This is a genomic window from Methylobacterium sp. NPDC080182 (assembly GCF_050281105.1).
Taxonomy (GTDB): domain Bacteria; phylum Pseudomonadota; class Alphaproteobacteria; order Rhizobiales; family Beijerinckiaceae; genus Methylobacterium.
In genome coordinates this window covers 164197-387252 of the sequence record NZ_JBNNWO010000003.1, presented here as the reverse complement: position 1 = coordinate 387252, position 223056 = coordinate 164197, and the positions used below count along the sequence as shown (strand labels likewise).

Below are 223056 nucleotides of genomic sequence, written 5' to 3'. Positions count from 1 at the left end.
TCCGGCCGATCCCGGCCATCGCCGCCTTGAGCGCCAGGAGCTTGCGGTCGCGCTCGCGGAACAGCTCTTCCGGCGGCCGCCCGCCCCAGTCGAAATAGCCCTTGCCGGCCATCACCCCGGTCCGGCCGGCGGCGCAGAGGGCGTCGAGGGTCTCGGAGCGGGTGCGCGGCGGCGGCGGCGCGTAGCTGCCGTTGGCCAGCGCCCGCTGCGTCAGCTCCAGCCCGGTGAAGTCGGCCTTGGCGAGGTGGCCGAGGATCGGGATGCGCAAGGCGAGCCCGTGGACGATCGCGTCGTCGATGTCCCGCGGCGCGGCGACGTCCTCGTCGAGGAGCCGGAACACCTCGGCGCTGATCGCCTGCTGGATGCGGTTGGCGACGTAGCCGGGGATGAAGCGCTTCAGCACGATCGGGACCTGGCCCAGGCCGCGCACGAACTCGGCCATGGCGGCGACGACCGCCGGGTCCGTGCCGGGCCCCGGCACCACGTCGACGAGGTCGACGATGTAGGGCGGCGTGTACCAGTGCAGGATCAGCGCCCGCGCCTGCCGGCGCTCCGGGATCAGCGGGAAGACGTCGAGGTAGCTGGTGTTGCTGGCGAGGATCGCGTCGGCCGGGCAGAGCCGGTCGAGCTCGTGGAAGAGCGCGCGCTTGGCCTCCGGGTTCTCGGTGATCGCCTCGATCACGAGGCCGGCGCCCGAGACCGCCGCGTCGAGCGCCGCCTCGACCCGGACGGCCCGGGCCAGCCGCGCGGCATCCCAGCCCTCCGGGGCGGCGCCGGCCTCCCGCAGGGTCGCGAGGGCGGATTCCATCAGGCCGGGGATCCGCGCCCGGGTCTCGGGCCGCGTGTCGGTGATCCGCACGCCGTGGCCGGCGAGCGCCAGCACCAGGGCGATGCCGTGCCCCATCACGCCGCCGCCGACGATCGCGATCTCGCCCATGCCGCACGCTCCTGTCCCTGCCCCGGGCTCCTCTCGCGGGAATCCTCGGGTCGTCCGTCCGGCCTCAGCCGCCGCGCTGGTCCCGGCGCATCATGAAGGCCAGCTTCTCGAACAGGCTGACATCCTGCTCGTTCTTCAGCAGCGCCCCGTGCAGCGGCGGGATCAGCTTGCGGCCGTCCTGCTCGCGCAGGGTCTCGGGGGCGATGTCCTCGGAGACGAGGAGCTTCAGCCAGTCGAGCAGCTCCGAGGTCGAGGGCTTCTTCTTGAGGCCCGGGACCTCGCGCATCGCCAGGAAGGTCCGCAGGGCCTCCTCGACAAGGCGGTGCTTGATGCCCGGATAGTGGACGTCGACGATGCGCTGCAGCGTCTCGGAATCGGGGAACTTGATGTAGTGGAAGAAGCAGCGGCGCAGGAACGCGTCCGGCAGCTCCTTCTCGTTGTTCGACGTGATGATCACGATCGGCCGGCGCACGGCCTTCACGGTCTCGCCGGTCTCGTAGACGTGGAACTCCATCCGGTCGAGTTCGGTCAGCAGGTCGTTGGGGAACTCGATATCGGCCTTGTCGATCTCGTCGATGAGCAGGACCGGGCGCTCGGGCGCGGTGAACGCCTCCCAGAGCTTGCCGCGCCGGATGTAGTTGGAGATGTCCGAGACCCGGGGGTCGCCGAGCTGGGAGTCGCGCAGGCGCGAGACCGCGTCGTACTCGTAGAGCCCCTGCTGCGCCTTGGTGGTCGACTTGATGTTCCAGACGATCAGCGGCGCGCCCAAGCCCTTGGCGATCTCCTCGGCCAGCACGGTCTTGCCGGTTCCGGGCTCGCCCTTCACGAGGAGCGGCCGCTCCAGGACCACGGCGGCGTTGACCGCCGCGGTGAGGTCGGGGGTCGCGACGTAGGTCTCGGTTCCGGAAAAGCGCATCGCGGTCTCGGAGAGAGGGGCTCGGGCCAAGGGGTAGCGCGCCGCGCCGCCGGGCCGCAAGCGCCGAGCCCTCCCGGCCGTCCCAGTCGGTGCCGGCTGATGCGCCCGCCCGATGGTCCACGCCGTCATCACGAGCGAAGCGAAGTGACCCAGAGCAGCGGGACGTCCGGAGGCGTGGCGCTACCCTGGATTGCTTCGCTTCGCTCGCAAGGACGGTGGCGCCGCGAGCGATCTCAGCCCTTCTCGTGCCAGACGCAGTTCCGGGCGAGGATCTCGAGGTTGACGTCCGACTTCTGCGGCTGCGGCAGGGTCTTGCCGTCCATGGCGAGGTCGATCTTGATCTCGACCTGGCCCTTCGCCTCGTTGGAGCGGCGGGAGAAGTAGCAGTACTGCTGGTAGGGCTGCTCGGCGCTGTCCTTGAAGTTCCAGCCGGTCACGATCTGCCCGTCGAGGTAGGGCACCTGCTTGAACACCGTGAAGGTCGTGTTCACCGCGGCCTTGGAGGCCGGGGCGGCGTCGTTGCCGAGCTGCGCCTTGGTGGGCGTCGGCGTCGCCGGCGCCTTGGGCAGGCCCTCGAGCTTGAGGGTGTTGTCGGTGAGCGTGACCTCGCCCTTGGTCTTCAGGGTCACGTCCGAGAGCGCCGCCTGCATGGCGGCGGCGATCTTCTCGGCGGCGGTGTCGAACTGGTTCAGCGTCGCCCAGCCGTAGGCCGCCGCGCCGACGCCGATGCCCGCGAGGCACGCGAAGGCGCCGAAGCCCAGCGCCCGGAACAGGAAGGCCCGGGCGGCGACGTAGCTCGAATCCGCCCGCAGGCGGGAATTCACCTGCTGGGCGAGGGCGATGTTCTCGGGGGTCCCGCTCGCGACGTAGTTCATGCGCCGGCTCCAGCGGCAGGGAGGGTCGGGCCCGGATGGGTCTGGTTCGGCAGCGCCTGCTGGCCCTGGGCCGGCCGGTTCATCGGGATCACCGCGCCCGACGCGTTGGCGGCGCGCGGCAGGATCGGCTCGGGGTGCGAGCGCAGGGCGTCGGCGATCGCGTCGAGCATGTAGGGGGCCGCCTCCGGGTTCACGGCGGCGCCGAGATCGTCCTCGTCCATGAAGGTCCGGCGGGTCGAGACCGCGCAGAGCGCCAGGATCGTCGACGCGAAGGCGGCGCAGACCGCGGGCAGGAACACGAAGATCCGCAGGAAGGCGTGGACCTGGCTCTCGGTCACGTCGATCGGGTCGACGCCGTAGACCATGGCGGTGAAGGAGTGGAGCTGCGACCGGTTGACCGCGTTCCGGTAGCCCTGCTCGGCATCGGCCACGCGCCGGTCGGCGGCGCCCGGATCCAGGGCGGCGCGCGCCTTGCGGGCCTCCTCCAGGTCCTTGATCATCCCGGCGCGGTCGGCGGACGCCTTGGCGACGCCCTGCGACAGGGCGGCGACGCGGGGATCGGCCACGCATTTCAGGTTCTGGTACTTCCGGCCCTTGCTGTTGGTGCCGAAGACCCGCTCGCAGCGTTGGGCCGGGAGGCCGGCGAGCTGCTGGGCGTTGTCGGCGGAGCGCTTCTCGATCTGGTCGAGCTCGGCCGTGTACTGCGCCACGCGCTCGTCGGCCGCCTTGATCCGGTCGCCGATCGTGGCGCGGTCGGCCTGGGCGTCCTTCAGGGCGGTCTTGGTCCGGGCCGCCTCCATCAGGCGGGGATGGAACATCATCTCGCCGAGCTGCGACACCGACTTGGTGGTCACGCCCGCCGCGAAGATGATGCCCAGCACGGCGAGGCCGCGCACGAAGTAGGAGCGCTGGGTCCGGGCCAGGATGCCGAGCGGCACGCGGCACAGCTCGACCGCGGCGTAGACCAGCGGCGCCAGCAGCATGAAGTAGAAGGCGTGCCAGTCGCCGTCGCTGTAGACGCCCGCGAACAGCCACGCGCCCCAGAGCGAGGCGCCGATCACCATGAACTCGACGAGGTACGCGATCGCCACGTAGCCCCACTTGATGCGGTAGCCCTTCTCGACGTGGCGCTGGTGCCGCCAGCGGTCCGACTCCAGCTTCCACTCGCGCTTCTCGCGCTCGAGGTCGCGGCTGGGGGGCGCTGCCGGACCGGCAAATATCGATTTGATGGAGATCATCGGCCTCGTCGCATCCATCCGGTCCAGTTCCGGGCCGAGCCCGGCCGAGCTTAACCCCCGGTTAACTCAGGCGTGTATGCGCGCATTGTGCCGATTTTGGGCCGCGTTGCACGCCTTCACCGCATGCCTCCTTTGGATGCCGTCCGCATCCCGCGTGCCGGTGACCGAAATGTCTCACCCGCGCCTGTATCCGGCTTGTGTCGGAACGCACGTCCGCGGGACCGGTCGCGGGCCGAATCCGGTTGCTCCGAGGGCGGCGCCGACCCATGATCGCGCGGCCGTGAGCGGCGCTCCCCACCCCCGAGAGACGAGGTTCGATCCGCCGCCGATGCCAGAGGTCCACGCCGGCTCCTACAAGGAAGCGATCCTGTTTCTCGTCACAGCGGGCATCGTGGTGCCGCTGTTCCACCGCCTGCGGATCTCGCCGGTGCTCGGCTTCATCGGCGCCGGGGCCCTGCTCGGACCCTTCGGCCTCGGCCGGCTGGCCGACACCTATCCCTCCGTACACCTCTTCACCATCGGCAACCGGGCCGAGATCTCGCACCTCGCCGAGTTCGGCGTGATCTTCCTGATGTTCATGATCGGGATCGAGCTGTCGTGGGAGCGCCTGCGGGTGCTGCGCCGGCTGGTCTTCGGCCTCGGCTCCCTGCAGGTGGGCTGCTCCGCGCTGATCCTCGGGGCGATCCTCTACGGGCTCAACGTGCCGATCACCGGCGCGGTGATCGTCGGCATCGGCCTCGCGCTGTCGTCGACCGCGGTGGTCCTGCCGGTCCTCGCCGAGCAGAAGCGGCTGAACGCGCCGACCGGGCGCACGAGCTTCGCGGTGCTGCTGTTCCAGGACCTGGCGGTGGCCCCGGCCCTGTTTGCGATCGCGGTGCTCGGCCGCGACGATGGCGGCGACAAGGGCTGGGCCCTCGCCCTGGCGCTGGGCCAGGCGGCGATCGCGCTGGCCCTGATCGTGGTGGCGGGCCGCCTCGCCCTGCGCCCGCTGTTCCAGCTCGTGGCGCGCACGCGCTCCACCGAGCTGTTCATGGCCGCCTGCCTGCTGGTCATCGTCGGCACGGCGCTGACCGCGGCGGCGAGCGGCCTGTCGATGACGCTCGGCGCCTTCGTGGCCGGCCTGCTGCTGGCCGAGACCGAGTACCGCCGGGCCATCGAGGCGACGATCGACCCGTTCAAGGGCCTGCTGCTCGGCGTGTTCTTCGTCTCGGTGGGCATGAACCTCGACCCGGCGCAGCTGATGGCGACGCCGGGGGCGATCATCGGCCTGTCGCTGGCGCTGGTCCTGATCAAGGCCGCCGTGGTGATGATGGCGGCCCCCGTGCTGAAGATCCCCCGGCCGGTGGCGCTGGAGACGGCGCTCCTCCTCGGTCCGGGCGGCGAGTTCGCCTACGTGCTGATCGGCGGCGCCATGGCCACCGGCCTAGTGCCGGAGGAGGTCGGCGCGGCGGCCCTCGTGGTGACCACGGTCACGATGATCATGATCCCGGCGCTCGCCGCCGTCGGCCGCCGGCTCAAGCTGCGGGCGACGGCCAGTGCCCAGGCCACCGCCAAGGCGGAGCCGGTGCCGGAGCGCGTGGGGAACCGGGTGATCGTCGCGGGGTTCGGCCGCGTCGGCCGGCAGGTCGGCGAGATGCTGGAGCGGCACAAGATCCCGTACATCGCCCTCGATTCCGACGCCGCGCGGGTGGCCGAGCAGCGCCGCGCCGGGGCGCCGGTCTATTTCGGCGACAGCGGCAACACCGAGATGCTGCGCCGCTGCGACATCGCCACGGCCCGGGCGCTGGTCGTCACCCTCGACAATCCCCGCGCCGTCGAGGCGGCGGTGGCGGCGGCCCGCGCCGAGCGGCCGGACCTGACCATCGTGGCCCGGGCCCGCGACGCCCGCCACGCCTCCTCGCTCTACGAGCTCGGCGTCGACGACGCGGTGCCGGAGACGATCGAGGCCTCGCTGCAGCTGTCGGAGGCCGTTCTGGTCGATGTCGGCGTGCCGATGGGGCTGGTGATCGCGTCGATCCACGAGCGGCGGGACGAGTACCGCGCCCTGCTGAAGAAGCGCGAGGGCGAGTCGAAGCCGATCTTCCGGGCCCGCCGGACCGTCGGGAAGGCACTCGGCAAGGCCCCGGTCAAGCGGGAGCCCGAGCGCCAGGAGGCGGCCGGCCAGGAGGCCTGAAGGGGCGGCCTGAGGGGGCGGCCTGAGGCGGGAGATCCGAGCGGAGGTCCCGGGGGCCCCGCTCAGATCAGGACCGGGTGCGCGTCCTCGTGCTTGGCCCGCCGCGCCGCGCGGCTGCGCGGCGCCGGCTCGAACCCGTCGGCGAAGCTGCACCGGTAGACCAGCTCGTCCGCCGGCCCGAGGCCGGTGACCAGGGGCACCGTCACGGTGTCGCCGGAGAAGCGCCAGCCGCGGGCGCCCTTGTCCCAGTAGAGCCAGACCGTCCCGGGATAGCCCCGCAGGGTGAAGACCGCGGCCTTGCGCGACAGGGCCTGCACCGCCCGCGGGGCGTACATGCCCTTGTCGCGGTAGGCGTCCCGGGTCGCCTCCGGCTGGCGGTCCATGAAGGTGTTGCGCACCAGCTGAATCGTCGCCCCCGGCTTCCCGAGAAACCGCTTGAATTCCGTCAGATTCCGCAGGATGACCGCCATCGCAGGTCTCCTCGCTAGCTCCGTGTCGGCCGCGCTGCCGCGTCCGCACATACTCGATGTCCCGAGTTGAGCGATTCCCATGACCGATTGAGTGACTGGGCGAGGCTTGTCCGGTCACATATCAACAGATTCGACGACTTATGCCCAGGTTATGAGTCCCATCGGGTCGGAGAGACTCGTTTGGGCGCCGGAATCGGTGGTGCCGACGGGGCTGAATCTTGTCGACCATCGGCGAAGACTCGGAAGTCCTTCGGAAAAGTCCTGCCACGCTCGGCGGCGCGCCGACCGATTCGCGCGGGCTTGACCCGGACGCCCGGCTGGCGCGTTCTCCCGGCATGCTGCTGCAGTTCTTCACGGCCCTCCGGGACGCCAAGGTCCCCGTCTCCCTGAAGGAGTACCTGACCCTGCTCGGCGCCCTGGACCGGGGCCTCGCGGAGCATGACGTCGAGGCGTTCTACTTCCTGTCGCGCACCGCGCTGGTGAAGGACGAGGCGCATCTCGACCGGTTCGACCGGGTGTTCGGCACGGTGTTCAAGGGGCTGGGGACCCTGGGCGAGGCGGTCGAGCCCGCCGCGATCCCGGAGGAATGGCTCAGGAAGCTCGCCGAGAAGTACCTGACCGAGGCCGAGAAGGCGGAGCTGAAGGCGCTCGGCTGGGACAAGCTGTTCGAGACCCTGAAGCAGCGCCTCGCCGAGCAGAAGGGGCGCCACCAGGGCGGCTCGAAATGGATCGGGACCGGCGGCACCTCGCCCTTCGGCGCCTACGGCTACAATCCCGAGGGCATCCGCATCGGCCAGGACGGCAACCGCAACTTCCGGGCGGTGAAGGTCTGGGACAAGCGCGAGTTCAAGGACCTCGACGACGACCGGGAGATCGGCGCGCGCAACATGCGCCTGGCGCTGCGGCGCCTGCGCCGCTTCGCCCGGACCGGCGCGGCGGAGGAGTTCGACCTCGACGGCACGATCCGCGCGAGCGCCCGCCAGGGCTACATCGACGTGAAGCTGCGGCCGGAGCGGCGCAACGCCGTGAAGGTGCTGCTGTTCCTGGACGTCGGCGGCTCGATGGACTGGCACATCGAGCAGGCGGAGGCGCTGTTCTCGGCGGCGCGCTCGGAGTTCAAGCACCTCGCGCACTACTACTTCCACAACTGCCCCTACGAGGCGGTCTGGACCGAGAACCGGCGGCGCCACGAGGCCAAGACGCCGCTCCTCGACGTGATCCGCACCTACGGCAGCGACTACCGGCTCGTCTTCGTGGGCGACGCCTCGATGAGCCCCTACGAGATCGCGACGCCCGGCGGCTCCGTGGAGCACTGGAACGAGGAGGCGGGTGCCACCTGGATGCAGCGGCTCCTCGACCATTTCCCGAAGGCGGCGTGGCTGAACCCGGTGCCCGAGACGCACTGGGGCTACACGCAGTCGATCGGCATGATGCAGCGGCTGGTCGCCGGTCGGATGTTCCCCCTCACCCTGGACGGGCTCGACGCCGCGGCGCGGGCGCTGGTGCGATGACAGGTGCCTTTACGGCCTCACAGCGCGACGCGACCGGAGGCGATGCCGTCCTCGCGAGCGCAGCGAAGCGATCCAGCAGCGCCGCATACGCGGACGTCGCGCCACCCCGGGTCGCTTCGCTGCGCTCGCGAGGACGGGCGGGGATCGCGCAACCGAGACGGTTTCCGTCTCAGCCCTGCTGGGACGGCGTCGTCACCACGAGGCCGTCCATCGCCGGCGTGATCTTGATCTGGCAGGAGAGGCGGGAATTCTCGCGGACGTCGCTGGCGAAATCCAGCATGTCCTGCTCCATGTCCTGCGCCTTGCCGACCGTGTCGATCCAGGCGTCGGCCACGTAGACGTGGCAGGTGGCGCAGGCGCAGGCGCCCCCGCACTCCGCGTCGATGCCCGGGACGTTGTTGCGCATAGCCGTCTCCATCACGGTCGCGCCGACGCTGCCTTCGACGGTCCGTTCCGTCCCGGCGTGGTCGACGTAGGTGATCTTGGGCATGCTGGGGGCTCCGGGCTCGCGTCGAGCGCAATCTGTCCGACGGGCGGCGTGCCTGCTTGGCGGCTGGAAACGCGGAATGCAAGCGCGGCATTAGACACCGGTCCCGGATCGATCGCCGCATTGGGCGACACCGTCAGGCGCGCGCCTCCGCGATCTCCGCCAGCGCCCGCGCGACCGCGGCCGCGAGGTCGTCGACCGGCACCGCCCCGGCGCCGGCGCGCAGGCGCGTCTCCGCGGCGTCCGCGAGCGCCCGCACGTGGATCGCCCCGACGCCCGCGGCCGAGCCCTTCAGGGTGTGGGCGAGGTCGGCGCGCTGCGCCCGCGGCAGGGCCGGGTCGGCGAGGCGCGGCAGGATCGACCGGCACTGGCCGGCGAACAGCTCCAGGACCTCACGGGCCAGGTCGGCGTCGCCGCCGGTCTGGGCCTCGAGTTCCGCGGGGTCGATGGCCTGCATGTTCGGGCTCCCGGCATCCGGATTCGTCGGGGATTGCGGATCTGATCCACACAATTCACCCCCTGATTCGCCGGGTGGGGATCGCGCCCGACCCCTCCCCTGCGGCAGGATGGTGGAGGCGGCGAGCGACGGGCCCGGTAACCATTCGGTTAACCTTTTCTGGGGCCGGTCGAGGGCTCGGGTATCGGCAGTCGCTGCCCGAGTTTAGTCTTGTAATGGTAAACGGGGCGTTGCGTCTCCGGCTCAAGCCTCTCCAGGCGCCGGTGAACCCGTGTAACGAGGCGTTGTATGGCGACCGAGAAGAAGCTGAAGGACCCGGCCGAGGCCGCGCTCTCTGCGATCGAGCAGGCGCTGAACCTCGACGCCCTGACGCCGAACGGCACCGACGGTCGCGCCGAGCCGCGCCTGCCCGATGTCGGTGACGCCGACCCGCTGCGCGACGGCGGTCTCGACGCCGGCCGGACCATGCCGCCGCGCCTCGACCTCGACCCGCCGCTCGCCTCCGACCTGCCGCCGCCGGGCCTGGACCGCCCCCGCCGCGAGGGCGGCCTCCTGCCCCCCGACCGCTCGCTCGTGGCCAACGACGACCGGCGCAACATCGGCATCCTGCAGCAGACCCTGCGGGTGCGCTCCTCGCCCAAGCCCTACCTGCTCGCCCTCGCGGCCGGCGCCGTCTGGATCGGCGCCCTGGTGCTGATCGCGTGGTCGAAGTCCGACGGCGACCTGCGCGCCGTCCTGTCGGGCCTCTCGGCCCTCCAGGCGAGCGTCGGCGCCGCGGCCCTGTTCGGCCCGGTGGTGCTGTTCGTGATCGCCGCCATGCTGGCGGTGCGCGCCCAGGAGATGCGCCTCGTCGCCCGCGCGGTCGGCGAGGTCGCGGTGCGCCTGGCCGAGCCCGAGAGCTTCTCCACCGACGCGGTCCTGACCATGTCGCAGACGGTGCGCCGCGAGGTGGCTGCGGTGGGCGACGGCGTCGAGCGGGCGCTCGCCCGGGCCGGCGAGCTGGAGACCCTGGTGCGCGGCGAGATCGCCACCCTGGAGCGGGCCTATTCCGACAACGAGATCCGGATCCGCTCCCTCGTGGACGAGCTGGTGGCCCAGCGCGAGGCGATCGTCACCAACGCCGAGCGGGTGCGCAGCGCCATCACCGGGTCGCACCAGAGCCTGAGCCAGGACCTGGAGGGCGCCTCCGACCGGATCGTCTCCGCGGTGACCAGCGCGGGCGAGCGCGTGACCGGCGCGCTGGAGACCCGCGGCGCCGCGATCACCGCCTCCCTGGGCGAGGCCGGCGACCGGGTGGTCAACCTGATGACCGCCCGCGGCAGCGACCTGATCGACACGCTGGCGGCCACCAGCCAGGAGGTGCGCGGCAGCTTCCAGGAGGTCGGCGAGACCCTGACCCGCAGCTTCGAGGACCGCGCCGGCACGGCGACCGGCGCCTTCCAGGCCGCCGGCACCGCCCTGGCCGAGCGCCTGTCGGAGAATGCCGGCGCCCTCACCCGGACCCTGGAGGAGACCGGCAGCCGCGTGAGCGACGCGCTGGAGCGCCAGGCCGGCACGGTGCGCGAGACCTTCGAGCGCTCCATGACGGGGCTCGAATCCGCCTTCCTGTCGCGCGGCTCGGAGCTGACCGAGCGCTTCGGCGCGATGGGCGCCGAGATCACCGCCCGCTTCGCCGAGACCGGCTCGGCCCTGACCCAGGACATCGCCGGCCGCGGCCTCGCGCTGCGCGCCGAGATCGAGAGCGCCGGCCTGTCGGTCGCCGAGACGATCGAGGGCCGCGGGCGCGACGCCCAGGCCGCCCTGGCGCTCGCCGCCAGCGGCGCCGGCGAGACCCTGGCGGCCCGCGCGGGCGCCGTGCGCGACGACCTCGTCGGCACCGCCGAGCGGATCGCCGAGGCCCTGTCGGAGCGCGGCGGCGCCCTCGCCGAGCGGATGGACGGCATCGCGGCGCGTCTCGACGAGACCGTGACGGTCCGGGCCGCGGACCTGGAGCACCGGGTCGCGGCGGCGGCCGAGCAGGCCGGCGGCAGCATCGCGCACCGGACCGAGACGGTCGCGGCCAACCTCGAGGCCGCCTTCGCGGCCCTGGGCCGGGGCTTCGAGACGGGGGCCTCCTCCGCGGTCCAGTCGCTGCGGGGCACCGTCGAGGGCCTGTCGGGTGAGATCGACGGCCGCACCGCTGAGGCGGTCGCGGCGCTCCGGCGCGGGGCCGAAGCGGCCACCGATGCCCTGCGCGGCACGGCCGAGGACGCCACCGGCGCGGTCGAGGCCCGGACCCTCGAGGCCGTGCGGGTGTTTGAGCGCCGGGTCGCGGATTCCGCCGCCGCCCTGTCGGCGCGGACCGAGGAGGCGGCCGCCGCACTGCGGGCCGCCGCCGATCAGGCGAGCCAGGCCGCCGAGACGCAGACGCGGGACGCCGCCGCCCGGCTCGCCGCGGCCCTGGACACCCTGCGCACCGCCTCCGGCGAGGTCACCGGCGCGGTCGAGGCCGAGACCGCGATCCTCACCGCCCGGTTCCGCGACGCCGCCGACCGGGCCGGCACCGAGCTCGGCGCCCGCGGCACGGACGCCGTCGCGGCGGTCCGCGCCGCCCTGGACGATCTCAACCGCGAGCTCGCCGCCCGGACCGGCGACGCCACCGGCAGCCTCGCCGAGGCCGCCCGCGCGATCTCGGCCGACCTCGCCGCCCGGATCGGCGAGATGGAGGCGGCCTTCGGCGAGCACGGCCGGAGCGTCGCCGAGCTGCTCGCCGGCCACGCCGACGAGACCCAGGCCCGGATCAGCGGCACCGGCCGCGACATCGTGCTCGCCGTGGCGAGCCAGGGCGCCCGCATCGCCGACACCCTCAGCCAGACCGGCGCGAGCTTCGCCGAGACCGCCGACGGCCGGGTCCGGGCGATCGACGAGACGCTGGGCAACCGCCTCGCCGCCCTGCAGGAGACCATCGCCCGCGGCGACATCCTGGCCGACCGGATCAACCGCGACACCGCCGCGCTGGGCGAGACCGTCGGCGCCCGGCTGGAGGAGATGGACCGCCTCCTCACCGGCAAGGGCGAGGCCGTCGCCGAGACGATCGCCACCCGGGCCCGCGAGGCCGGCAGCCTGATCGAGACCCATCTCGGCGGCCTGGAGACGCGCTCGGCCGAGCGGGCCGCCGCCATCGCGGCCGCCGTGGCGGCGCTGGTCGGCCAGATCGACGACCATCTCGGCAGCCGCGCGAACGCCGTGGACGACGCGCTGCGCGCCCGGACCGACGAGATGGCCCGCGTCATGGCCGAGGGCCATCGCGGCCTGATGGAGATGCTGGAGGGCCGCACCTCCGGGCTCGGCCAGGACATCGCCCGCCACACGGGCGAGATCGCCCGGCGGATCGAGGAGAGCGCCGGCCATTTCGACACCGGCGTCATCGGCCGCCTGCAGGCGATCGCCGAGACCCTGGACCAGCGCGCCCGCCTCGTGGACGAGAGCTTCGGCGTGCAGGCCTTCGAGGCGATCCGCCTGATCGAGGCGCGCACCCGCGCGGTGGACGAGGAGCTGGCCGGCCGGACCCGCGACCTCGTGGCGATGATCGCCGACCGGACCGGCGGCCTCGACGGCGCCATGGCCGAGCGCGTCCGCGCCCTCACCGGCACCATCGAGGAGGCCACCCGCGGCCTCGAGGCCGCGCTGGCGAACCGCGCGGATTCGATGATCCGCCTGGTGGACGAGCGCACCGAGAACGCCGACGCGGCGCTGGCGGCCCGCACCGAGGCCGTGCACGCGGCCTTCGCGGAGCGCGCCGAGCTCATCGGCCGCCTGATCGACGAGCGCATCGCCGCCATGTCGGGCGAGCTCGACGAGAAGGGCCGCGCCGTGTTCGGGGCGATCGGCGGCCGGATCACCGAGCTCGCCCGCCTGCTCGACCGCGGCGGCACCTCGCTGGCCGAGCTCATCGACCAGCGCGGCGAGAGCGTGCTCGCCAAGCTCCAGCAGACCATCGCGGACGCCGAGCGGATGCTCGATGCCGGCGAGGGCCGCCTGGGCCACACCCTGTCGAGCCGCACGGCCGACATCAGCGGCCTCCTCGACGAGGGCGTCCGCTCGGTCCACACCCTGCTGGACGACCGCACCAACCAGATCCGCGTCCTGCTGGACGACCATGCCGGCACCCTGGCCGCCACCCTGGACGGCCGGATGGGCCCGATCCACGAGGCGCTGGACGGCCGCGGGCAGGCGATGGTCGCCGCCCTGGAGGGCGCGTTCGGCTCCGCCACCGGCGCCCTGGACGACCGCACCCGCCAGCTCGGCAGCCTGTTCGACGAGCGGCTGGGCCACCTCGAGAGCCTGGTCGACGGCCGCGGCACCCGCCTCGCCGACACCCTCACCGCCCGGGCCCAGGCCCTGCGCACCCTGTTCGAGGAGGCCCAGTCGGCCCTCGACGGCGTGGTCGAGGGCGGCGGCGGCCGCTTCGCCGCCGCGGTCGACGCCCGCATCCAGTCCCTCCGCGCGGTGCTGGAGGAGGCGCCGGCCGCCGTCTCGGCGCTGGTGGAGACCCGCGAGCGCCAGCTCGCCGCCACCCTCGACGCCCGCACGCAGCGCCTCCACACCCTGTTCGAGGAGGCCCAGGCCGGCCTGCGCGACCTCGTGGACGGGCGCGGCCAGGAGGTCGCCGACGCCATCGCGGCCCGGACCGAGGGCCTGCGCACGACCCTCGACGCGGCGCCTGCCCAGATGGCGGACCTGCTGGACACCCGCCTGTCCGACCTCCAGGGCCTGTTCGAGCGGGCGCAGGGCGAGATCGACCGCCTCGTGGACACCCGCGGCCGCCAGATCGCCGGCACGATCGAGCACCGCACGCAGGCGCTCCAGACCACGATCGAGGGCGTGAACCCGGCGATCGCCGGCCTGCTCGAGGAGCGCGAGAACCGCCTCGCCGAGACCCTCAAGGAGCGGACGGGCGAGCTGCAGACCCTGTTCGACCGGGTGCAGAACCGCCTCGGCGCCCTGGTCGAGGGCACCGGCCGCGACGTGTCCGAGCGGGTCGACGCGCGCGTCGAGACCCTGCGGGCGACCTTCGAGCAGGCGCGCGCCGCGATCGAGGGCCTGCTGGAGGACCGCGGCCAGGCCCTGGTGGCGGCCGCCGAGGGCCGGACCGGCGCCCTGGTGGAGGTGTTCGACGCCCGCCTGCGCGCCCTCGACGGTGCCGTCGAGGGCCGGACCGGCGCCCTGGTCGAGACCTTCGACGCCCGCCTGCGCGCCCTGGACGGCGCCGTCGAGGGGCGGACCGGCGCCCTCGTGGAGACCTTCGATGCCCGGCTGCGGGAGCTGGACGGCGTGGTCGAGGGCCGCACCGCGGCCCTGGCGCAGGCCGTCGAGGCGCAGAGCGAGGCCCTGGCCCGCGGCGTCGACGCCCGCGCCGACGCCTTCACGCAGCGCATCGACAGCCGCATGCGGCTGTTCGCGACCCTGGTGGCGCAGCGCGCCGACACCCTGGCCACCGCCTTCGACGACCGCCACGAGGCCTTCGCGGGCCTCATGGACGAGCGCACGGCGTCCCTGGTCGCCGCCCTCGACGAGCGGGCCCGCGCCCATGCCGAGCAGGTCGAGGCCCACAACGCGGCCCTGGCCGAGACGCTCAGCCGCCGCGAGGCCGCGCTCGCCGGCCTGATCGACGCCCGCACCGAGGCCCTCGGGGCCGGGTTCGAGCGCCGCGCTACGGCGCTCGGTGCCCTGGTCGACGCCCGCGGCGAGGCCCTGTCCCGCCGCCTCGCCGAGAGCGCCGAGACCCTGGTGCGCGCCATCGAGGAGCGCGGCGGCGCGCTGCTCGCCAGCGTCGAGGGCAGCGGCCGCGCCGTCGGCGACAGCCTGGAGGGCCATGTCGAGCGCCTGCGCGGCGCCATCGACGGGCCGATGATGGACCTGTCGCGGGCCCTGTCGGACCGGGCCGAGGCGATCGAGCGGACGCTCGCCGAGACCGGAATGCCGCTCGCCGAGAGCCTGCGGGAGCGGACCGAGGAGCTGGCCGTGCAGTCGCGGGCCTCGGCCGAGCTGCTGCGCGCCGCCGTCGAGGACGGCGCGGGCCGCACGCTCTCGGAGCTGTTCGAGACCAACGACCGGATGGGCCGCGAGCTCGGCGCGCTGCTGCAGCGGATCGAGGCCGCCAACACGGCGCTGACCGACCTCGTGGCCGGCGCCGACACCAATCTCGGCGCGATCGAGCAGGGTCTCGCCGGCCGGATCGAGCAGGTCCAGGGGGCGCTGGAGCGCATCGCCGCCGAGACCGGCCGGGCCAGCGCCGGCGTCTCGGCCCAGGTCGAGGCCCTGCGCGGCGCCGCCGACGGGGCGCTCAGCGAGGCCTCGCGCCTCGCCGAGACCCTCGACGGCCGCGGCCGCTCCCTCGGCGAGCAGACCGCCGCGCACGTGGCGGCCCTCGACCGGGCCGCGGCCTCCCTGGCGGCCATCGAGGAGCGCCTCGACTCGGCCCTGTCGGGCCGCGAGACCAAGCTGACCGAGGCGCTGGCCGCGTTCGAGGCCCGGGCCGCCGCCCTGGAGCAGAACGGCACCGCCCTGGCCCAGACCATCGAGCAGACCCTGCGCGCCGCCGAGGAGCGTGCCCGCAGCGTCGGCGAGTCCCTGGCCCAGTCGGCCCAGGGCGCCGGGGCCTCGGTGACGAGCGCCTTTGCCGACCTGAAGGACAGCGCCAGCGCCGAGGGCGAGAAGGCCGCCCAGGGTGTCCGGCAGGTCATCGAGGAGGCGGCCCGCGAGATGCGCAGCGGCTTCCAGGAGGCCCAGGCCAGCTTCGGCGACTCCTTCTCGGCCCTGCGCGAGATGGCGGGCTCGATCCGCGGCGAACTCGACGCGACCCGCGCCGAGCTCGCCAAGGGCGTCCTCGAGCTGCCGCGCGAGACGCAGGACGCCACCGGCGAGATGCGCCGGGTGGTGGCGGACCAGATCAAGGCCCTCAACGAGCTGTCGTCCCTGGTCTCCCGCTCCGGCCGCTCGGTCGACGTCGCCCAGCCGCAGGCGCAGGCGCAGCCCCAGCGCCGGGTCGCGGAGAGCGGCGGCCGCGCCGTCGCGGCGGCGGCGCCCGCCGCGGCCCCGGTCGCACCGGCGATGCCGACGGCGGCCCCCGCGGCTCCGGCCCTGCCGGCGCCCGCGGCGACGCCGCGGCCCGCCACGGCCAAGATCGAGGCGCCGCGCCCGTCCGCGACCGCCCGCCCGGCGCAGGCCGGCGACAAGCGCGGCTGGCTGTCCGACCTGCTGACCCGCGCCTCGCTGGACGACGACGAGGAGCCGGCGGCCGACGCGCCGGCCGCCGCCCCGGCGCCCGCGCCGGCGGCCCGCCGCCCCGCGGTGGCGGCCGCCGAGACCGGGCGGATCGCCCTCGACACGATCTCGACCGACATCGCCAAGATGATCGAGCACCGGACCGCGGTCGACCTGTGGGAGCGGTACCGCCGGGGCGAGCCGAACCTGTTCGACCCGCGGATCTACACGCCGCAGGGCCGGGCCACCTTCGCGGAGATCCAGCGCCGCTACAGGACCGATGCGGAGTTCCGCCGCAGCGTCGACCGCTACGTCAGCGAGTTCGAGCGCCTGCTCGGCGACGTGGTCAAGAACGACAGCGACGCCAAGCGCACCGACGCCTACCTGACCTCGGAGACCGGCAAGGTCTACACCATGCTGGCCCATGCCAGCGGGCGCTTCGACGGGGCGTAGGACCGATCCCGCCGGGGCCGCTCGCGGCGCCGGCGGGTCCCGCACCGGGGACGACGAGACCCGCCCCGCGCTCAGAGCAGGCCGAGGCCGACCAGCTCGCGCCGCAGGGCCTCGGGCATCTCGGCGAGGTCCCCCGAGGCCTCGGCCCCGAGATCGGCCGGCGCGTCGCGCGCCGTGAGGTAGCGCCAGCCCTGGAACGGCCGGTAAGGCCGGGGCGCCACCGGGACGAGCCGGGGATCGAAGACCAGCCGGCAGCGCGGGATGCCGTCCTCCCCGGTGAGCGGCTCGATCGCGGTGATTGCCTGCCTGCAGGACAGCGTCCCGCGGATCACCCAGTAGATCGAGCCCTGCCCGGTGATCTCCCGGTGGCGCTTGGGCAGGGTGCGGGTGACGTGGAACGGGGCCGCTTGCCGTCCGTCCCGGAGCGCCTCCGCGCGGAAGCGGGCCTGCCGGGCCTCGAGATCGGCGATGGTGGCGGGGCCGACGCAGAGCTTGATCAGGTGCAGGGCCACGGATGCGCGTGCTCGGGGGTGCCGGGGGCGCTCCTGATAGCAGGGTCCGCGCCGGCGCGCGCCTGTCGAACCGCGCCGGAGCGCCGGCGCCGGGCCGGACCCGTCAGGCGAAGAGCGCGAGCCGCTGCTCCGGCGTCAGCGCGTCGATCTCGGCGAAGCTCAGGGCCGGCTCCTCCGGCGGCATCGCCGGCTCGGGGGCGGCCGCGACGGTCTCGCCCCAGGTGAGGTCGGCCATATCGCGCGCGATGTCCCGCTCGACGTCCGCCTCGAACGCCTCCTCGATCGCGGTGGCGGGCTCCGGCGCGTCCGCGGCGGACGGATCGGCGACGGGAAGGGAGGCGACCTCCGGAGCCGGCTCCGGCTCCGGGGCGGCCTCGAGATCGACCGCCCAGTCCGCTTCCAGATCGGCCTCCAAGTCGGCCTCCAAGTCGGCCTCCAAGCCGGCCTCCAAGCCGGCCGCGGGTGCGGCCTCCGATCCGTCCCCCGGCGCGGCGAGGTCCGGCTCCGGGGCGAATGCCAGCGCGGCCGCTCCCGCCGGCTCGGACACGGCGTCCGGCTCGGCCTCCGCCACCGGCTCCGGAGCGGCCGGCGCTTCGGCCGCGACCTCTGTCTCCGGCTCGGCCTCCGGCGCTCGGGCCTCCGCCTGGACCGGCAGGAACACCAGATCCTCGTGCAGCGCCGGGCTGCCGGGGCGGGCCACGAGGGCCGCCACCGTGACGGCCGGCACGTCCATGGCGATGTAGCGGTCGATGTCGCTCTGGTTCAGATCGGCCGGCTCGCCGGCCGGCCGCGCGCCCCGGTGGGGCGGCACCCGCACCGCGTCCTCGCCCCAGATGGCGATCATCGCGGAGACCCGGTCCTCCAGGTAGCGCAGCGTGTAGACGATCCGGGCAGTGCGCTGCGCGGTCAGGTCCTGGAAGGAGCAGGCCGTGTAGATCGCGGTCGCGTGGCGGTCGAGGGCGTCGCAGGCCTGCGCGTCGGCCCCGCGCTCGCGCAGGGTCCAGGCTGCCTCCTGGATCGACTCGGCGGCGCTGAGGATGTCGGAGGTGGCCTGCTCGGTCTCGCGCACGATGGCGTCGAGGGCGAGGGACGCCTGCGTCAGCCGGGTCTCGTCGCCGTTCGGGGTGTTGAGCGCCGCGATCTCGCCCTTGGTCCGGCTGATCGCGTCGGCCATGTCGAGGAGATTGCCGCGCAGGTGCCCGAAGGCCTCCTGCCCGCGGTCGGCGGTGACGCTCCGCTCCAGCCGCGCGATCGCCCCGAGCAGCACCTCGGTCTCGGCGCCCCGGTTGCGCCGGGCGTACTCGGCGAGGAACCAGCGGCCGCGCTCGCTGGCGCTGATCGTCGCCTCGATCGCCTCGTACTCGGCCGAAGCGTGCGCGCTCGGGTTGACGGAACCGAACATGGGCCTCTCTGGACGCTGAATGCGGGCGCGGCGGCGGCCCCGATGCGCGCCAATCGCGGCGAATTTGACAGAGGGCCTTTAACGGGCGCTTACGGACGCCTTCCCGGTCCCGCCTCCCTGCTCACCCCGCTCGTCGAGACCCGCCTTGCCCCGCCCGTCCGGCCCGGCGCGCCTGTCGCTGCTCTACGCCGTGGTGTTCACCGAGATCGGCATCGCGATGCCGTTCATGCCCCTGTGGCTCGACGCCCTGGGGCTCGATGCCCGGGTGATCGGTCTCCTCCTCGCCCTGCCGATCGCCACGCGGATCGCCGCCACGGCGCCGCTGATGAGCCTCCTCGACCGCGGCCTCGGGCCCCGGCGGCTGATCCTGCTCGGCAGCCTCGCCTTGAGCCTGACCTACGCGCTGATGCCCGCCGCGGCCGGGATCGGGTGGCCGCTGCTGGCCGGGCTGATCGTGCTCAACGCGGTCGCCGGCGCGCCGCTCGTGCCCTGCATCGACTACCTGACGCTCGCGGCCGTGCGCCAAGACGCCCGCCTGACCTACGCGCGGATCCGGATGGCGGGCTCCATCGCGTTCCTGCTGGCGAACCTCGCGGGCGGGCTGCTGCTGACGGCGCTCGGCGGCCGGCTCGCCGTGCCGCTGCTCCTGACCGGCCTCGCCCTCGGCGCGGGTCTGGTGGCGTGGCGCAGCCGCGTGGTGGCGGCCCTGCCGCCGTCGGCGGCGGGCGACGGCCGGACGCGGCTGCCGCGGCGGCTCTGGCTGTGCATCGGCGCGGCGGCCGCGATCCAGGCGAGCCACGGGGCGATCTACGGGTTCGGCAGCATCTACTGGACCGGCCAGGGCATCCCGCCGACCTGGGTCGGCGCGCTCTGGGCGATCGGCGTCCTGGCCGAGATCGCCCTGTTCGCCGGCCTCCCCGCCCTGCCCGCCGCCTGGCGCGGCCCGGTGCGGCTCCTCGGCGCCGGGGCCGTCGCGGCGATCCTGCGGGCGATCGGCATGTACCTCCTCGGCGACCACCTCGCGGCGCTGGTGCCGCTCCAGTGCCTCCACGGCCTGACCTTCGGGGCGACCCAGCTCGGCGCCATGGCGGCCGTTTCAGCCTACGCCCCCGACGGCGCGCGGGGCCGGGCGCAGGGCACGCTCAGCGCGGTCAATGCCGGGATCTCGGTGGTCGCGACCCTGGGGAGCGGCGTCGCCTACCGGGCCGGCGGCCCCCTCGCCTTCCTGCTGATGGCGCCGCTCGCCGCCGCGGGCCTGGGCCTCGCCCTGGCCTCCCGCCGCGCGCGGGGGGTGAGGTTGGAGACGGATCGTCAACCGTAATGTCGTCATAACCGCCGGGCAGGGTGGTGCCTCGATCGAGGAGTATGGGTGTTGCTGAGCGAGGGCACTGTTCCCGGCGCCTTGGCCGGCGCCGCGCTGCGGGACCGGTCGGCCGACGGCCGCCTGGCGCTCGACGGCCGCTGGACCGCCGACCAGGCCCCGACCGTCGAGGCCGCGGCCGCGCGCATCGCGGCGGCCGGCCGCGCCGGGCCGGTGGCGGTCGACCTGTCGGGGATCGAGCGCCTCGACACGCTCGGCGCCTGGGTCCTGGAGCGGACCCGCGCCGAGATCGAGCAGGCGGGCAGCGCCCTCACCTATCTCGGCGCCCGCCCGGAGCACCGCACCCTGCTGGGCGAGGTCCGGCTGCGCGAGCCGGACGCGCCGCCGCCGCGGCGGCACGGCCCGGTCGTCGGCCTGCTCGACGCCACCGGGCGCCGGACCGTGCAGGGCGGCCGCGAGTTCGTCACCGCCCTCGCGTTCCTGGGCGAGCTGATCGCCGCCTGCGGGCGCGTCGCCCTGCGGCCCGGCACGTTCCGCGGCAACGCCCTGATCAACCAGATCCAGCAGGTGGCACTCAACGGCACGCCGATCATCGTGCTGATCTCGTTCCTCGTGGGCGGCATCGTCGCCCAGCAGGGCATCTTCCAGCTCCAGCGCTTCGGCGCCCAGACCTTCGTGGTCAACCTGATCGGCCTCCTGATCCTGCGCGAGATGGGCGTGCTGCTCACCTCGATCATGGTCGCCGGCCGCTCCGGCTCGGCGATCACCGCCGAGATCGGCTCCATGCGCATGCGCGAGGAGGTCGACGCGCTCCGGGTCATGGGCCTCGACCCCGTCGAGATCCTGATCGTGCCCCGGGTGCTCGCGCTGATGATCGGCCTGCCGATGCTGACGCTGATCGGCGACCTCGCGGCGCTCGCCGGCGGCGGCCTCACCGCGATGCTCTACGGCGGCCTGACCCTCGACCAGTTCCTGGTCCGGCTCCAGGCGGCGGTGGGCGTCCACCACGTCATGGTCGGCCTGATCAAGGCGCCGTTCATGGCGCTGACGATCGGGGTGATCGCCACGATCGAGGGCTTCGCGGTCGAGGGCTCCGCGGAATCGCTCGGCCGTCACGTCACCGCGTCGGTGGTGAAGTCCATCTTCATGGTCATCGTCCTCGACGGCCTGTTCGCGGTGTTCTTCGCCGCGATCGATTTCTGAGGCCGCCGCGATGAATGCCCCGATGACCGCCTCGCCGAATGGCCCCGCCCCGATCATCCGCGTGCGCGACCTCGTGGTCGGCTTCCGCGACCGCAACATCCTGAAGGGCCTGAGCCTCGACATCCGCGCCGGCGAGATCCTGGGCTTCGTCGGGCCCTCGGGCCAGGGCAAGTCGGTGCTCACCCGGACGATCCTCGGCCTCAACCCGAAGCGGGCCGGGACCATCGAGGTGTTCGGCCGCGACGTCGACGAACTCACCTACGCGGAGCGGCGCCGGATGGAGCAGCGCTGGGGCGTGCTGTTCCAGCAGGGCGCCCTGTTCTCGGCTCTCACCGTCAAGCAGAACATCCAGGTGCCGATGCGCGAGCACCTGAACCTGTCCGAGCGCCTGCTCGACGAGTTCGCCCGGCTCAAGATCGAGATGGTCGGCCTGAAGCCCGACGCCGCCGACAAGCTGCCCTCGGAATTGTCGGGCGGCATGATCAAGCGCGCGGCGCTCGCCCGCTCCCTGGCGCTCGATCCCGAGATCCTGTTCCTCGACGAGCCGACCTCGGGCCTCGACCCGATCGGCGCGGGCGAGTTCGACGACCTCGTCTCGACCCTCAAGGAGACGCTGGGGCTGACCGTGTTCATGGTCACCCACGACCTCGACAGCCTCTACACCGCCTGCGACCGCATCGCGGCGCTCGGCGACGGCCAGATCATCGCCGCCGGCACGATCGACGAGATGCTGGCGAGCGACCATCCCTGGCTGCGCTCGTACTTCCACGGCAAGCGCGCCCGGACCATCGCGACGGGGGGCGCCTCGGCCCATGCCTGATCCCATGCCTGATCCCGTGCCTGATCCCGTGCCTGACCCGATGCCCGATCGCCGCCGTCCCACCCAGATCCCGCCCTGCTCCCCTCCGGGAGCCGGGGCTCCAGGCCCGGCCGGATCTCCGCCGGCCAGAACCGCAGGTTGAGCGCATGGAAACCCGCGCGAACTACGCCCTGATCGGGGCCTTCACGATCGCCGTCATCCTGGCGGGCTTCGGCACCGTGCTGTGGCTCTCCGGCGGCTCCTCGCGGCAGGTCAGCCAGCTCGTCCGCATCGTCTTCTCCGGCTCGGTCGGTGGCTTGTCGCGCGGCTCGAGCGTGAACTTCAACGGCATCAAGGTCGGCGAGGTCACCGACATCCGCCTCGCCCCGCAGGATCCCCGCCGGGTGCTCGCCACGATCAAGGTCGATCCCGCGACCCCGCTCCGGGCCGACACCCGCGCCCGCCTCGACTCGGCGATGCTCACCGGCGTCTCGGTGATCTCCCTGTCGGGCGGCAACGCCGACGCGCCGGTGCTGACCCCGATGGCCAACGGCGAGCCGCCGACGATCTTCGCCGATTCCTCCGACATGCAGGACATGATGGCGCTGGCGCGCCAGGTGGCGCAGCGGGCCGACGACATGCTGGCCCGCCTCGACCGGCTGGTCTCCGCCAACGAGGGGGCGATCAACCGGTCGCTGACCAACGTCGAGACCTTCTCGAAGACGCTGGCCGATGCCGGCCCGAACATCTCGGCGCTGGTCAAGGCCGTGGACGGGGCCAAGCTCGGCCGGGTGATCGACAACGCCGACCGCTTCTCGGCCGCCCTGTCCAAGGCCAGCCCCGACATCGAGGCCGGCGTGCACGACGCCCGGCTGCTCGCCGGCAAGCTCAGCGCCTCGGCCGACAAGATCGACGCGGTGCTGAACGGCGCCCAGAGCTTCCTGGGCTCGGCCTCCGGCCAGGAGGGCTCCAGCACCTTCACGGAGATCCGCGCGGCGGCGATCTCGGTGCGCGACGCCGGCAAGGCGTTCCGGACCATGTCGGAGAACCTCGACAAGCGCACCGCCAGCATCTCGGCCAATTTCGGCCGGCTGAGCGGCACCGGCCGCCGGGAGGTCGAGGCCCTGTCGGGGGACGGGCAGCGGACCCTGAGCACCCTCAACCGCACGGTGCGCAGCCTGGAGCGCGACCCGAGCCAGGTGATCTTCGGCGGCAAGCCTTCGTTGCCTGAATACAACGGTGGCCGGTGAAATGCCGCGTCGCCGGGCGGATGTGTCCCGGCGCACGGCACGGATGCCGCAGCGGATTAGTTTTAACCGCATAGCTTATACAGCTCCGCCGTTCGCCGGCGGGGTCCTTCAGGTCATGCGTATGGTCCGCTCGTCCCACATCGCCGCCGCCGCGCTGCTCGCCGCCCTCCTGGGTGGCTGCGGCGGCGCGGCGCCCCTCACCTTCGACCTCGCGGCGCTGCCGGCCTCGGGGCGGCCGATCGCGGCCGGCCGCTCGATCGCGGTCTCGGAGCCGGTGAGCATCCAGCCCTTCGAGGCCGACCGGATCATCGTCCGCGAGAACGGCGGCGCCCTGTCGTTCCTGGGCGGCGGCCAGTGGGCCGACCGGCTGCCGCGCCTGATCCAGACGCGGCTCATCCAGAGCCTGGAGAATTCCGGGCGGCTCCGCTCGGTGAGCCGGCCCGGCGACAAGGTCGTGGCCGACTACCAGCTGATCAGCGAGATCCGCGCCTTCGACGTGCAGTCCGGGACCGGCGAGGCGGTGGTCGACCTGTCGCTGAAGCTCGTGGCCGACGGCACCGGCAGGGTTGCGGCGGCGCGGATCTTCACGGCCCGCGTGCCGGTGTCCAAGATCGATGCCGGCAGCGGCGCCCGCGCCCTCGATCAGGCGCTGAGCATCGTGCTGGCCGACGTTGTGCGCTGGGTGAACAGCGGGCGCTGACGGCCCCGCGGCCGGGCCGCGCCGACGCCCCCGCCGGGGCGGGGCGCTCGCGACGGAACGTCCTCCGAATGCCAGCCGTGCGGATCCGCTCCACGGCCCGACAGGCGCCACGGGTGATGGGACGGGCCCGACGGTCCATCGTGGGCGCGCGGGATTTCCTGCCGATCAATCCGTGTCCCGCGGCGCCGCGGCGGCGTGCGTAGACGGGGCGCGGTTGCGGTTCGCAGCAATCGCGGTCATACGGCTGCCGCGATGCAGACTCTGTTCTCAACTGAAGGTGTATTGGAGAAGGACAGGTTTCTCCTTTGGCGAGATGTCTGCGAAGATCGCCTGGTTCCGATGGCGCAGACTTGTCTCAACGACGAGCCCTTTCACGCGACGATCGAGGGGGCCAGTATCGGCGGCCTGGTCTTCACGAAATTCGCGCTGCGCAAAACTGCGGGCGGCCACGACGCCGCGCACGCTTCGCCATGAAAACCACAAGACCGACCACCTGTTCATGAGCATCGTGCTCTCGGGACAGGTCCGCGCGGATCAGTACGATCGGTCGAGCACGGATCGGGTCGGCGACTTCTCGATCCGGGATACGAATACACCCTGGACGATCGAGCACAGCGGCTACAGCGAGGTGCTGGCCATTGGGATCCCGCGGGAGCGGCTGGAGGGGGCTCTGGGCTCCGCGCGCCTGTTCGCCGGCGTGACTGTCGGCGGCGATCTGCCGACCGCGACCCTGACCCGGTCGTTCCTGGGCAACCTGCTCAGCCTGGGCGACCGGCTGACGCCCCAGGTGGCCGAGAGCATGGTCTCCACGGGGCTCGACCTCATCGTCGCCAGCCTCGCGGAGCGGCTCGCGCGGGAGGCGCAGCGGCCCGTCCAGGACAGCGTCGTGGTGCAGCGCGCCCGGGCCTATCTCGAGGCCCATCTCCACGATCCGACCCTGGACCCGCCCCGGCTCGCGGCCGCGGCCGGCGTGTCCCTGCGCCGGCTGCAGGCCTTGTTCCGCGCGCAGGACCGGCACATCTCCGACTGGATCTGGCACCGCAGGCTCGAGGCGGCCGCCAAGCGCTTGGCCGATCCGGGCTGCCTCCACATGCCGCTGGGGACCTTGGCGTATGGCTGCGGCTTCCTCAGCCAGTCCCACTTCTCCCGCCGCTTCAAGGAGCGCTACGGCCTGAGCCCCCGCGACTACCGCGTGCGCGCCCTCGCGCGGGGCGCCGAGGGTGGGCCGGAGGGCCGACCGGGCCGCCTCACTCCATCACGGCGGCCTTCATGATCACCACCATGGTGGCCCGGGCCGGACCGTCCGTGCAGCGCACGAGGTGGGGCCGGTCGCAGCGGTAGCGCAGGGTCTCGCCGGCTCGCGCCCGCTGCACGACGCCGCCGATCTCGACCTCGAACGCCCCCTCGGTGACCGAGAGCGACTCCACCGAGCCGCGCTGGTGCGGGTCCGAGTCGAGGACGCCGCCCGGGTCGGCCGTGACCTCGTACCATTGCAGCCACTCGATCGTCTTGAGCCAGCCGATGATCGCCAGCCGCACCTTCCCGTCCTCGGAGACGAGGATCGGCGTGTCGGCCCGGGAGGTCTTCTCGATGAACGGCTCCTCGTCGCCGGCCGCCAACACCCGCTCGATCGACACGTCGAGGGCCTGGGACAGGCGCCAGATCGTCGCCAGCGTCGGGTTGGTCTCGTTGCGCTCGATCTGGCTGATGATCGACTTGGCCACGCCGGACTGCTCGGCGAGTTCCGAGAGCGACAGGTTGTAGGCCTTGCGCAGCCGCTGGATGGTCTTGCCGAGCTGGCCGGAGAGCACCTGCGCGCCGGTCAGCAGGTCGCGCCCGCGCGCCCGGTCGGGCCGTTCCGCCTGATCCTGCATCGTCCCCGATCCGCCTGCACCGTTCCATTATCCGAACGATCGTGCGCTTCTTCAAACGCAATCGACGCCCGGTTGCAAGGCGGCGGGCGGCGTGCGCGGCGGCGTGCGCACCGGAAAGCGGCGGCCGGATCGGCCTCTAAGTCCAGACGGCGTGGAAGTGGTGGACCGGCCCGTGCCCCGTCCCGACCGCGAGGCTGTCCGCCGCCGCGAGGGCGGCCGTGAGGTAGGCCTTGGCCTCCGCCACCGCCTCCGGCAGGGCCAGGCCCTGGGCGAGGCCCGCCGCCACCGCCGCCGAGAGGGTGCAGCCGGTGCCGTGGGTGTTGCGCGTCGCGATCCGCGGCGCCGACAGGGTCCGCAGGGCGCCGTCCGCCGTGACGAGGTGGTCGATGCTCTCGCGCCCCGCGCCGTGGCCGCCCTTGATCAGCACCGCCCGGGCGCCGAGGGCGACCAGGCGCCGCGCCTGGGCCACGATCGCCGCCGCGTCCGCGGCGACGGGCTCGCCGAGGAGCACCGCCGCCTCCGGCAGGTTGGGGGTGATCAGGTCGGCCCGCGGGAGCAGCCGCTCGCGGAGCGTCGCCACGGCGTCGTCGGTGATCAGCCGGTCGCCGCTGGTGGCGACCATCACCGGGTCGAGGACGACCGGGATCGACCCGGCGTGCCGGGCGAGGCCCTCGGCGACCGCCGCGATCACCGCGGTCTGCGACAGCATGCCGATCTTCACCGCCCTCACGGCGAGGTCGGAGAACACGCTGTCGATCTGCCGGGCGACGAAATCCGCCGGCACGTCGTGGATGCCCTGGACCCCCGTCGTGTTCTGCGCGGTCAGCGCCGTGATCACGCTGGCGCCGTAGACGCCGAGCGCCGAGAAGGTCTTGAGGTCCGCCTGGATGCCGGCGCCGCCGCCGGAATCCGAGCCCGCGATCGTGACCGCGATGGGCGCGGGGCCGCTCATCGGGCGCCGGCCCGCTCCGCCAGGGCGCCGTCGATCCGCGCGCGCAGGTCGCGGGCGCGCTGGCGCACCGACTCCGCGCCGAACAGCGCGGTGATCACCGCGACGCCGTCAGCCCCCGCGGCGACCACCGCGGCGGCGTTGTCGAGCCCGATCCCCGCGATGGCGCCGAGCGGCAGGCCGGCCCCGCGGGCGAGGCGGGCGCGGAAGGCGATGCTGGCGAAGCCGTCGAGACCCACCGGCGGGTCGGGATTGTCCTTGCTGGTGGTGGCGAACACGCCGCCGATGCAGGCGTAGTCGACGGGCAGCCGGTACAATTCGTCGGCCTGGGCGGGCTTCTTCAGGGTGAGGCCGATGATCGCGCCCTCCCCCAGCAGCCGGCGGGCGTCGGCCGGGTGGAGGTCGCCCTGGCCGAGATGCACCCCGTCGGCTCCGGCCGCGAGGGCGAGGTCGACGCGGTCGTTGACGAGGACCGGGACGCGGCCGCCCACCGCCGCCAGGATCGCCCGGATCCGCGCCAGGGCGGCGCGGGCATCGGCGATGTCCTTCTCGCGGTACTGGAGCAGGGTGCAGCCCCCCGCCACCGCCTCGGCGCCGAGCTCAGCCAGCCGCGCCCCGTCGGCGCCGCAGACGCCGACATCGAGGAGCCCGTAGAGCCGCAGGTCGACGGCCCGGCTGCCGGTCGGGGTCGAGGGGGAATCTGCGGGGGAAGTCGCGCTCGCTGGCATCGCTGTCGTCGCTCGGTCCGCCTCGGCCGGTCCCGTGCCGGCCTACCCGGACCCCTGTTTGGGCAGGGCTCGCGGCGTTGGCAAGCGGCGGGTGGACAGCGGTGCGTCGACGGGCCCCCCCGCTCCGTCATACGGCGGCGTTGACGCGCGGCGATCCTGTCCCCCTATAGGTGGGATCCGCTACGGCGCATCCCGGGGGACGGACGGTCGAGGAACGATGACGGGTGCCGCGGCGCAGACGGACGCGCGCGGGGGGCAGGCCCCGCCGGAGCGCTCCTCCGTAGGCCTCGTCGCGGTGATCGTCGCCGCGACCAAGGGGGAGCCGCGCGCCCTGACCATCCGGGTCCCCGACCAGGCGCCCGGCCGCGGCGACGGCCTGCCGGCCGGCCCCCTCGTCCCCGAGCACGCCACGCTGGAGCGGGGCCTGCGCGCCTGGGTGGAGCGGCAGACGCACCAGCGCCTCGGCTACGTGGAGCAGCTCTACACCTTCGGCGACCGCGACCGCTCCGGCACGGCGACCCTGTCGGGGGTGCACTCCCTCTCGGTGGCTTATCTGGCGCTCGTCCGCGAGGAGCGGCCGGCGGGGCTCGCCGAGGCCGCGTGGCAGAACTGGTACCGCTACCTGCCCTACGAGGATTTCCGGCAGGGGCGCCCGCGCCAGCTCGACGCCATCGAGGCGCGGCTCGCCGAATGGGCGTCCGAGCCCGCGGACTGCGCCACCCGGACCCGCCGCCTCGACCGCCTCGGCCTGACCTTCGGCATGAACGGCGGCACTTGGAACGAGGAGCGCGTCCTGGAGCGCTACGAGCTGCTGTTCGAGGCCGGGCTGATCCCGGAGGCGCGCGGCAATCCCGGCCCGGCCCTGCCGAACGACCCGACCGGCGTCCCCATGGCGTTCGACCACCGGCGGGTGCTCGCGACCGCGATCGGCCGGCTCCGGGGCAAGATCAAGTACCGCCCGGTGGTGTTCGAGCTGATGCCGCCGGAATTCACCCTGCTGCAGCTGCAGAAGACCGTGGAGGCCCTGTCGGGGACGCAGCTGCACAAGCAGAACTTCCGGCGCCTCGTGGCCCAGCAGGGGCTGGTGGAGGAGACCGAGAGCGTGACCAGCGGCGCCGCCGGCCGGCCGGCGCGGCTGGTGCGCTTCCGCCGGGAGGTGCTGCTGGAGCGCCCGGCCCCGGGCCTGCGGCTGCCGTCGCGGCGGGCGGGGTGACGGCGGCGGTCAGTCTCGCCGCGCCAGGGTGCCGAGCCCGCTCGCGTCGAGCGCGTCCACCGTCACGGCGGCGGCCCGGCCGTCGCTGCCGATGGCGAAGCGGACGGCGGAGGGGCGGTCGGGCGCCTCGGCGTCCGGGAAGCTGAGGAAGAGGTCGCGGTCGAAGTGCCGGAGGCTGTAGCGGCGCGCCCCCGCGGGGCCGACCGTCAGCGTCAGGGCGCCGTCCGCCTCCACCACGACGGCCTCGCCGACATAGGCGTTGGCGTAGCGCCCGGCATAGGCCGAGAGCGCCAGGGGCGCGGCGGGCGGCGCCGGCGGCGTGCCGTAGGCCGCCTTGTCGGCGGCGATGCCGGGCGCGAACAGGTTCTCGTAGGCGGCGCCCCAGGCCGTCACCCAGTCCCGGTCGACGCGGCCGTCGAAGACGAGGTCGGCGAAGCTGTCGGCCAGCCCCTCCGGCACGCCGGACGGGAAGGCGTTGGTCAGGACGAGGATCCCGAGACCGGCCTCCGGATGGATCGAGACGAGCGTCTGCGCGCCGACGCTGAAGGCGCCGGCGTGGCCCCAGACGAGGCCGTGGCGGCCGTACTCGACGTTCCAGCCGAGGCCGTAGAAGGACGCGCCGCCGGTCACGGGGTTGCGGCCGCGGGCCATGAGCGGGACGTGCGTCTGCGCCAGGGCCGGGGCCGCGACGCGCTGCGCGCCCTCGAAACGGCCCTTGCCGATCACGAGCCGCAGCCATCGGGAGAGGTCGCGGACATCGCTGCTGACGCCGCCGGCCGGTGCCTGCGCGTCGGGATCCCGCTCGATCTTGGCGGTCCAGACGCCGCCGGCCCGGACGTGGAGCGCCGCGCGGTCGGGCCGGCTGAGGAAATCCGCGTGGGTCGTGCCGGTGGCGGTCATCCCGAGCGGCCGGAACAGCCGATCCCGGGCCACCGCCTCCCAGGGCTGGCCGGTCGGCTTCGCGGCGGCGACCGCGCCCTCGGTGAAGCCGAAATTGCTGTAGGCGTAGCCGGCGCGGAAGCTGGAGGCGGGCGGCGCGAGGCGCAGCCGGTGCAGGATCGCGTCGCGGCCGAAGCCGATCGCCTCCAGATCGTCGCCGGCGGTCCCCGGCAGGCCGCTGCGATGGTTGAGGAAGTCGCGCACCGTGACCTGCGCGGTCGGGTAGGGCTCGTGCAGCTGGAAGGCGGGATCGAGATCCGCGACGCGCGAATCCCAGTCGACCACCCCGTCGCCGACCAGGGCGGCCACGATCGTCGCGGTGACGGGCTTGGACAGGGAGGCGATCTGGAAGACCGTGTCGGGGCCGACCGGCTCGGGCTTCCCGGCCTGCCTGAGGCCGTATCCCTTCAGGAGGAGCGTCTCGTCGCCGAGGACGACCGCGACCGCGAGGCCCGGCACCGCTCCCGCGTCGATGGCCCGCCGCGCCAGCGCCTCCAGCGCCGGCAGCTGCGCCTCGACCTGCGCCCGCGTCAGCGTCCCGGCGGATCCGGCTCCGGGCCCGGCCGCGATCAGGCCGAAGGCGAGGCACGCGCCGACGAGGCGCCGGCGCGATCGGGCCCGCTGCATGAGTCGTCGATCCCGCCTGAGAGAGCTCGGACCTCGAGAGTGGCATCGTCGGGCCGGCGAAATCAATCGCGCCGCCCCGGGCCGTGCCGCGAATGCGCGGGCCGGCCCGACGGACACGGACGAAGACTGTTCGGGAACCGGGCCGGGCTAGCGGAACGGGTCGGCGCCGGGTGCCGGCTTCACGCCGCGGAGCATCCGGTACAGCGTCCATTCCTCGACGATCTTCCGCCCCGGAAGGGCGCAGAGACCGATCGTGCCGCCATCGGGCAGCTTCGCGAGGATCGTCTGCCCGCCCATCGTCGCGCAGAAGGCCGAGGCCGGATTCTCCAGCGCGCGGGCCGGCCCCGATCCGGCAAGGGCGGCGCAGGCCGCGAGCGCGCGGACAGGCCACGCGGCGGGCGCCCTCCACGGTCCGATCATGCGCGTCATGGGCCGCCCTGCCCTAACCGTAGGTGTGGTCGTCGGCCGGGAACCGGCCGGCCCGGACCTCGTCCGCGTAGGCCTTCACGGCGTCCTCGATGTGGGTCCGCAGGCTCCCGAACTGGCGCACGAATTTCGGCGTGCGCTCGGACAGGCCGAGCATGTCCTCCAGCACCAGGATCTGGCCGTCGCAGACCGCCGAGGCGCCGATGCCGATCGTGGCGGCGGTGACCTGGGGGGAGGTCGCGATCGCCCGCGCCACCGGCTCGACGATGCCCTCGAGCACGATCGCGAAGGCGCCGGCCTCCGAGATGGCGCGGGCATCCTCCAGGAGGCGGCGCTCGTCGTCGGGGGCCCGGCCCTGGACCTTGAAGCCGCCCATCGTGTTCACCGCCTGCGGAGTGAGGCCGATATGGCCCATCACCGGCACGCCGCGCTGGACGAGGAACGCCACCGTCTCGGCGAAATGGGCGCCGCCCTCCATCTTGATCGCGCCGGCGCCGGTCTCCTTGAGAACCCGGGAGGCGCTGAGGAAGGCCTGCTCCCGGCTCGCCTCGTAGGAGCCGAACGGCATGTCGACCACGACCAGCGCCTTCTGCGTGCCGCGGATCACCGCCTGGGCCTGGAGGATCATCATCTCCAGGGTCACGGGGATCGTCGATTCCATCCCGTGCATCACCATGCCGAGGGAATCGCCCACGAGGATGAAGTCGCAGTAGGGATCGACGATGCCGGCCGTGTGGGCGTGGTAGGCGGTGAGCGCGATGATCTTGCGCCCCTCGGCCTTGCGCTTGCCGATATCGACCGCCCGGAGCCGTCGGGACTGCACGACCTGCGACATGGTTCAGACCTCATTCCGGCCACCCGGGACGCGGCGCGGGCCCCCTCTCCCGCCCGGGAGAGCGCCCGGCTTTGCGAGCCTCGTTCCGCGGCGTCTCTTACAATGCCCTGCGATGCGGGTCAGCGCCCCGCCTGCGGCTCGGCGCCCGCCTTCCAGTCCGGATCGACCGTCAGGTTCGCGGTCTCGTGCATCTCCTGCCAGCCCTCGACGCCCTCGGGGAACCAGCGCACGCCGGTATAGCCCTTCAGCACCAGCCGCTTGGCGGCATTCCAGCTGCCCCAGCACTCGACGTGGCAGAACACCACGACGGGCTTCGCCTTGTCGCCCCCGGTCAGCGCCGCGACGCGGGCGTAGAAGAGCGCCTCGCGCGCCGGCGCCAGGGGCTCGGCGCCGGCCTCCGGCATCCAGACGGCGCCGGGGATCGACGGATGCACCGGCAGCCAGAGGCGGCCCTCCGGGAAGTTCGACGGCTTGCGGTCCGGCGCCGCCACGTCGAGCAGCACCGGCTTGTCGGGCCCGGCGATCAGGGCGGCGACGGCGTCGGCGTCGACCACCGCGGCACCCTTGAGGGTCGGCGGCGTGTAGCCCTTCGGAGGGCCGGCGTAGAGCCCCTCCGGCTCGGGCACGTTCACCGGCGAATCGGCCGGCGCCGCGGCGAGGCAGAGGAGCGCGGCGCAGGCCGCCGCGGCCCGGCCGGTCAGGAGGAGGCGCCGCATGGTCAGTTCGTCGGGCTCGGCGCGGTGAAGCTGTGCTGCCACTGGCCGCCCTGGTTGTCGGAGGCCGCCACCTGGATCGGCTTGCCGTCCGGCTTGAACGCGAAGTTGATCACCGGGTTCGAGGCGATCGAGATGTCGCCCGTCATGGTGAAGACCTTCCGGTCGCCCGCCGAGACGGTGAGCTTGTCGATGTAGCGCGCCGGCGTGTAGTCGCGGGTCACCTGGTTCATCTGCATGCCGGAGAAGTTCGGGTGGCGGATCATCAGCGTCGCCTCCACGGGCTTGCCGGCCGCCGTCTCGGCGAACTTCATGCGCATGTCGCCCATGCCCTTCATGGCCTCCTCGTCGCTCATCCCCATCGGAGCCGAGCAGCCGCCGGAGGCCTTCACGAACTGCTTGGCCTCGTAGAGCTTGCCGTCCATGGTCTCCACCACGGCGTGCATGTCGGTGTAGTTGTTGACCCGCACGCGCAGCTTCAGCTCGGCCGGGTCGGCGGCCGGCCCGAACTCGAACTTGGCCGCGTAGGGCGCCGGGTTGTCGTCGATGATCAGCGAGACCGCCTTGACCTGCCCGTCCTTGGGCATGGTCAGGGTGATCGGAACCAGGGCGGCGTCGAGCGCCCGGGCGGGCGCCTCGATCTTCACGAGGCTGTCGGTCGGGGCGATCTGGCGGTCGCCGAAGATCGACTTGGCGATCTCCTGCCAGCGGGCCGCCCGCTCCTGATCGGTGTCGGAGGCGCCGGCCGCCCGCGCGGCGCCGGCGAGCGGTCCCGACAGCGCCGTCGTCGCCAGGATGAGGCCGAGGGCGAGGCTGGAGAAGGTCTGTCCGATGAAGGTCTGTCCGATCCTGTGCGTCATGGCGTGCCTCCCGATTGGCTTGGATATGGAGATCCTGAAACCTATTCCCACTCGAGTTCCTGGTAGGCCACGGTGACGTTGCGGCCGTTGTAGGTGTCGAACAGGGCCCACTTGTCGCGCTGGTCCGCCGCGACGCTGGTCACGGCCTTCTCGATGGGCACGTCCTTGGCGATCGCCGCCCGGGTGCCGTCGCGCAGGGCGGTCAGGTAGCCGGAGAGGTCGGCGAGCGCCGGGGCGAGGTCGACCGCGACGGGGCCGTGGCCCGGGACGGCCCGGGCGGGACCCATGGCCTTCAGCCGCTCGATCTCGGCGAGCCAGCCCTTGAGGCTGCCGTCGAGGGAGGGGATCCGGTTCACGAACAGCAGGTCGGCGGGGAACAGCAGGCCGCTGCCGGAATCGATCATCGACAGGTCCGAGGTGGTGTGCGCCGGACCGTGCGCCGTGAAGGTCAGGCGCCGGTCGCCGAGGTCGATCTCGGCCGTGTCTTTGACGCTCATCGTCGGGTAGACCACCGGCCCGGTCCGGTCCTCGCCGAGCAGATCGATCAGCCGCTTGCGGTAGAACTCGCCCCGGGCCGCCAGGGCCTCGGTGAGCTTGGCGTGGCCGATGAAGACCGGCTTGTCCTGGACGAAGGCCCCCGCCCCGAAGACGTGGTCCGGGTGGACGTGGGTCAGCACCACGTGGGTGATCGGCTTGTCCGTGCGCTTGGCGATCTCGGCGCGCAGCCACTGGCCGTCGGCGAGGCTGCCGCCGGACTCGGTCACCACCACGCCGGTCCTGCCGACGAGGAAGCCGATATTGGCGATGGCGTCGGCGTTGTCGGGGGTGGCGTCGGCGATCAGGCCCTTGCGCACGTACAGGCCGGGCCCGACCTCCTCCATCGTGAAGCTCTCGGCGGCGCGGCCCAGCGTCGGCAGGCAGCACAGGCAGAGCCCCGCGAAGAGGGCGTGCCGTCGCGTCGGCCCGGCGGCCTGCCTCCGCGGATGGACGGCGCGTGCCGTCATGCCGAAACCTCCCGATCTTGCCCGTTCTTGATTGTCTACCATTAAGTAGGTAGATTAATCGTCCGTCAAGGGGCCGCCGGGAGCCGGTCCCCGCCGCGGCCGCACGTTCGCGTGACTTCGTGCGATGACGGGGGTGAGTTTTGGAGCGACGTTCGCCGCGATGAGGGATACCCGCGCCGAGTTGCTGATGCAGGCCGAGACCCTGGTGCGGGGCCGCGGCTTCGCCGGCTTCAGCTACGCCGACCTCGCGGCGGCGGTGGGCATCCGCAAGGCGAGCATCCACCACCACTTCCCCACCAAGGTCGATCTCGGCGCCGCCCTGGTGGCGGCCTACGCGGCGCGTTACGCCGCGGCCCTGGAGGCGATCCGCCGGGACGTTCCGGACGGCCCCGGCCGGGTCGAGGCCTACGGGCGGCTCTATCTCGGCGGCGTCGAGCAGGGGCTCGGCTGCCTCTGCGCGGCGCTGGCCATCGAGGGCGAGGCCCTGCCCGAGCGCCTGCGCCGGGACGTCGCGGCCTTCTTCGCGGACCATCTCGCGTGGCTGGAGGGCATCCTGCGCGCGGGCCAGATGGACGGCAGCGTGCACGGCGGCGCGGATCCGGCGGCGCTCGCCCGCTACGTCGTCGCCACCCTGGAGGGGGCGCTCCTGATGGAGCGCCTGTTCGCGAGCCCCGACGCCTTCCGGGGAACGCTGGCGGTGCTGGTCGACGGCCTCAGGCCGCAGTGAACCGGGCGTAGCCGTCCGCCCGCAGCCGGCAGGCCGGGCAGGTGCCGCAGCCGTATCCCCAGGGATGCCGCTGCCCGCGCTCGCCGAGGTAGCAGGTGTGGCTCTCCTCGACGATCAGGTCGACCAGCGCCCGCCCGCCGAGGCTCTCGGCCAGCTCCCAGGTCTGCGCCTTGTCGAGCCACATCAGCGGCGTGTGCAGCACGAAGCGCCGCTCCATGCCGAGATTGAGCGCCACCTGCAGGGCCTTGATCGTGTCGTCGCGGCAATCCGGGTAGCCGGAATAGTCGGTCTCGCACATGCCGCCGACCACGTGCCGAAGCCCGCGCCGGTAGGCGAGCGCCGCCGCGAAGGTCAGGAACACGAGGTTGCGGCCGGGCACGAAGGTGTTGGGCAGGCCCGACGCCTCGTAGCCGATCGCGGCCTCCCGGGTGAGCGCCGTCTCGGAGACCTGCCCGAGGGCGTCGAGGGCGAGCGTGTGGTCCTCGCCGAGGCGGGCCGCCCAGGCGGGATCGAGGGCGGTCGTGCCCGCCCGCAGGGCCGCGCGGCGGTCGAGCTCGACCCGGTGGCGCTGGCCGTAGTCGAAGCCGAGGGTCTCGACGTGGTCGAACCGGTCGAGCGCCCAGGCCAGGCAGGTGGCCGAATCCTGGCCCCCGGAGAACAGCACCAGCGCGGCGCGATCCCCGGCGATCGCGGTCTCACTCGCCATCGTACTCGGCCCAGGACATCGGGGTCTCGGCGACCCGCACGAGCGCGAGGCCCGGCAGGTCCGGCCGGAGGCGCTGCCAGATCCAGGCCGCGATGTTCTCGGCGGTCGGGTTCTCCAGCCCCTCGATCTCGTTGAGGCAGTGGTGGTCGAGCCGGGCGAGCAGCGGCCCGAAGATCGACTCGATGTCGTAGAAGTCGATCACCCAGCCGGTATGGGGATCGACCGGGCCGGCGACCGTCAGCTCGACCCGGTAGGAATGCCCGTGCATCCGGTGGCAGCGGTGGGTCTCGGGCACGTTCGGCAGCCGGTGGGCCGCCTCGAAGGTGAAGGCTTGGGTGATCTTCATGGACGGTTCGCGGGTGTGGCCGATCTCGCCCCCGCCATAGCGCCGACGGGCGGTCCCGCGCAAAGGCGGGCTGCCCTGCGTTCGGCGGCGCGGCCGGGGATCAGGCCCCGGCGCCCGCCTCCGACCACTGCGCGTACCACGCCTTGAACAGGCGCAGCTGCGTCTCCGCGTAGTGGCGCTGACCGGCGCTGAGCGCGTCGGTGGCATTGAAGTGCAGCGCGTATTCCGGGTTCCCCTCCAGCACCATCAGGTGCTTGTAGTAGAGGACGAGGTCGGTCCCCTCGTCGAAGCTCGACAGGATCGCCAGCGCGGCGTCGAGTTCCTCGGCCCGGCGCCGGGCCCGGACGTCGCCCGCGGCGGCCTTCTCGCACAGGGAGACGAGGTGGAGCACCTCCCGCGGCAGGACGTTGCCGATGCCCGTGATGGCGCCCCGGGCGCCGCAATTGACGTAGCCGTGCACCACCTGGGTATCCACGCCGACCATCAGGGTGATGTCGGGCGACTGGCCGGTGATGTGCTCGGCCGCGTAGGTGAGCGAGGCCGCGCCGCCGAACTCCTTGAAGCCGACGAGGTGCGGGTGGCGGGCGCGCAGGCGGAAGAACAGGTCCGCCCGGGTCTCGAACCCGTAATAGGGGCTGTTGTAGATCACCGACGGCAGGTCGACGGCCGCCTCCAGGATGCCGCCGAAATGCGCCTCCTGGGCCGCGGACGAACTGCCGCGCGACAGGACCCGCGGGATGATCATCAGGCCGTGGGCACCGGCCGCCTTGGCGTGCGCCGCGAGCGCCGCGGCCCGCTTCGGGTTCTGGGCGCCGGTCCCGACGATCACCGGGACGCCGGCGGCGAGCAGTCGCTCGACGCCCGCCATCCGCTCCTCGTCGGTGAGCAGCGGCCAGTCGCCCATCGAGCCGCAGTAGACGACCGCCGACATGCCGGCATCGACGAGCTCCCGCCCCTTGCGCGCGAGGGCGTCGAGGTCGGGCGTCCGGTCCGGCCGGCAGGGCGTCATCAGGGCCGGGATCGTGCCGGAGAAGATGTGTCGATCGGAGGCCATCGCCGGCTCGCCTGCTGGGAGGTGGGATCGTCCCGGCCGGCCCCGCGGGCCTCGCGGGGCGGCACGCCTCTCCATGGCAGCGCCGCGCGAGTCTGGCAAGGATTTTATACAATCTCTGTCGCGCGGGCCGGGACCGGCGCGGCGCCGAGGAACGCCATCAGCGCGGCGGCGACGTGGTCGATATGGTCGGTCAGGAGGGCGCAGGCGGCCGAGACGTGGCCGTTCCGGCACAGCCGGACGATCTCGCGGTGCTCGCGGTCGGCCCGCTCCAGCTCGGCGCTGTCGGTGGAGAGCTGGAGGCGGGTGTAGCGGTCGCACTCGGCCAGCAGCGAGCCGACCAGACCGAGGGCGCGGGGCCGCTCCGCCCGGCCGTAGAGGAGGAGGTGCAGCTCCGTGTTGAGGGCGCCCCAGCGCGCCGTCGCGCCCGCCCGCAGGGCCGCGGCGTACTCCTCCAGCAGGGCGTCGGCCCGGGCGTAGTCGTCGTCGGTCAGGCGGGGCGCCGAGAGGGCCAGGAGGCGCGGCTCGAGGGCGGCCCGGAGCTCGAGGGCCTCGGCGGCGTCGGCAGCCGAGAGTGGCGCCACCATGGCCCCGCGATGCGGCAGGATCCGCACGAGGCCCTCGGCCTCCAGCTGAAACAGGGCCTCGCGCACCGGGATCCGGCTGGCGCCGAACTCCGCCGCGAGGCCGTCCTGCCGGAGCTGCGACCCGGCCGGATAGCGGCCGTCGAGGATGCGTCGCCGGATCTCGGTCCCGATCGAGCCCGCGATGGTCCGGTTCTTCATCGTCTCGCTCCCGGTCGACCCCGGATGCCCCGCAGGACCCTTGACGGCGGAGCTCCGGTGTTGAAATTGTATAAAATCAATCGGGCAACGGGCTCGATCACGACAAGGGTGCCCGCGATGACGCTCTCCCGCCGCCAGATCCTGGCCGGTACCGCAGGCGCGGCCGCCGGCCTCGGCCTCCCGCTCCTGGTCCGGGCCCAGCCCGGCGGCGGCAGCGTGCTGCGCTTCATCCCGTCGACGCCCCTGCCGTCCCTCGATCCGATCGTCGCCACGAGCTACGTCATCCGCAATCACGGCTATCTCGTCTACGACACGCTGTTCGCCACCGACGAGAATTTCCGCATCCAGCCGCAGATGGTGAGCGAGTGGCAGACCGCGCCCGACGGCCTGCGCTGGACCTTCCATCTCCGCGACGGCCTCACGTTCCACGACGGCTCCCCCGTCGAGGCCAAGGACTGCATCGCGTCCATCGCGCGCTGGTCCAAGCGGGACGCGTTCGGCCAGACCCTGGCGGGCTTCGTGGAGGGCTACGGCCAGGAGGACGCGCGGACCTTCACGGTCGCGCTGAAGAAGCCGTTCCCCCTGCTCCCGGCGGCGCTCGGCAAGCTGTCCTCGAACGTGCCCTTCATCATGCCGGAGCGCGTCGCCCTCCAGGACGCGTCCAAGCCGATCGCCGACGCCACGGGCTCCGGGCCGTGGCGCTTCGAGGCGCGGGAGTGGATCCCGGGCCAGAACGCGATCTACACCCGCCACGCCGGCTACCGCCCCCGCGAGGAGGCGCCCTCCTGGGCGGCCGGCGGCAAGGTCGCCAAGGTCGACCGGATCGAGTGGCTCGCCATCACCGAGGCCTCGGCGGCGGTGGGCGCGATGATCCAGGGGGCGGTCGACTGGTACGAGCAGCCGGCGATCGACCTGATCCCCGTCCTCAAGGGCAAGCCGGGGATCGAGATCCGCAACGTGCCGCTCGGGCTGATCCTGCTGATGCGGTTCAACCACACGCAGCCGCCGTTCAACAATCCCGAGATCCGCCGGGCCGTGATGATGGCCATGAAGCAGGACGACTACATGCAGGCGGTGGTCGGCAGCCCCGAATACTACCGGGAGGCCAAGACCTTCTTCACGCCGGGCTCGCCGATGTCGACCGGGGCCGGCGGGGCCGCGGCCATGCAGGCGGACCTCGCCAAGGCCAAGGCGATGCTGGCCAAGGCCGGCTACAAGGGCGAGCGCGTGGTGCTGCTGGCCCCGGCCGACCAGCCGATCGCCTACAACCAGTCGCTGGTGACCCAGGACCTGCTCAAGCAGCTCGGCATGAACGTCGATCTGGTCTCGACCGACTGGGGCAGCTTCATCGCCCGCCGCGGCAACCGCGGGCCGGTCGATGCCGGCGGCTGGTCGCTGTTCCACACCCTCTGGTCGGGGGCCGACGTGCTGAACCCGGCGCTCCACCCGCTGATCCGCGCCAACGGTCAGGCGGCGTGGTTCGGCTGGCCGGACGACCCGACCCTGGAGGGCCTGCGCAGCGACTGGATCGCCACCAGCGACGAGGCGCAGCAGAAGGCGCTCGCCGCGCGCATCGAGGAGCGGGCCTTCGCGGTCGTGCCCTACGCCCCGGCAGGCCTCGTGCAGCAGCCGATGGCGGTCAGCGCGAAGCTCAAGGGCATGGTCATGGCGCCGGTGCAGTTCTTCTGGAACATCGAGAAGACCGCCTGAGTCCGGGCGCTCCCGAGGAGGGTTCGTCTTTGCGAGCGCAGCGAAGCCACCCAGGGCAGCGGGCCGCTGATGGGCGTGGCGCCGCTGGATTGCTTCGCTCCGCTCGCAAACACGCGAGGGCGCAGGTGCCCGCGCGTCTTCAGCCCGCGCCCTTCCCCGACACGCCGGCCTGCGCGAAGGTCGCCATGCCGGTGTGGCAGGCGAGCGCGCCCTTCAGCAGGCCCATCGCCATGCCGGCGCCCGAGGCCTCGCCGAGGCGCATGCCGAGCGCCAGCAGCGGCACCAGCCCGAGCCGCTCCAGAACCTCCGCGTGGGCGCCCTCCGCCGAGACGTGGCCGGCGAGGCAGTGATCGAGGGCATTTGGGTCGGCGGCGTGCAGCACGGCCGCGGCGGCGGTCGCCACGTAGCCGTCGATCACCACCGGGATGCGCTGCAGCCGCGCGGCCAGGATCGCCCCCGCCATGGCGGCGATCTCCCGGCCGCCGAGGCGCGCCAGGACCTGGAGCGGGTCGTCGAGGTGGCCGGCATGGTGCGCGAGCGCCGCCTCCACGGCCGCGACCTTCCGGGACAGGCCGTCCCGGTCGACGCCCGTGCCGCGCCCGACCCAGTGGGCGGGATCGCCGCCGAACAGGGCGGCGTAGAGGGCGGCCGCCACCGTGGTGTTGCCGATGCCCATCTCGCCGATGCCGAGGCAGTCGGTGCCGGCGGCCACCGCCTCCATGCCGAACGCCATGGTGGCGACCGTGGCGCGCTCGTCGAGGGCCGGCCCCTCCGCGATGTCGCCGGTGGGCATGTCGAGGGCGAGGTCGAACACCTTGAAGCCGAGGCCGTAGGCCGCGCAGATCTGGTTGATCGCCCCGCCCCCGGCGGCGAAGTTGTCGAGCATCTGGCGGTTGACCGCGTCCGGGAAGGCCGAGACGCCGCGGCGCGTGACCCCGTGGCTGCCGGCGAAGACGCAGACCAGCGGCCGGTCGAAGGTCGGCGGCGCCTTGCCCTGCCACGCCGCCAGCCACGTCACGAGGCTCTCGAGGCGCCCCAGCGAACCGGCGGGCTTCGTCAGGGTCGCGTCCCGGGCCGCGACGGCTTCCTTCGCCTCCGCGTCGGGGCCCGGCATCGCCTTCAGCAGGTTGCGGATGTCGTCGAAGGGGCCGGGTTCGGGAGCGGTCGTCGAATCGGTCATGGCGGCGATGATTTCCTGTGGGCGCCTCCGGACGGGGAGACTATACGGGAGCGGCGCGCGGTGGCGGGCGGATGCGAGAGGCCGCGATGGACAGGCAGACCGGCGGGGAGGCCGACTGGCCCGGGCGCGGCGCCCTCTACGACCTCGCCGGGTGCCTGCGCTTCTACTCCCGCCTGCCGGTGCCGCAACTGCCCGGCGAGCCGGACCCGCACCGGAGCCCCGACTTCACCACCCTGCCGCGGATGCTGCCGCTGGCCGGCCTGATCCTGGCGCTGCCCGCCGCCCTGGTGCTGGCGGCCGGCTGGGCCGTCGGGCTCGGGCCGTTCCTGGCCGCGACCCTCGCGGTGGCGGTCGCCGTGGTGGCGACCGGTGCCCTCCACGAGGACGGGCTCGCGGACGTCGCCGACGGGTTCGGCGGCGGCGCCACGCGGGAGCGCCGCCTGGAGATCATGCGCGACAGCCGGATCGGGGCCTACGGCGGCGCCGCCCTGGTCCTGGCGCTGGCCCTGCGGATCGGCGCCCTGGCGACGCTCCTCGACCGGATCGGCCACGCGGCCGTGGCCGGCCTGATCCTGGCGGCCGCCCTGTCGCGGGTCGCCGCCCTCGCCCCGATGGTGCTGCTCGCGCCGGCGCGGCCGGGCGGCCTCTCCGCCTCGGTCGGCCGCCCGGGCCGGGCGAGCCTCGCCACCGCGCTGGGCCTCGGCGCGGTGCTGGCGCTCGGCGCCGTGCCCCTCGGCCTGCCTGTCGGCGGGATCGCTCTGATGATCCTGTGCGCCGGCCTCGCGGCCCTGGGCCTGACCCGGCTGGCGCGCGCCAGGATCGGCGGCCAGACCGGCGACGTCATCGGCGCCTGCCAGCAGGTCGCGGAGATCGCCGCCCTGCTGGCCCTGGTGGCGGCGACGGCGGGCGTGGCGGATTGAGGGAGGCCGCCGCGTCTTGACCCGGCCACGATCCCCCGGCCAAGGATCACCGATGCCGCCCGCGCCGAAACCCTCCTCGCCCTGCACCAAGGTCTGCGTCCTCGACGCCGCGACCGGCCTGTGCTGCGGCTGCGGCCGGACCCGCGACGAGATCGCCGCCTGGGGCTCGCTGTCGGAGGACCGGCGCCGCGCCGTGATGGCGGGGCTCGGCGCCCGGATGCGGGCCGCCGGCCTCACCCCCCTGGAAGCGCCGCTGCCGTCATGATCTATCTCGGCCTCGCGGCCCTCGCCCTGGTTCTCGTCGCCCTGGTCCTCAGCGACGGCAGCGACAGCGTCGGCGGCGTGATCGAGCCCGACCAGTTGGCGAACCTCGCCTGGACCGGCACGATCCTGCTCCTGGTGGTGGCCGGGTTCTGGCGGCAGTTCACGGCCCGGCTCGGCGCGAACCTGCAGGCGCTCCTGGCCTGGGCGCTGATCGGCCTCGCCCTGGTGATCGGCTACAGCTACCGCGACCGGATCCAGGATGTCGGCGCCCGGGTGCTCGGCGATCTCCGGCCGGGGAGCGCGACCTCGAGCGGCGACGGCGCCGTCGCGGTCACCCGGCGGGCGGACGGCGATTTCCGGGTCGACGCCTTGGTCAACGGCCGGGTGCAGCCTTTCCTGTTCGATACCGGGGCGAGCAGCGTCGTGCTCACCGCCGAGAACGCCGCCGCGCTGGGGCTCACGCCCGCGCCCTCCGAGTTCACCGCCCGCGTCTCCACCGCCAACGGCATCACCTACGCGGCGCCGACCCAGCTCGACTCGCTCAGCGTCGGGACGATCACCGAGCGGCGCGTCAACGCCATGGTGGCCAAGCCGGGCGCGCTCTCGGCGAACCTCCTCGGCCAGACCTTCCTGTCGCGGCTCTCCGGCTACGAGGTCCGGGGCGACCGCCTGATCCTGCGCCGGCCCTGACCGGGCCGCCGCGCAAGGCGCTCAGGCGGCGCGGGCCTCGGGGGCGGCGCGGGAGACCAGCGCCACCGCCTCCCGCAGGGTCGCGAGGTCGGCCTCCGGGCGCATCCCGTGGGTCGAGAGGTGGCGCCGGAAGGCCCGCGCGCCCGGCCGGCCGTTGAACAGGCCGAGCATGTGCCGGGTGACCGCGTGGAGGCGCTCGCCCCGGGCGAGGCACGCGGCGATGTAGGGCTCGAACGCCGCGACCGCCGCGAAGGCGTCGGGGGCCGGGGCCGGCACGCCGAACAGGTCGGGATCGACCCCGAGCAGGAGCGCCGGCTCGGTGTAGGCGGCGCGGCCGACCATGACGCCGTCGACCTCGGCGAGCCGCGCCCGCGCGGAATCCAGGTCGCGCAGGCCGCCGTTGACCGCGATCGGCAGGCCGGGAAGCCGCCGCTTCAGCCGCGCGGCGCGGCCGTAATCGAGGGGCGGCACGTCCCGGTTCTCCTTGGGCGAGAGTCCCTGGAGCCACGCCTTGCGGGCGTGGACGATCAGCCCGTCGACGCCCGCCGCCACCACGGCGTCGGCCAGGGTGTCGAGCGCCGCCTCGGGGTCCTGGTCGTCGACGCCGATCCGGCACTTCACCGTCACCGGCACGGGGACCGCGGCCTTCATGGCGGCGACGCAGTCGCCGACCAGGGCCGGCTCGCGCATCAGGCAGGCGCCGAAGCGGCCCTCCTGCACCCGGTCCGAGGGGCAGCCGACGTTGAGATTGACCTCGTCGTAGCCGAGATCCGCGGCGATCCGGGCGGCCCGCGCCAGGTCCGCCGGGTCCGAGCCGCCGAGCTGGACCGCCACCGGGTGCTCGATCTCCGCGAAGCCGAGCAGGCGCTCCCGCGGCCCGTGCAGCACCGCGCCGGTCGTCACCATCTCGGTGTAGAGGCGGGCGCGCGCCGAGAGGGACCGGTGGAACGCCCGGCAGTGGCGGTCCGTCCAGTCCATCATCGGGGCGACGGAGAAGCGCCATCCGCTGAGAGTTCGGGGTTCTTCCGTTGCGGCAATCACTTGCTGTCGCTCTCGTGCTGTACCTCGGCGTGCCCCATCGGGCGTCGGACTGCTCGGAATCCGGCTGTGCCGTGCCTGCTCGGCCCCGTCCGGTCCCACCGCGGGGGCGCGATGGGGACCATCGTCGAGTCCGCGGGGAAGCACGGGACCACGGGGTATCACGCCCGGATCGTCGTCAAAAGAGACGGCACGGTTCACCGCGGGGCCCGGACCGTCGACCGGCGCGCCGCCGCGGCTCTAAACGCGCCGTTAACCAAGATCAGTGATTTCCCAGGTCATTGGTAGCGTCGCGCGGGCTGTACCTGTCGCCGCGCAAGGATGGCACATCATGCGGCTGATCGTCGGCACAGTGATCGTCTTCGCCTGCGTCTTCGGCAGCTACGCGGCGATGGGCGGCCATCTGCTGGTCCTGTGGCAGCCGTTCGAGTTCGTCATCATCCTGGGTGCGGCGATCGGCGCCTTCGTCATCGGCAACACCGGGCCGGTGCTCAAGGCCGTGCCCGCCATGCTGGGCACGCTGATCAAGGGCCCCAAGTACAACCAGCAATCCTATGTCGAGCTGCTGGGAATGCAGTATTCGTTGTTCAAGCTCGCGAAGCAGAAGGGTGCGATGGCGCTCGAGCCGCACATCGAGGATCCGGGCGAGTCGACGCTGTTCAACGCCTTCCCGACCTTCGCGGCGAACCACCACGCGGTCGAGTTCGTCTGCGACTACATGCGCATGGTGACGCTGGGCGCCAACAACGTCCACGAGATCGACGCGCTCATGGATGAGGAGCTGGAGACGCACCATCAGGAGCAGGAGCGCGTCGTCTCGGCCATGCAGTCGCTCGCCGACGGGACGCCGGCGCTCGGCATCGTCGCCGCCGTGCTCGGCGTGATCAAGACGATGGGGGCGATCAAGGAGCCGCCGGAGGTGCTGGGACACCTGATCGGCGGCGCGCTCGTCGGCACCTTCTTCGGCGTCTTCGTGGCCTACGGCTTCTTCGGGCCCATGGCGCAGTCGCTCAAGAGCCTCTTCGAGGCCGAGTCCAAGTACTATCTCTCGCTCAAGGCGGGGCTGCTCGCCCACATCGCCGGCCAGCCGCCGGTGATGGCGGTCGAGTTCGCCCGCAAGTCCCTGATGAGCGACGTCCGCCCGACCTTCAACGAAGTGGAAGCGGCGACCGCCGCTCTGCCCGCCCAGAGCTGATCCGACATCCGGGAGGGAGTCCATGGCGACGATCATCATCAAGAAGGTCAAGAAGGCCGCCCACGCCCACCACGGCGGGGCCTGGAAGATCGCCTACGCGGACTTCGTGACCGCCATGATGGCGTTCTTCCTGCTGATGTGGCTGATCAGCATGACGACACAGGAGCAGAAGATCGGCCTGGCGGAGTACTTCTCGCCGGCGGCTCTGAGCCCTGCGACCAGCGGCGCCGGCGGAATCCTGTACGGGACCGCCCTCGACACGTCCGGCAACAAGCCGTCCACGCCCCGCGACGCGGAGCGGGGCTCCGCCGAGCGGGAGGAGATCACGCGCCCGACCAGCCCGGGGCGCGTCAGCGACGTCGATGCCAGCCGCCCGGTCGCCAACGTGGAGGCCAATTTCAGCGCCATAGCCAGCCTCCGGCAGGCGCTCCAGACGATGCCCGACATCGCCGAACTGTCGAAGAACATCGTGATCGAGCAGACCAAGGAGGGCGTGAACGTCTCCCTCGTGGACCAGGACGGCCGCTCCATGTTCCGCGAGGGGTCCGTCGAGCCCTACGACCGCACCCGTCGCGTGCTGGAGGCCCTCGCGCCCGCCATCCGGCGGCTGCCCAACCGCCTGTCGATCACCGGCTACACGGCCGTCGCGCGCCCGGGCTCGACGCGGGCCGGCGAGCCCTGGAACCTCTCCGCCGGGCGTGCCCTCGCCGTGCGCGAGGTCCTGTCGGGTGCCGGGGTTCCCAACGACAACTTCTCCTCCGTGTCGGGACGCGGCGACACGGAGCCGGTTTTCCCGGACAATCCCTATCTCGCGCCGAACCGGCGGGTGACGATCACGCTGCTCAACGCGAGCCCGCCGGTGCCCCCGAACCTTCTCCGCTGACGCCGGAGCGGCGCGCCGCGTCGGACCGCGACGCGGCGCGCCGTCGATGCCGCCTCACGTCACCGCGGCGCGTCACGCGCTCCGCGCGGGACCGCGCGCCGCCGCGTCGCTTCCGGCGCGCGGTGTCGAGGCGGCGCGGGTGGCCGGCGACCGGGCCGAGCGCCCGCGCCGCGCCGAGGCGGTAGGCTGACGGCGCGGCGGCGCGCGCACGTCGCCCGCGAGCGGCACCGCGATTCCTGAGCCCGCCGCGCTCGGAGCCTCCGGGTTCGAGGCCGCACCGGCGCGATCCGGGTCAGCCCCGGGCATTCTCTCGGCCGGGACGCCGGAAATCGATGTCGCGGTCGGGCCGCGCGCCTCGCGCTCCACGGGGCGTGATAGCGTCCGACGATTCACCGCCGGGACCTGTGCGCAATCCGCCTCCCCCGCCCTGACTCCCGGGAGCGGACCGGCGGCAGGCCGCCCGGAGCAGCCGGTCGAGCGCGGCCGACGGGCGGGCGTGGACGACCGGCGGCTCGCTGGCCCGCCGCGTGTCGCGCGGCGTGCACCTCTCGAACGTCGTGTTCCTGCCTCGCCCGCTCCGGCGCCGCGATGCGCGCGTCCGTCGCCGCCTTCGACTGGCCTGACCGCTCGCGGTCCGGCCCGCCGATCGGCGCCCGCGGGCCGTGCGACGGCGGCACGAGACCGTCCGCGACGAGGTCGATCGTCCCGGCCGACCGCTCCGCCGGGAGCGCGATGAAGCATATCTCACATGTGTGGCCGGAATGGAATTATTCCAATGTTCGGCAGATGATCGGCGGGCGCGGCGCCGAAGGACAGTTGATTCGATCCGCGAGCTTCGCGGTGTAGCTTTATTTATATTTAGGAATATTTGATATGTCGATCGGTAGAAAGATATTTTGTCTTATCAGTAGCATCCTTCTGGCATTCATATCGATCGTGGGCGTCCAGGTCTCGTCCGTCGGCGCGGTGATGATGGAGGGGCGCAAGGCCGCCATCCGCGCCCAGGTCGAGTCGGCGCACGGCATCGTGGCGGCGTTCGCCCGGCAGGCGGAGGCCGGCGCCGTCTCGGCCGACGAGGCGCGGCGGCGCGCGGCGGAGGCGCTGCGGGCCATGCGCTACAACGGCGGCGACTACGTCTTCGTCTACAGCTCGGAGCCGGGCAACATCGGCCGCAACGTCGTGCATCCCGATCCCAAGATCGAGGGCACGCGGTCCCGCGACGACGCGGCGATGAAGAAGACCTTCGTCTGGACGATGATCCAGCACGCCCGGGAGGGCGGCGGCTTCACCGAGTACCGCTGGGCCCGCCTCGGCGAGACCGAGCCCGCCCCGAAGGTCGCCTACTCGCTCGCCTACGAGCCCTGGCAATGGGTCATCAATTCGGCCCTGTACGTGGACGACATCCACGCCCTGGACCGGGCGCGGATGGTCACCACCCTGCTCTGGCTGATCCCCCTCGCGATCGGGATCGGGCTGGTCGGGTTCCTGCTGGCGCGCAGCATCACCCGCCCCCTGAGCGCCTTCACGGCCGCCCTGCGCCGCCTCGCCGGCGGCGCGACGGACGTCGCCATCCCGGGTCTCGGCCGGCGCGACGAGATCGGCCAGATGGCCGAGGCCGCCGGCGTGTTCCGGGACAGCATGATCGAGGCGCGGACCCTGTCGACCGAGCAGCGCGCCGAGCAGGAGCGTCGGCAGGAGCGGGCCCAGTGGATGGAGGCGGTGACCCGCAGCTTCGACACCGAGGCGAGCCAGCTCCTGGCACGGGTCGACACCGCCGCGGCCGGCATGCGGGAGGCCTGTCGGGCGATGGCCGACACCGCCGCGCAGGCGTCGCGGCAGGCCGGCTCGGCCGCCGGGGCGGCGCAGCAGGCCGCCGCCAACGTGCAGACGGTGGCGGCGGCGACCGAGGAGCTGTCGGCCTCGGGTTCCGTCAGAAACACCGTTAATCATGAGTGGCTTAGCCCTCGGGATGTTCGTCCTACCCACACTCTATCCCGCGCCGCATGAGCGGCTTCAGTGGCACGGTGGGGGATGCCTAGGTATTTGGCTGCGCGGTTTTCGCTCGCGATTTCGTGAACGAGACACAATTCAGCAAGCTTGGCCGTCGTAGGTCGCCCGGCCGGCGGCCTAAGCCCCCGCTGGCCGTCCACGCCCGTCCGCAGATATGCCCCTCAGCTGTCGAGGGCGGGCGTGGATGTTGAAATTCGGCTCGGCGCATCAAAAGCTGTGTTCGCCCTACACGCTTAAGTTTACGGTGACGGCGTCGGCTCGCCTTGAGGGGGCGGTTGGTCGGCTGTCCACGCCCGCTCATAGCTCGCCCCCAGCAGTTCGGGCGGGCGTGGATGCGTAGCTCCGGTTTCTAGATGACGCACAATTAACTTGTGCACTGCTGCGACCTCGGTCATAGCCGCCCGCGTCGGCTTCTCGCTGATCTTCCACGCCTGCTCTAGGCATGCCCCCGATCGGCCGACGGGCGGGCGTGGATGCTCATGCCGCTCGGCAAAACGGAAACCGTTTCCGTTTCGCTGCCCAGATCGGCGATCGAGGGTGTTGGGGCGTTGTGCCCCATTCAGCCCCGGTCTGTTCGTGCTGAATTCAACATAAGTTTGCCGAGCGTTCCGATCTGTTCGGCGCCTGACAAGGTGGGGGACCGATCTCCTACCCTTGGTCACCGCAGCAGCCCCAGCGACGGCAGGTCCGCCCGCGCGGCCAGGGCCTCGGCGATCCGCACCCGATCCCGCGAGCGAGCCAGGGCCGCGTCTGCGTCGGCCATCAGCAGTTCGTGCCGGAACAGGTCGAAGCGGGCGAGCCGGAGCATCCGGACCGCGAGGAAGGCGTAGATCAGGCGCATATCGTGCCCTCCCGCCAGAGCCGCTTGATGTCGGCCATCGCCTCTTCTTCGAGATCGAAGCTCGCAGCCCACCGGCATCGCAGCAGCACGGCTTGCAGTGAAGTCAGATGGAGGCCGTCGAACGGGTCATATAGAGCCCAGGCTGCGTCCCCCACCTTCTCTGCCGGCTCGACGAGATCAGAGTAGATCTTCCACTCCGGCAGGGACTCCATCGCTGGCCAGCGTGGGCGTGGCAGGTGTTCTCCTGCCTTCCACCAGTCCGCATGCGCAGCCTTGGCTATGGCCCAGAGTCGATCGAACTCGTCCAGCAACGGCACGAGCTGCGGGCCGATGGCGATGAACCGGGCTTCCGCTTCCGGTAGGTTCTGCGTAGCGGCTAGCGCCGGCACAGAGGCCAGGGGAGCCGCGAGGATGGCGCCGAGCGCGGCGCGGCGGGTGGAGGCGGTCATTGCTCGCCCTCCACGTCGGCATAGAAGCGGCGGTGGAGAGCCAGGACCTGCGTCTGCTGCTGGCTGATCAGGAAATCCAGCGCCTCGATCTGTTCCTTGGTCAGGACGATCGTGACGTTCTTGCCGAACTTCGGCGCGCCGTCCGTCTCCCTGATGGTCTCAGAGAAGAACGCCTCAAGGACGATGCCGCGAAGCCGTAGGTCGCAGATATCGCTTTCGCATTCGCGATAGCGTCTGCCTAATTCCTCGTTCCAAGCAGCAAGCTCGGTCGGGGTTCGGGCGGCGGTCATGCGCACCCCCCGTAGCCCGGGAAGCCCTGCTCGCCGATCGCGTCGTAGTCGGCGATGCCGTTGTCGTCGGTATTGCCCTCGGCGTCGTAGCCGTCTTCCAGATCCACGTCGACGTCCTCTGCGTCCGCGTCTCCGTCCATGGCATCGAGGAGGTCGATCAGGCTGCCGATCAGGTCCTCGACCTCGGTGCGGGACAGGGCACGGATGCCGTGAGCGGAATTGTCGCCAAGGTGGCGAGAATTGTGCGGCTCGGCCGACCGCATCGCGCGGATGGCCTGTGTGACCGGTCCTACCTGTGCTGAAGGCAAGCGCGGGCGTTCACCGCCGCCGAGGGGCGGTGTAGGGTGGTGGATAGCCATGAACAGCACTCCTGGTGCGGTTGGTGGTTAGAGCCGGTGCGGGAGCTACTACCTTCCCGCCGGCTCGCTACTGTGCTATCACGGTTGGTATGTGGATGCAAGAAACCTTGCTAGCAAAGAAACGCCGCGGCCCAGCCCCGACCGGCAAGGGCACGCAGATCGTCGTGCGCATGCATTCCGATCAGCTCGCCCCATTGGATGCCTGGATTGAGGCTCAGCCGGAGCCGCAGCCGTCGCGCCCCGAGGCCATTCGCCGCCTTGTCGAGGAGGCATTGAGGGCAAAGCGCATTTAAGCAACTTGTGCGCGAGCTAAGGCTAGTCCAAGATCGCCGACCTGTCTCCAACGAACCAGGCGAAGCGATGCCTCAAGTGATCGTTGTTATCCGCGAGTCCGGCCGTCTGAAACCAGACTATAGTCTGGTTTTTGACCTTCCTGACGTTCCAAGAGTAGGTGACTATATTTCTATACAGCGGCCCGACAAGCGTCCTCCTTATGGAGAGGATGCTGTTGTGCGAAAGATTTGGTGGCGGCTTAAGCATCCTGAGACCGCCGGAGTTACATCGGGTGAGCCTAAGGTCGGTTCTGCGACAGAAATTTTCGTTGAATGCGATCCTGCTATCAGTCCTTATTCCAGCGATAGTTGGCGCCGACAATTAGAAACTGCTCGCGATCATCACGGGACTCAAGTTGAAGAGTTCGAAGTTGATCGGTTTAGCGTTCGCGAAAGTGATCTCGACAAAGCCTAGAGCCGCTTAGGTTGCCCAATAGGTAATTTATCGGGCTAGCATCGGACGACATCGCGCATTGCAGCATTGTGCGATGTCGCAATGTTTTTAAGGAATATTTATGCTTCTGGGTATTGCCGCTATATTGAGTGCTATTGCATGGCCAATATTTGCGTCCTATGCTGTTTATCTTTTGCAAACGCCGCTGGCCGATTTTATTCGCCGAATAACTCGACTTGAAGGGGGCGCATCTGGCGTAAAAACTGAATTGCAGCCGCCAATTCAGCAAATAAGCGTTTTAGAAGATACCAACCTAAATAAAGAAATTGCCAACGCCAACAAATTTTCTTCTATGGATCCGGCATATTCGAAGGAGTATGGGAAGATAGACAATATTCTCGAACAAACAAACATGAAGACTACTGCTGATCAGCTTGAGGCGATGAAGCGGCTATTTGCGATTGCAGCGACGGAACGGAGCTACGAGCAAATACACAGGCTGATATTCGCCAGTCAGTTCATGGCGTTGCAGCAGGCAAATATGACAGGTGGCCTCGCAAGGAAGATTTTGTTGCTGGAAACTTATAATCGCGCAGCCTCGCTTCATTCTGAGGTATACAAAAACATCGGGTTTGACGATTGGACGAAATTTCTTCTGGAAACTGATCTGTTTACAGTCAAAGAAATCAGTAACATGGGCATAATTTATGAAGTAACGGAATTTGGGAGAGGTTATCTCAAGTATGCAGCTGCAGTGATGTTGCCGGCGAAGAACTTCTGAGCGATCTAGGAAGCGCTACCATAGCGACCATATAACCACCATGCGCTACGCCCTCGCCGCCGTGATCCTCGCCGCATTCTCCGCGCCGGCCATGGCGAACATGCCCATGCTCACGCCCCTACCGTCACCTGCGACCGCTGAGGCGTGCCAGCGATGGGCAGCCGCCCAGGGCGAGGAGGCTCGCGAGATGTGGGGCGTCATGGAAAGCGGGAAGTACCTACCCGAGGTGGGAGCCCTTCGCCTCTCCCTGATGTGCCTCGGCGACAAGCCGCCGGCCATCGTCGGGTTCGGCTCCAGTGCGGGCGGGGATGCGGCCTACTGCAAAGCCAATCCCCGCACGCCTATCTGCCGCGACCGCCGCTAGACCGTCGCGGACTGCGCATTCATCAAAGCCAGATCGTGCATCCGGCTGAAGGCCTTCTCCATGACGCGCGCAGACTCCTGCGGCCGGTCGGCCCCCGTGATCGTGGTCTTGGTGTTGAACGTCTGATGCACCGCTCGGTTGTTCGTGACCGTGCTGTTCTGCACGGCCGACGAAATGGCAGGGTCCGGCCGCAACAGCGCATTCACGTCGAAGCCGCCGGGATCCATCCGTTGCGGAATGCGGATCTGCGGCAGCGCGCTCGCACCCTCCGCACCTCTGATCTCGATCTTGGGCGCAGTGACCTTGATCGGGAACGCGCTCGCGTCTGCGGGCTTGGGCGGCGGGACGTCCTTCGGAGTGCTGTATGGCGCGTAGGGTCCGTTCGGAACGCCAGGTTCGTAGCCGAACCGATTGCCCCCAACGACGGGCGCATTCGCATTCCTCTGGAACCACGGCCCTCGATAGCCTGAGGCCCTGAAGGCGTTGGACCCGTTGGTGTTGTCTGGAATGCCGCCAGACGCGATAGCCCTGATGCGCGACCGGATGAACTCCGTCTCGGAAGGGCTGGCCCCGGACCCCTTCCAGGCAGCCTCATACTGCCCAGGTGCCGTCGCTACCTCCTGCAGATTGCGGCTCGGCCCCCATCCCTTCGACCCGACACGGTTGAGCATGTTGTTGATGACGGCATCGATGCTCTCGGGGTTCCTGCGGATGGCCTCGCCAGCGATGATATCCGCAGTGCGCTGGCTCAGATCGGCGTCGCTCAGCTTGTACTCCGGCCGATAGCGTCCGGGGCCTTCGGCGGCGCGCGGGTTGAGCCGACCGATCGCCTCGGCATTGCGGTCACCTCGGCGCCGCAGGCCGGTACGCTCCGGCGCGTTGGGATCTGACTGGCCGCCGAGGGCTGTCGGGGCGTGACGCTGCCACCATGACCGGCGGTCGCGAACCGGGCCCGGCGACGCGCCGGGGGTCACGACGACCGCTGGAACGTCCGTGTCACCACGGTCCCGTCGCATCTGGTTCAGGATGTCGGCCGTCCGTTGCGGATCGCCGAGCGGCGTCTTTGTGCCCGACGCCCAGTTGAGGAACCGGGCGATCTTCTCAATGCCGTTGGCGATGCGCTCGATGTTGTCGGCGAACTGCCGGATGCGGTCCCCGAATGCCTCCCAACGCTTCATGAACGCGTCACCGTTTGCCCCGGTGAACGACTGGACCAGGGCGCCGATCTTCTCCGCCACCCACACCACGGCCTTTGAGATGCCGTCCATGATCCGCTCGACCTTCTCAGGGTTGGAGCGGATCCAGTCCTGAAAGCGGTCCACGATGGCCTTCAGAGCCGGCGCGAGGCTCACCAGGAGCTTGTCGCTCAGGATCGATACGGTCGCCTGCAGCCGCGTGAGCGACCGCTGAAAATCCATGGATGCCCGTGCCGCCGCCTCTTCGTTGACGCCGAGATCCTTCGTCAGCGCGTCCCGCTCGGCCTTGTACCGCCGTAGGGCCTCGCCCTGTTTGGTGATGAGCTGATAATTCTCCTCCGAGATGCCAGCCAATCCGGCATACCGAAAGCCTACGTCGTAGGGCTCCTTATTCAGCTTCTCCACCGTGTCGAGGAGCTGCTGAGCGGTGTCCTTGGTGGTGTCGACGCCAAGGCCCTCCACGAACGACTTGACGCCGCTGTTCTCGCGCAGCGCCTTTGAGAAGCTCTCGACAGCGCTGATTGCCTGCTCGGACGTTCCGCCCACCTGCTTGAAGGCGTAGCCCAGCGAGTTGAGCGCCTGGACGGACGCGCCTGTCCGCTGCGACACGAACCCGAGGCTGTCGAACGAACGCGTGACCGCGTTGGCGGCGTAGCTCACGGCGGTTGCCATCGCCGTCGCGGCCAGCGCCAGCTTCGACATGCCGGCCATGAACTCCTTGTGCCGAGCGTCCCGCTTGCGAGCGGCTTCCTGCTCGCCCTTCTCCCTCTGCTCGGCGGCGGCCAGGGCGGCGCGTGCCTCCTTGAGGTTCGTCTCCATGGTGAGCTTGGCGATTTCCTGCTCGGACTTCGCACCCGCCCACCGGGCGTCCTCGATCCGCTTCTCGGCGGCCTTCACGGCGGCCTCGTAGTCCGCAATGGACTTCTTGGCCGTGTTGAGCGAGCCGGTGTCGACCTGAAAGCCGAGCGCGACGGAGAAGGATTTCAGCCAGTCGTCCATAGTCGTTCCCCCTTAGTGCAGCTTGCCGATGACGGCGCGGATCTCGGCCGGCACCATGTCGCCGCCACCTTCCACCCACCGCATAACTGTGAAGCCGAGCGCGTAGCCGACCATCGTCTCTAGGGCCGCGCCGTCGATATCGGCGAAGGCCGGTTCCGGGTCGCCCTTCGGCCACACGGGCAGCCATTCCCCGCCGTGCTCGCGCGTCATGCATCCGCAGCTCGAGCGCTCAATCAGATCGGTGTCGCCGTCCGTCAGGGCGCCCCAAGCCCGGAACACCTTCTCAATGACCTTCGGAACGTCGATGTTGGATCGGAATTTCAGTCCCTTGCCGGGCGCCAGGACGAGCGGCACGGCCTCCGCGAGCGCGGGTGCGAACCGGCGCAGGATGCGGGTCTCCGTCTGCGCGGGCATCCGGCCGACCCGGTAGCGGTTGCCGGCGATCTCGACTTCATGCGTCATGGCTGCGCTTCTCCGATGCTTCCCAGGCTCGCAAAGTGATGTCGCGGAGCCGTTCCAGGCTTTCGGGCTCAAGCCCCCGGCACATAGCAAATCCCGTCAGGACAGCGACCGCGACTTGAGCGCAAATCTCGTCGTTGGCCGAGATGCCGAAGTGCGCCAAACCTGCACGGGCGCCGTTCATCGCCCCGAACATGACTTGCGGATCTAGGTTGTTCTCACTGTCCATTGGCGGGCATCCCAATTCCACGTTGCGCCATCGCGTAGGGCACCCGACCGTTCTCGATCTTCACACAGATAAAGTTGGTGAAGAACGGTTCGCCCCGGCTATCACCGACATGTCCGACGTACAGAACCTTGTACCTGCCATCGGCTGACACGCCGGTCTGTTCCAGCAACTTGTTGTTCGGGGCGCCGGCTAGGCTCGGGTCGAACTCAGCTTGCTGGATAGACTTCTGATCAATCCGCACGACACAGCCGGGGACCATGTTACCGTTGAGTAGGCACACGCCCTCGATGCCTTGAATGGTCTGCACCGGCAGACCGACCAGCCCGGTCCGGCTGTTCAGGACGATATCGCCGTTCGGCAGCGCCTTGTCGTTCGACAAGACTTGGAGCTTGCCTTGCTGAATTGACCACGAGGTCCGCGTCGCCGCGCAGGTCTGGCGGAGCCAATCCTTCGCGTTCCCAAATAGTGCGGCTCCGCGCGGGAACTTGATCTTGGTCAGGGCTTCCGTATCGATGAAGCCGAGCCCCACGCCCATGGCTTTCATCGGCTCAAAGCAGGCCATCACGCGGTCGTTGTGTGTGTGGCCGGCTGAGAGCGTCTTGTTCACGATCGCATAATTGCGGGGCGTGCTGCTGTCGGTCGCGAGGATCGCGAGAACCTTGTCCGTCACATCCACGCGAAGATTGCGGGCCTGGATAATCTCGCCGTCGAATAGAACATAACTCTGTCCGGTGACGTAACCGGCGCTCACCTTCACCCGCTTGCCGACGAAAAACGCGGGTTGCGTGCTACTGTCCGCGAGGTTGAACACCCCGATCCTAGCGACGTTCGGCGCGCTGATATCGCGCATGGTGATCTCGAACGTCATGCGCAGGCCCTGCCCGCCGTTCTCGTCACCGCGATAGGTGAAGGTCTTGCCGCCCTGGATCTCGACGGACATATTGCGCAGGTATTGATCAGTCATGCCCGCCTCTCTGCTGTCGCCCCCGGCACATTGGGAATGATGCGCCGGGGGCTTTCTTGTGAGAATTGCCGAACTGCGGAGCACAGTCCGCTTCCCATTCGCGGTTACTTATGCGCCACTCACGACTTGGCGCCGCGCGGCATGGTCGACCGCACGCACCAGGGAACACGCCGCCCGACCAAAGCAGACGCGCTCAACCCAGTGTCTCACTGGCCTGCGACCGGCAGGCTCAACTTCGCTTCCGGGTCCGTGTGCAGCGCCTGGACGAACTCGCCCCATGCCCACCGCATGTCCCGGTTTGCCGCTGTTTCCTGCCCGATGATCCGAGGAGCCCCGATGCCGCCGCCGACCACGCGAGCGGTCGCGGTGTGATAGATCGCGCCGGCCGTGGCATTCGGGCCGAAGTGTGCGCCGAGATGCGTGATACCGGCGGCCAGCGTGTCAGCTTCCGCGCGCATCGCCTCCACCCGGCGGGCGATGACTTCCGCCGTCAGGCTTGCGACGCGGTGGACGGCCTGCTGCACGCGAAGGTTGGCGTTCGTCACCATGGCCTTGCGTGCAGCCTCCGTCGCGGCCAGCGTCTCCACGGCCTGCTCAGCCGACGCGGCGCGGGACTGCGCGGCAACGTGGCGGGCGTGAGCACCGGGATCGCTGTCGGCCGTCGGCTCCGGTTCGTCGCCTTCTCCGGCCGCCCATTCTGCGAAGCGCGCCGCGAGGTCGGCTCCGATCCGGTCCACCTCGGCGCCTGCGGCCTGGACGGCGGCGACAGCCTGGCTGTGCGCGTCCCGGCCCCGACAGAGCGCGGCGACGGCCTTGGCGTGGTCGGCCTCCGCGGCGGATCGATCGGCAATGGCGAGCCGCAGCGCATCGCGAAGCTCGGCCTCGTTCGACACGTCGCTCTCGCGGATCGCGGGCGCGCTCGGCGGGACTTCGCGCAAGCGCCGCTCTTCGAGGCGGGCCCGGCGTTCGGCTAGCTGATCCGGCGTGGCGATCTCGCCGTTGTCTACCAGCTCGCGGACGCCTTCGCGCCCCATGCGGTCGAGGTAAGCCATCAGCCAGCCCTCCGACCGGACTGGAGGAAGGCGCGCATCCGGCGCTCATGGTCATGGCTGGCAATGGCATCGGCGACGCCCGCGCGAACCGCGTCGGCCAGCGCAGCACGGCGAGCCGCCCGCCGGGACTCGCGGTCATTCGTGTGAGCGGGGTGGATGTGGCCGTGTCCGCCGCACCCACAGGTGCCACCGCAGCCGCAATCGTGGGTGACGGTGGGTGTCCGCAGATCTGCGGAGACACCCTTCAGCATCACGTCCGTCACGACGGCATCGCCGAACTGGTAGCGGGCTGCCGCCGGCCCTTGGGTTTCGATGAGACGCTTCACAGCGTTTCGGTCAGTCACGGTCTCAGACTCCTATCCGGCTAGTCGTGCGTAGAGGTCGAGGATCGACGGCTTGGACGCGAGCAGCACGAGGACGCCCGCCACGGCGTTCGCCACGTCGTCGTGCGCGCCCTTCACCTGCGGGTGGTCGATGATGTCCCGGCCCGTGCCGCGGCTCGTGCGGCGCTCCAGTGAAACGAGCTGCTGCTCCAGCTTCGGCACCGGCAGCATGCTGCACCGCTGGCTGTTCAGGACCGGCAGGAACTCGCGGTAGATGTCGGACTTCGAGCGCTCGGACACCTCGTAGGCGATCCCATGCGCCCGGAACCGCTCCCGCGGCCACTCGCCCGCGTACCGGTCGCCCGTCACAGAGCCCAAGCCGTAGGTCTTCAGCAGATCCGCGAAGCTGGAGACCACAGCGTCCGGCGAGCCGCCGGGGTACATCTCCCGAACCGCATCGAGGTAGGCGATGCCGTTCTCCGCGTGCCCGATCGCCAGCGTCATGCTGTCCGCGCCGCCGCCGGACGGGTCGCAGAACGCCTGATAGGTCAGGCCCGGCGCGGGGGCCCGCTCCAGCAGGTCGCCCGCCATGCACGCCTGCACCGCCTCCAGGCTGATGAAGGCCTCCACGTCCGCCCGGAACTCGGCGCCGTACTCGGCCGAGGCCGCAGCCGGGTCGCGGGTGTAGGCCCGCTTCACCACCGCCGGGTCCAGGCTCGGGTTCATGGTCTGCGACGGCGCCCGCAGCACCAGCACTGCCGGATCGCCGGTCGGCCCGAAATCACGCTGATGGGTGCGGTACAGCTCGCCCTTCCGGGCATAGGGGCTGGACAGCACGCAGAGCGGGCCGCCCGTCGTCGCCAAACCAGGCCTCACTGCATCAAGGATCAGCGTGTCCGGGTTGGCGCTGTTCTCCAGGTGCCAGAACGCCACCTCGTCCGCGAGGCAGCCCGCCAACGTCTCGCCGCGGATCGTCTTGTAGTTCGCCGGCCGGACCTCGATGTCGACGCCGGACAGCAACCGGATGGTCTCCGAGGTCGGATCCCCGTCCACCATGTCGCGCAGCTCGGCCGAGTGCTCGAAGACGCCCAGCATGTAGGAGAAGATCTTGGCGGCCTGGACCGTGGTGGAGGCCATGATCGGGAGCTTGATCCGCTCGCCCGGGGCCTGAACGGCGCTGTAGTCCACCAGCCCGGCCAGATAGGCGCCCAGCACGGAGAATGCGCGGGACTTGCCGCCGCGACGGCCCACGATGCCCCACAGCTCATCCACGGGGCGCTCAGGCTCGCGCTCGCGGCCGGTCAGGTCGGTGAAGATGGTCCGCTCGTCGTCGGTCAGAGCCTCGCCCCGAGAGGCGATCAAGATGGCGCGCCACGGCGCCCAGGTCTCACCCGGCAGGATCTCCGCGAAGATGGCGGGATCGGCCAGGGCCTCCCGCATGGTGCAGAGGGGGCGACAGGCCGGGTTCATGCTGACCGCCTCGCGAAGCGATCACGCAGGCCGGGGCGCTCCGGAGCCTTCGGCGGACCCATCCGGCGGAACTGCCGGTCGGCGCGGTCGCACAGCCTGCCGTAGGCCTCCGCATCAATCGGCTTGCCGGAGGCGCGCTCGCCCTCGATGCGCTCCCGCTCCACGGCGAGCTGCGCGTACATGCGGATGGCTTGGCGCTTGGCCGTGTCCAGAGCGTCATGCCCGCCGCGCTCGGCCGTCAGCGCCTCGACGAGGTCCGTAAAGCGACGGCCCTCCAACGTGCGGCCGTCGAGCCGCAGCAGATGAAGGCGGGAGCCGTTCGACACCGCCGCCTTGGTGCCGGCGTGGCGGGTCTTCATCGTCGATTTCAGATCAGGCCCGTTCATGACTTGGGCTTATACCTGAGTATTGGCGCAAAGTCTATCGTTTTGTGAAGTAGTTCCTAGACGTTCCCCGCCGTTCCTAGGGGTTCCATTTGCTGGTGATTGGCGACGAGACTGCGCAACGTCTGCTGCACGATCGCGAGGGGTATGCTTCCAGTTGCGTCAGCCGCGGATGTTGCGGCTGGTGACGACGTAGGTGAACGACCGCCGATAGGCCCCCGTGTCGATGAGGGGTTTCGTGCCGGTGCGGCCGCGACGGATCCGGGCTTTGATGGTCCGCTCGGCCAGGGGCGCAAAGGCGCCGTCCGTGATCTCCTGCTGAACCGCAGAGACGCCCAGGAGGCCGATGGCGTGCAGGGCCTTCTCCGGTGCGTCGAGGTCGCCCGTCAGGGCCTTGGCCGCAGCCACCTTGAGCCGGGCCGCCGCTTCCTCCGCGATCCGCTCCACGCCCGGCACGAGGTGCGCGCGGGCGGGCAAGTTCTTCTCAGGCTGGCCGTGCTCGAAGAGGTAGCCCAGGGCGGCGTTGCTGATCGGCGCCTCGCCCTTCTCGGCCGGGTGCATGCTGTCGCCGGGGATCCCGATGACGACGCGCTTCTCCAGCTCCCGCATGACGGCGCGGCCGAACGGGTCGAGCTGGCTGGCCTTGATCGTGAGCTTGCTGGTGATCGGCATGGCGTCCCCCCCCGTGTGAGCCCGAAATCTAATTAGAAACGCCCGCGGACGTGGGGGCGGATGTGGGTAGCAATCAACCTCGAAAACTAACGCCCTGAAGCGGAATGAGTTTTCGGCGAAGTCGGCGGATAGTGTGTCCGCCATCTCGGTTCCGGCGGCTGGCTCTGGATTTATTCGGGCTGCCGGCTCGCGCGTGCCGTCCTCTTACAGATGCGCTGACTACAGTTCCGCACAGAGACGCCGTCTGCTTGCGCCCGCCCAACTCCACGGTGCGTGATGGCCTCGGACTGCATGCACTCGCGGGCCGGAGTGGTGGCGCTTGCGCCGCAGATCTGCGCTCCGTCCCTCTCAGCGTGACAACCGTGACAACCGTGACGTCTGTCACGAACGTCTGGGGCCCGGAGCGTGACGGACGTGACAGTGACACTAAGGAGTGTCACGTCTGTCCGTCCGGGTGTCACGTCAGTCCGCATCCGGCACGAGCCACAGGTGATCGACGCCCTGAAGCTCGACTGACGCCACCAGGGACCGCCCCAGAGCCATCTTCAGCGCCCGCCCGAACGCCTGCCGCTTGGCGTCTGCTCGCTTGGCACCATCCTCACCATCGGCGGGGTAGGTGGCATAGAAGGCGTCCCGCACGCGCTCGACGGCCGCAGCCCGATGCTCGGCGCCAGTCGATCCGAACGGCCACGCCCTGATCCCGTGCTCATCCAGTGCTGCCGTGAAGGCCTGCCGGAAGACCTTTAGCGAGGTCGGCCAGCGTTCCTTGGCTACCGCAGCGGCCGAGGCTGAGATCCGGTCCGTCTGCCAGTTCACGATGCACGTGGTGATCGGCTCACGGTCGTAGGTTTCGCCGACGGTGATGACCTCCAGCGCATAGGGGATTTCATAGCCGCAACGGCCTCCCCTCACTTTTCGGATCGCCATGCGGGTGTTGCTGATCGTGCCGGCCTCGTCGCGGCTGGCGAGCATGGCGAGCACCACGTCGGCTGCGGCTTCCTTCGCGGACGAGCCCCGGGTGCCGGTTTCCACGGCCTTGCCGAAGTGATCGACGCCAAGGACGAAGGCGCCGGTCTGGTGGCTCAAGGCCTCCATGGCATTCATCACACGCTGCGCCTCGGCGGCTGAATTCTCGTCCATGAAACCGGCGCCGGCCGCGACGGTGTCGATGACGATCAGCGCGAGTGGCAGATCGAAGGCTTCGGCCAAGTGCTCGGCCGCCATCTTCGCCACCGAGACCAGCTGCGGCACGGCATCGGCGTCAAGCAGGCGCGGGCATTCCTCGATCCAAGCGAACGGCAACCGGTCCGGTGCGTCGGGTCCGAGCTTGCCGTGAACGATGCCCTTCAGCCGGATCGGGATCTCGAAGGATCCCTCCGGTGCGATGAACAGAACGCCGCCCTGCCGCATCACCCGCTTCCCCGCGAAGGGGCTGCCGGTCATCACGGACGCGCTTAGGTCGAGGGCGCCGAACGTCTTGCCGCCGCCCCACTGGCCGGCGAGCAGGCCCTTGCCGGTCTCGAAGACCAGATCCCGCACGAGCCAGGCCCGATCGGCGTTGGGGTCGGCGTCGCCGTGCCAGCGAATGCTGATCGCGGAGCTTGGGCGGGCTGCGCTGCTGTCCCGCCGCTCGGCCCGCGGGCGCAGGTGCTCGATGGTATAGGCAGGCTCAGCCATGCCGCACCTCCGGGATGTCGTTGAGATCGGCGCCGTTGCCGGTGGGGTGCACGAGCAGCACCTCACGGCCTGCGCGGCGCCAGCGGTCAGCACACAGTTCGGACGCGCCCCGCCCGGCCGGATCATTGTCGACCGCGATCCAGAGGCATTCGATGCCGGGCAGAACCGGGAAGCTGGTGATCCCGCCCGCATTCAGGACGGACCAGACGGGCGAGGCCCCGAACTCAGGCAGGCGCCGGAGCGAGAGCGTCGTCTCGATGCCCTCGCCGATCCCGAGGCAGGTCGTGACCTCCTCGTCGGCCGTGAGTTTTACGGCGCCGCCGCGAATGCTCCCGAGGGCGAGCCGGTCCTTACCGTCGACCTCGACCTTCCGCCCTTCATGGCTCAAAGCTGAGCGATGGATCGCCTGCGGCTGGTTGGTGACGATGTTCTGGACCAGCGCGACCATGGCCGGCGTCCGCCCGCCCGCGAACGGACAGGACGGATGAAACCGCAGAACCTCGGTCGCATCGTCGACGAGGTCGAGGCCGCGGCGGGCGAGGTAGCGGCTGACCGGGGACCCGGCCGACTCCCTCGCCTCGCGCCAGATCCGAAGGGCGAGCCCAGTCCGGTCCGAGCCGGAGGGAGGGGGTGGTGAATACCCACCCCCTTCGCACGCACGATCGGAAGTAGAAGGGGGTAGCGTTTCGTTACCCCCCTTGATCGGCTCGCGGGGCGAAGGCGCAGGTTTCGGGGCAACTTGCCCCGAAAGTCCGAGCCGATCGCGCACGTAGTCACGGCAGGCGCCGAAGTCGTCGCCGGCATGACTGTGCAGGGTGAAGCCGCCCGGTGCCGAGGCGTCGAACAGGATAGAGAGGCTGCGATCCTGGCGGGTGTGGTTCGGACCGGGGCAGACGATGCCCCGGCCGACCACCTCGCCCCCGAGCGCACGCGCTGCGGAGCGAAGATCCATCACGCGTGCCCTCCAATCCTGACGACGGAGAACAGCTCGTCGAGGCGACCGACGAACCCGACATCCGCCGCCTCAAGGTGATCAGAGAGCAGGGCAACGTCCTGCACGCCGTGATGGGCGAACGTCTCTTCGATGGACTTGAACAGCCCTGCGATGAGTTCCTGCAGGAACTCGGCCTGCTGCTGAACAGTGCGTTCCGGCTCGGAGATGAGCTTCAGGTAGGCCGTGGTCGCCAGATCCGCGCCAAGCGCGCGGACGTGGTCGATCCCGATCTGCCGAACCTCATCTTCATCCTTCGCTCGATGAAGGCGGGCGTCCGTGTCGTCCATGATGCGCCGAAGGTTGGCGATGCTCATCGCGACGCCTCCTGTGTTGCGGGCCGGAGGGTCGAAGCGGCCTGACTGGCGGCCAGGAGCGCCCTGCCGGCGCAACCGAGTGCGTGGGCCATACCGGGACCGTCCTGCGCAGCGGCGAGGTAGGCGGCGGCTTCCGCGTACCGAGCGGCGAGGCCGGCACGTTCTGCTACTGCATCGAACGCGAGCGGCGCGACGGAGCTGGTTCGAGAGAGAGCACTCATGTGCGCCCCCAACGATCAGCCACGCTATAGGCATGGGCTGCGATGACCGCCGCCAGCGCCGGACTGAAAACGTACTGTGCCCGGAGGCGAGCGGTCTGGATTTCGAGCGGGGTCGGTGCTAACTCAGAACCATCGGTGCCCACCGAGAATTCCGAGCCCCGCCCGCGATTGCCGTCGCGGCGGGGTTCACCTTTTCTGGATGCCATTCGGCTACGCGGCCTCCTGCACCAAAGAAGCGAGGAAGGTGCGGATGCTCTCGTCGGTGACGTAGCTGGACGCGCCGATCCGGACGACCTTCAGCTTCCCCGCCGCTGCGAGCCTATAAAAGGTTGTGTTGCTGATGCTGAGGATCCGCTGAGCATCCTTGGTACGATGCAAAAGCTTCCCCGTCGGCGCACGCGGTTCTCCCGCGGCACCCTGAACGACTGCGTTCATGGCTGCTTTCCTTAGCTCTATCCCGAGGAATGCCTGGGAATGTCGATAGAGTAGTGCTGGCGCCGACTAATCAGCAACGGGCAATAGTCCTCGCTCTGTCAGAGTGAGGATCGCTCAGTCAGAGATTTTCGCTTTAGCCATGATCGCCAGGATCTCCTTCCGCCAGCGATCAGCTCCCGCTGGGGAGATGGTTCCCGCATTCTCGGCCTTTAAGGCTTTATCCAATTCCAAAATTTGCTCAGTTCTGGACGCTCCTCTTGCTAAAAGCGGCGGCAAAACAGTTTTCTTAATTCGGTCTCGCTTGATATTCTGTGGCGTCAGCGCCTTTGCTTTACGCCGCTGTTCCATTTTAACAGATTGAAGATGCCGCTCATTGGCAGGGTGGACGACTGAAGCGGCACCGATCCGAAAGGCGGAGATGATGATGGCAGCCAGCGCTTCATCTAGCTGGCGCTGAGTCGGTGCAGTAGTATCCAAGGCTGGACCGTGAAGCCGCTCGCCATGGTCCTGCAGAAGAGTGCGCAGCCAATGGCCATTCGACCATAAGGTCTGCGCCTCGGCCTTCAGCTTTTCGGCTTCTTCCTCAGCGAAATAGGGTGAAGCTTTTGCATTGAATGCTGGTGAAGCGACAGCGAAAAGCGCATTGATCGTGGCTTCATCGTCGAGTGCATCACTCATGGGCGGCACCTTGATCCCGAGCGCAAACCTGAGTGGCGTAGCTCGCCCAAGCATCCATCAGCTCGCGCCGCTTCTCGAACAGATCACCGCGCCGATAGGCTCGCTCGGTCGCGTCACCCACGGTGTGCGCCAGAGCCATCTCAGCGAGGTCACGCGGGAATGCGGTGCACTCGCCGGCCCAGTCCCGGAACGACGATCGGAAGCCGTGAACCGTCAGTCCGGCTCGGTCGATCTTCACGAGGACGTCGCGCGCCATCTTGTCCGTGAGCGGACGCCGGCTCCGGCTGCCGGGGAACACGAAGGTCTCGTTGAGGCCGTGCATCTTCGCCAAGAGAGCCAGGGCAGGCGCCGACAGCGGCACCCGGTGCTCGACGCCGGATTTCATCCGCTCGGCCGGTATGGCCCAGATCCCAGCCTCCATGTCGATTTCGGACCAGCGTGCGCCCAGCGCCTCGCCCGAGCGGGCTGCCGTCAGGATCGCGAACTCCAGCGCACGGGCTGGGACAGAGTCCTCGCCTCGAAGGTCGGCCATGAAGGTGGCCATCTCCCTGAACGGCAGCGCCGCGTAGTGCTGCACCCGCTTTACCCGCGACCGCTTCGGAAGGAGGTTCTGCAGATGCCCGCGCCAGCGCGCAGGGTTCTCGCCGCGCCGGTAGCCATGGGTAGCCGCCCAATCGAGCACCGACTCGATCCGGGCGCGCACCCTCGTCGCCGTCTCGGATCGCGTGGTCCAAATCGGCTCCAGCACCTTCATCACCGAGCCGGTGTCGATGGCCTGGACCGGAAGGTCGCCGATCACCGGATGGACGTGGTTCTCCAGCGACGACGGCCACTGCGCCGCGTGGATGGCGTTGCGCCAGCCGGCCTTGTGGGCCTCGATGTACTTCCCGGCGCAGTCGCGGAAGGTGATGGCCTTCGCGGCCTCTAGGGCTGCCTCCTGGCGCTTCACTTTGCGAACCTCGATCGGGTCGACGCCCTCGGAGGTCAGCTTCCGGCATTCCCGCGCCCGCTCGCGCGCTTCGGCAAGCGACCAGGTCGCGCACGACCCGAGCCCCATCTCCCGCGCCCGGCCGGCGATCTTGTACCGGAAGATCCAGCTCTTCCCGCCCTTGCCGGTAACCTGAAGCCAGAGGCCGTGGCCGTCGCCGTACATGCCCGGCGTCTTCAGCCGAGCCACGCCGAGGGCCGTGAGCTTACCCTGCATAGGATCTTCACCCGCGCTTCTACCCACACCGTAAACGCGGATTTGTGGGAACGCCAGGGCACTGCGGGGGACTTCGCTCCCGAAATAGCCTCTGCTTTTCAGTGCGTTGTGAGGTTCCCGGGCGTTCCCAGGAATGCCATTACCGAGGAGCTGTCGGCCTCGATCGGCGAGATCGGCGGGCAGGTCACCAAGTCGGCCGCGATCGCCGGTCAGGCGGTGAGCGAGGCGGAGCGGACCGACCGGCAGATCCGCGGCCTCGCCGGGGCGGCGGAGCGGATCGGGGAAGTCGTGCGGATCATCTCGGCGATCGCCGAGCAGACCAACCTGCTGGCGCTGAACGCCACGATCGAGGCGGCGCGGGCGGGCGAGTCGGGGCGCGGCTTCGCGGTGGTCGCCGCCGAGGTGAAGGGCTTGGCCGGGCAGACCGCGAAGGCCACGGAGGAGATCACCGCGCAGATCGCGGCGATCCAGGGCGAGACGACGGAGGCGGTCGGCGCGGTCCACTCGATCGGGAGGACCGTCGACACGATGAACGCGATCGCCAGCGCGATCGCGGCGGCGGTCGAGCAGCAGCGGTTCGCCACCGGGCACATCTCGCAGAACATCGACGAGGCCGCCCGGGGGACCGACGCGGTGAGCGCGAACGTGGTCTCGGCCTCGTCGGCGGCGGAGGCGACGCACCGCGTGGCCGGGGAGGTCGGTGCCGCGGCCGGCGACGTCTGCCGCAGCGCCGAGGCCCTGCGCGCCGAGGTGATGCGCTTCCTCGTCGAGATGCGCGCCGCCTGAGCGCGCCGTCGCCCCGGACGGGCGCCGCTGCCGCGGGGCCTGTCCGTGAAACGCGCGGGAGAGGCGCGTCAGAACACCGGCATGGCCCCGGCCACCGTGACGAGCGCGCCCGACGTGTAGCTGCTCTCGTCGGAGGCCAGCATCACGTAGGCTGAGGCGAGTTCGGCCGGTTGTCCGGGCCGGCCGAACGGAACCTGACTGCCGAAGGATTTCACCGAATCCTGGCTCATCCCGGAGGGGATGAACGGGGTCCAGATCGGCCCGGGCAGCACGCCGTTCACGCGCACGCCCTTCTCGGCGAGGAGCTGGGCCAAGCTGAGCACCATGTTGCTCAGGGCGCCCTTGGTGGCGCTGTAGGCCATGAGCGACGGCATCGGGTGCTTGGAATTCACCGAGGAGGTGAAGATCACCGAGGCGCCGGGCTTGAGATGGGCGAGCGCCGCCTTGGTCACGTAGAACGCGCCGAACACGTTGGTGCGGAAATGGTCCTCGAACACGGCGTCGTCGATCCCGGCGAGATCCTCGTTCGGCTGCTGGAACGCGCCGTTGTTGACCAGCACGTCGAGGCGCCCGAACGTCTCGACCGTGCGGGCGACGATCTGGCGCCCGTAGGCGGCGTCCTTGAGGTCGCCCGGCAGGAGCAGTGCCCGCCGACCCGCCTTCTCGACCCACTGGGCGACCGCCTCCGCGTCGGCCTGCTCGTCCGGCAGGTAGGAGATGGCGATGTCGGCCCCTTCCCGGGCGAAGGCGATGGCGACCGCGCGGCCGATACCGGAATCGCCGCCGGTGATCAGCGCGGCCTGGCCGGTCAGCTTGCCCGAGCCCTTGTAGCTCGCCTCGCCGTGGTCGGGTTCGGGCTCCATGCGGCCGGTCTTGCCGGGGAAACTTTGGGGCTGCGCCGCGAAGGGCGGGCGGGGATACTTGTGCAGCGGATCCGTGGTCACGCGTCATCTCCGATAAGGATGCCGGTCCAACCGCACGGCATCCCGGGTGTTCCGGTGCCCTGGCGCCGCGCCCCGCCGGCACAGCCCCGTTCGAGGCCGCCCTCCCCCCTCCCCCCTCGCGGACAACACGAACCCGTGTGCCGGCGAGGGGCCGACACAGGTCAGCAACAGCCGCTCGTCACTCTGGCCGAGAGGAGGTCCCGCCATGATCGACGTTCAGCCGGAGGATCGGGCCGCCCGCGTGATCGACCGGGTCCTGATCTGCGCAGCGATGCTCTCGCTCACCTTCGGACTGGCGACGGGCCTGTGGGGTCTGCTGCAGTGAGCCAGCCCGGGGATCCGGGTCCCGCGCAGGGATCCGGGGCGCGGATCACGATCCGGCCCGGTCGCGCGCCCGCGCGGCGGTCCGGACGCGACTACACCGCCGTGACGCTGATCGGAGCGGGACTCACGGTGCTCGCGCTCGCGCTGCTGCTGGTCGGGATCCCGTGAGCGGTCGCCGGCGATGCTGCTGAACCGCGTCCTCGTCGCCGCGCTGGTCGTCGCGGTCGCGGCGTTCCTGCTGTACCTGGCGGCCCTCGCCCGCGCGGCGCTGTCTCCCAACGAGCCCTACGCGTCCAGCATCGGCCTCACCCTCGACCAGTGCGTGGCCGCCCAGGACAGCCTGTCCGCCGAGGCGTCGCGCCGGTACTGCCTCAGGCCCGTCCCGAAGCGCCTGTGACCGGCAGGGATCTCGGCCCGCCGGAGACCCTGCGTGAGTTTTCCTGACACATCGTGTGAGGACATGGTGATTGTCCGCACGGTGCCGGAAACTTAGGGTTCGAGGTGCCGGCCGGCTCTGTCGCCGCGCCCGATCGCAGGAAAACGCACGGGATGCCCAGCACCATGGCGGACGACGCGACGACCTGGTCCGGACGCTGCCACTGCGGGGCGGTGCGCTTCGAGGCGGCCCTCGACGGGGATCTCGCGTCGATCCGACGATGCACCTGTTCCTACTGCCGCATGCGCGGCGCCGTCGTCGTCATGGCGCGGCCGGGCGGGGTGAGGATCCTGGAGGGGGCGGAGGCGCTGACGACCTACCGGTTCCATACCGGGGCGGCGCAGCACTTCTTCTGCTCCCGCTGCGGCGTCTACACGCACCATCAGCGACGGTCGGACCCGAACGTCCACGCCGTCAACGTGGCCTGCCTGGACGGGGTCAGTCCCTTCGACTTTCCGGAGGTCCCGGTGATGGACGGCGTCAATCACACGAACGACACCGGCCAGCCCACGCGGCGCGCCGGCACGCTGCGCTTCGTCCCGGCAGAGTGACGGTCGCGTAGGGCTGCGTGAGGGCCGCGTAACGGCGGCGGACCGTCCGCGGTGTGGGCCCGGTGCGGGATCCCCGATCGGGCCCGGCTCAACCGCTAGTGATCGTGGCCGCAGCCGCAGCCGGGACCGTGCACGTGGCCGTGCTTCTGGTGCCCGTGCTCGTGATCATGGCCGTGATCATGGCTGTGATCATGGCTGTGACCGTGGGCATGATCGTGGCCGTGCTTCTCGTGCCCGTGATCGTGGCTGTGCCCGTGATCGTGGCTGTGCCCGTGATCGTGGCTGTGCCCGTGATCGTGGCTGTGCCCGTGATCGTGGCTGTGCCCATGATCGTGGCTGTGCCCATGATCGTGCGCGTGAGCGTGGTCGTGCCCGTGATCGTGCCCGCAGGTGCTGTGATCGTGGGCGGCCTGCTCGGGACGGAAGGCACGGGAGACCGGGGTCGCGACGCAGCCCTGCCCGCGCACCAGCTCGGCCGCGGCGGGCGTCGCCGGCACGTAGAGCACGTCCGCGCCGATCTCGGCGTCCACGTGGCTGCCGCCGAGCTGCCAGGCCAAGCGCAGCAGGCGGGCCGGATTCTCGGCGCGCACCTCCAGGAGATCCTCGGCGGCCGCCCGCACCGCGACGAGCCGGCCGTCGTCGAGGCGCAGGGCGTCGCCGTCCTCGAGCGCCGCGGCCTTGGTGAGCGCGACGTCGAAGCCGAGGCCGCCCTCGGCGACCAGGGATCCGGCGACGGCAGCCCGGCCCGCGCGGTCGAGGGTCACCGTGTCGGCGACGCGGTCGGCGCGGACCGCGGCCCGGCGGACGATCGTGGTGGCTGTCGGCATGGGACCCTCGGACATGTGCCGGACTGGTGCCGGGCGTGGTGCCGGATAGGGCGTCGCGGCACCGCGGCCGGAGCGCCTCCGAACGTGGCATAGGGCGAGACGGGAACCGGGCGCAACTCGTCTCGCAACGCGTCTCGCGGCCGATGGAACCTTAGCCGTATGGCTGACATTCCTTTCCTGCTAAGCTCGACCCGATCCGCAACGATCACGGCCACCGGCCGGACCGGATTCACAAGGGAGTTCTGGGGACCATGAAGAAGCTGACGGCCGCCGCCATCGCCACCATCGCCGCCCTCTCGCTCGCCGGCTGCAACACCCCGGAGGACCGGGCTCTGGGCGGCGCCGGCCTCGGCGCCCTGACCGGTGCCGCGATCGGCGCGGCGGCCACCGGCCGCGCGGGCGGTGCCCTGGCGGGTGCCGCGATCGGCGGCGCCGGCGGCGCCATCGTGGGCGCCTCGACCGCGCCGCGCTGCCCCTACGGCACCTATCGCGACGCCTACGGCAACGTGTACTGCCGCTGAGCTGAAGGGGAAGGGCTGGGCGCGCCCCGGCCCTTCCTCGCGGCGTGCGGAGCGGCTATCCCGTCGCTCGGCCGGGCCCGTCCCGGTGCCGGAACCCCGCCGCCGCCGATGACAGAGCCGAGCCGAGGATCAGCGCCGGGACCGGTCGTCCCATGACTCAGGCGACCAAGACTCAGGGCGTCTGGGGCAAGCTCGGCGGCGCCGGATTCGGCCTCGCGATCGGCGGCCCCCTCGGGGCGCTGATCGGCGGGGTCGCCGGTCATTTCCTGCTCGACCGCGTCGGCGCGCCCTTCGGGCGGACGCCGCGCGACGTCGTGTTCACCACCGGACTCGTGGCGCTCGCCGCCAAGATGGCCAAGTCCGACGGCGTCGTGCTGCCCTCGGAGGTCGAGGCGTTCGGCCGGGTCGTGCAGGTGGGGCCGTCCGCGCGGGCGGGCGTCGAGCGCCTGTTCGACCTCGCCAAGAAGACCACGAACGGCTTCGAGGCCTACGCCCAGCAGCTGGCGACCACCTTCGGCGACGAGCCGGCGCTCCTCGAGGACGTGCTCGACGGCCTGTTCCAGATCGCCGGCGCCGACGGGGCGCTGCACGAGGCCGAGGAGCGCTACCTGCGCGCGGTCTCGGGCATCTTCGGCTTCGACGAGGCGGCGTTCCGGCGCATCGCCGCCCGCCACGTGCGGTTGCCGGACGATCCCTACGGCGTCCTCGGGCTCGACCGCGAGGCGGACGACGCCGCCGTGAAGGCCCGCCACCGGGCGCTGGTGGCCGAGCACCACCCGGACCGGGCGCTCGCCCGCGGCCTGCCGACGGAGGCGGTGGCCATCGCCACGCGGCGGCTCGCCGCGATCAACGCCGCCTATGACCGGATCGCGCAGGAGCGCGGGCTGCGGTGAGCCTGACCCCCGACAGCCCCCTCGCCCGCCGCGTCGCGCCCTCGCCGAACCACGGCGCCCGCCGCGCGGGGCCGCTCGACATGCTGATCCTGCACTACACCGGGATGGACAGCGGGGCCGCCGCCCTCGCGCGCCTGCGCGACCCGCTGAGCGAGGTCTCGGCGCACTACCTCGTGTTCGAGGATGGCGGGATCGTCCAGATGGTGCCGGAGGCCCGCCGGGCCTGGCACGCCGGCGCCGGCGCCTGGAAGGGCGAGACCGACGTCAATTCCCGGTCGATCGGGATCGAGATCGTGAACCCGGGCCATGCCGGCGGCCTGCCGCCCTACCCGGAGGCCCAGGTCGAGGCGGTGATCGCGCTGGCCCGGGACGTCCTCGGCCGCTGGCCGATCCCGCCGGAGCGGGTGCTCGCCCATTCCGACGTCGCGCCCGAGCGCAAGGAGGATCCGGGGGAGATCTTCCCGTGGGACCGTCTGGCGGCGGCGGGGGTGGGCCATCGCGTGCCCCCCGCCAGCCTCCAGGACGGCCGTTTCTTCGCGCGGGGCGATGCCGGCCAGCCCGTCGAGGCGCTGCAGGCGATGTTCGCGCTCTACGGCTACGAACTCCCGGTGACCGGGCTGTTCGACGCGCGCACCCAGGCGGTGGTCACCGCGTTCCAGCGCCACTTCCGCCCGGCGCGGGTGGACGGCGTGGCCGACGCCTCGACCATCACCACCCTGCGCGACCTGATCGCGGCGCTGCCGCCGGCCTGAGGGCCGGGCGCCCGCCGGGCCCCCTCAGGCGCGGTGGGCCCGGGCCTCGCGGGGGTGCCCGGCCTCCGGGGCCGGCGCGACCGGTGCGTCGGTCCGGGTCCGCCAGAGGCTGTAGAAGACGCCCGCCGCCAGCAGCGTCAGGGTCACCACCAGGGAGACCCAGGGCTGCACGTGGATGAGCCCGAACGTGTCGGCGACCACGATCTTGGCGCCGATGAAGATCAGGATGAAGGCCAGCGCCGTCTTCAGGTAGGCGAACCGGTCGACCATCGCGGCGAGCGCGAAGTAGAGGGCGCGCAGGCCCAGGATCGCGAAGATGTTGGAGGTGTAGACCACGAACGTGTCGGTGGTGATCGCGAAGATCGCCGGCACGCTGTCGACCGCGAAGATCACGTCGGCGCCGTTCACCAGCACCAGGGCGAGGGCCAGCGGGGTGAAGTACAGGGCGACCTTGCCGGTCCTCGGGTCGGTCTTGCGCACGGTGAAGCGCTGGCCGTGCAGGTCGGGGGTGACCCGGAAGGTCGTCTTGAACCAGCGCACGACGGCGCTGTTCTGGAAGTCGCCCTCCTCCTCGTCGCCCGCGATCAGGATCTTCAGGCCGGCGTAGATCAGGAAGGCGGCGAACAGGGAGAGCACCCAGTGCACCTCGTGCACCAGGGCGGCGCCGAGCCCGATCATCAGGCCGCGCAGCACCACGGCCGCCAGGATGCCCCAGAGGAGGACCCGGTGCTGGGCCGCCCGCGGGATGCCCAGGGCCGTGAGGATCATCGCGATGACGAAGACGTTGTCCATCGACAGCGACTTCTCGACCACGAGGCCGGTGACGTACTCCTCGGCGGAAGACGGCCCGAGATACCACCAGATCCAGCCGCCGAAGGCGAGGCCGAGGGCGAGGTAGAAGCCGGTGAGAGCCAAGCTCTCCCGGACGCCGATCTCGTGCTCCTTGTCGCGGTGGAGGAGCCCGAGGTCGAAGGCGAGCAGGCAGGCGATCAGGACGTGGAACCCGAGCCACATCCACAACGGCTTGCCGAGCCATTCGACGGTGAGGACGTCCATCATGTGCGGGGACCTGATGCTGATTCCAGATGGAAAGCATCGGCTCCGACATCACGGGCGCTGAGGAGCGCCCGCCAGAGGGGCCCGCAGCCGATGGGGCCGACGTAAGCGGTGATCCGGGCGAATCAAGGGCAGAGCTCCCGGCCAGCGCGCGGTCCGGTGACGCTATCCGCTTCCCGTGGCCCCGACGCGACGCGGGCGCGCGTGTCGGGACGACCTCCGGTCCCGGACGGGAACGCGGGGGTTGAGGGAACGCGTCCGGTGCCGCGAGGCCGTCAGGCGGAGGCCTCCGGGGTCTCGGCGGCCATCCTGGGCGACGTGCGCTCGCGCAGGGGCCGCTCCTCCATCAGCGCCAGGAACGTGAAGGCCCCGAGCAGGCCGAGGCAGGCGGCCATGAAGACGTGGCGGAAGGTCAGGGCGAGCTGGGCCGGGTCCGCGCCGCGGATCAGGCTCTCCACGTCGTGGGCCCCTCCCCCCGCCCCGCCGGCGGCGCCGCCGAGCACGATCGTGCCGAAGGCCGCCACGATCAGGGCCCCGCCGAGGGAGCGGAAGAAGTTCATCGCGGCGGTGGCGATGCCGAGCTGGTGCGTCTCCACCGCGTTCTGGATCGAGATGGTCGAGAGCGGCAGGATCGTCCCGATCCCCATGGAGAGCAGCGCGAACAGCACCTCCATGAGCCAGAAGGGCAGCGCCCGGCCCTGCCAGGCGATGGTGGCGCAGCAGGCGAGGCTGACGCACATCATCGCCAGGGGCACGCGCTTGTAGTGCCGGAAATGGAGCATCGACCGGCCCGACAGGGTCGCGCCCGTGACGGTGCCGATCATCAGCGGCACCAGGGCCAGCCCGGACTCGCTCGCCGAGAGCCCGATCACCCCTTCGAGGAAGATCGGCACGTAGATGGTGAGCCCGATGAAGGTGCCCATGGCGAAGCACGCGGCCAGCGTCGCGCTGTAGACCACCCGGTCCTTGAGCACCTCCGTGGGGATCAGCGGCTCGGCCGCCGTGGCGAGCCGCGCCGCGAAGCCGCCGCCCAGCACGGCCGCCCCGGCGAGGAGGGCGAGGACCGGTGCGGAGTCCCAGGGGTAGCGCACCCCGCCCCAGCTCAGGGCCAGCAGGAGGGTGACGGAGCCCGCCACCATCAGGGCGGCGCCGGGATAGTCCAGCCGGTGGCGGCGCTCGTGGCGGGGCAGGCGCTTGAGGTTGGCGTTGGTGAGCGCGAAGGCGAGGACGCCGATCGGCAGGTTGATCCAGAAGATCAGCGACCAGTGCAGGTGCTGGGCGAAGAGGCCGCCGAGCAGCGGCCCCGCCACCGAGGCCGTCACGAACACGCCCGCGATCACCACCTGATAGCGCGCCCGCTCCTTGGGCGACATGATGTCGGCCAGGATGGTCTGCGCCAGGGCGATCAGGCCGCCGCCGCCGACACCCTGGAGACCCCGGGCGAGCGCGAGCGTCACCATCGTGGGCGCGAGCGCGCAGGCGAGCGAGCCGACCACGAAGGTCGCGATGGCGATCAGCAGCATGATCCGCCGGCCGTGGATGTCGCTGAGCTTGCCGTAGAGCGGGGTCACCGCCGTGGAGGCCAGCAGGTAGGCGGTGACGATCCAGGGCAGGTTCGCGGCGTCGCCGAGGTCGAGGCCGATGGTCGGCATGGCGGTCGCCACGATGGTCTGGTCGAGGGCCGCGAGCAGCATCGCGGTCATCAGCCCGTAGACGATGGCGCGGATCTCGCCGGGGCTGAGCGCGGCCTGCGGGGCGGGCCGCGCCTGGGCCTGCGGCTGGATCTCGGTGACGGCGACGGGACTGGCCACGTGTCTGAGAGCCTCTGATCCGGACCGTGCCGGCCGACCGTCCGGGGCGGACGGGGCCTGGGGCGGCATGAGGGGGCGCGGGCGGGCCGCGGTCGCGGGTCGGTGCACCGGTAACCGCGGCGCCCGGGGTCGGGAAGAACGTGCGTTCGGGCGTGTCCGTTTCCTAGCGCAACGCCGGAGGCCGGCCCATGGCGCCCGGCGCCGATCCGACCTTCGCCCTTGACAGAGGGTGCCGGGCTGTCGCTCTCCCGCCCCATGCCGGATGACAGGGACGCAATCGCCATCGTGGGCGGGGGGCCCGCCGGGCTCGCCGCGGCCGAGGTGCTGGGCGAGGCCGGCCGCGCGGTCACGGTCTACGAGCGCATGCCGTCGGTCGCCCGCAAGCTGCTGATCGCCGGGCGCGGCGGCCTCAACATCACCCACGGCGAGGCGCGGGCCGAGTTCCTCGCCCGCTACCATCCGCGCGGCGCCCTCGACGCGGCCATCGCGGCCTTCCCGCCCGACGCGCTCAGGGCGTGGTGCGCGGATCTCGGCGAGCCGACCTTCGTCGGCACGAGCGGGCGCGTCTTCCCGCGCAGCTTCAAGGCCTCGCCCCTGCTGCGGGCGTGGCTGGCGCGGCTCGACCGCCTCGGCGTCCGGATCCGGACCCGCCACCGGCTCACGGGGATCGCCGGGGGCCTGCGCTTCGAGACCCCGGACGGTCCCCTGGACATCCGGCCGCGCGCCACCCTGCTGGCGCTGGGCGGGGCGAGCTGGCCGCGCCTCGGCTCGGACGGGCGCTGGGTCCCGCTCCTCGAGGGGCTCGGCGTGGCGGTGTCGCCCCTGCGTCCGGCCAATGCCGGCTTCGCGGCAGCGTGGTCCGACCTGTTCCGGGAGCGGTTCTCCGGCGCGCCGCTGAAGCGGGTGGCGCTCACCTGTGCGGGCACCACGGTGCGGGGCGAGGCCGTGATCACGGAGGCCGGCCTCGAGGGCGGGGCGGTCTACGCCCTCTCGCGCGTCCTGCGCGAGGCAATCGCGGCCGGGGGCAGCGCGCGGCTCGTCGTGGATCTCCGCCCGGACCTGACCCGGGACGCCCTCGCCCGCCGCCTGTCCGGCGCCCGGCCGGGCGACTCGGCCGCGACCCGGCTGCGCAAGGCCGCGGGCCTCGCGCCCGCGGCGGCGGGGCTGCTGCGCGAGGCGGCCGGCGCCGCCCTCCCGGCGGAGCCCGGGGCCCTCGCCGGGCTGATCAAGGCGGCGCCCATCACCCTCACCGCCTCCGCGCCGATCGAGCGGGCGATCTCGACGGCGGGCGGCGTCCGGCTCGACGCGCTGGACGAGCGATCCATGCTGCGCGCCCATCCCGGCCTGTTCCTGGCCGGCGAGATGCTCGACTGGGAGGCGCCGACCGGCGGCTACCTCCTCCAGGGCGCCTTCGCGGGCGGCCGGTCGGCCGCCGCCGGGATGCTCGACTGGCTGCGCGAGACCGGCGGCTGACCCGCCCGGCTCACGGCCGCGTGCAGAACCCGACGATGCCGGTCGCCTCCGCCGGGCAGCTGGCGCCCTCCCCGTCGTAGGTCGGCGCGCCGCCCTTGAGGCAGTGGGCCGTGACCAGCATCTCTCCGGTCCCGCAGGTGATCGCGCAGCCCCCCGGGCAGTCGGACTTGCGCACGGGCCGCAGGCTGGCGGCCTCGCCCTTCGGGCCCGGGCCGCCCTGCGGCCCGATCGGCCCCCGCGAGCCCGGTGCGCCCGGCGGGCCCGAGGCTCCCGTGTCGCCCTTCGGGCCCGGTGCGCCCTGCGGGCCGGCCGCGCCCGTGGCACCGGGCTCCCCCTTCGGGCCGGGCTCGCCCTGGGGACCCGTATCGCCCTTGAGGCCCTGATCCCCCTTGGGGCCGGTCTCGCCCTTGGGCCCCGTCTCGCCCCTGGCCCCTGTCTCGCCCTTGGCCCCTGTCTCGCCGGGCGGTCCCGCCGCACCCTGGGGACCGGGCGGTCCGGGCGGACCCTCGGGCGCGCAGTTCGCCACGACCGCCTCGCGCTCGTCCGGCTCCGCCTTCAGCGTCACCACGCAGGTCGAGGGCCGGTAGGGCAGCCGGAAGGTGAACCGGCCGCGTCGGTCGGCCTGGATCGAGATGTCGTCGTCCAGCACCACGATCGCGCCGGGCTTGCGCACGGAGCCCGAGATCCTCAGGTCGCCGGCCTCGATCCGCGCGTCGTAGACCATGATCGGCTGGCTCGGGGCCTGCGCGTGGCGGACCCGCGGGCGGGCCGGGCGCGCCCGCCCCGTCGCGGGGGCGGACGCGGCCGGATCCGGGGCGGCGGCACCCGGCGGATCCGCCTGCTGGCCGAGCGCCGCGCCCGGCAGGGCGAGCAGGAGCGTCAGGGTGAGGGCTGAGCTGAGGGCTGAGCGCATGCGCGGTCCGGTTCGGCCGCGTCACGCGCGCGGCGTCCGGACATTGGTCTCGCCCTGCGATTGCGGTCAACCGCGACCTCGGACGCCGCGGGGGCGGCCGATTCCACAGGCGTCCACAGCCGTCCACAGGCCAAGCCGCTGCCGCCACGCGCGATTCCGGGACCCCGCGGAAACCGTTTGTGCATGTTCCTGTTATGTTCCTATCGTCCAGCATGACCGGAGCCGATGGAGATGGGGCTGGACCCTGCCGACGAGACCGAGGCGGCGATCGCGCGGGGCGATCCCCGGGCCCGGCTGGCGGTCCTGCGGGCGCGCCTCGCGCCGCCGGATCGCGGCCGGGATCCGGCCCCGGTCCTGCCGCTGGGCGTTCCGGATCTCGACGCGCACCTGCCGGGCGGCGGTCTCGCCCTCGGGCCGCCCCACGAGATCGCGCCGGCCGAGCCCGCGGACGCGATCGCGGCCCTGGGCTTCGCCCTGGCGCTCTGCGCCCGCCAGCTCGCCCGGGAGCCGGGGGAAGCGCTGATCGCCGCCGCGCCCGGCCAGCCCCTGCCCTACGGGCACGGCCTCGCCGGCCTTGGCCTCGACCCCGGCCGCCTGCTGCTGCTGGAGGCCGGCAGCGACGCGGAGGTGTTCCGCGCCCTGGAGGCGGCCCTGCACGCGCGGGCGCTCACGGCCCTGATCGGCCTCCTGCGGGACGGGCTGCCGCTGAAGCCGGGCCGGCGCCTGCAGCTCGCCGCGGAAGGGCCGGCGCCGCCGCTGCTGCTGATCCTGCGGCCGGCGCCGGCCAGCCTGCCCAACGGGGCCGCCACGCGCTGGCGGATCGCCGCCGCCCCGGCGGCGCGGGACCGGTTCGGCACCCTGGACAGGCCGCGCTGGCGGGCGCGGCTCGAGCGCTGCCGCAACGGGCGGGGCGGCGACTGGCTTCTGGAGTGGGACCATGCCGCGCATCGTCTGCATCTGCCTGAGCCACTGGCCGGTGACGCGGCTGCGGCGGGCCGGTCTCGCGCCTGAGCGCGTCCCCCTCGCGGTGGCGGCCGAGGGGTCCGGCGGGCTGCGGCTCGTGGCCCTCGACCCGGAGGCCCGCGCCCTCGGCCTCCGGGTCGGCGAGCCCCTCGGCCGGGTCCGGGCGCGGATCGGCGTGCCGCTCCAGGTCTACCCGGCCGACCCGGAGGCCGACCGGGACGCCCTGCTGCGGCTCTGTCGCTGGGCGAGCGGCTACGCGCCCCACGTGGCCCCGTTCGGGCCGGGCGAGGCGGCGGACGGGCTCTACATCGACGTCGCCGGCGCGAGCCACCTGCGCGGCGGCGAGGCGAACCTCGTCGCGGACCTGGCCGCCCGGCTCGCGCGGAGCCGCGTACCGGCGGGGATCGCGCTGGCCGACACGCCCGGCGCCGCCTTCGCGCTGGCGCGGCAGGGCGGGCCCGATCCGGTCGTGGTGCCGCCAGGCGGGGCCTCGCAGGCCCTGCGGGCCCTCCCGGTGGACGCCCTGCGCCTCGATCCCGGCACGGTCGCGGGCCTGAAGCGGCTCGGCCTGCGCCGGATCGGCGAGCTCGACGCCCTGCCCCGGGGGCCCCTCGCCCGCCGCTTCGGCGCGGCGCTGCTGCTGCGGCTCGACCAGGCCCTGGGCCGCCGGCCCGAGCCGCTGGCGCCCCTGACGGAGGCGGCTGCCTACGCCGCCGCCCGCGGATTCCTCGACCCGATCGGGCGGCAGTCGGACATCGTCCGGACCGCCCGGGACCTGATGGCGGAGACCGCGCCGCGGCTGGAGCGGGACGGGCTCGGCGCCTGCGCCCTGCGCCTCGGCCTGCACCGGGTCGACGGCGCCCTGCGGGTGATCGATCTCGGCCTGTCCCGGCCCGAGCGCGATCCTGAGCGGGTCGCGGCCCTCGTCGCCCTGCGCCTCGACCGGCTGGGCCCCGCCCTCGACGCCGGCTTCGGCTTCGAGACGGTGGCGCTCGCCGTGACGGTGACCGGCCCCATGCCGGCCCGCCAGACGGATCTCGGCGCGGCGGCCCCGGGCGACGGGATCGGGTTCCTGGCCGACGCCCTGGCGCAGCGCCTCGGGCGGGCGCTCCTGCGGCTCGAGCCGCGGGCGAGCCACCTGCCGGAGCGGGCCGACCGGGACCGGGTCTGGGTTACCGGAATGGGGCACGGACCGTCGACCGATCGAGGCGTCGGCCGGCCACGGGCGCCTCTCCCGCCCCCCGCTCCCGAACGGGAGCGGGGGGCGGGTGCGCTCCTTCAGCGTCGGCGTTCAACCGTGATGGCTGATCCTTCCGGCCTAGCGGCGGAAGAGGAGGCGCGCACCGGCGCGTCCCCCTGGTCCGACCACCTCCCGCCCCGCCCCCTGGTGATCTTCCCCCGCGGCGAGGCCGCCCTCGACGTGCTCTCGACCGTCCCGGAGGGGCCGCCCCGGCGCTTCCGCTGGCGCGCCCGGATCCACCGCGTCGCCCATGCCGAGGGGCCGGAGCGGATCGCCGCCGAATGGTGGCGCGCGCCCGGCGCGGATCGCGATTACTACCGCATCGAGTGCGAGGCCGGGCACCGGCTCTGGCTCTACCGCGACGGCCCGCACGCCCCCGATCGCCCGGCCGCGTGGTACGTCCACGGGCTCTTCGCGTGAGCGGCCCCGCCTACGCCGAGCTCGCCGTCACCACGAACTTCTCCTTCCTGCACGGCGCCTCCCATCCGCAGGACTTCGTCGTGCAGGCGGCGTCCTACGGCCTCGCGGCCATCGGCATCGCCGACCGCAACACCGTGGCCGGCGTGGTCCGGGCGCACGCGGCGGCGCTGGCGCTCGACCAGGAAGGCACACCGATCCGGATCCTGCCGGGGGTGCGCCTCGTCACCGAGGAGGGGTTCGAGGCCGTCACCTACCCGATGGACCGGGGCGCCTGGGGGCGCCTCTGCCGGCTGCTCACCCTGGGCAACCGGCGCGTCCGCAAGGGCGCCTGCCGCTTCTCCTTCGCCGAGATGGTGGAGGCTTCCGAGGGGCAGATGTTCATCGCGATGCCGCCGGCCCGGCGCCTGCCGGAGGGGTTCCGGGCGCGGCTGGAGGCGCTGGCCGCCGCCGCCCCGGGCCGGACCTTCCTCGGGGCGAGCCACACGCGCCGCGGCGACGAGCGGCGGCGCCTCGGGCTGCTCGCCGAGCTGGGCGCGGCCTCCGGCGCCCCGATGGTCGCGGTCTCGGACGCGCTCTACCACCATCCCGAGCGACGCCCGCTGCAGGACGTGGTCACCTGCATCCGCCAAGGCTGCCGGATCGAGGACGCCGGCTACCGGCTGGAGGCCAATGCCGAGCGCCACCTGAAGCCCGCCGCCGAGATGGCGCGGCTGTTCGCCGACCACCCGGAGGCGCTCGCCCGCACCGTCGAGATCGCGCAGGCCTGCGAGTTCAGCCTGTCGCAGCTGCACTACGAGTACCCGGACGAGCCGGTGCCCCCCGGGCGCACGCCGCAGGAATACCTGGAGGAGAAGACCTGGGAACGGGCGCGCTGGCGCTACGGCGGCGAGGTCCCGGACGGCGTCGCGGCGACGCTGCGCGAGGAGCTGCGGCTCATCGCCAAGATGAAATACGCCCGCTACTTCCTGACCCTGTTCGACGTGGTCGAGTTCGCCCGCGGCCGGGGCATCCTGTGCCAGGGCCGCGGCTCGGCGGCCAATTCCGCCGTGTGCTTCTGCCTCGGCATCACCGCGGTGGACCCGTCGAAGCACCGGCTGCTCTTCGCCCGCTTCATCTCGGAGAACCGGGGCGAGCCGCCCGACATCGACGTCGACTTCGAGCACGAGCGCCGCGAGGAGGTGATCCAGCACCTCTACGCCCGCTACGGCCGGGAGCGGGCCGCCCTCTGCGCCACGGTGATCCACTACCGGCCCCGCATGGCGATCCGCGAGGTCGGCAAGGTCCTGGGCCTGACCGAGGACGTGACCGCGGCGATCGCCGACACGGTCTGGGGCTCCTGGGGCACCGGCATGCCGGACCAGCACGTGCGCGAGGCCGGGCTCGACCCGGAGAACCCGGCGATCCGGCAGGCGCTCGACCTCGCCCACCAGCTGATCGGCTTCCCCCGCCACCTGTCGCAGCATGTCGGCGGCTTCGTGCTGACCCGCGGCCGCCTCGACGAGACCGTGCCGGTGGGCAACGGCGCCATGGCGGACCGCACCTTCATCGAGTGGGACAAGGACGACATCGACGCGATCGGCCTGATGAAGGTCGACGTGCTGGCGCTCGGCATGCTGACCTGCCTCAAGCGCGGCCTCGATTTCCTGGAGAAGGATCACGGCACCTTCTACGAGACGCTGGCCGACCTGCCGCAGGACGATCCCGCGACCTACGCGATGCTGACGAAGGCCGATTCCGTCGGCGTGTTCCAGGTCGAGAGCCGGGCGCAGATGTCGATGCTGCCGCGCCTTAAGCCCAGGGAGTTCTACGACCTCGTGGTGCAGGTCGCGATCGTGCGCCCCGGCCCGATCCAGGGCGACATGGTCCATCCCTACCTGCGGCGACGCTCCGGGATCGACCCGGTCGAGTACCCGGCCCCGCACCCGGATCACGGCCCGGCGGACGAGCTGAAGGAGGTCCTGCAGAAGACCTACGGGGTGCCGCTGTTCCAGGAGCACGCCATGCAGATCGCCATCACGGCGGCGGGCTTCACCCCGGCCGAGGCCGACGGGCTGCGCCGGGCGATGGCGACCTTCCGCCACGTCGGGTCGATCGGCGGCTTCGCGGACAAGTTCGTGGGCGGCATGACCCGCCGGGGCTACCCGCAGGACTTCGCCGAGCGCTGCTTCGCGCAGATCCGGGGCTTCTCGACCTACGGCTTCCCGGAGAGCCACGCGGCGAGCTTCGCGCTCCTCGTCTACGCCTCGGCCTGGATGAAGTGCCGGCACCCCGACGTCTTCCTGGCCGCGATCCTCAACGCCCAGCCCATGGGCTTCTACCAGCCGGCCCAGCTGGTGCGCGACGCCCGGGCCCACGGGGTCGAGGTGCGGGGCGTCTGCGTCAACGCCAGCGACTGGGACTGCACCCTGGAGCCGGCCGGGGATCCGGCGCTGCACGCCGTGCGGATCGGTCTGCGCGTCGTGCGCGGCCTGCCCGAGGCCGCGATGCGCCGGCTCGTGCGGCTGCGGGCCAACGGCTACGCCAGCATCGAGGGCCTGCAGGCGTCCCTTGCCCTGCCCCGCAACGCTCTGGAGCGGCTGGCGGAGGCGGACGCGTTCCGCTCGCTCGGCCTCGACCGGCGCGCCGCCCTGTGGATGGTCCGCACCCTGGAGGGGACGTCATCCCGCAAGGCCGCCAAGGCCGATGCGAGCGAGCGCCGCGCCCATCTTCTCGACGCACCCCTGCCGCTCTTCGCGTGGCACGCCGATGACGGCCTGTTCCGGCACGAGCCGGCGGTGGACCTTCAGCCCCTGGCCCCGTCCGAGGCCGTGGCCGAGGATTACGCCGCCACCGGCCTGTCGCTCCAGGGGCACCCGGTCGCGTTCTTCCGGGGGCGGCTCGCCCGGATCGGCGCGATTCCGGCCCGGGCCCATCTCGATCCGGCGCTGCCCCAGGGGGCGCGGGTCACGGTGGCGGGGCTCGTGCTGATCCGCCAGCGGCCCGGCACCGCCAAGGGCGTGGTCTTCCTGACGCTGGAGGACGAGACCGGTATCGCCAACGTGATCGTCTGGAAGACCGTGTTCGAGGCGAACCGCCGGATCGCCATGCAGGCGCGGTTCCTCGCCGTGCGCGGCCGGATCCAGCGGGCGGACGGGGTGGTCCACCTCGTGGCGGAGGGGTTTCGCGACCTCACCGCCGCCCTGCGCGACCTGCGCGAGGCCGGCATGAAGCTGCCGCCCGAGAACACGGATTTCGGCGTGCCCCCGGACCGGCGCGTGTTCCCCAGCCGGGATTTCCACTGAGGCCGGCACTTCGACCGGCCCTCGACCAGCCCCTCGACAGGCCCCGCGCCGCGCGTAGAGTGCGGCGATGTCGAGCTTCGCCGTCCCGCGCCTCCTCCTCGCCGCCTGCGCGGCCCTGCCCCTGCTGGCGCAGGCCGCCCGGGCCGACAGCTGCGACGACCTCACCCGCCAGATCGCCGACGCGATCGGCGGCCGGGTCGGCAAGCGCGCCGGGCCGAGCATCGACATCCGCGTGGCCGGCCCGATCAAGTTCGACGTCACCTGCCGGGCCGAGCCGATCGTTCAGGCGACCTCCGCCGAGCCAAGCCCCTCGGCGACCTTCTTCCGCGACCTGTCGGTGGCCTCCGAGATCCTCGTCGGCCAACCGGCCGCGACCGTCGAGCCGATCATCGCCAGCGCCTACCGGACCGCGCTGGCGGAGCGGCGCAAGTCGTTCATCCAGCAGAACGGCTGGTCGGCCTCCTGCTACACCGACCCGGGCAGCAGCACGATGCGCACCCTGTGCTCGGTGGGGCGTATCCCGCCGGGTTAGGCGCCCTTGACCGGGCGAACCGTCGGCGGAATCCTCGATCTCCGTCGACTCGGCCCTGGCTGCCCATGACGACTCTCAAGACCCCGCCCATCCACAGGACCGATCCCCATCGGGGCTTCCGGGACTTCATCGAGACGCGCCCCGATGAGGAGAAGTGGGAGCTCATCGAGGGCCAGATCGTGATGCAGGCCCGGCCGAGCCTCATCCATCAGGTCGTGGTCGTGAATTTCCAGCGCCTGCTGAACGCGGCTCTGGAGCGGTCGGGCTCGTCGTGGATCGCCATCCACGATCCCGCCATCGACCTCAGGCCGTTCCTCACGGGACACACCTACGTCCCGGATGTCGCGGTCATCGATGCGGCGACCATCGAGCCCGACCAGAACGTGGTCGAGGGCTGTTACCTCGCCGCCGAGATCCTCTCGCCGAGCGATCACCGGAAGCTGCCCGGTACGCACCGGACGAAGATCGACGTCAAGCGCGCGGGCTACGAGGCGTTGCCGCTCTGTCAGGCCGTGCTTCTGATCGAGCAGAGGAGCTGCGCACTGTCTCTTTCCGTGCGCAGCGGTGAGACTTGGACCCGCACCCGCCTCACCGGGGATGATCGTCTGGCGCTCCCCGTCTTCGGCCTCGAGTGTGCCGTGGCCGATCTCTACGCACGCACGCCCGTGGGGCGTGCGTCGGGACCGGGTTGACCCACAAACCATCGAAGGAACCGGGCTGGCCCCCTCCTTGCCAGCGCAGCGAAGCGATCCAGGCGGCGCCACGGTCACCGAACGCGCGCTGCCCCGACGCGCTTCGCCGCGCGATGACGGGGCGGCGTGCCCCGCCGAGCGGCCGCTCAGTATTCGATCACGCCGTCGAGCGCGTAGTGCTTCACGGTCTTCCGGTTGGCGATCAGCTCGTCGACCGTGGGCTCGCCCTTGAGGGCGCGGGCGATGGCGAGTTTCGTGGCCTCGTAGTTGGTCCGGTAGAGGTCCTTCTGGTCGAGGTTGTCGTCCTCGGCGCAGCGCTGATCGAGCCAGATCATGATGATCATGCACAGCTCGTCGAGCCCGTCCTTCGGCAGGATGCCCTCGATGATGCAGTCCACGATCGCGTCGCCGGTGGCGGCCTGGACCACGCCGCCGAGGAGCTCGGCATACTCGGCCGTGTGGATCGTGACCTTGGTGGTCATCATCGTGGCCGGGCGCACGAGCTGGTTGAGGTCGCGCACCACGAACATCCGCGTGTGGCCCTGGACCTGCCCCATCATCGACGCGAAGGCCTGACCGACCGGGCCGCGCACCGAGCCGATCAGCACCTCCGGCATGGCGTCGGTGTACTGGCCCTCGGCCGCCAGCACCGTGGCCTCGCCCGTGCGGAACCAGATCTCTTGCATGTTCGAACTCCACCTGATCGGAGCCCGCGGGAGACATCATCGGCGGCCTCGCGTCAATCGCCCCGAAGCCGGCCCCCATCCCGGCCGCCCCTGCCCTCGCCCGCGCCGCGGCGCGGGCGCAGCCCCGTGCCGCCCCGTGTCGCCGCGATGCGGCCGCCGGCATCCGCGACGGCGCGCATCTTCACCCCTGCGCGGCCTGTGGCCTTGAGGAACGCGGACAGGCGAGGCAGGGAAGACCGGAGCGTGGCTCCGGGAGCGGTCCCGGGCCTGGCCGTTCCGGTGGGCGCGCGGCGCCGTGCCGGGCATGCGGGAGGAACACGATGGCGGAGAGCACGGACCGGGGCTCCGGCTGGAGCCTTCAGGCGAGCGCCGTGCCCGACGGGGTGCGCCTGGAACTCGCCATCGCCGACCTCGGCGGTGCGCCGGTCACCGCCGCGATCGTGCTCGACCGGACGGAGGCCCGGGCCTTCGCCCGCGCCCTGCTGGCCGCCGCCGGCGACGCCGCGGAGCGGACCTTCCCGAAGCCGGGCGCCTGAGGACGCGCCGCCGGCCGGTCAGCGCACGCCGAGGCCCGGATTGCGGCCCGGCAGGCGGGGGACCACGGTGCCGCGCTTCTCGATCGGCGCGTCGCAGGCGTAGGCGAACTCGGTCTTCAGCGGATCGAACACGGTCTCGCCGGTGATCCGGCAATCCTCGCGCACGGTCTCGTCGAGATAGGCCCGGGCGGCGGTGCGGAAGCGCTTCACCCGGGTGGCGCCCGGCTCCGGATCGATCCGGACCTCGCTCAGGTTGCAGCCGGTATACTCGCGCAGTGCGTTGGACACGATCAGCATCCGGCGCAGCTGCCGGTTGTCGTAGACCTCGTAGGGCTCCTTGCAGCCGATCGTGACGACCTGGGGAGTGAGCGCCACGTAGTTCCGCGAGATGTAGGAGAATCCGGTGGTGCAGCCGGCGAGGCCGAGGGCGGCGAGGCCGAGGGGCAGCAGAGCTGCGGGTCGTCGCATCCTCGTCATTCCAAGAGGGTCCCAGCCCGCACCCCGGATCCGCCGCCTTCCCGGCGGGGCGCCGCGATGCATTGAAACGGCTCCGCTTGCGCCGTCAATGCGTTTCTCGACCTTACTCCCGCGGGCGCGCCCGCGGCGCGCCGGGCCGAGCGGTGCCGCTCTTGCGGAACACTTGCGGAACGTTTAACCTGTTCGTGATTTGTTTCGGAGACCGTCACGTGGCGGTCCGCCAAGCCGCGAGTCCCCCGTCGATGCTCACGCGCAAGCAGCTGGACCTCCTGCGATTCATCCAGAGCCGGATGCAGGAATGCGGTGTCCCGCCGTCGTTCGACGAGATGAAAGATGCCCTCGATCTCAAGTCGAAATCCGGCATCCACCGGCTGATCACGGCGCTCGAGGAGCGCGGCTTCCTCCGGCGCCTCCCGAATCGGGCGCGCGCCATCGAGGTGATCCGGATCCCCGAGAGCCTGACCCAGGCCGCTCCGGCGGCTCAGGCCCCCGCCGAGCCGCGCCGCTTCACGCCGAGCGTGGTCGAGGGCGGTAAGTCCAAGCAGCCGTCGGCCCCGGCGAGCACGCGGATGATCGACGAGTCCGGCCGCGCCATCTCGATCCCGGTCATGGGCCGGATCGCGGCCGGTACGCCCGTCTCGGCGATCCAGAACCAGAGCCACGCCATCACCCTGTCGCCGGACTTCGTGGCCGGCGGCGAGCACTACGCCCTCGAGGTGCGCGGCGACTCGATGGTCGAGGCGGGCATCCTGGACGGCGACCTCGTGGTCATCCGCAAGCAGGAGACGGCCAATACCGGCGACATCATCGTGGCGCTGATCGACGACGAGGAGGCCACGCTCAAGCGCCTGCGCCGCCGCGGCTCGTCGATCGCCCTCGAGGCCGCCAACCCGGCCTACGAGACCCGCGTGCTCGGGCCCGACCGGGTCCGGATCCAGGGCCGCCTCGTGAGCCTCGTCCGCCGCTACTGAAGCGGCTCGGCCGGCGCGTCGCCGGGGGCGAGGTCTCCGCCCGGCGCGGCGTCGGCCTCCGGCGTCGCGGCGACCCCGTCCTCCGCGGGGCGGTCGCCCGGCTCTGCGGTGACCGGCCGCGGCGGTCCCGGCCCGCGCCCGGCGGCTGGCTGCCAGGGCACGGCGCGGCCGTCGTCCCGGGCGTAGCGCGCGGCGAAGCCGTCGCCGTCGGTCCGGAGGGCCACGGCCCCGCGGGCGGCGAGGACGCGCCGGTCGATCACCAGCGGCCCCGTGCAGGTGGGCGGCGCCGCGAGGCCCGTGATCAGCACCGCGGCGCGGGCGCAATCCTCCGGGAAGGCCCGCCGGTCCCGGACCAGGGCGACCGCCCGCCCGTCCGGCAGCCGGGCGGTGCAGCCGAGCCGGTCGCAGCGCCCGCTGCCCGACCGGACGATCAGCGCCGCGGGCCGCCGCCCGTCGCCGTCCGCCTTCAGCCACTGCTCGAGGACGAAGCCCGAAGGGCTGCCGAGGGCCGCGAGCCGCCCGTCCGGGCCCCGCACCGCGGCCCCCGCGCCCTGCCGGTCGACGTAGAGGTCGTAGTGGTCGGGCCGGGCCGCGAGGACGAGCCCGAGCAGGACCGGCGGCACGGCGAGCCAGCGCAGGCGCGAGGCCGGCAGCGTCCCCAGCAGTAGGCCGGCGGTCAGCAGGGCCAGCGCCCCGGCGCCGAAGGCCGGCAGCACCAGGACCGCCCGCTCGAACCCGGCGATCCAGTCCGAGATCGCCAGCATCCCGGCCACCGCCTGCCCCATCAGCCACCAGACCGGCCGGTCGAGGGCGAAGGGATAGGCGAGGCAGCCGATCACCGCGGCGGGCATCACCACCAGGGAGACGAGCGGCAGGGTCAGGGCGTTGCCGACGAGGCCGAAGGGCTGGACCGTCTGGAAGTGGTAGGTGGCGAAGGGGGCCGTCGCGACCTGTGCCACCAGGGTCGTGGCCAGGGTCCCGGTGATCGCCGACAGGCCGGTCCCGACGAGCCGCCCGATCCGCCCGGCCCCCGGGCGCACGAGCAGCCGCCCGTCGATCAGCCGCGCGCAGGCGATCAGCCCGGCCACGGCGCCGAAGGACATCTGGAAGCTCGGGCCGAGCAGGCCCTCCGGCTCCCGGGCGAGCGCGATCAGCGCCGCGAGGGCGAGGTTGCGCATCGACAGGGCCGGCCGGTCCACCAGGATCGCGCCCAGCATGATCAGGGTCATGATCAGCGAGCGCTCGGCCGCGATGTCCCAGCCCGAGAAGGCGCAGTAGGCGGTGACGCCGACCATGGCGAAGCCGGCCGCGATCTTCTTGATCGGCCAGAGGAGCGCGCAGAGCGGCACCGCGGCGAGGAGCGCCCGCACCAGCCAGAACACCACGCCGGCGGCCAGCACCATGTGGAGGCCCGAGATCGACACCACGTGGTAGATGCCGGCGGCGCGGAGCGCGTCGTTGGTGGCCGGCCCGATGAGGCCGCGCTTGCCCGTCACCAGGGCCGCCGCCACCGCACCCGCTTGGCCGCCGGCGGCCTCCGCGATCCGGCGCGTCAGCCCGTTGCGCGCCGCGTCGAGCGCAGCGGCGAGCCGCAGGGCCAGCGGCGGCGACCCGGACGGTTCCCGGACGGTGACGGTGCCGATCAGCGAGCCCACCGCGCCGATCCCCTGGAAATAGGCGTCCCGGGCGAAGTCGTAGCCGCCGGGCCGGGCCGCCTCCGGGGGCGGCAGCAGCCGGGCCGTGGCGGCGACGCCGTCCCCGGGACGCGGGATCGGCGTCTTCCGGAACGAGACCCGGACCCGGGCGGGCCGCGCCTCCGGCGCGAGGCCGGCGAAGCTCTCCACCCGGATCACCAGCCGGGCGCCGACCTCGCGCTCGTCCAGGGCCTCGACCGTTCCGACGAGCGGGCCGATCGTGGTGCGGGTGAGGATCGGTGCGGCGACCTGCGAGACCCGCCAGGTCGCCGCCGCGAAGCCGAGGAACGCGGCCGCCACCGCGAGCGCCGCCGCCAGGGCCGCCGGCCGCGCGCCGAGGACGGGGACCGGCGCCAGCGCGAGGGCGGCCGCGATCAGGGGGGCGGCGAGGCTCGGCGCGCCGTCGGCCGCCGCGAAGTAGACCAGGATCCCGCCGCCGAAGGCCACCGCCAGCCAGGGGAACAGCCGGCGCTGCTCGGCCTCGCGGGCGAGGCCGGCGACGACCCAGTCGCGGAGCGCCGGGAGGGCGGCCAGGAGGGCGGCGGGAAGGGCTCGGGCGCGCGGGCCGATCAGCGCGACCGCGCCGTCCGCCCGCCTCGCGCCGATCCGCCGCATCGCCGCCGCCCCGCTCCGCGCGACCTGTCGTCGGGGCCGGGCGATTCTGCGGGCGATTCTTAACGCATCCGCCGGCCCGTGCTACAGCGGGTTCTTCGTGCTACGGGCGCCCTGTCGAGCCCCTCGCCGCTCCGCCGCCCCTTCGCCGTCCGTCGCGCCCCGTCCGCGACCAGCCCCGGAACATACCGGACCGATGTCCTCAGCCGTCGTCACGCGCTTTGCCCCCTCGCCCACGGGTTACCTGCATATCGGCGGGGCCCGCACGGCCTTGTTCAACTGGCTCTACGCCCGCCACACCGGCGGCACGATGCTGCTGCGCATCGAGGACACCGACCGCGAGCGCTCCACCAAGGGGGCGATCGACGCGATCCTCGACGGCCTCTCCTGGCTCGGCCTCGACTGGGACGGCGACGTGGTCTTCCAGTTCGCCCGCGCCGAGCGCCACCGCGCGGTCGCCGAGGAGCTGCTGGCCGCGGGCCGCGCCTATCACTGCTACGCCACCGCCGAGGAGCTCACGCAGATGCGCGAGACCGCCCGCGCGGAGGGGCGCGCCCCGCGCTACGACGGCCGCTGGCGCGACCGCGACCCGTCCGAGGCCCCCGCCGGGGTCAAGCCGGTGATCCGCCTGCGCGCCCCGACCGAGGGCGAGACCGTGGTCGAGGACGCCGTCCAGGGCCGCGTGACCTGGGCCAACAAGGACCTCGACGACCTCGTCCTGCTGCGCTCGGACGGGACGCCGACCTACATGCTCGCCGTCGTGGTCGACGACCACGACATGGGCGTCACGCAGATCATCCGCGGCGACGACCACCTCACCAACGCGGCGCGCCAGAGCCAGATCTTCTCGGCCCTCGGCTGGGACATCCCGAGGATGGCGCATATTCCGCTGATCCACGGGGCGGACGGGGCCAAGCTCTCGAAGCGCCACGGCGCGCTCGGCGTCGAGGCCTACCGCGATCTCGGCTACCTGCCGGCGGCCCTGCGCAACTACCTCGTGCGGCTCGGCTGGAGCCACGGCGACCAGGAGGTCTTCTCCACCGACGAGATGGTCGCGGCCTTCGACCTCGGCGCGGTCGGGCGCTCCGCGGCGCGGTTCGACTTCGCCAAGCTCGCCAACCTCAACGGCCTCTACATCCGCACCAGCGCCGATTCCGACCTCGTCGCGGCGATCGAGACCATCCTGCCCAACGTCGGGCCGGAGCGCGGCCTGTCGGCGCCGCTGCGGCCCGATCTCAAGGACAAGCTCGTCCAGGCCATGCCGGGCCTGAAGGAGCGGGCCAAGACGCTGATCGAGCTCCTCGACAGCGCCTACTACCTCTACGCCCAGCGGCCCCTGGCGCTCGACGACAAGGCCCGCGCCCTGCTCTCCGACGAGGGGCGCGGCCGCCTCGCCGGGGTGCGGCCGGTGCTCGAGGCGCTGCCCGACTGGAGCGCGACCTCCACCGAGGGCGCGGTGCGGCAGTACGCGGAATCGGCCGGCTGCAAGCTCGGGCAGGTCGCCCAGCCCCTGCGCGCGGCGCTCACCGGCCGCACCACCTCCCCGCCCCTGTTCGACGTGATGGCGGTGCTCGGCCGGGAGGAAACCCTGGCGCGCCTCGGGGATCAGGCGCCGCAGGGCTGAGGCCGGGCTGAGGGCAGGGACGAGGCAGGGACGAGGCGGCGCTGGGACCGCCGCGCGCGGACCGGGAGCGGACAGGGAACTGCCGGCCCCGACCCGGATTGCGTTGGGTGGAAATCGGTTGGCGGAATTCGCTTGGCGACGGGGGCGGGTTGTCACCGACCCCGTTGCTGCTGCACTGCCGTTTGGGTAACCCATGGCTGTGAGCACCCGCAGCATAATGCGTGTGCTCAGGCCCCCGGGACCGACTCGGGCAGCCCGAGGCCGGCATCCGCCACGTCGCCAGAGAAGGGTCCACGATCCATGAGCGCACCCAGCACCATCACCGTGGACGGCAAGTCGATCGAACTGCCGGTGAAAACCGGCACGATCGGGCCGGACGTGATCGATATCGGCAAGCTCTACGCCCAGACCGGCGCCTTCACCTTCGACCCGGGCTTCACCTCGACGGCCTCGTGCGAGTCGAAGATCACCTACATCGACGGTGACGAGGGCGTGCTGCTCTACCGCGGCTACCCGATCGAGCAGCTCGCCGAGAAGGGCGACTTCCTCGAGACCTGCTACCTGATGCTGTTCGGCGCCCTGCCGACCGCCGCCCAGCGGGCCGATTTCGAGTACCGGGTCACGCGCCACACCATGGTGCACGACCAGATGAACCGGTTCTTCACCGGCTTCCGCCGCGACGCGCACCCGATGGCCGTCATGGTCGCCTCGGTGGGCGCCCTCTCGGCCTTCTACCACGATTCCACCGACATCACGGACGAGAGCCAGCGGCTAATCGCGTCGATCCGCATGATCGCCAAGATGCCGACGCTCGCCGCGATGGCCTACAAGTACTCGATCGGCCAGCCGTTCGTGTACCCGAAGAACGATCTCGACTACACGTCGAACTTCCTGCGCATGTGCTACGCGGTGCCGTGCGAGGAGTACGAGGTGAACCCGGTCTTCGCCCGGGCGCTCGACAAGATCTTCATCCTGCACGCCGACCACGAGCAGAACGCCTCGACCTCGACGGTGCGGCTCGCCGGCTCCTCGGGCGCCAACCCCTTCGCCTGCATCGCGGCCGGCATCGCCTGCCTGTGGGGCCCGGCCCATGGCGGCGCCAACGAGGCGGCCCTCAAGATGCTGATGGAGATCGGCACCCCCGAGAATGTCAGCAAGTACGTCGCCAAGGCCAAGGACAAGAACGACCCGTTCCGCCTGATGGGCTTCGGCCACCGCGTCTACAAGAACTACGACCCGCGCGCGCGGATCATGCAGAACACCACGCACCAGGTGCTCAAGGAGCTCGGCAAGACCGACGACCCGCTGCTCCACGTCGCCATGGAGCTGGAGCAGATCGCGCTCAAGGACGAGTACTTCATCGAGAAGAAGCTCTACCCGAACATCGACTTCTACTCGGGCATCACCCTCAAGGCGATGGGCTTCCCCACCGACATGTTCACCGTGCTGTTCGCGGTGGCCCGCACCGTCGGCTGGATCGCCCAGTGGGCCGAGATGATCGAGGACCCGTCGCAGAAGATCGGCCGTCCGCGCCAGCTCTACGTCGGTCCGGCCCAGCGCGACTACGTGGCCGTGGACCAGCGCGGCTGAGGCGGGACCACCTGCCCCGGGAAGCGTCGAGCGGGGCGGCCGAGAGGCCGCCCTTCGCGTTCGCGGAGGTGATCGAACGCCGCCTGCCCGTCCGGCCGCCCTACGACTGGCCGGCGATCCGCGCGTTCCTCGCCAAGCGGGCGATCCCGGGCGTCGAGACGACGGATCCCGCGGCTTCCTACGCGCGCACGATCAGCGTCGCGGGGCGGCACGGGCTCCTGACGGTGGCACCGGGCGCGGATTGCCTGCACGTCGCGCTGCGCGGCGTCGAGGCCGGGCACGAAGAGGCCGTCGCGGGACGCCTGCGCCGCCTGTTCGACTGCGACGCCGATCCGGCCGCCGTCGCGGCCTGCCTCGGCGGGGACCCGGTCCTGGCCCCGCTCGTCGCGGCGCGGCCGGGTCTGCGCCTGCCGGGGGCCTGGGACCCGTTCGAGACCGGCTGCCGGGCGATCCTCGGCCAGCAGGTCTCGGTGGCGGCCGCGATCGGCCTCGCGGGCAGGCTGGTGGCGGCGTTCGGGACGCCGCTGGCGGAGCCGGTAGGCGGTCTGACCCACGTGTTTCCCGCGCCGACCGATCTGGTCGAGGCGGATGTCGCGCTGGCGCTCAACATGCCGCGGGCCCGCGGCGCGGCGATCCGGGCGCTGGCCGCGGCGGCGCTGGCCGATCCGGACCTGTTCGCCCCGGCGGAGTCGCTCGAGGCCGCGGTGCTGCGCTTCACGGCGATCCGCGGGATCGGTCCCTGGACGGCGCAGTACATCGCCATGCGGGCGCTCAAGCTGCCGGACGCCCTGCCGGTGGGCGATGTCGGGCTGCTGCGGGCGCTGGAGGGGGCCACCGGGCGTCCGAGCCCGGCGGAGCTCCTGGCCCGGGCCGAGGCGTGGCGGCCGTATCGCGCCTACGCGGCGCAGCACCTCTGGGCGGCGGACGAAGCGTCCGCGACGGGGCGATGAGGCGACCGAGAGGTTCATGTTCCGCATCGCCGATATCGGCTAAGCTTGCGGCCGGCCGGGGGGCTCAGGTTCGATGTCGGAAGCGGACAGCGAAGCGCGCGACACGCTTGTTGCGAACGAGCGGATCAAGTTCACGGCCACTTACGCCAACGGCCTCGCGGTCGCGATCTTCGCCGTCGGCGGTTTCGCGCCGTTCATCTCGACTGCCCTGTCGGATCGTCCGCACTTCGCGCCCGTGCTCATCGCCATGGTGGTTTGCTGGATCATGAGTGGCGCCATACATTGGGCTGTGAGGCGCGCATTGCGGAACCTTCGCCCATGACGACAGCTCAGCTTCTTCTCCTGCTCGCGGTTCCGATCGGCGGCGGCGTGCTAGCCTTCGGTGCGCTCTGGCTCGCCCAGCGGGCGCATTGAGGACTGGGCCTCCGCACCGCGGGAACCGTTCCAGACACTCCCAATCGCGCCCGCATCTCGAGGGGCGGCGGAGCCGCCTCGAAGGCGGGCTCCAGGGATCGCGCGGCTGACCGGAGGTCTTCCCCGAGGCGACTCCTCTCCGGCATCTCAGGATGAGGTGGTGGGTCGGGAATCCTTCACCCTCCGCGGCTCCTCACCGCCCGAAACGCTCGAATTTCGGGAAGCTGCGCGCCATCATCAGCCCGACCTCGGCGCGGTGGCCGAGCCACTTCTCCAGCACCGACGCGTTCGCGAGCCGACCCTCGGCCGAGCCGTCCTGCCAGGGCAGGCCGTCGGCGAGCTTGAACACGTGCGCGTCGAGCAGCGTCCCGCTGCGGCAGCGCTGCAGCCGGACCCCCTTGCCGCGGGCGAGCTCCGCCACCTCGGAGACCGGGAAGACCAGCAGCAGCTTCTCGGTGTTCACCACCGCCACGTGATCGCCGTCGGCCGGCACCAGCACGGCGGCCGTGGCGTCGCCGTCGAGGCCGAGCACGCTCTTGCCCTTGCGGGTGTTGGCCACGAGCGCGTCGGCGGGCGCCACGAAGCCGCGTCCGTCCGAGCCGGCGATCAGCAGCTTGGTCTCCGGCCGGTACGGCAGCGCCGCCACGATCTCGGTGCCGTCGTCGAGGTCGGCCATCAGCCGGACCGGGTCGCCGAAGCCGCGGCCGCCCGGCAGCTTCGAGGCCTCGAGCGTGAACACCTTGCCGTTGGTAGCGAGCAGCAGGATCTTCTGGGTCGTCTCGGTCGGGAAGGCGATCTTCAGGGTGTCGTCGCCCTTGAACGCGACGCCCGAGAGATCGGCGACGTGGCCCTTGAGCGCCCGGATCCAGCCCTTGGTCGAGACGATCACGGTGATCGGCTCGCGCTCGACCAGGGCCGCCGTGAAGTCGATGCCGCCGACATCCGGCGGGCTCGCCAGCGTCGTGCGGCGCTTGCCCAGCTTGGTCTCGGGCCCGAAGGTCTTCTTCACGGCGCGGATCTGCGCCTGGATCGCCTTCCACTGCGCCGGCTCGGAGGCGAGGAGCGCGTCGATCTCGGCCTTCTCGGCGGTGAGCGCCTCGAACTCGCGCTTCAGCTCCATCTCCTCCAGCTTGCGTAAGGAGCGCAGCCGGGTGTCGAGGATGGCGTTGGCCTGGAGCTCGGTCAGCTCGAACCGGGCCATGAGGGCGGCCTTCGGCTCGTCCTCCTCGCGGATGATCCGGATCACCTCGTCGAGGTCGAGGTAGACGATGAGCAGGCCGCCCAGGATCTCCAGGCGGCGGTCGATCTGGCCGAGGCGGTAGCGCGAGCGGCGCTGCAGCACCACGCGGCGGTGGTCGACCCACTCGCGCAGGCACTCGGCGAGGCCGATCACCTTCGGCACGAGGCCGCCGACCAGGACGTTGAGGTTGAGCGGGATGCGGGTCTCGAGTTCCGTGAGCCGGAACAGCGATTCCATCAGGATCACCGGGTCGACCGTGCGCGAGCGCGGCTCCAGCACCACGCGTACGTCCTCGGCCGACTCGTCGCGCACGTCGGCGAGCAGCGGCAGCTTCTTCTCCTGCAGCAGCTCGGCCATCTTCTCGATGAGCCGGCCCTTCGGGATGCCGTAGGGGATCTCGGTGACGACGATGTTCCAGGTGCCGCGGCCGAGATCCTCCTTGGCCCAGCGGGCGCGGACCCGGAAGGCGCCGCGGCCGGTCCGGTAGGCCTCGGCGATCGACTCGGCCGAATCGACGAGGATGCCGCCGGTCGGGAAGTCCGGCCCCTGGACGAACTTGGCGAGCTGCCCCGAGGTCGCCTCGGGATGGTTGATCAGGTAGAGCGCCGCGTCGCACAGCTCGGCGGCGTTGTGCGGCGGGATCGAGGTCGCCATGCCGACCGCGATGCCCTGGCTGCCGTTGGCGAGCAGGTTCGGGAAGGCCGCCGGCAGGACGATCGGCTCCTCCTTCTCGCCGTTGTAGGACGGGCGGAAGTCGACCGTGTCCTCGTCGATCCCGTCGAGCAGGAGGCGCGCGACCTCGGTGAGCCGCGCCTCGGTGTAGCGGTAGGCCGCGGGACCATCGCCGTCGATGTTGCCGAAGTTGCCCTGGCCGTCGACCAGCGGGTAGCGCTGGGCGAAATCCTGGGAGAGCCGCACCAGCGCGTCGTAGATCGCCTGGTCGCCGTGGGGGTGGAAATCGCCCATCACGTCGCCGACGATCTTGGCGCACTTCTTGTGCGCGGTGGTCGGGTCGAGGCGCAGCAGCCGCATCCCGTACAGGATGCGCCGGTGCACGGGCTTCAGCCCGTCGCGGGCATCCGGCAGGGCCCGGTGCATGATCGTGGAGAGCGCGTAGGCGAGGTAGCGCTCCTCCAGCGCGGATTTCAGCTCGACGCTCTCGATCCCGTCGCCGGACGGCGGCTCGAAGGGCTGGCCCATGTCGGCTCCTCACTACAACGTCTTCACCGCGCGCCGTCATTCCGGGGCCGCGCAGCGGGGCCCGGAATCCAGAGCCGCCGACGTCCCGCGCGTGCGCGCGGACGGTGGTTCTGGATTCCGGGCGCGCCTTCGGCACCCGGAACGACGACGGGGTATCAAGAACAGAACACGAACATTACCCGGCCTCGCGGCCGAGCGCAACGAATCGCGCCCGCTCCTCGGGCGGCCCGAGGCCGCGGGGCCCCCAGACGTGCCGGTCGAGGAAGTATCCCGTCAAGGTAAACCCTTGGGCAACGCCGTCGGGACCCGGGGAACCGCCCGCGTGCAGGAAGGTCGGGAGCGCCAGGAGACGGTCCCGGTAGGGCTCGCCGGCCGAGGCGCTGACCGCCCGGCCGCTCTTCGGCGACACGTAGGCCAGGGCGTCGTTGCCGCCGGTGGCCGCGCAGGCGGTGAGGTCGAGGCCGAAGCCGAGTTCCGACAGGATCGCCAGCTCGAACCGCACCATCAGGGGCGGGGCGATGGCGGGGTCGTCGAGGTGCTCGACCAGGATCCCCGCCGCCGCGTAGAGCGCCGGATGCGGGTCGCGCTCGGGGAGGAGCCGCAGCAGCGCGGCCATGTGGTTCATGCCGTAGAGGGCGAGGCTCGACCCGATCAGCCGCGAGACCTGCGAGTCCAGGGGCTCGACCGCGTAGGCGCCGAGACCCTCGTCGAGGCGCGCCCGCCACGTCACGCGGACCCGGTTCCCGGCCTGCAGCACGGGCTGCATCCGGCGCGAGCGCCCACCGTGCACGAGGCCGAGATGGCGCCCGTGGGCCTCGGTCATGGCCTCGAGGATGACGCCGGTCTCCCCGTGCCGGCGCAGGCCGAGCACCAGGGCGTCGTCGGTCCACTGCATCGAACGTCGCGTCTTCGTGTGAGGGATCGGGTGAGAGGCGCGCTCCGCGCCTGTCTCTCATATAGGGGGCCGCGGCCGCCGGCGCTGCCCCGCGCGGTCCCAGCCTCGGGCAACCTTGGCCGGGTAGCGATGACCGATGCCGCTCCGCGCCGCCCTCGCCGCCCTGCTGGTCCTCCTCGCCGCCGGCGCGCAGGCCGCGCCGCGCGCACCGAAGCCCGCCGCCGAGCCCGCCGCCGAGGCCGACCCCTCCCCGGCCCTCCTCCGGCGGATCGCCGCCCTGGCGCTGAGGCAGGTCGATTTCGGCGCGGTCTCGCTGCTGCCGGTGCGGTTCGCGGGCAGCCGGATCGCCGGGCCGATCGCCGAGGGGGGCGGGGTGATCTACTGCGTGTCGGGCCGGATGTACGGCCGGACCTTCGGCAAGCCCGAGCGCCCGAGGGTGACGCTGCGCTACGACAACGACCGGCTCACGGTGCTCGACGACGACGAGGTCTGCACCGGACACCGCACCCGGCCCTTCCCCGAACTCGACGCGCTGGGCAACAAGCCGTGAGGCCCGGGCGTTGAGGGCCCATGCCCGCCGCGTCCGTCCGCACCCTCGACCTCAGCCTCGACCTGATCGCCCGCGCCCATTCCGTCCCGATCCCCGACGACCCGAGCGCGCTCGAGGTTCTGTCGGACGCCGAGTTGCGCCCGGGGCTCGACGCGATCGTCGCCGGGCGCGAGGGCAGCGACCTCTGGGTCTTCGCCTACGGCTCGCTGATGTGGAACCCGGAATTCCCGGTGGCCGAGCGCCGGATCGGGACGGTGCGCGGCTTCCACCGCCGCTTCTGCCTGCTCCAGCGGCGGTTCCGCGGCACGCCGGAACGGCCGGGCTTCGTCCTGGCGCTGGACCGCGGCGGCCTGTGCCGGGGCGTGGCCTTCCGCCTGCCCGGCATGGAGATCCGCGAGGCGCTGATGCCGGTCTGGCGCCGCGAGATGCGCGGCCGCGGCTACGTCGCCCGCTGGCTGCCGGTCGCCACCGAGGCCGGGACCGTCCCGGCCCTGACCTTCCTGGCGAACCGCGCCAGCGACCGCTACGCCGGACGCCTCTCGGATTCCGAGATCGCCGAGAAGATCGCCGCGGCCTGCGGCCACAAAGGGCCGAGCGCCGAGTACCTGTTCCGGACCGTGGAGGCCTGCGAGCGCCTCGGCATCCGCGACCGCCACCTCTGGAGCCTCCAGGCCCTCGTGGCCGCGCGCCTCAGGGCCTGCGCGCCCGGGGGGTGAGACCGTCTCCTGTCGAGCGCGTCGGTGCAGCCGTGCTCGCGAGGACGGTCGCGTCGACCGGGCAGCGGTTCAGATCCAGGCCCGCTTGGTCGCGACCACGAGGCGCCCGCCGCCGTGCTCCGCGTCCGGATTGCGCGGCTCCCGGATGCCGGGGGCGCGGCCGGTGGTGACGTAGACGAGGAGGGTGAGGACGAGCAGGATCTTCGTGCGCATGGCGACGCTCAAGGTTGAGCGTCGGTGCATAGGAACGATCGGTTTTTACCGAGTTGCTGCGGTGCACGCGGGCGCGCCGGCGGACGATTCCCTGCGGACGTGGTGAACGGAGGGTTGCGATGCGGCCGCGATCGTCTATGCCGCCGGCCCGTGATGTCCACAGGCGGAGGATGGGATGCGGCTCCGGATCGGCGTGGCCCTGGCGGTGGTCGTCATCGCCGCCGTTGCTCTGCTTGCCGGGCCGCTGAGCCGCGGCGACAGCCTGTCCGACATCCTGACCGGCCGGACCCCTCTGCTCGCCGGCAGCGCCCGGGCGCCCGGCGGCAGCGCGGACTTGAGCGGCACCGCGACCCTCGCGGCGGACCAGCGGCCGGCGACCCTGCACGTCGCCTGCGATCCGGGCGGCACCGGTCTGTCGGCGGCGCTGACCGTGCCGCGCTTCGCCGAACTGGCGCCGCGCTTCGATTTCGCGGGCCTCGAAGGGGCCGACAGCGAGAAGCCCCTGACCGGCCTCCTGGTCTCCAGCGCCGGCAGCGTGCGCTCCGTGCGCATGCCGGTCCGCGGCGCCGCGACCGGGGCCGATGCGGGCTTCACGCTGACGGTGGCGGGCGCGCGCCGCGGCGAGGATCCGCTGCGCGGGGTCGCCCTGGCCCTCGTCCAGCCCGGGACGAAGCTGACCTGGACGCAGGCGAGCCCGCGCGGCGAGGACCCGACCCTGACGGCCACGTTCACGGTGGCGGAGGCCGACGCCGCCGCGCTGAAGGGCGCCCTGAGCGGCTGCCTCGCGGCGCCGTTCTAGGGTCGCGATCGCGGCGGTCGGCCACCCCGGCCCGTTCGTCGCGGCCGCAGCGCACCGGAGCTGGTCAACCGACGTGGCTGATCCCCTCGATGGCGCGGATGCGCGGCACGGCGAAATCGGTGAACGCGCGGACGACCGGGCGCATGTGGCGGACGGACGGGTAGACCAGATAGGCGTCCGTCGAGCGCACCTCGTACGCGGGCAGGACGCGGACGAGGTGGCCGGCCGCCAAGTCCTCGGCGACCAGCAGGTGCTGGACCGGGCCCATGTACCGTCCCGCGCGCAGTTCGGCCAACAGCACCTCCGCGCTGTTGGTCCGCAGGGCCGGGCGGACGGCGAGGCTCAGCGTCTCGCGCCCGTGCTGGAGTACGAGCGTGTTCCGGTCGTCCAGGGCCGACGTGGTCGTCACGAGGGCCCGGTCGGCGATCTGCCCGGGCGCGTCGATGCCGCCGGCCCGCGCCAAGTATGCCGGGGCGGCGACCAGGATTCGGCGCACCCAGCCGAGCCGCCGCGTCACGACGTCCTGCCCGTGGGGCCGGCCGTAGCGGAGCGCGAGGTCGTAATCCTCGTAGACGAGGTCGATCAGCCGGTTGTCCAGCACGAGATCGACCGTGACCCGCGGATTCTCGGCCTGGAACGCCGCCACGATCCGGTGCAGATGGGCCGCCCCGATGCAGGCGGGCGCGTGCAGCCGCAGCCGGCCTTCGATGCGGCCAGCCTCGGTGCGGGCATCTTCCAGGGCGGCGTCGATCGTGGCGAGCGCGGGCTGACAGGCCGCGTAGAGCCGCTGGCCCTGCTGGGTCGGACGCACCAGCCGCGCGGACCGTTCGAGGAGCCGCGCGCCGACCTGGGCCTCCAGATTGCGCAGATGCTTGCTGATCGCCGGCTGCGACACCGCGAGGTCGCGTGCGGCCGCGGTCATCGAGCCGCGCTCGACGGTCCGGAGGAACGCGCGCAGGGCCAGCGTCAGATCCATGGATGCCATCCGGTTATGGGTGCGATCACCCCATAGCCGATGGACGGGGCGGCCGCGTGGCGGTTCTGTGCGTCGTCGCCAGACCTTGGAGCGCAGCATCGATGTTTCCGACCCGCCGCAGCCTGCTCGCCGGCACGCCCCTGCTCGTCGCCGGCTGCGTCACCCGCGAGCCGCACCCCGTCGCCGCGCTGCGCCCGCCCGTCGACCCGGCCTACACGGCACTCTACGCCGCGCTCGACGGCGAGCCCTTCCCCGTGCCGGCGGTGGAGCTGTCCGCGATAGACCCGCGCTTCCTGCGCCGGGAGGTGGCCTACGCCACGGCCGAGCCGCCGGGCACGATCGTGGTCGATCCTTCGGCACGCTACGCCTACCTCGTGCGCGAGGGCGGGCGCGCCATCCGCTACGGCGTGGGCGTCGGTCGCGATGAGGCGTTCAACTTCCGAGGCGCGGCCGTCATCGCCCGCAAGGCCGAATGGCCGCGCTGGACGCCGACCCAGGCCATGATCAAGCGGGAGCCCGAGCGCTACGGGCCCTATGCCGGCGGCCTGCCCGGCGGGGCCGGCAATCCGCTCGGTCCGCGGGCGCTCTACCTCTATCGGGACGGCGGCGACACGCTCTACCGCCTGCACGGCACCACGGAGCCGCAGACCATCGGCACGATGGTGTCGTCGGGCTGCGTCCGGTTCCTGAACCAGGACATCATCGACCTGTACGCCCGCGTGCCGGTGGGGAGCCGGGCGGTGGTGCTGGCAGCCAGCGAGACGGCGGCGAGCTGAGGGCCTCGACGGGCACGCACCTACAATTCCCGGCGACAGAACTCACAAAAGCCCACCCGTCCTTGCGAGCGGAGCGAAGCAACCCCGTGTCGCGCACCCTCATCGAGCGTGGCGCGTCCCTGGATCGCTTCGCTCCGCTCGCGAAGACGGCGCGGGCCGACCGAACCCACAGGCGCTTGGTATCAGCCGCCCCTCAGCTCACCTCCACCTGCACCACCCCGGGCACGGTCCGGAGCTGGCCGGCGAGCGCCGGGCTCGCCTGGAACTTGCCCGGGAGCCGGATCTCCACCTCGCGCTCGCCGCCGTCGAGCTTGAGGATCAGCGAGACCTCGCTCTCGCCCCGCATCGACAGGCGCTGCTGCACGGGCGCGACGCCGCGCGGGTCGCTCAGATGGATGCGGATGCCCTTCTGGTGGCGGGCGACCGCCTGGTCGAGGGGTTCCGCGGTGAGGATGCGGGCGCGCACGTCCTCGCCCTCCAGGTTCGCCTGGAGCTGCAGAACCAGCGGTCGGCCCGGTTCCAGGATGTCGCGGTACTGGCCGAGCCCCTCGGAGAAGATGATCGCCTCGAAATGCGCGGTCCGGTCCGACAGGGTGACGATGCCCATCTTGTTGCCGGTCTTGGTCCGCCGCTCCGCCCGGTCGAGCACCGAGGCCGCCACGCGGCCGACGCTCGACGTCCCGGCCCGCACGGCGCGGCAGAAATCCGTCCAGCTCTGCACCCGCAGCTTGTCCAAGAGGTCGCCGTACTCGTCGAGCGGATGGCCCGAGATGAAGAAGCCGATCGCCGCGTACTCGCGCTTGAGCGTGTCGGCCATCGGCCAGATCTCGTGCGGCGGGATCCGCAGGGACACGTCGTCCGCCACCACGCCGCCGAACATGTCGGTGACGCCGGCCGATTCCGCCTCCGCCGCGCTGGCGGCGAGCTTCATCATCGGCTCCACCGCCGCGAAGGCGCGCGCGCGGTCGGGCTCGATGCAGTCGAGCGCCCCGGCCTGGACGAGGCTCTCCAGGGTGCGCTTGTTGATCATCCGCGGGTTCAGCCGGCGGGCGAGGCAGGCGAGGTCCTTGAACGGCCGGTCGCCGCGGGCCTCCACCAGCGCCCGCACCGCCTCGCGGCCGACGCCCTTGATGGCGGCCAGCGCGTAGAAGATCTTGCCGTCGCGCACCGCGAACACCTCGCCGGAGGTGTTGATCGAGGGCGGCTCGACCGTGATCTTCAGGCGCTGCGCGTCCTGGCGGAATTCGGCCAGCTTGTCGGTATTGTCGATGTCGAGGGTCATGGCGGCGGCCAGGAACTCGACCGGGAAGTTCGCCTTCAGGTAGGCGGTCTGGTAGGTCAGCAGCGCGTAGGCCGCCGCGTGGCTCTTGTTGAAGCCGTAATCGGCGAACTTGGCGAGCAGGTCGAAGATCTCGTTGGCCTTGGCCTTGGTCAGGCCGCGCTCGGTGCAGCCCTTGAGGAACCGGTCGCGCTGCGCGTCCATCTCGGCGCGGATCTTCTTGCCCATGGCGCGCCGGAGCATGTCGGCCTCGCCGAGCGAGTAGCCGGCGAGCACCTTGGCGATCTCCATCACCTGTTCCTGGTAGACGATGATGCCGAAGGTCTCCTTCAGCATCGGCTCCAGCTTCGGATCCGGGTACCAGGACGCCTCGTTGCCGGCGTCGCGGCCGAGCTTGCGCTCGCAATAGACCGGGATGTTGGCCATCGGGCCCGGCCGGTAGAGCGCCACCAGGGCGATGATGTCCTCCAGCCGGTCGGCCTGCATCTCGCAGAGCGCCTTGCGCATGCCGGCCGATTCCACCTGGAACACGCCGACCGTCTCGCCCCGGCCCATCGGCCCGTAGGTGTTCGGGTCGTCGAGCGGCAGCGAGGCGAGGTCGATGTCGATGCCGCGCTGCTTCAGCAGATCGGTGCAGCACCGCAGCATCGTCAGGGTCTTGAGGCCCAGGAAGTCGAACTTCACCAGCCCCGCCTGCTCGACCCACTTCATGTTGAACTGGGTGACCCGCATGCCGGTCTTCGGGTCCCGGTAGAGCGGGACCAGCTCCTCGAGCGGCCGGTCGCCGATCACCACGCCGGCGGCGTGGGTCGAGGCGTGCCGGTGCAGGCCCTCGAGCTTCTTGGAGATGTCGATGAGGCGGCCGACGATCGGCTCCTCCTCCATGGCCTGCTGGAGCTTGGGCTCGCCCTCGATGGCCTGGGCGAGCGTCACCGGGTTGGCGGGGTTCTGCGGCACGAGCTTGGTCAGCTTGTCGACCTGCCCGTAGGGCATCTCCAGGACGCGGCCGACGTCGCGCAGCACGCCGCGGGCGAGCAGCGTGCCGAAGGTGATGATCTGTCCGACCTGCCCCTCGCCGTAGCGCTGCTGCACGTAGCGGATCACCCGCTCGCGGCCCTCGACGCAGAAGTCGATGTCGAAATCCGGCATCGAGACGCGCTCGGGGTTGAGGAAGCGCTCGAACAGCAGGCCGAACCGGAGCGGGTCGAGGTCGGTGATGAGCAGCGACCACGCCACCAGCGAGCCCGCGCCCGAGCCGCGGCCCGGACCCACCGGGATGTCGTGGTCCTTGGCCCACTTGATGAAGTCGGAGACGATCAGGAAGTAGCCCGGGAACTTCATCTTGACGATGACGTCGAGCTCGAACTCGAGGCGCTTGCGGTAATCCTCCTCGGAGAAGCCCGGCGCCGTGCCGTGCTGCTTCAGGCGCAGCTCCAGCCCTGCCTCGGCCTGCCGGCGCAGCTCGGTGGGCTCGTCGGCCGAGACCGCCCGCGCGCCCGCGTCGGACGCCTCCGCCAGGGCCTCCGCCATGGGCGGCGTCTCGCCGGCCGCCACGGCGCCGAAATTCGGCAGGATCGGCTTGCGGGTCCGCGCACGGACGGCGCAGCGCATGGCGATCTCGACCGTCGCCTGGAGCGCGTCCGGCAGGTCGCGGAACAGCTCGGCCATCTCGGCCCGGGTCTTGAAGGCGTGGCTCGGCGTCAGGCGGCGGCGGCGCTCGTCCGAGACGAGGCGGCCCTCCGCGATGGCGAGCAGCGCGTCGTGGGCGTCGTAGTCGTCGGGCTTGGCGAAGTACGGCTCGTTCGTCGCCACGATCCCGAGGCCGTGGCGGCCGGCGAGGTCGAGGAGCGCGGTCTCGATCCGCGCCTCCTCGGACTGGCCGTGGCGCTGGATCTCCACGTAGAGCCGGTCCTCGCCGAACGTCTCCTTCAGGCGCTTCAGGCGGTTGAGGGCGAGCTCCGGCCGGCCCGCCCGGAAGGCCGCGTCGAGGGGGCCCGCCATCCCGCCGGTGAGCGCGATCAGCCCCTCGGAGGCGCCCGCGAGCGCTCCGGCATCGAGGCGCGGCGCCTCGCCGAGGGCCGTGTCGAAATAGGCGCGGCTCGCCAGCCGCAGCAGATTGGCGTAGCCGGTCTCGTCCTGGGCGAGGAGCACGATGCCGTGGCTGGTCGGCGCCTGACGCTGGTGCGGGTCCGCGGCCTCGAACGCCACCGAGAGCTGCACGCCGGCGATCGGCTGGACGCCCTCCCCGGCCGCCTTCTCGGAGAATTCCAGCGCGCCGAACAGGTTGTTGGTGTCGGTCAGGGCCAGAGCCGGCTGCCTGTCGGCGACCGCCGCCTTGATCAGGGAGCCGACCTTCAGCGCCCCTTCGAGCAGGGAATAGGACGAGTGGACGTGGAGGTGGACGAATCCGACCTCCTTGAGCTGGCGTGGCATGGCCGACCTTGTTCCGGGGTCGGGCAGCATCCCCGCTCGCCGGCCTCAAGTCGACGTGCGCCGCGCCGCCGGCGGACGATATCCACCGGTCGTGCCCCGGAAGCACCAGTTCGGCCCAGCCCTGTGGACAATCGGCGCCTACGGGGCGATCGCCTGTGCATAACCCGTCCGCGGACGGAACCGGGCAGTCTTCGGAAAAATCCGGCTAACGAACCGGTGCCAAGGCTATCGCCCAGGCGCCCACCGCCGCGAACAGCATCCCGAACGCCATGAACTCGACCATTCCGGTCAGGATCACCCGCTTCAGCATCGACCTGCCTCCTGTGTTCCGGCCCTAGTATGTTCATGTTTTGTTCTATGGAAAGGGCCTGCGGGTCACAGGGCGGCCCCGTTTCTTCGACAGGGTAAAAAGTGTCTTGATGCGGATCGGGCGGGCTGGCATGCCCCCGCCTTCGAGACGAGCTCGTCACCGGCTGGGGAGTTCGAAGGAGCAAGCCATTCCCGAGCACCGGACGGTCGAACGGTTCGACGTCGCCCTCGTGGCCGTCGGCACACACGGCGATGTGCTTCCGTTCATTGCGCTGGGGCACGAGCTCCTGAAGCGCGGCCACGGCGTCTCGCTGGCGGCCCCGGCCCCGTTCGAGGCGATGGCCCGCCGCGCCGGCCTCGCCTTCCAGCCCCTGGGCACGGTCGCCGATTACGAGGCGGTGATCCGCCAGCCGGATCTGTGGCACCCGCAGCAGGGGTTCCGCCCGATGTTCGACTACGCCCTGCGGGTGGCCGAGCCGGCCTGCCTGTGGCTCGGCGCGACCCGCGCCCGGGGGATCGACCTGCGGGTGGTCGCCTCGCCGCTGGGCTGGGGGGCGCGGCTCGCGCAGGACCTCTACGATCTGCCGACCGCGACGCTGCACGTCATGCCGTTCCTGATCGAGAGCCGGTACGATCCGCCGCGCCTGCCGGGCCTGCCGCTGCCGCGCGTCCTGCCGGCCGCCCTGCGGGCCTACGTGAATCTCGGCGTCGACAAGGTGGCGGTCGGCCCGTTCACCCTCCCGCCGCTGAACGCCCTGCGGGCGCGTCTCGGCCTCGATCCGGTCTACCGGCTGCGGCACTGGTGGAACAGCCCGACCGGCATGCTCCTGATGTTCCCCGACTGGTACGCGGAGCCGCAGGCCGACTGGCCGGGCCAGGCGGTGCAGCTCGGCTTCCCGCTGGTCGACCGGTTCGGCGACGTGGCGTCCATGCCGCCGGAGCTGGAAGCGTTCCTCGAGGCGGGCGACCCGCCGATCGTGTTCACCTACGGCTCGGCCATGCGCCAGGGCGCCGGCTTCTTCGACACCGCGGTGCGGCTGTGCCGGCGCATGGGCCGGCGCGGCGTCCTGCTTGCCCCGCAGGGGGGGCAGATCCCGAAGCCGCTGCCGGCCGGGATCATCCACCTGCCCTACGCCCCCCTGAGCGCCCTGCTGCCGCGCAGCGCGGCGCTGGTCCACCACGGCGGCGTCGGCACGGTGGCGCAGGCGCTGGCCGCGGGCGTCCCGCAGCTGGTGGTGCCCGTGGCCTTCGACCATTTCGACGAGGGGCGGCGGCTGAAGGATCGGGATCTCGGCGCCACCCTGAGCCGCCGCGCCTTCCGGCCCGCGCGGGCGGCGCGGGTCCTCAGCCGGCTACTCGCCGACCCCGCGGTGACGCGGGCCTGCGCGGCGGCCCGGGCGCGGATGGCGGATGGCCGCGACGCCGTCCTCGACGCCTGCGACTACGTCGAGCGGCTGACGGCCGCCGAGTCCGGTCCCGGCTCGTCCCGCGCGTCCTGACCCGCCGGCTGCCCGAACGCGGGGGGGCGCCCCCTCCGACGGAAGCGGCGCCCTTTCGATTACTGCCCGAGCAGCGCGGTGGCCGAACCGACGAACGTCATGAGCAGGCCGCTCACGAAGGCGCCGATCATGACGTAGGACAGGGCTTTGAGCTTCATGCGTCCTCGCGCCGGCTCAGCAGCGGTAGCCGCCGGAAGTCTGGCCGTACTGCTTCACCGGCCGGGTCTGCTGGTCGGCGTTGCCCTCGGCGGCCGAGCTCAGCGGGCAGCCGACGTAGTTGGGATTGTCGTGAACCCCCAGACCCAGCGAGCCCGTGGTCTCGATCTCGTAGGGAGCGAGGCCCGTCCAGCGGGCCCCGTTCGCCGCCATGGCGGACGAGATCGGGGCGACGCCAAGGACAAGTGCGGTGACGGCGGCGGCGATACGGGTCATCATGGTGAGGCTCCAGAGATCACGCAGTACAGGCCGGTTGTTCGGCTCTGTTTTGTCTTGCGTGATCATAAGATAGGGGCCCGGTGTCTTCCGCGACGTGACGCGTCGCACGCGGCGCGACGGATTAAAGATCGCGTGCACTTGCGGGGCTCGGAGGTCCGCGGGCCGGCTGGCGTCGCGGGCCGGGAGCGATGCGCCCTGTGGTTGATTGAGGCTGCCGGGGCGCGGCGTGTAAGGGGCGCGCCGCCGCGCGTGCCGTCGCTGCGCCGGCACACGGGAGATCTGCTCAGCGGGTGGCCCGCTCAGTCGAGCTGCGTGATCAGCCCGTCCCGGATGGTGACCCGCCGATCCATGCGGGCGGCCAATTCCAAGTTGTGGGTCGCGACCAGGGCGGCGAGCCCCGAGGCGCGGACCAGGGCCATCAGGATCGAGAAGACGTGGCCCGCCGTCCCGGGATCGAGGTTGCCGGTCGGCTCGTCGGCGAGCAGCAGCCGCGGGCCGTTGGCCACCGCCCGGGCGATGGCGACGCGCTGCTGCTCGCCTCCCGACAGCTCCGCCGGACGGTGCGGCAGCCGCTCCTTGAGGCCGAGGAAGCTCAGGAGTTCCGTGGCGCGGGCCTTCGCCTCCGGGGCCTTCAGGCCGCGGATGAGCTGGGGCATCACCACGTTCTCCAGCGCCGAGAACTCCGGCAGCAGGTGGTGGAACTGGTAGACGAAACCCATCTCCTCGCGCCGCAGGCGCGTGCGCTCGGAATCCGCCATCGCGGCCGTGGGTTGACCGCCGATATAGATCTCGCCCCCGTCCGGCCGCTCCAGCAGGCCGGCGAGGTGCAGCAGGGTCGACTTGCCGGCACCCGACGGCGCCACCAGCGCGACCAACTCCCCCGGCCAGATCGCGAGGTCGGCCCCGCGCAGGATCTCGAGGGCACCCTCGGCCTGGGCGTAGCGCCGCTCGACGCGGGAGAAGAACAGCGCCGGCACCGGCTGGTCGCCGGCGGTCTGGCTCGAATCGCTCATCGGATGCGGCCCGTCAGCCGTAGCGGAGGGCCTGCACCGGATCGAGCCGGGCGGCGCGCCAGGAGGGATACAGCGTCGCCGCGAGCGACAGCAGCAGGGAGGTGATCACTACGGCGGTGATCTCCTTCGGGTTCATCTGCGCCGGGATCTCGGCGAGGAACCGCACCGTGGGGTCCCAGGCGCCCGGAAACAGCACGTGCTGGATCGGCTTGATGTTCAGCGTGATCAGGATGCCGAGGCCGAGCCCGCTGAGCGTCCCGACGACGCCGATCAGCGCGCCGTTGATCAGGAATACCCGCATGATCGTGCCCGGCGTCGCCCCCATGGTGCGCAGGATCGCGATGTCGCTCGACTTGTCGCGCACCAGCAGGATCAGGCCGGAGACGATGTTGAGGGTCGCCACCACGACGATCAGGCTGAGGATCAGGAACATGACGTTCCGCTCGACCTCCAGGGCCCCGAAGAAGGTCCGGTTGCGCTGGCGCCAGTCGGTGAGCAGGATCGGGCGTTCGGCCGCCATCTCCAGGGGCTCGCGCATGTCGCCGACATGGTCGGGATCGTCGACGTAGATCTCGATCATGCTCACGTCGCCGTCCTTGTTGAAGAACGCCTGGGCCTCGGCGAGCGGCATGAACACGAAGGTCTGGTCGAACTCGGTCATCCCGACCTCGAACACCGCCTTGACCGTGTAGCTCTTGGTGCGCGGCGCCGTCCCGAAGGGCGTCGACGAGCCCTTGGGCGTGACCAGCGTGATCGTGTCGCCGGCCTGCAGGCCCAGCGTGTCGGCGAGCCGCCGCCCGATCAGCACGCCGGTGCCGTCGTCGAAACCTTCGAGGGTGCCACCGCGGATCGCCGAGGACACGGCCGCCAGCGCGTCGAGGTCGGCCGCCCGCACGCCGCGGATGATGACCCCCGAGCCGCCGTACTGCGACGAGGCGAAGGCCTGGCCCTCGACCAGCGGCACCGCGGCGCGCACGCCCGCCACCTTCGACAGGCGCTCCGACAGGTCGGTCCAGTCGTTGAATGGCCGGTCGATGGGCGTCGCGAACAGGTGGCCGTTGATGCCGACGATCTTCGACAGCAGTTCCGCGCGGAAGCCGTTCATCACCGACAGGACGATGATCAGCGTGGCGACGCCGAGCGCGATGCCGAGCACCGAGAAGAACGCCACCACCGAGACGCCGCCGCCCCGGCGCCGGGCGCGCAGGTAGCGGCCGGCGAGGATCCACTCGAACGGCGCGAAGGGCGCGGTGCCCTGGCGGAACGAGGCCGCGAACGAGGCCGCGAAGGTCCGAACCCGGTCCAGCTTCGCTGAGGCGGCCATCGGCACGCCTCAGACGCGCCGGATGCGTGCCAGCAGATCGACGGTCGCGAGGCTCTCGCGCTCGCCGCCGGCACGCCGCTTCAGCTCGACCTTGCCCTCCGCCAGGCCCTTGGGCCCGACGATCACCTGCCAGGGCAGGCCGATCAGGTCGGCGGTGGCGAACTTCGCGCCGGGACGCTCGTCGCGGTCGTCGTAGAGCACCGACAGGCCGGCGGTCTCGAGGTCGGACTGGATCTGCGCGCAGGCGGCGTCGGTGGCCGCGTCCCCGACCTTGAGGTTGATCAGCGCGACGTCGAACGGCGCCACCGAGTCCGGCCAGATGATCCCGGCCTCGTCGTGGCTGGCCTCGACGATGGCGGCGACCAGCCGGCTCGGCCCGATGCCGTAGGAGCCCATATGGACCGGCCGCTCGATCCCGTCCGGACCGGCGACCTTGGCGCCCATCGGCTCGGAATACTTGGTGCCGAAGTAGAAGATGTGCCCGACCTCGATGCCGCGGGCCGCCATGCGGTTGTCCTCCGGGACCTCCGCGAAGGCCGCCGGCTCGTGCATCTCCTCGGTGGCCGCGTAGTGCGAGGTCCAGGCATCGACGATGCCCTGGAGGGCGGCGACGTCGTCGAAATCGACGGTCGCCGGCGGGATGTCGAAGTCGAGATAGGCCTTGTCGCAGAAGACCTCGCTCTCGCCGGTCTTGGCCAGGATGATGAACTCGTGGGACAGATCGCCGCCGATCGGGCCGGTGTCGGCGCGCATCGGGATCGCCTTCAGGCCGAGGCCCGCGAAGGTCCGCAGGTACGCCACGAACATCCGGTTGTAGGCGTGGCGCGCCCCGGCCTGGTCGAAGTCGAACGAGTAGGCGTCCTTCATCAGGAACTCGCGCGAGCGCATCGTGCCGAAGCGCGGCCGCACCTCGTCGCGGAACTTCCACGAGATCTGGTAGAGATTCTTGGGCAGGTCCTTGTAGGAGCGCACGCTCGCCCGGAAGATCTCGGTGACCATCTCCTCGGCTGTGGGGCCGTAGAGCATCTCGCGGTCGTGCCGGTCCTTCAGGCGCAGCATCTCCTTGCCGTAGGCGTCGTAGCGGCCGGATTCCCGCCACAGCTCGGCGGACTGCACCGTCGGCATCAGGATCTCGACGGCGCCGGACCGGTCCTGCTCCCGCCGGATCACCGCGCAGACGCGCTCCAGAACCCGCAGGCCCAGCGGCAACCAGGCGTAGATGCCGGCGGCTTCCTGGCGGACCAGGCCGGCGCGCAGCATCAGCCGGTGCGAGACGATCTCGGCTTCCTTGGGCGTCTCGCGCAAGGTCGGCATGAAGTAGCGGGAGAGACGCATGTCGTCAGAGTCTTGGAAGAGGATCGGCCGGGAGGAGCCGCGGCGCGCCGGCACACAACACGCCGGAGACGCAAATTACAAGCACTGCGCGACCACGGCGGGGCGTAATCGCGGCGAACCGGAGGCGGCGACCCGGCCGCGCTGAGGCCGCTGCCTAGGCGGAAAGCGGTATGCCCATTTGCCGGCAAGAAAGCGCAGATTTTTCTCGCAGACCCGGTGACAACACGAATTGTTGTTCCTATAAGCGTCCGGCGATGTTTGCGACGCCCGGAAGAGGTGGCGCAAGGTCCGAGTCTCGGGAGGAAAAGCGACCGCCCCGCAGCCAATGCGAGGGATATTTCAAGGTCGAGCCAGTGAAGCTTGAAAGCAAGGCCTCGGGCCTTGCTTTTTTTATTCTTGGGTCCGGTCGGCGCGGCCGTGTCGAACCACCCGCTAGGCCCGCGCCCATCTGGTTTCGGGCGGTGGCCCGCCGCGGCGGCGCTTCCCGGATCGCCGCTCCGAGCCGTCCTAGAGCCCGGTCAGCGGGAACACCGCCAGGGCGATGAGGAAGGCCGCGCCCGCGACCAGCGTCGTCCAGATCGCCTTCTCGCGCAGTCGCGGCGCCGCCGGCGCCCCGGGATCCTGGCCCGGCACCACGTGGCTGGGCCGCGTCTCCGGCTGGTTGCGCAGGGGCAGGACCGCGAAGAGCAGCGTCCACCAGACCACGAAGTAGAGGGCGATCGCCCCGCCCACCGTCAGCTTGAACAGGCTCACCGCCGCCGCCACGAAGGCGGCGATCAGGACGGTGATCGCCGCCAGGGTCACCGGCGTCGAGCGGGCCAGCGCGTTCATCATCCGGCTCACACCTGCTCCAGCTCGACCAGGGTGCCCAGGAAGTCCTTGGGGTGCAGGAACAGGACCGGCTTGCCGTGCGCGCCGATCCGCGGCTCGCCGGTGCCGAGCACCCGGGCGCCCTGCGCCTTGAGCTGGTCGCGGGCGGCCAGGATGTCGTCGACCTCGTAGCAGACGTGGTGGATGCCGCCGCCCGGGTTGCGGGCCACGAAGGACTCGATCGGCGAGCCCTCGCCCAGGGGGGACATCAGCTCGATCTTGCTGTTCGGCAGCTCGACGAACACGACGGTGACGCCGTGCTCGGGCTGCGGCAGGGGCGCGGTGATCGTCGCGCCCAGCGTGTCGCGGTAGACCGCGCAGGCGGCGTCGAGATCCTGCACGGCGATAGCCACGTGGTTGAGACGGCCGATCATGGTGTTTCCTCCCCAGCATGCTGGCTCCCTGACCGGGAGCTTCGTTTGTTCCCGGGGCCGACTCCGCCCGTACACCCGGACGCGACCTGCCCCCTCTCCCGCGCGGGAGAGGGTTGGGGTGAGGGACGAGCCCTCTCCGGCAGAACCTGTCCCCCTCACCCTGTCCCTCTCCCGTGCGCGAGAGGGAACCCGGGCCCTGTCCGGCAGCCGATCGGATGATCGGCTGCTTCGGCTCCGTCTAGATTACAGCCAACCGCTATCGGCAGCCAGCTTCACACCTCCACCACCTGCACGTGGCAGGCCGGCTTCTTGCCCCACACCTCGTTGACCGCGGTGCGCACCGCCCGGTCGACCGTCTTCTCGACGCTCTCAGAGTCCTTGAGCTTGCCCCGCGACATCCCCGACAGGGTGCGGGAGACCGCGTCCACCACGGTCTCGATCAGCGGCTCGCCGGACCGGCCGCGGTTCGGCAGGCCGATGATGTCCACCGCCGGCTCGCCGAGCACGACGCCGTCCTCGTCGATGGCGATCGCCACCGAGACCAGGCCGGCCTGCATCAGCTTGCGCCGCTCCGGGATCGCCCGGTCCTTCTCGTCGATCAGGACGTCGCCGTCCTTGAACAGGCGGCCGGCCTTCACGTGGTCGATCACCTCGGGCTTGCCGGGGCTCAGACGGATCAGGCTGCCGTTGCGGGCCTTGACCACGTTCTGCACGCCCTGCGCCCGCGCGAAGCGGGCGTGCTCGTCGAGGTGCAGGGCCTCGCCGTGGACCGGGATCGCGGTGCCCGGGCGGGTCCACCGGTACATCTCGACCATCTCGTCCCGGCGCGGGTGGCCGGAGACGTGGACGAGGTCGGTGCGGTCGGTGATCACCTCGACGCCCTGCTCGATCAGGTCGTTGATGATCGAGCCGACATCGCGCTCGTTGCCCGGGATGGCGCGCGAGGAGAAGATCACCTGGTCACCGGCGGTGAGGCTGATATCCGGGTGGTCGCGGCGGGAGACGCGGGCGAGCGCCGCCCGCGGCTCGCCCTGTGAGCCGGTGAGCAGCGCGACGACGCGCTCCCGCGGCAGGCTCTTCCACGAATCGGAGCGGCGGAACTCGGGCAGGCCGTCGAGGTAGCCGCACTCGCGGGCGACGTCGATCACCCGGTCCATGGCGCGGCCGACCGCGATGACCTCACGCCCGCAGGCGGCGGCGGCCTCGGCGACCGCGCGGATGCGCGCCACGTTGGACGCGAAGGTCGTCACGGCGACCCGGTGCGGCGCGTCCGCGATCAGCGTCTTCAGCGTCTCGGCGACGGTCTTCTCGCTCGGCGAGAAGCCCTCGCGCACGACGTTGGTCGAGTCGCAGACGATGGCGAGGACGCCCTCGTCCCCGAGCGCCGTGAACGCCTCCGGCGACGTCACCGAGCCGGCCACCGGGGTCGGGTCGATCTTCCAGTCGCCGGTGTGGAGGACGAGGCCCGCCGCGGTGCGGATGGCGATGGCGTTCGATTCCGGGATGGAGTGCGAGACCGGCACGTACTCGAGCTCGAACGGCCCGACGGTCACGCGCCGCCCGGGCTTCACCTCCCGCAGCTCGACCTTCGGGGCGCCGGGCTCGGACAGGCGCCGGGTCTCCAGCAGGTTCTTGGCGAAGCGGGTCGCGTAGACCGGCGCCTTGAGCCGGGGCCACAGCTCCGAGATCGCCCCGATATGGTCCTCGTGCGCGTGGGTGATGAAGATCCCCAGCAGGTCCTTGCGCCGCTCCTCGATGAAGGAGAGGTCGGGGAACATCAGGTCGACGCCCGGCATCTGCTCCTCGCCGGCGAAGCCCATGCCGCAATCGACCATGATCCACTTCCGGCCCTTCTCCGGGCCGAACCCGTAGAGCGCCGCGTTCATTCCGATCTCGCCCACGCCGCCGAGCGGCAGGAAGACCAGCTCCTCCTGTCCCTTTACCATCTGTCGTCGTCCAAACTCAGGCCGCCGTCGCGGCCGATCCGAAATGCACCTCGCCCGCCGTCACGGTATGCCGGTTCCCGTCGGGGGCGAGGATCACGAGCCGCCCCCCCTCGTCGATCGTCTCGAACACGCCCCGCAGGATGTGACCGCCGCTGTGCACCGCGATCTCCGATCCGAGACCCGCGGCCCGCGCGAGCCAGGCCGCGCGCAGGTCAGCGAAATTCCGTCCCCGGTCCCAGGCGCGCGCCCGCGCGGCCACCCGGTCCGAGAGATGTTCCAGTAGCGCCTCGGCGCCGCACGCGTAACCCGCCGCCGCCAGGCTCGCGGCCCCGAGACCCTCCGGCGCCGCCGCGACGTTCACGCCGAAGCCGATGACCGCGGCGCGCCGCCCGCCCGGGAGCGTCTCCGCCTCCAGGAGCAGGCCGGCGAGCTTCGCCCCGCCGAGCAGCACGTCGTTCGGCCATTTGAGCTGAAAAGATCGGGCCCCGGCGCCGGATCCGGTATCCGGCAGGGTGCCGCAGGCCGCCTCCAGCGCCTCGATCAGGGCGAGGCCCGCCACGAAGCCCAACTCGGCGAGGTGGTCCGGCGCGACCCCGGCGACCGGCCAGAGCACGCTCGCCGCGAGGTTGCCGGGGAGCGAGGACCAGCTGTTGCCCCGCCGACCGCGGCCCGCCTCCTGGCGGTGCGTCACCACCCAGAGCGGGCCTGTCTCGCCGGCGCGCGCGCGCGCCACGGCCTCCGTGTTGGTGGAGCCGAGGGTGTCGTGGACGTGCAGGCGGTGGCCCTCGGCGCGCGCCGAGGGCCCGAGTCGGTAGGTCAAGGCCGTCCTAGAACAGCGACTTCGCGGCCCGGCCGGCGGCGCCGACCAGCGGCCCGGGCAGCAGGAAGAACAGCACCACCACGACGCTCGACAGGGCGAGCACGATGCGCAGGCCCGGGGCCATCGCCTCGTACGGCTCCTTCGGCTCGTCGAAGTACATGATCCGCACGACGCGCAGGTAGTAGTAGGCGCCCACCACGCTGGTCACCACGCCGATCAACGCCAGCGTCACGAGACCCGCCTTGATGGCGGCGGCGAAGACGTAGAACTTCGCGAAGAACCCGGCGAGCGGCGGGATGCCGGCGAGCGAGAACATCATCGCGGCGAGGCAGAAGGCGAGCCACGGATGGGTCCGCGACAGGCCCGACAGGTCCTCGATCTTCTCGAACATCACGTCCCGGCGCCGGAGCGACAGGATGATCGCGAAGGTGCCGAGCGTCATCGCGAGGTAGATGATCATGTAGGTGACGAGCCCGCTGATCCCCTCCTCCGAGCCGGAGGCCAGGCCGATCAGCGCGTAGCCGATATTGCCGATCGACGAGTAGGCCATCAGGCGCTTGATCGAGGTCTGCCCGATCGCCGCGAACGAGCCGAGCGCCATCGACGCGATCGAGACGAAGATGAAGATCTGCTGCCAGATCGCCGTCACGTCCGGCATCGCGCCGATGAAGACCCGCACGGTCATCGCCACGGCGGCCATCTTGGGCGCCGAGGCGAAGAAGGCCGTCACCGGGGTCGGCGAGCCCTCGTAGACGTCGGGCGTCCACATGTGGAACGGCACGGCCGCCAGCTTGAAGCACACGCCGGCCGCCAGGAACACGATGCCCAGCACGATGCCGAACCCGGCATTCTCGTTGAGCGCCGAGACGATGCCGGGGAACGAGACCGTGCCGGTGAAGCCGTAGACCAGCGAGGCGCCGTAGAGCAGCATGCCGGAGGAGAGCGCGCCGAGCACGAAGTACTTGAGGCCGGCCTCGGTGGACTTCACGTCGTCGCGGTGGAAGGCGGCGATCACGTAGGCGGCGAGCGACTGCAGTTCCAGGCCCAGGTAGAGCGCGATCAGGTCGTTGGCCGAGACCATGACCATCATGCCGATGGTGCAGAGCACGATCAGGACCGGGAACTCGAACCGGTCGATGCGCTCGCGCTTGAAGAAGTCGTGCGCCAGCAGGATCGTCGCCGCGGATCCGAGCAGCACCAGCGACTTCATCACCTTGGCGAAGGAATCGGACACGAACGCGCCCGACAGGGTCGTGACCCGGCCGTGCACCGGCTGCGAGATCACCACCGACAGGGCGACGAGGAGCAGGGCGAGGGCGCCGATGCTCACGGTCTCGGCGGAGCGGTCGCCGCGCCACGCGCCGTAGAGGATCAGGCCCATGACGCCGACGCCGAGGATCAGCTCGGGCATGAGCGGCGCCAGCGAGGGCAGGACGGAGTGGACGGTTGTCATGGTGTCCGCCTCAGCGCGGGATCGGCAGCGCCGCGGCGGCCGTCTGGGTGTTCGAGAGCGCGGTCTTGATGCTCGCCATCAGCGCGTCGGTCGAGGGCGCGAACACGTCGAGCACGGGGGCCGGGTGAACGCCGTAGTAGATCGTCAGGACGACCAGCGGCGCCAGGATGATCTTCTCGCGGGTGTCGAGATCCAGGATGCCCTGGAGATTCGGCTTCTCCAGCTTCCCGTAGATCACCCGGGCGTAGAGCCACAGGGCGTAGGCCGCCGACAGGATTATGCCGAAGGTCGAGAAGAACGCCACGTTCGGGTTCGCCTTGAAGGCGCCGAGCATGGCCAGGAACTCGCCGACGAAGCCCGAGGTGCCCGGCAGGCCGACATTGGCCATCGTGAACACCATCATGGCCACGGCGTAGAGCGGCATCCGCTTCACGAGGCCGCCATAGGCCGAGATCTCGCGGGTGTGCATCCGGTCGTAGACGACGCCGACGCAGAGGAAGAGCGCCCCCGACACGATCCCGTGGGAGATCATCAGGAACAGCGCGCCCTGGATGCCCTGCTCGTTCAGGGTGAACAGGCCCAGCGTCACGAAGCCCATATGGGCCACCGACGAGTAGGCGATCAGCTTCTTGATGTCGGTCTGCATCATCGCGGTGAGCGACGTGAAGATGATCGCGATCACCGACAGCGCGAAGACGAAGGGCGCGAAGTCGTGGCTCGCCACCGGCAGCATCGGCAGCGAGATCCGGATGAAGCCGTAGCCGCCCATCTTCAGGAGGATGCCCGCCAGGATCACCGAGCCGGCGGTGGGCGCCTCCACGTGGGCGTCGGGCAGCCAGGTGTGGACCGGCCACATCGGCATCTTCACCGCGAAGGAGGCGAAGAAGGCGAGCCACAGCCAGGTCTGCATCTGCACCGGGAAGCGGTACTGCAGCAGGGTCGGGATGTCGGTGGTGCCGGCCTGCCAGTACATCGCCATCACGGCGAGCAGCATCAGCACCGAGCCGAGCAGGGTGTAGAGGAAGAACTTGAAGCTGGCGTAGACCCGGCGCGCGCCGCCCCAGATGCCGATGATCAGGAACATCGGGATCAGGCCGGCCTCGAAGAACAGGTAGAACAGCACCAGATCGAGGGCGGCGAAGACGCCGATCATCGTCGTCTCGAGGACGAGGAAGGCGACGAAGTACTCCTTCACCCGGAAGTGGATCGAGTGCCACGAGGCGCCGATGCAGAACGGCATCAGGAACGTGGTCAGCAGTATCAGCGGCATCGAGAAGCCGTCGACGCCGAGCTTGAACCGGATCGTCTCGGTGAGCCACGCGTGGCTCTCCACGAGCTGGAAGCTCGACGAGGCGGTGTCGTAGCGGCTCCACGCCACCAGGGAGAGCAGGAAGGTGACGATCGTGGTGGCGAGCGCGGCCCAGCGGCTGTTGCGCGCGACCGACTCCTCGTCGCCGTTCAGCGTGAGGATGAAGGCCGCGCCGCAGAGCGGCACGATCAGCAGGCCGGAGAGGATGCCGAGGCCGAGCATGTCAGTGTGCACCCTTGGGCAGGCCGGACATCAGGTACCAGCTGATCAGGCCGGCGACGCCGATGAGCATGACGAAGGCGTAGTGGTAGACGTAGCCGGTCTGGAGACGGACCACCCCGCGGGTCACGTCCACGACGCGCGCCGCGATCCCGTTCGGCCCGAGGCCGTCGATGATCCGGCCGTCGCCCTGCTTCCAGAGGAACAGGCCGAAATCCTTGGCCGGGCGGACGAATATCCGGTCGTAGATCTCGTCGAAGTACCACTTGTTCAGCAGGAACCGGTACAGCGACGGCTGCTGCGCGGCGAGCGCGCCCGGCAGTTCCGGCCGGCGGATGTACATCCAGTAGGCCACGACGAAGCCGAGGATCAGCATGATCAGCGGCGCGTACGAGACCAGCGCGGGGACGTCGTGGATCTCGTGCATGATGTGGTTGTTCGGGCCGTGCGCCAGTGCGTGGCCCCAGAACGCCTCCATCCCCTCGCCGATGAAGCGGTTGTGGAAGATGATCCCGGCGAACAGCGCGCCGAAGGCGAGGATCGCCAGCGGGATCGTCATCACCAGCGGGCTCTCGTGGGGCGTGTGGTCGCCGTGGTGGCCGTGCCCGTGGTGGTCGTCGGCGACGAGGTCGCTCTTGTGGGCCGGCTCGATGTCGTGGCCCTTGTCGTCGTGGGCCACGCCCTCGGTGTGCCCGGGCGCGCCGTCGGCCTCATGGGCCATGGTCGCGTGGGCCGTAGTCGCGTGGGCCGTAGTCGCGTGGGCGACCGCGGGCGCGTGGTGCTGATCGTGCGCCGCATGCGCACCCCAGCGGGCCGGACCCTCGAAGGTCATGAAGAACAGGCGCCAGGAGTAGAACGAGGTGAAGAACGCCGCCACCACGGTGCACAGGAAGGCGAGCGTGTGCCCGGGCCGCGTCGAGGCGTAGGCGGCCTCGATGATCGCGTCCTTCGAGTAGTAGCCGGCGGTGTAGGGGAAGCCGATCAGCGCGAGCGAGCCGATCGCCATCATGGCGCTGGTGTACGGAATGTAGCGGCGCAGGCCGCCCATGTTCCGCATGTCTTGCTCGTGGTGCATCGCGTGGATGACCGAGCCGGCGCCGAGGAACAGCAGCGCCTTGAAGAAGGCGTGGGTGAACAAATGGAACACGCCGGCCGCGTAGGCGCCGACGCCGAGCGCCACGAACATGTAGCCGAGCTGCGAGCAGGTCGAGTAGGCGATCACCCGCTTGATGTCGTTCTGCACGAGGCCGATCGTGGCCGCGAACAGGGACGTGATGCCGCCGATCACCGTCACGACGATCAGCGCGTTCGGCGCCTCCTCGAAGAGCGGCGACAGGCGGGCGACCATGAACACGCCGGCGGTGACCATCGTGGCGGCGTGGATCAGCGCCGAGACCGGGGTCGGGCCCTCCATGGCGTCGGGCAGCCACGTGTGCAGCAGGAACTGCGCCGACTTGCCCATGGCGCCCATGAACAGCAGCAGGCAGGCCAGCGTCAGGGCGTTCCAGTCGTAGCCGAGGAGGTGGAAGCTGAGCGTCTTGATCGCGTCGACCTTGCCGAAGACGGCGTCGAACGCCACCGAGCCGGTCAGCACGAAGACCAGGAAGATTCCGAGCGAGAAGCCGAAATCACCGACGCGGTTGACGATGAACGCCTTCATGGCGGCGGCGTTGGCCGAGGGCTTCTCGTACCAGAAGCCGATCAGCAGGTACGAGGCGAGGCCCACGCCTTCCCAGCCGAAGAACATCTGGACGAGGTTGTCGGCGGTCACCAGCATCAGCATGGCGAAGGTGAACAGCGACAGGTAGGCGAAGAAGCGCGGCCGGTGCGGATCCTCCTCCATGTAGCCCACGGAGTAGAGGTGCACGAGGGTCGAGACGGTGGTCACGACGACCAGCATCACCCGGGTCAGGGTGTCGACCTTGAAGGCCCAGTCGACCTGGAGGTCGCCGGCCGCGAACCAGGACGCCACCTGCACGCGCTCGGCCGGCCCGCCGTCGATGAACACGCCCCAGGCGATCAGCGCCGTGAAGGCGAGGAAGGACGTGGTGATGTACTCACAGGCCCGCGCCCCGATGTACCGGCCGAACAGGCCGGCGATCAGGAAGCCGATGAGCGGGAAGAAGACGATCGCGTGATACATCGCTCTCTTGCAGTCCGTCCTCCGGGCCGGCCGCGAAGCGGCGGCGTCCGGATGTCACTCGGGGCGCGCGAAGGGGAAGGCCCTAGCCCTTCATCATGCTGACGTCTTCCACCGCGATCGAGCCGCGGTTGCGGAAGAACACCACCAGGATGGCGAGGCCGATCGCCGATTCGGCGGCCGCGACGGTCAGCACGAACAGGGCGAAGACCTGTCCGGTGATGTCGTTCAGCTGCGTCGAGAAGGCGACGAGGTTGATGTTGACCGAGAGCAGGATCAGCTCGACCGACATCAGGATGACGATGATGTTCTTGCGGTTGATGAAGATGCCGAGCACGCCGAGCGTGAACAGGATCGCCGCGACGGTGAGGTAGTGGCTCAGGCCGATCATCGTTCGATTCCTCCGGCTCTCATCAGCGCGCGCATCAGACCTCGACACCCTGGCGCGAGGGGACCTTGCGGGTCTCGACCGCCATGGCCTGGGTGCGGGCGTTCTGGACCGCGATGTTCTGGCGCTTGACGCCCGGCCGGTCGCGCAGGGTCAGCACGATGGCGCCGATCATGGCGACCAGCAGGATCAGGCCGGCGAGCTGGAAGAAGTAGGCGTAGTCCGTGTAGATCACGCGGCCCAGCGCCTGGGCGTTGGTCAGGTTCTCGGCCGAGGCGACGTTGCCGAGCGGGGCCTGGACGAGGCCCGGATCGATGCTCCACGAGCCGACGACCAGCAGGATCTCGACCAGGAAGATCGCGCCGATCAGGGCGCCGATCGGGAGATACTGCTGGAAGCCCTGGCGCAGCTCGGCGAAATCGACGTCGAGCATCATGACCACGAACAGGAACAGCACCGCGACCGCGCCGACGTAGACGACCACGAGGATCATCGCGAGGAACTCGGCGCCCATCAGGACGAACAGTCCGGCGGCGTTCACGAAGGCGAGGATCAGGAACAGCACCGAGGCGACGGGATTGCGCGAGGCGATCACCATGAAGCCCGACGCGACCGTGATGCTCGCGAACAGATAGAAGAAGGCGGCTGCTGCGGTCATGCGCTGATCGGGATCGGCCGCCGGAGCGGCCCCTTCTGCCGTGCGTGGAGACGGTCCGCGGCGGGCGGCCCGTCTATAGAACCCGGTCGACGGGGGCACAACAGCGCCCCCGGCATGGCTCTAGAGCATCCCACCGGAACCGGGAACCGGTGCGACGCTCTAGGGCCTTGTTTTCGCGTCATCTTCTGCCGGACACCGGCAACCGGTGCCCGGGACGATGGCTCAGCGATACGGCGCGTCCATCGCGATGTTGCGGGCGATCTCGCGCTCCCAGCGGTCACCGTTCAGCAGGAGCTTCTGCTTGTCGTAGAGGAGCTCCTCGCGGGTCTCCACCGAGAACTCGAAGTTCGGCCCTTCCACGATGGCGTCCACCGGGCAGGCCTCCTGGCACATGCCGCAGTAGATGCACTTCACCATGTCGATGTCGTAGCGCGTCGTGCGGCGGGTGCCGTCGTTGCGCCGGGGGCCCGCCTCGATGGTGATCGCCTGCGCCGGGCAGATCGCCTCGCAGAGCTTGCACGCGATGCAGCGCTCCTCGCCGTTCGGGTAGCGGCGCAGCGCGTGCTCGCCCCGGAAGCGCGGACCGCGATGGCCCATCTCGAAGGGGTAGTTGATCGTGGCCTTCGGCTTGAAGAAGTAGCGCATGCCGAGGATCATCCCGGACACGAACTCCTTCAGGAGGAGGCTCTTGGCGACCTGATCGAGCTTCATGCCCGGATCTCCGATGCGAAGGGGGGCTCAGGCGCCCGGCGCGAGGCCGGTCAGCTTGAGCACGAAGGCGACGACGACGACTGAGATCAGGGAGATCGGCAGGAAGACCTTCCAGCCGAGGCGCATGAGCTGGTCGTAGCGGTAGCGGGGCACGATGGACTTCACCATCGCGAACAGGAAGAACAGGAAGCTGGCCTTCAGGGTGAACCAGATCACGCCCGGCACCCAGGTGAAGGGCGCGAACGGGATCGGGGACAGCCAGCCGCCCAGGAACAGAATGGTCCCGAGGGCGCACATGCTCATGATGGCGACGTACTCGCCGAGCATGAACAGCAGGTACGGCGTCGAGGAGTACTCGACCATGTAGCCGGCCACGAGCTCCGACTCCGCCTCCGGCAGGTCGAAGGGCGGGCGGTTGGTCTCGGCGAGCGCCGAGACGAAGAACACCACGAACATCGGGAACAGCCACAGCCAGTACCAGCCGAACAGGCCGAGGCTGGTGTCCTGCGCCATCACGATGCGCGAGAGGTTGAGCGAGCCGGCGCAGAGCAGCACGCAGATGATCACGAAGCCGAGCGAGACCTCGTAGGAGATCATCTGGGCCGCCGAGCGCAGGGCGCCGAGGAAGGCGTATTTCGAGTTCGACGCCCATCCGCCCATGATGACGCCGTATACGCCGAGCGACGAGATCGCGAAGATGTAGGTGATGCCGACGTTGATGTCGGCGATCGCCCAGCCGTCCGCGAGCGGGATCACCGCCCAGCTCGACAGGGCGAGCATCGCGAAGACCAGCGGCGCCAGCAGGTAGATCGCCTTGTTGGCGCCCGCCGGGATCACCGGCTCCTTGATCACGAACTTGATCAGGTCGGCGAAGGACTGGAACAGGCCGAACGGCCCGACCACGTTCGGGCCGCGCCGGAGCTGCACCGCAGCCCAGATCTTCCGGTCGGCGAGCAGCGCGTAGGCGATGAAGACGAGCAGTGCCGAGAGCAGCACGAAGCTCTTCAGCACGATCAGGAGCACGGTCCCGAGGATTTCGAGCGGCGTCATCGGTCTTGAGCTCCTACTCGGCCGCCGCCAGGGGCCGCGCCTCGGCGGCGCGCTCCCGGGCGAGGCGCGAGCACTCCGCGAGGATCCGCGAGGCGCGGGCGATCGGGTTGGTGAGGTAGAAGTCGGTCACGGGCGACGCGAAGGCCGGACCGGTCGCGGTGCCGCCGAGGCCGGCGAGCCGGTCGACCGCCTCGGTCACGTTGCCCGGCTCGACGGCGCCGACCGCCGCCAGATGCGGGTGGGCGGCGTAGAGCGCGCGGCGCAGCGCGGTCAGCGAGTCGAACGGCAGGCGCTTGCCCAGCACGTCCGAGAGCGCGCGCAGGATCGCCCAGTCCTCGCGGGCGTCGCCCGGCGGGAAGGCGGCGCGGTTGCCCATCTGGACCCGGCCCTCGGTGTTCACCCAGGTCGCCGACTTCTCGCTGTAGGCGGCCCCCGGCAGGATCACGTCGGCGCGGGCGGCGCCGCGGTCGCCGTGGCTGCCCTGGTAGACCACGAAGGCGCCCGGGGCGACGTCGCGCTCGTCGGCGCCGAGGTTGAACAGGACGTCGAGCGCGCCCGGCTCCAGCATCTGCGCGAAGGTCAGGCCGCCCTCCCCCGGCACGAAGCCGAGATCGAGCGCGCCGACGCGGGCGGCGGCCGTGTGCAGCACGCCGAAGCCGTTCCCCTCGGCCGAGACCGCGCCGATCTCCTTCGCGAGGGAGGCGGCAGCGGCCAGGATGCCCGGTGCAGCATCGGCGCCGACGATCACGAGCGGCGCCTTCGCCTCCTTGAGGATCTCGAGGAAGCTGTGCTCGCCGCGGGCGAGCGCCGCGAGCGAGTCGGGGCCGGCGCCGATGTAGTGGCTCGGGTAGGTCAGGTCGACCGGCTCGCCGATCACGCCCACCGCCAGCGGGGCCATGCGCCAGCGCTTGCGGATGCGGACGTTCAGCAGCGAGGCCTCGGTGCGCGGGTTGGCGCCGACGATCAGGATCGCGTCCGCCGCCTCGATGCCCGGGATGGTCGGGTTGAAGATGTAGGAGGCACGGCCGAGCGCCGGGTCGAGGCCGGCATCGGTCTGGCGGCAGTCGAGGTTCGGCGAGCCGAGGCTCCTGATCAGCTCGCGGAGCGCGAAGATCTCCTCGACGCCCGCGAGGTCGCCGACGATGGCGCCGACGCGCTTCGGATCCGCGCCCTTCACCTTGGCGGCGATCGCCTGGAACGCCTCACCCCAGGAGGCGGGCCGCAGCCGGCCGTTCTCGCGCAGGTACGGCCGGTCGAGGCGCTGCATCCGCAGCCCGTCGATGTGGTAGCGGGTCTTGTCGGAGATCCACTCCTCGTTGATCTCCTCGCTGATCCGCGGCTCGATCTGCATGACCTCGCGGCCGCGTGTGTCGATGCGGATCGACGAGCCGACCGCGTCCATCACGTCGACCGACTCGGTCTTGTTCAGCTCCCACGGCCGGACGTTGTAGCTCTGCGGCCGGTGCACGAGGGCGCCCACCGGGCAGAGGTCGGCGACGTTGCCCTGCAGCTCCGAGGCCATCGACTGCTCGAGGTAGCTCGTGATCTCCATGTCCTCGCCGCGGCCGATGGCGCCGAGGTCGGGCACGCCCGCCACCTCGGCGAGGAAGCGCACGCAGCGGGTGCAGTGGATGCAGCGGTTCATCGCGGTCCGCACCAGCGGGCCGATATGCTTCTCCTCGACCGCCCGCTTGTTCTCCGTGTAGCGGGTCGAATCGACCCCGTAGGCCATGGCCTGGTCCTGCAGGTCGCAGTGGCCGCCCTGGTCGCAGATCGGGCAGTCGAGCGGGTGGTTGATGAGGAGGAACTCCATCACCCCCTCGCGGGCCTTCTTGGTGCCCTGCGAGCGCGTCAGCACCTCAGGCGGCTCGCCGTTCGGGCCGGGGCGGCAATCCTTCACCGCGTAGGCGCAAGAGGCCACCGGCTTCGGCGCGCCCTTCAGCTCGACGAGGCACATGCGGCAATTACCGGCGATCGACAGGCGCTCGTGGAAGCAGAAGCGCGGGATCTCGGCCCCCGCGGCCTCGCAGGCCTGGAGCAGCGTGTAATCGGCGGGGACGTCGACCTCGGTGCCGTCGACGAGGATTTTTGTCATCGGTGCAATCTCAGTGCGGGGCGTCGGCCAGATCGAGGCGTCGCTCGATCCGTTCGATGCGAAGCTCGACCCTGTCGATCTGTCGGTGGACGCCGGCCAGGTTTTCTTCGACCGCGGCCATCCGGCCCTTCAATTCACGGACATCATCGCTGAGGCGATCGACCTTCTCGTCGATCCGCCGCAAGTACACGAGCATCAGGTTGTCAGGCTGGCTCGTCATCGGCCTACTCGGCGGCCATCGGCACAGGCTCGCTGTGCGGGTTGGCGGTGTAGCGGTCGATGCGCTTCTCGATCTCGGGGCGGAAGTGGCGGATCAGGCCCTGGATCGGCCAAGCCGCCGCATCGCCGAGCGCGCAGATCGTGTGACCCTCGATCTGCTTGGTTACCTCGAACAGCATGTCGATCTCGCGCTTCTGGGCGCGGCCCTCGGTCATGCGCTGCATCACCCGCCACATCCAGCCGGTGCCCTCGCGGCAGGGCGTGCACTGGCCGCAGGATTCGTGCTTGTAGAAGTACGAGATCCGGGTGATCGCCGCGACGATGTCGGTGGACTTGTCGAGCACGATCACCGCCGCGGTGCCGAGGCCGGAGCCCAGGTTGCGCAGGGTGTCGAAGTCCATCTTGGCGTCGACGATCTGCTCGGCCGGCACCAGCGGCACCGAGGAGCCGCCCGGGATCGAGCACAGGAGGTTGTCCCAGCCGCCGCGCATGCCGCCGCAATGGCGGTCGATGAGCTCGCGGAAGGTGATGCCCAGCTCCTCCTCGACGTTGCACGGCTTGTTGACGTGGCCGGAGACGCAGAAGAGCTTAGTGCCGGTGTTGTTCTTGCCGCCGAGCCCCGCGAACCAAGCGCCGCCCCGGCGCAGGATCGTGCCGGCGACCGCGATCGACTCGACGTTGTTCACCGTCGTGGGGCAGCCGTAGAGGCCCATATTCGCCGGGAAGGGCGGCTTCAGCCGCGGCATCCCCTTCTTGCCCTCGAGGCTCTCGATGAGCGCCGTCTCCTCGCCGCAGATATAGGCGCCGGCGCCGTGGTGGACGTAGATGTCGAACGGGTAGTCGTGGACGTTCGACTGGCCGACCAGGCGGGCCGCGTAGGCCTCGTCGACGGCCTTCTGCAGCGCGTGCTTCTCGGCGACGTACTCGCCGCGGATGTAGACGTAGCAGGCATGCGCGTTCATCGCGAAGCAGGCCAGCATGCAGCCCTCGATCAGGAGATGCGGGTCGTGCCGCATGATCTCCCGGTCCTTGCAGGTGCCCGGCTCCGACTCGTCGGCATTGACCACGAGGTAGTGCGGGCGCCCGTCGGACTTCTTGGGCATGAACGACCACTTGAGGCCGGTCGGGAAGCCCGCGCCGCCGCGGCCGCGCAGGCCCGAGGCCTTCATCTCCTCGATGATCCAGTCGCGACCCTGCTCCAGCAGGAACTTGGTCCCGTCCCAGGCGCCGCGCTTCTTGGCGGCCTCGAGGCCCGGCGAGTGCAGGCCGTAGAGATTGGTGAAGATGCGATCCTGATCCGACAGCATGTCAGGTCCTCACTGAGCCGGCGCCGACAGGGCCTTGGCCTGCCCCACCCAGTTCTCGCGGTCGATGCGACCCGGGAACGCGAGGTAGGTGCCGACCCAGGCGATCTCGTCGCGGGACCAGGCGGCGATCTGGTCGAAATGGTAGATGCCGAGGCCGTTCAGGCGCTGGCTGTTGCCGGGGCCGACGCCCTTGATGCGCGTCAGCTCGTCCGGCTTCCCGGCGCGGGCGGCGTCGAGGCCCGGCGGGCGCTTGCCCACCGCGTCGGCCTTCTGCTCGGGGCTGGCATCCTTCGGCAGGGCCGCGAGGGCGCCGGCGATGCGGGCCTCCTCGGCCTCGGCCGCCACCTCGCCCTCGCTGGCACCGGAGGCTTCCGGCTGCTGCGGGACGGCGTCGCGCGCCGGCACCTCCTGGTGGCCCTGCTCGCCGGCGGCGGGCTCGCCCTCGGCGACGCGCTTGGCCGGCGAGTCGAGCACGTCCGCGTCGCCCTGGCGGGCGGCGCCGTGCTTGGCGGTGGACCGGCCGCGCTCGGCCGCGTCCGCGCGATCCTCGGGCTTCACCGGTGTCTCGCCGTCGGCGGCGCGCTGGGCCGGCGCGTCGGTGACCGCACGCTCCACGGGGCGTCCGGCATCGGGCCGCGCCGGCTTCGGGTTCTCGGCCGCCTGCTGGGTTCCGGAGGCCGTCTCGCCGGTCGTTGACGCTTGGGCGGCGGCCGGCTCCTCGGTCTTGCCGGCCTCCTCGAAGCGCTTGCGCCACGCGCCGACCCGCGAGCCGTCGAACAGCGTCGGGTCGGTGAGGGTGTTCACGGCACCCTGAGGCTCGGACGAGACGCGCCCGGTCTGCGAGCCGACCTTCACGGGCCGGCTGGCGGCGAGGTCGTCCATCAGCTGGCCGAGCGATTCGGGCGTCAGGTCCTCGTAGTAATCCTGGTTGATCTGCACCATCGGTGCGTTGCAGCAGGCGCCGAGACACTCGACTTCCAGCCACGAGAAGGTGCCGTCGGCCGAGACGTGGCCGGGCGGCCCGAGCCGCGCCTGGAGCATCTCCTTGAGGCCCCGCGCGCCGCAGGAATCGCACGGCACCGTGCCGCAGACCTGGATCCAGAATCGCCCGACCGGCTCCAGGGCGAACATCGTGTAGAAGGTCGCCACCTCCAGCACGCGGATGTTCGGCATGCCGAGCTCGGCCGCCACCGCCTCGATGGCCGCGCGCGGCAGCCAGCCGCCGTTCTGCTCCTGCGCCCGCCAGAGCAGCGAGATCACCGCCGAGGCCTGACGGCCTTCCGGGTACTTGGCGATCTGGGTCCTGGCCCACTCGGCGTTCTCGGGGGAGAACGCGAAGCTCTCGGGCTGCTCCGAGGCGGGGGCGAGTCTGCGGTTTGCCATCGCTGCTGTCTTACCGATCCACTTCGCCGAAGACGATGTCGAGCGTGCCGAGCACGCAGGACACGTCGGCGAGAAGGTGCCCGCGGCACATCCAGTCCATCGCCTGAAGATGCGCGAAGCCCGGCGCGCGGATCTTGCAGCGATACGGCTTGTTGGTCCCGTCGGACACCAGATACACGCCGAACTCGCCCTTCGGCGCCTCGACGGCCGCGTAAACCTCGCCCTCGGGCACGTGGAAGCCCTCGGTGTAGAGCTTGAAGTGGTGGATGAGCGCCTCCATCGAGCGCTTCATCTCCCGGCGCGGCGGCGGCGCGAACTTGCCGTCGAGCGCCGCGATCGGCCCCTGGCCGGCGGGCTCGCGCAGCTTGGCGACGCACTGCTTCATGATGCGCACCGACTGGCGCATCTCCTCCATGCGGATCACCTGGCGATCGTAGGTGTCGCCGTTCTTCCCCACGGGGATGTCGAACTCCATCTCCTCGTAGCACTCGTAGGGCTGCGCCTTGCGCAGGTCCCACGGGATGCCCGAGCCGCGCACCATCACGCCCGAGAAGCCCCACTCCATCGCCTCGTCCACCGACACGATGCCGATATCGACGTTGCGCTGCTTGAAGATGCGGTTGGCCATGACGAGGTCGTCGAGATCCTGGACGACCTGGAGGAACGGGTCGCAGAACGCGTCGATGTCGTCGATGAGCTTCGGCGGCAGGTCTTGGTGGACGCCGCCGGGCCGGAAGTAGTTGGCGTGGAGCCGGGCGCCGGAGGCCCGCTCGTAGAAGATCATCAGCTTCTCGCGCTCCTCGAAGCCCCAGAGCGGGGGCGTGAGGGCGCCGACATCCATCGCCTGCGTGGTGACGTTGAGGAGGTGCGACAGGAGGCGGCCGATCTCGCAGAACAGCACGCGGATCAGCTGCGCGCGCCGCGGCACCTCGATCCCGGCGAGCTTCTCGATCGCCAGGCAGAAGGCGTGCTCCTGGTTCATCGGCGACACGTAGTCGAGCCGGTCGAAATAGGGCGTCGCCTGCAGGTAGGTCTTGTACTCGATCAGCTTCTCGGTGCCGCGGTGGAGCAGCCCGATATGCGGGTCGACCCGCTCGACCACCTCGCCGTCGAGTTCCAGCACGAGGCGCAGCACGCCGTGCGCCGCCGGGTGCTGCGGGCCGAAATTGATCGCGAAGTTGCGGATGTTGTGTTCGGTCACGGACGGTCTCCGCGGCTCATGCCGACGTCTTCTCGTCGCCGGGCAGCACGTAGTCGGTGCCTTCCCACGGCGACAAGAAGTCGAAGTTCCGGAATTCCTGCGTCAGCTGCACCGGCTCGTAGACGACCCGCGCCTGGTCCTGGTCGTAGCGGACCTCGACGAAGCCGGTGAGCGGGAAGTCCTTGCGCAGGGGGTGCCCCTCGAAGCCGTAATCGGTGAGCAGGCGGCGCAGGTCGGGATGGCCCGAGAACAGGATCCCGTAGAGGTCGTAGGTCTCGCGCTCGTACCAGTTGGCCGCCGGGAAGACCTCGATCACCGAGGGGACCGGCGTCACCTCGTCGGTCTGCACCTTCACCCGGATGCGCAGGTTATGGCGCAGGGAGAGCAGGTGGTAGACTACGTCGAAGCGCTTCTCGCGCTGCGGGTAGTCCACGCCGCATATGTCGATGAAGTTGCGGAACGCGCAGGCCGGATCGTCGCGCAGGTAGGTGAGCGCGTAGACGATGTCGGAGGCCTGGACCACCAGCGTCAGCTCGCCGAACGCGATGGCGTGGGACACCACTGCCGGGCCGAGGGCACCGACGACGCGCTCGGCCATGGCGGCCACGGCGGCGTCGCCGTAGACCGGCTGGGTGTGGGGCAGGATCGAGATGCCGTTCGTCATGGCCGCTCCTCAGCGCTCGATCGTGCCGGTCCGGCGAATCTTCTTCTGCAGCAGCAGGACGCCGTAGAGCAGCGCCTCGGCGGTGGGCGGGCAGCCGGGCACGTAGATGTCCACCGGCACCACCCGGTCGCAGCCGCGCACCACCGAGTAGGAATAGTGGTAGTAGCCGCCGCCGTTGGCGCAGGAGCCCATCGAGATGACGTAGCGCGGCTCCGGCATCTGGTCGTAGACCTTGCGCAGCGCCGGGGCCATCTTGTTGGTCAGGGTGCCGGCGACGATCATCACGTCGGATTGCCGCGGCGAGCCGCGCGGCGCGAAGCCGAATCGCTCGCAGTCGTAGCGCGGCATCGACATCTGCATCATCTCGACCGCGCAGCAGGCGAGACCGAAGGTCATCCACATCAGCGAGCCCGTGCGGGCCCAGTTGATCAGCTCGTCCGTGGTGGTGAGCAGGAAGCCCCGGTCGGCCAGCTCGTCGCTGATCGACAGGAAGGTCGGGTCGTCCGCGCCGATCGGGCGGCCGGTGTTGGGATCGATGATCCCCTTCGGCTGGGGCGCGATCGCGGGGGCGCGGTTGGTGTCGGTGATCAGGGCCATCGGCGACTCAAGAATTCGGTGCGGGCGGCGAGCGGCGGGAGATCAATCCCATTCGAGGGCGCCCTTGCGCCACTCGTAGACGAAACCGACGGTCAGCACGCCCAGGAAGACGATCATCGACCAGAAGCCGAACCAGCCCAGGTCCCCGAAGGTGATCGCCCAGGGGAAGAGGAACGCGACCTCGAGGTCGAAGATGATGAACAGGATGGCGACGAGGTAGAAGCGCACGTCGAACTTCATGCGGGCGTCGTCGAAGGCGTTGAAGCCGCACTCGTAGGCCGAGAGCTTCTCCGGATCGGGGCTCTTGAAGGCCACCAGGAACGGCACGACCAGGAGCGCCGTGGCGATGAACAGCGCCACGCCGATGAACACGATGAGCGGCAGGTAATCCGCCAACAATCCGGTCATGCCAGGGCCTCGCGAGACGAGTGAAACCGCGGTGCGACGCCGACCCGGATCCGCCCGTGGAATTGTTCTTATGCCAGGATGCGCGCGGCCGGAGGCTTAGTCGAGCCGCCGGCCCGTGACAATGGCTTGTCGCGTCGCACAAAGCGCGCTGTCAGCCATCCTGTCGGTCGTCCTGTCGGTCATGTCCGAGATGGGCTTGCGCGGCGCCGGCGCAACACGACGGAAGCGCGCAGGCCCGAGTCGGGGGGCTGGTATGCCTGCGGCGGCAGTCACGGATCGAGGCGGATGCGAATCCATGCGGGACGCGCTTGACAGGGCACCGGGCGCCCCATAAACCCCGCCCCGTCGCCGGGCGAAACGCCCCTTCGAAGCGACCACGCCGTGCGGGCGTAGCTCAGTTGGTTAGAGTGCCGGCCTGTCACGCCGGAGGTCGCGGGTTCGAGCCCCGTCGCCCGCGCCACGTCCCCCCGATATCACCATCAGAATTCGTCTCGCGGTGCACCGTGCCGACGCGCAGTCGCGCCTGCCCGAGCGGGACGGGTGATGGCTCGACCGAGCGGTCAGGCCACCTTCGACGATTCGGGGGAAGGACCTGGTGGAGCGACCGCGCCCGGCCGCGTCCCGCGCAGGCTGAGGGCGATTCCCGTCAGGATCAGGCCTCCCCCGGCCAGGATGTCGGCGCTCAGCGGTTCGCTCAGGACGAGATGCGTGCTCAGGATGCCGGCCACCGGCACCAGCAGGGCGAAGGGGGTCACGGCAGCCGCCGGGTAGCGGGTCAGGAGCCCGTTCCAGAGGCCGAAGGCGAGGAGCGTCGTCGGGTAGGCCTGGAACGCGACCGATCCGATCGCCCCCCAGCTCGGATGCGCCAGCGCCGTGAGCGCCCCGGGCCCCTCGACGATCAGCGATAGGATGAGCAGGGGCGGCGTGGTGGCGAGGCTGCTCCAGACCATCAGCGCCAGGCGGTCGACCCGGCCGATCCGCTTCGCGACGACGTTCGCGCTGGCCCAGGACAGGGCCGCGCCGACGACGAGGATCAGCGGGCCGAGCGGGGCGCCCCCGCCCCGCCCGAGCGCCACCGCGGCGACACCGAGGAGCGCGATGCTGCCGCCCAGGATCTGTCGTCGGCGCGGGCGCTCCCCCTGCAGCGCCCAGGCGAGCGCCACGGTGAACGGGACCTGGACCTGGATCAGGAGCGACGACAGCCCGGCCGGCATGCCGAGGCGGATCGCCGTCATGAGCAGCCCGAACTGGCCGACCCCGAGGGCGAGGCCGAACCCCGCCACCAGGGCGACGGGGGCCCGGGGCGGCCGGATCACCAGCGCCGCCGGCAGCGCCGCGAAGCCGAAGCGCAGGGCGCACAGCATCAGCGGCGGCACCGTCTCCAGGCCGACCTTGATGGCCACGAAGGCCAGCCCGAGGATCGTGACCACCAGGATTGCGGCGAGCCCGTCGCGCAGCGTCATGCGCGCACCCTACGCCGCACGCCGCCGCGTCACCACCGCATCACCAAGGCCGCACGGCCGCCCGGGCGTGGCGTCGCTCGTCGCGCCGGCCGACCAGCAGGTGGATCGCGTCGCCCGTGCCGGGCACGCAGGCATCGGCCACGTCCTGCCGCGTCAGGCCGATATCCTTCAGTTCCCGGTCCGACAGGGTCGACAGGCGCTGGAGCACGCGCCGGTTCATCGCCGCCCGCGTCAGGCCCGCGCGCACCTCGGCGGCGACCGTCAGCACGGGCCCGGCCATCCGGGCGAGCCATCCGCCGCGCGATCTGATCCGGGATCCGATCCGGGTTTCCAGGGCGGCGGTCTCTGTCAGGCACTGAGTCATGGATCCCCTCCTCCATCGTTCTGGGGCGTCGCGATCCTGGCGGGCGGGGGCTGGCGGCGACAGGAACACTTCGGTACGGTTCAGAAGAATTGTCCGGACGAAAGAGCAGTACGGATGGCGGTCGCAGTCAGAAGCCCCGGGACGCGCGTCGAGGCCGTGGTCGGCGAGATCCGCGAGCGGATCGCGGCGCGGCGGCTGGTCCCGGGCGTGCGGATCCCCTCGGTCCGGGCCTTCGCGGAGACGATGGGCGTCTCGAAATCCACTGTCGTGGAGGCCTACGAGCGCCTCGCCGCCGAGGGCGCCGTGGTGCCGCGGCCGGGCTCGGGCTTCTACGTCGCCGGCAAGACCCGGCCGCTCTCGCTCCAGGCGATGGGGCCGCGGCTCGACCGGATCGTCGACCCGCTCTGGATCACCCGTCAGGCGCAGCAGGCCGGCTCCGACCAGCTGAAGCCCGGGGCCGGCTGGCTGCCCGATTCCTGGATGCCCCACGAGGCGATCCGCCGGGGCCTGCGCCGGGTGGCCCGGGCCGACCTCGCCGAGATGACCAACTATGACCGGCCCCTGGGCTACGAGCCCCTGCGCCACCAGATCGCCCGCAAGGTCGGCGAGAAGGGCGTCGGCGCCGAGCCCGACCAGATCGTGCTGGTCGAATCGGCCACGCAGGCGCTGGACCTCGTCTGCCGGTTCCTGCTCCAGCCCGGCGACACCGTGCTGGTCGACGATCCCTGCTACTTCAACTTCCTGGCGCTGCTGCGCGCGCAGCGCGTCGCGGTGGTCGGCGTGCCGATCACGCCGGAGGGGCCGGACCTGCAGGCGCTCGCGACCCTGCTGGAGCAGCACCGGCCTCGCTTCTACCTGACCAACGCCGCCCTCCAGAACCCGACCGGGGCGAGCCTCGCGCCGACCGTTGCGCACCGGCTCCTCAAGCTGTGCGAGGCGCACGACACGCTCATCGTCGAGGACGAGATCTTCGGCGACCTCGAGCCCGAGGCCGCCCCGCGGCTCGCCGGCTTCGACGGACTGGAGCGCGTGATCCAGATCGGCAGCTTCTCCAAGACCCTGTCGGCGGCCGCGCGCTGCGGCTGGATCGCGCTCCGGGCCGACTGGGTCGAGCCGCTGGTCGATCTCAAGCTCGCCCTCAGCCTCGGCAACGGCCACATCACGGCCGCGCTGGTGCACGCGCTGATCACCGAGGGCGCCTACCGGCGGCACCTCGCCGAGACCCGCCGCCGGCTCGCCGGCGCGATGGTGCAGGCCTCCGCGGAGCTGCGCGCCTGCGGCCTCGAGACCTGGGCGCAGCCCCGGGGCGGCTTCTTCCTGTGGATGCGGCTGCCCGACGGGCGCGACGGGGCCGACGTCGCCCGCCGGGCGCTGGCCCGCGGCATGGTGCTGGCGCCCGGGACCTCGTTCAGCCTGTCGGATGCGTGGAACGGCTACATGCGCTTCAACGTGGCCCACTGCGCCGATCCGCGGATCCGGCCGATCCTTCGGGAGGCGCTGGGCTGAGGGGCACGGTCAGGCCGGCAGCCGCAGCTCCGCCCGCAGGCCGCCGAGATCCGACCGCCCGAGGCTCAGGCCGCCGCCGTACAGCTCGGCGAGCTCCAGGGTGATCGGCAGCCCGAAGCCGTGGCCCGGCACGCCCTCGTCGAGGCGCCGGCCCCGGGCCATGACGGCGGAGGCCGCCGCCGGGTCGAGGCCGGGTCCGTCATCCTCCACGACTACGGCCACCGCGCCGTCGCGCGCCGCCGCCGAGACCCGCACGCGGCCGCGGCACCAGCGGCAGGCATTGTCCACGAGGTTGCCGAGCATCTCGTCGAGATCCTGGCCCTCGCAGGAGACCGACAGGGTCTCCGTGACGTCGAGGTCGATCGCCGCGCCCTTCTCGGCGTGGATCCGCGTCAGCGCCGCGCGCAGGTCCGACAGGCGGGGCGCCAGGGCTGTGCGGCCCCGGGCCGAGCCCGCCAGGGCCGCGGCCCGGGCGCGCCGGAGGTGATGGCGCACCCGCCGGTCCATGTCGTCCACCTGCCGGCGCAGGGCGCCGTCCGGGTCGCGGGCCGGCTCCGCGAGGGCCATCGACAGGGTGGCGAGCGGTGTCTTGAGGGCGTGGGCGAGGTTGGCGACGTGGCCGCGGGCGCGTTCCAGGTTCTGCGCGTTCTGGTCGAGGAGCGCGTTGAGTTCCGCCACCATCGGCGCGATCTCGGCCGGCTGGTCCGCCGGCACGCGCTCGTGCCGCCCCGCCCGGACCGACGCGAGGTCCGCGCGCAGGCGCGTCAGCGGCGCGAGGCCCAGGCGCACCTGGAAGGCCAGGCCCGCGAGCAGGCACAGGCCGAGGATGCCGAGCGCCAGGGCGAGGCTCGTCAGCGCCTCGCGCAGCGGCCCGCGCAGCTCCCCCTCCGGCGCCGCCACCACGATCGTCGCCGGCTCGGGCCCGGGCACGGCCAGCACGCGGGCGACGAGGGGCTCGCCGCGCGGCCCCGTGCCCGAGGCCGGGTGCGGCCGGCCCGGATCGTCGTCCGGTCCGGGATCGGACAGGCGGATGTCCCCGCCCCGCAGGGAGCCGGATCGGATCGTCTCGGCGCCGCGGCGCACCTCCCAGGCCCAGCCGGGGCCGGGCCGGTCGAAGGGCGGCGCGTCGAGCCCCTGCGGGAGGATCCCGGCCTCGAGTCCGGCCCGCAGGGCGACGATCTGCGCGTCGAGCCGGCCGTCGAGCTGCCCGCGCACGAAGCGGTGCAGGATCACCCCGATGGCGAGGCCCGCCACCACCAGGGCCGCCAGCACCAGCACCAGGGCCGACGCGAGCAGCCGTGTGCGGAGCGAGCGGCGCCGCGCCGTCGCCGCCATCAGGCGGGCTCCGCGTGCAGGCGGTAGCCGTGGCCGCGCACGCTCTCGATCCGCGCCGGCGCGATCTTCCGGCGCAGGCGCGTGATGATCACCTCGACGGAATTCGAATCGACGTCGGCGTCGCCCTCGTAGACCCGCTCGATCAGGTGCGGGCGCGGCACCACGGTCTCGCGGTTCAGCATCAGGCAGGACAGGACCCGCCATTCCAGGCCGGTGAGCTTGAGCGGCAGGCCCTCGTGCTCGAAGGCGCCGAGACCCGGATCGAAGCTGAGGGGACCGCAGGTGATCCGGCTCGCGCCCCCGCCCTGGGACCGGCGCACGAGGGCGCGGAGGCGGATCACCAGCTCCTCCACGCGCACCGGCTTCACGAGATAGTCGTCCGCCCCCGCCTTGAAGGCCGCGACCTTGTCGCTCCAGCCGTCCCGGGCGGTGAGCACCAGCACCGGCAGGGTCCGGCCGGCCCCGCGCCAGGCCCGCAGCACCGAGACGCCGTCGCCCTTCGGCAGGCCGAGATCCAGCACGACGGCGTCGTAGCCCTCGGTCTCGCCGAGATGCTGGGCGTCCTCGCCGGTGGCGGCGTGGTCGAGCACGAAGTTCTCGGCGCGCAGGACCTTGGCGACCTCCGCCGCGAGGGCGGCGTCGTCCTCCACCAGCAGGATCTTCACCGGTCTCACCTCCCCGTCTGGACCGCGGCGGCCGGCCGGTTTCGCCCGCTGCCGCCGGCACTTAGGGCCGTGGTCTTACGTCGGCTCCCGGGACGGCCGCCCGGGCGCCGACCTGTCGGCTCGCATCAACGCCCGCTGCCAAGCCTCTGAACCCGCACGGGTTCCACACGGAGCGCTCTAGGGCGGCGCGTTTAACCGGGCCTGAACCGCGCGGTTCAGACCGGATTGCCGGCGCCTCCCTAGGAAGGGGCATCGGATCGAGCCGATCCGGACCCTCCAGAGGATGAGATCATGAGCGACGACAAGACCATCGACGGGACCGCGCGGGAAGTCCGCGAGACCGAGGCCGCCAAGCCGGCGTCGCGGGCGGTGCCGCGGCGGACCTGGGTGGTGGGCGCGGTGGCGCTGCCGCTGGCCCTGGGCGCCGTCGGCCTGTCCCTGGCGCAGGGAACGCCGTTCCAGCCGACGCCGGTCGCGCCGGTGGCGATCCAGGCCCTGGCCCCCTCCGGCGCGACCGCCATCAAGGGTGAGGTCGCGGAGATCTTCGGCAACAAGTTCGTGGTGCAGGACGGGACCGGGCGGGCCCTCGTGGAGACGGGCCGCGAGGGCGAGGGCGGCGGCCTCGTCGCCAAGGGCGAGACCGTGACGGTGCAGGGTCGCTTCGAGACCGGCTTCCTGCGCGCCCGGGTCCTGACCCACGGGGACGGGCGCACGCTGCTGCTCGGGCCGGCCGGCGGCCCTCCGACCGGCAGCCTGGACTGGGCCAAGGACCGGCTCGGTCTCGGGCCGAAGCCCGACATGGCCGCCCTGACCGCCTCGCTCCAGGCGGCGGGCTACGGCGACGTGCGGGTCACGGGCCGCGGGCCGCGCCATTTCGAGGTGGCCGCGAAGGACCGGGACGGCCGCGAGCACCAGCTCCATGTCGGCTTCGACGGCCAGGTGCGGGAGCGCCCGGCGCCGGGGCTGCCGCCGCTCTGAGCCGGGCCCGGGCGGGCGGGCCCGCGTGCAACCCTTCCGAGCCTGCCGCGTCCTCCTGTCTCTCGCCGGACAGGAGGTGCGCGCCGTGGAGCCGATGAAGCCGATGGAACCCATGAAGCCCATGGAGCCGATGAAACCGATGAAGGGCGCGGAGCCCTGGTGGCCGAAGGATCTCGGCGAGCCCGCGACCAGCGGCGCGCAGAACGGGATGAGGTACGCGTTCTTCCCGGACAAGCGCCGCCTCCTCGTCGACCGCGACGGGCAGGTCTCGACCTACGACAGCGGCGACCACCGGATCGGCGGCGTCGCGCAGGCGGACGGGGCGGCCAAGACCCTGACCTTCACCGGCCAGGACGGCGAGGTCGACCTGGGCTCCCTGAAGAAGCTCGACTGAGCCCGGCGTGGACAGGCCGGGACGGCGCGCTTAAGCCCGGCCCGACCATGCGAGCCGTCCCGCCAGACCCCGCGATGCCATGCGCGCGCTGATCGACCTCGTCCGCGCCATGCGGTCGGCCGACCGGCGCCGGCTCGCCCTGATCGCCCTCGGCCTCGCGGCGGCGGCGCTGCTCGAGGTGGTGGGCGTCGCCTCGGTGATCCCGTTCCTAACGCTGGTCGGGGACCCGTCGGCGGCGACCCGGATCCCCTACCTGGCCCAGGCCCGGAGCGCCCTCGGACTGACCGACGAGCGCGGCTTCCTGCTGGTGACCGGCGGGGCCGCGCTCGCGGCGATCCTCGTCACCGCGCTGGTGAATGCCGGGCTGACCTACGCGCAGCTCCGGTTCACGCACCTGGCCGGCTACAGCCTCAGCCGGCGGCTGCTGTTCCGCTACCTCGACCGGGAGCGGCTGTTCTTCGCGAAAGCCAACAGCGCCGAGCTCGCCAAGAACGTGCTGTCCGAGACCGACCGGCTGGTGATCGGCGCGCTGACCCCCGCCACGGTGCTCGCCTCGCGGGCGAGCTCGGCGCTCGCGGTGATCGCGTTCCTGCTGGCCTACGCGCCGCAGCTCGCGCTGATCCTGGGGGGCGGCTTCGGCGGCCTCTATGTCGGGATCTACCTGGTGATGCGCGCCCGGCTGGCCCGGCTGGGCGGCCGCACCGTCGCCGACAACGAGGCCCGCTTCCGGATCGTGCAGGAGACCTTCGGGGCGCTCACCGAGCTGAAGCTCTACGGGCGCGCGGAGGCGTTCGCGTCGCGGTTCGACGCCCCGGCCCGGGCTTACGCCCTCGCCACCGCGGCGAGCCAGCTCACCGGCCAGATGCCGCGCTTCGTCATCGAGGCCCTGGCCTTCGGCGGGGTGATCGTGGTGGTGCTGTTCGCGCTCGCCCAGGGGCTCGACGTCGCCGGCATCCTGCCGCTGCTCGGCCTGTTCGCCTTCGCGGGCTATCGCATGCTGCCGGCCTTCCAGAACATCTTCACCTCGGTCGCGCTGATGCGCTTCACCCTGCCGGCGGTGCGGGTGATCGTCGACGAGCTCGCCGACGAGCGCGAGCCGCGGCCCCGCACCGCGGAGCGGCTGCCCTTCGCGCGGGCGATCCGGCTCGAGGGCCTCGGCTTCGACTACGGCACCGGCCGTCCGGCCCTCGCCGGGATCGACCTGACGATCCCGGTCAACGCCACGGTCGGCCTCGCCGGGCGCACCGGCTCGGGCAAGTCGACGCTCGCGGGCCTGATCCTCGGCGTCCTGAGCCCGACCGCCGGGCGGATCACCGTGGACGGTCGGCCCCTCGATGCCGGCACCCTGCCCGCCTGGCAGAACCGGATCGGCTACGTCCCGCAGGAGGTGTTCCTGGTGGACGGCACGGTGGGGGAGAACATCGCGCTCGGCCTCGACGCGCCGGACCTCGCCGCCGTCGAGCGGGCGGCGCGGCTCGCCGGCGCCCACGACTTCGTCGCCGCCCTGCCGCACGGCTACGCCGAGCGGGTCGGCGAGCGCGGGGCGCGGCTGTCCGGAGGCCAGCGCCAGCGCGTCGGCATCGCCCGGGCCCTCTACCACGACCCGGACGTCATCGTCTTCGACGAAGCGACCTCGGCCCTCGACGACGAGACGCAGGCGGCCGTGATGCGGGCGCTGCGCGCCCTATCGGGCCGGCGGACGCTGATCCTGATCGCCCACCGCCTCTCGACCCTGGAGGGCGCCGACGCGGTCCACGTCCTGGAGGCCGGCCGGATCGTCGCTTCCGGGCCGCCCGAGACGGTCCTGCCGGGGCTCGGAACGGCGGCCTGAGCAACCGCGCGCCGGGGCCTTGCGTCCGGCCCCGCCTCCGTTACCTCGGCTCACCGAGGCAGACCGGGAGAGCACCGTGACCACGCGCATCGAGCTGACCGCACCGGACGGCACCACCGCGACGCTCGCGACCGTCGGGGCCGAGCCGGTCTCGTGGCGGGTCGGCGGGACCGAGTATCTCTGGAGCGGCGATCCCGAGCACTGGAACCGCCACGCGCCCTGGCTCTTCCCGGTGGTCGGCGCCTCGGCGGGCGGGCACGTGACGGTCGGGTCCGAGCGCTACCCGATGGCCCAGCATGGCTTCGCCCGGGACCTGCCCTTCGCGGTGGTCGACCGGAGCGCCGACGCGGTGACCCTGCGCCTGACCGACGGGCCCGAGACGCGGGCGCACTACCCGTTCGCGTTCCGGCTCGACATCGCCGCGCGGGTCCGCCCGGCGGGGCTCGACCTCGACGTGACCGTCGCCAATCCCGGCGCCGTCCCCCTGCCCTACGCCCTCGGCTTCCACCCGGCCTTCCCGTGGCCCTTCGCGGGCGGCACCCGCGCCCGCGACGGCGGCTACGCGGTCGCCTTCGAGGAGGCGGAGCGGCCCTTCGCCCCGCAGGTCGGCCCGGGCGGCCTGCTGCTGCGCGACGAGCAGCCGATCCCCCTCGCCGGGGACACGCTGCCCCTCGATCCGGCGCTCTTCACCGAGGCCTTCGTGTTCCGGAACGCCCGCAGCCGCTGGATGCGCTTCACCGGCCCCGGACGATCGATCCGCATGGAGATGGCGGATTTCCCCCACCTGGCGGTCTGGACCAAGCCGACCGCACCCTTCCTGTCGCTCGAGTGCTGGACCGGCTACGCCGACTGGTCGGACTTCGCGGGCGACCTCGCCGCGCGCGATTCGCAGCGCCTGCTCGCCCCGGGCGACGCGGCGCGCCACGGCGTCCGCCTGACGCTGGAGACCTAGCCCTTGCGGATCTGGGTGGCGCGGCCCGAGCCGGGAGCGACGCGGACCGGGGCGGCCCTGGCCGAACTCGGCCATGCGCCGCTGGTGGCGCCCGTCCTGGCCCTGCGGCCGACCGCGGCGGCCCCGCCCATGGGACCCTTCGCCGCGCTGCTGCTGACCAGCGCCAACGCGGTTCCGGCGATCCGCGACGCGCCGGCCCTGCACGGCCTCCCGGTCTTCGCCGTCGGCGCTCGGACGGCCGCCCTGGCCCGCGCGGCCGGTCTCGGCCCCGTCCGGGAGGGGCCGGGCGACGCCGCGGGCCTCGCCGGCTTGGTGGCGGCGACGCTGCCGCCCGGCCAGCCGCTCCTCCACGCGACGGGAGCCGAGCGCAAGCCGGAACCGGCGGCGACGCTCACGGCCGCCGGATTCCGGGTCACGGCCTTCGTGGCGTACCGGGCCGAACCGCTGGACCGCCTGCCGCCGGCGGTCGGCCGTGAACTCGCCGAGAACCGCCTCGAGGCAGCCCTTCACTATTCCCGGCGCAGCGCTGCCGTCGCCCTTGCCCTCGCGGATGGATCGGAGCACGGCGGAGCTTTCCGCCGGCTGAGGCATTACTGCCTATCGCCGGATGTTGCGGCACCCCTGGAAGCGGCCGGTGTTCCGGTCCATTTCGTCGCGGCACGCCCGCGCGAAGCGGACCTGCTCGGCGCCCTGACAGGGCGACCGGGCTAACCGCGCGGTGACAGGGAGGCCGGGCCGCCGTATCTCGCCCTCGCGCCCGGCGCCGCCGCGGTGTTAGGGGGGCGCGGCGACGCCGAAGAGTTGGAGGACTTGCCCGTGACGCCACCACCCAGCGACGCCGACAAGCCCGGCCCCGGCGGCCGGAAGCCGGACGCCGCGCCCGGCAAGCCCGGGCAGTCCAGCCCGCCCGGTGGCGCGTCCCGACCGGCCGCGACGTCGGCGTCCACAGCCTCCACGTCGGCCCCGACGTCCGCTTCCACGTCGGCCTCGATGTCGGCCTCCACCTCTTCCACCGCCGCCGGCGGCGTGCGGGGGCCGCAGGGATCCGCGTCCGGAACGCCGCCCAGGCCGGCGACCGACCCGGTCGTGACCGCCAAGCCCGGCACGACCGATCCGAAGGCCGACGCCGGCAAGCCGGTCTCCGGGACCGACGGCCTGAAGCCGTCGACCGGCCCGGCCGCCCAGTCGGCCGGTGCGAAGCCCGATCCCGTGACGGCGGGCGCCGCGTCCTCGGCCTCCGACGGCAGGACCGGAGCGTCCGCCTCGTCGTCGTCGACGGCCTCCACCGCCGCGTCCGGGATGTCCGGCGCGAAGATCGATCCGAAGGCCGCGCAGCCCGGAACCGGAACGCAGGGCGGTCCTCGTCCGGGGGGACCCGCACCCGGCGCCGCGGGCCCGGCGGCGGCGAGCGCGGTGACGGCCGGCCCGATCATCGACCTGAAGGCCAAGCGGATCCCGGATCCGGCGACAGCCGGCAAGGAGCCGGGCAAGGACGCTTCCAAGGACGCTTCCAGGGATACTTCCAAGGACGCCTCCAGGGACGGCAAGGAGCCGCCGAAGGGCCCGATCCCCGCGGTGGCCGCCGTCGATCCCAGCAGGAGCGCCGCCGCGCCCGCCGGCCGGGCCCGGGCCGGGTTCGGCTCGCTCGCGGCCGCGGGGCTGCTCGGCGGCGTGATCGGCGCCGGCCTGCTGTTCGGCGCCGAGAAGGCCGGGATCGGTCCCGACCCGCGCCTGAGCGCCCTGGACCAGAGGCTCTCCGGCCAGCTCGCGTCCCTCGACAAGCGTCTCGACGGGCTGGCTCCGCGCGATGCCGTGACGGCGCTCGACAAGCGCGTCGCCGCCGCCGAGGCGAGCGCCAAGCAGGCCCTGGACAAGTCTGGTGCGGCGCCCGCGTCCACCGCCGACGGGCAAGCGGCCGGTCAGGCCTCCGGTCAGGCCCCCGCCGTGCCGCCGGATCTCGTCGCCCGCCTCGACAGCCTCGACCAGCGCGTCGCGGCCCTGCAGGAGGAGCCGGGTCAGGAGCCCGGTCGCGACCAGCCGGCCGATTCGAAGCTCGGCGTGGTCCAGGACAACGCGAAGCAGATCGCCGACCTCGAGACCCGCCTGAAGGCGGTGGAGGATGGCGGCGCCAACAAGGGCGCGGCCGAGGAGGCCGCCCGGAAGGTCGCGGCGCTGCAGAGCGAGGTGGAGCAGAAGACCAAGGCGAACGCCGAGGCCGACGCGGCCCTGGGGCAGCGCCTCGACGCGCTGCAGCAGGCCGTCGACGCGCGGGTGAAGGCCGCGACCGAGGCGATCCAGGCGGCGACCCAGGCGAGCCGCACCGCCGCCGAGGCCGGACAGGCCCAGGCCGCGGAGGCCGCGAAGGCGGTCGACCGGCGGCTGCAGGAGCAGGCCGACCAGATCGCCGCCCTGGACAAGAGCGTCGCGCAGCGCGCCGAGGCCAGCACCGTCCAGGCGGCGCTCCGGGTCGTCGTCGCCGACCGCGTGGCGGCCGCCCTGGAATCCGGGACGAGCTACGCCGAGCCGCTCGCGACCCTGCGCAAGCTCGATCCGGGGACCGACGCGCAGGCCAAGGCCCTGGCGCCCTTCGCCGACGGCGGTGCTCCCTCGGCTGGGGATCTTGCCGACACGTTCCGGCCGATCGCCGAGCGGATCGCGGCCAAGCGGCAGGCGCAGCGGGCCAAGAGCGCGGCCGAGACCGGCGATTTCCGCACCAAGCTCCTCAGCATGGCCGACGGTCTCGTGCAGATCCGCAAGGCCGACGCACCCGCTCCCGAGGCCGCGGACGATCCGGAGAGCAAGGTCCAGGCGGCCCTCGACCGCGGCGACCTGCCGGCGGCCTCGGCGGCCTTCGCGGCGCTCCCGGCCGAGGCCCGGGAGCAGGCCGGGGATTTCGGCGCCAAGCTCAAGGCCCGGGCCGAGGCCGAGCAGGCCGTGCGCGCGCTGCTCGACGGCGCCTTCAAGGCCCTGCCGGTCGGCGCCGCCCAGCCGGCCCAGGCCGCCCCCGGGCGCTAGGCCGGTGAGGGCCCCGATCCGCGCGTTGCGCGGCCGCACCATCTCCGAGCGGGCGCGCAGGCGCCCCGCTCCTCCCGCACCCCGCGACGGCCGCCAGCCGGCCGCCGACAGGAGATACTGACCCCATGTGGCGCGCCCTCGCCTTCCTGGCCCTGCTCGCACTCGCCGCCTTCGGGGCGGTCTGGATCGCCGACAGGCCCGGCACCGTCACCGTCGTCTGGAACGGCTACCAGATCGGCACCAGCCTCGCGGTCGCCCTCGTCGGCGTGATCGCGGCGGCGATCGTCCTGGGCGTCCTCTGGGCGATCGTGCGCGGTGTCATCGGCCTGCCCGAGGCCCTGGTCCGCGGCTCGGCCGAGCGGCGCCGGGCCAAGGGCCTCTCGGCCCTCTCCCGCGGCATGGTGGCGGTGGGCTCGGGCGATCCCCTGGCGGCCCGCCGCTTCGCGGGCGACGCCGAGCGGCTCCTCGGAACCGAGCCGCTGACCCTGCTGCTGAAGGCGCAGGCGGCGCAGATCTCCGGCGACCGGGACGCGGCCGAGAGCGCCTTCCAGCGCATGGTCGACGATCCCGAGACCCGGGTCCTGGGCCTGCGCGGCCTGTTCGTCGAGGCCCGGCGCCGCGAGGACGAGACGGCCGCCCGCGCCTACGCCACCGAGGCCGCCCGCCTCGCCCCGAGCGTGACCTGGGCCAACGAGGCCCTTCTGGAGGCGCAGAGCGCCGACGGCGACTGGGCGGCCGCCCTGGAGACGATCGAGCGCCGCTCGTCCCTCGGACTGATCGACAAGGCCGCGGCCCGACGCCAGCGGGCGGTGCTCCTCACCGCCATCGCTGGCGAGCGCGAGGCCGGCGAGCCGGAGATCGCCACGGAGCGGGCCCTGCAGGCGGTCAAGCTCGCCCCCGACCTCGTGCCGGCGGCCTGCATCGCCGGCCGCCTCCTCGCCCGTCGCGGCGACGTCAAGAAGGCCGCCCGGATCGTCGAGGCGGCCTGGAAGGCCAATCCCCATCCCGACCTCGCGAAGGTCTATCTGGGCCTGCGTCCCGGCGATTCGGTCCGCGACCGCCTCGCCCGCGCCGAAGTCCTGGCGAAGCTGTCGGTCTGGGACCCCGAATCCCGCCTCGCCCTGGGCCAGGCCGCCCTCGACGCGCGGGACTACAAGCGGGCCCGCGAGGCCGTGAAGCCCCTGCTCTCCGACCGTCCGACCGCCCGGGCCTGCCTGATGATGGCGGCCATCGAGGAGGCCGAGCACGGGGCCGCCTCCGGTCAGGCCCGCGAGTGGCTGGCCCGGGCCGCCCGCGCCCCGCGCGACCGCGTGTGGATCGCCGACGGCATCGCCACCGATACCTGGGCGCCGGTCTCGCCGGTGACCGGGCGCCTCGACGCCTTCGCGTGGCGCGAGCCCCCGAACACGCTCGGTGCCGCGCCCGCGGTGGAGCCGGAGGCGGATGCCGCCGGCACGGCCCTCGTGCCGGCGGCCCCGAACGCCGCGGCGCCGGGCGCCAGACCGCTCGCCTCATCGATCCCCGTGTCGCCTCCGACCGTGCCCCCCGCCGCCGCGACTGCTCCGGTCCCGTCGCCGACACCCGCGTCGACCTCCGCGTCGGCCCAGGCCGCGTCCTCGGCCTCGGTCGCGTCCGCGGCGTCGACCTCCACCGGCCCAATCCCGACCGTCCTTCCGGCGAAGGCGAGCGCCTCGAAGGCGGCCGGTGCCGACCCGGTCTCGGCCGGGATGGCGTCCGCGGCGCTGCCGCCTTCCGGCTCGGGTGAGCGGCCGGTTCGTCGGATCGGGTGACCGGTTTCACGGCGCGCCGGCCGTCCGAGCGCGAGATGACAGGAGCGCCGCGGGGTCACGGACACGCCGGGGCGTTCGACTATTGCAAGTTGAATGAGCCGGCGCGCCGTGTAGCTTGTCGTGAGCTGCCGACCGAGGATCCGATCATCCCCCAGCCCGCTCACAGCCCGCGCGCGCCGTCGATCCGGTCGGATCGGAGGGGCGTCCCGCGTCGCCGGGTGCGCCCGTGACCGTCCTCGAGGAGGACGGCGAGCCGCGCCGGCAGGTCGGGGCCCTGCCGTTCTGGCACGGGCGGGACGGCAAGACCAAGATCCTGCTGGTGACCTCCCGGGAGAGCCGCCGCTGGGTCATCCCCAAGGGATGGCCGATGAAGGGTCGCAAGCCGTTCGAGGCGGCCGCGCGGGAGGCCTACGAGGAGGCCGGCCTGCGCGGTGCGGTCGGCAAGCGGCCGATCGGGCTGTACCTCTACCAGAAGCGTCTGAGGAACCTCGACACCGTCCTGTGCCAGGTGAAGGTGTTTCCGCTGGAGGTGCGCAAGCAGCTCAAGCATTTCCCGGAGGCGCGCCAGCGGGAACTCCGATGGTTCACCCCGTCGGACGCCGCCGAGGCCGTGTCCGAGCCCGGGCTTGCCGCCCTGATCCGGGCGGCATCGCGCACCTAAAACGGCGCGGAAGCGCAACACGGCGTTGCCAACCCGGCGGCGATCCGTTATGGCCCCACTCGGCCGGACGGAGACGCCCTCGCGGGAGCGCCCCGGTCACCTGCTGCGGTAGCTCAGTGGTAGAGCACTTCATTGGTAATGAAGAGGTCGAGAGTTCAATCCTCTCTCGCAGCACCAGAAACCTTCCCGATCTCGCAATCAGTTCGGACGATGCTAACGGTTCCCTAGCGGAACCCGTCGCAGACTGAGGATCGCGTCGGCTGCCCGGCCGACACCATCCGCTGAAGGGGACGCGCGGACGTGAACTCGACAGCCCTGTTCACCATGCTGGGCCTCGTCATCGGATGGGCGGTCCTGGCCGGCGCGGCCCTGATCACCGGGCGGGTCGCCACCTTCGCGTTCCTGATCCTGACGCTGATCGCCCTCTACCTCTACGTGCCGTGGGTGCGGCTGCGGGCGAGCGGGATCGACGGGTCCAGCCGACCGGTCCGGTTCTGGACCAACGTCGCCATGCTGGCCGTCAGCCTCGCCGCCTGCCTCGCCTTCGGGATCATGCTCGCCCGGCGCACAGGGCTCCTGTAGGCGCCCGTAGAGCGGCGCGTTCCGCGGCCGCGCCGCGCGCGCCCGGCGATCCCGAGAGAACCGTCCCCTGTCCGACCACCGAGCGCCCTCACGCGGCGCATCGCGGGCAGAGAAAGGGGCCGCTGATCCGGTCATTCGCGGCGCCCCCTTAACATGGGTGAGGCGTCCTTAACTTACATTGTGAAATTCTGGCAGGATAAGCGCGGCCCTGATCGTGGATTTTCACGACAATACCCTGGGGCGGCGCGGGAAAATGCGTTCGGTCAAATATTGATCGTTATAAAATTCGCGAAAGATCGAACCGTGGTCCCGAGGCGGGGTTGGACAGGGTGCGAGGCGCGATGCTCCCACGGAGTACCGGGCCGACGGCCGATCGTGCGGTGGGCTTGAGCACGCCGTGCCTCTCGCGAGGGACAGACATCATGTACTATCACGACAAGCGGCTTCAGTACCCGGTCAAGGTGGACAGCCCCGACCCGATCTACGCCCGCATGCTTCAGCAGGCGATTGGCGGCATCGAGGGCGAGATCCGGGTCGCCTTCCAGTACTTCTTCCAGGCCTGGGGGAACCGCGCCCCGACGACCAAGTACCGCGACATGCTGCTCAATACGGCCACCGAGGAGATCGGCCATATCGAGATGCTCGCGACTGCGGTGGCGCTGAACCTCGAGAACGCCCCTACCAAGGTCCAGGAGGCCGGGGCGGCCGACGCGATCGTCGGTGCCGTGATGGGCGGCGAGAACCCGCGCCACATCGCCGAGGGCATGCTGCACAAGACGCTGCTGTCGACCGGCATGGCCGCCTTCCCGGGTAATTCGGACGGCCAGTCTTTCGACATGAGCCACATCTACGCCAGCGGCAACATCGCGGCCGACATGTACTGCAACGTCGCCGCCGAGAGCACCGGGCGCGTCCTGGCGGTGCGGCTCTACAACGCCACCAACGATGCGGGCATGCGCGACATGTGGAGCTTCCTCATCGCCCGGGACACGATGCACCAGCAGCAATGGCTGGCGGTGATCGAGGAACTCGGCGGCCACGCCGGAACGCTGCCGATCCCGAACTCCTTCCCGCAGGAGAAGGAGAACCAGAAGTTCAACTACAACTTCTTCTCCACGTCGGCGGACGGTTCGCCGCCGCCGGCCGGGCGCTGGACCCAGGGCCCGTCGCTCGACGGCAAGGGCGAGTTCAGCGTCGTCCAGAACCAGCCGATGGGCGAGGAGCCGGTGCTCGGCCCGGCGCGGCCCGACAGCGGTGCCGAGAGCCAGCAGATCGGCTGATCCGCCGGCCGGGACGGCTCACCCGAGGTCGCGGCGCTCCGGCGCGCCGCGACCCGCGCGCGGACGGGAACAGGTGGCTCGCAGGACGGTGACACGCGGCACGCTCGTTGACGGTCGTGTCTGCCTCGCCCGGACCGACGCGGAGCGCGCCCCGCTGGTCCGGCGACTGGCGCGGATCGAGGGTCAGGTTCGAGGATTGCGGGCGATGGTCGAGGCCGACAGGCACTGCCTCGACGAGATCCAGCAGATCCGGGCCGCCACCGCGGCATTGCGCGAGGTCGGCCTCCTGATCATCGACCAGCACGTCGCCGCGGGGCTCCGCCTCGCGGCGCGCGATCCGGACCGGGAGGCGGTGATGGCGGACCTCCTCCGGGTTCTGCGGGCGGCCATGGCGGAGGCCGGATAGGCGTGGGCGGCCGGCCCGCACCCCCCGGCGCCCACGCTCAGTGCTTGGTCAGCGTCTCGACGACGGTGCCTAGCCCGATGCGCGCCGAGAAACGGGCCAGCCGGCTGCGGCTGGGCTCCTCGAGACCGCCGGCATGCGCGAAGGTCGTCAGGGCGATGCCGACGAGGAACCGGGCCTCCTCGACGGTCACGGCCCGGCCGCTCAGGGTGCTGGCCGCGCCCCGAACGGCGAGGACGGCCTCCTGGAAGGCGGGATCGTCCTCGAGATCCGAGAGCCGGGTCATGGGCACGATCCCGCGGTCGAGAGCGTCCTGCGGCCGCCCCGCTCGGGGCGGGCATTCGCAGCAGCGAGATCTTCGCGTGCGCTGCCGCAGATACGGCCGTGCGGCGAACAGTTTTCCGGTGCGTATGACCTCATCGAACTCCCTCTTTCCGTCGACATCTCTGTCGCGATTGTCGCGGATGCCAGCATATATTGATCCGAAGATGTGCCCATCCGCTGATCTATGTTGCGGCGGATGCGGCGTATTCAGCGATTAATGGCGCCACGCGATTTTTCGTACCCTTCAGGTGATCGGCTATCATGCTCGAACTCTCGCTCGACGCTGATACAATCGACGCGCAGGGCCCCCGGCTCCCCGACAGCGTGCAGTATCACCTCGGCCATCTGCTCGCGGCGACCTACGCGCAGGACAACGTCGAGCCGACCATCGCGGATCGCTTCGCCGAACTGCTGAGGCTGCTCGACGGCGCCTTCGGCCGGGTGCAGGACGGGCGCGAGAAGGCGTTCCAGGCCTCGCTCCTCGCCCTGGTGCCGAACCTGCAGCGCTTCGCCCGCTCACTCCTGCGCAGCCATGTCGGTGCCGACGACCTCCTGCAGAACACGCTCCTCCGGGCCTGGCGCTCGCGCGCGAGCTTCGCGCCGGGCACGAACCTGGAAGCGTGGCTGTTCACCATCATGCGCAACCAGTTCTACAACGAGCACCGCAAGCGTGGGCGCGAGGTGCAGGACGAGGACGGCGCGCAGGCGGAGCGGATGGTCTCGCTGCCCGAGCAGGGTGGCCATCTCGACCTGAGCGACGTCCAGGCCGCCCTCGACCGCCTGGCGCCGCCGATGCGGCAGGCGCTGGTGCTCGTGGCGATCGAGAACCTCACCTACGAGGAGACCGCCGCCGTCATGCAGTGCCGCATCGGCACGGTGAAGAGCCGGGTCTGGCGGGCTCGGACGCAGCTCGCCGAGATGCTGGGCTACACCGGCCTCGAGGTCGGCAGCGACGACATCATGCTGGCCGCCGCGGGACCGAAGGGCCGGAAATCCACCGCTGTCTCGTGACGGCGACCGGCGGACGGGGTCGCTAGGGACCCGCCTCTGCGCGTAGGGTAGATCCCCGATCCCGGGCTCGAGGAGCCGCCGTTCCCCATGTCGCCGCTCCCCATGCTGCCGCGCGCCGTGATCGCCGCTGCCGTCGTGTTCGGCCTCGCCCTTTCGTCGGCGGCGGTGGCGGCGCGGACCGCACCGGGACCCGCAGCGCGGGCCTGGCTCTCCGACCTCGTCACGCGGATCGATGCCGTGGACCGCGCCGGGACGCGGCCGGGACCGGGCCGTGGCCGCGGAACCGTGGTCGTCCACGTGCAGATCGCCGCGGACGGTGCGGTTCAGGGCGCGGAGATCGAGGAGAGCTCGGGCTCGGCGAAGCTCGATCAACGGGCGCTCCGCGCCGTGCAGGGGATCAGTCCGGCGCCCGCGCCGCCCGCCGCACTCCTGGGTGTGGACGGGATCGTCGATCTCAGCATCCCGGTCGCGCTCGGCCACTGAGCCCGCGCCGAGTATGCGTCTGCCGGCCGGACCCCAATCCCGGCGGCGCCGCCGGACCGGTCAGCGGCTCGGGCCGGTATCGGCGCCGATATAGGCCCCGACGAGATAGCCGGCCTGGAGAGCGGTGAGGTAGGCGAAGAGCAGCAGCACCTTCTCGGCGTCGAACTGGGCCCAGACGAAGATCGAGAGGGCCAGCCACCCGAGGGTGACCAGCATCGAGCTGGCCATCAGAACCGATGCCCGATACCGCCAGCCCTCCCATATGCCCACCGCGAAAAGCAGGGCCGCAACCAGCAACGGGCCGTCTCCTTCCGCGCGAACAGATAAAATTTTACGCGCTAAACCTCTGGTATTTCGAAGATTTTCGACCGCGCGCCCGACATTCGGGGGGGAGTTTTAATTTTGCATTAACTCGGCCGGTCCGCTGTGGCCGTCCGTCATAGGACGACCTGGTCACGGTCCGAGTCCAGCAACGTCTCCACTCCGCGCCGGCCGCTCGGCGGGCCGGGGATGCAGAATGCGAGCCAGGAAGACGGCGGCGCCGACCGGCAGTTTCACCGGCGATCCATCATTGACAAGATCGATAATAGAAATCGATTGCATCTTTTTGGATCATGTTGCTCTGCAGCGTAGATATCCCCTCGAAGCCGGGGACGCCCCGGACAACGAGAGGATTTCAGATCATGACCGTTCGCACCATCGTTCTCGCCGCCCTCGCTGCCGTTCCGATGATCGGGGCCGCCCGCGCCGACGAGAGCATCGCGCTGACCCCGCCGCTCTATCGCGAGCAGGCCCGTCCCACGGCCGCCGTGCGGCCGGCCTCCGAGCTGGCCACGACGCCGCGTCTCGTCCCGGCGAGCCCGGCCTCGCGCCGGGTCGTCGCCACCGCGGTCCCGGCCCGCTGAGGCGGGGCGTGTCCGCGATCCGGCGTCACCGGGTCATCCGGTGGCGCCGGCCGCAGCGCCGGCCCGGTACGAAGCGTCAGCCTACCCGTCAGGCCGGGCAGGGTTTTCCCCCCGGCAGAACCACCTCGCTCTGCCCGTTGTAGATCTCGCCGCCGCGCACCGGCCAGATCTTCTTGTACCGGAAGGTCCACCGCGTCAGGTTCGAGAGGACCGGGAAGATCGGGTGGTAGGTCATCGTGACTTCCGACACGACGAAGCGGTCGCCGTTCCGGGTCAACCCGGCGGGCGGTGCGCCGAGCGAGGAGCCCGCCGTGCGGGCCTGTCCGTTGGACTCGGCGCTCGAGCAGACCTTGGTCGCCGCCGAGCTGCCGTCGCTGTAGGTGCCCGCCGCCGTGAGCACGATGCTCGCCCGGCTCACGTCGTAGGGGTTGGAGATCGCGCTCGTCGCGGCGAAGACCGGCTTGAGGTCGGCGTAGCTGCCGCGCGAGATCAGGTCCGCCATCGTGGCCGCCGCGTTGTCGAGCCGCTTCCCGATCATGTAGGCGCGGGGCAGCTCGATCGACCCCATCAGGATCAGCAGCAGGATCGGGGCGATCACGCTGAACTCGATCGCGCTCACGCCCTCCCGGTCACCGATCAGGCGGATCAGGCGGGCGCGCAGGCGACCGCTCAGCACGGCTTGGGCTCGTAATCCTCGGCCCGGAAGATCTCGGTCGTGACCAGCAGCTGAGTCTTGTCGGCCATGATCCGGCCGGTGAAATCCAGCATCTGGAACAGCCGCATCACCGGCACGGCGACCCGGACCGTGACGGTGTCGCCGCCCTGCGGGCACTCGAACCGCTGGCCGAAGCCCGGCGTCCAGGTCTTCGTGGTCTTGTCGAACGGCTCCGCCGGCTGCGAGGTCGAGAACGAGGGCGTCCGGGAGACGTCGAGGCGCAGGTCGGCGCATGGGAACAGCGCCGAGGGGCCGGTGCAGACGATCTTGCGGAGGCGCTCACTCGGATCGCCGCCGTCGGAGCCGTCCTGGAAGGTGCCGGTTCGCAGCTGCCGGACACTCCGGTCGACCGCGATGTCCAGCGTCTGCTGCTCGATCGCGATGACGCCGGATTCCGCCACGACGCCCAGGAGGGCCAGGAACGGCGCGGCCAGGAGCGCGAACTCCACCGCGGAGGCGCCGGTCCGGTGGCCGGCAAACCGTCGGACGCGTCCGGCCGGGCCGGCGCGGCCCTCGGTCCCGCCCGGACGGCGGACGGTCGCGACGCGCCGAAAGATGCCCATCATGCCAAACGAACTCTGCAGGTTCGTGCCTGCGGCCGTCCGGCCGTAGAGGCGCGGACGAAAATAACCCTATGATGAGGCCGTTTAAAAACGGTTCAAATCTGGGTAGAAATTGCGGGTTCAGCAAGATTTTGCGGCCGCGACATGTGATGAGGACGCGAATTCACCCTGAGGTTGTGTGCTGTTGTGTTCATTCGGCGGCCGGCCAGTGAGGCGATCAGTCGTCGAGACGGTGCCGGGCATTGTGCGGCCGCATATAGAAGTTGTTCACAGCTAAAGGCGGCTCTATCGCGTGGCGATAGCTTCGCGGTGCTCGGACGCCACGGATTTTTAGGAGCTGTGCCTTAGGCCAACGGTTCGGTGGCCGGTGCCGCCGCAGCCGCCGATCCGGTCCCGCCCTGGGAGACGCGTCCATTTCCCTGTTCTGGAGAGTGCTCCGCGCCGGCCCGCGGGCCCTGACCGACCGGTCCGGCTCGGTCGCCCTGACTTTCGGCCTGAGCGCCGTGGTGCTGCTCGGCCTGACCGGGGGCGGCATCGATTACGCCCGCCTCGCCTCGCGGCGCAGCCAGCTCCAGAACGCGGCCGATGCCGGAGTCCTCGCGGCCGGCAACTACCTCAAGCTCGCCGTCTCGACCTCGGCGGCGGCCAAGAGCATCGTGGTCGACACGGTCCACGCCCAGGCGGCGCCGCGGCCCGAGAGCCCCTACGCCCTCCGGGTCGACGTGGCGGACGACAAGACCAGCGTCGCCACGACGGTCGACGAGACCGTCAAGCTCGCCTTCGGCGGCTTCGTCGGAGTGCCCACCGTCAAGGTCTCGGTCCGCTCGACGGTCCGCGTCGTCGGCAAGATGCGCCTGTGCCTGCTGACGCTGGACCCGCTCGCCGCCGGCGCGTTCGAGCTGGAGAAGAGCGCCGAGGTGACCGCCCAGGATTGCTCGCTCTACAGCAACTCGCAGAGCCCGCGCGGCATGGTCGGCAAGGACAGCGCCTATGCCCGGGCGCAGACGATCTGCACGGCGGGCGGCTTCGACGGCGCCCGCGCGAATTTCGCGCCGCCGCCGCAGACGGGCTGCCCGCCGATCCAGGACCCCCTGAGGGACCGGGCGGCGCCGCCGGTCGGCGCGTGCACGGCGATCCCGTCCTCAGCGAACAGCAAGCGCGACACCTCCGGCAACATCGTCGACCAGAGCGTCACCCTCGATCCGGGCACCTATTGCGGCGGCCTGTACATCACCAAGAACGCCTCCGTGACGCTGCGCGCCGGCATCTACGTGATGAAGGACGGCCCGCTCATCGTCGACAAGAATGCCGCCATGACGGGAACCGACGTCGCCTTCTACTTCACCGGCAACAAGGGCGGTCTGCTCTTCGACAAGAAGACCACGGTCAGCCTGTCGGCGCCGACCACCGGCCCCATGGCCGGCCTGCTGATGATGGAAGAGCGCTCGGTCAGCGATCCCGTCGACCCCGCGGCGATCCTCGCCGGCCTGGTGGACCAGACCGTCACGCCGCTGCTGCCTGCGCCGCCGCCACCGCCGCCGACCCCGCCGCCGCTGGCCGCGACCAAGGCCATGCGGACCTACCGCATCATCAGCGACAACGCGCGAACCATGCTGGGGACGCTCTACCTGCCGGCCGGCCGCGTGGTGATCGACGCCGACAAGCCCGTCGCCGACCAGTCGGCCTACACGGTGATCGTGGCCCAGCAGGTCAACCTGTACCAGGGCCCGAACCTCTATCTGAACGCGAATTACGACGGGACCAGCGTGCCGGTGCCGAAGGGGGTCGGACCCCTCTCGGGCAAGCTGCTGCTGTCCCAGTAGGGAGGACGCGATGCGGATCCTGCGTCGACTACTCGTCGCCTGGGAGTGACACGGTGCTCGCGCTGATCCTCGACGATTCCGAGATGAACAACCTGCTGATCATGCAGGCGCTCAAGCCGGTAGCCGACTGCGAGCCGGTCGCTTTCACGTGCCCCGTGACGGCGCTCGACTTCCTGCGGGCGCAGGTCGACCGGATCGGGGTCGTCGTCACCGACTACGACATGCCCGGCCTGACGGGCCTCGAAGTGATCGCGGCGGCGCGTGCGGTCCCGGGCTTCGCGCACGTGCCGATCGTGATGGTGACGAGCCTCGACCAGCGCAGCCTGCGCCACGAGGCCCTGCGCGCGGGCGCGACCGACTTCCTCGGCAAGCCCTGCGATCCCGTGGAGATCCAGGCCCGCATCACCAACCTGATGAAGATCAGCGCGGCCCACCGGCAGGAGCAGGACCGGGCCGCGTGGCTCGCCCGCGAGGTCGCGGCGGCGGTCGCCGTCATCGAGGCGCGGGAGCGCGAGATCATCGCCCTGCTGATGCGGGCCGCCGAGCACCGCGACACCGATACCGGCGACCACATCGCCCGGGTGGCCGGCTACGTGGGCGTCATCGCCCGGAACCTCGGCTTCGGCCCGGAGGAGATCCGGATCCTGAAGCTCGCCTCCACGATGCACGACGTCGGCAAGATCGGCGTGCCCGACGCGATCCTGCTCAAGCCCGGACCGCTCTCCGCCGAGGAGCGCGCCGAGATGGAGAAGCACGCCGAGCGCGGCCGGCGGATCCTGGAGGGCAGCACCTCCGACGTCGTGCGGCTCGCCGCCGAGATCGCCGAGAGCCACCACGAGCGCTGGGACGGCACCGGCTACCCGAAGGGCCTGCGCGGCGAGGGGATCCCGCTCTCGGGCCGCATCGTGGCTGTGGCGGACGTGTTCGACGCCCTGGTGACCGAGCGGCCCTACAAGGCGGCCTGGACGCTCGAGCGGGCGCGGGCCTTCGTGGCGGACCAAGCCGGCCGCCACTTCGACCCGCGCTGCGTCGAGGCGTTCCTCGCGGGCTGGGACGCGGTGGCGCGGACCTGCCTGCGCGCCGCCGCCTGATCCGCTCCCCGGTACCGTCGCCCTACCGCCCCTCCCCCCCCCGCGATCGGGCCCGACCGGGCCACCTGAAGGAGCCGAGCGTGCATCTCGCGTGGCTGAGGCCGAGGCGCTCCCTGGCGGGCCGGCTGGCTCTGGCGGTGACCGGCGCCGTCACGGCGGCGCTCGTCCTGGCGGCGGCCCTGTCGGTCTGGCGCGAGGTCGCCCGCTACGCCGCCGACAAGCAGGCGGCGCTGGAAGCCGTCGCGCAGGTCTTCGCGCATGGCGGCGCCCGGGCCACCGCGGCGGGCGACGCCGACGGGGCGGACGCGTCGCTGCGGGCGATCGGCAAGGTGCCGTCCATCGTCTACGGGGCGATCGAGCGTCCGGACGGGTCCGTGCTCGCCGAGCAGGGGATCGGCCTGCGCCTGACCCGGGACGCCGCCCAGGACGGCGCGGACCTGTCGCTCCTGCACCTGCTCGCCACCCGGAGCCTCCAGGCGACCGCGCCGATCGTGGAGAACGGGGTCCCGGTCGGTCGGGTCGTGCTGATCGGCGAGACCGACGACATCCTCGGCCATCTCTGGGCCGCCGCGCAGAACGCCGCGCTGGCGGCGCTGCTCGCCGTCGCGATCGGCGTCGGCGTGTCGCTCTACCTGCAGCGCAGCGTCACGCGCCCGCTCGCCGCCCTCGCCCGCACCATGGAGGCGGTCCGCCTGCGCCACGACTACGCGCAGCGCGCGCCCGTGGGCGGCGACGACGAGGTCGGCGCGCTGGCGCGGACCTTCAACGACCTGCTCTCAGCGGTGAACGAGCGCGATCACCGCCTCGCCGCCCACAGCGCCCACCTCGAGGCGGAGGTCAGCGCCCGGACGGCCGACCTGAGCGAGGCCAAGCAGGCCGCCGACGCCGCCAACGCCGCCAAGTCGGCCTTCCTGGCCACGATGAGCCACGAGATCCGGACCCCGATGAACGGCGTCCTGGTCATGGCCGAGCTGCTGGCGGGGTCCGACCTACCGGCGCGCCAGCGCCGCTACGCCGAGGTCATCGCCCGGTCCGGCCGGTCGCTCCTGGCGATCATCAACGACATCCTCGACTTCGCGAAGGTCGAGGCGGGCAAGCTCGAGCTCGAGCGCGTGCCCGTGAGCCCCGCCGAACTCGCCGACACCGCGGTGACGCTCTTCGCCGAGCGGGCCCGGACGGCCGGGCTCGACCTCGCGGCCGAGGTCGGGCCGGAGGTGCCGCGGGCGATCCTCGGCGACCCGGTCCGCCTCGGACAGGTGCTGAGCAACTTCGTGTCGAACGCGCTGAAGTTTACCGAGGCCGGCCACGTCGCCGTCCGGATGACGGTCGATGCCGCCGACGGGTGCCTCGTGGTCGCGGTCTCCGACACCGGGATCGGCATCCCGCAGGACAAGCTGGCGACGATCTTCTCGGCCTTCTCGCAGGCCGACCAGTCGACGACCCGCCGGTTCGGCGGCACCGGCCTCGGGCTCTCGATCGCCGAGCAGATCGTCGCCGCGATGGGCGGCACCGTGGCGGTGACGAGCCGCGTCGGCGCCGGCTCGACCTTCTCGGCGCGCATCCCCGTCACGGTCGCCGAGCCGGCCCGCCCGGTCCGGCGCCGCGACGCGGTGCCGGCCGCGATCGCGCTCGATACGGCCGGTCCCGCCACCCGCGCCGCCCTCGCGGCCGGCCTGCGCGCGGCCGCCTTCGCGCCGGTCGCGCCGGGGAGCGTCGCCGACCACTGGATCGGCGACGCGGCCGCTCTCGTGGCGGCGGGCCGCCGGCCGGACCGGGCCGTGCGGGTGCTCGCGGTCGCGGGACCGGGCGACGGCGCGGCCGACGAGGCGCTCCGCGCCGGTCTCGCCGACGCGGTGCTGCGCTGGCCGGTGACCCAGGCGGAGTGGCAGCCCGTCCTGGCGGCGCTGGCGGCGGGCGACGCCCTCGCCGCGGCCGCCTCCCCGGCCTCGCCCGCCGGCACGGACGAGGCGCTCCCGCGATTCCCGGCCGCGCGGGTGCTCGTCGCCGACGACAGCGCGGTCAACCGCGAGGTGGCCCTCGAGGCGCTGGCCCGCTGCGGCGTGACCGATGTCGTGACCGTCGAGGACGGGGCCGCGGCGGTGGCGGCCGCCGAGACGCAACGCTTCGACCTGATCCTGATGGACGGCAGCATGCCGGTCCTGGACGGCTTCGCGGCCGCGCGGCGGATCCGGCAGCGCGAGGCGGCCACCGGCGGGCGCGTCCCGATCGTCGCCCTCACGGCGCACGTCCTCGGCGAGGCCGCCGACGCCGCGGCGGCGGCCGGCATGGACGGGACGCTCCTGAAGCCCTTCACGCTGCGGCAGCTCGCCGACCTGCTGCAGGCGCAGGTCCCGGCGCTCCGCGTCGCGCCGGCTGCCGCCGCGGCGCATACCGTGACGCCGGCCCCGGTCGCTCCGCTCGCCGCGCCGGCCGTCGCGAACGCCGCCGACGACCTCATAGACGCCGAGGTGATCGACGGGCTGCTCGGCCTCGGGGACGGCGCCTTCCTCGACCGCGTCCTCGACCTGTATCGGGCGCAGGGTCCGGTGGCGCTCGCCGGTCTGAGAGCCGCCCTCGCCGCCTCCGACCAGCCGGCGATCGCCCGGGCCGCGCACAGCCTCAAGTCGATGAGCGCGAATGTCGGCGCGCGCGTCCTCGTGGCGCGTCTGCGCGTCATCGAGGAGGACGCGCGGAGCGCGGCCTGCGTCGAGCGGGCGGACGCGTGCGACGCCCTGGACAGCCTGCTCGCCGCGACGATCCGCGGCCTCGAGGAGCGGACGCGGTCCCGGGCGGCGGCCGCCTAGGATCGTCGCGGGCGACCCCGGCGGCCGTCGGCCCGGCCTATTGAAGCGTTCAGGAAAAGTATTCCATCGGGAGACCGCCCGATTTCGCAGACCTGCCCTGCGATGCGGCATCTGGCATGCCAGCAGGGTCCGCCGTACGGTTGCGCTTCCTCCCAAGCACTCCCTCAGCCCGCCCGGTTCGCCGCGGCGGGCTTTTTCGTCGGCGCTGCCGGCGGGCCGCGGACCGTCCCGACCGCGTCCGCGTGCCGACCTGGCTCGGGATCAGGTGATGAGCATGCGGCGGGTGAACATCGCGGCCGCGAACAGCACGGCGGCGCCGGCGGTGATGATGCTCGTCATCAGGATGCGGCGCGGCTCGGTCGAGGATCCGGCCTTGATGGGCTCGACGATCGGCACCAGGGCCACGACCTGCTGCTGGGCCACGATGCGGGCCCGGTCATAGGCCAGCTGCACGTCGCGGTGATACTTCTCGGCATTCTCGCGCTCGTGCTCGAGATCCTCGAACCGCGTGAGCGCGTCCGAGAGGCGCCGCTTCTCGGTCGGCGCGGTGCCGGCCAGCTGCTGCTGGACCCGCGCGATGTTCGCGTCGAGATCGCCGATCTGCTGCTTCAGGTCGACGATGCTGCGGGATTGCGGGCCGAGGTCCCGCTGGAGCACCGCCAGCTGGACGGCGAGCTTGGTGCGCGTCTCCCGCAGTTCCGAGACCGACTTGATGGTGGCGGTGTTCGACTTGATGACGTCGAGCACGCCCTCGCGGTTGCGCAGCTCGTTCAGGGCGGCGTTGGCCTTGGCCTCGCGCTCCTCCGCGAGCTTCAGGACGCGCGTGCTCACGTCGAGGGCGTCCTTCCGGGACGGCAGGCTGAGGTCGTTCAGCATCCGCTCCGTATCCGTCATGACCGCCTTGGTGATGGCGAGCGACTCGTCGGGATCGAAGGCCTCGACGGTCAGCGACATGATGCCGGACGCCGATTCGACGTCGACATCGACCCGGCGGCGCCAGTACCGCAGGAACTTCTCGACCGGCTTCTCCGGGTTGAAGCGGGAGAACATGTCGATGTCGTCCCGACCGAACCACGCGCGGATCGGGAGTTCCGCCGCGACCGCTTCGACCATGGGCCGGCTGTGGATGTATTCCTGAGCGATGAGCGTTTCCTGGGCGACGGTCGCCTTGATCACACCGGCATTCGTGCCGACCGTGTCGGGCGTCGCCTTGTCGGCGGTGCCGATGGTCGGCCGGATCGCGAACCGCGCCTCGGTGACGTAGCGGTCGGAGGCGATCAGCCCGTAGTAGATCCCGGCGGCCAGGGTCGGCAGGACGAAGCAGACGACGAACAGGAGCGGCAGCCAGGGGTCGCTTTTGACGTGGCTCTGGTACGAGCGCACGCCCTTCTTGGTGTCGGGCAGGCCCGGGAGGCGCGCGAACTGCCGCAGCGACTGCGCGATCACCTTGTTCCGGTCGATGCCTTTCAGAGGCCGGCCCTGGGCTTTCTCGACCTGCATGTCCATCGTTGCTTCTCGAAGCTCGGGCTTGCGCGGGCGTCGTCGACCCGCGCGGCTTTCACGCCGCTCGCGCAGCCCATCACACGGACAGGCGGCGAAAGCATGTCAGCCGCGCCGTGCCCCCTCCCCCGTGCGGGAGGGCGTTGGGGAGCGGCAGGACGCTTCGAGGTGGAGCGCGCCGTAGAGCCGCTGGGTCCGGATGTGCCTCGTCCGGACGGACCTGATCCCCGACCGGGCGCTCCGCGAGAGCAGACCTCTCCCGACGGATCTCGGGCCTGACCGAGATCCGCGCCGGACCGGTCGGGACCGGCGCTAAGGACTGTCCGCGATCGTGACCTGATCGGCGACACCGTCGGTCTTGCCGCTGAGGCCCGGCACCTCGTCGAGCTGCCGCAGGCTGGTGAACCGGCCGAGCTCCTCCCGGTAGCGCACGATCTCGAAGCCGTGGCCCTTGAGTGCCGGAACGCTGTCCAGCTCCTCGGCCGTCGCCGTGTTGAGATCGATCACGGTGGTGCCCTTCCGCGCCGGTCGGCGCCGTACTCGGTCGCTCCGGTCCCGCGCCGGCCCGGGCGCCTCAGCGGATCGGATCGGCGCGGAACTGCCCGTGGGCGGGCTCGGACGCCCGACAGCGGCAGGCGGGTGGCAGGCCGGTCGGGCCCGTGCGGTTCTGCCCCTCACGGCTCAACAGGCGCAGCAGAAGATGCTCGAGCGGCGCCGCCTGGTAGGGCTTCTGGAGCACCGGAACCGCCTGATAGGCGGCGTCCAGGCCGTGCTGCCCGTACCCGGTGGCGAACAGGAACGGCGTATCGCGCGCCAGCAGCAGGTCGGCGACCGGGTAGCTGCGCGCCTCGCCGAGATTCACGTCGAGCACCGCCAGATCGAACGCCTCGGTCCGGGCATGAGCCAGGGCCTGCTCGAGGCGCATCGCCACCACGACCTCGCAGCCCAGGTCGAGCAGCATGTCCTCGGCGAGCATGGCGACGAGGCTCTCGTCCTCGACCAGCAGGACCCGGCGTCCGGCGAGCGGCGTCATGGCGCGCGCGGCCCTTCGACCGCCTCCTGGCCGATCCAGCCGAGCCGGGTCAGCGGGATCCGCATCTGGCAGGTCGCGCCCGCCGGCGCGAAGGTGATCGCCGCGCTGCCGTCGAACTCCAGCGGCAATTGCCGCTCGATGAGCCGTGAGCCGAACCCCTTCCGGGTCGGGGGCGTGACTGGCGGGCCACCCCGCTCCTCCCAGAGCAGGTCGAGCTGCTGACGGCCGTCATCGCGATCGTGAAGGGACCAGGTCACCGCGACCCCGCCCTCGGGCGTCGACAGGGCGCCGTACTTCGCCGCGTTGGTCATCAACTCGTGGAGGGCCATTGCCAGCGTCACTGCCACCTTAGGGTGCAGTCGCGCGTCCGGCCCTTGTAACCGGAAGCGGCCGGCATCGACCTCTGCCAAAAGGTGGGGGGCGAGCGCGCGCTCGACCACGCCGCGCAGGCTGGCGCTCTCCCAATTGTCCTCGACCAGCACGTTGTGGGCGTTGGACAGGGCCGCCATCCGGGCGTCGAAGACGGCGCGCGTCGTCTGGTCCGTCTGCCCGCGGAAGGTCTGCGCGGCGATCGACTGCACCGTGGCGAGAGTGTTCTTCACCCGGTGATTGAGCTCGTTGATCAGCAGGCGTTGGCGCTCGGCGGCCGCCTTCTCCTCGCTGATGTCGCGGACCTCGATGATCGTCCCGATGATGTTGGTCGCGTCGTCGCGGATCGGGCTGGCAGTGAACGCCACGGGGAAGAAGTGCCCGTCCCTGTGCACGAACACCTCCTCGCCGCGCTCCTGATTGTTCTCCGGGAAGGCGCGGTCGATCGCGCACTCCTCCAGCGGGAAGGGCCTTCCGTCCGGGTAGGTGTGGTGGACGATGTCGTGCAGCGGGCAATCGCGGGCGAGGACTTCCCGCAGCGTCCAGCCGGTCAACTGCTCGGCGGCGCGGTTCATGTAGATGCAGTGCTGGCGGTCATCCATCAGGAAGATGGACACCGAGGCGTTGTCGAGGACCGCGTTGAGGCGACGCTCGCTCTCGAAGAGCTGGCCCGACCCACGCCGCAGGCTCGCCAGCGGCGCGCTGGCGGCGGACGAGGATTGAAACGGCTGCCGCGAGTTCGGCACGGTCACGACCCTTCACGCGGGTTGATCTGAGATACCCTGCGCGCGATCCTGGTGGACCTTCGGGACTGGGCACGGTGGGTGGCTGGCCGCGCCGGACGGCCTAGAGGTGGGAGCGTGCAACGCACCATGCGGAGCCGTTGTTCCGCCGCGCGGACGGTCCGGCCGCGCCGTTCCGCCCGGGTCCATATCACGCGGGTCCGGTTCACGCGGGTCCGGGCTCCGGATGGCGCGCGAACAGGGCGGCCCAGTCGGCTCGACGCTCCTGCGGGACGAGGAAGAAATCCCACGTCACGTAGTCGCTGACCGCGAGCCACGTGCTCGCATCGTCGATCAGGTTTCCGGTGATGTCCGCGCAGATGTAGCCGTGGCTCTCGGCGAACCGGTAGAGGGAATCCTGCGCGTGCCCGTAGGCGGAGTAGCCGGCCCAGCCGTACTCCACGCTGGCGATCGGGCGGCATCGCCGGAGGAGCTGGGCCGCGCCGCTCAGGGCGTTCAACTCCCCGCCCTCGATGTCCATCTTGATGTAGGCCACCGCGGGGACGTGACCGAGGGCGGTATCGAGCCTCTCCGTCCTGACCTTGATGGTCTTGGACGTGATGGCGGGACTGCTGAAGTAGCGGGCGAGGAGCCCGCTCTCGCCGGGCACGCTCGCGACCGTGAAATCGGTGCGCCCCGCCGTGTCGGAGAGGGCGACGTCGTGCAGCTCGACCTCGGGTCGTCGGCCGAAGCGCCCCACCAGATCCTTCATCAGGAACGGGATCGGCTCGAAGGCGTGGACCTTGCCGGTCGGGCCGACGATGTCGACGAACGCGACGAGGTGGAGCCCGGTATGGGCGCCGACGTCGACGACGACATCCCCCGGAGCGAGGAAGCGGCTGTAGCCCTGCCGCAGGATGCGCTCGTAGTCCGGGACCTGACCGGCGTCATGAACCGCCCTGAAGGCGTTGGCGGCGGCCACGGCAGGATGCATGCGCAGGGTCCGTTCAGAGGGGACGAGTCCGGAGGGTCGGCGAGGTCGCGCCCATGGTAGCCCGCCCCGCGCGGGCTCTGCCAGCGCGCCGCGGCGGGAAGCCGACGCCCGCTGCGAGCCCCGACCGGATCAGGCGGGCCGGCCCTTCCCGAACCGCTTCAGCAGTCGCTCGCGCTTCAGGCGCGACAGGCGGGCGATCCAGAACACGCCGTCGAGCTGGTCGATCTCGTGCTGGAGGACCGCGGCCGGGAAGCCCTCGGTCTCCTCCTCGAGGGCGGATCCGTCGAGGTCGCGGTAGCTCAGGCGGATGCGGGCGGCCCGGGTGACCCGCTCGCGCACCCCCGGCATGCTGACGCTGCCCTCGTCGTGGACCTCCGTGTCGGGGGACGCCCAGGACACGACGGGGTTCACGTAGACGCGGGCGCTCTCGTCCGGCGACATCCGCACCACCACGAGGCGCGCGGGGACGCCGATATGCGGGGCGGTCAGGCCGATGGCGCTCTCGGCCATGAGCGTGTCCCGGACGTCGTCGGCGAGGGCCCGCAGGGCCGCGTCGAACGCGTCGACCGGTTCGGCCGGGTGCGTCAGGCGGGGATCGGGAAACAGGACGAGCGGGCGCGCCGGCATGGTTGATCAGTCCGCGTGGGTCGTTTCACCAGCGGCGCCGCGAGGGCCCGCCGCGCGCCATGCAAGCCGCGCCGCGGGGCGGATCGTCAAGACCGGCGCGCCGCAGGCCCGCCCGCGTCGCCGGGTCCCGGGCCGGCCGCGACGGCGCGCGCGACGTGGTGGAGCTTGTCGGGATTGCGCGTGATGTAGATGGCGTCGATCCGGCCGTTCTCGATCGCGAGGGCCGTCGTCTGCAGGAGGCCGCCGCGCTCGCGGGTGACATAGCCCGGAAGCCCGTCGATCCACACGAACCCGATCAGCGCCGCCCGGCCGTCGCCCCACTTGCGCCGCGCGCCCGCGTAGAGCCGGAGCAGGCGCTCCAGCCCCCGGATCGGGTTGACGAAGGCGAGCACCTTGCCGCCGCCGTCCGAGGCGAGCGTCACGCGGTCGGCGAGCAGCGTCCGCAGCCCCGCGACATCGCCGCTCGCGGAGGCCTCGAAGAACGCCCGGGCGACGCGCTCGCCCTCGTCGCGGGTCACGGGAAAGCGCGGGCGCGCGGCCCGGACGTTCCGGCGCGCGCGGGCCGCGAGCTGGCGCACGGCCGGCGCCGCCCGCCCGAGCGTCTCCGCGACGTCGCCGAGCGGCAGGCCGAACACGTCGTGGAGCAGGAAGGCCGCGCGTTCCAAGGGAGACAGCCGCTCGAGCGCGAGCATCAGCGTCAGCGTGAGGTCGTCCTCGTCCACGCCGTCCGCCCCCGGCTCGACCAGCGGCTCGATCAGCGGTTCCGGCAGCCAGGGGCCGACATAGCTCTCCCGGCGCGCGCGCGCCGACTTGATCTGGTCGAGGCAGAGGCGCGTCACGACGCGCGCGAGGAACCGGTCGGGCGCCGCGACCCCGCTCCGGTCCGCCGCGACCCAGCGCAGCCACGCGTCCTGCACGACGTCCTCGGCCTCGCTGCGCGAGCCGAGCATGCGGTAGGCGATGCGCAGGAGCCGGGGGCGGTGGGCCTCGAAGGCGGCGGTCCCGTCCCCGCGCCCCGGCGGCATGACCGGACCGGAGGCCTGATCGCGTCGGGGCGGAGCCCGCCCGCGGGGAAGGGCGGGTCCCGTCATGCCGTCGCGAGCCAGGTCTCGAAGCGCGTATCCCCGAGGCGGGCCGCGGCCGCGTCGTCGGGGACCAGGGAGCCTCGCGCCAGCGCGGCACCGAAGTAGCGGGCCGCGGCGTCGACCGTCACCGCGCGGCCGTCGCCGGCGGCCGCCACGCGCCGGGCGACGAACGCCCGGAACGGCAGCCGCTCCGGCCCCGCGACGTCGATCGTCCCGTCGGCGGGCGCGCCGACGGCCACCGCGGCGAGCGCCGCGGCCACGTCCGCCGCCGCGACGGGCTGGAAATCCGCGTCCGGTACGAGGATCCGCTCCCCGACCGCGAAGGCTTCGGCGATCGTCGCGACGAACTCGAAGAACTGGGTGGCGCGGACGATGGTGTAGGGAAGGCCCGACGCCGCGATCAGCCGCTCCTGCGCGACCTTCGCCCGGAAGTAGCCGTTGCCGTCCGCGCGGTCCGCGCCGACGATCGAGAGGGCGACATGGTGCTTGACGCCCGCCTGCCGGCCGGCGGCGAGGAGGTTGCGGCTCGAGCGCTCGAAGAAGTCGCGCACCGCCGCCTCCTCGAAGGAGGGCGCGTTGGCCACATCGACCACGGTGTCGGCGCCGACGAGAACCTGGGCCAAGCCGGCGCCGGTCACGGCGTCGACGCCCGTACTCGGGGAGGCCGGGACGGCCTCATGGCCCGCGCGCTCCAGCTCGGCCGTCAGATGCCGGCCGATCAACCCGCTGCCGCCGATCACCACGATCTTCATGACGTCTGTCTCCCGCGCGGACCGGGCCGAGGGGCACCCTGCCGCTCCGGCGTCCCGGTCGGCGACAGGACGATGCAGCATCCCGGTTTGTGACATCCCGCCGCAAAAAGCGACGGCCGCGGCGTTGCGAGAGGCCGCGACCGGCGCTACGGAGGCCCCCTGCCGGAGCCGAGACGCCGATGAGACTGACCCTGACTGCAACGCCGCCCCGCCTTGCCGCCAGGACCGTCTCTCCGCATGCCAGCACAGCTCGCCCTCCTGAACCTCGCGTGGACCGCGCCTGACGGGCGCGCCGTCCTCTCCGGCATCACCGCCAGCTTCGGGCAGGAGCGAACCGGCATCGTCGGCCGCAACGGCGCCGGCAAGAGCACGCTCCTGAACCTCCTGGCGGGCCGCCTCGCGGCGACGGGCGGCAGCATCCACCGCGACGGCACGGTCGCCCTGCTGCGCCAGTTCGCGGGCCCGACCGCCGACGAGACCGTCGCCGACCTGTTCGGCGCGACGGCGGGCTTGGCGCTGCTCCGCCGCGCGGAGGCCGGTGCGGCGGAGGCCGACGAGCTCGCCGCCGCCGACTGGACGCTCGCGGAGCGCCTGACGGGAGCGCTGGCGCGGATGGGCGTGGCGGTGGACCCCGACACGCCGCTCCGGCGCCTCTCCGGCGGGCAGCGCGCCCGCGCGGCGCTGGCGGCGGCGATCTTCGCCGCGCCGGATTTCCTGCTCCTCGACGAGCCGACCAACGATCTCGACCGCGACGGGCGGCGGGCGGTCCTGGAACTTCTGCAGGCGTGGCGCGCCGGCGCGATCGTGGTCAGCCACGACCGGGCCCTGCTCGACGCGATGGACGCGATCGTGGACCTCGCGCCGGGGGAGGCGACCCGCTACCGGGGCAATTTCGACGCCTTCCGGCAGGCCAAGGCGACGCGTCTCGCCGCGGCCGAGCACGACCTCGCGGTCGCCGAGAAGCGGGCGACGGACCTCGCCCGCCGGGCGCAGGAGCGCGTCGAGCGCCAGCAGCGCCGCGACGCGGCTGGGCACCGCCGCTCCGCGAAGGGCGACCTGCCCCGGATCCTGGCCGGGGCTCGCCGGGACAACGCGGAGCGGACTGCGGGCGGGAGCGCGCGCCTCACTGAGCGCCAGCGCGCCGGCGCCGAGGCCGATCTGGCGGAGGCCCGGGACCGGATCGCGGCGGTGAAGCCGGCCGCGATCGCGCTCCCGCCGAGCGGGCTCCACGCCGACCGGCGCGTCCTCGCGCTCACCGACGTGACGGTCGGCTACCGGCCGGGTCAGCCGGTCCTGCGGGACGTGTCCCTCGCGGTCACGGGTCCGGAGCGCGTCGCCCTCCGCGGGCGGAACGGCTCGGGCAAGTCGACCCTGCTCGCGCTGGTCGCCGGCCGCCTCAGCCCGTGGTCGGGCCGCGTCTCGGTCGGGGTGCGCGCCGCGCTGCTCGACCAGCGCCTCGACCTCCTCGATCGCGACCGGACCGTGGCGGAGAACTTCGCGCGTCTCAACCCGGAGGAGGACGCGAACGGGTGCCGGGCGGCGCTGGCGCGGTTCCAGTTCCGGGCGGCGGCCGCGGACCGCCCCGTCGCGGCGCTGAGCGGCGGCGAGCGGGTCCGGACCGCCCTCGCCTGCGTGCTCGGCAACCGCGCGCCCCCGCCCCTCCTGATCCTCGACGAGCCGACCAACCACCTCGACCTGGACGCGGTCGAGGCTCTCGAGGCCGGGTTGGCGGCCTATGACGGCGCGCTCCTCGTCGTCAGCCACGACGCGGCCTTCCTGGACGCGTTGGGGATCACCCGGCGCATCGACCTCGACGACCTCGCCGACCGGCCCCGCGCCTGAGGGTGGCATCCGGAACGGCGGCGGGACGGGACGCGGTCGCCGCCCCCTGCCCCGCCGGGTCTTCAGGAGGCGTCGGTTCGGTCCGCACGCGTCCCGGCCGGATCGAGCCGGATGGTGAACAGGCGCAGGACGGTGCGGCCGCCGCGCACGGGCCCGACGGCGACGATCCGCGCCCCGCCGGACGGCGCCGCCCGGACGACCGCCTCGGAGGCGAGGCAGTCGCAGGGCAGCGCGCGGGTCATCTGTTCCAGCCGACGGGCCACGTTGACGGTGTCGCCGACTGCCGTGAACTCGACCCGCTCCGCCCCGATGACGCCGATGAAGACCGGGCCGCGATGCAGCCCGATGCCGACCCGCACCGGTGGCAGGCCGGCCTGTCCGCGCTCCCGGCTCCAGGTCGCCATCGCGGCCGCGAGCGCGCGGGCCGCCGCGACGGCGCGACCGGCATCCCCGGGCGCCGCGTCCGGCACGCCGAACACCGCCATCACCTCGTCGCCGACGAACTTGTCGACGAAGCCGCCCGCCGCCTCGATCGCCCGCGCGACGCGGGACCGGAACGCGGCGAGGAACGCCGCGACCTCGCCGGGCGCCATGCCCTCGCAGAGGCGGGTGAAGCCGCGGATGTCGGCGAAGAGCACCGTCGCCTCCTGCTCCCAACCGGGGCGCCGGGCGGCGCGATCCGTCTCGGCGACCCATCGGGCGACCGTCGGCGCGGTCAGGCGCGCGAGGTTGTTCCGCTGCCGCGTCGCGGCGCACGCGGCGCCGCGCAGGCGCTGCACCCGCAGCGAGAGCCATGCCAGGGCGAGCCCGCCGAGCCCGACCGTGACGGGCTCGGGCGTCGTCGTGGCCGCGAGCGCCAGGAGCAGCGGCAGCGGCGCCGCGGCGAGGAGCCGGCCGCGCCCCGCCGCCGCGACGGCGAGGTGTCGGCGGAGGGGAACGGCCCGCGCCCGTCGCCCGACACCGCCAGCGAGCCCGGAACAGGCGTCCGCCGTGTCCGCGCGGGGCTCCCGCAGCGCCATCGCGGGCATCAGCAGCGCGAGCAGACGCGGGCGATGATGCGCTGCGCCCGGGAATGCTCCCGCTCCACGGCGGGGGAGCGGAGGTCTAGATCCGTCCGGAACGGGCGTGCCCGGGCGATCGCCGCGACGCTCGGGACGTCGGGCTGCGCGAAGCGCGGTACCGGCTGCGCCGGCGCGGCGGTCGGGGCCGCCAGGACTGTCAGCATCGTCCCGAGCGCGGTGGCTGCGGCGGCCCGTGTGCAGTGTGAGATCATGATCTCGTGCTCCTCGTGGTGGAGCGTCCGAAGTAAAACTCCGATCTTTCACCGCGATTTCGGCGGATCGGAAAACAATGACAGCAGACATGCGGCGCGAACAACGGACGGGCGCGGGATCGGTGCCGGGACGGTCGTGACCCGGGTCCGGGCTCGTCGCCCCGACAGTCGCCCCGACAATCGCCCCAATGGTCGCCCCGACACGCGAACGGCACCCGGTCCATCGGACCGGGTGCCGTGATGGGCGCGGATGCGGGGGCCGTCCCCGCCGGGACGGTCCCGGGACGGTCCCACGCCGAGTGCGGCGGACGCTCAGGCGGCGCTGCGCGCGCGGCCGCCGTGGCTGGACAGGAGCCGCAGGATCTCGGCCTTCGCGTCGTAGGCGGCGAACTCGGCGGCGAGGCGTCGCGCCTCCCGGCGATGGCCGGGCGCGTCGAGCACGGTCCGCACCGCCTTCCGGATCGCCTCCGGCGTCGGGTCGTTCGCGGCGAGGTCGATCCCGGCCCCCGACCACGCGATGCGGGCGTTCACGTCGGCCTTGTCCTCGGTGAGGCCGGCGGCGACGAGGGGGATCCCGTGGCTCAGGGCCTGGTTCACGCTCCCGTAGCCGCCGTTGGTCACCATGGCGTCGACTCGGGGCAGCAGCCACTCGAAGGGCAGGTAGGGCGAGAGCCGCGCGTTGGCCGGGATCGGGCCGGGGATGGCGTCGAGCCCCCGGCCGCCGCCCGTCACCACGGTCAGGATGTCGGGCTCATCGGCGAGGGCCCGGAGGGCGGGGCCGACGAGCAGGCCGAAATCGTGGTTCGCGACCGTGCCCTGCGTGACCAGCACGACCTTGCGCGCGCCGTCGAGGTCGCCCGCCCAGGGCGGGAGCGCCGCCTGCCCCGGGACGATCGGCAGCGCCCCGATGAAGCGCACCGTCGGCGGCAGCGGGAACGGGTACTCGAAACCAGGGACGGTCAGCTGCAGGTAGGTGTCGGCGAGCCGGACCACCGCGTCGAACAGCGGCCAGGGCGGGGCGGCCCGGCCGAGTTCCGCCAGCTTGGCGGCGAGGCTCAGCCCGACCGGCCGGTCGACCGCCGCCTCGTAGGCCTCTGCGATGCGGCCGTAGGCGGCCTCCTGCTCGGGCGTCTCGGCCGGCGGGAGTCCCAGGAAGGCCGGAGCCCGATCGGGCCGCGCGCAGTGCAGGATCGACGTGCCGCACAGGACGATGGCGGGGCGCTCCGCGCGCGGCCCCAGCAGCAGCGGCAGGGCGCCGAAGAACATGTCGTCGCCGATCACCAGCGAGGCCGGGAAGGCCCGGAGCGCCGCGCGCAGGCCGCGCGCCTGGTCGGGGATGCGGTCGACGAACACGCGCTCCATGGCGACGCGCAGCCAGTCCGGTCCCGGCGCGATCTCGGCCAGTTCGGGCACGACCGCGCGGAGGTCGCGGCCGTCGAAATCCGCCGCGCCCGGCAGCGCCATGAAGCGGGCGCCGGCCGCCACGATGCGGTCGCGGAAGGCCGAGCCCGAGAGGACCATGACCTCGTGGCCGTCCGCGATCAGCATGTGGGCGATGGCGAGGAGGGGATTGAGATGGCCCGTGGCGGGCGTCGAGCAGAGGAGGACCTTCATCGCTTGTCCTTTCCGTGGGGGGCGTGAGGGCGCCGCGATCGCGGCGCGATCGCCGGGGCGTCCGGGAGCGAGGCTGGGGGCGGTCCGTTACGGCGTCGCTGCGGCGCGGGGCCGAAGCGGCTACGGCTGCAACGGGCGCGCGTCGGACGCGCGGGAGACGGCGCGACAGGGTCGCAGCGGTCCGGAGGGGCGGCGATCCTGTCGAGGCAGCCGCGCCCTGGTCCCCCTCCCGTGCGGGAGAGGGACCTCGCTACGCGCGGCGAAGGGCTCGGCGAGCGCCGCCGTCCCTATCCGGTCGGGAACGGCGCTAGGCGGCGACCCGCAGCGCGTCGATGCGGCGGATGCCGCTGTGGCCGCGGAGGACCGGCATCGCGCCGGTCAGGCGCAGGCGCGGGGCGAGGCGCAGCACGGCGCCCAGTCCCTCCTCCAGCTCGACCCGCGCCAGGGCCTCGCCGATGCACCGGTGCGCGCCGCCGCCGAAGACCGGGTGGAGGCGCGGGAGGTCGGTGCGCCGGATGTCGAACGTGTCGGGACGCGCGTAGACCGTCTCGTCCCGCATCGCCGACAGCGTCGAGAGCAGCATCAGGCTTCCGGCCGGCACGACGTGCCCGTCGAGGGGAATGTCCTCCCGGGCGACCCGGCCGGCGGAGCCGGCGCTCGGCTCGTAGCGGAGCGACTCCGCCACCGCGGCCGGGATCAGGTCGGGATCGCGGCTGACCGCCGCCCACTGCTCGGGATGCTGCAGCAGCAGCGCCACCTGCATGGCGCCGGCGACCCGGGTCGTGTCGGTGCCGCCGATGATCATCTGCACGAGCTGGATCAGAACCTCCTGCGGCGTGAGTTCGCCGGCCGCCTCGGTCTCCGCGAGGAAGCGCGACAGGAAATCGGCGCGGGGCGCCGACCGGTGCGCGGCGAGGATCCCGGCCACGTAGTCCTGCAGCGCGACCGCCGCCGCCTCCAGATCGGGGATGTCCTCCGGTCCGAAGGTGAAGCTCAGCACCCGGGAGACCTCGTAGGCGAGGTGCGTGAACCGCGGGATGTCGTCGCGCGGCAGGCCGAGGATGTCGGCGATGACCTGGGCCGGGATCTGCGCGGTGTAGCGCGCGACGAGGTCGACCTCCCCCTCCCCCAGCCAGTCGCGGACGAGGCGCTCCGCGGCGACGCGGATTTGGGGCCGCAGCCCCTCGATCAGGCGCGCCGCGAATGTGCGGGTGAAGGGCGAGCGGCGCCGGCGGTGGACCGCGCCGTTGGCGGTGAGCATGCCGTGCGCGAAGATGTCGAACAGCGCGCCCTCGGGGATCGCGCGCGATTCCGGATAGAGCGTCTCCGTGGCTTGGGCGCGGGGGTCGCGCATCAGCAGATCGACGTCGCGGGCGCGGAGGACGAGGACGCCCGCGACCTCGTGGCCGACGAAGGGCAGCCGCGGCCGCCAGGCGCGGTAGACACCGTGCGGGTCGGCCTCCAGCTCCGCCACCGTGAGCGTCGGGACGCCGGTCGGGACGCGGGTCGGTGTGCCGGTCGGGGCTTCGGGCGGGCCTGCCTGTCGCGTCAGATCTTCGGTCGCATTCATCTGTGGGTTCTCGCTGCTGTGTTGCGCGAGAACTCTCGGAAGCCCGGACTACAGGATGATTGCGTGAGCTGGGTCGAACATTACAGCCATAACATGCGGCGCGCCGGCGGCCCGGTCGCCGCCGCGGCCGCCTTGTGCGGAAGAGCACGCCGGTCGCCGCGCGGATGGTGTGTGAGATGTTCCGAAATCATGCCGTAACTTGACCCTTCGAAAAAGGCGCCGCTTCGCAGAAGGAGAAGTCCTCATGGTTGCAGGGCTGGCGAATACGGACGACGTCTTCGAGACGCTGCTCCGACGGACGATCACGGACTTCGTGATCGGCGGTATGGACCACGGGATCCCGGACGAGGACGGCCTGATCGTCCGCCTGAGACAGTACGAGCAGCGGGCGCGCCAGGAGCAGCTGAGCTCCCAGACGCTCCAGGTCATCTCGTCGGCGCGGCGCCTCCTGGGCGATCGGACGGAGGCCGGCCGGGCGTCCTGACGCGCCCCGCGCGACGGGTCGCGGGACGGCCTCCGCGGAGGGTCCCCCCCCGCCTGACGGGCGTTGGTCCCGCGGCGTCCCGCTACCGCGCGCGCGGCCGAAGGCCGACCGCCAGGAAGCGCTCGATCATCGCGTTGACCTGCTCGGCCACCTCGATCGTGTTGAAGTGGCCCGCCAGCAGCGTCTGGGCGGTGACGAGCTGCGGGCAGAGCTCCCGCAGCCGGTCGAGGTCGCGGGCCTCCGCCACGAGCGGCACGTCCGCCGAGATGTAGGCCATCGGGACCCGGCAGGCGCGCGCGGCCGGGACGGGATCGTGGGCCAGCACCATGTCGCGCAGCGCCGCGTAGGCCACGTGCTGCGGTGTCCGCTGGCAGGGGCCGAGGATGAACGTCTCGAAGATCGCCTTCCGCCGGGCCGGGTGGTCGTAGGCGCCGCCGATCGCCCAGGCCATCTCCCGCACGACGGACCGGTAATCCGGGCCGCCGACGCCCGCCAGCAGCCCCTCGATCGCGGCGCCGCCCGCCGCGTCCGCCGACGGCAGGACGATCGAGTCGATCATGACGAGGCCGGCGGCGAGGTCGGGATGGCGGCCGCACAGCTCCAGCGCCACCGCGCCGCCGAAGCTGTGGCCGATCACGATCGGCTTCGCGAGGCCCAGCGTCCGGCTCTGCCACGCGACGTCCTCGGCGAAGCCCGCGACCGTGTAGTCGCGCTCCGGCGCGTCGCTGGCGCCGTGACCGCGCAGGTCGACCGCCACGACGCGGCGCGTCCGCGAGAAGTGCCGGATCTGCGGCGTGAAGATGCCGTGGTCCCCGGTCCAGCCGTTGATGAGCAGCAGCGGCTGCCCCTCGGGGGTGAGCGGCCCGGCCTCGATATGGGCGAGCCGGCCGCCGTCGCGCGTCAGGTGGAGGGGCTGCCAGGGGGGCGGATCGAAGAGCATGCGGGTTCTCCGTAGGGTCGGGAGGGGGCGCGGGGCGCCGGCCGGGCGAGACCCGCGTGGGCGGCGGCGGCCGCGAGGCTGCAGCCGAGCATCACGGCGGCCATCGACAGGGCGGACCGGCCGTCGAAGAACCGGGCGACGAGGTCGCTGGCGACGGCCGCCCCGAGCATCTGCAGGAAGACCGCGACGGCGCTGGCCGCGCCCGCCGCCTCCGGGCTTCGCTCCGTCGCACCAAGCACGGCGTTGGGCGAGACGAGGCCGAAGGCCAGGGCCACGCCGACCATCGCGGCGACCACCGGCAGGGCCGCGGGCGGCCGGGCGAGCGCCGCGACGAGGAGCAGGGAAGCCGCGCCGGTCGCCAGAACGAGGCCGGCGGCGATCACCCGCGGCGGGGGGACGCCCCGGGCCGCGAGCCGCCCGTTCAAGAAGGCGCCGACCATCACCGACAGGGAGCTCGCCCCGAAGACCAGCCCGTAGGCCAGCGGACTGAGCCCGAGGGCGTCGACGAACACCAGCGCCGAGCCGGTGATGTAGGCGAAGACCGCCCCGGCCGCCGCGGCGTTGCACAGGGCGTGGCCGAGGAAGACCCGGCTCGCCAGGATCCGCCCGTAGCCGCGCAGGATCCCCGAGGCCGGCCCGGGGCCCGCGGCCCGCTGCAGGGGCTCGTCGATGTGCCGGATCGCCACCAGGGCCGCCAGGGCGGCGGCGACCGGCGCGGCGTGGATCAGGCGCCAGCCGCCGAGATCCATCAGCCCGGCACCGACGGTCGGGGCCACCATCGGCACCACGTTGATGGTGAGGACGACGAAGGACATCCGGGCGCGCGCGGCCTCGCCCTCGAACAGGTCGCGGACCATCGCGAGGACCGCCATGCCGGGTCCCGCCGCGCCGATCCCCTGGAGGGCCCGGAACAGCAGGAAGTCCGGCAGCGTCCGCGCGGCGCCGCAGCCGAGGCTGCCCACGACGAGGAGGAGGCAGCCGCAGACGATGGCCGGCTTGCGGCCCAGCCGGTCCGAGACCGGGCCGTAGACCAGCAGCGCGCCGCCGAAGCCGAGCAGGTAGACGCCCATGGCCGCGCCCATCGCGGTGGCCGGGACGTGCAGCGCGGTCGCCGTGTCCGACAGGCTCGGCAGGATCATGTCGATCCCGAAGGTCGGGAGCGCCGCCAGCAGCCCGAGGAGCGCCGAGAAGGCGGCCGAGCCGGGGCGGATGCGGGGCCGCGCCGGCGCGGGCGCGCGGATCAGGCCCAAAGCCGGTCTCCGCCCCGGGCGCCGCCCCGGTCCGCGGAGGCCCGGCGCGCCGCCACCATCGCGTCGATCTCGCGGACGAGGCCGCCCGCGTCGAGATCCGCCCGCACGGCCGCCCCGAGAACTGCGGCGGCCCTACGGAAGCCCGGCTCCGCCAGGAGCCGGCTCGCCGCCGCGGCGATCTCGGCCTCGCCCGCGTCGGCGGGCAGGCGCAGGCCGGCGCCGCGCAGGGTGACGCGGGCGGCGTTGTCGGCCTGGTCGCGGGCCAGGGGGATCACCAGCAGCGGCGCACCGTGCAGCAGCGCGCGGCTGACCGTCCCGTGACCGCCCTGGCACACCACCAGGTCGGCCCGCGCCATGAGGGCGTCGTGGGAGGCGGCCGCCACGACCCGGACGGCGGCGGGGGCGGCCAGGTCCGCGGGCCCGACATTCGGGCCGGTCGTCACGATGGTCTCGGCCTCGACCGCGCCGACGGCGCGCGCGACGCGCCGCAGCAGGTCGGTCTGGTTCTGGGCGCCGGTGCTGCCGGCGACGAGGATCCGCCGCCGTCCCGTACCGGACCACGCGTGCCCCGTCCCGCGGGACCAGCCCGGCTCGTCGAGCAGCGGGCCGATGTAGCGGTAATTGGCGGGTAGCGCCTGCGTGTCGAAGTCGAAGGCGCGGCTGACGGCCAGCAGGACGCGGTCGGCGCGATCGAAATGGGCGAAGGCGCTGGCGACCGGCGGCAGCCCGAAGGCGCGCCGCGCGGCGTTGAGCGCCGGCCGGCCCCGCTCCATCGCCGACACGATGGCGGCCGTCGCCGCGTCCACCGCGTCCCGCTCCGCCTCGGTCCGCGGCGGCGTCAGGCCGCTCGCGGCGGGCGGAATGCCGGGGAGCGGGCGGATGCTGATATGCGGCGACAGGACCGCGTGCGGCAGGTCGGCCGCCTCGGCCGCCAGGGCGCAGCCGGGCAGGAGGTCGAGGCTCAGGACGGCATCGGTCGGCAGGCGGCGGATCTCGTCGAGCGTGTCGGCCGCGTAGGCGCCGGCCGGGGAGAACATCGTCTGCCGCAGCCAGTCCGCGAGATCCGAGAAATCGGCCGGGTCGGCGTCGAGGCCGGTCGGGGCGCGGCGCCAGCCGACGAATGGGAAGCCCGCCGCCTCGACCTCCCCGCACATCGCCGGGTCGGCCATGACGCGCGGGCGGTGCCCCGCCCGGCGCAGCTGCCGGGCCGCCGTGAGCACGGGGCTGAGATTGCCGGTGGTGCCCCACGAGATGCAGAGGACGTTGAGCGACATGATCTGGATGTCCCGAGATGATCGCGCGCGGAGGCGCGCGGAGGCCGCGACTCGGCTGACCTCCCTGGAGCGGTCTGAAAGACGACGTGGAGCTCTCGACGGCAGGAGCGTCAGGTCCGGTGCCGATTTCTGCTGCTGATATCGCGCAGGAAATCGACGTAGTCCGGGTGGATACTGTGAATGCACCCGCCGAATGCGAAGCTGACCACCAGCGCGTCGAGCAGCCATCGTCCGTGGCGGGCGAGCGCCGGTTGCGGCGCGGCGATCGGGGACGAAGCCGGGCCGCCGCGCTCCCGCGCCGGGCGTCCCGACGGCCCGGGAAGACCAGCAGCGGGCTTCCGACAGTCGGGCTCGGACTTGCAGAGATTTCGGTGAAGGTGCGGACCGATCTCCGGGATCGCGGCGTCAGTCATGATCACTTCTCTATTGCGAGAGCATGATCCTGATTTCCGCGGGTTACATCCCGGTGTCTCAACAAGATGATCTCGGTTACAGCCGTAACGGTGGCGATATCGTTTGTTCGATGCGGTACGTGCTGGGACGAATGCTCGCGCTGTGCTGTCACGCACAATATGGAGCGCGCAATCTTTTAGGGGGCGTGGTATCAACTCAGCCGTGTAAGGCCCGATGACCGGACGCGCCCAGATTGGCCGCCGGGGCGGGCCGGCGACGGACGCGAAGGACATCCGGGTGGCGCTATCAGCCCGACCGGACGCTTCTCCCGCTCCCCGAACCGGCGCGTCGAGATCGTGCCGTCGCGGCGGGCCGCCGCGAACCGGAGGTGGCCATGATCGAATCCAGTCTGGACCGGAGTCAGGGTCGGAGCGCGCGCGCCGGCACGACCCGCATCCTCCTCGTCGAGGATGACGCGGGCATGCAGCGCATCGTCTCGGACCACTTCGCCGACCACGACGTCGCCGTGACGGCGGCGACCGACCGGGCGGAGGCGGAGAAGCGGCTCGCGGAGGCCGAATTCGACCTCGTCGTGCTGGACCTGCGGCTGGGCTCGGAGAACGGGCTCGACCTGCTGCGCGACCTGCGGGCCCGGAGCGACCTGCCGGTGATCATCACCACCGGCCATCGCCGGGACGAGATCGACCGGGTGATCGGCCTCGAGCTCGGCGCCGACGATTACCTCGTGAAGCCATACGGGCTGCGCGAGCTGCTCGCGCGGGTCAGGGTCATCCTGCGCCGGGCCGAGGTGGCGCCCGCCCCGGCGCGGGTCCAGGATTCCCACCGCAGCCGCTTCGAAGGCTGGGTGCTCGACCGGCGTCGCCGGCGCCTCACCAATCCCGAAGGCGCGGATGTCGCGCTCAGCAAGGGCGAGTACGCCCTGCTGGTGGCCTTCCTCGACGCGCCCCAGCGCCCGCTCAGCCGCGAGCAGCTCCTGCAGGCCACGCGCGTCCACGAGGACGTGTTCGATCGCAGCATCGACGTCCAGATCCTGCGGCTGCGCCGCAAGCTGGAGGTGGATCCGAGCGCGCCGCGCCTGATCGTCACCGAGCGCGGCGTCGGCTACGTCCTCGCCGCGACCGTCGAGAAGCTGTAGCCGTGACCCGGTTCCGGGCAGACCGATGGCGCGTCGCGGTCGCGGCGCTCCTCGGCAGCGCCGCGGCGCTCCTCGCCGCGGCCGCCCACGAGAGGCCAGCCGGCCACGACAGGCCGGTCGACACCGCGCTCTCCGCCGAGGCGGCGGACGCGCTGGGGGTGATCACCCCGGTGCCGGACACCCTGGAGGCGGACCCGGCCCGGGCCGCGATCGGCCGCCTGCTCTTCAACGACACGCGGCTGTCACGCGGGGGCGACCGGGCCTGCGTCACCTGCCACGACATCCGCACCAGCGGCGCGAGCGCGGTGCCCCGGAACCTGACAGCCGACGGCACGCCGGTTCCGCGCAACACGCCGACGGCCTTCAACGCGGCGCTCAGCTTCCGGCTGGGCTGGGCCGGCGACATCCCGAGCCTGCGCGAGCAGGCCGAGCTCGCCCTGACGCGGCCCGAGTTCCTGGGCGGTTCCTGGCCCCGGATCCTCGACACGGTGCGCGGCGACCCGGTGCTCGCCCCGATGTTCCAGGCCGCCTACGGGCGCGCGGCCGACCGGGAGACGGTGATCGACGCGATCAACAGCTTCGAGCGCACGCTCCTCACACCCGACAGCCGCTTCGACCGCTGGCTGCGCGGCGACGCCCACGCCATCACCGGCGCGGAGCAGGCGGGCTACGACCTGTTCCGCCGGATCGGCTGCGCGTCCTGCCACCAGGGCGTCAATGTCGGCGGCAACCTGTTCGAGAAGGTCGGCATCTTCGTCACGATCCCCAACAAGGTGGCCGAGGTGCTGCGGGTGCCCAGCCTGCGCAACGTCGCGGTCACGGCGCCCTACTTCGACGACGGCGGGATCGCCACGCTCCCCGAGGCGGTGCGGCTCATGGCGCGGGCGCAGCTCGGCCGGGAACTCACCCCCGCGCAGATCGACGGGATCGTCGCCTTCCTCGGGACCCTGACCGGCACCTACGAGGGCCGGCCCCTGACCGCGCCGCCAGCGCCCGGCGCAGCCTCTCAGGACGGCAAGCCGCAGCTATGAGACTGACCCTGCAGGCCGTCACGCTCGGCGCGCTGCTCGCGGCGCTGCTCACGTGGCTGCTGATCAACGGCAACGGCGGGATGGAGGCCGCCTACCTGGCGACCCAGCGGACCGTCGACGCCCTGGCTCTGGCCGAGTCGCGCATGCAGCACGACGTGCTGCGGGCCCGGACCGGCCTGCTGCGCAACTACGACCCGATCGTCGCGCACCTGCGCGAGATGCAGAAGGCCGGGGCCGACCTGCAGGCGAGCAATGCCGGGGATCCCGACGTCCAGGCGCTGGCCGAAGCAGTGGATCGGGAGGCCGCGATGGTCGAACGGTTCAAGACCGGCAACGCCCTGGTGCAGAACTCGATCGCCTATTTCGACTCGCTCAGCGACCGGCTGTCCGAGTCGGACATCGCCCCCGGCCTCGCGCGCGCGGTGGCCGCGCTCCAGATCCGCATCTCGGAACTCGTGCGCGACTCGACGCCCGCGCGCCTCGCCGACATCCGCACCCGTCTCGAGACGTTGCACGCCGCCGACGGGGCGGCCGCCCGGGCCGGCGACGTCGACGCCATCGTCCTGCACGGGCGCCAGCTCCTGGAACTGCTGCCGCACGTCGACGCGGTCACGCGCTCGCTGCCGGCCTCGTCGAGCGAGGCGGCCCGCGAGGCGCTCCTGGAATCCCGGCGAAGCCTCCGCGACCGGCGCCAGGCCCGGGCGGACGGATTCCGTCTCGCGCTCTACGCCGTCGCCCTCGCGCTGCTCGCCCTCGTGGTCCGCGTGGGGGTGCTGATGCGTGCCGGGACCCGGATCCTGCGCCGGACCGTGGATTTCCAGACCGTCGTGGCGCAGGCGGCCAACCGCTTCCTGGCGATCCAGCCCGACGAGACCGACACGCGCATCGTGGACGTCCTCGCCATGGTGGGCGAAGGGCTCGACACGGATCACGGCTACGTTCTCATGCTCGACGGCACCGGCGCGGTGCATCTCTGGAACCGGCCCGGCCTCGCGCCGCCGAGCGGCTGGCCGGCGGCGCAGCAGACCCTCGTTCACGACGTCGCGGCCGCCGCCAGCGACCTCATCTTCGTCGAGGTGGCGGACGAGACCGGGCCGCCGGCCCTGCGCCGCTCCCTGGCCGAGCGCGGCGTCGTCTCGTGGGCCTGCGCGCGGCTGCGCCGGGGCGATCGGATCGTCGGCCTGCTCTGCTTCGAGCGCACCACCTCCGGCCTGCCGCCCTGGCTGCGGCACTCGCGCGGCCTGCTGCAGGTCGTCGCCGACAGCTTCGCGGCCGCCCTGGAGCGGCAGCACGTCTGGGCCGAGCGCCGGGAGATCGAGGCGGCCCTGCGCCGCGCCCAGCGGCTCGAGGCCATCGGCACCTTCGCGAGCGGCGTCGCCCACAACATCAACAACGTCCTCAACGTCATGCTGGGCCACGCCGAGATCGCCGGGGACGCCCTGCCGGCCCATCCGGGGCGGGCGGCCGAGCATCTCGGGCTGCTGGTCCAGGCCGGCGGTCGCGCGCGCGAGATCGCCGGCCAGATCCTCGATTTCGGCCGCCCCGCGCGCTCCGCGCAGTGCACCAGCGCGGCGGACGCGGTGGTCCACGAGACCGTGGCGCAGATCCGGGCCTCCACGGCCGGACCGGCCACGATCGCGCTCTCGGGCACCGCGGAAGGCGCCCGCGTCGGCGGCGAGCCAGCACAGCTGCAGCAGGTGGTCCACAACCTGATCCGCAACGCCGTCCAGGCCTCCGCGCCGGGCGCGGCCGTCGACGTGCGGCTCGACCGCGTCGCCCTACCGCGTCCCGCCGCCCTGAGCCACGGCAGCCTGCGGCCCGGCGCCTACGTCCGGATCCGCGTGTCCGACACCGGCCGCGGCATGGACGAGGCCACGCTCGCGCGGATCTTCGAGCCGTTCTTCACCACCCGACCGGCCGGGACCGGCCTCGGGCTCGCCACCGCCTTCGAGTTCGTTCAGGAGCACGACGGCGCCTTCGACGTGCGCAGCGCGCCGGGCAGCGGCAGCACCTTCGCGGTGTGGCTGCCCGTGATCCCGCAGGCCGCGGCCGGCGCGGCGGCCGGCGGGACCGTGATGCTGGTCGGGCGCACGCGCCGGTCGGTCCAGGACGACGAGGAGACGCTGGCGGCGCTCGGCTACGAGCCGGTCGGCTACGCGGACCCCGAGGCGGCCCTGGCCGTCCTGCGGCGGGAGCCGGGGCGGTTCGATCTGCTGATCGTCGACAACCGTCTCGCCGATCTCTCGGGCCTGGCCTTCGCGCACCGCGCCGCGCGGATCTCCGGGCGGCCGATCGTGCTCTCGCTTTCGGCGACCGACGCGGTGCAGCCGGAACTCCTCGCGGCGGTTCCCGTCGCCGACATCGTCCGGCGGCCGTGGCGCTCGAACGCCCTGGCGCTGACGCTGCGGCGCCATCTCGCCTCCGCCGACCCGGCGCGTCGCCCGGCTGCCGTCTCCTGAGGGCACCGGCGGCATCAGGATCCTGCGATCCGGCCACGCGGGCGCTATCCCGGCTTTGACAAGCTCGGCGTCACGTGGGACCGGTCTGGCATGCCGGGCGGCCAGATGCGCGATGCCGCCCCGACGATCGAACGGGCCGGGTCGAGTCTCGCCGAGACCCCGTCGCGCGAGGAACCCCCGATGCCCGTCGAAGCCGCGTCAGGACGCCATGCACGGGAGATCTGACGCCCCGATCTGCGACCCGGCCTTCCTCGCCGACGGCGGCGCGATGGCCGTGCTCCTGCGCGCGCACGACTGGGACAGCACGCCCCTCGGCGCGCTGTTCGCTTGGCCCGAATCGCTGACGACCCTCGTCGGGGTCATGTTCGGCGCGAACCGGCCGACATTCATCCTCTGGGGCCCCGAGCGGCGGCTCCTGTACAACGATCTCTACGCGGAGATCCTCGGCGACCGGCATCCCGCGGCCCTCGGCCGGGACTGTCTCGCGGTCTGGGGCGGGGTCGGGGCCGGTCTCGCGCCCCTCGTGGACAGGGCCTATGCCGGCCGGCCGGTCCACACGGCGGAGGGTGAGCCCCTCCTCCACGGCGACGGGGGTGCCGACGCGGCGCGCGTCGCGCTCTCCCTGGTGCCGGTCCGGGACACGGCGGGGCGCGTCACCGGCCTCGTCGGGACCTGCACGGCGATCGCCGGCCAGGCGGCCGCCGCCCGCCGTCCGCGCGAGACGGAGGCGTCGCGCCGGGACAACGAGGAGCGGCAATCCTTCCTGCTCGATCTCAGCGACACGCTCCGTCCGCTGACCGCGTCGGCGGAGATCGTCGCGGTGGCCTCGCGGCGCCTCGGCGAGCGCGTCGGCGCGAGCCGCGTCTTCTACGCCGAGATCGCCGGCAGCCTGATGAAGGTCGAGCGGGAATACGTCCGGGGCGTCGGCTCGATCGTCGGGGAGCATTCCCTGGCGGCGTTCGGCCCCGACCTGCTGGCCGCCTACCGCGACGGGACGGTGGTCGCGGTCGAGGACGTGGCGGCCGATCCCCGCTTCAGCGAGGCGGCGCGCGCCGGCCTCGGATCCCGCGAGGTCGCGGCCTTCGTCGACGTCGTGCTGTTCCGCGGCGCGGAGTGGGTGAGCCTGCTCGCGGTGCAGAGCGCGGTGCCGCGCGCCTGGACCACCGCCGAGGGGAACCTGATCCGCGACGTCGGCGAGCGCGTGAAGGCGGCGATCGAGCGCGCCCGCGCGGAGGCGGCCCTGCGCAAGAGCGAGGAGCACCTGGCGGCGATCTTCGCCGGCGCCTCGGTCGGCCTGTCCGAGGTGGATGCCGCGGGGCGCTTCCTGCGGGTCAACACCGAGCTGTGCCGGATCCTCGGGCGCCCGGCCGAGGCGCTGCTGCGGCTCGGCGTCGCCGACGTGACCGATCCCGCGGACCGGGCGCCGAGCGCGGCCGCGCTGGCGCGGGCCCTCGAGACCGACCGCGACGTCACCCTCGACAAGCGCTATCTCCGCCCCGACGGCAGCGCGATCTGGGCCAGCAGCAGCATCCGGCGCCTCGACGACGCGGACGGCAGGCTCAAGAGCCTGCTGATCGTCACGGCCGATCTCAGCCGGCGCAAGGAGGCCGAGACGCGGCTGGCCGAGAGCGAGCGCCGCCTCCAGGACCTGAACGAGACCCTGGAGCTGCAGGTCTCCGAGCGAACCGCGGAGCGCAATCTCTTCGCCACGATCGTCGAGAGGACCGACATCATGGTGATGGCGGCCGATCTCGACTACAACATCCTGGCGATCAACAAGGCGAATGCGGACGAGTTCGCGCGCATCTACGGCGTGAGGCCGAAGGTGGGCGACAACATGCTCGACCTGCTGGCCGACCAGCCCGAGCATCAGGCGCAGGTGCGGGCGGTATGGGGACGCGGGCTCGCCGGCGAGGAGATCACCCTGGTCGAGGCGTTCGGCGACGCCGGGCGGGCGCGCCCCTCCTACGAGATCAGCTTCCGCACCCTGCGCGACGCGCGGGGGGCGCGCACGGGCTGCTACCAGTTCGTCATGGACGTCACCGAGCGGCTGCGCGGCCAGGCCGAGCTTGCCCAGGCGCAGGAGGCGCTGCGCCAGTCGCAGAAGCTGGAGGCGGTGGGCCAGCTCACCGGCGGCGTCGCGCACGACTTCAACAACCTGCTGACCATCATCCGCTCGTCCGCCGACTTCCTGCGCCGGCCCGATTTGCCGGAGGTCCGCAAGCGCCGCTACCTCGACGCGGTCTCCGAGACCGTGGAGCGGGCCGCGAAGCTCACCGGCCAGCTGCTGGCCTTCGCCCGCCGTCAGGCCCTCAAGCCCGAGGTGTTCGACGTCGGCCAGAGGGTGCGGGCGATCGCCGACATGCTCGACACGCTGACCGGCGCGCGGGTGCAGGTCGTGACCGAGGTGCCGGAGGCGACCTGCCTGGTCCGGGCGGATGTGAGCCAGTTCGAGACCGCGCTCGTCAACATGGCGGTCAACGCCCGCGACGCCATGGACGGAGAAGGCACGCTGACCCTGCGCGTGACCTGCGGCGCGGCCCTGCCGGCCATCCGCGGCCATGCCGGGTCCCGGAAGCCCTTCGCGGCGGTGTCGCTGATCGACACCGGCACCGGCATCCCGCCCGAGCAGATCGGCCGGATCTTCGAGCCGTTCTTCACCACCAAGGAGGTCGGCAAGGGGACCGGCCTCGGCCTGTCCCAGGTGTTCGGCTTCGCCAAGCAGTCGGGCGGCGACGTCGACGTGCGCAGCACCCTCGCTGCGGGCACCGCGTTCACCCTCTACCTGCCGGAGGTGGCGTCCGAGGAGCGGCCGGCGGGTGACCGCCTGCAGGATGCCCTCGCGCCGCTCGGGAGCGGGCAGCGCGTCCTGGTCGTGGAGGACAATGTCGGCGTCGGGCAGTTCGCGACGCAGATCCTGGAGGATCTGGGCTACCGGCCGACCTGGGCGGCCAACGCCGAGGAGGCGCTGGAGGAGCTCGGCCGGGCGGGGAACCGGTTCGACCTGGTCTTCTCGGACGTGGTGATGCCGGGCATGGGCGGCGTCGCGCTCGCGCAGGAGCTCCGGAGGCGCGCGCCGCAGGTACCCGTGGTGCTGACATCGGGTTACAGCCACGTTCTCGCGCAGTCGGACGCCCACGACTTCACGCTGCTCCACAAGCCGTACTCGGCCGAGCAGCTCGGCCGCATCCTGCATCGGGCCCTGGATCCGCGCCGGAAGGCCGGCGCGCTCGCGGATCCGTCCTGAGCCCGGGCTCCCGCGTCGGGATCCCGGACCTCCGGGCCGGGGCCTGCGCGGTTCGCCGCCGCCCTCAGCCAGCTTTCAGCTCGCCCTCAGCCCGCCCTCAGCTCGCCTTGGCCCACGCCACCGCGTCGGCGCCGGCCGGCAGACGCATGGGGCACGACGGGTCCGTCACCGCGCGCCACACCGCCTCCGCCACGTCCGAGGACCGGGTCAGGTCCCCGTCCGCCTGCTGGATGCCGGCGAAGACCTTCGCGGCCACCGCCGCGTAGGCTTCGGGGATGTCCATGCCCATGCGGGCGCGCGCGTTGGCGCCGAACGCGGTCTCCGGGGACCGTCCGGGAATGACCAGCCGGGCGCGGATGCCGAACGGTTCGAGTTCCAGCGCCACGGACTCGGTGAAGGCGTTCACCGCCGCCTTGCTCGCCGTGTAGACGGACAGCAGGTGCAGCGGGCGCTGCGTCACGCTCGACGTCACGTTGACGACGACGCCCGCGCGGCGCGCCCGGAACTGCGGCAGCACCGCTCGGGTCATCGCGATGGTGCCGAGGGTGTTGGTCTCGAACACCTCCCGCGCGGCGTCCATCGAGACGCCCTCCAGCGCGTTCAGGAGCCCGACGCCGGCGTTGTTGACCAGCGCGTCGACCGGTCCGGCCGCCGCGACCGCGCGGTCGATGCTGTCGTGGTCGGTCACGTCGAGCGGCAGGATGCTCAGACGATCGGAGGGCGCGAGCAGGTCGCTCCGCGGCCCGCGCATCGTGGCGACCACGCGCCAGCCCCGTTCGAGGAAGGTGCGGGCCGTCTCCAGGCCGAAGCCGGACGAGCAGCCGGTGATCAGGATCGTGTTCATGGGAACTCCCGTGCAGAAGCGGCAACGGGGTGATAGGGAGCGCGGGCCGGACCTGATACATGCGCAAGTCCGTTTCGCATTGGCGAGCGTCCGAGAATGCCCGATCCGCTCACCCAGGTGGTCGGCCTCCTCCGGCCGAGCGCCCCGCTGTCCAAGCTCGTCACCGGCTCCGGTCACTGGGCGGTGCGGCGCACGGATTCCGGGCTTCCGTTCTACGCCGCCGTGCTCGAGGGCGGGTGCCGCCTCGCGATCGACGGCGAGGCCGGGATCGTGCTCGGAGAGGGCGACTTCGTCCTCATCCCCGCGGCCCACGCGTTCACCACCACCAGCCTCGAGCCGCCGCCCCCGCGGCGCGCAGCGCAGCGTCCCGTCGCTGTGAGCCCCGGCGTGTTCCGGCTCGGCGACGCCGAGGGGCCGCCGAATGTCCGGATGCTCGTGGGCCACTGCGTCTTCGCGTCGAGCGACGCGGATCTGCTCGTCTCGCTGCTGCCCCGGTATGTCCATGCGCGCGGCGCCGCCCGGCTGACCACTCTGCTCGGCCTCGTGAACGAGGAGACCCGCGCCGACCGGCCGGGCCGCGACGTGGTCCTGGCGCGCCTGCTGGAGGTCGTGCTGATCGAGGCGCTGCGCGCCACCGCCGGGCCGGCGGCGCCCTCGGGACTGCTGCGCGGGCTCGCCGACGACCGGCTCGCCGCCGCCCTGCGGCGGATGCACGACCGTCCGACGGCGAGCTGGACGGTGGCCGCGCTCGCGCGCGAGGCGGGCCTCTCCCGGTCCACGTTCTTCGAGCGGTTCCGCCGCGCGGTCGGGGTCGCCCCGATGGAGTACCTGCTGGCGTGGCGGATGGCGCTGGCGAAGGATCTGCTGCGCCGCGAGGCGGTCGGGATGGCCGAGGTAGCCGCGCGGGTGGGCTACAGCTCGGCGAGCACCTTCAGCGTCGCCTTCGCCCGGCACGTCGGCCGGCCGCCGATCCGGTACGCCCGCGAGCGGCCGGTGCCGTGATCCGGGCCGGCTGGCCGTGACCCGGACGAGCCCCGGGCCAAGCCCGGGCCAGGCCCGGACACGGTGAGGCGGCTTCCTTCCGGTCCGGCACCGGCATCGACGGTGCCAGCCGGCCCTTCGCCCCGAGGCCGGGTTCGGGTACGAGACCGGAATCGCGCTCGACCCCGTCACCCGCCGCGGCGCGACCGACGCGCCACGGCCCCTCGCGCAGGAGAACGTCCTGATCACCGATCCGCAGGCCCTCCGCGCGCAGGCCGGTGCCCGTGCGAGCCGCCGCCAGGACCGCGCCGCTCGATGGACGCTGGCATTCCGCGCGATCGCCGGCGGCGTCCGAGCCGACATCGGCGCTCCCCCGCGGGGCACCCTCGGCACGGCGGCGCGCTCCTGATGGTCGCATCGTCCTGGGCGCCCGCCGCCGCACCCGGCGGTCCGGCGGCATCGCGGCGCGTCGGCTCCATCGACGCCCTGCGCGGGCTGGTGATGCTGCTGATGCTCGTCGACCACGTGCGGGAGTTCTTCTACCTTCACGCGCAGGTCCGCGACCCGATGGACCTCGTCGCGACGCCGCCCGACCTGGTCCTGACACGGGCTGCCTCGCACCTCTGCGCGCCGGTCTTCGTCCTGCTCACCGGCCTCTCGGCGTTCCTCTACGGGCAGAGGCACGGCGCGCGGGCGACCGCCGCCTTCCTGCTCAAGCGCGGTCTGCTCCTGCTCCTGCTGGAGGTCACGCTCGTCAACGTCGCCTGGGCCGGCAGCGTCCGGCCGCCGATCCTGTACCTGCAGGTGATCTGGGTGATCGGTCTCTGCATGGTGGCGCTGGCCGGCCTGCTCTGGCTGCCGCGGGCCGCCCTCGTGGCCGGGGCCCTGGCGCTCATGCTCGGCCACAACCTGCTGGACGGGGTCGCGATCCGGGCGGACGAGCCCGGCTACGTGCTCTGGTCGATCCTGCACCAGCGCGGGATGATCGCGCTGCCCTGGGGCGGGCTGGCGCGGACCTCGTACCCGCTCCTGCCCTGGATCGGCGTGATCGCGGCCGGCTACGCTCTGGGGCCGCTCTTCGCCGGCGGTGTCGACGCCGCGCGCCGACGCGCGGGACTCCTCGGGCTGGGGGCGGCCGCCCTGGTCGGCTTCCTCGTCCTGCGCGGGCTCAACGGCTACGGCGAGCCGGTGCCGTGGCAGGCGGGGGCCACGCCGCTCGCCACGGTGCTGTCCTTCGTCAACCTGACCAAGTACCCGCCCTCGGCCGACTTCCTGCTGCTGACCCTCGGCCTCGGTCTCGGCCTGCTGGCGCTGTTCGAGGTGATGCCGCAGCGGCTCCTCGGCGGCCTGCGCGTCTTCGGCGGCGCGCCGCTGTTCTTCTACCTGCTCCACCTCGCGCTGCTGCGCGTCCTCTACGACGGCGCGGTGGCGCTGGGCCTCGCCGGGGCGTCGGGACGGGTGGAGGCCGGCTCGCCCCTCGCGCTCTGGCTCGTCGCGGCCGCCGTGAGCGTTCCCCTCTGGCTGGCGTGCCGCGTCATGGTGCGCCTGAAGCGGGCCTCGACATCGCCGGTCCTGAGCTACCTCTGACGGCGGCCCCTCGGCCGCCGACATCCGCCGCGGCCCCGTGTGGGAGCGGCCACGACCGGGCCGCCCCCGCGGTCCCGCGTCACGACAGGTCCGCCCCGTCGCGGTCGTGCTGATGGCGCAGCTCGGGGGTCCCCTTCACCGGCCCGACGGTGACCTCCGCGTCGCTCCGGCTCTCCGCGCGCGCCGTGTCGATGAAGACGCGGGCCTCGCCTTCGCGCACGCCGAGACTGCGCAGCGCGTAGAAGGACATGCCGAGGGCCAGCTCCCGCTCGCCCATCAGCACGAGGCCGACGCCGTCCTCCTCGAGATGCCGACGTTCCGCCTCGCTGTGCGTGCGGACCACGGTGTCGATCCCCGGGTTGGCGGCGCGCGCGGCCTCGACGAGGCGACGGGCCTGATGCGCGTCGGGCGTGGCGACGACGAGCAGGCGCGCGGTGCCGATACCTGCCGCCTCGAGGATGCCGGGCGCGGTCGCGTCGCCGAACACGGCCTGCGTGCCGGCCGCGCGCAGGGCCAGCACGCGGCGCCGGTCGCGCTCCACCACCACGTAGGGCAGGTCCCAGGTCTCCAGCGTCGCGCCGATGCTGCTGCCGACGCGCCCGAAGCCGATGATCACGACGTGGTCCCGTCGCGGCGGCTCCCCGCCCGAGATGGCGACGTCGGCCGCGCCCTTGCGCGCGAAGCGGGCGGCAAGGTCCGGCCGGTCGGCGAAGACCTGCTCGATCCGCGCTGCCAGGGCGAAGAAGAGCGGGTTCAGCGTGATCGACAGCAGGGCTCCGCCCAGGATCAGGTTGCGCCCTTCCTCGGGCAGCAGCTTCAGCGACAGGCCGAGCGATACCAGGATGAAGGAGAACTCGCCGATCTGGGCGAGGCTCGCGGCGATCGTCAGGGCCGTGCCGAGCGGGTGCCGGAAGGCCAGCACGATGGCGACGGCCGCGAGGGACTTGCCGACCATGATGACGCCGAGCACCGCCAGGACCGAGAGCGGCGCGCGCAGGAGGATCCCCGGATCGAACAGCATCCCGACCGACACGAAGAACAGGACCGCGAAGGCGTCCTGCAGCGGCAGCGAATCAGCGGCCGCCTGATGGCTGAGATCGGACTCGGCGAGCACCATCCCGGCGAAGAAGGCCCCGAGGGCGAAGGAGACCCCGAACAGCTCCGCCGAGCCGAAGGCGATGCCCAGGGCCAGGGCCAGGACCGCGAGGGTGAACAGCTCCCGCGAGCCGGTGCGCGCCGCCTGGTCGAGCAGCCAGGGCACGAAGCGGCGTCCGCCCACCAGCATCAGCCCCGCGAAGACCGCGACCTTGGCGAGCGTCAGAACGACGGTGAGCGCGAGGCTCTGCGCGTACTCCGGTCCGACGAGCTGGGCGACGAGGTCCGTGAGGGCGTGGGCCGTGCCGTGCCCGAGGCCCCGGGCCTCGCCCCCGAGCGAGGGCGCGAGGGCGGGCAGGACCACGAGGGTCAGCACCATCGCCAGATCCTCGACGATGAGCCAGCCCACCGCGATGCGGCCGTTGTCCGTGTCGAGGAGGCCGCGCTCCTCCAGCGCGCGGAGCAGGACCACCGTGCTCGCGACGGAGAGGGCGAGGCCGAAGACCAGGCCCTGCCCGAGGGTCCAGCCCCAGGCGAAGGCGAGGCCGATCCCCATGGCGGTCGCCGCCGCGATCTGCACCACCGCTCCGGGCAGGGCGATGGCGCGCACGGCCATCAGGTCCTTGAACGAGAAGTGCAGCCCGACCCCGAACATCAGCAGGATGACGCCGATCTCGGCGAGCTGGCCCGTGAGGTTGCTGTCGCCCACGAAGCCCGGCGTGTAGGGGCCGACGAGGACGCCCGCGACCAGGTACCCGACCAGCGGCGGCAGCCTGAGGCGCTGCGCGACCATCCCGCAGATGAAGGCGAGGGTCAGCCCGAGGGCGATGATGGCGATCAGTTCGGTCGCGTGCGGCACAGGGTCTTCACCTCCGGGGGGCGATGCGGATCGGGCGGAGCGAGCCTTTCCGAATGGCGGCCGCGATTCAACGCTCTTCCGACCGAACGCCTGTGCGAACCGCCGTCGGCGATCGCCGCGTGCCCCTCGGGCGCCGCGAAACCGCCTCCCGCCGAGCCGCGATGGTCTTCCGGAGTGCTGTCCCGCGCCAGGGCGGCGGGCGCCGCCCGCGTCCGCGCGTCCCGATCGCCCATCGTGCAGGAATCCGGCGCGCGGTCGAGGGCCGAGGCGGGTCGGGGCGGGACGAACGGCCGGGACCTGGAACCCGCGGCCTCGCCGCTGCCGGAACCGGGCGCCTCGTTGGGACCCGCGCCGCGGGAGCGGTGCCGCCCGCGCGACGTGCGGCAGCCTGACCGGGATGCGCGACTCCGTCACGCGGCCCGGAAGCGGGCGCGCGTCCGGCCGCAACAGGGTCGGGTTTTGCTCTAGCTGTCCGTGAGGATCGACGTGAGATCCGTGAACCCCTGGGCCTCGCTCGTGAGCAGGGCCACGAGCAGCAAGCACAGGCCGCCCAAGAGTGCGACCCCGGCCGTGGCTCCCACCAGATCCGACGTCCGAATGGTCGGCTCAGCTTGACGGCTGAACAGCAAAGCTCGCCCCTTGCGAGTGTTCGGATACGTACGGCTCACGCGATGCCCCCAGAGATCGAGGCCCCTCGTATTAACGTTCACATGATCGGCTCTTCATCCGCGCGCGAACCGCGAGCATTGTAAATCGCGTGCGCTGGCACACGTCTACGATCTGGGAAGAGGATGATTTGACCTTCCCTCGATTGTCCGGGTCTTGGTCGCGGGCGGCCGCTGCTCTTTGGGGACAGCTTCGGCCACCGGGCGCCGTTCATGCTGACGATCCTGTTCGCCGAGACATTCCGGGAGGTGCACGTCGTCTGGCCGACCTCGATCGATGACGGGCTGGTCGATCGCGTGAAGCCCGACACCATGCTGACCGAGATGGACGAGCGGCTTCTCCATCTGACCGTCGACGGCGGCTTCGCTGTTGCGGTGCACGCGCGCGGGCGGTTCGGCGCCGAGCTATCAGGGGTGTCGCGGCGCGGGTCGCCGCGCATGCCGCGGCCGTGACAGCGGGACGGCGCCGGTCGCGCGAAGCTTCGCCGCATGGGCAAGGTGCGGGGCTAACGCGGCCCACTGCCTTCGACCGTCGTCGGTGAACCGAGCCAGCCCTTCGCCGCCGCCGCCGCGCGCAGGATTGCCTTGGCCGGCTCGTACTTGAGATGAAGCCGCTCGCGGGTCTCCGGGGGCAGGAGCGCCAGACGCCCGGGATCCGAATTGTCCTCGAGGTCGGCGAGCTTGACGAGGGTCGCCCGGAGGGTGCCCACTTTCGCGATGTTGTTGATCCAGGCCGCGTAGGTGACGCGACCTCCGGGCTTCGTGAGCATGGCGACCGAGGTCAGCACGTTGTCGCTGAAGCCCTCCTTGGCCAAGTCCCCGAACCCATAGCGGGTGTCCTCGACCACATCGTGCAGCCACGCGGCCTGCAGCGCCTCGTCCCGCTCCAGGTCGGACCAGAACGGGCACCCTTCCGACAGCCCGAGCACGCCGGCAGCCACGCGCGCAAGATGCTCGATATACGGCCTGCCGCCCTTGTCGACCTGGCCGTCGTGGGCGACGGTGGCCACCGTCCGCGCGTCGGCCGCGGTCCGGCGGAGGGGAGGCAGGATCACGCGGTCATCCCTTCACCGGATACGCCAGCAGGGTCGCTGTCCCGGCCATGTACCGCTCTCAGCCCGACACGAACAGCATCATCATCCGCGCCGCCGCCGCGATCTGCTCGACGGTGGCCTCCGGCATGTCGGCAACCGCCTTCTCGACGATGCTCCGGGCGATGCCGTCGTACAGGCCGATGCCCAGCGCGAACGTGCTGAGACGAACCAGCACGCTGTCGGCGATCGTCTTCCGCTTCGGATCGGGCACGTCGCTCATGTCGTCCTCGGGAAACTCATGTTGATCGCGCTCTCGGCCACTTGCAGCGCAGCGCCGGCGCGGAGGCTCGTCGCCTGAGAGCGCATTTCGATGGCCTGGGCCACGTCGACGTGGTGGCCTGTCGGGATCGTGAAGGGCTCAGCCGTCGCGGTCTCGCTCTCCACAGCGGTCGTCTCGGCCTCACGGTGCGGAGCACCGGCGCCGGACGGCCCGCGGGCCGTTCGGGACCGTGCGGATTCTCGTGACGCGGGGCGACACCGCGCGTTCCGGTGGACCCGCACAGCCTCGGCCCCGAAGGTCCTGTTTTCCTTGGGAAATTTGGCTGGGGCGCCAGGATTCTCACCCAGCACGAACACAGCCAATCATTCGGGACAAGTCATTGATTTTACACGCGCTTCAGCTTCGTGCGCACAGGCAGTTGATACGATCCTGCGCCCAGTGCCAAGGGCGCATTCCGCTGCTCCACAAGGGATCGCAGTGAGCCGAAATTCGAAGGAATGGACGCTCGCTTTGAGCCTCGGCCATGAACGAGTCTTCGTCGGCAAAGCGCTACGGGTGGACCTTGCTGGTCTGCCCGGAAGCGGACGTTCCGCGTCCGACCCATCCAAGACATTCAGCCGACAACCGCCCCTGCTCAAGAGCGGACGTGCTCGTCGAATTCCGCAGCCATTGCGGCAACGCGGTCGTGAACGCTTTTACGATCTAAGCCTGACGTATCCTCGAACAGTTCCGGGGCGGCTTCTTGCCCTCTGTCGCTACCTTCCGGCAGGAACGTGTAGTGGTTCACTCCACCGCGGATCATCTCAAAGGTGCTGGTGGCGACCCTCGCTTGGATCGCTTGGCAGCATAAATCTGGCGGAGCAGTCGTATCGGCGTCGCCACCTATGAGGAGAACGGGACGGGTAATGGCGCGCAAGCTCTCTTCGGAGAAGCCGAGCACGGATCGTCCCGGAGCAATGGCGACCGCGCAGCGGACGCGTTCGTCACGATAGTCATCGCGCCGCCTCTCCCAGGAGGCACGAAACACTGCGCTCGCTTGTAGTCTGAGCACCTCGTCGGCGAGTTGCGGGAACTCGCGAGGGCCTCGGATTGGGCTCTTGACCGGATTGTCAGGCTCGAACTGCGAGTAGGCGACGCGCGCTCCGGCGAGAAGCATCGCCGTGTAGGCACCGGCCGAGAAGCCGACGACGCAGGCCCGGTCCTCAACTGCGACCCCGAGATCGCCTCGCCAGGACGAATCATCGAGCAGAGCGGTGACATCGCGTGCGCGCTCCCAGAGGCAGAGAAATCCCTCCGCCCGATAGGTCTGGGTACCCGTGTGCCCGTGGTGATCGATGCCAACGGCGACGAAGCCGCTCTCTGCCAGTCGATGGCCAAGCCAGTCCATCGCGAGGGCGCTTGCGCCGCTGCCATGAGACAGCAGCATCAGCGGTCGGGGTTGCCGAGAACGAAGGGGCTGCGCATCAAGAACAACGGGTCGCAGCTTGAACCAGGATGCTCCGTTTGGGTGTGATGCAACGCTGACGTCAGCGGCGGGATACCAAGCCGACCACGAGATCGGGCGAGCGCTCGTTCCTTCCCAGTTCGAGCGAGATGGGTCGAGACACAGACCTGATCGAAACCCGACTATCAAGAACAGGCCCTCGGCACGCGAACCGACGCATTCTTATAGCTTCGATGCCGAACTGACGAAAAGCAGACGGTCCGAAAACCACCCCGAGCGGTCTTCCAATACGCGCGTCGCCATCAAGACCGGCAACCTGCCGCAAAACGGTCGATGTTTGATCCTGGCGGAGTGCCAGTCATCTAGAATTGCGTAGGCGATACAGGACGTGGCGCTTAAACGGGTCGTCCGGCGCACGGCGAGGGTGATCAAAATCATCGCGCGGGTCGTGGCGCATCCCGAGCCGCTCCATGACCCGGCGCGAAGGCATGTTGCCTTCGACCGCGTAGGCCACGATCTCGTCCAGCCCAAGCCGTTCGAAGCCATCCCGGAAGGCGGCTTTAGCTGCCTCGACCGCGTAGCCTCGTCCCCAATATGCCCGAGCCAATCTCCACCCTGCTTCGACAGCCGGTGCGAATGGCATGTCGTCGCTCTCGTTCTGGAGGCCGACGAAGCCGATGAACGGACTGACGCCGGGTGCCTCGACCGCCCAGAAGCCGAACCCGTTATCCTCGATGTGCCGCTGCAAGTCGTTCGCCTGGGCGTTGCTATCTGCCTCGCTGAGCGTACCAGCCGACCACCAACGGCGAACCTCAAGATCCGCGTTCAGAGCCGCGAAGTGTGGAAGGTCCATGTCACGCCAGGGCCGTAGAAGGAGGCGGCGCGTCTCGATCATGGATCCCGCCCGAGTTCGACGACCGTTTCGCCGACAAGGCGAAGGGGTGAGCGTTTCATCACAATCGACCGTTCTTCCGCATGGTGAGAGAAGGGGGCCGCTTTCGATCTCTACCTCGTCAGAAGCGGCCCGGCAAAAATCCGCCCTGAGCCGCCCTTCCGCACCCGACCCATATGAGACGCTAGGCTCACGGTCGCCGCCTCTTCAGAAGCAGACACTCGCCAGATCAAGCCAAAATGCCGTTCTGGATGCATAACGGGCAAAAGCCGGTCGTCATTCCGAAAGCAATTATATTAGTCGTCAGGCCACAGGGTTGGTTTGTAAATAGACCAGGACTGCATTCTGGGATAGGTTTTCCCGATCAGTCATACTTAGGAAGGCGTTACATAAAAAGTAATAACATGGCGGCCCCACCTAAGGCACCGCATAAAATTGCAACTGCTAATGTCTTGATAATTCCGCGCAAAACGTAATGCCTTCGACGTTTATTCGATATCTACCAAGCTGCTTTTTAAATATGTTGCTGCTAGAGGCGAAAATTTATAACGTTTAATATTATTCAAATTCAGTGTCTGGATAAGATCGACGCCAAGCTCCTAATCTATCAACAAACTCCGCATCAATTGCATCAATTGTTCTGCAAACCTTATGTATTGCTCCGATACTAGTTAGATACTTGTGCTCATTTTCCGAAAGTTCTATTTTATATTTGACAAAATTTTTGATGACTCCGACCTTCGCAAGATACTCAGCAGCATTAAACCATGCATCTCCTTGCTGCCACTTGCCAATGTGTATTCTTTCGTCACTCATTGAGCAGTACTGCTCGACGATCATTGAGCAGGCGTCGAGCACCGCCTGCGATGGGTTTTTAGTTTCCGCGCCGTCATTGTGTTGCCATTCTTTGCTTGTCCAAGTACCACCTGTTCCGCGCCCAAATCCGTAAGTTTCAGAAATCAAACCACATTGTTCCAAAATTTCAATTGCATTCTCAAGGCAGCTGAGCCCTTTAGCATCAACTTTATCATCATCGTTCTGTACCGCACAAACGAGCCGCGCGAGAATAACGAATTCCATACTCAGCATCGTTGCTAGCCTCCGTCTTATAGGTTCGGCGGCGTCCGCTTTTTGAAATTTTAGCTCTGAAATGGACACGCCGAAACCCACCCCGAGCGGACAGTCGGATAGCGACCCACATCAGCCCTGCTGGCGAGGGTGAAAATTTCCCAAAATCAGCCATTCACTGATCCTCGAAAAACACGGAAATCCGAAAAATCGTGATTACCAACTTCGGTCGCAGATCAGCTAATATTTCGGCCAGAGGCAAATTATATGTCAGAATTCTTCCGGTGGTCTCGTTCGAGCGATGGATTTTGGGCCACGGATCCGTGGAATATGTGCGATCTGTATGAATTAAAACTGGATGGTGAGAGGCTCGGCGACAGTGATAGGTTCGAGATCTGCGTGCTCAGGCTTCAAGCTCTCGGTCGGAAGGCAATCGTGACTTGGCAGCCGACGCCTGCTTGGACCGAAACATTCTTTGAATTGGGTATAAATACAACGTGGTATGATGACATTCACATGCAGATAGTATGCTCAGGGGAGAAAATACTTAGTTATTTTTGGATCGGCACTAGGCTACCAACGGCTGATGAAATCATCGCGGTCAAGCAACGTCATCCATTGTGATGCCTTATAATTGGAATTATAAAGGTGTTAGGCCATGTCAGAACTATGAATTCACTTATTGTGTGTTTGCTTCACGGCGGATGGGTCCGCTGAGCGGTCTTAACTGGTCTTCACGGTCATGTCCGCTCAAATGCGTCCGCTGTCCATAAGCGGACGGGCAGAAATCCACCCGACTCAGCACTAATCGCCGCAGCTTTGCGCCAGGAGCGGACCTTCGTGAGATCGACCACGAAGGTCCGCTCATTGAACGACATCAGACACACGTCGCAACGCGCCCTCGTCGCAGCCGGCGACAAGGGGCGACGGTCCCTTGCGGGTGGGCAAGCCGGTCGCCGCGTTCTCCAATGCATCGATGCGCCGCCGGAAAACCGGACGGATCACCGCGACTGGGAAGCGCCGCGGCCGACACGTCTGCCCCGCGTCCTCCTTCCCCAGGGGAATGAGCGAACTTCCCGGCGCGCCATGCGTCGTCATGGGCGTGCGTTGTGGGCGACGTGCATAACCGATAGAGCGACGCCGCCACACTCTTGTCCCATACCTGGCACCATGCTTGACTTGACGTTGAGCGATTCCGGCGGAAGGGCCGTCTCTTGATGCCGACGACGTTCACGGCGGACCCCGAGTTCGCCCATCACTTCCGGCGCCTGCACCAGGTCTTCATGTACGTGACGGACCGGTGCAACCTGGAATGCGAGCAGTGCATCTACAAGCCGAGCATCTCGCACTTCATCAACGAAGAGATCCCTCTCGACGACGCGCTCGGGTTGCTGGCGACCTTCCGCAAGCTCGGCGCCGGCAAGGTGACGTTCCTGGGGGGCGAGCCGACGCTCTACGGCCATAGGCAGGGCGGCCTTCCGCTGCTCGAACTGATCGAGGGCACCCGCGCGCTCGGCTACGAGTACGTGCGGATCGACACGAATGGACAGCGCGTCTCGTCGCTGCTCGAACAGCCGTCGTTCGCGCGTCTGGACGAGGTCGCGTTCAGCCTCGACGGCTTCTCGGCGCAGACCAACGACCCGCTCCGCGGCAAGGGCACGTTCGTCCGGGCCGTCGACGCGATCCGCAAGGCCGTCGGCCTCGGCTACTTCGTGACCGTGACGTGCTGTGTGCAGAAGCTATTCCTGGACCGCGACGAGGAGGGGATGCTCAACCTCGAACGGATGATCCGTTTCGTGGAGGAGCTCGGCGTCCACCAGGTCAACTTCCACGACCTGTTCAAGGTCGGCATCCCGATGGATACCTGGACGGGGAACTTCGCGCCCCGCCCGCAGAACTGGGTGCCGGTCTACGAGGAGCTCTCGGCCAAGGTCCGGTTCGGGGCGTTCGGCATCAAGGTCCGGCTGCCCCAGTGTTTCGTGACGAAGGCCGAGTTCGCGCGCGCGCCGGACTACTACGGCTATTGCCCGGTCAAGCTCGGCGAGCGGGTCATGGTCCACCCGAACGGCACGATCCGGATCTGCTCGAACCTCATCTGCACGGCCTTCGGGGTGGCGACCTGGGGCGAGGGTAGGATCGGCTGGGAACGGTCGCACGCCAACGAGTTGGCGGGGCATGACCTCGACCGGATGACGCCGTGCACCAACCGCAGCCGTCACAAGAAGTACGGCGACCTCGTCCCGGTCTGCTTCTCGTTCAAGCCGGGCCAGGACGAGTACGTGTGGAACCACCGGCTTGCCTGGGACGCGGCCAGGGACGACGCCTCCATGATGGTCGGGTGAGCCGATGACCGTCGACCGCGTCCTGAACGCGACGCTTGAGAAGGCGGGTGTGGCCGCCGGCCTTCTCAAGGGCCTTGAGATCCTGAGTGCCTCGGGAGCCGACAAGGCCGGGAACGAGACCGTCCACCTCGCGACGAACGACAGGATCGAAAAGGCCCTTGCCGACGGCTCCTTGGGCGTCTGCATCCATGTGACCGGAGGTGCTCGGGCCCTGACCGACCCGGTCCACCGCAGCGTGTGCACGGCCATCGTCGGACGCGGGAACCACCCTTTCACCGTGCTCTACAAGGTTCCGGCGGAGAAGCGGTCGAACCGGAACCGGATCGTGGAGTGGAACCTGCGCCAATGGGGCCAAAAGGGCTTCAGGAACTGGCGCGAACGCTTCCAGGCCATCGACCTTGTCGGGCACCGCTCCGTCGACCTGAAAGCCTATGATGCAGGCCATGAGATCCAGTTCTCGGTCTTCGGCAATCGGTTCATCCAGATACAGGGCGAGCATTCCGAGGCGGCAAAATCCAAGCTGGTCTGGCTCATTCGTTCCGAAAGGATCAACGAGGCCCTGACAGAGCAGGCCTTGAAGGCGTCCAGCAAGTCGGCGGACATCGACGAGAGCCTATTCAGGGAGTTCTCCCTCGACCTGCATAGTGTGCTGTCAAGGTACCTCCTGCGTAAGGTTGCTTCCAAGCCTGGCATCGACCGGGACGGCTTGCTGGGCGACCCGAACCTAATGAATGCAATCGGCGACCCGCCGGAGGTGCTGGACGGCCTGCGCGTCATGGACTTCATCGTCCAGGATCAGGCGTCCGCCTTGAAAGTGACCGACCAGGGTCGAGAGTTCCTATCCAGCCTGTGATGCCGAGCGATGAAGGACGATTTCAGCGCGAGCGTGTCGGCTTGGCTACGGGACATGGAGATGGAGGAGACCCAGCTCCTCTTCGGCTCCAGGATCTGGCTCGGTTGCGAGGGTGACCACGGGACCGAGGTCGGCAAGGCTGCTTCGGAGGTGTTCAAAAGCCTGGGCGCGGTGGTGGCGTGCTCCTGTGACTGCATGGATCCTTTCGAGGAGGATGCGGCGAAGGAGAGGCTGCATGCGTCCGAGACCGTCGTCATGTTCGCGTCGACCATCGACATGGCCGCGCGGAGCCTTGAGTTCTGTCATGAGGTCGGACCCGCATCGTCCTCGCTGACCGAACGCCTCTTCGTCACGATCCCCCAGAAACATGAGACCGGGTTCATCAAGAGGCGAATCGAACGGCATGGCGCTAAGGTCTTTGTCTACGACGCGCCCGACGTGTCCAATGGCAAGATCTGCGCGCACATGGTCAGCCGCGCGTACTCGTTGCGCAAGCAGGCGGAGAGGGTGACGAGGGAAATGGAGGAGAGCTTTTCGCCGACGCTCGGCATCGTCGTCGCGTTGGAGGTCGAGTTCAGGGCTGCGCAAGCCATCCTCAAGGACCCGGGCAGGCCGATCCGCAAGCGGGACGCTAATGGGTTCCGCGAGTATCTACCGGGCTACATCGATGCCTATGGAGGCGGACGCCACAAGGTCGTGCTGATCATGGTCGGCATGGGCAACAACAAGGCGACTGCCCAGGCCATGCGGCTGCTTCAGGACTTCAAGTCTGTCCAGGAGCTCATCATGGTCGGCATCGCGGGCGGCGTGCCCGGTCTCAAGGCAGGGCAGAAGGACGTCCGGCTCGGCGACGTCGTCGTCACCGACGAGACTGGCATCGCCCAGTCCGATATGGGAAAGGTGACCGACGCCGGGTTCCAACACAGGCCGCCGCCTCGTGCCGCGTCGCAGGCATGGTCAACGCTCTCGAAGGGCCTCCTTGCGGCGCAGGCACCTCTGCAGGACTACTGGGGCTACGTCGACGAGATCTGCGCCGCGACGGACTGCGAGAGGCCTAAGAAGGATGTCTTAAGGGATGGCGTCGGCGACGAGGCGGCAGTGGCCACGCGACGCATCACGGACAAGCGACGGGCAAAGGGGCGCCCGTTCGCCCATAACGGGCGCATTGGCAGCGGCAATGCCGTGATCAAGTCGGCCGAGGAACGGGAACGGCTCCGCGACGAGCTGGATATCATCGCCATCGAGATGGAGGGGTCCGGCATCGCGGAGGCGGCTTGGCAGTCGGAACGCGGTTACATCGTCGTAAGAGGTATCTGCGACTATGCGAACGGCGGCAAGGAGAAGTCCTGGCAGCCTTATGCATCGGCCGTCGCCGCTGCCTTCGTTCGACACATGGTAGAGAGCATGCCACTTAACGGCGACACGACTGAGACGAGGTGATCTTGCCTTGAAGATCGTCACTTGGAACGTGAACGGCTTGCGGGCGACCGTCCGCAACGATTTCGAGGCCTGGCTGCGCTTGGCCGAGAACGACATCGTTTGCCTCCAGGAAGTGAAGGTGCAGGAGGACCTGCTTACGACCAACTGGTTCGAGGGCTACGTCGCATTCTGGAACTCGGCCGAGCGGGGTGGCTACAGCGGCGTCGCGACCTTAGTCCGCGAAGAATTGAAGGTGCACGGCGTGACGCGCGGCATCGGCCATCCCTCCGACGTCGAGGGCCGGGTCCTAACCGTGGACTTCGAGACGTTCAGCCTCGTCAATGTCTACGCGCCCCACAGCCATCGCGAGCTGACGCGGGTCGCCGAAAAGGTCTCGTTCCTTGAAGCGCTCGACGCCTTCATCGCCAAGAAACGCGTGGCCGGACGGCCCCTCGTCCTGGTCGGCGACTTCAACGTCGCCCATACCGAGATCGACCTCGCGAACCCGGCCCCCAACCGCGGCAATGCCGGGTTCCTGCCCGAGGAGCGTTCCTGGGTCGACCGGCTGCTGGCGTCGGGGTTCGTCGACGCCTTCAGGCAGTTTGAGCCCGGCGGCGGCCATTACACCTGGTGGAGCATGCGCTCGACCGTACGCGCCCGGAACATCGGCTGGCGGCTCGACTACGTCTTCGTCGAGAAGACGCTGCGAGGGGACCTCGTCGCCTGCCGCCACCTCCCTGACAGGACCGGTTCCGACCACTGCCCGGTCGAGGTCGAGTTGAACGTCCCGGAACCCGCGGACAAGGCGGATGGCATCCCGCGGCAACCGACGCCCTACCAACTCGCCCGCCGATCCGCGGGGACCGGCCTCGTCGTCTGACGATCGGACCGGCGCATCGGCCGCGAGCCCGCCGCGACGCGACGGGGCGCGCCGCTCACATGTAGAATCGATACCGCGGGTCAGGCACCTGACCCTCCGCGACATGTTTGAGGATCTCGCCGACCTGCCGGGCCGCCCGCATCGTAATGGGCAGCGCCCCGTCGAACTGGGTGTTGTTCCAGTTCATCTTGGTCAGCGCCATGGTCTCCTTCAGGAGCATGTCCCAGTCGGAGCGGTCGCGCCGGTGCGCCCTCATCATGAGGGGGTTCGGGACGTAGAGCCCAGGATAGGTCGCGAAGAAGTCCACGCTTCCGCGCGTGTAGAGGAGCGCCGCTTCCCGGTCGAGCCGCATCGCCGTACCGCGGAGCGGCGGGTAATCGCCGTCCCGCACGAGGCGCACGGGCGACCGCCGGGGTAGCCAGATCAGATCGACCTGGTCGATGCCGAGCTCGTCGATGGCGGCCTCGAAGCCGGCGGTCTCCTCCCGGTGGAAAGGGGAGCTCTTGTGGACGACCAGGCGCGCCGGGTAGGTACCCCATTCGCGCTTGTAGGTCGTCAGCGAGTTCCTGGTCAGCGCGTAGGTATCCTCCTCGGCAAGGTAGGGGTGGCGGTCGGTTTTGTCGCGCAGCGCCCGGCCACCCTTGAGGATCAGGCCTTCGCCGCGCTCGTCAAAGAGCTGGGCCGAGCTCGTCCGCAGGGTCGTGCGTCCGAGGTCCTCGAAGAAGCTGATCCCGAGGAAGGTCGCGGAGAACTCGTCGCGTTCGCGCACCATGCGCCAGGGCGTGCCGCCCGCCTTGTAGTAGAGAGCGCAGAACAGGTTCCAGGCTCGCGTGGCCTCGTCCTGGACCCTGCGCGTCGAGAGTTTCGCCAGCTTGCGCCGGATCACCGCCCGCTCGTCGTAGGTCGATGGCCAGACGATCTGGATCGGCACCTTGTAGGCCAATGTGGCGGCCTTCAGGGCTCCCCGGAAATCCTCGTAGAGGCGGGCGTTCCGCTCGTCCTCGCTATCCTGGTCCTCGCCCTCTTCCGACGCTTCCTCCACCATCGGGGAGCGCTCCGATTCCTCCGTCGTCCGGAGGTTTTTCACCCGTTCGATCAGCTCGACCGGCAGGGCGCAGACGACGACCTGGGGCGGACGGTCGAGTTCCGACAAGTCGCGGATCTCCTCCTCGAAGAGCTCGACGGCCATCCGGATGGCGAGGTCGTCGCGTTCCTCGCCGGTGACCTTGGAGAGGCTGGCCGGCCGCAGGACACGTTGGTGGTGACCGTCGATCTCGAACCAGCAGCGAAAGGGTCCGTTGATGCCGCTGCCCGGGAAGGCGGGGAAGAGGTTGGGCTGCCGGCTCGGCTTGGCCGGGATCTCGTCCTCGCATCGGGCGAACCATTCCCGGAACCCGTCGACCGTCTCGGAGGACCCGATCACGCCGACGCGGACGGTCCGCGTTGCCTGCATGGAGAAGTCGACCGGACCATGGTCGATCAGGCCGAAGCGCACGTCTTGGTGGCGCGCGCCGCCCCCGAACTCCAGCAAGGGCTCGTGGACGTGCTGGAGCCTAAAGGTCGAGTTCACGCTGGCCTGCCTTCCGCGCCTTGCTCATCTCGGGGTCCTCGCGCTCCGACCAGAGGTCGTCCGGGACACCGTACTGGTGCGTCATCAGTTCGAGCGTCTCGAAGCTGAGGAACGGGTATTCGGAGCGCAGCATGTCGCCGCGTTCGGTCAGGAGGGCGCGCCACATCCGGAGGTGGCCACGTACGTTGGAGTTCCTCTCCAGCTCCTTGATCTTCTTGAGGTAGTCTGAGGCGAAGGTGCTCTCCTCGTATCCGTCCCGGGTGAAATGGTAGGTCGGCTCGACGGCGAGGTACCACTCGCCATCGAGCTCGAGGAACCGGGGGACGAAGGCGGCGTGCCTTAGGTATGACGGGGCATTCTTTCCCTTGTTGAGGCCGTGCTGGGACACGACGGTGCGCCTGCTGTCGCCCCGCGCGTCGGCGAAGGTGAAGTCGCGCTTGCCCCGCTTCTGGGGATTGCCCTTGAAGAAGTAGTACCGGCGAGCGCGGTCGAACACGAGACGCTCCCGGACCCGCTCGCCGAGGCAAAGGCCGAGCAGGCGCACGAACAGCCTCCTGCTGGCCTCGCCGTCGGCCTCCGCCCATTCCAAGGTCTCAATCTGGTCGATGCTGCCTTGGTCGCACGCGTCCTCGAAGAGAGGGTCGTCGAGGTCCCGGAAGCTTACCAGCCGGTCGCCGTCCACGACCCAGTCGATGGGAGGCCGCTCCAACCTGCGCTTAAGTGCATCCCTGACATCCGCGGCGCTCCCCTCGATGCTCGCGATGTTGACCCTGTGCGGGAAGCTTGCCCGGAGCAGGTTCGTCTCCAACTCCTCCTCAACCCGCATGGACGGCGTGACCACGCCCGGCCGCGCGAAACCCGCGACGAGGGCGACCAGCTTGCCGACGGTTTGCGGAGTGAGCTCGTCCTCCTGGCGGACGAACACGACCTTCCTGGATCGCTTGCGATCGGGGTCTTGGAAGTACGACTGGATCGATTTCCAGCAGACGAGTTCGGTTTCGGGATTGACCACGACTAGGATGACCGGCGTATTGGCGTTCAGCCAATACTCAAGGTCCCGCTCGTCGACCCTGAAGGAGAACGTCTCGCCGTTATCCTCGGCGAGCTTCTGGACCGTCTTGAGCTGCGCCGCGATGTACTGGGCCTTGACCTCGCCCGTCTCGGAGTCCCGCAACTCGATGAAGCCGTCTATGCCCGCGTCCAGGGCGCCCGTCGGGTGGAAGGCGAGGCCGGAGTCGCCGACGCGTACCGCAAAGCGATGGACGCCGCCGTCGCCCTGCAGTTGATTCCTCGTGAGCTTCTTCAAGGACTGGCCTACCTCGCGGTCGCGAGACACGTTACCATCGAACGTACCGGATTTGTTCGCTGGCCGCGAGGCTCGCCGCCGAGGCGTCCCGGCTTTTTTGTCCCGAGGGCGCAACTGACCGCCACGACGGCGAGGACATCGCAAAAGTAGGCCGTCCGCTTGGAACGACGAGCGTTCAATGGGCTATGACATGCGGACATTATGGCCACTTGCGAAATGTCTTGTGTGGATGGCTCCCGCATTGCAAGTGGCGAATTGAGCTTCTGACGCGTTGGTCGGGTGCAGTCTTGTGTCCGGCCTGTCGATGCAGTCGTTCATGTTGACTGCTGGCCCTGATGGTATCCGCGAACTGGGTCCCACTCTGCTTCGCGGGCTATGACGCCCTAGACATTACGCGGGGTGTCCCAGCTCCCGGTCTGACCGGTTCGCCATCAACTCTCATCGTCCTCGCAACCTCAAAAACGCTTTTCTTCGTGCTGTCAGGCGACCGCGGTCGCTGGTGCGCGGTAGGTGCCGCCGCGGGTCATGATCGCCCAGGCGACCCGCGCCGTGCGATTGGCCGCCGCAACGGTCACCACGCGCACCGGCTTGCGCTGGAGCAGTGCCGGCAACCGCGGGTCGACCGAGGTCGGCGTCGCCTTCGCGCGGCGGATCAGAGAGGTCATGCCGACCACGAGCAGGCGACGCAGGTAGCGGTCGCCCATGCGTGAGATCCGGCCCAGGCGCTCCTTGCCGCCACTGCAGTTCTGCAGCGGTGTCAGTCCCAACGAGGCCGCAAACTGCCGACCGGAGCGGAAGCGCTCGGGCTCGCTCACCGAGGCGGCCAACGCGGTTGCCGAGACGATGCCGACACCCGGGATCGTCGCCAGGCGCTGCGACAGGTCGCTGTCCCGATGCCAGGCGAGCAACTCCTTCTCCAGTCGGGTGAGCTGGATCTGCAAGGCACCGATCTGATCGGACACCTCCAATTACCGTGATGACGGCGGTGTCTGCGAGGGTTCAGCGAAATGCTGAGCGCTTTGGGGATCTGAAGCTGTCCTCGCGCCGGTCGCGAGCGGGGCGAAAAACCCCCTGTCCCGCCCCTCAGGCAGTCCTCGCGCGGGAGCCGGTGAGCCAGACCGCCCGGTTCATGTTGTACGCGAGGTTGGCCAGGCCGATCTTCATCCGAGCTCTCGCTAAACCGATCGTGCGCACCACGAGCCCCATCGGCCCCTTCTGCCGGGCAAAGACATGCTCGATGGCTGCGCGGACCTTGGACTTCTCGCCGTTAGCCCGGGCGACGTTCCTCGCCATCGGCTTGCCCGGCGGCTTCTTGCGATGGATGCGGGAGCGGAAGCCGTTGCCCGCCAAGTGCGCCTCGTTGGCCTTCGAGCGGTAGGCCGTGTCGGCCCAGACTTCGCCGGATGTGTTGGCCTTCGAGAGGAGACCGGGCAGTTGCGCCCCGTCGTGGCGGGCCGCGTCCGTGGCGATCCAGGTTCGGATCAGCCCATGACGGCGGTCGATGCCGACGTGGTTCTTGTAGCCGAAGGCCGGCACCGCGAGGTCGATCCGCTTCGACCCATCTTCGGCCGGCTTGGCCTTCGACCACTTGATCGTCCAGCGCGCGTCGCGGTCCTTCTGGGCGAGCCTGGCCGGCTTGGCCTTCCAGGCGTCGGGCACACGGCCGGCCTTCAGATCCGCCTTCTCGGCTTCCGTGTTGCGCTGCTTGGGCGCGGCCACCACCGTGGCGTCGACGATCTGCCCGCCCATCGCCAGGAACCCGGCCTGCCTCAGGGCCGCCTCGTAGGCCGAGAACAGCACTGCAATGGCCGGCTTCCCCGCAATCTCGGCCCGGGTGAGCGCCTCGCGGAACGTCCAGATCGTGTTGGCGTCCGGCACCGGGTCGGACAGCCCCAGCCCGAGGAAGCGCATGAACGACAGCCGGTCCTTGATCAGAAACTCCGTGCGCTCGTCCGACAGCGAGTGGCTGGCCTGGAGGATCAGCACCTTGAACATGAAGACGAGATCGAACGGTGGGCGACCGCCCTTCGACCCGTCTGAGCGAGGCACGGCACGGGCGAGATCGTCCCGGAACAGCTCGAAATCGACGATGCGGTTCAGCCGCTCCAGCGCGTCGCCCTTGGCCGAGAGATCCTTCAGACGCTCATCGACGTCGAAAAAACCGGGCTGACCGCGCATCGCAGCACCTCACAGGCCGACGACGCCATCACACCACGAAACCCCTCAAACCGCGAGGTTTTTGGAGGCGTCCGATCGGCCAGCCCGGTCACCACGCGCTGGGCTAACGGCGGCACCTCGGCCGCGTCTCCGGCCGAGAGCCTGGCCGCCAGTTCCAGCGCGTGCCGCAGGCCCCGCGCCATCTCGATCCCAAACTCGGCGAGCAGGCCGCGGATCATGTTCACCAGCTGCGTGCGTTGTTTGACCAGCAGGTCGCGCGCCCGGTGTAGCGCCAGCGCCGCCTGCTGGTCGGTCGACTTCACCGGCACGAACCGCATGCTCGGGCGCGTCACCGCCTCGCAGATGGCAGCGGCGTCGTTCGCATCGGTCTTACCGCGCTTCACATACGGCTTCACGTAAGACGGCGGCATCAGCCGCACGTCATGGCCGAGCATTATGAGTTCCCGGGCCCAGTGGTGCGCCGTGCCGCATGCCTCCATGCCGACCAGGCAGCGCGGCAGCTTGGCGAAGTACGGCATGACCTGCGCCCGCCGCAGCGCCTTCCGAACGACGACGTGCCCAGCTGCATCGACGGCGTGAACCTGAAAGATGCTCTTGGCCAGATCGATGCCGACGGTGGTGATCTCCATGGGGATGGCTCCTGCATGAGCGTGGCTGCTGCTTCGACAGCGACCACATCTTGGCACCGAGATGCCGTCAGTTGGAGCGGGAGCCATCCACCCCATCTGCTTCAGGCCGTCGAGCAGACTTTCGAGATGGGGGCGTGCAAAGTCAGCTATGGGTCAGGTGTTCGCATGCAGCTTCTTCAATTGACGGTACAATGCCGCACCGTGCGTTCACGATGACGCCCTGCCACCGCCGTCCGATCATTCCGACGGAAAGACCGAAGCGGTCTGAGGCTGTATGCCGACCCTTCCCTGTTTCCGTGCCCGATGTCGGCGTTGGCGCTCTGCGGGTGTCATCGCGGTCACTCCAAGCGCTCTGCGCCCAGGCTTCTTCGTGGTCGGAGCGACCACGAGGCCCTCGCCATGCAGGTGCCGGATCCAACGCATGATCTCGCCGGGCGTCGGATCGTCCGCCCGGGTCATCATCAGGAGGACCACGGCGGAGAGCTTCCGAGGCCTCACACCCCGATGCAGACGCTGCATGAATCATAGCAAGCCCGCGAGGCCGTAATCCCGATACGCGCGTCGATGGTAGGCGAAGACGAACGGCCACCGGTGTCGCTCCCGGTAGTTCGCGATCCTGGCCTGCAACTTCAGGAATTGGTCGCTCGGGAACCCCGGAGCTGAGACAGAGAGGCTCTGAGGAGAGGAGCCTTTCAGTCCAGACCGGCTGGCGACCGCCCGTCCGTATCGCTTGCAGACAGGCTCGAGCCGCTCCTCGAGATAGTGAGCGTATGCCGATCGCATTTCGCGATGAAGGCACTCAAGCCTGTCCTTCGTCGCGGCATCGAGGTTGAAGCGCTGCTCGGCGTCAAACAAGGCGGCCTGCCTCTGTTTCGACAGGGATCGTGGCTGTCCAAGTGTGACGCATTTCGTGACGGCGTGCCAACTTCATCGTCGACCATTTTCGTGATACAATACGTGACAAGATAGCGGCGGCTTCCGTTCCGCCGACGCCAAGATTTCGTGACCATATCGTTACGCATACATGTCTGCTGGATGGATCGCGCCGCCCGGTCTTTCGTCCAGTTGCCATCGGGTCGGGTGCGCCGCGGATCGGGTTCTGAGCGGATGGATATGCGGCGATACCGGCGCGGCCGGTTCGCCTGTCGCACCCGCGGTCGTTCTGTGTACCGTGCCGCGAAGCGAGGGCTTGTCACCGCCCCACACGGTACAGGCCGAGCGCGTCCTTGACCGCCTCGAGCGTCGCCTGCGTGACACCGCGGGCGCGGCGGGTGCCGTCGCGCAGGATGTCGCGGACGTCGTCCGGGCGATCCGCCCAGGCGGTGCGGCGCTCCCGGATCGGTGCGAGCAGATCGAGCAGCACGGTCTCCAGGCGCCGCTTCACCGCCGTGTCGCCGAGGCCGCCGCGCCGGTAGTGCGCCTTCAACTCGTGGACGGTGTCGCGATCCGGATCGAACGCGTCGAGATAGGTGAACACGACGTTGCCCTCGACCCGGCCCGGATCGGTGACGCGCAGATGGTCGGGATCGGTGTACATCCGGCGCACCGCCGCGCGGATCGCGTCGTCGGTCGCCGACAGGGCGAGGGCGTTGCCCTGCGACTTGCTCATCTTGGCGCGCCCGTCGACGCCGGCTAGGCGACCGCTCTCGGGAATCAGCGCACGCGCCTCCGGCAGCAGCGTGTGCCCGACCTGCCGATTGAGCCGCCGTACGATCTCGTTGGTCTGCTCGATAATCGGAGCCTGATCGGCGCCGACCGGAACGAGCGTCGCCCGGAACGCGGCGATGTCGGCGGCCTGGGCCACGGGATAACACAGGAAGCCGGCCGGGATGTCGCGCCCGAATCCGCGCACCTGGATCTCCTCCTTGATCGTCGGGTTGCGCTCGAGACGTGCCACCGTGACGAGGTTGAGGAACAGCTGCGTCAGCTCGCACAGCGCCGGCAGGGCCGACTGCACGCAGATCGTCGTAAGCTCCGGATCGATCCCGACCGCGAGGTAGTCAAGGGCGACTTCGTGGACGTGGCGCGTGATGTGCCCGGAGTCATCGGCGTTGTCGGTGAGCGCCTGCGCGTCGGCGATCAGGACAAACTGGTCGTGGCCGTGCTGGAGCGCGACGCGGTTGCGCAGGCTGCCGCAGTAATGGCCGAGATGGAGCGGACCGGTCGGGCGATCGCCGGTCAGGATGACGGCACCCGGATCGGTCGAGGTGGCGGGCATGGGCGGTTCTCCGGGTGGGAGCTGCCGCGTCGGGTAGATTATCAGGATTGCGAACAGACCCGCCGAACGTCGGCGGCAGGGTTCGTGTTCTTGATATGACGTATCGTGTTGCTCCTCAGAGGGAGCGCCACCAGGAAGCGCAGGCTGCCGCGGCAACGAACATCCTGCCGCGCTGTCGCCCGTCACAGGAACTGACGCCGGTGCCGTGACGGACCGTGGCCGCAGGCACGTCGGTGTCATGGACGGCGCGTTCGCCCGCGGCGGAACGGGCCGCGGGCGAACCGGTGGTCAAGCGACGGATCAGGGTCGCGTCGTCGACCCGAGCGGCGGCTCGGTCCGCGCTCCGTCCGCGGACGAAGGCTTCGGCTGGCCGTGGAGTTCCCCCGTCAAGTTCGATGGGCGCGGCTGATCGACGTTCGCCCCCGGTCTCGCGGTCCCGAGCATCCTGTCGACGGTCCGGCTCCTTGCTGCCTCGTACGACAGGCCCGGCAGCTCGGGCGATGCCGTGCTCTGGGGCTTTGCCGCGGTCGAGGTCGAGGTCGAGGCTGAGGCCGCGTTCGGGGTAGCGGTTCGATGGTCCTGACCGATCGTCGCCGGACCGGCGGTGGCCCCTGTCCGCGTCCCAGTCGCGCCGCCGGTCGCCACGGGCGTCGTCACAGGCGTCGTGGCAGCCATCGTCGGCGTCGTCGTCGCAGGCGTCGTCACAGCTGTCGGGGGCGTCGACCGTACCACAGTCGGGGCTTGCACGGTGGGTGCGTGCTGGATCGCGGATCCCGTCGCACCCTGAGCCTCGCTCGACGGTGACGGCCGTGGTGTCGGTCGAGGCGCTGCCGCATCCGTGCTCGGCGGCGCGGTCCTCCGGGACGAGGGCTTCCTGGCCGCGCGCTTCTCACACCGGCCGAGATAGCGCTGCAGCTGCTCGGCGCCGAGCGTGCGTCCGCCGAGGCGCAGGCGCTTGGCGATCTCGGCGAGCGGGTGCCCGAGCTTGAGGGCTGAGCGGATCTGCGGTGCGAGTTCGGTCACCGCCATGAGCGTGGTCATCTTCGGCACTGCCGGTACCGGCGGCTCCCGCATCAGCGCGTCGAGCGCGTCACGGTTGGCCGCTATCTCGCCGGGCGAGATCGGCAAGGGCTTGGTCCGAGGCTGTGGCGTCGGTCGTGTCGTCGGCTGCGTCGTCGGCTGTGTCATCGCGTGTCTCGCTGAGAGTTGACGGGTCTGGTCAGGGCGCTGCATGCGGCCCCGACACGACTATGGTCACGCTTCGTCACGTGGACTGCAAGTGGATCGTAAGAGCAAGTGGCGATCTTCGCGTTCGTGATGTGTGTTATCGCGCGCGATTCGCAGTAAATCCGGATTGACGTCTTTGATGTTGTGGACCTTGTTGCAGGGATGTCTAGGCGATCTGTTGCGGATCGTGCGGACGAACGGTCCCGACCCGGAGCCTGACCCGTGACGATTCATCGAAGCCCATCCGTCCCAAGGCACGTCGCTCGCCTGCGCAATCCGAGCGCCGGCAGCCCGCGGTGGTGGGGCGTCATCGGTTGTTCGCGCCCCGATGCCGAGGCTGTGGCCGTGGGGTGGTCGTCCCGGAAGGACGGTCCCGGAGAGAACACGGAGGGCAGGATGCTCCTTGCTATCCGCGCCGGCCGAGCCGGGCGCGGGCCGCAAGGAGACGCTGCCGTTCGGCGCTGACCGCTTCTCACACCCGCTCACCTGTCGGGGCGAGCCCCCGAACCCCCGTCCCAGAAGCCCCAGAAGCAGCCCAGAGAGGAGCACCGTGATGCCCGGCCAACGCGGAAGCGAGACACGCATCCTGACCCATCAGGTCGGGATCCGGCTCACCTCGGAGGAGCACGAGCGCCTGCTCGGCGAGGCGGCGGCCGCGGGCCTGACACTCGCCGCGCTCACCCGGCGGCGGCTGCTCGGCCTGCACATCACCGCGCAGGTCGATGCCGAGCTGATCCGCGAGTTGCGCCGCCTCGGAGGGCTGGCAAAGTTGGCTATCCGAACGCCCGGCATGGCCGAGAGCGGCCGCCGCGCGCTGCAGGCCATCCGCGCCGCGATCGCGCATCTGGCCGCACCGTCGTGATCGGCAAGCGCATGCCCAGGCGCCTCGACGGCGCGCCGGTCGCCCGGCAGGTGGTGCAGTCCGCCGCCTACATCGACCGTGGCGGCGACGAGCCGGAGCGAGGCGACGTCTTGGCCCGGGGCCAGCTCCATCTCATCGCCGACACGCGCGCGGGACAGGTCGCGGAGATGATCGCCACCGCGATGGGCGCCCCCCGCGCCCGCAGCCCGCTCGAGCACATCGTCCTGTCGTGGCGGGCTGGCGAGCAGCCGACCGTTCGCCAGATCGAGCAGGCGCTCGCGATCCTGCTGGAGGAGACCGGCCTGCGCGGCCATCAGGTGCTCTGGACCCAGCATCTCGGCGGCTCCGGCAACGCCCACGTCCACGCGCTGGTCTCGCGCGTCGCACCGGATGCCGACAAGCCGACGCGGGTGGCTTTCTTCCATCGAGCCATCGGGCGCGCCGTCGCCCGGATCGAGCACGTCCAGGGCTGGCAACGCGAGCCCGGCGCGCACCACGAGGTCCTGGCGGACCGAAGCATAGGAGAGCAGCATGTCATCCGGTACAGGGCACAGGGGCAGCCGGCCCATGGACTGGGCCTACGTCGCGGCCGGCGAGGCGAAGGGCGCGCACCGGGACACGGGCGAGATCCTGAAGTTCCTCCGCGCGGGGAGCGAGGAGGCCGATCCGATCGCGGCGATCATCGATGGCCAGGACCGGGCTTCGAGCCGCCTCAAGCAGATCCTGGAGTTGCTGCACAAGCTCGACGCGGATCTCCAGGAACTGCGCCTCGAACAGCTGCGGCAGGGGCAGGAGATCGCGGAACTGCGCCGACAGAGCGGCGACATCCACCCGATCCTCATGAACGCACGAATCGGTCAGGCATAGCCCACCGGCTCGCCGCGATGAGGCTGCGCTGCGCCGGCATGGCCCAGGCCAGCGCCCGAGCGCGAAGCGCGCGTGAGCATGACCCGTTCCAGCCCGGTCCCGGCGGCGACGCGACTGCAGAACGGGAGCGCTGGTCGGTGACCGCAACCGACGCGCCGGCGGCCCTGGCCGCGCGGCGTCTGGCCGAGGTGCGCATGCGGCTGGCGCATCGTGCGGCGGGTGCGGACTTGGCGCTCGCCCGCAGCGTCGTGTCGGGCGACGCGCTCCCGGCCGGCGCCGCCCGCGCCGAGATCTACCGCGGTGAAGCGAGCGCGGCGCGGCGCGCGATCGAGATCGTCGGCCCGATCGTGACGCGGGTGTCATCCTGGACTGACCTGCACGCCGCGCTCGCGCCACACGGCATCACCTACGCGGCGAAGGGGTCGGGCGCGGTGATCTTCGTAGACGGGATCGCCGTGAAGGCCTCGACCTGCCGGGCGGCGAGCCGCACCCGCCTCGAGACGCGCCTGGGGCCGTTCCAGCCGCGACCGGAGCCCGTGGATGCGCCGCCCTGGACCGAGCATCCGAAGAAGACAGCCACCGCGCCTTCACCGCGGCCGGCCCCGGGTGTCGACCCGGATGTATTCGCCCTCGCCCGGCAGGCGGAGACGGCGGCGAGCATGGCGCGGAGTGCTTATGACGCCACCTATCCGATGCTGAACTTCGCGCCCCTGCTGAAGGCCGCCGTCGCCGGCCCGGCCCCACGCGCGGCACCGAATGCGCGTACCCTGGCGCAGCAGGCCGGCAAGCCATCGCCGCGCTTGGCACCGGTGCGGCGGCTGGCCCACGATGGCGCGAACCTGACCGGTCTCCTCGGGCGCTACCACGACGCGCTGCGGGCCGATCTCTACCGAGTTGTGGCTGAGCGGCCTCGGCTGCGGGACCACGTCGATCGCGATGGCGACCCGGAGCAGGAGCGCGACCGGCTGATGCAGCTGACGCCGCGCCCGATGGCCGAGGTCGCGGCGGGCTGGGCGGCGCTCGAGCGGGTGGGCGGAACCGAGAGCCATGTCCACCTGACGCCGATCTCCGGAGACCGCCACCACGTCGTGCTCTCAGGCCTGCGCAGCGCGCAGGTGGAGAGCCTGCAGGCCTCCGGGTTCACCCCGGCCCTCGTGCTGCACAGGAGCGGCGGGCTGCACGAGGTCGTGTTGACGACGCCGAACCAGGGCAGGCCGTACGAGCAGGCCGCCCTGGCCGAGGCGAGCGAGGATCTCCGGCTCGGCCTCGGCGTCGCCCGCAGCCCCCACGGCCTGCGCGTCGACGACCCCGATCATCCAGCAGCGGCGACGCCCGACGAGGACGGTCGCACGCGCCGGGTCTACGCGCAGGTCCTGAGCGCGACCGGGGCGATATGCGTGAAGCTCGGCCGGCGGATCGCACACTGGATCGGCATCTTCGCCTGCCGCTTCGGTCTCGGGCCGGGCTCGCGCCTCGGCCGCGGCTTGGACCCGGATGCAACCGAGGCGGACGACGCGCGGCCGCACGCGGACGCGCCGGTGTACTGGGCGCACCGCGCCGACCTCCTGGCGCGCTGGCAGGAGCGCTGGCCCGAGCCGTCGCGGGTCGACGCGCTGATCGCCCGCCGCCTGCGCGGCACCGGCCACGGTGAGGACGCGGTCGCCGCCCTGATCACCGCCTGCGCGCCGCTTGTGCCGCGGATCGGCCGCCACGCCTGGACCGGATACGGCCGGCGCGCGGCGGCCCACGCCTTCCGGGACGATGGCGAGGAGGGCTGTCGGATGTTCGACCGATCCTCCCCGGCGATGTGGCCGGAGCTGGAGCAGGCCGTGCGCAAACGCGCGCAGGCCGTCCAACAAGAGCCGTCGATGGTGCCGGTTCAGCCGGAGGCCTCGCCCGTGACACCGCCACCACGAAAGATCCGGGCGGGTACGACGGAGAAGGGCAAGCGGCCCGGTGGACGCGGCGACGACTGGTGGGATTAGCGACCGTCGATAGATCAGATCTCGGCCTTCAACGGCGCGATCGCGGTATCGATCCCCAGGATGAGCGCCTCGTAGCGCGCGCCGGACTGCGCCCGCAGGGCCATGCCGGACAGGGTGGTGAGGTAGAGTTCGGTCAGTGCGGGGACCAGCATCCCTGACAGGTGCTCGTCGGCCACCGCGCGGGCCAAACGACGCTCGATCGCGTCGACGATCCGCCCTCTGTATGCCGCCACGACCGTGGCGACCCCGGCATCCTCCGGGCGCAGGTTCACGGGGCTCGTCAGGATCAGGCAGCCGCGCGCCGGCGACGCGACCGTGTACAGCCGGGCTGCTTCGTCGAGCAGGCCGTCGAACGCCTCGACGGGATCCTCGGCATCGAGACACGCCAGGACAGGCCCGAACTGGCGCTCCCAGTACCGGGTGAGCGCCGCCTCGAACAGCTTCGCCTTCGATCCGAACGCCGCGATCAGGCTCTGGGGATGGGGGACGGACATCGCCGACAGCAGCGCCTTGTACGAGGTGCCGCCGTAGCCGCGTTCCCAGAACAGCAGCATCGCCTGGCTCAGGGCCTGCTCCCGGTCGAAGCCCCAGGGGCGTCCGCGCGCCATCGGCACCTCGATATTCTGAGTGATCGCTCATCGGTCGGATAGGGCGTGCTGCCAGCCCACGCAACAGAAGATGAGCGGTCGCTCGGACGAGCGCTCACTCAGATGAGCAGTCGCTCAGATAGCTGGTGAACATCACAGAAGACGAGAAGACGACGCGCTCCCGGGCCTCTGCGGCCGCGGGAGCGGATAGATGGGGGCAAGCGAACCGGATCAGGCGAAGGCCCTTCGCCCCAAAAGCCCAAGGAGGACGGGGACGGCAAGGCGCGGCGCTCGGACAGCGCTCGCGGCAAGTCGGTGAGGCGCCTTCGCTCCCTCTCCAGATGATGGATACCGAAAATGACAGATCACGACGCGCTCTCGGGCGCGAACGAGCCCGGCCGCCCGCACGAGACGCCCGGCTTGTGGGTACGCGCGCGGGTCGAGCGCCCGCGCCGGCACAAGGACGGCCTCGTCCTCGAACTCCGGCCCGTCGATCCCGGCCGCACCGGACGGCTCAACGCCTTCCTGTCCGGCGACTTCATCCGCCAGATCCAGGACGTGACCGGTGTCCTGCTCGATCCGAGCCGCATCTTCGGCGAACACCAGCTGAAGCTGGCCGTCACGGCCGAGCCGCAGGGCGATCTCAGTGCGCAGGTCGTCGGCTTCGTGCGCGATGCCTTCCTGCCGGGATGGGCCGAGCAGGATGTTGCGGTCCGCGATGCGATGGAGGCCGACAGGCTGTGGGACCGACAGCACCACCTGTCGATCCCGCGTAGGCTCAGGCGGGTGTTCCTGGTCGAGCCGGCTGATCGCGCACCGCATCCGCTCGGTGACGAACTCGGCCGCTGGTGGGATCAGGGCGCGATCGAGCTGATCCGACACGCCGTCGCCTTCGAGCAGCCCGGTTCGGTCGCGGCGCTCCACGAGGCCATCGGCAGCGCCCACGACCAGCACGAGTGGGGAAGCCTCGATCTCGTCATCGTCGAACCGGGCGCGGGGTTCGCGTTCCGCGCCCTGTCGGATGACGGGCTGCTGCGGCAGGTCGCCGTCCTGCCGGTGCCGGTGATCACCCGTCGAGCGACGTCGCCGGTGCTGCTCGACAGCATGGCGTGGCGCTGCTTCGATCGCCCTGACGAGATCCTGGCCTTCCTGGCCGACATCCTCCGGGACGAGCTGCGGCTCGCCGACCGGCCGCGGCTCGACGCGATCGCCGAGCTGATCGAGGCGGCTCCCGCGGCCAACGTGACGGCGAACCCGCCGCCCTTCGCGCGCGGGCCGCTGTTCGACTGACGTCCCCTCGACGATCCGGCCGCCCGCACGCTGGCCGCCGGATCACCGCCCCATCCCGAACCACGCGAACGACTCCATGCGACACCACAGATTCTTCCATACGACCCGAGGGGCGCCGCCGGTGCGCCCGGGCGATGTCCGCCCTCCCCCCGTCCGCCCGGACGGCGCGAAGGCGGCTCGGGGCGCCGACGAGATCCGCGAGCTGCGCGACCTGCTCGGTTGGCTGCGCCAGCGCCTGCGCGGCGAGCATACAGTCCGGGCCAGTGTCCTGACCGTCGAGCCCGTCGGAGCGGGAAGCTACCTGCTGCTGCTCGGCGAGGCCGATCCCGGCGGCAGCCTCGAGCCGCCACGGCTGAAAGTCCGGCTCGAGGCGGCCGACCTCGCCGCTCACCGCAGCGCGGTCGGCGACGAACTCGATCCGGTGGCCCTCGTCAATCGGGTGGTCGACGTCAGGCTGAGCACCTCCATGCGCCAGCGCTACGGGCGCGGTGCCGGGGTCCAGGCCCGGGTCACCGCCCTCCTCTCCGTCGACACGGTGCCGATCGCGGGGGAGATCGAGCGCGAGCGGACGCTGCAGCTCTTACGGCTGGGCGGGCGGCGCTTCGGGCCCGGGACATGGACAGAGCCGGAGGATCCGCGCCACATCGCGCTGATCGCGGCCGAGTTCGGCGATGCCCGCCGCGACGTCGAGCACGTCCTGCGCCCGCTCGAGGAGATCGGCCTGATCCGCATCCACAGGATCTGGGCGGCGTTCGAAGGGCCTTCGGCGGAGCGCGCGCTGGGCGAGGCGTTCGCCCGAGCGGGCGAACTGCACCGCGAGCACCGCCTGTCGGCGACGCTGGTCTGCCGCGGCGGCGGTCCGGTCGAGGGGTTCCAGGCGCTCAACGCTTACACGACGGCGAGCGCGGCCGCGGCAGCCGAGCTTCCGAACCTCGTCACGGGGCTGGGCCATGCCGGCACGCCGCCCACCGCCCTGGACGCGGTCGCGGCGCGATCCGAGCCGACGCCGACGGCCGCGGCGATGCTGGTGCGCCGGCTCGTCGAGGCCACCGGTGTCCGGGCCGAGCGCGCGCTCGCGGCCTTCGACGCCGCCATGGCGGAGGATCTTGAGGCGGCCGGACGCATCGCCCTGACGTGGGCCTCGCAAGGGTTCGACCAGACGATGCGCGATCTCGCAGACCTGGCCGAGCGGGCGATGCGGCAGCTGGATCGAGGTGTCGAGCGCAGCCTGCTCGCCGGCCTCGCCGTGGCGGCCGACGCGGCGACGGGCACCGTCGTTGGCGTGATCGAGCCGGTCGACGCTCCCGTCCAGGCGCTCCGGCTCGGAGGCGGGGACGACGATGGCGGCCCAACCGCGGAGGCGGGCTGGGCGCTGGTGACCGCGGCCGAGACCGGCCTCGTCATCGAGCGCCACGACGAACTCGAGCCCAACATGCCGCTGTTCCTGCACTTCCGCGACGGGACGACCGTCGTCCGGGTCGTGCCGACCTTCGTCGCCTACAACTGATCCCACACCGAGGAGACCCACCATGACCGAGACCCGTTCACCCGAGACGCCGAGCTTCCTCACCGCGGTCCGGCGCATCGAGGCGCTGACCCAGGAGATCCAGAGGGACGGCTTGGCCGCCTTCGAGAAGGCCGAGGCGGCCTATGTCGAGGTGCAGGAGCTACGCGCCGTGCTGAATGCCCGGATCGCGGAGCTGCGCCGCCGGACGGCATAGCGCGACGATCCGCGTTACCGCCGATGCCATAGCCTCGGCGGTAACGCGGTGGGAACGCGGCCACGACGCACGTCGCGGAAGCCGAATCGGCACAGGCATGGGCACTGAGCCAAACCCCGGAAGGGCTGAACACCTCAGCCAGAGACAAGCCTTGCGGCTATCGGCGAAGGTAGCGTCGGAGCTCTCGCTCTACGTGGGCGCTGCTCGGCGCTTCCCCTCCGCTGAGATGCCTTGTTTCGAAGTAAGATGCCAACAGCCGGTCCGGGCACGATGGAGCGTCCCTGGTATCGACCTACGCCCGTCAAAAGTGAGCGCCGATTGGCGGTAAGGGTGAGGATGAGGAGCCAAGACGCGCGACAGGATGGGTAGCGCGGCGGCCGCTCGGCCGCCGCGCACCGACGCCTGCCTAGCGCAGGAGCTGCAGGATGCCCTGGTTGGCGGTGTTGGCCAGTGACAGGGCGGAGATGCCGAGCGACTGCCGGGTGGACAGCGCCTGCGAGTTCGCCGCCTCCTCGTTCATGTCGGCGTTGGTCAGGTTGGCCGATCCCGTGCTCAGCACGTCGATGATGTTCTTGGTGAAGTCCTGGCGGTTCTGCACCGTCGAGAGGTTCGAGCCGAGGTTCGACGAGAGCGACTTCAGGGAGGTGAGCGCATTCGTCAGCGCGTCGGAGGCCTTGCCGAGATCGGCGTTGTTCTGGATGCCGACGTTGCCGCCCGCCTGGGTCGCCGACGAGTCCACGAACGATCCGAGGCCGAGGCTGTCGGCCGTGAGCGCGTTGCCCTGAACCGTGAGCTTGGACTGGGCGGTGCCGGTCTTCTCGTTGAAGGCGATGGTCAGGTTGTCGCCGGTGAGCAGGTTGGTGCCGTTGTAGCCGGCGTCCTTGGCCGTCTGGTTGAACTGGTCACGCAAGGCGTTGAACTGGCTGACCAGGGCCGAGCGCTGCGCCGAGGTGCCGCCGGCGGCGGAAGGGGTCGCGCCGCCGGTGAGCTTGGCGAGTTCGGTGGGACCGGCCGTGAGTGTACCGGTGCTCGTGTTCAGCAGGCCGGCGTTGACCGTCAGGGTGTCGGAGCCGGTGCCGGTGATCTGCAGCTGACCCTGGCTGTCGATCGCCGCCGTGGCGATGCCCGACTTGTTGATGTTGTTCACCAGGTCGTTGACCGTGCCGGAGGTCAGGCTGACGTTGTAGACGGTGTTGCCGGCGGCGAGCTGCAGGGTGTCGGCCTTGGTGTTGTCGATGCCGACGATGCCGGCCGCGGTCGAGCTCGCGGGGGTGGTGGTGCCGGCGAGCGTCTTGGCCAGAGCGGCATCATGCTGGCTCTTTCCGGTGGCGGTCGCGTCGGCGGCAGTGCCGAGTGCGACGGTGCCCTGAAGCTTCGGTAGGTTGGTCGTGGCGTTCGACTGCGCCTGTGCGACCACCGACTGCATCTGCTTGACGATGCTGGTGATGCTGTCGATGCCCTTGGAGGCCGCCTGGATCGTCTGGATGCCGTTGGAGATGCCGTCGAGCAGCCCCGACAGGGCGGTCGAGCGGTCGGTGAGGCTGGCGGCGGTGAAGTAGTTCACCGGGTTGTCGAGCGCCGAGTTGACCTTCTTGCCGGTCGAGAGGCGGTTCTGGTTCGTGGCGGCGAGCGCGGCGGTGTCTTGCAACGACAGGAGGTTCTGCCGCGTGGCGGCGGACAAGGTGACGGAAGACGACATGGATCGACGGTCCTTCTGGCAGTCGTATCGGGTGCGACGACCAGATCAGGTTCGATCTTCGGCAGTTGACGCAGGAGCTTACAGATTCCGCATCGCGCTTGTGTTGCCGGACGTTCCGTACTTATCGGCGGACGCTGCGTTTTGGGCATCAAGACGCCTGTGCGGCGGTCACGGATGCGACGTGTTGTGAACGTCGGTGCGACAAGCGACAAGCTACGACCCGTAGAGTTCGGCCCGGTTCGCGAGGGGACCGCGCTTACTCTGTCGCGCCGAACACGCCCATCAGCGATGCGAGGCCCTCTGATTCGGGGGCGACCATGAAGCATCCCGACGAGCCGGACCTATGGCTGGAGGCGCAAGATGAGCCGGACGCGTTGGAGTGGGCCACGAACGCAGGCGCGAAACGCCAGCTCGCTACGGGATTGCCCCCTTCGTGTGCGATCGAGACCAGCCCCCGCGCGATCGGTTCGCAAGAGGGCGGTTGCGCAAGCGGACGTTCCGCGTCCGACCCGTGCCAGTCGTAGAGACAGCGACCGGTGCTTCCCGGAAGCAGCCGTCCTTGGCTTTCTGCCAATTCCGGCTTGGGCCGGTGAGACGACCCTCATGGAAGCGGCAGACGCGAGCCAAGAGCATCGAGAAGGATGCGGAGACCATCGAGCGCCACGTCAGCGGATGCTTGGCCGAGTTGCGCGTTAACGGCCGCCCCGTCCAGGGCCAGTGTGGCGGCCCAGGCTATGTCGGTGTTATCCCGCGCACTCGACGGCAGTAACGCCGCGATGGCATCCCGGACCTCATGCTTGTGCTGCGCCGCGATGCTGGTGATTGGCAGGTCGATCCCGCCAACTTCTGCGACCGTGTTGGCGAAGGCACAGCCCCGGAACTCGACGAGGCCGAACCAGGTTCGCGCTGCGTCAAGCACGGGACCCAGGGGAGCCTTCAGGCGCTCTGCCTCAGACTGCGTGGCGCAAGACGACGACAGGGCCTCCCGGAACCATCCCATCCAGGCCGCGTGCCGCCGCTCCAGATAGGCCCGGATCAGGTCGTCCTTGGAGGGGAAGTGCCGGTAGAACGTTACCTTCGTCACCCCTGCCTCCGCGATGATCCGGTCTATACCGGTGGCGCGGATACCCTGCCGATAGAACAGATCCTGTGCCGTCCGCAGGATGCGTTCTCGCGCTGGGATGGGGGCCGAGGGGATTGGGTCCGATGCCATCCCTACCGTGTAGACAGGCCGTCCTACATAGGCCAGTGTAGACAAGTCTGTCTACAAGAGGTCGCCGTGATGCCCGCTCTGCCTTCAGTCCTTCCCATCTCTCGGTGGGGATCGGCCTCGACCCTCTCCACCATCGGCCTCTTCGCCTTCGTCGTAGCGGCCTGGAGCCTCAACTGGGTTGTCATGAAGGTCGCCGTGCAGGAGGTCACACCGCTTTGGGCGGTCGCCCTCCGCACTGCGCTGGCCACTATAGTCCTGTTCCCATGCCTGTTTGCGGCCGGACAGCTCGTGTTACCACCCCGGGCCGACCTGCCGGTCATCCTCGTGATCGCGCTTTTTCACATGGTGGCCTTCGCGGGCCTCATGACGGCAGGGCTGGTCTTTGTTCCGGCGAGCCGCGCCATCGTGCTGGGCTACACCACCCCGCTCTGGGTCGCGCCCGCCGCCTTCCTCTGTCTCGGCGAGCGCGTGTCTGCGAGGCAAGCAATGGGCATCGCGGTCGGCATCGTCGGCTTACTGGTGCTCTTCAAGCCGGGGAGCTTCGCGTGGGGGGATGAGGCGGTCCTTCTCGGCAACGGCTTGGTGATCCTTGCCGCACTCTGCTGGTCGGTCAGTATCGTCTACACCCGGGCCCATCGCTGGACAGCGACGCCGCTCCAACTCATGCCCTGGCAATGCCTGCTCGCGACGATCGTCCTCGTGATCCTAGCGCTCTCGGTCGAGGGGGCACCGCCGCCGCGGATCGGCACACCCGCGCTGCTGGCGCTCACCTACAACGGCGTCATCGGAACAGCGCTCGGCTACTGGGCCATGACGGTGGTGAGCCGGCGGGTGCCGGCCACCACTGCGTCTCTCGGCGTCCTCGCGACGCCCGTGCTGGGAATCGGTCTGTCGGCTGTCATCCTGGCCGAAGGGCTCGATCCGCAACTTGTCATCTCGGCGCTCACCATCCTGCTTGGGATCGCGCTCGGTGCGAAGGGAGAGGGATGAGCCGGCGGCTACCATGCTAGGCGATGGTGGATCTATTCAGCAAAAACCACCCAACGCAGCCTTACCGACAACCGTGACAGCGTCCGGAAAGCAGTCCGCCGCCAGAAGCGGAATGCTCAGCGAACACTACGGCTTGCTATCCTGGGGCGCGACGGCCTCTAGTGCACCCATCTGCATATGACCTCGCCGATCAACATGCAGCACAGCATCCATGACCCGAATTTTAGGCTCCGCGCCGTATCGTTCGCGAATAACCGTTACGTAATCCGGGCCATGCCATCGGCGCTGGGCGACGATATCCTTCCAGACATAGACACCGCCACCAAGCCCAGTAGCTTGATCGAAGGTATAGTACTTCTCAATCAGATCAGGACAGTCTGCCCAGACCGGGGCTGACTGCTGATAGAGGAGAAGTGCTCCAGCTAGATCCGTACCCGGACGAAGCGCAAACTCAACGATCTCGACGACCATAGTATCCTCTCCACTATTTTTTCTGATTAGAAGTTCGTTTCACCAAGCAGATCGGCCATTCCACCTTCGCTCGACGCGTGCACGAAACTACGCGTGCTGATGCCGATATTCCTGCGTCAGACCACCGTAGCCATAGGCGCTAGCCCGGCAGTCGACAATGTGTACGTTCGAATGTGCATGAACATTGCCGATAAGTTCAGAAAGCAAATGGAAAGCGTCATGCTGAAAGCAAGCCTTCTGAGACTTGGTGTTTGTTTCATCTGTGATCGTCACTTCAAGACGGAATGCATTCTTGCTATGCTCGATCAATGATCGGCTATCGATGAACCACAGTTCATGCGGCACGAATTGAAAGGTGACGACCGTCAACTCGGGACGTTTCTCAAGCACTCGGCTCGTTAGAGCAGTGAGTTGCGGTGCGATGCGGCTAGCAAGGGTTGTGTCAGGCTGACCAGAAATTCGAAGGCTGAGCCCAGGCATGAAAGCCTCCTGCAAAAGTGAGGGTGGAGGCAGAATGAGGGCTTCCATCGCACCGGAAAAGCCGGAAGATGCGATGATATCCATCGGCAAAGTGGGACGATAAGGGTGCGCCCCTTCGATCTTGAGCAATTGCGTTCGTTCGTGGCGGTGGCTGAGGCCGGCAGCTTATCCAGCGCTGCACCCGGCCTTTTCCGCTCGCAATCGGCCCTCAGCGAACAGCTTCGGAAGCTGGAGGAGTTCGCCGGTGTCATCCTGCTGCATAGGGGCAAGAAGGGCGTCCGGCCGACGCCTGCCGGCGAACGGCTGATCGTCCATGCACGGGAGATGCTCGCAGCAAGCGATCGCGCCCTCGAAGACATGCGAGGCTTGGACCTGGCCGGAGAGTTGCGCCTAGCCGTCACAGACTATTTTCGACCTACTGCTATTGCCGAAATGCTGAGACGGTTGCGGCGGCGCTACCCGAAGCTTCGATTGCATGTCGCAATCCGCAAGAGCCTGCAAATCGAATGGGAAGCCCAAGACGGCGATTTCGATATCGGACTGTCTATGCGGATCGTGGATGGACGCAGCCTGCGAGAGGGCATTCCGGTTCGGCGAGAGGCGCTGATGTGGGTGGCGGGGCGCGAATTCGAACACGAACCTGAGGACCCCCTTCCCCTACTCAGTCTGCCGCAGGATTGCTCCTTGCAACGCTTCATCCGGCAGGTGCTGGAAACGCACGAGATCCCCTACGTCCTTGCGCATTCGGCATCCGGTGTCGCTGGGCTGCAATCCGCCCTCGTAGCCGGCTTAGGTGTTTCATGCCTGAACGCTTCTGCGGTGCCGAAAGACGCAGGGACATGCCGACCGCTTGACCTCCTTCCATCGTTGCCGGAGGTGGAGTTCAGTTTGCTCCCACCCCGCGTCGGTGAAGCCACGCTGGTGGGAGAGGTGCGAACGATGTTGGTATCGGAGCTTGGTTGAAGCGCCTACTGCGGGTCGTCAGTAGACGAGGCGGCGACGTCCGTTTCTATGCGTTACCGCCCGGAAGCAGACCGGCCGTAAAACCTGAAGATTTTCGGTCGCCGCGAGGCGTACGAAAGTCTTGGATGAACGAACCCGCGGGATGGCGGGCGGGCCTATGGGGATTTGGGCTGGGCGTCGCCCCCAGCGGCGGAGCGACGGCGGGCAAACCTCGCCGGTGGCGTGCTTGGAAGTCCCCGGACTGGAGGGCTCCCAGGGCCTGGCGATGCGCACCGGGGTTCGACGAGCGCGGGTGCCCGGCTCATCCTGACGTTCGGCACAGGGTGAGGCATGCCCCGGGGCGCGGGTCCTCGGGTGGTTGGCGGCGTCAGGACATGCCGGGTCATGGCGAACCTGCCCGGTGCGAGGTGGAGCGGAACGGCGGCCCACGGGGCTGATACCAGCCCGCGAAGGACCCGACGATCGTCATGGGAGCGCCGCAGCAGGGGCAAGGGGGCCGGGCCTTGGCAGGACTCTCCTGCGGATCCGGTGCGTCGGCGGTGGGTCGAGGCGGCGCCGAGGATGGTGCGGATCTGGGCCAGACCGACCTTCCGGTTCGAGCCTGTGAGGAAGCCGTAGTGCCGGATGCGGTGGAAGCCGCGCGGCAGGACATGGAGCAGGAAGCGCCGGATGAACTCCGCGGCCGCCTGGGTCATGACCTGCGCCCGTCCGGCTTCGTCGCGCCGATAGTCCTTGACGCGGAAGCTGACGCTCGCCCCGTCGAAGGCGAGGATGCGGCGGCTGGAGATGGCGACGCGGTGGGTGTAGCGCGCCAGATAGGCGAGCACGGCCTTCGGTCCGGCAAAGGGCGGCTTGGCGTAGACCACCCAGCGCTTCCGGCGCACCGGGGCGAGCGCGCGGGCGAAGGCCCTGGGATCCGAGAGTGGGGCCAGGGGGCCGAAGAAGGCGAGCGCCCCGGCCGCGTGGAGCGCGGCGAGCCCTTTGAGGAACAGGCGGCGGAACAGCAGGCTCAGCACCCGCACCGGCAGGAGGAAGCCAGGGCGCGCGGCGATCCAGCGGGTCCCGTCCGGGGAGAGGCCGCCGCCGGGGACGATCATGTGGACATGGGGATGGTGGGTCATGGCCGAACCCCAGGTGTGGAGCACGGCGGTCAGCCCGATGCGGGCGCCCAGGTGCCTTGGGTCGGCGGCGATCCGCATCATGGTGGTGCTCGCCGCCCGGAACAGCAGGTCGTAGACGGCGGCCTTGTTGTGGAAGGCGATGGCGGCGATCTCGGCCGGCAGGGTGAAGACGACGTGGAAGTAGCCGACCGGCAGGAGGTCGGCCTCGCGCGCGGCGAGCCAGTCGCGGGCGGCCGCGCCCTGGCACCGGGGGCAATGCCGGTTGCGACAGGAGTTGTAGGCGACGCGCAGGTGGCCGCACGCGTCGCAGCCCTCGACATGGTCGCCGAGGCTGGCGGTGCGGCAGCGCTCGATCGCCGCCATCACCTTCAGCGTATCCAGGCTCAGATGCCCGGCCTGCTCGGCGCGATAGGCCGGACCGGCGGCGCGGAAGACGTCGGCCAACTCGATCGCGGCGGCCATCGTGGCGGTCATCGGATGGCTCCGCTCGAAGGAAGGGAGCCGGGATCATCCGCCTGAGCTGGGCGACGTTCAATCGGCGCAGGGCGTTCGGGTCAATCCGCCGACCTCAACACGGCTCCCCTCCCGCGCGAGCGGGTTCGTTCAACCACCCACAGCGGTCCTACGGCTTCCGACCCAACGCCGCCGCCCGGACCACCTTCTCTGCCTCTCCAAAGCGGCCGTCGTCTGCCCTCCAGGTAAATCGGTCCGGGGACCTGAGCCACCGGCCCGGCGATGACGGCTGGCAGGTAGAAGGACGAGCTCCAGGTGATGATCTCGATCACGCCCAGGGCGCTGATGATCGTCAGGCGGCTCCGACCACCCGCATCAGATCTTACGAGGAGCGGTCTTCAGCGCCGCGTTCCGATTGGCGCCGCGCTCGTACCAACCCTGGCTCCGGTTCACGATCCAGACCACGGTCAGCATCACTGGCACCTCGATCAGAACGCCGACCACCGTCGCCAGTGCCGCGCCCGAGTGGAACCCGAACAGGCTGATCGCCGCCGCCACCGCCAGCTCGAAGAAGTTCGACGCGCCGATCAGCGCCGAGGGACCGGCCACGCAGTGCTGCTCGCCGGCGATGCGGTTCAACAGGTAGGCGAGCCCGGCGTTGAAGTAGACCTGGATGAGGATCGGCACCGCCAGCAGGGCGATCACCAGCGGCTGCGCGATGATCTGCTCGCCCTGGAAGCCGAACAGCAGGACGAGCGTGGCCAGGAGCGCCACCAGCGACACCGGCCCGAGCGCTTTCAGGAGACGATCGAGCGCCGCTTGCCCGCCCGACGCCAGGAGCGATCGCCGCACCAGCTGCGCTACGATCACCGGGAGGACGATGTAGAGCACCACCGAGAGCACCAGCGTGCTCCAGGGGACGGTGATCGCGGACAGGCCGAGCAGCAGGCCGACG

209 protein-coding genes, 2 tRNA genes and 4 pseudogenes (2 of these 215 cut by a window edge) are annotated in these 223056 nt (G+C 71.1%); 90 read left to right on the top strand and 125 right to left on the bottom strand.

Going from position 1 to position 223056, the window contains the following annotated elements; genetic code table 11:
• The 4 genes from ACQKQD_RS07910 to ACQKQD_RS07895 form a co-directional block, all read right to left on the bottom strand.
• A protein-coding gene (locus tag ACQKQD_RS07910; RefSeq protein ID WP_427508026.1) for a 3-hydroxyacyl-CoA dehydrogenase family protein crosses the window boundary here: on the bottom strand, window positions 1–937 show its 5' portion. 14 nt of this gene lie to the left of the window's left edge; the window shows 937 of its 951 coding nt (coding positions 1–937); its start codon is at window positions 935–937; its stop codon lies beyond the left edge, outside the window.
• A gap of 64 nt (window positions 938–1001) precedes the next feature.
• Window positions 1002–1853 (bottom strand): AAA family ATPase, encoded by an 852-nt coding sequence (locus ACQKQD_RS07905; RefSeq protein WP_056532716.1) that lies wholly within the window; start codon window positions 1851–1853, stop codon window positions 1002–1004.
• A gap of 233 nt (window positions 1854–2086) precedes the next feature.
• On the bottom strand, window positions 2087–2728 hold the full coding sequence (locus ACQKQD_RS07900; protein WP_020092351.1) for a hypothetical protein: 642 nt from the start codon (window positions 2726–2728) through the stop codon (window positions 2087–2089).
• Window positions 2725–3984, bottom strand: coding sequence for a hypothetical protein (locus tag ACQKQD_RS07895; protein ID WP_020092350.1), 1260 nt, complete (start codon window positions 3982–3984; stop codon window positions 2725–2727). Before ACQKQD_RS07895 ends, ACQKQD_RS07900 begins: the two co-directional genes overlap by 4 nt.
• Before the next feature lie 310 nt (window positions 3985–4294).
• Here ACQKQD_RS07895 and ACQKQD_RS07890 point away from each other — a divergent pair, with 310 nt between their 5' ends.
• Window positions 4295–6139, top strand: coding sequence for a cation:proton antiporter (locus ACQKQD_RS07890; RefSeq protein ID WP_042671514.1), 1845 nt, complete (start codon window positions 4295–4297; stop codon window positions 6137–6139).
• 62 nt (window positions 6140–6201) lie between these two features.
• Here ACQKQD_RS07890 and ACQKQD_RS07885 read toward each other — a convergent pair whose 3' ends face one another.
• Window positions 6202–6609, bottom strand: a complete 408-nt coding sequence (locus ACQKQD_RS07885) for a hypothetical protein (protein WP_020092348.1) — start codon at window positions 6607–6609, stop codon at window positions 6202–6204.
• A gap of 335 nt (window positions 6610–6944) precedes the next feature.
• Here ACQKQD_RS07885 and ACQKQD_RS07880 point away from each other — a divergent pair, with 335 nt between their 5' ends.
• The gene (locus ACQKQD_RS07880) at window positions 6945–8120 is read left to right on the top strand and encodes a vWA domain-containing protein (protein ID WP_427508025.1); all 1176 of its coding nucleotides are present in this window, start codon (window positions 6945–6947) and stop codon (window positions 8118–8120) included.
• A 169-nt stretch (window positions 8121–8289) separates the two neighbouring features.
• Here ACQKQD_RS07880 and ACQKQD_RS07875 read toward each other — a convergent pair whose 3' ends face one another.
• Entirely contained in the window at window positions 8290–8610 is a 321-nt protein-coding gene (locus tag ACQKQD_RS07875; protein ID WP_020092346.1) for a 2Fe-2S iron-sulfur cluster-binding protein, read from the bottom strand.
• A gap of 133 nt (window positions 8611–8743) precedes the next feature.
• Window positions 8744–9064 (bottom strand): Hpt domain-containing protein, encoded by a 321-nt coding sequence (locus tag ACQKQD_RS07870; protein ID WP_091680223.1) that lies wholly within the window; start codon window positions 9062–9064, stop codon window positions 8744–8746.
• A 288-nt stretch (window positions 9065–9352) separates the two neighbouring features.
• On the opposite strand from ACQKQD_RS07870, the gene ACQKQD_RS07865 reads away from it, so the two are divergent.
• Window positions 9353–16762 carry a hypothetical protein gene (locus tag ACQKQD_RS07865; protein WP_427508024.1) on the top strand — a complete coding sequence of 2470 codons (7410 nt, stop codon included), beginning with the start codon at window positions 9353–9355 and terminating at the stop codon, window positions 16760–16762.
• Window positions 16763–16833: 71 nt separating this feature from the next.
• On the opposite strand, the gene ACQKQD_RS07860 is transcribed toward ACQKQD_RS07865, so the two are convergent.
• On the bottom strand, window positions 16834–17274 hold the full coding sequence (locus ACQKQD_RS07860; protein WP_091977177.1) for a DUF1489 family protein: 441 nt from the start codon (window positions 17272–17274) through the stop codon (window positions 16834–16836).
• 103 nt (window positions 17275–17377) lie between these two features.
• Window positions 17378–18676: a hypothetical protein gene (locus ACQKQD_RS07855; protein WP_427508023.1), complete on the bottom strand. Its 1299-nt coding sequence runs from the start codon at window positions 18674–18676 to the stop codon at window positions 17378–17380.
• A gap of 145 nt (window positions 18677–18821) precedes the next feature.
• On the opposite strand from ACQKQD_RS07855, the gene ACQKQD_RS07850 reads away from it, so the two are divergent.
• From ACQKQD_RS07850 to ACQKQD_RS07820, 7 genes are all read left to right on the top strand, one after another.
• Window positions 18822–19997 (top strand): MFS transporter, encoded by a 1176-nt coding sequence (locus ACQKQD_RS07850; RefSeq protein WP_427508022.1) that lies wholly within the window; start codon window positions 18822–18824, stop codon window positions 19995–19997.
• Window positions 19998–20045: 48 nt separating this feature from the next.
• Entirely contained in the window at window positions 20046–21200 is a 1155-nt protein-coding gene (locus ACQKQD_RS07845; protein WP_056532696.1) for an ABC transporter permease, read from the top strand.
• A 10-nt stretch (window positions 21201–21210) separates the two neighbouring features.
• Window positions 21211–22020 carry an ABC transporter ATP-binding protein gene (locus ACQKQD_RS07840; protein WP_056532693.1) on the top strand — a complete coding sequence of 270 codons (810 nt, stop codon included), beginning with the start codon at window positions 21211–21213 and terminating at the stop codon, window positions 22018–22020.
• A 146-nt stretch (window positions 22021–22166) separates the two neighbouring features.
• Window positions 22167–23249 (top strand): MlaD family protein, encoded by a 1083-nt coding sequence (locus ACQKQD_RS07835; RefSeq protein WP_091977182.1) that lies wholly within the window; start codon window positions 22167–22169, stop codon window positions 23247–23249.
• Between the two features lie 121 nt (window positions 23250–23370).
• Window positions 23371–23949: an ABC-type transport auxiliary lipoprotein family protein gene (locus ACQKQD_RS07830; RefSeq protein WP_427508021.1), complete on the top strand. Its 579-nt coding sequence runs from the start codon at window positions 23371–23373 to the stop codon at window positions 23947–23949.
• Between the two features lie 252 nt (window positions 23950–24201).
• The gene (locus tag ACQKQD_RS07825) at window positions 24202–24423 is read left to right on the top strand and encodes a hypothetical protein (RefSeq protein WP_427508102.1); all 222 of its coding nucleotides are present in this window, start codon (window positions 24202–24204) and stop codon (window positions 24421–24423) included.
• On the top strand, window positions 24386–25222 hold the full coding sequence (locus ACQKQD_RS07820) for a helix-turn-helix domain-containing protein (protein WP_427508097.1): 837 nt from the start codon (window positions 24386–24388) through the stop codon (window positions 25220–25222). The genes ACQKQD_RS07825 and ACQKQD_RS07820 overlap by 38 nt, the downstream gene beginning before the upstream one ends.
• Here ACQKQD_RS07820 and ACQKQD_RS07815 read toward each other — a convergent pair.
• From ACQKQD_RS07815 to thiE, 3 genes are all read right to left on the bottom strand, one after another.
• Window positions 25197–25823, bottom strand: a complete 627-nt coding sequence (locus ACQKQD_RS07815; protein WP_020092335.1) for a helix-turn-helix domain-containing protein — start codon at window positions 25821–25823, stop codon at window positions 25197–25199. The genes ACQKQD_RS07820 and ACQKQD_RS07815 overlap by 26 nt on opposite strands.
• 136 nt (window positions 25824–25959) lie before the next feature.
• Window positions 25960–26775 (bottom strand): bifunctional hydroxymethylpyrimidine kinase/phosphomethylpyrimidine kinase, encoded by an 816-nt coding sequence (thiD, locus tag ACQKQD_RS07810; RefSeq protein ID WP_427508020.1) that lies wholly within the window; start codon window positions 26773–26775, stop codon window positions 25960–25962.
• Window positions 26772–27500 (bottom strand): thiamine phosphate synthase, encoded by a 729-nt coding sequence (gene thiE, locus ACQKQD_RS07805; RefSeq protein WP_091925902.1) that lies wholly within the window; start codon window positions 27498–27500, stop codon window positions 26772–26774. The genes thiD and thiE overlap by 4 nt, the downstream gene beginning before the upstream one ends.
• 217 nt (window positions 27501–27717) lie before the next feature.
• Between thiE and ACQKQD_RS07800 the strand changes: the two genes are divergently transcribed.
• A complete protein-coding gene (locus ACQKQD_RS07800) occupies window positions 27718–28713 on the top strand; it encodes an NUDIX hydrolase (protein WP_020092332.1) in 996 nt (331 codons plus the stop codon).
• 9 nt (window positions 28714–28722) lie between these two features.
• On the opposite strand, the gene ACQKQD_RS07795 is transcribed toward ACQKQD_RS07800, so the two are convergent.
• From ACQKQD_RS07795 to ACQKQD_RS07770, 6 genes are all read right to left on the bottom strand, one after another.
• Window positions 28723–30279, bottom strand: coding sequence for a serine hydrolase (locus ACQKQD_RS07795; protein WP_427508019.1), 1557 nt, complete (start codon window positions 30277–30279; stop codon window positions 28723–28725).
• Window positions 30280–30426: 147 nt separating this feature from the next.
• Window positions 30427–30708, bottom strand: a complete 282-nt coding sequence (locus ACQKQD_RS07790) for a DUF333 domain-containing protein (protein ID WP_091925898.1) — start codon at window positions 30706–30708, stop codon at window positions 30427–30429.
• Window positions 30709–30721: 13 nt separating this feature from the next.
• Window positions 30722–31540 carry a 3-methyl-2-oxobutanoate hydroxymethyltransferase gene (gene panB / locus ACQKQD_RS07785; protein WP_020092329.1) on the bottom strand — a complete coding sequence of 273 codons (819 nt, stop codon included), beginning with the start codon at window positions 31538–31540 and terminating at the stop codon, window positions 30722–30724.
• Between the two features lie 119 nt (window positions 31541–31659).
• Entirely contained in the window at window positions 31660–32256 is a 597-nt protein-coding gene (locus tag ACQKQD_RS07780) for a rhodanese-like domain-containing protein (protein WP_056532682.1), read from the bottom strand.
• Between the two features lie 2 nt (window positions 32257–32258).
• Complete coding sequence (locus ACQKQD_RS07775) at window positions 32259–33113, bottom strand: quinoprotein dehydrogenase-associated SoxYZ-like carrier (protein ID WP_427508018.1); 855 nt, start codon at window positions 33111–33113, stop codon at window positions 32259–32261.
• A 41-nt stretch (window positions 33114–33154) separates the two neighbouring features.
• Window positions 33155–34117 (bottom strand): quinoprotein relay system zinc metallohydrolase 2, encoded by a 963-nt coding sequence (locus ACQKQD_RS07770; protein ID WP_331289684.1) that lies wholly within the window; start codon window positions 34115–34117, stop codon window positions 33155–33157.
• 160 nt (window positions 34118–34277) lie between these two features.
• Here ACQKQD_RS07770 and ACQKQD_RS07765 point away from each other — a divergent pair, with 160 nt between their 5' ends.
• Window positions 34278–34844, top strand: coding sequence for a TetR/AcrR family transcriptional regulator (locus tag ACQKQD_RS07765; protein ID WP_427508017.1), 567 nt, complete (start codon window positions 34278–34280; stop codon window positions 34842–34844).
• Here the strand turns inward: ACQKQD_RS07765 and queC are convergent.
• The 4 genes from queC to ACQKQD_RS07745 form a co-directional block, all read right to left on the bottom strand.
• The gene (gene queC / locus ACQKQD_RS07760; RefSeq protein ID WP_427508016.1) at window positions 34831–35550 is read right to left on the bottom strand and encodes a 7-cyano-7-deazaguanine synthase QueC; all 720 of its coding nucleotides are present in this window, start codon (window positions 35548–35550) and stop codon (window positions 34831–34833) included. The genes ACQKQD_RS07765 and queC overlap by 14 nt on opposite strands.
• Window positions 35540–35896: a 6-carboxytetrahydropterin synthase QueD gene (gene queD, locus ACQKQD_RS07755; protein WP_020092323.1), complete on the bottom strand. Its 357-nt coding sequence runs from the start codon at window positions 35894–35896 to the stop codon at window positions 35540–35542. The genes queC and queD overlap by 11 nt, the downstream gene beginning before the upstream one ends.
• 100 nt (window positions 35897–35996) lie before the next feature.
• Entirely contained in the window at window positions 35997–36950 is a 954-nt protein-coding gene (locus ACQKQD_RS07750; RefSeq protein WP_427508015.1) for a dihydrodipicolinate synthase family protein, read from the bottom strand.
• 104 nt (window positions 36951–37054) lie between these two features.
• Window positions 37055–37732: a GntR family transcriptional regulator gene (locus ACQKQD_RS07745; protein WP_427508014.1), complete on the bottom strand. Its 678-nt coding sequence runs from the start codon at window positions 37730–37732 to the stop codon at window positions 37055–37057.
• A 117-nt stretch (window positions 37733–37849) separates the two neighbouring features.
• On the opposite strand from ACQKQD_RS07745, the gene ACQKQD_RS07740 reads away from it, so the two are divergent.
• On the top strand, window positions 37850–39442 hold the full coding sequence (locus tag ACQKQD_RS07740) for an ABC transporter substrate-binding protein (RefSeq protein WP_427508013.1): 1593 nt from the start codon (window positions 37850–37852) through the stop codon (window positions 39440–39442).
• Window positions 39443–39581: 139 nt separating this feature from the next.
• Here ACQKQD_RS07740 and cobT read toward each other — a convergent pair whose 3' ends face one another.
• Window positions 39582–40622: a nicotinate-nucleotide--dimethylbenzimidazole phosphoribosyltransferase gene (cobT, locus tag ACQKQD_RS07735; protein ID WP_020092319.1), complete on the bottom strand. Its 1041-nt coding sequence runs from the start codon at window positions 40620–40622 to the stop codon at window positions 39582–39584.
• An 86-nt stretch (window positions 40623–40708) separates the two neighbouring features.
• On the opposite strand from cobT, the gene cobS reads away from it, so the two are divergent.
• The 3 genes from cobS to ACQKQD_RS07720 are packed head-to-tail and all read left to right on the top strand — an operon-like array spanning window position 40709 to window position 42496.
• The gene (gene cobS, locus ACQKQD_RS07730) at window positions 40709–41542 is read left to right on the top strand and encodes an adenosylcobinamide-GDP ribazoletransferase (protein WP_427508012.1); all 834 of its coding nucleotides are present in this window, start codon (window positions 40709–40711) and stop codon (window positions 41540–41542) included.
• A 52-nt stretch (window positions 41543–41594) separates the two neighbouring features.
• Window positions 41595–41807, top strand: a complete 213-nt coding sequence (locus ACQKQD_RS07725; RefSeq protein WP_020092317.1) for a DUF1289 domain-containing protein — start codon at window positions 41595–41597, stop codon at window positions 41805–41807.
• Complete coding sequence (locus ACQKQD_RS07720) at window positions 41804–42496, top strand: retropepsin-like aspartic protease family protein (protein ID WP_427508011.1); 693 nt, start codon at window positions 41804–41806, stop codon at window positions 42494–42496. The genes ACQKQD_RS07725 and ACQKQD_RS07720 overlap by 4 nt, the downstream gene beginning before the upstream one ends.
• A 21-nt stretch (window positions 42497–42517) precedes the next feature.
• On the opposite strand, the gene dusA is transcribed toward ACQKQD_RS07720, so the two are convergent.
• Window positions 42518–43537 carry a tRNA dihydrouridine(20/20a) synthase DusA gene (dusA, locus tag ACQKQD_RS07715; RefSeq protein WP_427508010.1) on the bottom strand — a complete coding sequence of 340 codons (1020 nt, stop codon included), beginning with the start codon at window positions 43535–43537 and terminating at the stop codon, window positions 42518–42520.
• A 328-nt stretch (window positions 43538–43865) separates the two neighbouring features.
• Here dusA and motA point away from each other — a divergent pair, with 328 nt between their 5' ends.
• The 3 genes from motA (at window position 43866) to ACQKQD_RS07700 (ending at window position 47619) form a co-directional block, all read left to right on the top strand.
• A complete protein-coding gene (gene motA / locus ACQKQD_RS07710; RefSeq protein ID WP_020092314.1) occupies window positions 43866–44729 on the top strand; it encodes a flagellar motor stator protein MotA in 864 nt (287 codons plus the stop codon).
• Between the two features lie 22 nt (window positions 44730–44751).
• Window positions 44752–45612 (top strand): flagellar motor protein MotB, encoded by an 861-nt coding sequence (locus tag ACQKQD_RS07705; protein ID WP_056532644.1) that lies wholly within the window; start codon window positions 44752–44754, stop codon window positions 45610–45612.
• 936 nt (window positions 45613–46548) lie between these two features.
• The gene (locus tag ACQKQD_RS07700; RefSeq protein ID WP_427508009.1) at window positions 46549–47619 is read left to right on the top strand and encodes a cache domain-containing protein; all 1071 of its coding nucleotides are present in this window, start codon (window positions 46549–46551) and stop codon (window positions 47617–47619) included.
• Between the two features lie 661 nt (window positions 47620–48280).
• Here the strand turns inward: ACQKQD_RS07700 and ACQKQD_RS07695 are convergent.
• Genes ACQKQD_RS07695 through ACQKQD_RS07680 form a run of 4 tightly spaced genes read right to left on the bottom strand, consistent with a single transcriptional unit; the run spans window position 48281 to window position 49561 of the window.
• Window positions 48281–48463: a hypothetical protein gene (locus ACQKQD_RS07695; RefSeq protein WP_427508008.1), complete on the bottom strand. Its 183-nt coding sequence runs from the start codon at window positions 48461–48463 to the stop codon at window positions 48281–48283.
• Window positions 48454–48912, bottom strand: a complete 459-nt coding sequence (locus ACQKQD_RS07690; protein ID WP_427508007.1) for a hypothetical protein — start codon at window positions 48910–48912, stop codon at window positions 48454–48456. Before ACQKQD_RS07690 ends, ACQKQD_RS07695 begins: the two co-directional genes overlap by 10 nt.
• Window positions 48909–49202, bottom strand: a complete 294-nt coding sequence (locus ACQKQD_RS07685; RefSeq protein WP_427508006.1) for a hypothetical protein — start codon at window positions 49200–49202, stop codon at window positions 48909–48911. The genes ACQKQD_RS07690 and ACQKQD_RS07685 overlap by 4 nt, the downstream gene beginning before the upstream one ends.
• Window positions 49199–49561 carry a hypothetical protein gene (locus tag ACQKQD_RS07680; protein WP_427508005.1) on the bottom strand — a complete coding sequence of 121 codons (363 nt, stop codon included), beginning with the start codon at window positions 49559–49561 and terminating at the stop codon, window positions 49199–49201. Before ACQKQD_RS07680 ends, ACQKQD_RS07685 begins: the two co-directional genes overlap by 4 nt.
• A 95-nt stretch (window positions 49562–49656) precedes the next feature.
• On the opposite strand from ACQKQD_RS07680, the gene ACQKQD_RS07675 reads away from it, so the two are divergent.
• The 4 genes from ACQKQD_RS07675 to ACQKQD_RS07660 all read left to right on the top strand — a co-directional run bounded on the left by ACQKQD_RS07675 (window position 49657) and on the right by ACQKQD_RS07660 (window position 51432).
• The gene (locus ACQKQD_RS07675; RefSeq protein ID WP_427508004.1) at window positions 49657–49854 is read left to right on the top strand and encodes a hypothetical protein; all 198 of its coding nucleotides are present in this window, start codon (window positions 49657–49659) and stop codon (window positions 49852–49854) included.
• 67 nt (window positions 49855–49921) lie between these two features.
• The gene (locus tag ACQKQD_RS07670; protein WP_427508003.1) at window positions 49922–50308 is read left to right on the top strand and encodes a hypothetical protein; all 387 of its coding nucleotides are present in this window, start codon (window positions 49922–49924) and stop codon (window positions 50306–50308) included.
• Between the two features lie 100 nt (window positions 50309–50408).
• Complete coding sequence (locus ACQKQD_RS07665; protein WP_427508002.1) at window positions 50409–51068, top strand: hypothetical protein; 660 nt, start codon at window positions 50409–50411, stop codon at window positions 51066–51068.
• Window positions 51069–51108: 40 nt separating this feature from the next.
• A complete protein-coding gene (locus ACQKQD_RS07660) occupies window positions 51109–51432 on the top strand; it encodes a hypothetical protein (protein ID WP_427508001.1) in 324 nt (107 codons plus the stop codon).
• Here ACQKQD_RS07660 and ACQKQD_RS07655 read toward each other — a convergent pair.
• The 15 genes from ACQKQD_RS07655 to ACQKQD_RS07585 form a co-directional block, all read right to left on the bottom strand.
• Window positions 51429–53627 carry a hypothetical protein gene (locus tag ACQKQD_RS07655; protein ID WP_427508000.1) on the bottom strand — a complete coding sequence of 733 codons (2199 nt, stop codon included), beginning with the start codon at window positions 53625–53627 and terminating at the stop codon, window positions 51429–51431. The genes ACQKQD_RS07660 and ACQKQD_RS07655 overlap by 4 nt on opposite strands.
• Before the next feature lie 12 nt (window positions 53628–53639).
• Window positions 53640–54089, bottom strand: a complete 450-nt coding sequence (locus tag ACQKQD_RS07650) for a hypothetical protein (RefSeq protein ID WP_427507999.1) — start codon at window positions 54087–54089, stop codon at window positions 53640–53642.
• On the bottom strand, window positions 54079–54315 hold the full coding sequence (locus ACQKQD_RS07645; RefSeq protein ID WP_427507998.1) for a hypothetical protein: 237 nt from the start codon (window positions 54313–54315) through the stop codon (window positions 54079–54081). The genes ACQKQD_RS07650 and ACQKQD_RS07645 overlap by 11 nt, the downstream gene beginning before the upstream one ends.
• Entirely contained in the window at window positions 54305–55279 is a 975-nt protein-coding gene (locus ACQKQD_RS07640; RefSeq protein ID WP_427507997.1) for a hypothetical protein, read from the bottom strand. The genes ACQKQD_RS07645 and ACQKQD_RS07640 overlap by 11 nt, the downstream gene beginning before the upstream one ends.
• 206 nt (window positions 55280–55485) lie before the next feature.
• The gene (locus ACQKQD_RS07635) at window positions 55486–56331 is read right to left on the bottom strand and encodes a hypothetical protein (RefSeq protein WP_427507996.1); all 846 of its coding nucleotides are present in this window, start codon (window positions 56329–56331) and stop codon (window positions 55486–55488) included.
• Window positions 56331–56657 (bottom strand): hypothetical protein, encoded by a 327-nt coding sequence (locus ACQKQD_RS07630; RefSeq protein WP_427507995.1) that lies wholly within the window; start codon window positions 56655–56657, stop codon window positions 56331–56333. Before ACQKQD_RS07630 ends, ACQKQD_RS07635 begins: the two co-directional genes overlap by 1 nt.
• Before the next feature lie 30 nt (window positions 56658–56687).
• Window positions 56688–58124, bottom strand: a complete 1437-nt coding sequence (locus ACQKQD_RS07625) for a hypothetical protein (RefSeq protein WP_427507994.1) — start codon at window positions 58122–58124, stop codon at window positions 56688–56690.
• Complete coding sequence (locus tag ACQKQD_RS07620; RefSeq protein ID WP_427507993.1) at window positions 58121–58483, bottom strand: hypothetical protein; 363 nt, start codon at window positions 58481–58483, stop codon at window positions 58121–58123. The genes ACQKQD_RS07625 and ACQKQD_RS07620 overlap by 4 nt, the downstream gene beginning before the upstream one ends.
• Before the next feature lie 186 nt (window positions 58484–58669).
• Window positions 58670–59179 (bottom strand): hypothetical protein, encoded by a 510-nt coding sequence (locus ACQKQD_RS07615; RefSeq protein WP_427507992.1) that lies wholly within the window; start codon window positions 59177–59179, stop codon window positions 58670–58672.
• 462 nt (window positions 59180–59641) lie between these two features.
• A complete protein-coding gene (locus ACQKQD_RS07610; protein WP_427507991.1) occupies window positions 59642–60856 on the bottom strand; it encodes an ATP-binding protein in 1215 nt (404 codons plus the stop codon).
• Window positions 60849–61808 carry a DUF7146 domain-containing protein gene (locus ACQKQD_RS07605; protein WP_427507990.1) on the bottom strand — a complete coding sequence of 320 codons (960 nt, stop codon included), beginning with the start codon at window positions 61806–61808 and terminating at the stop codon, window positions 60849–60851. The genes ACQKQD_RS07610 and ACQKQD_RS07605 overlap by 8 nt, the downstream gene beginning before the upstream one ends.
• Window positions 61808–62164: a hypothetical protein gene (locus ACQKQD_RS07600; RefSeq protein WP_427507989.1), complete on the bottom strand. Its 357-nt coding sequence runs from the start codon at window positions 62162–62164 to the stop codon at window positions 61808–61810. Before ACQKQD_RS07600 ends, ACQKQD_RS07605 begins: the two co-directional genes overlap by 1 nt.
• 431 nt (window positions 62165–62595) lie before the next feature.
• A complete protein-coding gene (locus ACQKQD_RS07595; RefSeq protein ID WP_427507988.1) occupies window positions 62596–62820 on the bottom strand; it encodes a helix-turn-helix domain-containing protein in 225 nt (74 codons plus the stop codon).
• 114 nt (window positions 62821–62934) lie between these two features.
• Window positions 62935–63498: a hypothetical protein gene (locus tag ACQKQD_RS07590; RefSeq protein ID WP_427507987.1), complete on the bottom strand. Its 564-nt coding sequence runs from the start codon at window positions 63496–63498 to the stop codon at window positions 62935–62937.
• Window positions 63491–64702, bottom strand: coding sequence for a tyrosine-type recombinase/integrase (locus tag ACQKQD_RS07585; RefSeq protein WP_427507986.1), 1212 nt, complete (start codon window positions 64700–64702; stop codon window positions 63491–63493). The genes ACQKQD_RS07590 and ACQKQD_RS07585 overlap by 8 nt, the downstream gene beginning before the upstream one ends.
• Window positions 64703–64810: 108 nt before the next feature.
• Between ACQKQD_RS07585 and ACQKQD_RS07580 the strand changes: the two genes are divergently transcribed.
• The gene (locus ACQKQD_RS07580) at window positions 64811–65488 is read left to right on the top strand and encodes a methyl-accepting chemotaxis protein (protein WP_427507985.1); all 678 of its coding nucleotides are present in this window, start codon (window positions 64811–64813) and stop codon (window positions 65486–65488) included.
• Window positions 65489–65556: 68 nt separating this feature from the next.
• On the opposite strand, the gene ACQKQD_RS07575 is transcribed toward ACQKQD_RS07580, so the two are convergent.
• A complete protein-coding gene (locus ACQKQD_RS07575; RefSeq protein WP_427507984.1) occupies window positions 65557–66432 on the bottom strand; it encodes an SDR family oxidoreductase in 876 nt (291 codons plus the stop codon).
• Between the two features lie 321 nt (window positions 66433–66753).
• Here ACQKQD_RS07575 and ACQKQD_RS07570 point away from each other — a divergent pair, with 321 nt between their 5' ends.
• The 3 genes from ACQKQD_RS07570 (at window position 66754) to ACQKQD_RS07560 (ending at window position 67743) form a co-directional block, all read left to right on the top strand.
• The gene (locus tag ACQKQD_RS07570) at window positions 66754–66924 is read left to right on the top strand and encodes a hypothetical protein (protein ID WP_157862090.1); all 171 of its coding nucleotides are present in this window, start codon (window positions 66754–66756) and stop codon (window positions 66922–66924) included.
• A 13-nt stretch (window positions 66925–66937) separates the two neighbouring features.
• Complete coding sequence (locus ACQKQD_RS07565) at window positions 66938–67153, top strand: hypothetical protein (protein ID WP_427507983.1); 216 nt, start codon at window positions 66938–66940, stop codon at window positions 67151–67153.
• A 164-nt stretch (window positions 67154–67317) separates the two neighbouring features.
• Window positions 67318–67743, top strand: a complete 426-nt coding sequence (locus ACQKQD_RS07560; protein WP_427508096.1) for a GFA family protein — start codon at window positions 67318–67320, stop codon at window positions 67741–67743.
• A 95-nt stretch (window positions 67744–67838) separates the two neighbouring features.
• Here ACQKQD_RS07560 and ACQKQD_RS07555 read toward each other — a convergent pair whose 3' ends face one another.
• On the bottom strand, window positions 67839–68570 hold the full coding sequence (locus ACQKQD_RS07555) for an urease accessory protein UreE (RefSeq protein WP_427507982.1): 732 nt from the start codon (window positions 68568–68570) through the stop codon (window positions 67839–67841).
• 251 nt (window positions 68571–68821) lie between these two features.
• On the opposite strand from ACQKQD_RS07555, the gene ACQKQD_RS07550 reads away from it, so the two are divergent.
• The 3 genes from ACQKQD_RS07550 to ACQKQD_RS07540 all read left to right on the top strand — a co-directional run bounded on the left by ACQKQD_RS07550 (window position 68822) and on the right by ACQKQD_RS07540 (window position 70736).
• Window positions 68822–69091 carry a hypothetical protein gene (locus ACQKQD_RS07550; protein WP_012318984.1) on the top strand — a complete coding sequence of 90 codons (270 nt, stop codon included), beginning with the start codon at window positions 68822–68824 and terminating at the stop codon, window positions 69089–69091.
• A 152-nt stretch (window positions 69092–69243) separates the two neighbouring features.
• A complete protein-coding gene (locus ACQKQD_RS07545) occupies window positions 69244–69984 on the top strand; it encodes a TerB family tellurite resistance protein (protein ID WP_427507981.1) in 741 nt (246 codons plus the stop codon).
• Window positions 69981–70736: an N-acetylmuramoyl-L-alanine amidase gene (locus tag ACQKQD_RS07540; RefSeq protein ID WP_427507980.1), complete on the top strand. Its 756-nt coding sequence runs from the start codon at window positions 69981–69983 to the stop codon at window positions 70734–70736. Before ACQKQD_RS07545 ends, ACQKQD_RS07540 begins: the two co-directional genes overlap by 4 nt.
• 24 nt (window positions 70737–70760) lie before the next feature.
• Here ACQKQD_RS07540 and ACQKQD_RS07535 read toward each other — a convergent pair whose 3' ends face one another.
• On the bottom strand, window positions 70761–71795 hold the full coding sequence (locus ACQKQD_RS07535) for a TerC family protein (RefSeq protein ID WP_427507979.1): 1035 nt from the start codon (window positions 71793–71795) through the stop codon (window positions 70761–70763).
• Window positions 71796–72067: 272 nt separating this feature from the next.
• On the bottom strand, window positions 72068–73603 hold the full coding sequence (locus ACQKQD_RS07530) for an MDR family MFS transporter (protein WP_427507978.1): 1536 nt from the start codon (window positions 73601–73603) through the stop codon (window positions 72068–72070).
• A 255-nt stretch (window positions 73604–73858) separates the two neighbouring features.
• On the opposite strand from ACQKQD_RS07530, the gene ACQKQD_RS07525 reads away from it, so the two are divergent.
• Complete coding sequence (locus ACQKQD_RS07525; protein ID WP_427508095.1) at window positions 73859–75076, top strand: TIGR03862 family flavoprotein; 1218 nt, start codon at window positions 73859–73861, stop codon at window positions 75074–75076.
• A gap of 10 nt (window positions 75077–75086) precedes the next feature.
• Here ACQKQD_RS07525 and ACQKQD_RS07520 read toward each other — a convergent pair whose 3' ends face one another.
• On the bottom strand, window positions 75087–75989 hold the full coding sequence (locus ACQKQD_RS07520; protein WP_427507977.1) for a collagen-like protein: 903 nt from the start codon (window positions 75987–75989) through the stop codon (window positions 75087–75089).
• Between the two features lie 225 nt (window positions 75990–76214).
• On the opposite strand from ACQKQD_RS07520, the gene ACQKQD_RS07515 reads away from it, so the two are divergent.
• The 5 genes from ACQKQD_RS07515 (at window position 76215) to ACQKQD_RS07495 (ending at window position 83117) form a co-directional block, all read left to right on the top strand.
• Window positions 76215–77000, top strand: a complete 786-nt coding sequence (locus ACQKQD_RS07515) for an ImuA family protein (protein ID WP_427507976.1) — start codon at window positions 76215–76217, stop codon at window positions 76998–77000.
• Entirely contained in the window at window positions 76927–78612 is a 1686-nt protein-coding gene (locus tag ACQKQD_RS07510; RefSeq protein ID WP_427507975.1) for a DNA polymerase Y family protein, read from the top strand. The genes ACQKQD_RS07515 and ACQKQD_RS07510 overlap by 74 nt, the downstream gene beginning before the upstream one ends.
• Window positions 78609–81893, top strand: a complete 3285-nt coding sequence (locus ACQKQD_RS07505; protein ID WP_427507974.1) for an error-prone DNA polymerase — start codon at window positions 78609–78611, stop codon at window positions 81891–81893. The genes ACQKQD_RS07510 and ACQKQD_RS07505 overlap by 4 nt, the downstream gene beginning before the upstream one ends.
• A gap of 67 nt (window positions 81894–81960) precedes the next feature.
• The gene (locus tag ACQKQD_RS07500; protein ID WP_427507973.1) at window positions 81961–82425 is read left to right on the top strand and encodes a hypothetical protein; all 465 of its coding nucleotides are present in this window, start codon (window positions 81961–81963) and stop codon (window positions 82423–82425) included.
• 65 nt (window positions 82426–82490) lie between these two features.
• Complete coding sequence (locus tag ACQKQD_RS07495; RefSeq protein WP_042675400.1) at window positions 82491–83117, top strand: Uma2 family endonuclease; 627 nt, start codon at window positions 82491–82493, stop codon at window positions 83115–83117.
• A 146-nt stretch (window positions 83118–83263) separates the two neighbouring features.
• On the opposite strand, the gene fae is transcribed toward ACQKQD_RS07495, so the two are convergent.
• Window positions 83264–83803: a formaldehyde-activating enzyme gene (fae, locus tag ACQKQD_RS07490; protein ID WP_020092273.1), complete on the bottom strand. Its 540-nt coding sequence runs from the start codon at window positions 83801–83803 to the stop codon at window positions 83264–83266.
• A gap of 320 nt (window positions 83804–84123) precedes the next feature.
• Between fae and ACQKQD_RS07485 the strand changes: the two genes are divergently transcribed.
• Entirely contained in the window at window positions 84124–84339 is a 216-nt protein-coding gene (locus ACQKQD_RS07485; RefSeq protein WP_427507972.1) for a hypothetical protein, read from the top strand.
• Window positions 84340–84357: 18 nt separating this feature from the next.
• Here the strand turns inward: ACQKQD_RS07485 and ACQKQD_RS07480 are convergent, their stop codons facing one another.
• Complete coding sequence (locus ACQKQD_RS07480; protein WP_026604787.1) at window positions 84358–84807, bottom strand: hypothetical protein; 450 nt, start codon at window positions 84805–84807, stop codon at window positions 84358–84360.
• 251 nt (window positions 84808–85058) lie between these two features.
• Here ACQKQD_RS07480 and lexA point away from each other — a divergent pair, with 251 nt between their 5' ends.
• Window positions 85059–85787: a transcriptional repressor LexA gene (gene lexA / locus ACQKQD_RS07475; protein ID WP_427508094.1), complete on the top strand. Its 729-nt coding sequence runs from the start codon at window positions 85059–85061 to the stop codon at window positions 85785–85787.
• Here lexA and ACQKQD_RS07470 read toward each other — a convergent pair.
• Window positions 85781–88096, bottom strand: a complete 2316-nt coding sequence (locus ACQKQD_RS07470; RefSeq protein WP_427507971.1) for a ComEC/Rec2 family competence protein — start codon at window positions 88094–88096, stop codon at window positions 85781–85783. The genes lexA and ACQKQD_RS07470 overlap by 7 nt on opposite strands.
• Window positions 88097–88289: 193 nt before the next feature.
• On the opposite strand from ACQKQD_RS07470, the gene gltX reads away from it, so the two are divergent.
• From gltX to ACQKQD_RS07450, 4 genes are all read left to right on the top strand, one after another.
• A complete protein-coding gene (gene gltX, locus ACQKQD_RS07465; protein WP_331297387.1) occupies window positions 88290–89717 on the top strand; it encodes a glutamate--tRNA ligase in 1428 nt (475 codons plus the stop codon).
• 300 nt (window positions 89718–90017) lie between these two features.
• Entirely contained in the window at window positions 90018–91307 is a 1290-nt protein-coding gene (gene gltA / locus ACQKQD_RS07460) for a citrate synthase (protein WP_020092267.1), read from the top strand.
• Between the two features lie 68 nt (window positions 91308–91375).
• Window positions 91376–92257, top strand: coding sequence for a DNA-3-methyladenine glycosylase family protein (locus ACQKQD_RS07455; RefSeq protein ID WP_427507970.1), 882 nt, complete (start codon window positions 91376–91378; stop codon window positions 92255–92257).
• 73 nt (window positions 92258–92330) lie between these two features.
• The gene (locus ACQKQD_RS07450) at window positions 92331–92579 is read left to right on the top strand and encodes a hypothetical protein (RefSeq protein ID WP_020092265.1); all 249 of its coding nucleotides are present in this window, start codon (window positions 92331–92333) and stop codon (window positions 92577–92579) included.
• A 285-nt stretch (window positions 92580–92864) separates the two neighbouring features.
• Here ACQKQD_RS07450 and parC read toward each other — a convergent pair whose 3' ends face one another.
• Together parC and recO are read right to left on the bottom strand one after the other, a co-directional pair.
• Complete coding sequence (gene parC / locus ACQKQD_RS07445; RefSeq protein ID WP_020092263.1) at window positions 92865–95111, bottom strand: DNA topoisomerase IV subunit A; 2247 nt, start codon at window positions 95109–95111, stop codon at window positions 92865–92867.
• A gap of 175 nt (window positions 95112–95286) precedes the next feature.
• A complete protein-coding gene (gene recO / locus ACQKQD_RS07440) occupies window positions 95287–96006 on the bottom strand; it encodes a DNA repair protein RecO (protein WP_020092262.1) in 720 nt (239 codons plus the stop codon).
• Between the two features lie 136 nt (window positions 96007–96142).
• On the opposite strand from recO, the gene ACQKQD_RS07435 reads away from it, so the two are divergent.
• A complete protein-coding gene (locus tag ACQKQD_RS07435) occupies window positions 96143–96556 on the top strand; it encodes a hypothetical protein (RefSeq protein ID WP_042674741.1) in 414 nt (137 codons plus the stop codon).
• Window positions 96557–96576: 20 nt separating this feature from the next.
• Entirely contained in the window at window positions 96577–97272 is a 696-nt protein-coding gene (locus tag ACQKQD_RS07430; protein ID WP_020092260.1) for a gamma-glutamylcyclotransferase, read from the top strand.
• Between the two features lie 69 nt (window positions 97273–97341).
• Here the strand turns inward: ACQKQD_RS07430 and ACQKQD_RS07425 are convergent, their stop codons facing one another.
• Window positions 97342–97485: a hypothetical protein gene (locus ACQKQD_RS07425; protein WP_020092259.1), complete on the bottom strand. Its 144-nt coding sequence runs from the start codon at window positions 97483–97485 to the stop codon at window positions 97342–97344.
• A gap of 175 nt (window positions 97486–97660) precedes the next feature.
• Between ACQKQD_RS07425 and ACQKQD_RS07420 the strand changes: the two genes are divergently transcribed.
• Window positions 97661–98284 (top strand): hypothetical protein, encoded by a 624-nt coding sequence (locus tag ACQKQD_RS07420; RefSeq protein ID WP_020092258.1) that lies wholly within the window; start codon window positions 97661–97663, stop codon window positions 98282–98284.
• 64 nt (window positions 98285–98348) lie between these two features.
• Here ACQKQD_RS07420 and ACQKQD_RS07415 read toward each other — a convergent pair whose 3' ends face one another.
• On the bottom strand, window positions 98349–99260 hold the full coding sequence (locus ACQKQD_RS07415) for a LysR family transcriptional regulator (RefSeq protein ID WP_427507969.1): 912 nt from the start codon (window positions 99258–99260) through the stop codon (window positions 98349–98351).
• Window positions 99261–99361: 101 nt separating this feature from the next.
• Here ACQKQD_RS07415 and ACQKQD_RS07410 point away from each other — a divergent pair, with 101 nt between their 5' ends.
• Window positions 99362–100036, top strand: coding sequence for a L,D-transpeptidase (locus tag ACQKQD_RS07410; protein WP_427507968.1), 675 nt, complete (start codon window positions 99362–99364; stop codon window positions 100034–100036).
• Between the two features lie 193 nt (window positions 100037–100229).
• On the opposite strand, the gene dnaE is transcribed toward ACQKQD_RS07410, so the two are convergent.
• On the bottom strand, window positions 100230–103748 hold the full coding sequence (dnaE, locus tag ACQKQD_RS07405; RefSeq protein ID WP_091680284.1) for a DNA polymerase III subunit alpha: 3519 nt from the start codon (window positions 103746–103748) through the stop codon (window positions 100230–100232).
• Window positions 103749–104287: 539 nt separating this feature from the next.
• Here dnaE and ACQKQD_RS07400 point away from each other — a divergent pair.
• Window positions 104288–105556: a glycosyltransferase gene (locus tag ACQKQD_RS07400; RefSeq protein ID WP_427507967.1), complete on the top strand. Its 1269-nt coding sequence runs from the start codon at window positions 104288–104290 to the stop codon at window positions 105554–105556.
• 174 nt (window positions 105557–105730) lie between these two features.
• On the opposite strand, the gene ACQKQD_RS07395 is transcribed toward ACQKQD_RS07400, so the two are convergent.
• From ACQKQD_RS07395 to ACQKQD_RS07285, 23 genes are all read right to left on the bottom strand, one after another.
• On the bottom strand, window positions 105731–105991 hold the full coding sequence (locus ACQKQD_RS07395) for a hypothetical protein (protein ID WP_427507966.1): 261 nt from the start codon (window positions 105989–105991) through the stop codon (window positions 105731–105733).
• A gap of 299 nt (window positions 105992–106290) precedes the next feature.
• Window positions 106291–107004 carry an ABC transporter ATP-binding protein gene (locus tag ACQKQD_RS07390; protein WP_020092250.1) on the bottom strand — a complete coding sequence of 238 codons (714 nt, stop codon included), beginning with the start codon at window positions 107002–107004 and terminating at the stop codon, window positions 106291–106293.
• Between the two features lie 13 nt (window positions 107005–107017).
• A complete protein-coding gene (locus ACQKQD_RS07385) occupies window positions 107018–108328 on the bottom strand; it encodes a lipoprotein-releasing ABC transporter permease subunit (protein ID WP_091680286.1) in 1311 nt (436 codons plus the stop codon).
• 9 nt (window positions 108329–108337) lie between these two features.
• Window positions 108338–109663, bottom strand: a complete 1326-nt coding sequence (gene proS / locus ACQKQD_RS07380; RefSeq protein ID WP_020092248.1) for a proline--tRNA ligase — start codon at window positions 109661–109663, stop codon at window positions 108338–108340.
• Between the two features lie 507 nt (window positions 109664–110170).
• Window positions 110171–110497, bottom strand: a complete 327-nt coding sequence (locus tag ACQKQD_RS07375) for a DUF1467 family protein (protein WP_020092247.1) — start codon at window positions 110495–110497, stop codon at window positions 110171–110173.
• 5 nt (window positions 110498–110502) lie between these two features.
• Window positions 110503–110907, bottom strand: coding sequence for a methylmalonyl-CoA epimerase (gene mce / locus ACQKQD_RS07370; RefSeq protein WP_020092246.1), 405 nt, complete (start codon window positions 110905–110907; stop codon window positions 110503–110505).
• Window positions 110908–111179: 272 nt separating this feature from the next.
• Window positions 111180–112853, bottom strand: coding sequence for a ribonuclease J (locus ACQKQD_RS07365; RefSeq protein WP_012319023.1), 1674 nt, complete (start codon window positions 112851–112853; stop codon window positions 111180–111182).
• A gap of 16 nt (window positions 112854–112869) precedes the next feature.
• Entirely contained in the window at window positions 112870–113673 is an 804-nt protein-coding gene (locus tag ACQKQD_RS07360; RefSeq protein ID WP_091680288.1) for a biotin--[acetyl-CoA-carboxylase] ligase, read from the bottom strand.
• A 7-nt stretch (window positions 113674–113680) separates the two neighbouring features.
• Window positions 113681–115126, bottom strand: coding sequence for an NADH-quinone oxidoreductase subunit NuoN (gene nuoN / locus ACQKQD_RS07355; protein ID WP_427507965.1), 1446 nt, complete (start codon window positions 115124–115126; stop codon window positions 113681–113683).
• Between the two features lie 10 nt (window positions 115127–115136).
• Window positions 115137–116657, bottom strand: coding sequence for an NADH-quinone oxidoreductase subunit M (locus tag ACQKQD_RS07350; protein ID WP_020092243.1), 1521 nt, complete (start codon window positions 116655–116657; stop codon window positions 115137–115139).
• A 1-nt stretch (window position 116658) separates the two neighbouring features.
• Window positions 116659–118797, bottom strand: coding sequence for an NADH-quinone oxidoreductase subunit L (gene nuoL / locus ACQKQD_RS07345; protein ID WP_427507964.1), 2139 nt, complete (start codon window positions 118795–118797; stop codon window positions 116659–116661).
• An 82-nt stretch (window positions 118798–118879) separates the two neighbouring features.
• Complete coding sequence (gene nuoK, locus ACQKQD_RS07340) at window positions 118880–119185, bottom strand: NADH-quinone oxidoreductase subunit NuoK (RefSeq protein WP_010686008.1); 306 nt, start codon at window positions 119183–119185, stop codon at window positions 118880–118882.
• Between the two features lie 34 nt (window positions 119186–119219).
• Window positions 119220–119840 (bottom strand): NADH-quinone oxidoreductase subunit J, encoded by a 621-nt coding sequence (locus ACQKQD_RS07335; protein WP_020092241.1) that lies wholly within the window; start codon window positions 119838–119840, stop codon window positions 119220–119222.
• Between the two features lie 222 nt (window positions 119841–120062).
• On the bottom strand, window positions 120063–120551 hold the full coding sequence (gene nuoI / locus ACQKQD_RS07330) for an NADH-quinone oxidoreductase subunit NuoI (RefSeq protein ID WP_007560744.1): 489 nt from the start codon (window positions 120549–120551) through the stop codon (window positions 120063–120065).
• 27 nt (window positions 120552–120578) lie between these two features.
• Window positions 120579–121601 (bottom strand): NADH-quinone oxidoreductase subunit NuoH, encoded by a 1023-nt coding sequence (gene nuoH, locus ACQKQD_RS07325; RefSeq protein WP_020092240.1) that lies wholly within the window; start codon window positions 121599–121601, stop codon window positions 120579–120581.
• Window positions 121602–121614: 13 nt separating this feature from the next.
• Window positions 121615–123696 (bottom strand): NADH-quinone oxidoreductase subunit NuoG, encoded by a 2082-nt coding sequence (gene nuoG / locus ACQKQD_RS07320; protein ID WP_091680292.1) that lies wholly within the window; start codon window positions 123694–123696, stop codon window positions 121615–121617.
• Window positions 123697–123706: 10 nt separating this feature from the next.
• Window positions 123707–123916 (bottom strand): hypothetical protein, encoded by a 210-nt coding sequence (locus ACQKQD_RS07315; RefSeq protein ID WP_091680294.1) that lies wholly within the window; start codon window positions 123914–123916, stop codon window positions 123707–123709.
• A 4-nt stretch (window positions 123917–123920) separates the two neighbouring features.
• The gene (nuoF, locus tag ACQKQD_RS07310; RefSeq protein ID WP_091925808.1) at window positions 123921–125222 is read right to left on the bottom strand and encodes an NADH-quinone oxidoreductase subunit NuoF; all 1302 of its coding nucleotides are present in this window, start codon (window positions 125220–125222) and stop codon (window positions 123921–123923) included.
• A gap of 9 nt (window positions 125223–125231) precedes the next feature.
• Window positions 125232–126605, bottom strand: a complete 1374-nt coding sequence (gene nuoE, locus ACQKQD_RS07305; protein ID WP_427507963.1) for an NADH-quinone oxidoreductase subunit NuoE — start codon at window positions 126603–126605, stop codon at window positions 125232–125234.
• A 10-nt stretch (window positions 126606–126615) separates the two neighbouring features.
• Entirely contained in the window at window positions 126616–127806 is a 1191-nt protein-coding gene (locus tag ACQKQD_RS07300; RefSeq protein WP_331289628.1) for an NADH-quinone oxidoreductase subunit D, read from the bottom strand.
• Between the two features lie 16 nt (window positions 127807–127822).
• Complete coding sequence (locus tag ACQKQD_RS07295; protein WP_331289627.1) at window positions 127823–128470, bottom strand: NADH-quinone oxidoreductase subunit C; 648 nt, start codon at window positions 128468–128470, stop codon at window positions 127823–127825.
• Window positions 128471–128479: 9 nt separating this feature from the next.
• Window positions 128480–129067 carry a NuoB/complex I 20 kDa subunit family protein gene (locus ACQKQD_RS07290; RefSeq protein ID WP_010686017.1) on the bottom strand — a complete coding sequence of 196 codons (588 nt, stop codon included), beginning with the start codon at window positions 129065–129067 and terminating at the stop codon, window positions 128480–128482.
• Between the two features lie 42 nt (window positions 129068–129109).
• Window positions 129110–129475, bottom strand: a complete 366-nt coding sequence (locus tag ACQKQD_RS07285) for an NADH-quinone oxidoreductase subunit A (protein WP_007560754.1) — start codon at window positions 129473–129475, stop codon at window positions 129110–129112.
• A 383-nt stretch (window positions 129476–129858) separates the two neighbouring features.
• On the opposite strand from ACQKQD_RS07285, the gene ACQKQD_RS07280 reads away from it, so the two are divergent.
• Window positions 129859–129935, top strand: a tRNA-Asp gene (locus tag ACQKQD_RS07280).
• A 100-nt stretch (window positions 129936–130035) separates the two neighbouring features.
• On the opposite strand, the gene ACQKQD_RS07275 is transcribed toward ACQKQD_RS07280, so the two are convergent.
• Window positions 130036–130938, bottom strand: a complete 903-nt coding sequence (locus ACQKQD_RS07275) for an EamA family transporter (RefSeq protein ID WP_427507962.1) — start codon at window positions 130936–130938, stop codon at window positions 130036–130038.
• 40 nt (window positions 130939–130978) lie between these two features.
• A complete protein-coding gene (locus ACQKQD_RS07270) occupies window positions 130979–131302 on the bottom strand; it encodes a DUF1127 domain-containing protein (protein WP_427507961.1) in 324 nt (107 codons plus the stop codon).
• Between the two features lie 114 nt (window positions 131303–131416).
• Here ACQKQD_RS07270 and ACQKQD_RS07265 point away from each other — a divergent pair, with 114 nt between their 5' ends.
• Window positions 131417–132808 (top strand): PLP-dependent aminotransferase family protein, encoded by a 1392-nt coding sequence (locus ACQKQD_RS07265; protein ID WP_091977247.1) that lies wholly within the window; start codon window positions 131417–131419, stop codon window positions 132806–132808.
• Between the two features lie 9 nt (window positions 132809–132817).
• Here the strand turns inward: ACQKQD_RS07265 and ACQKQD_RS07260 are convergent, their stop codons facing one another.
• Together ACQKQD_RS07260 and ACQKQD_RS07255 are read right to left on the bottom strand one after the other, a co-directional pair.
• Window positions 132818–134143, bottom strand: a complete 1326-nt coding sequence (locus ACQKQD_RS07260; RefSeq protein WP_427507960.1) for a sensor histidine kinase — start codon at window positions 134141–134143, stop codon at window positions 132818–132820.
• A complete protein-coding gene (locus ACQKQD_RS07255; protein ID WP_020092230.1) occupies window positions 134143–134808 on the bottom strand; it encodes a response regulator transcription factor in 666 nt (221 codons plus the stop codon). The genes ACQKQD_RS07260 and ACQKQD_RS07255 overlap by 1 nt, the downstream gene beginning before the upstream one ends.
• Window positions 134809–135099: 291 nt before the next feature.
• Here ACQKQD_RS07255 and ACQKQD_RS07250 point away from each other — a divergent pair, with 291 nt between their 5' ends.
• From ACQKQD_RS07250 to ACQKQD_RS07195, 12 genes are all read left to right on the top strand, one after another.
• A complete protein-coding gene (locus tag ACQKQD_RS07250; RefSeq protein ID WP_132367389.1) occupies window positions 135100–135786 on the top strand; it encodes a DNA-binding protein in 687 nt (228 codons plus the stop codon).
• Between the two features lie 25 nt (window positions 135787–135811).
• Window positions 135812–136180, top strand: a complete 369-nt coding sequence (locus ACQKQD_RS07245; protein WP_244534934.1) for a hypothetical protein — start codon at window positions 135812–135814, stop codon at window positions 136178–136180.
• A gap of 79 nt (window positions 136181–136259) precedes the next feature.
• A complete protein-coding gene (locus tag ACQKQD_RS07240; RefSeq protein ID WP_427507959.1) occupies window positions 136260–138011 on the top strand; it encodes an ABC transporter ATP-binding protein in 1752 nt (583 codons plus the stop codon).
• Between the two features lie 76 nt (window positions 138012–138087).
• Window positions 138088–138963, top strand: a complete 876-nt coding sequence (locus ACQKQD_RS07235; protein ID WP_427507958.1) for an aldose 1-epimerase family protein — start codon at window positions 138088–138090, stop codon at window positions 138961–138963.
• 3 nt (window positions 138964–138966) lie between these two features.
• Window positions 138967–139674 (top strand): uroporphyrinogen-III synthase, encoded by a 708-nt coding sequence (locus ACQKQD_RS07230; protein WP_100252294.1) that lies wholly within the window; start codon window positions 138967–138969, stop codon window positions 139672–139674.
• 375 nt (window positions 139675–140049) lie between these two features.
• Window positions 140050–141978: a COG4223 family protein gene (locus ACQKQD_RS07225; protein WP_427507957.1), complete on the top strand. Its 1929-nt coding sequence runs from the start codon at window positions 140050–140052 to the stop codon at window positions 141976–141978.
• A 125-nt stretch (window positions 141979–142103) separates the two neighbouring features.
• Complete coding sequence (locus ACQKQD_RS07220) at window positions 142104–143768, top strand: heme biosynthesis protein HemY (RefSeq protein ID WP_427507956.1); 1665 nt, start codon at window positions 142104–142106, stop codon at window positions 143766–143768.
• Window positions 143769–143994: 226 nt separating this feature from the next.
• Window positions 143995–144429, top strand: coding sequence for an NUDIX hydrolase (locus ACQKQD_RS07215; RefSeq protein WP_091680314.1), 435 nt, complete (start codon window positions 143995–143997; stop codon window positions 144427–144429).
• Window positions 144430–144531: 102 nt separating this feature from the next.
• Window positions 144532–144606 (top strand) — tRNA-Thr (locus ACQKQD_RS07210).
• Window positions 144607–144729: 123 nt separating this feature from the next.
• Entirely contained in the window at window positions 144730–145011 is a 282-nt protein-coding gene (locus ACQKQD_RS07205; protein ID WP_020092220.1) for a hypothetical protein, read from the top strand.
• 422 nt (window positions 145012–145433) lie between these two features.
• The gene (locus ACQKQD_RS07200; protein WP_020092219.1) at window positions 145434–146291 is read left to right on the top strand and encodes a manganese catalase family protein; all 858 of its coding nucleotides are present in this window, start codon (window positions 145434–145436) and stop codon (window positions 146289–146291) included.
• A gap of 73 nt (window positions 146292–146364) precedes the next feature.
• Complete coding sequence (locus ACQKQD_RS07195; protein WP_244435425.1) at window positions 146365–146697, top strand: metal-sensitive transcriptional regulator; 333 nt, start codon at window positions 146365–146367, stop codon at window positions 146695–146697.
• A gap of 37 nt (window positions 146698–146734) precedes the next feature.
• Here the strand turns inward: ACQKQD_RS07195 and ACQKQD_RS07190 are convergent, their stop codons facing one another.
• Entirely contained in the window at window positions 146735–146980 is a 246-nt protein-coding gene (locus tag ACQKQD_RS07190; protein WP_427507955.1) for a hypothetical protein, read from the bottom strand.
• 299 nt (window positions 146981–147279) lie between these two features.
• On the opposite strand from ACQKQD_RS07190, the gene ACQKQD_RS07185 reads away from it, so the two are divergent.
• The gene (locus ACQKQD_RS07185; protein ID WP_427507954.1) at window positions 147280–148029 is read left to right on the top strand and encodes a sigma-70 family RNA polymerase sigma factor; all 750 of its coding nucleotides are present in this window, start codon (window positions 147280–147282) and stop codon (window positions 148027–148029) included.
• A gap of 87 nt (window positions 148030–148116) precedes the next feature.
• Window positions 148117–148512, top strand: a complete 396-nt coding sequence (locus ACQKQD_RS07180; RefSeq protein ID WP_427507953.1) for an energy transducer TonB — start codon at window positions 148117–148119, stop codon at window positions 148510–148512.
• 60 nt (window positions 148513–148572) lie between these two features.
• On the opposite strand, the gene ACQKQD_RS07175 is transcribed toward ACQKQD_RS07180, so the two are convergent.
• Window positions 148573–148740 (bottom strand): hypothetical protein, encoded by a 168-nt coding sequence (locus ACQKQD_RS07175; RefSeq protein WP_244539848.1) that lies wholly within the window; start codon window positions 148738–148740, stop codon window positions 148573–148575.
• 455 nt (window positions 148741–149195) lie between these two features.
• Between ACQKQD_RS07175 and ACQKQD_RS07170 the strand changes: the two genes are divergently transcribed.
• Window positions 149196–149417, top strand: coding sequence for a hypothetical protein (locus ACQKQD_RS07170; protein ID WP_020092213.1), 222 nt, complete (start codon window positions 149196–149198; stop codon window positions 149415–149417).
• Between the two features lie 88 nt (window positions 149418–149505).
• Here the strand turns inward: ACQKQD_RS07170 and ACQKQD_RS07165 are convergent, their stop codons facing one another.
• Window positions 149506–150093 carry a TadE/TadG family type IV pilus assembly protein gene (locus tag ACQKQD_RS07165; protein ID WP_427507952.1) on the bottom strand — a complete coding sequence of 196 codons (588 nt, stop codon included), beginning with the start codon at window positions 150091–150093 and terminating at the stop codon, window positions 149506–149508.
• The gene (locus ACQKQD_RS07160) at window positions 150087–150698 is read right to left on the bottom strand and encodes a TadE/TadG family type IV pilus assembly protein (RefSeq protein WP_427507951.1); all 612 of its coding nucleotides are present in this window, start codon (window positions 150696–150698) and stop codon (window positions 150087–150089) included. The genes ACQKQD_RS07165 and ACQKQD_RS07160 overlap by 7 nt, the downstream gene beginning before the upstream one ends.
• 428 nt (window positions 150699–151126) lie before the next feature.
• On the opposite strand from ACQKQD_RS07160, the gene ACQKQD_RS07155 reads away from it, so the two are divergent.
• The 3 genes from ACQKQD_RS07155 to ACQKQD_RS07145 all read left to right on the top strand — a co-directional run bounded on the left by ACQKQD_RS07155 (window position 151127) and on the right by ACQKQD_RS07145 (window position 156413).
• Window positions 151127–152518 carry a TadE/TadG family type IV pilus assembly protein gene (locus tag ACQKQD_RS07155; RefSeq protein WP_427507950.1) on the top strand — a complete coding sequence of 464 codons (1392 nt, stop codon included), beginning with the start codon at window positions 151127–151129 and terminating at the stop codon, window positions 152516–152518.
• Between the two features lie 53 nt (window positions 152519–152571).
• Complete coding sequence (locus tag ACQKQD_RS07150) at window positions 152572–153609, top strand: HD-GYP domain-containing protein (protein ID WP_427507949.1); 1038 nt, start codon at window positions 152572–152574, stop codon at window positions 153607–153609.
• A gap of 80 nt (window positions 153610–153689) precedes the next feature.
• On the top strand, window positions 153690–156413 hold the full coding sequence (locus ACQKQD_RS07145) for an ATP-binding protein (RefSeq protein ID WP_427507948.1): 2724 nt from the start codon (window positions 153690–153692) through the stop codon (window positions 156411–156413).
• Between the two features lie 261 nt (window positions 156414–156674).
• Here the strand turns inward: ACQKQD_RS07145 and ACQKQD_RS07140 are convergent, their stop codons facing one another.
• From ACQKQD_RS07140 to ACQKQD_RS07105, 8 genes are all read right to left on the bottom strand, one after another.
• The gene (locus tag ACQKQD_RS07140; protein ID WP_020092207.1) at window positions 156675–157919 is read right to left on the bottom strand and encodes a capsule polysaccharide transporter; all 1245 of its coding nucleotides are present in this window, start codon (window positions 157917–157919) and stop codon (window positions 156675–156677) included.
• Window positions 157920–158225: 306 nt separating this feature from the next.
• Window positions 158226–158420 (bottom strand): helix-hairpin-helix domain-containing protein, encoded by a 195-nt coding sequence (locus ACQKQD_RS07135; protein WP_427507947.1) that lies wholly within the window; start codon window positions 158418–158420, stop codon window positions 158226–158228.
• Between the two features lie 67 nt (window positions 158421–158487).
• Window positions 158488–158946, bottom strand: a complete 459-nt coding sequence (locus ACQKQD_RS07130; protein ID WP_091925757.1) for a response regulator — start codon at window positions 158944–158946, stop codon at window positions 158488–158490.
• Complete coding sequence (locus tag ACQKQD_RS07125; RefSeq protein WP_091680433.1) at window positions 158943–160061, bottom strand: sensor histidine kinase; 1119 nt, start codon at window positions 160059–160061, stop codon at window positions 158943–158945. The genes ACQKQD_RS07130 and ACQKQD_RS07125 overlap by 4 nt, the downstream gene beginning before the upstream one ends.
• A 202-nt stretch (window positions 160062–160263) precedes the next feature.
• Window positions 160264–161031 carry an FkbM family methyltransferase gene (locus tag ACQKQD_RS07120; RefSeq protein ID WP_427507946.1) on the bottom strand — a complete coding sequence of 256 codons (768 nt, stop codon included), beginning with the start codon at window positions 161029–161031 and terminating at the stop codon, window positions 160264–160266.
• Between the two features lie 129 nt (window positions 161032–161160).
• On the bottom strand, window positions 161161–161658 hold the full coding sequence (locus ACQKQD_RS07115) for a peptide deformylase (protein ID WP_427507945.1): 498 nt from the start codon (window positions 161656–161658) through the stop codon (window positions 161161–161163).
• A gap of 86 nt (window positions 161659–161744) precedes the next feature.
• Window positions 161745–162683: a sigma-70 family RNA polymerase sigma factor gene (locus tag ACQKQD_RS07110; RefSeq protein ID WP_427507944.1), complete on the bottom strand. Its 939-nt coding sequence runs from the start codon at window positions 162681–162683 to the stop codon at window positions 161745–161747.
• A gap of 62 nt (window positions 162684–162745) precedes the next feature.
• The gene (locus ACQKQD_RS07105) at window positions 162746–163495 is read right to left on the bottom strand and encodes an SDR family oxidoreductase (protein ID WP_427507943.1); all 750 of its coding nucleotides are present in this window, start codon (window positions 163493–163495) and stop codon (window positions 162746–162748) included.
• A 237-nt stretch (window positions 163496–163732) separates the two neighbouring features.
• Here ACQKQD_RS07105 and ACQKQD_RS07100 point away from each other — a divergent pair, with 237 nt between their 5' ends.
• Window positions 163733–165337 carry an ATP-binding cassette domain-containing protein gene (locus tag ACQKQD_RS07100; protein WP_427507942.1) on the top strand — a complete coding sequence of 535 codons (1605 nt, stop codon included), beginning with the start codon at window positions 163733–163735 and terminating at the stop codon, window positions 165335–165337.
• A gap of 62 nt (window positions 165338–165399) precedes the next feature.
• Here the strand turns inward: ACQKQD_RS07100 and ACQKQD_RS07095 are convergent, their stop codons facing one another.
• The 4 genes from ACQKQD_RS07095 to ACQKQD_RS07080 all read right to left on the bottom strand — a co-directional run bounded on the left by ACQKQD_RS07095 (window position 165400) and on the right by ACQKQD_RS07080 (window position 169794).
• Window positions 165400–166356, bottom strand: a complete 957-nt coding sequence (locus ACQKQD_RS07095) for an adenylate/guanylate cyclase domain-containing protein (RefSeq protein WP_427507941.1) — start codon at window positions 166354–166356, stop codon at window positions 165400–165402.
• A gap of 8 nt (window positions 166357–166364) precedes the next feature.
• Entirely contained in the window at window positions 166365–166610 is a 246-nt protein-coding gene (locus ACQKQD_RS07090; protein ID WP_091925740.1) for a hypothetical protein, read from the bottom strand.
• Window positions 166611–166922: 312 nt separating this feature from the next.
• Entirely contained in the window at window positions 166923–168224 is a 1302-nt protein-coding gene (locus ACQKQD_RS07085) for a glycosyltransferase (RefSeq protein WP_427507940.1), read from the bottom strand.
• Between the two features lie 307 nt (window positions 168225–168531).
• Window positions 168532–169794, bottom strand: a complete 1263-nt coding sequence (locus ACQKQD_RS07080) for a cytochrome P450 (protein WP_427507939.1) — start codon at window positions 169792–169794, stop codon at window positions 168532–168534.
• 244 nt (window positions 169795–170038) lie between these two features.
• On the opposite strand from ACQKQD_RS07080, the gene ACQKQD_RS07075 reads away from it, so the two are divergent.
• A complete protein-coding gene (locus ACQKQD_RS07075; protein ID WP_056532465.1) occupies window positions 170039–170278 on the top strand; it encodes a hypothetical protein in 240 nt (79 codons plus the stop codon).
• A gap of 82 nt (window positions 170279–170360) precedes the next feature.
• Here ACQKQD_RS07075 and ACQKQD_RS07070 read toward each other — a convergent pair whose 3' ends face one another.
• The 4 genes from ACQKQD_RS07070 to ACQKQD_RS07055 form a co-directional block, all read right to left on the bottom strand.
• A complete protein-coding gene (locus ACQKQD_RS07070; RefSeq protein WP_427507938.1) occupies window positions 170361–171218 on the bottom strand; it encodes an alpha/beta fold hydrolase in 858 nt (285 codons plus the stop codon).
• The gene (locus tag ACQKQD_RS07065) at window positions 171179–172468 is read right to left on the bottom strand and encodes a Bcr/CflA family efflux MFS transporter (protein ID WP_427507937.1); all 1290 of its coding nucleotides are present in this window, start codon (window positions 172466–172468) and stop codon (window positions 171179–171181) included. The genes ACQKQD_RS07070 and ACQKQD_RS07065 overlap by 40 nt, the downstream gene beginning before the upstream one ends.
• On the bottom strand, window positions 172459–173742 hold the full coding sequence (locus tag ACQKQD_RS07060) for a glycosyltransferase (protein WP_427507936.1): 1284 nt from the start codon (window positions 173740–173742) through the stop codon (window positions 172459–172461). Before ACQKQD_RS07060 ends, ACQKQD_RS07065 begins: the two co-directional genes overlap by 10 nt.
• Window positions 173743–173852: 110 nt before the next feature.
• The gene (locus ACQKQD_RS07055) at window positions 173853–174155 is read right to left on the bottom strand and encodes a hypothetical protein (protein WP_427507935.1); all 303 of its coding nucleotides are present in this window, start codon (window positions 174153–174155) and stop codon (window positions 173853–173855) included.
• A gap of 374 nt (window positions 174156–174529) precedes the next feature.
• Between ACQKQD_RS07055 and ACQKQD_RS07050 the strand changes: the two genes are divergently transcribed.
• From ACQKQD_RS07050 to ACQKQD_RS07035, 4 genes are all read left to right on the top strand, one after another.
• Window positions 174530–175291, top strand: coding sequence for a response regulator (locus tag ACQKQD_RS07050; RefSeq protein ID WP_427507934.1), 762 nt, complete (start codon window positions 174530–174532; stop codon window positions 175289–175291).
• A 2-nt stretch (window positions 175292–175293) separates the two neighbouring features.
• Window positions 175294–176322, top strand: coding sequence for a cytochrome-c peroxidase (locus ACQKQD_RS07045; protein WP_427507933.1), 1029 nt, complete (start codon window positions 175294–175296; stop codon window positions 176320–176322).
• The gene (locus ACQKQD_RS07040; RefSeq protein WP_427507932.1) at window positions 176319–178781 is read left to right on the top strand and encodes a two-component system VirA-like sensor kinase; all 2463 of its coding nucleotides are present in this window, start codon (window positions 176319–176321) and stop codon (window positions 178779–178781) included. The genes ACQKQD_RS07045 and ACQKQD_RS07040 overlap by 4 nt, the downstream gene beginning before the upstream one ends.
• Window positions 178782–178989: 208 nt before the next feature.
• Complete coding sequence (locus tag ACQKQD_RS07035; protein ID WP_427507931.1) at window positions 178990–182028, top strand: PAS domain-containing protein; 3039 nt, start codon at window positions 178990–178992, stop codon at window positions 182026–182028.
• 97 nt (window positions 182029–182125) lie between these two features.
• Here ACQKQD_RS07035 and ACQKQD_RS07030 read toward each other — a convergent pair whose 3' ends face one another.
• On the bottom strand, window positions 182126–182872 hold the full coding sequence (locus ACQKQD_RS07030) for an SDR family oxidoreductase (RefSeq protein WP_100252319.1): 747 nt from the start codon (window positions 182870–182872) through the stop codon (window positions 182126–182128).
• Window positions 182873–182968: 96 nt separating this feature from the next.
• On the opposite strand from ACQKQD_RS07030, the gene ACQKQD_RS07025 reads away from it, so the two are divergent.
• Both ACQKQD_RS07025 and ACQKQD_RS07020 read left to right on the top strand, forming a co-directional pair.
• Entirely contained in the window at window positions 182969–183874 is a 906-nt protein-coding gene (locus ACQKQD_RS07025) for an AraC family transcriptional regulator (protein WP_427507930.1), read from the top strand.
• Between the two features lie 387 nt (window positions 183875–184261).
• Complete coding sequence (locus ACQKQD_RS07020) at window positions 184262–185440, top strand: DUF1624 domain-containing protein (RefSeq protein ID WP_427507929.1); 1179 nt, start codon at window positions 184262–184264, stop codon at window positions 185438–185440.
• A 79-nt stretch (window positions 185441–185519) separates the two neighbouring features.
• On the opposite strand, the gene ybaL is transcribed toward ACQKQD_RS07020, so the two are convergent.
• A complete protein-coding gene (gene ybaL, locus ACQKQD_RS07015) occupies window positions 185520–187394 on the bottom strand; it encodes a YbaL family putative K(+) efflux transporter (protein ID WP_056532444.1) in 1875 nt (624 codons plus the stop codon).
• 878 nt (window positions 187395–188272) lie between these two features.
• Between ybaL and ACQKQD_RS07010 the strand changes: the two genes are divergently transcribed.
• The gene (locus tag ACQKQD_RS07010) at window positions 188273–188512 is read left to right on the top strand and encodes a hypothetical protein (protein WP_427507928.1); all 240 of its coding nucleotides are present in this window, start codon (window positions 188273–188275) and stop codon (window positions 188510–188512) included.
• A gap of 53 nt (window positions 188513–188565) precedes the next feature.
• Here the strand turns inward: ACQKQD_RS07010 and ACQKQD_RS07005 are convergent, their stop codons facing one another.
• From ACQKQD_RS07005 to ACQKQD_RS06980, 6 genes are all read right to left on the bottom strand, one after another.
• Window positions 188566–189114 carry a metal-dependent phosphohydrolase gene (locus ACQKQD_RS07005; protein WP_427507927.1) on the bottom strand — a complete coding sequence of 183 codons (549 nt, stop codon included), beginning with the start codon at window positions 189112–189114 and terminating at the stop codon, window positions 188566–188568.
• Between the two features lie 58 nt (window positions 189115–189172).
• Window positions 189173–189373, bottom strand: a complete 201-nt coding sequence (locus tag ACQKQD_RS07000; protein WP_056532440.1) for a hypothetical protein — start codon at window positions 189371–189373, stop codon at window positions 189173–189175.
• Window positions 189370–189537 carry a hypothetical protein gene (locus ACQKQD_RS06995; protein ID WP_427507926.1) on the bottom strand — a complete coding sequence of 56 codons (168 nt, stop codon included), beginning with the start codon at window positions 189535–189537 and terminating at the stop codon, window positions 189370–189372. Before ACQKQD_RS06995 ends, ACQKQD_RS07000 begins: the two co-directional genes overlap by 4 nt.
• Before the next feature lie 470 nt (window positions 189538–190007).
• Window positions 190008–191006 (bottom strand): alpha/beta hydrolase family protein, encoded by a 999-nt coding sequence (locus ACQKQD_RS06990; protein WP_427507925.1) that lies wholly within the window; start codon window positions 191004–191006, stop codon window positions 190008–190010.
• A gap of 169 nt (window positions 191007–191175) precedes the next feature.
• Window positions 191176–191712 (bottom strand): GNAT family N-acetyltransferase, encoded by a 537-nt coding sequence (locus ACQKQD_RS06985; RefSeq protein WP_427507924.1) that lies wholly within the window; start codon window positions 191710–191712, stop codon window positions 191176–191178.
• 555 nt (window positions 191713–192267) lie between these two features.
• Window positions 192268–192798, bottom strand: a complete 531-nt coding sequence (locus tag ACQKQD_RS06980) for a hypothetical protein (protein ID WP_427507923.1) — start codon at window positions 192796–192798, stop codon at window positions 192268–192270.
• Between the two features lie 246 nt (window positions 192799–193044).
• Here ACQKQD_RS06980 and ACQKQD_RS06975 point away from each other — a divergent pair, with 246 nt between their 5' ends.
• The 5 genes from ACQKQD_RS06975 (at window position 193045) to ACQKQD_RS06955 (ending at window position 198271) form a co-directional block, all read left to right on the top strand.
• The gene (locus tag ACQKQD_RS06975; protein ID WP_427507922.1) at window positions 193045–193401 is read left to right on the top strand and encodes a hypothetical protein; all 357 of its coding nucleotides are present in this window, start codon (window positions 193045–193047) and stop codon (window positions 193399–193401) included.
• Between the two features lie 593 nt (window positions 193402–193994).
• Window positions 193995–195119, top strand: coding sequence for a radical SAM protein (locus tag ACQKQD_RS06970; RefSeq protein ID WP_427507921.1), 1125 nt, complete (start codon window positions 193995–193997; stop codon window positions 195117–195119).
• Between the two features lie 4 nt (window positions 195120–195123).
• Entirely contained in the window at window positions 195124–195972 is an 849-nt protein-coding gene (locus ACQKQD_RS06965) for a hypothetical protein (RefSeq protein WP_427507920.1), read from the top strand.
• Between the two features lie 9 nt (window positions 195973–195981).
• The gene (locus ACQKQD_RS06960; protein ID WP_427507919.1) at window positions 195982–197412 is read left to right on the top strand and encodes a hypothetical protein; all 1431 of its coding nucleotides are present in this window, start codon (window positions 195982–195984) and stop codon (window positions 197410–197412) included.
• A gap of 7 nt (window positions 197413–197419) precedes the next feature.
• A complete protein-coding gene (locus ACQKQD_RS06955) occupies window positions 197420–198271 on the top strand; it encodes an exodeoxyribonuclease III (RefSeq protein ID WP_427507918.1) in 852 nt (283 codons plus the stop codon).
• A 55-nt stretch (window positions 198272–198326) separates the two neighbouring features.
• Here the strand turns inward: ACQKQD_RS06955 and ACQKQD_RS06950 are convergent, their stop codons facing one another.
• The 7 genes and pseudogenes from ACQKQD_RS06950 to ACQKQD_RS06920 all read right to left on the bottom strand — a co-directional run bounded on the left by ACQKQD_RS06950 (window position 198327) and on the right by ACQKQD_RS06920 (window position 207300).
• Window positions 198327–199841, bottom strand: coding sequence for an argonaute/piwi family protein (locus ACQKQD_RS06950; protein WP_427507917.1), 1515 nt, complete (start codon window positions 199839–199841; stop codon window positions 198327–198329).
• The gene (locus ACQKQD_RS06945) at window positions 199825–201147 is read right to left on the bottom strand and encodes a DUF4365 domain-containing protein (protein ID WP_427507916.1); all 1323 of its coding nucleotides are present in this window, start codon (window positions 201145–201147) and stop codon (window positions 199825–199827) included. Before ACQKQD_RS06945 ends, ACQKQD_RS06950 begins: the two co-directional genes overlap by 17 nt.
• Window positions 201148–201626: 479 nt before the next feature.
• Window positions 201627–202109: pseudogene (locus ACQKQD_RS06940) on the bottom strand (transposase); the annotation flags it as partial.
• A gap of 121 nt (window positions 202110–202230) precedes the next feature.
• Complete coding sequence (locus ACQKQD_RS06935) at window positions 202231–203325, bottom strand: IS5 family transposase (RefSeq protein WP_427507915.1); 1095 nt, start codon at window positions 203323–203325, stop codon at window positions 202231–202233.
• Window positions 203326–203396: 71 nt separating this feature from the next.
• Window positions 203397–203954, bottom strand: a pseudogene (locus ACQKQD_RS06930) (IS110 family transposase); the annotation flags it as partial.
• A gap of 1192 nt (window positions 203955–205146) precedes the next feature.
• On the bottom strand, window positions 205147–206172 hold the full coding sequence (gene trpS, locus ACQKQD_RS06925) for a tryptophan--tRNA ligase (protein ID WP_427507914.1): 1026 nt from the start codon (window positions 206170–206172) through the stop codon (window positions 205147–205149).
• A gap of 300 nt (window positions 206173–206472) precedes the next feature.
• The gene (locus ACQKQD_RS06920; RefSeq protein ID WP_427507913.1) at window positions 206473–207300 is read right to left on the bottom strand and encodes a hypothetical protein; all 828 of its coding nucleotides are present in this window, start codon (window positions 207298–207300) and stop codon (window positions 206473–206475) included.
• 427 nt (window positions 207301–207727) lie between these two features.
• Here ACQKQD_RS06920 and ACQKQD_RS06915 point away from each other — a divergent pair, with 427 nt between their 5' ends.
• From ACQKQD_RS06915 to ACQKQD_RS06900, 4 genes and pseudogenes are all read left to right on the top strand, one after another.
• Entirely contained in the window at window positions 207728–208261 is a 534-nt protein-coding gene (locus ACQKQD_RS06915; protein WP_427507912.1) for a plasmid mobilization protein, read from the top strand.
• Window positions 208262–208272: 11 nt separating this feature from the next.
• A pseudogene (locus ACQKQD_RS06910) lies at window positions 208273–208674 on the top strand (relaxase/mobilization nuclease domain-containing protein); the annotation flags it as partial.
• Window positions 208675–208792: 118 nt separating this feature from the next.
• Window positions 208793–209128, top strand: coding sequence for a hypothetical protein (locus ACQKQD_RS06905; protein ID WP_427508101.1), 336 nt, complete (start codon window positions 208793–208795; stop codon window positions 209126–209128).
• Window positions 209129–209265: 137 nt separating this feature from the next.
• Complete coding sequence (locus ACQKQD_RS06900; RefSeq protein WP_427508093.1) at window positions 209266–211113, top strand: DNA-primase RepB domain-containing protein; 1848 nt, start codon at window positions 209266–209268, stop codon at window positions 211111–211113.
• Window positions 211114–211127: 14 nt separating this feature from the next.
• Here ACQKQD_RS06900 and ACQKQD_RS06895 read toward each other — a convergent pair whose 3' ends face one another.
• Complete coding sequence (locus tag ACQKQD_RS06895; protein ID WP_427507911.1) at window positions 211128–211721, bottom strand: TetR/AcrR family transcriptional regulator; 594 nt, start codon at window positions 211719–211721, stop codon at window positions 211128–211130.
• 336 nt (window positions 211722–212057) lie between these two features.
• Here ACQKQD_RS06895 and ACQKQD_RS06890 point away from each other — a divergent pair, with 336 nt between their 5' ends.
• The 3 genes from ACQKQD_RS06890 to ACQKQD_RS06880 all read left to right on the top strand — a co-directional run bounded on the left by ACQKQD_RS06890 (window position 212058) and on the right by ACQKQD_RS06880 (window position 214711).
• Window positions 212058–212990 carry a hypothetical protein gene (locus tag ACQKQD_RS06890; RefSeq protein ID WP_427507910.1) on the top strand — a complete coding sequence of 311 codons (933 nt, stop codon included), beginning with the start codon at window positions 212058–212060 and terminating at the stop codon, window positions 212988–212990.
• Between the two features lie 76 nt (window positions 212991–213066).
• On the top strand, window positions 213067–214497 hold the full coding sequence (locus ACQKQD_RS06885) for an exodeoxyribonuclease VII large subunit (RefSeq protein WP_427507909.1): 1431 nt from the start codon (window positions 213067–213069) through the stop codon (window positions 214495–214497).
• 22 nt (window positions 214498–214519) lie between these two features.
• Window positions 214520–214711: a hypothetical protein gene (locus tag ACQKQD_RS06880; protein ID WP_427507908.1), complete on the top strand. Its 192-nt coding sequence runs from the start codon at window positions 214520–214522 to the stop codon at window positions 214709–214711.
• A gap of 406 nt (window positions 214712–215117) precedes the next feature.
• Here ACQKQD_RS06880 and ACQKQD_RS06875 read toward each other — a convergent pair whose 3' ends face one another.
• The gene (locus ACQKQD_RS06875) at window positions 215118–216410 is read right to left on the bottom strand and encodes a flagellin (protein WP_427507907.1); all 1293 of its coding nucleotides are present in this window, start codon (window positions 216408–216410) and stop codon (window positions 215118–215120) included.
• A 601-nt stretch (window positions 216411–217011) separates the two neighbouring features.
• On the bottom strand, window positions 217012–217623 hold the full coding sequence (locus tag ACQKQD_RS06870) for a TetR/AcrR family transcriptional regulator (RefSeq protein WP_427507906.1): 612 nt from the start codon (window positions 217621–217623) through the stop codon (window positions 217012–217014).
• Window positions 217624–217692: 69 nt separating this feature from the next.
• Here ACQKQD_RS06870 and ACQKQD_RS06865 point away from each other — a divergent pair, with 69 nt between their 5' ends.
• Window positions 217693–218613, top strand: a complete 921-nt coding sequence (locus tag ACQKQD_RS06865) for a DMT family transporter (RefSeq protein ID WP_427508092.1) — start codon at window positions 217693–217695, stop codon at window positions 218611–218613.
• 126 nt (window positions 218614–218739) lie between these two features.
• Here ACQKQD_RS06865 and ACQKQD_RS06860 read toward each other — a convergent pair whose 3' ends face one another.
• Window positions 218740–219084: a hypothetical protein gene (locus ACQKQD_RS06860; protein ID WP_427507905.1), complete on the bottom strand. Its 345-nt coding sequence runs from the start codon at window positions 219082–219084 to the stop codon at window positions 218740–218742.
• Window positions 219085–219171: 87 nt separating this feature from the next.
• Entirely contained in the window at window positions 219172–219693 is a 522-nt protein-coding gene (locus ACQKQD_RS06855; protein ID WP_427507904.1) for a tautomerase family protein, read from the bottom strand.
• Here ACQKQD_RS06855 and ACQKQD_RS06850 point away from each other — a divergent pair.
• Window positions 219670–220527 (top strand): LysR family transcriptional regulator, encoded by an 858-nt coding sequence (locus ACQKQD_RS06850; RefSeq protein WP_427507903.1) that lies wholly within the window; start codon window positions 219670–219672, stop codon window positions 220525–220527. The genes ACQKQD_RS06855 and ACQKQD_RS06850 overlap by 24 nt on opposite strands.
• 382 nt (window positions 220528–220909) lie before the next feature.
• Here the strand turns inward: ACQKQD_RS06850 and ACQKQD_RS06845 are convergent.
• Window positions 220910–222110: pseudogene (locus ACQKQD_RS06845) on the bottom strand (IS91 family transposase).
• Window positions 222111–222476: 366 nt separating this feature from the next.
• Window positions 222477–223056: the 3' portion of an ACR3 family arsenite efflux transporter gene (gene arsB, locus ACQKQD_RS06840; RefSeq protein ID WP_427507902.1), read on the bottom strand. Its footprint extends 485 nt past the window's final position; 580 of the gene's 1065 nt are visible here — the last part of the coding sequence; its start codon lies beyond the right edge, outside the window; the stop codon is at window positions 222477–222479.

Excerpts from the sequence above, each read along its gene's own strand:
- ACQKQD_RS07905 (WP_056532716.1), bottom strand. The coding sequence starts at position 1,853 with ATGCGCTTTTCCGGAACCGAGACCTACGTCGCGACCCCCGACCTCACC.
- ACQKQD_RS07900 (WP_020092351.1), bottom strand. The coding sequence starts at position 2,728 with ATGAACTACGTCGCGAGCGGGACCCCCGAGAACATCGCCCTCGCCCAG.
- ACQKQD_RS07895 (WP_020092350.1), bottom strand. The coding sequence starts at position 3,984 with ATGGATGCGACGAGGCCGATGATCTCCATCAAATCGATATTTGCCGGT.
- ACQKQD_RS07890 (WP_042671514.1), top strand. The coding sequence starts at position 4,295 with ATGCCAGAGGTCCACGCCGGCTCCTACAAGGAAGCGATCCTGTTTCTC.
- ACQKQD_RS07885 (WP_020092348.1), bottom strand. The coding sequence starts at position 6,609 with ATGGCGGTCATCCTGCGGAATCTGACGGAATTCAAGCGGTTTCTCGGG.
- ACQKQD_RS07880 (WP_427508025.1), top strand. The coding sequence starts at position 6,945 with ATGCTGCTGCAGTTCTTCACGGCCCTCCGGGACGCCAAGGTCCCCGTC.
- ACQKQD_RS07875 (WP_020092346.1), bottom strand. The coding sequence starts at position 8,610 with ATGCCCAAGATCACCTACGTCGACCACGCCGGGACGGAACGGACCGTC.
- ACQKQD_RS07870 (WP_091680223.1), bottom strand. The coding sequence starts at position 9,064 with ATGCAGGCCATCGACCCCGCGGAACTCGAGGCCCAGACCGGCGGCGAC.
- ACQKQD_RS07865 (WP_427508024.1), top strand. The coding sequence starts at position 9,353 with ATGGCGACCGAGAAGAAGCTGAAGGACCCGGCCGAGGCCGCGCTCTCT.
- ACQKQD_RS07855 (WP_427508023.1), bottom strand. The coding sequence starts at position 18,676 with ATGTTCGGTTCCGTCAACCCGAGCGCGCACGCTTCGGCCGAGTACGAG.
- ACQKQD_RS07840 (WP_056532693.1), top strand. The coding sequence starts at position 21,211 with ATGAATGCCCCGATGACCGCCTCGCCGAATGGCCCCGCCCCGATCATC.
- ACQKQD_RS07835 (WP_091977182.1), top strand. The coding sequence starts at position 22,167 with ATGGAAACCCGCGCGAACTACGCCCTGATCGGGGCCTTCACGATCGCC.
- ACQKQD_RS07830 (WP_427508021.1), top strand. The coding sequence starts at position 23,371 with ATGGTCCGCTCGTCCCACATCGCCGCCGCCGCGCTGCTCGCCGCCCTC.
- ACQKQD_RS07825 (WP_427508102.1), top strand. The coding sequence starts at position 24,202 with ATGCAGACTCTGTTCTCAACTGAAGGTGTATTGGAGAAGGACAGGTTT.
- ACQKQD_RS07815 (WP_020092335.1), bottom strand. The coding sequence starts at position 25,823 with ATGCAGGATCAGGCGGAACGGCCCGACCGGGCGCGCGGGCGCGACCTG.
- thiD (WP_427508020.1), bottom strand. The coding sequence starts at position 26,775 with ATGAGCGGCCCCGCGCCCATCGCGGTCACGATCGCGGGCTCGGATTCC.
- thiE (WP_091925902.1), bottom strand. The coding sequence starts at position 27,500 with ATGCCAGCGAGCGCGACTTCCCCCGCAGATTCCCCCTCGACCCCGACC.
- ACQKQD_RS07800 (WP_020092332.1), top strand. The coding sequence starts at position 27,718 with ATGACGGGTGCCGCGGCGCAGACGGACGCGCGCGGGGGGCAGGCCCCG.
- ACQKQD_RS07795 (WP_427508019.1), bottom strand. The coding sequence starts at position 30,279 with ATGCAGCGGGCCCGATCGCGCCGGCGCCTCGTCGGCGCGTGCCTCGCC.
- ACQKQD_RS07790 (WP_091925898.1), bottom strand. The coding sequence starts at position 30,708 with ATGACGCGCATGATCGGACCGTGGAGGGCGCCCGCCGCGTGGCCTGTC.
- panB (WP_020092329.1), bottom strand. The coding sequence starts at position 31,540 with ATGTCGCAGGTCGTGCAGTCCCGACGGCTCCGGGCGGTCGATATCGGC.
- ACQKQD_RS07780 (WP_056532682.1), bottom strand. The coding sequence starts at position 32,256 with ATGCGGCGCCTCCTCCTGACCGGCCGGGCCGCGGCGGCCTGCGCCGCG.
- ACQKQD_RS07775 (WP_427508018.1), bottom strand. The coding sequence starts at position 33,113 with ATGACGCACAGGATCGGACAGACCTTCATCGGACAGACCTTCTCCAGC.
- ACQKQD_RS07770 (WP_331289684.1), bottom strand. The coding sequence starts at position 34,117 with ATGACGGCACGCGCCGTCCATCCGCGGAGGCAGGCCGCCGGGCCGACG.
- ACQKQD_RS07765 (WP_427508017.1), top strand. The coding sequence starts at position 34,278 with ATGAGGGATACCCGCGCCGAGTTGCTGATGCAGGCCGAGACCCTGGTG.
- queC (WP_427508016.1), bottom strand. The coding sequence starts at position 35,550 with ATGGCGAGTGAGACCGCGATCGCCGGGGATCGCGCCGCGCTGGTGCTG.
- queD (WP_020092323.1), bottom strand. The coding sequence starts at position 35,896 with ATGAAGATCACCCAAGCCTTCACCTTCGAGGCGGCCCACCGGCTGCCG.
- ACQKQD_RS07750 (WP_427508015.1), bottom strand. The coding sequence starts at position 36,950 with ATGGCCTCCGATCGACACATCTTCTCCGGCACGATCCCGGCCCTGATG.
- ACQKQD_RS07745 (WP_427508014.1), bottom strand. The coding sequence starts at position 37,732 with ATGAAGAACCGGACCATCGCGGGCTCGATCGGGACCGAGATCCGGCGA.
- ACQKQD_RS07740 (WP_427508013.1), top strand. The coding sequence starts at position 37,850 with ATGACGCTCTCCCGCCGCCAGATCCTGGCCGGTACCGCAGGCGCGGCC.
- cobT (WP_020092319.1), bottom strand. The coding sequence starts at position 40,622 with ATGACCGATTCGACGACCGCTCCCGAACCCGGCCCCTTCGACGACATC.
- cobS (WP_427508012.1), top strand. The coding sequence starts at position 40,709 with ATGGACAGGCAGACCGGCGGGGAGGCCGACTGGCCCGGGCGCGGCGCC.
- ACQKQD_RS07725 (WP_020092317.1), top strand. The coding sequence starts at position 41,595 with ATGCCGCCCGCGCCGAAACCCTCCTCGCCCTGCACCAAGGTCTGCGTC.
- ACQKQD_RS07720 (WP_427508011.1), top strand. The coding sequence starts at position 41,804 with ATGATCTATCTCGGCCTCGCGGCCCTCGCCCTGGTTCTCGTCGCCCTG.
- motA (WP_020092314.1), top strand. The coding sequence starts at position 43,866 with ATGCGGCTGATCGTCGGCACAGTGATCGTCTTCGCCTGCGTCTTCGGC.
- ACQKQD_RS07705 (WP_056532644.1), top strand. The coding sequence starts at position 44,752 with ATGGCGACGATCATCATCAAGAAGGTCAAGAAGGCCGCCCACGCCCAC.
- ACQKQD_RS07695 (WP_427508008.1), bottom strand. The coding sequence starts at position 48,463 with ATGCGCCTGATCTACGCCTTCCTCGCGGTCCGGATGCTCCGGCTCGCC.
- ACQKQD_RS07690 (WP_427508007.1), bottom strand. The coding sequence starts at position 48,912 with ATGACCGCCTCCACCCGCCGCGCCGCGCTCGGCGCCATCCTCGCGGCT.
- ACQKQD_RS07685 (WP_427508006.1), bottom strand. The coding sequence starts at position 49,202 with ATGACCGCCGCCCGAACCCCGACCGAGCTTGCTGCTTGGAACGAGGAA.
- ACQKQD_RS07680 (WP_427508005.1), bottom strand. The coding sequence starts at position 49,561 with ATGGCTATCCACCACCCTACACCGCCCCTCGGCGGCGGTGAACGCCCG.
- ACQKQD_RS07675 (WP_427508004.1), top strand. The coding sequence starts at position 49,657 with ATGCAAGAAACCTTGCTAGCAAAGAAACGCCGCGGCCCAGCCCCGACC.
- ACQKQD_RS07670 (WP_427508003.1), top strand. The coding sequence starts at position 49,922 with ATGCCTCAAGTGATCGTTGTTATCCGCGAGTCCGGCCGTCTGAAACCA.
- ACQKQD_RS07665 (WP_427508002.1), top strand. The coding sequence starts at position 50,409 with ATGCTTCTGGGTATTGCCGCTATATTGAGTGCTATTGCATGGCCAATA.
- ACQKQD_RS07660 (WP_427508001.1), top strand. The coding sequence starts at position 51,109 with ATGCGCTACGCCCTCGCCGCCGTGATCCTCGCCGCATTCTCCGCGCCG.
- ACQKQD_RS07655 (WP_427508000.1), bottom strand. The coding sequence starts at position 53,627 with ATGGACGACTGGCTGAAATCCTTCTCCGTCGCGCTCGGCTTTCAGGTC.
- ACQKQD_RS07650 (WP_427507999.1), bottom strand. The coding sequence starts at position 54,089 with ATGACGCATGAAGTCGAGATCGCCGGCAACCGCTACCGGGTCGGCCGG.
- ACQKQD_RS07645 (WP_427507998.1), bottom strand. The coding sequence starts at position 54,315 with ATGGACAGTGAGAACAACCTAGATCCGCAAGTCATGTTCGGGGCGATG.
- ACQKQD_RS07640 (WP_427507997.1), bottom strand. The coding sequence starts at position 55,279 with ATGACTGATCAATACCTGCGCAATATGTCCGTCGAGATCCAGGGCGGC.
- ACQKQD_RS07635 (WP_427507996.1), bottom strand. The coding sequence starts at position 56,331 with ATGGCTTACCTCGACCGCATGGGGCGCGAAGGCGTCCGCGAGCTGGTA.
- ACQKQD_RS07625 (WP_427507994.1), bottom strand. The coding sequence starts at position 58,124 with ATGAACCCGGCCTGTCGCCCCCTCTGCACCATGCGGGAGGCCCTGGCC.
- ACQKQD_RS07620 (WP_427507993.1), bottom strand. The coding sequence starts at position 58,483 with ATGAAGACCCGCCACGCCGGCACCAAGGCGGCGGTGTCGAACGGCTCC.
- ACQKQD_RS07615 (WP_427507992.1), bottom strand. The coding sequence starts at position 59,179 with ATGCCGATCACCAGCAAGCTCACGATCAAGGCCAGCCAGCTCGACCCG.
- ACQKQD_RS07610 (WP_427507991.1), bottom strand. The coding sequence starts at position 60,856 with ATGGCTGAGCCTGCCTATACCATCGAGCACCTGCGCCCGCGGGCCGAG.
- ACQKQD_RS07605 (WP_427507990.1), bottom strand. The coding sequence starts at position 61,808 with ATGGATCTTCGCTCCGCAGCGCGTGCGCTCGGGGGCGAGGTGGTCGGC.
- ACQKQD_RS07600 (WP_427507989.1), bottom strand. The coding sequence starts at position 62,164 with ATGAGCATCGCCAACCTTCGGCGCATCATGGACGACACGGACGCCCGC.
- ACQKQD_RS07595 (WP_427507988.1), bottom strand. The coding sequence starts at position 62,820 with ATGAACGCAGTCGTTCAGGGTGCCGCGGGAGAACCGCGTGCGCCGACG.
- ACQKQD_RS07590 (WP_427507987.1), bottom strand. The coding sequence starts at position 63,498 with ATGAGTGATGCACTCGACGATGAAGCCACGATCAATGCGCTTTTCGCT.
- ACQKQD_RS07585 (WP_427507986.1), bottom strand. The coding sequence starts at position 64,702 with ATGCAGGGTAAGCTCACGGCCCTCGGCGTGGCTCGGCTGAAGACGCCG.
- ACQKQD_RS07565 (WP_427507983.1), top strand. The coding sequence starts at position 66,938 with ATGCTGCTGAACCGCGTCCTCGTCGCCGCGCTGGTCGTCGCGGTCGCG.
- ACQKQD_RS07560 (WP_427508096.1), top strand. The coding sequence starts at position 67,318 with ATGGCGGACGACGCGACGACCTGGTCCGGACGCTGCCACTGCGGGGCG.
- ACQKQD_RS07555 (WP_427507982.1), bottom strand. The coding sequence starts at position 68,570 with ATGCCGACAGCCACCACGATCGTCCGCCGGGCCGCGGTCCGCGCCGAC.
- ACQKQD_RS07550 (WP_012318984.1), top strand. The coding sequence starts at position 68,822 with ATGAAGAAGCTGACGGCCGCCGCCATCGCCACCATCGCCGCCCTCTCG.
- ACQKQD_RS07545 (WP_427507981.1), top strand. The coding sequence starts at position 69,244 with ATGACTCAGGCGACCAAGACTCAGGGCGTCTGGGGCAAGCTCGGCGGC.
- ACQKQD_RS07535 (WP_427507979.1), bottom strand. The coding sequence starts at position 71,795 with ATGATGGACGTCCTCACCGTCGAATGGCTCGGCAAGCCGTTGTGGATG.
- ACQKQD_RS07525 (WP_427508095.1), top strand. The coding sequence starts at position 73,859 with ATGCCGGATGACAGGGACGCAATCGCCATCGTGGGCGGGGGGCCCGCC.
- ACQKQD_RS07520 (WP_427507977.1), bottom strand. The coding sequence starts at position 75,989 with ATGCGCTCAGCCCTCAGCTCAGCCCTCACCCTGACGCTCCTGCTCGCC.
- ACQKQD_RS07515 (WP_427507976.1), top strand. The coding sequence starts at position 76,215 with ATGGAGATGGGGCTGGACCCTGCCGACGAGACCGAGGCGGCGATCGCG.
- ACQKQD_RS07510 (WP_427507975.1), top strand. The coding sequence starts at position 76,927 with ATGCCGCGCATCGTCTGCATCTGCCTGAGCCACTGGCCGGTGACGCGG.
- ACQKQD_RS07500 (WP_427507973.1), top strand. The coding sequence starts at position 81,961 with ATGTCGAGCTTCGCCGTCCCGCGCCTCCTCCTCGCCGCCTGCGCGGCC.
- ACQKQD_RS07495 (WP_042675400.1), top strand. The coding sequence starts at position 82,491 with ATGACGACTCTCAAGACCCCGCCCATCCACAGGACCGATCCCCATCGG.
- fae (WP_020092273.1), bottom strand. The coding sequence starts at position 83,803 with ATGCAAGAGATCTGGTTCCGCACGGGCGAGGCCACGGTGCTGGCGGCC.
- ACQKQD_RS07485 (WP_427507972.1), top strand. The coding sequence starts at position 84,124 with ATGGCGGAGAGCACGGACCGGGGCTCCGGCTGGAGCCTTCAGGCGAGC.
- ACQKQD_RS07480 (WP_026604787.1), bottom strand. The coding sequence starts at position 84,807 with ATGCGACGACCCGCAGCTCTGCTGCCCCTCGGCCTCGCCGCCCTCGGC.
- lexA (WP_427508094.1), top strand. The coding sequence starts at position 85,059 with ATGCTCACGCGCAAGCAGCTGGACCTCCTGCGATTCATCCAGAGCCGG.
- ACQKQD_RS07470 (WP_427507971.1), bottom strand. The coding sequence starts at position 88,096 with ATGCGGCGGATCGGCGCGAGGCGGGCGGACGGCGCGGTCGCGCTGATC.
- gltX (WP_331297387.1), top strand. The coding sequence starts at position 88,290 with ATGTCCTCAGCCGTCGTCACGCGCTTTGCCCCCTCGCCCACGGGTTAC.
- gltA (WP_020092267.1), top strand. The coding sequence starts at position 90,018 with ATGAGCGCACCCAGCACCATCACCGTGGACGGCAAGTCGATCGAACTG.
- ACQKQD_RS07450 (WP_020092265.1), top strand. The coding sequence starts at position 92,331 with ATGTCGGAAGCGGACAGCGAAGCGCGCGACACGCTTGTTGCGAACGAG.
- parC (WP_020092263.1), bottom strand. The coding sequence starts at position 95,111 with ATGGGCCAGCCCTTCGAGCCGCCGTCCGGCGACGGGATCGAGAGCGTC.
- recO (WP_020092262.1), bottom strand. The coding sequence starts at position 96,006 with ATGCAGTGGACCGACGACGCCCTGGTGCTCGGCCTGCGCCGGCACGGG.
- ACQKQD_RS07435 (WP_042674741.1), top strand. The coding sequence starts at position 96,143 with ATGCCGCTCCGCGCCGCCCTCGCCGCCCTGCTGGTCCTCCTCGCCGCC.
- ACQKQD_RS07430 (WP_020092260.1), top strand. The coding sequence starts at position 96,577 with ATGCCCGCCGCGTCCGTCCGCACCCTCGACCTCAGCCTCGACCTGATC.
- ACQKQD_RS07425 (WP_020092259.1), bottom strand. The coding sequence starts at position 97,485 with ATGCGCACGAAGATCCTGCTCGTCCTCACCCTCCTCGTCTACGTCACC.
- ACQKQD_RS07420 (WP_020092258.1), top strand. The coding sequence starts at position 97,661 with ATGCGGCTCCGGATCGGCGTGGCCCTGGCGGTGGTCGTCATCGCCGCC.
- ACQKQD_RS07415 (WP_427507969.1), bottom strand. The coding sequence starts at position 99,260 with ATGGATCTGACGCTGGCCCTGCGCGCGTTCCTCCGGACCGTCGAGCGC.
- ACQKQD_RS07410 (WP_427507968.1), top strand. The coding sequence starts at position 99,362 with ATGTTTCCGACCCGCCGCAGCCTGCTCGCCGGCACGCCCCTGCTCGTC.
- dnaE (WP_091680284.1), bottom strand. The coding sequence starts at position 103,748 with ATGCCACGCCAGCTCAAGGAGGTCGGATTCGTCCACCTCCACGTCCAC.
- ACQKQD_RS07395 (WP_427507966.1), bottom strand. The coding sequence starts at position 105,991 with ATGATGACCCGTATCGCCGCCGCCGTCACCGCACTTGTCCTTGGCGTC.
- ACQKQD_RS07390 (WP_020092250.1), bottom strand. The coding sequence starts at position 107,004 with ATGAGCGATTCGAGCCAGACCGCCGGCGACCAGCCGGTGCCGGCGCTG.
- ACQKQD_RS07385 (WP_091680286.1), bottom strand. The coding sequence starts at position 108,328 with ATGGCCGCCTCAGCGAAGCTGGACCGGGTTCGGACCTTCGCGGCCTCG.
- proS (WP_020092248.1), bottom strand. The coding sequence starts at position 109,663 with ATGCGTCTCTCCCGCTACTTCATGCCGACCTTGCGCGAGACGCCCAAG.
- ACQKQD_RS07375 (WP_020092247.1), bottom strand. The coding sequence starts at position 110,497 with ATGATGAACGCGCTGGCCCGCTCGACGCCGGTGACCCTGGCGGCGATC.
- mce (WP_020092246.1), bottom strand. The coding sequence starts at position 110,907 with ATGATCGGCCGTCTCAACCACGTGGCTATCGCCGTGCAGGATCTCGAC.
- ACQKQD_RS07365 (WP_012319023.1), bottom strand. The coding sequence starts at position 112,853 with ATGGTAAAGGGACAGGAGGAGCTGGTCTTCCTGCCGCTCGGCGGCGTG.
- nuoN (WP_427507965.1), bottom strand. The coding sequence starts at position 115,126 with ATGACAACCGTCCACTCCGTCCTGCCCTCGCTGGCGCCGCTCATGCCC.
- ACQKQD_RS07350 (WP_020092243.1), bottom strand. The coding sequence starts at position 116,657 with ATGCTCGGCCTCGGCATCCTCTCCGGCCTGCTGATCGTGCCGCTCTGC.
- nuoL (WP_427507964.1), bottom strand. The coding sequence starts at position 118,797 with ATGTATCACGCGATCGTCTTCTTCCCGCTCATCGGCTTCCTGATCGCC.
- nuoK (WP_010686008.1), bottom strand. The coding sequence starts at position 119,185 with ATGATCGGCCTGAGCCACTACCTCACCGTCGCGGCGATCCTGTTCACG.
- ACQKQD_RS07335 (WP_020092241.1), bottom strand. The coding sequence starts at position 119,840 with ATGACCGCAGCAGCCGCCTTCTTCTATCTGTTCGCGAGCATCACGGTC.
- nuoI (WP_007560744.1), bottom strand. The coding sequence starts at position 120,551 with ATGAAGCTCGATCAGGTCGCCAAGAGCCTCCTCCTGAAGGAGTTCGTG.
- nuoH (WP_020092240.1), bottom strand. The coding sequence starts at position 121,601 with ATGACGCCGCTCGAAATCCTCGGGACCGTGCTCCTGATCGTGCTGAAG.
- nuoG (WP_091680292.1), bottom strand. The coding sequence starts at position 123,696 with ATGACAAAAATCCTCGTCGACGGCACCGAGGTCGACGTCCCCGCCGAT.
- ACQKQD_RS07315 (WP_091680294.1), bottom strand. The coding sequence starts at position 123,916 with ATGACGAGCCAGCCTGACAACCTGATGCTCGTGTACTTGCGGCGGATC.
- nuoF (WP_091925808.1), bottom strand. The coding sequence starts at position 125,222 with ATGCTGTCGGATCAGGATCGCATCTTCACCAATCTCTACGGCCTGCAC.
- nuoE (WP_427507963.1), bottom strand. The coding sequence starts at position 126,605 with ATGGCAAACCGCAGACTCGCCCCCGCCTCGGAGCAGCCCGAGAGCTTC.
- ACQKQD_RS07295 (WP_331289627.1), bottom strand. The coding sequence starts at position 128,470 with ATGACGAACGGCATCTCGATCCTGCCCCACACCCAGCCGGTCTACGGC.
- ACQKQD_RS07290 (WP_010686017.1), bottom strand. The coding sequence starts at position 129,067 with ATGGCCCTGATCACCGACACCAACCGCGCCCCCGCGATCGCGCCCCAG.
- ACQKQD_RS07285 (WP_007560754.1), bottom strand. The coding sequence starts at position 129,475 with ATGACCGGATTGTTGGCGGATTACCTGCCGCTCATCGTGTTCATCGGC.
- ACQKQD_RS07275 (WP_427507962.1), bottom strand. The coding sequence starts at position 130,938 with ATGACGCTGCGCGACGGGCTCGCCGCAATCCTGGTGGTCACGATCCTC.
- ACQKQD_RS07270 (WP_427507961.1), bottom strand. The coding sequence starts at position 131,302 with ATGACTCAGTGCCTGACAGAGACCGCCGCCCTGGAAACCCGGATCGGA.
- ACQKQD_RS07265 (WP_091977247.1), top strand. The coding sequence starts at position 131,417 with ATGGCGGTCGCAGTCAGAAGCCCCGGGACGCGCGTCGAGGCCGTGGTC.
- ACQKQD_RS07260 (WP_427507960.1), bottom strand. The coding sequence starts at position 134,143 with ATGGCGGCGACGGCGCGGCGCCGCTCGCTCCGCACACGGCTGCTCGCG.
- ACQKQD_RS07250 (WP_132367389.1), top strand. The coding sequence starts at position 135,100 with ATGAGCGACGACAAGACCATCGACGGGACCGCGCGGGAAGTCCGCGAG.
- ACQKQD_RS07240 (WP_427507959.1), top strand. The coding sequence starts at position 136,260 with ATGCGCGCGCTGATCGACCTCGTCCGCGCCATGCGGTCGGCCGACCGG.
- ACQKQD_RS07220 (WP_427507956.1), top strand. The coding sequence starts at position 142,104 with ATGTGGCGCGCCCTCGCCTTCCTGGCCCTGCTCGCACTCGCCGCCTTC.
- ACQKQD_RS07200 (WP_020092219.1), top strand. The coding sequence starts at position 145,434 with ATGTACTATCACGACAAGCGGCTTCAGTACCCGGTCAAGGTGGACAGC.
- ACQKQD_RS07190 (WP_427507955.1), bottom strand. The coding sequence starts at position 146,980 with ATGACCCGGCTCTCGGATCTCGAGGACGATCCCGCCTTCCAGGAGGCC.
- ACQKQD_RS07185 (WP_427507954.1), top strand. The coding sequence starts at position 147,280 with ATGCTCGAACTCTCGCTCGACGCTGATACAATCGACGCGCAGGGCCCC.
- ACQKQD_RS07180 (WP_427507953.1), top strand. The coding sequence starts at position 148,117 with ATGTCGCCGCTCCCCATGCTGCCGCGCGCCGTGATCGCCGCTGCCGTC.
- ACQKQD_RS07175 (WP_244539848.1), bottom strand. The coding sequence starts at position 148,740 with ATGGCCAGCTCGATGCTGGTCACCCTCGGGTGGCTGGCCCTCTCGATC.
- ACQKQD_RS07170 (WP_020092213.1), top strand. The coding sequence starts at position 149,196 with ATGACCGTTCGCACCATCGTTCTCGCCGCCCTCGCTGCCGTTCCGATG.
- ACQKQD_RS07160 (WP_427507951.1), bottom strand. The coding sequence starts at position 150,698 with ATGATGGGCATCTTTCGGCGCGTCGCGACCGTCCGCCGTCCGGGCGGG.
- ACQKQD_RS07140 (WP_020092207.1), bottom strand. The coding sequence starts at position 157,919 with ATGGACATGCAGGTCGAGAAAGCCCAGGGCCGGCCTCTGAAAGGCATC.
- ACQKQD_RS07130 (WP_091925757.1), bottom strand. The coding sequence starts at position 158,946 with ATGACGCCGCTCGCCGGACGCCGGGTCCTGCTGGTCGAGGACGAGAGC.
- ACQKQD_RS07120 (WP_427507946.1), bottom strand. The coding sequence starts at position 161,031 with ATGCATCCTGCCGTGGCCGCCGCCAACGCCTTCAGGGCGGTTCATGAC.
- ACQKQD_RS07115 (WP_427507945.1), bottom strand. The coding sequence starts at position 161,658 with ATGCCGGCGCGCCCGCTCGTCCTGTTTCCCGATCCCCGCCTGACGCAC.
- ACQKQD_RS07110 (WP_427507944.1), bottom strand. The coding sequence starts at position 162,683 with ATGCCGCCGGGGCGCGGGGACGGGACCGCCGCCTTCGAGGCCCACCGC.
- ACQKQD_RS07105 (WP_427507943.1), bottom strand. The coding sequence starts at position 163,495 with ATGAAGATCGTGGTGATCGGCGGCAGCGGGTTGATCGGCCGGCATCTG.
- ACQKQD_RS07100 (WP_427507942.1), top strand. The coding sequence starts at position 163,733 with ATGCCAGCACAGCTCGCCCTCCTGAACCTCGCGTGGACCGCGCCTGAC.
- ACQKQD_RS07095 (WP_427507941.1), bottom strand. The coding sequence starts at position 166,356 with ATGGCGCTGCGGGAGCCCCGCGCGGACACGGCGGACGCCTGTTCCGGG.
- ACQKQD_RS07090 (WP_091925740.1), bottom strand. The coding sequence starts at position 166,610 with ATGATCTCACACTGCACACGGGCCGCCGCAGCCACCGCGCTCGGGACG.
- ACQKQD_RS07085 (WP_427507940.1), bottom strand. The coding sequence starts at position 168,224 with ATGAAGGTCCTCCTCTGCTCGACGCCCGCCACGGGCCATCTCAATCCC.
- ACQKQD_RS07080 (WP_427507939.1), bottom strand. The coding sequence starts at position 169,794 with ATGAATGCGACCGAAGATCTGACGCGACAGGCAGGCCCGCCCGAAGCC.
- ACQKQD_RS07075 (WP_056532465.1), top strand. The coding sequence starts at position 170,039 with ATGGTTGCAGGGCTGGCGAATACGGACGACGTCTTCGAGACGCTGCTC.
- ACQKQD_RS07070 (WP_427507938.1), bottom strand. The coding sequence starts at position 171,218 with ATGCTCTTCGATCCGCCCCCCTGGCAGCCCCTCCACCTGACGCGCGAC.
- ACQKQD_RS07060 (WP_427507936.1), bottom strand. The coding sequence starts at position 173,742 with ATGTCGCTCAACGTCCTCTGCATCTCGTGGGGCACCACCGGCAATCTC.
- ACQKQD_RS07055 (WP_427507935.1), bottom strand. The coding sequence starts at position 174,155 with ATGACTGACGCCGCGATCCCGGAGATCGGTCCGCACCTTCACCGAAAT.
- ACQKQD_RS07050 (WP_427507934.1), top strand. The coding sequence starts at position 174,530 with ATGATCGAATCCAGTCTGGACCGGAGTCAGGGTCGGAGCGCGCGCGCC.
- ACQKQD_RS07040 (WP_427507932.1), top strand. The coding sequence starts at position 176,319 with ATGAGACTGACCCTGCAGGCCGTCACGCTCGGCGCGCTGCTCGCGGCG.
- ACQKQD_RS07035 (WP_427507931.1), top strand. The coding sequence starts at position 178,990 with ATGCACGGGAGATCTGACGCCCCGATCTGCGACCCGGCCTTCCTCGCC.
- ACQKQD_RS07030 (WP_100252319.1), bottom strand. The coding sequence starts at position 182,872 with ATGAACACGATCCTGATCACCGGCTGCTCGTCCGGCTTCGGCCTGGAG.
- ACQKQD_RS07025 (WP_427507930.1), top strand. The coding sequence starts at position 182,969 with ATGCCCGATCCGCTCACCCAGGTGGTCGGCCTCCTCCGGCCGAGCGCC.
- ACQKQD_RS07020 (WP_427507929.1), top strand. The coding sequence starts at position 184,262 with ATGGTCGCATCGTCCTGGGCGCCCGCCGCCGCACCCGGCGGTCCGGCG.
- ACQKQD_RS07010 (WP_427507928.1), top strand. The coding sequence starts at position 188,273 with ATGCTGACGATCCTGTTCGCCGAGACATTCCGGGAGGTGCACGTCGTC.
- ACQKQD_RS07000 (WP_056532440.1), bottom strand. The coding sequence starts at position 189,373 with ATGAGCGACGTGCCCGATCCGAAGCGGAAGACGATCGCCGACAGCGTG.
- ACQKQD_RS06985 (WP_427507924.1), bottom strand. The coding sequence starts at position 191,712 with ATGATCGAGACGCGCCGCCTCCTTCTACGGCCCTGGCGTGACATGGAC.
- ACQKQD_RS06980 (WP_427507923.1), bottom strand. The coding sequence starts at position 192,798 with ATGCTGAGTATGGAATTCGTTATTCTCGCGCGGCTCGTTTGTGCGGTA.
- ACQKQD_RS06975 (WP_427507922.1), top strand. The coding sequence starts at position 193,045 with ATGTCAGAATTCTTCCGGTGGTCTCGTTCGAGCGATGGATTTTGGGCC.
- ACQKQD_RS06970 (WP_427507921.1), top strand. The coding sequence starts at position 193,995 with ATGCCGACGACGTTCACGGCGGACCCCGAGTTCGCCCATCACTTCCGG.
- ACQKQD_RS06965 (WP_427507920.1), top strand. The coding sequence starts at position 195,124 with ATGACCGTCGACCGCGTCCTGAACGCGACGCTTGAGAAGGCGGGTGTG.
- ACQKQD_RS06960 (WP_427507919.1), top strand. The coding sequence starts at position 195,982 with ATGAAGGACGATTTCAGCGCGAGCGTGTCGGCTTGGCTACGGGACATG.
- ACQKQD_RS06935 (WP_427507915.1), bottom strand. The coding sequence starts at position 203,325 with ATGCGCGGTCAGCCCGGTTTTTTCGACGTCGATGAGCGTCTGAAGGAT.
- trpS (WP_427507914.1), bottom strand. The coding sequence starts at position 206,172 with ATGCCCGCCACCTCGACCGATCCGGGTGCCGTCATCCTGACCGGCGAT.
- ACQKQD_RS06915 (WP_427507912.1), top strand. The coding sequence starts at position 207,728 with ATGCCGAGGCTGTGGCCGTGGGGTGGTCGTCCCGGAAGGACGGTCCCG.
- ACQKQD_RS06905 (WP_427508101.1), top strand. The coding sequence starts at position 208,793 with ATGTCATCCGGTACAGGGCACAGGGGCAGCCGGCCCATGGACTGGGCC.
- ACQKQD_RS06895 (WP_427507911.1), bottom strand. The coding sequence starts at position 211,721 with ATGGCGCGCGGACGCCCCTGGGGCTTCGACCGGGAGCAGGCCCTGAGC.
- ACQKQD_RS06890 (WP_427507910.1), top strand. The coding sequence starts at position 212,058 with ATGACAGATCACGACGCGCTCTCGGGCGCGAACGAGCCCGGCCGCCCG.
- ACQKQD_RS06885 (WP_427507909.1), top strand. The coding sequence starts at position 213,067 with ATGCGACACCACAGATTCTTCCATACGACCCGAGGGGCGCCGCCGGTG.
- ACQKQD_RS06880 (WP_427507908.1), top strand. The coding sequence starts at position 214,520 with ATGACCGAGACCCGTTCACCCGAGACGCCGAGCTTCCTCACCGCGGTC.
- ACQKQD_RS06875 (WP_427507907.1), bottom strand. The coding sequence starts at position 216,410 with ATGTCGTCTTCCGTCACCTTGTCCGCCGCCACGCGGCAGAACCTCCTG.
- ACQKQD_RS06870 (WP_427507906.1), bottom strand. The coding sequence starts at position 217,623 with ATGGCATCGGACCCAATCCCCTCGGCCCCCATCCCAGCGCGAGAACGC.
- ACQKQD_RS06865 (WP_427508092.1), top strand. The coding sequence starts at position 217,693 with ATGCCCGCTCTGCCTTCAGTCCTTCCCATCTCTCGGTGGGGATCGGCC.
- ACQKQD_RS06860 (WP_427507905.1), bottom strand. The coding sequence starts at position 219,084 with ATGGTCGTCGAGATCGTTGAGTTTGCGCTTCGTCCGGGTACGGATCTA.